The organism is Bacillus sp. BF2-3 (genome assembly GCF_008368795.1).
In the GTDB taxonomy this organism is placed as follows: Bacteria; Bacillota; Bacilli; order Bacillales; family Bacillaceae_G; genus Bacillus_A; species Bacillus_A cereus.
This window is the reverse complement of the sequence record NZ_QOSA01000006.1, coordinates 115344-342813: the sequence shown is the minus strand read 5'-3', so window position 1 is coordinate 342813 and position 227470 is coordinate 115344. Positions and strand designations below refer to the sequence as shown.

The following is a 227470-nucleotide window of genomic DNA, read 5'->3' as shown; positions in this document are numbered from 1 at the left end:
CTTTTAGGGGTCACTTCAATTTCGCAAAGCTTTTTTGTTTTACTTTTTAATTTTTACAAGTTGAGAAGCTTCTACGCCTTTGTAACCAGGGAATTCTTTACTTGGGTCTTTATCAAATTTTAATACACCTACAGATTTTTCATCACCTTTTACATTGCTGTAAGTTGCGTCATCGACAATCGCATACATATCTGTATATGCACGACCACTTCCGATAATTGTGTTGCCTTCATATTTTAATTTTGCCCCATCAAGTGCAGCATTTTCTACTTTTTCTTTTGCAAATAATACACCTTGTTCTGTTGTTACAGCTGGTAATTTATCAAGTGGTTTCGTGTTGTCTTTTTCATCAACTTTGCTAAGTAACTCTTTTTTCACTAGTTCTTCACCAGTTTTCTTATCCATTACAAGAACTTTTTTACCATCTAATGTTGTCATTTTCATTTTATAGAAGTCTTTTTCTTTCACTTCTTTTTTGTTTTTATCTGTAATTTGCTGAACTTGTTCTTCTGATCCGTACAGTACAAAGCCGTTCGCTTTCTCTCCTAATAAAGAACAACCTGATAATGCTCCAAGTGAAATTGCTGCTGCTAATCCGATTCCTACTAATTTTTTCATGATGATTTCTCCTTTTATATGTTTTATAGTAAATACAATTTTTGTATTAGTGCTTACATGTGAAGAAGCTTGTTTGTTGCTTCTGATATTAGTGTATAAGAAATATTGGAATGCAACTATCGAGTTAGCTTACAGTAACATTACACTTATGTAATTTAGTGAAATTGCACAAAAGTAAGTTAACTCCAAATAGATATAATTATAATATATTGTAAATGCAATATTGTGTATAAAATGTCATATTATAATGGATGTATTTTGGAAATAACATGTAAGGACATATTAGTTTTGTTATAATAAACACATAGGCTGTAAAATGAATATTCTTTACTGTAAAGGGAGATTTTTCAGTTTTCCAAGTAGTGAATTTGAAATATGAGGTATATCATAGGAGGAATTTAGATGTCTGTATTTAAACGATTAAGAGATTTAACAATGTCAAATGTGTATTCGTTAATTGAAAAAGCGGAAGATCCAGTTAAGATGACTGATCAATATTTACGCGATATGCAAGCCGATGTACAAGAGGCTGAGAAAAGTGTAGCAGCTCAAATCGCACTTGAGAAGAAATTCAAAATATTATTTGAAGAGCAAGAAGCACTTGTGAAAAAACGTGAAGAGCAGGCTCATACGGCTGTTCAAGCTAATAACTTAGATCTTGCGCGTCGTGCATTAGAAGAAAAACAAAATGCAGAGCAAAAAATGAATGAGTATAAAGCAAGCTACGAGCAAAATAAAGCTGCTGCTGATAACCTGCGCCTAAAGCTAGAAGAAATGCGTAAGCAATTAAATGAGCTGAAAAATAAACGTGAAACACTTGTAGCGCGTGTAAATGCGGCGAAAGCACAAAAGAATATTAATCAGGCGATGTCTGGATTTGATTCAAACTCAGCAAAAGCTGGTTTAAGCCGTATGGAAGAGAAAGCCCTTCAATTAGAGGCTGAAGCGGAAGCAAGCGGTGAAGTTTATAAGAAAGAAAAATCATTAGATGATGAATTCGCAAGCTTAAACAAAAATTCTGCTGTTGACGATGAATTAGCTCGTATTATGAAGCAGTATGAGAAATAATATAGAATAAAGACAAATGAACCGACATGTCTAAACAAATTCATGTCGGTTTTCTATTACTTTTTAGAGGAGGTTTTGCAATGACATGGATGAATGTAGTTGCCATGCTTGTATGGACTGGAGCGAGTGCAGTACTTTTATTTGCAATTATGTGGGTTGATTCAATTTTTACAAAATACAATGACTTAAAAGAAATAAAAAATGGAAATACAGCTGTAACAACTCGTTTTATTATGAAATTATTTGCACAAGGGTACATTTTATCCCAATCAATAACGAAAGCAAATGATTTATGGCAAGCACTTCTTGCATCAGCAGTTTCTTTCGTTATTTTATTAGTGGTAGAAATGTTTATCGAATTCGTATTAAAGAAAATGTCTGGTCTTGATTTAGAAGAGGGTACGAAAGAAGGTAGCGTTGCACATGCGATGTTAGCCGGATCATTACATATTGTTGGTGCACTAATTTTAGGTGCGTGTTTATAAAGAGAAAAGGAGGGGTAGATCATGAGTTTATTTAAACGAATTAAAAATATAATGAAAAGCCCAGAGCCACCGAAGCCGGAAAAGAGTCTTTTAACGTTAGCTCCTGGCGATATGATTGAAGTTTCATTAGTTATGTATGAATTAATTGGGAAAACGAGTATGCATTCTCGTAAAGAAATTGTTTTAACACTACAAGACGGGAAAGATATTCGTTATTTAAAAATTGAAGACCGAGAAAATACGTATTACAAATTATATACTCCAATTGATGGTCGCTTAGATTCAATTGATGAAATTCCGACGACAATTGAAATGGATGATACCGAGTACCATATGGAAGAACAATATAACGGACGTGTTGTTGTGATGGGAAAAACTCCATTCTCAGCTTCAGAAGAACAGTATATATGGGAATTCCAATCAGATAATCGAAAATTATTGCGTATTGAATGGCAAAATGGTCGCACGATGATGTATGAGGGAGAAGCAATCATTCCTGCTGATGTACAAATTATAAGAGCAACGTAAGGGGGCGTAATCATGTCAAACCGATTGTTTACCATGATTAAATCGTTTGTGATCCCTATACTTGCTATCGTTATATTACTTGTTGTTGCTGGTTATGCCTTATCAGGTTGTCAAGGCGGGCAGACAAAGTCGATTCAAGACCGTTATCCACTTGAATCTGTTGCCAAGGAAGGTAAACAAGAATCTTACGTGTATAGGGCCGCCAATCGGTCAGTTCCTGAAGTCGCAAAGGAACTCATTAATGAAAGAGAACCGCAGCAAGCATCTAAAGAAGACGAAAATCAAATGTTCCTCGTTTATTCTGATAAGATTTATAACCTGCAAAAGGATAAAGAGAAACCATCTGATACGTTAATTGAAATAAGTAATAAAGAATTTGTCCGTCAAAATTACCAACCGTCCTTCTTGCAAGGATATATTATGGGTAGCATATTAAACGATATATTCGGTTCACGAAAATCATCATACGGTGATTATCGAGGATATAACGATAGACAAAATCATAAACCAGTTATTCCAGAGAGACCACCTACAAAAGAAGAAAAGAAAACCCCACCTCCAATTACGAAGGAAGGGAAAGGGTCTATCATTAAGCGAGGCGATAATGTAGATTCGAAACCATCAGTAGGTGATAAGGGAAGTATTACTGAAAAAGGAAGTAATACGACGCCCCCACCTTCTACTGGAAGCAAGGGTAAAATTACAAAAACACCAGGCGGTTCAAGCGGATCAGATGTGAAGCCAAAATCATCTATTAAAACGCCGCCAAGGAATACATCTCCTCCGAAAACGAGGGTCGGTGGTTCAGGAAAAATTACGAAGAGAAGATAGTGTAGAGACCGAAAAGTGGAATTTGCTTTTTGGTCTTTTTTTATTATGGGAATTAATTCCTCTCATGTGGTACGATTTAGGCATAAGGGAGGAAGTAAAAATATATCAGCGATTATTGAAATATATCGACTTACCGACAAAAACTGACAACGATAGCAACTTAATAATAAAAAGAGGGTGTGCCAAAATTTTGGCACACCCTCTTTTTCATAACGATTAATGAATATCACGTTTCTTAAAGTTACCGCCTTTTACTTCTGCTACGTCATAAACTGTAATAAAGGCGTGTGGATCGATTTCATTAATAAGTTCTTTCATTTTACTTTCTTCTAAACGGTTAATTACACATGAAATTTCTTTAAACTTCTCTCTTGAATAACCACCGTATACTTCGTTATATGTTGCACTTCGGCCTAAACGATCGCGAATTGTTTCTACCATTAATTCAGGCTCTTTTGTAATAATTTTAAATGCTTTTGAACCACTTAAACCAACTTCAACGATATGAATCACTTTCGAAGCGATAAAGTAAGCAATTGCCGAAAGGATAGCTCCTTGCAGGCCGAATACCGTTGATACGAAAATAAATACGAACATGTTTAAGAATAAAATAAGGTCACTCGTTCCAAATGGTAACTTACGAGAAAGCAATACAGCAAGCATATCGATTCCATCTAATGCCCCACCGTTACGTAATGCTAGTCCCATACCAAAACCGATGATAATACCACCAACAACTGTAACTAATAATGTATCGCCTTCAATAATAGCTGGTATTCCGTGCATGACAACGGTACCTACTGCTAATGAAGCAATTCCGATAATAGAATAAATCGCAAAGCTTTTACCGATTTGCTTATACCCTAACCAAACGAAAGGAATGTTAATAACTGCGATTAGAGCTCCTAATGGCAATCCAAATAATCTTGAACTAACGATACTTAAACCAGTTACACCACCGTCTGATACGTTATTTGGAATTAATACTGCTTCTAATCCGTACGCTGTGATAAATGCCCCAATAATAATCATCAAAGCTTTTGAAGCAATTCTTAGCTTATTGGGCTTGTTTTTGATAATTTTCTCCATGTAATTTCCTCGTTTCAAACTAGTTTCTTATTTGTTACGTAATTCACACCTAAATTTTATTTTAACATTTAATTTGAAAAAATTCTCCTTTAATGGATGTATGCAGGGAATATTATCACCATATTATCTTTAAAATATTTTTGAAATCAGTATAAGAAATCCCATCCTTTCAAAGGATGGGATGCTATTAAGAAAATATAAAACTAAGTACTGATACGAATAAAGCGAAACCTAAAATAGTTCCACATATTTTCATATGGCGCTTGCGTCCCATTACGACAATCGCAACATATTCACGGATCATTGCGTTAGGCCAGTAATAAAATGCAGTTTTTGATCCGATTCCTTGGCTATTAAGACCGGCTTGTCTTGCATATATACCAGCACGGAAAAGGTGGAAATTATTCGTTGTAAAAATACTTTTATATTTACCTTCTGGTTTTAAAGAATCCATAATTTCTTTAGAGAACAGCATATTTTGATATGTGTTTACAGAGCGATTTTCCTGGACTGTATGTTCAAGAGGAATTCCTTTTTCAACAGCGTAACTTTGCATCGCTTCCGCTTCTGGAAGACCTTCATCTGGACCTTGTCCACCAGAAAAAATAATTGTTGGTGGTGTATTAACAGCGGCTTGTTTCCAATAGAAGTCAATCGCTTTATTAATGCGGCTTGCAAGTAAAGGTGGTACTTTATCATTAATTAAGCCGCTACCAAGAACGATGATGAAATCTTGATTACGTCTTGGTCTGTTGAATTGGTATAAAAAATATGCACTTAAGAAGTTAGATAAGTGTATAAAGAAATATATGCTTATAAGAGAAATAGCTGCAAAAATAGGCTCTAAATGCGATGAAACCAAACTTGCTGGATTTATAATAGGGAGTAACATAAAGAATAACATCCCTAAAGCAGCAAGGAGTGTTAAACAGTTAGTGAACCGTCGTCCTTCTCGCTTCATTAAAATTCTAGCATTAAGAAATAGCCCAAACATTAAAGCAACAATACCGAAAGGAAGCATAATGAGAAGTGCTAAAAAAGGTAAAAATATAATGTAGCGTAGGACATCACTATCTGAGTTCAATGATACAATCACACAAAAAAGAAGGAAAAAACAGATAAAGGCATTAAATAAAAAGCCGTTTATTATTTTTCGCGGATCTTTTAAATATGAGATAAGAAAAATAATAAATAATATAAGAGGAATAATTCCGAAATACATCATAAATATAGTACACCTCAACTTGTATAAGAATTTGACATACCTTTTATATTACATGATTTTATAAGTGAAAATGAAAGAAAAAGGATTTTGAATTTTCTCAATAAAATATATAGATACGTATGTTACAATATATTCAAAGCGATATATTAAAAGTAAAATGGTTGAAAAGGCACTCAGTAGAGTGCTTTTTCTTTTTGTATGCAATTGTGCATATTATATTTTTTTTCAAATGAAGAGGATTACAATATAAGTTGTAGACAGACTTTATAAAGCAGAATTTCATACAAACATTTCCCTCTACTTTTTGTATCTAACAATCGTATAACAATAAATAATTCTGTTTTATAGTGTCTGTTTTTGAAAGGTGTCTTTTTTGAAGGCACCTTTTTTTATTAGTATAGATAGTTTACACTGTTAGCATAGTGTAAACTATCTATACTAAACATTAGCAATCTTCCGTGTAAACTATCTATACTAAACATTAGCAATCTTCCGTATAAATATTATCAATTTACTATATATTCCAGTGGTGTTAACCTACATATGAAAGGCTTTCTTTTTCAAAATATTACCCCTAATAAAATTTTGAAGAAGTCAACTGTCTCCAAACTTGTCTTTATGCTTAAAGAAAAAGCACTCAAATTGAGTGCTTTTTCTTATTGAAACATGCTATTTTTCTAGGCGATTTTCATAAAATAAAAGTAAAGAAATGAAAGTGGGTGACAAAATGCCGGCAGTTGTGGAAGGTGTTATTATTGAAAACTGCAATGGAACAATTAATGTAGGTGACAAATATAACGTACAGCCGATTGAAAAGACGAAGGCTTATAATGGATCGGGATCATCAAATACAGGAATGAAAGTACAAACGTTTAGCGGGATTAGTACAGCTGATGTATGGGATAATGATGCGAATGATCAGGGGATACAGTTTACTTTATAGTACAGTATGTAAAATTGCATAAAATGATGAAGTTGCCCTATGATACAATCTAGCTGTGAGCTGTTAATGATTCTTCTGTAGTATAGTTGTTAGATTAGAAATATAACATCTTATCGAAAATCATACGTATAAAAAAGACACTTCAAATGAAGTGTCTTTTTTTACCTTAGTGATACCCTTTAGCAGAGTCTTTATGAATTTTATTTTTAAATATACTGTAGCTCCAAAGCTGATATCCAATAACGATTGGTACCATGACCATTGCAACGAAGAACATAATTTTTAAGTTTAATTGACTACCAGCTGCGTTGTATAACGTTGTACTGTATGCATCGTTAATACGAGATGGTAACATTCTTGGGAACATACCTGCAAAGCCAGTTGTCATAAACATTGCGATTGTTAGGCAAACGAATGTGAATGCAAGGCCAATTTTATGTTTGTACACCATAATTAGTGCGAGTACACTCATTAGCATTGCAAGTACTGGAAGAATGAATAGTACCGGATATTCCGTAAAGTTTTGGAATAAGTTTGTTCGATTAGCAGTCGCTACATAGAAAATAGCTAAAATGATAGCAGCTGCCATTGAAAACGGTCTTGCGATTTTATAAGCACGGTCGGATACTTCACCAGTCGTTTTAATCATGACCCAAAGGGCACCGGATACGACAAATATAGCAGTGAAGAAAAGACCACCTAATATACCGTAATGGTTTAGTAAGCTAAGTAAATTTCCTTCATAGCCATTTTTTCCGATTTGTAGTCCGTAATACAAGTTAGCAAATGTAACACCGAATAAAAAGGCGATTAAGAAACTGCCAATTGCAAATGCCCATTTACAAGTTTTTTGCCAAATTGGTGAATCATCTTTATGCATGAATTCCAGTCCAGCGGCACGAGCAAATAGTGCAAGTAATACTAAGAATAACGGTGTATATAAATAACTAAACATATTAGCATATGTGACTGGGAAGGCAGCAAATGTTGCGCCACCAGCTGTAATTAACCATACTTCATTACCGCCCCAGAACGGGCCAATTGCTTCTTGTAATTGATTTCGTTCTTGTCGATCTTTCGTAACGAAAGGAAAAATCATTCCGTTACCAAGTGCATACCCGTCAAGAATGAAGTAAACTGTCCAAATCACGCCCCATAAACCGAACCAGATGATTGCAAGCATATCATGAGACATGAGCCACACCTCCCTCAGTAGCAGGTTCTTCTAATGCGGCAGGTCCTTTTTTCGCGAACTTCAGCATTAAGTATACGTCTGCGATTAAAAGTAAAGTGTAGAATAAAATTAAACTAATTAATGAGAACCAAATTTGCGGGACAGATATAGGCGATACAGATTCTGCTGTACGCATTAGTTTATATACTGTCCATGGTTGGCGACCTACTTCAGCGACAATCCATCCTGCGTTAATCGCAATATAAGGAAGTAAGACAGACCATATTGTAATTTTTAAATAACGTTTTGAGTTTTCTAGTTTTCCTTTTCGGTTTAAATAGAAGCCATACCAAGTTAATGCCATAAAGAACATACCGAGTGCAACCATTAAGCGGAAGCTATAATACACGAGGTTAACATTTGGACGTTCATCTTTCGGAATATCTTTTAAACCAACAATTTCGCCATCAAATGAATTTGTGTAGAAGAAGCTTCCGAGTTTTGGAATCGTAAGGAATTCAAAGTTCTTCTCATTTTTTACATCAGGAATTTGAACAATTGAGAAGCCTTGTCCTTTTCCAGTTTCCCAAACTGCTTCCATCGCAGCTCCTTTTGCGGGTTGATATTTAGCTGCTGATACACCAGATTGATGTCCCATAAACGGTGTAATTGTTGCGGCGAATAAGCCTAACATTAAGCCGAACTTAAATGATTTTTTGAAGAATTCAACTTCATTTTTACGTAATAAGTGATAGGCACTAATTGCCATAACGAAGAAAGCACCAACAATATAACAACCAACTACAGTATGGAAGAACATATTCCAAGCGTATGGATTCGTAACGAGTGCCCAGAAATCATTTAATTCAGCGCGGCCGTTACGTACTACGTAGCCAACAGGGTTTTGCATAAAGCCGTTTGCTGTAATAATCCAAAGGGCAGAAATGTTTGTTCCAAGTGCAACCATCCACATGCAGAAGGCACGGAACTTTGGTGAAATTTTGTCTTTACCGAATAACCATATTCCCATGAAAGTAGATTCTAAGAAGAAGGCAACAAGTGCTTCGATTGCGAGAGGTGATCCGAAAATGTCTCCCATATATTTGGAGTACTCAGACCAGTTTGTTCCAAATTGGAATTCCATCGTAATCCCGGTTATAATCCCCATTACGAAGTTAATTGTAAATAATTTACCCCAGAAATTTGCCATTTTGCGGTATGTTGGATTCAATGTGCGGGCGTATTGAGTTTCCATACATGCTACTAAAATGACAAGTCCGATTGTCAAAGGTACAAATAAAAAGTGATAAAAAATAGTAATTGCAAATTGAAAACGACTCAGTAACAGAACGTCGGACATAATGAATATTCACTCCTTTTTTACATTATCTACAATCAGTTTATAGTGAAAATACGTTTAAAGTATGTGAAACTTGTTACAAAGCTGTGTGTATATTTTGAAAGAATTATGTCGATTATCTGAAAATATCTTATTTTTACTATAAAGCGATATCCTTTTTGAGTTTTTCATATTTTGGTACACTATTTATGTAGTGTAAATGAGAGAAAAGAGGGTTCCTTACTATGAAGTCATTAGAAGAGATTTTGCAGTACAATGAGAAATTTGTTGAAGAGAAAAAATATGAAGAGTTTGTAGCGGGGAAATTTCCAAACAAAAAGATGGTAATTATTTCTTGTATGGATACACGACTTGTTGAACTATTACCGAAAGCGATGAATATGCGTAACGGTGATGTGAAAATTATTAAGGTAGCAGGAGCTGTTATCTCACATCCATTCGGAAGTATTATGCGTAGTATTTTAGTTGCTGTATATGAACTTGGTGCTGATGAAGTTTGTGTAGTTGGTCACCACGATTGCGGTATGGCAAAAATTCAGGCAAGCAGTACAATTGAGAAGATGAAAGAGCGCGGTATAACAAATGAGAAATTAGATACACTCCGTTATTCTGGAATCGATTTAGAAAGATTCCTACAAGGGTTCTCTAGTGTAGAAGAAAGTGTAGAACATAGCGTATCGATACTTCGCAACCATCCGTTACTTCCAGAAGAAGTACCTGTTCACGGTCTTGTTATCGATCCTGAAACAGGAAAATTAGATTTAGTTGTGAATGGTTACGACAATTAAGAATTTACTTTGTCATCCTTTTTATCTGGGACAGGATCAAATCCTCCCGGGTGGAAAGGGTGACATTTTAATATACGCTTACAAGTAAGCCAAAAACCTTTGAGTGCACCATGTTTTTGAAACGCCTCTAATCCGTAATGAGAACAAGTCGGATAAAAACGGCATGTTGGTGGTGTCATCGGAGAAATGAATTTTTGATAAAAGCGTATAATCCCAATAAAAATCTGTTTCATAACGGTCTCCTTTTCAGCATATTCTTAAAGTATTATAGCACGACTGTACATAATACTTTACTAATGTGCATTTCCGTTATATCATATTGGATATAACGGAATTAAATTAAAAGCGGGAGAGATGTTGTATGCCATCAGTAGAAAGCTTTGAATTAGATCATACGATTGTAAAGGCACCTTATGTAAGACATTGCGGAGTTCACAATGTAGGTAGTGACGGTATTGTAAATAAATTTGATATTCGTTTCTGCCAACCGAATAAACAAGCAATGAAACCAGATGTTATTCATACGTTAGAGCATTTATTAGCATTTAATTTACGTAAATATATTGATCGTTATCCGCATTTTGATATTATCGATATTTCACCGATGGGCTGCCAAACAGGATATTATCTTGTAGTAAGCGGAACACCGACAGTACGAGAAATCATTGATTTATTAGAACTAACATTAAAAGATGCGGTTCAAATTACAGAAATTCCAGCTGCAAATGAAACACAATGTGGTCAAGCGAAGCTTCACGACTTAGAAGGAGCACAACGCTTAATGAACTTCTGGTTAAGCCAAGATAAAGATGAACTTGAGAAAGTGTTTGGATAAAAAGGAAAACTGCCTGTGAAAGGGCAGTTTTTTTATTGTACTAAGAGCGAACATACTCTTCTTTTTTATGAAAATATATTAGATACTCCAACATATAAAACAAAGGCAGAACCGAGAAAATAAACAAATGCTTTTGCTTTTTCCCGTTTCTTCATTTCATCAATTCCAAAAAGGATAAACATAATACTTAAAAGGATAAACACGTAAGGTAAAAGAATAGTGAAGTTTGCAAAGAAGCTAAATAGGGCGAGAGAAAGAGCGATAGTGGCGATTATAATTTGAATGTTTTTTAACATGGAATCCCCCTTAAGTAGAAAGAAATAGTTACTGAGAGAAAATAATTATAAATGCTAAATTGATCGAAATTTTATTCTACATGTAGCGAAAGAGTTTGATATTAAAAAGAAGAATATGAGACTAGAAACGAAAAAATACGGGATACTCATTAATTCCTAGAAGAATAAAGGAACAACTGAGAATAAATTGTACGTATGGGAGAAGTGAAAAATTATCGGTAAAATGGACATAAGTGCTTAGAGTGAGTAAGAGAAGCATGAAAAATGCTAAAAAAATCCGTAATATAGTTAGAGTTAGCATCGTATAGCCCCCTTTAGACCATTTACTAGAATATTTCTGTGAAACCAATAAATAAAGCAGCGGCTCCTGCTAGTAGAGCGAGCACACTACCTCCTGTTTGCTGTTTTAATATTTCCTCTAAACTTATGGTGAGGGCCATAACTCCTAAAGAGATAAACATATACGGCATTATTTCTCTATTACTAGTAAAAAATCCATAGATTGCTATAGATAAAGCAATAAGTGATAAAGTAATCCGTACTCCTTTTAGCATGCATGTACCTCCTTTTATTTGATATAACTAATGATGAGAACAATCCAAATGAAAGCACCGGCAATAATACAAATAAATCCAGTTGCTGATTCCTTTTTCTTTATTTGTTCAAATGCGATGAGAAACATTAAAGCCCCTAATAGAAATTGTGAAAGAGGTAAAAAATTATTTTGACCTGTATATAATCCAATTGCCGACATAACAATCACAGTGAGTGCTACTATGATGCGAAGTATACGAAGCATATTAGGAATTCTCCTTATTCTTTTTTGTATAAGGATTGTCTTCTAGTTTATCGACGGAATGTTTATAAGCATAGCCTTTATTAATTGTCATGATGGAGAGTACGAGGATGATTAGGACGATGATAATACCGATAATTAATATTTTGAACATAAAATCCCTCCTTTTCTTTATTTTACATAATTTTGTAATTGATGAAAACAATAGAAAATAAAAGGATGAAAGAAGGGTGTTACATGGAGACGAAAAAAACATATTATATATCAATAGGAAACGGTCAAATTTCACAAGTGAAGACGGCGGATACGTATAATTTTGAGATTTCCGCAAATGATGAGGAAATTACGGAATTAAGAGAGCACTTTGATCAAGCATATGTAGAAGATTTAGGGTCATTTGTACGCTCCCACGTTCCATTTGTTGAGTATCATCACGATTCAAATAATGACCGATATGATGAACAACTACAAAAAGCATATAAAATGATTTACGATTTAGGAAATCATGAGACGAAAGAATTAGTCGCACAAATGGGAATAATCAATGGATTGTAATTGGATAATATTATGCAGAAAAGCGAGAATATGCTACAATTTGTGGTAGGAAAAACTTGTAACCATCAATAGGGGAGTAATGGCATGTACAAATTTAAAGATTATTACCACAACACTGTACAATTATCGTTTGAACGTTATCCATTTTCTCCTGAGCCAAAGCATGTTTGGGTTGTATGCCGGTACGGGGATCAATGGTTATTAACGCATCATTTACGTCGCGGTCTTGAATTTCCAGGTGGTAAAGTAGAACTAGGGGAAACACCGGAAGAAGCGGCAGTTCGAGAGGTTCATGAAGAAACCGGCGGCATAGTTTCTGATTTAACTTACTTAGGACAATACAAAGTATCTGGAAAAGACAAAATAATCATTAAAAACATTTATTTTGCAACAATTAGTGCGGTAGAAGAACATACGCATTACGAAGAAACGAAAGGGTCTGTTTTATTAAAAGACATTCCTGACAACATTAAAACGAATAGAAAATTTAGCTTTATAATGCGCGATGACGTATTAGCGCGTACGATGAAACATATAGAAGAAATCGGCTGTTTTACGAAGTAAAGTAGCCGGTTTCTTTTTTTATATGTAAGAATAAATGTAAACATATCTTTACATTATTTTGGGGATATTATACAATTTTGTAAAGATATATTTACATTTTAGGAGGGGGAAGATGGATAAAAGAAAAGAAACGACTGTTACTGTTTCGATGGTTAAATTAAACTTTTCTTTATTTTTTATAATAATTGCTTTGTCGTTTGGAATTGGTTATTTGCATATATTTCTTTCAGGTGGGGTTCAAGTCGAAGTTACATTATTAACGATGTTTCTTTTTATTATCGCAATGATTGTTCTCGTTTGTATTCATGAAGCGATACATTTAATTGGCTTTCGCTATATCGGAGGTGTTCCGTGGAGTGAACTAAAATGGGGCGTTAATTGGAAATTAGGTGTTGCATATGCTCATTCTAAACAGGCGGTTACAGTAAAGCAAATGAAGAAAGTGTTAATGCTTCCGTTTTTACCAACTGGAATTTTGCCAATTGTATTGGGATTAGCTATGAATCTGGAGCCACTCTCATTTTTAGGAATTCTACTAACAGCAGGGTGTATCGGCGACATTGCCTTATATCAAAAAGTTTCAAAGTTTCCAGATGATGCGCTAGTAAAAGATCATCCGAGTAAACCGCAGTTTACAGTATATGAATAATAAGAGGAGGCGTTTTTGAACAACTGCCTCCTCTTATTATTTTTTGTCGGTAAATCAATATATTGTGAAAATTGTTGATATAATTTAATTACTATTATTGTATTTTTATCTCCACCTCCACCTCTAAAAACGAAAGTACCTCCAACAAATCATCTACGATACGTGAATGCTTAAAATCACCCCAAAACGAATCTTTTTTCCAAACACCAAGAATCCTTACTTGTTCAGAACCAAGCACATCGTTTTCTGGATGATCTCCAACATAAAGACATTCTTCTGCCTTCACATCTAGTCTTTGCAAAGCACGTTCGAAAATTTCAGGATGAGGTTTTTTAATTCCTTCAGCTTCTGAAACGAGAATGGTGTTTGTATACGTATGTATATGTAGTGCTCGAAGGTTGCTCATCTGAAATTCAGTAAAACCGTTTGTGATAATACCAATTTTAATGTTTCGCTGTTTTAACTGTTGAAGTAGTTCATGCGTGTTTTTGAAAGGAATACAATGATGTTGGAAGTTTGTAATATAGTCGTGTAGTAGTTGCTCTTGCGTTAAAGTAGTAATGTTGTATTCGGAAAGGAGAGTAGCATATACTTTATCCTTCCACGTATAGCCATTATTATCGAGTTCAAGAAATCGAGAACAATACTCTGATTTCTCTATACTCATCAAATGTGAGGAGAAGCGATTATATTGCTCATAAATAAATTGTTCTAAAGATTGGCGCCGATCTAATAGTGTTCCATCTAAGTCGAATAAGATTGCACGAATCATGAGAAGCCTCCTTGGAGTTTTTATAATTAATTATCGCATATTCGCAAAAAAATGATTATGATATTTTGTAGAATGGAATAATGGGGGATTGTATGAAGAAACTGTATGGCAAGTTAGTGTGTTGTATTATAGCAAGCAGTTTAGTTGCAGGATGCGATAGTGCTATCGAGGTTACGAAAGAAAAAGAAATTTGTAAAACAGAAGAAGAGTGTACGCAAATAGGAGATAAAACATTACAAAAAGTATATAAAAAGATAGAGGGACTTTCAGAACTTGAAAAAGTAGAAGATTATGACATAGAAGAGTATGAAAGTGTGAATATGAAAGAGGCGGAACAGAAAAAAGAAAAGGATGACAATTATTTCTTTTTAGCTTCTTATTATATCGATGGTGATGAAATTGTAGATCCTTATTTTGAGAAATTGGATCGTAAGAGATTGAATAAAGTTTTTGCAGATGACGAAGTAGCAAAAGATGATTTGTTAAGTCAGCGACAAGATAGAGAGTATCATGAAACCTTATGGGACATGTATCGCACTCTCGTCCCAGTGAAATATCGTGAGAATATAACAGGATTTGGTCTAATAACGGATGGTTATGATGGCGTTGTTGCCCATGTCATGCCAAGTATAGATGACCCGAGAGATTGGGTGCTTAGTTTAGACGTGCTTGATTCTGGGGTGAATATAGATGAAGTGATGAAAACATTAATTCATGAAACGGCTCACGTATTAACGATTGGACATAAACAAGTACCAGTGGATAGAAAGTATTTAGAGGCGTTTGATGAAGAGAAAGACATTTCATCATATCGAAATAAATGTAAAACGGTGTTCGTGAAAAATGGATGTGTGAGAAAAAGTTCGTATATTAACCAATTTTATAATGAATTTTGGAAACCAATTGAGCAAGAGTGGACAGAAAAGAAAGTAGAAGAAAGTGAAGAGGCACAAATTGAATTTTATAAAGAAAAGCATGATGATTTTGTATCGCTATATGGAACAACAAATGTAACGGAAGATATCGCAGATACATTTACAGCGTTCATTTTACAAGATTCAAAAAAAGTGAAAGAAGGAACAGAGTTAAAATATAAGAAAATTGCTTTCTTCTATCAGTTCCCTGAGCTTGTAAAAATGAGAGCGGAAGTGCTGTCAGGATTATATGATGTTTCGAAAACGATAGAACAACAAAGTGGAGACTAATGTGAGTTAGGCTTTCGATATAGTTTCGTTAAAGAAAAGCGTGAAGAATTTTTAATTCTTTGCGTTTTTTCTTATGTTGATAAAATTGAAAATTCTGTATTTTTATCAAAAAGAAGAAGGAACTGGAGGCACAAAAGAGAATTAGTATAAAAATGTCACAATTTAGACACAATTATAATGCGCGTGTTGTAGGGACTATAAGTTTACTCTCGAGGAGGTAATGAAACGTATGAAAACGATTCTTGCTGTTGCTGGTCTCATTTGGGTAATGTCTCACGGTTTTCCGATTTTTGAAGGGGAGCAAATTCGTAGTGCTTTGAATGAAAAGTTTAATGATTATCATGTGATAGATCGAAAAGATAATGTCGTTACAGTACGTGTGAAAGACTGTTTCCATACAGTTACGGTTGCGGATGGAAACATTACAAATGAAACGAAAATGTGTGATAAAAGGTAAAAGAAAGAAGCTGACTATAGCGCACTGTTTTGAGTCAGCTTCTTTTTCTTTTTCCAATTAGAATTTTTTCAAATGCCTCAACAAATACATACATAAGAGTTGCAAGAACACATGTGAGTAGTACGCTAAGTAAGACGAGTGTGAAGTTAAAGACTTGGAATCCGTAGCTAATTAAGTAGCCAAGTCCTTGTTTGGAAACGAGAAGTTCTCCGAAAATAACACCAACCCAGGATAAACCAACATTTACTTTTAACGTTGAGATAATTGCTGGAAAGGATGCAGGGAGAACGACTTGCTTATAACATTGCCATTTATTTGCGCCAAATGTGTCCATCACTTTTATATAGTTAGAATCGACTTCTTGAAATGCACTGTAAATAACGAGAATGGTAATGATGATGGAAATGATTACTCCCATTGCGATAGAAGATGAAATGTTTGGACCGAAAATAACGATGATGATTGGACCGAGTGCAACTTTTGGCATTGCATTTAGGACGACGAGGTAAGGATCAAGTACGCGGGCTAGAAGTGGCATCCACCAAAGAAACGTGGCAATAATAGCACCGAGTACCGTTCCGAGAATGAAGCCTACTCCTGTTTCCAGCAATGTCGTCCATATGTGGACCCAAAGTGAACCGTCGATCCATTTCGTTAAGAAGAGATCCCAAATACTCGAAGGAGAGCTAAAGAGTAAAGGATCAATCCATTCTTTTTTGCTAGCTATTTCCCATAGTGCAAAGAAAAGAATAAGTAGTAAAAGCTGTAATGAGCGAGCAATCCAAGCACGCCTGCGTTCTTTCTTTCGAAATTGTTCATGTAGTTGTTTTATATTATCCAAGTCGTTCCAGCTCCTTCCATATATCTTGAAAGAGGGCTGGGAAATCGTAGTGATGGCGTGCTTCTAACGGTGATAAAGAACGGATACTTTCCGGGACGATAAAGATTTTCGCGATTTTTCCAGGATTCGCTTGAAGTAAATAAATACGATCACTCATCGCAATCGCCTCTTCAATATCGTGAGTAACAAGTAGTGATGTTTTCTTATATTTATTTAGTAAGTTGAAAACGAGTTCTTCTAGTTTTAATTTCGTTTGATAATCGAGTGCGGAGAATGGTTCATCTAGTAATAAAATTTTCGGATCAGTTGCTAACGTTCGAACGAGAGCGGCACGTTGACGCATACCGCCGGATAGTTCACGAGGATATTGTTCTTCTACACCATGTAGACCGACTTGCTTTAAAAGGTTTAAAGTATGTTCTTTCATTTGTTCATCATAAATCCTTCGAATATGAAGTCCAAGCATAATATTTTCTTCAATCGTTTTCCACGGGAATAAGTAATCTTGCTGCAACATATATCCCATAGATGATGTTTTCGTTGTAATCGGTTCACCATCTAAAAAGACGATACCGTCAATTGGATCAAGTAGTCCAGCAATGATTGAGAGGAGCGTTGTTTTACCGCAACCACTTGGACCGAGTATAGAAATAAATTCGCCTTCTTCCACTTGTAAGCTCATATCTTCAAGAATAAGTTTGGCATTCTCTTTTGCAAAAAAACAGTGAGAAACGTTACGTATTTGCAAAAAACTCATACACTTCGCCTCTATTTCTTAATAACGCTTTCGGCAATTTTTGTATTGACGAGCGCTTCATGTGGGACTTCTTTTTGTAATTCACCAGCGTCTTTCATAATAGTTTGAAGCTGTTTCCATTCTTCTGCATCTAATAGTGGATTTGTCGCATAAGAATGTTGCTTTTTATACCGTTCAATTACTTTTACTGTAATGTCTTTTGAAGTGTCTTTAAATAGCGGGGAAACAGTATCAGCAATCTCTTCTGGACTATGTGTATCAACCCATTGCTGTGCTTTATAGAGCGCACGTGTGAACTTTTCAGCAGCAGCTTTATCTTTCTTTAAGAAACTTTCTTTTGCCATGAATGTTGTATAAGGAACAGTACCAGATTCATTTCCGAATGAAGCGACGATATAACCTTTACCTTCTTTTTCGAATATGCTTGCAGTCGGTTCAAAGAGCTGGACAAACTCTCCAGTACCAGATGCGAAGGCATTTGCAATATTAGCAAACTCGATATTTTGAATTAAGTTCGTATCTTTACGAGGATCAATGCCATTTTTCTTTAAAACGTATTCCCCAACCATTTGCGGCATGCCGCCTTTACGCTGTCCTAAAAATGTAACACCTTTTACGTCATTCCAATTAAAAGAGTCTAGTTTTTTACGTGAAACTAAAAATGTCCCATCTGTTTGTGTAAGCTGTGCAAAGTTAATGACAGGGTCTTTCGCTCCTTGTTGATGAACGTAAATAGACGTTTCAGAACCGACGAGAGCAATATCAATTCCGCCAGATAATAGGGCGGTCATCGTTTTATCGCCACCAGCTGTTGTTTGTAGGTCAATATTTAGTCCTTCATCTTTAAAAAATCCTTTTTCAACCCCAACATATAATGGGGCATAGAAGAGAGAATGGGTAACTTCGCCGACGCGAATGTTTTGAGTTTGTTCTTTCGTACCTTCTTTTTTACTACTACAAGCAGCAAAAGTAAAAACAGCTAGTAACATGATGCAAAAAATCGCGATTAATTTTTTCACTATATAACACCTCCTAGAAGTCACTCTACAAGCATGATATGTAGGTAATCGCCCATATGTGAGTGTAGATAGCAGGAATTTTTTTGGTGGTAAAGAAGTACAAATATAAGGGGTGATAAAATGGAGTACGAATACGATGATAGCGTACATTTACATCTTGATTATTTCGGGACAGAATGTGATATGGAATCGATTGCTTATAAGAGAAAGAATGAAGACGTATGGGATGTGTATTTTAATTTTGGAGTATACGGTATTCAGAAAGACGATGTAGAGTTAGGGAGATTTATGGACGAATATGCTGGTCATTACGTTTTTTCTGTACATGCTCGCGATCTTAGCTGGGAATTTGGAAGTGCCCAGTTTGAAGAGTGGGTTTTGAAAAATCGGATAGTAGAAAAAACGCTACAAAAATAGGAGGAATTTTGTGATTGGATTTCTCATCTTATTATTTATTTTTGTGGCCGGATTTTTTATCATGCAAATGCTTATTTACCAATTTGCAAAGAAAAACATCCATAAATATACAAAAATAAAATGGTTTCATATGTGGCTACATATGAATATGAAAAAAGGTCCGAGATTAGATTCTTTTGATTTTGTAATTATAGTACTCGTATGTATCGTATGGAAAATATGGCTGCTTCCCTTTATATAATACACATACTAATCATTTTCTCTTTTATCATAAAATAACGAAAAGAACCTGTCTTGTGGCAGGTTCTTTTCGTTATATTAATAGTTGTTAAAAACGTACAACGCTTGTTTATTAATTCTTTCGTATTTTCATGTGGAATCTTTAATAGCATTAAGGATTTCTAAAAAATAGTTATTATATCATAAAGTGGAGTGCTAAAATTAAGCTTTTCAAGAATGAGTAATTTGTATGCCACAATTTAACTATTGATTAAGGAAGTATTAAGGAAATATATTTATAGTAGAAGCAAGTTTGCAGACGAAATATAGGATATATGTTATTTTAATACAAATAGTTTTTTCGATGCGAGGTGAAATTAATACATAGAAAAGAGGGAATGAATTGAAGTATGGTTCTACACTTTTTCATCTTCCAAAAAGAAATATATTAATTTCTAGCATTATAAGTAGTATGGTGACTTTATTAGTAATAACTATGCTGTTTATGATTTTAAAGGTTTTCAATTTAGACATGATGAAAGATCATTTAAATCAAAAGCTTGTTTTAAGTGTTATGATGATTTTCATATGGGGCATAACGTTTTATATTACGCATTTCAATAAAAAAGAGATGTCTATACTTAGAGCATCCCTACGAGTGCATTTTATATTATTTTTGCTAGCCCATACAGTAGCGTTATTTTATATTGTCATGCAAGTTAATATGAGTTTCATAGAGGCAATGAATTGGATTTACTTTTATAATATGCAGTTTATATTAAGTTTTGTAGTAATTTATGCAATATATATTCTTGTATATAATTTAATAGGTAAGGTTTTTCTAAGTATGGTTTTAACGAGCTGTACGTTAGTCATTTTATGTATTGTGAATTATTTGAAGCTTATTTTCAGAGGTGATCCGTTATATCCTTCTGATTTTACACAAATTACGCATATGCAATCTGTTATACCGATGGTGATGGACTATTTTAGTTGGAGTTATATTTTTGTCATTATCTTAAGTATCGTAGCTTGTATTGTAGCAGGGATATATATGAGAAGGTATATTCAAAATGTAAAGATTCATCTAGGAATAAGTGCCTTATTAGTAGTGGGATCTATTTTTGTTCTATATGCGTACGGTAATTTTGCGAATACATTTATGAATAAAGTATTTCAAAAATCAGGTGTAGATTTTGTTTTGTGGAATCAAAATGAGAACTATGCTTCAAATGGTTTTGTACTTGGGTTTATTAGCAATTTAGATACAACAGTTATGGAAAAACCAAAAAATTATTCTAAAGAAAATATGCTTCAAATAGCAAACAATATAAAAAAACAATATAGTGGAAATATAGGGAGCCAAAAGAAAAAAGAGAAACCGAATATTATTTTTGTAATGAGTGAATCGTTTTGGGATCCGACGAAAGTAACTAACCTTTCTTTTAGTGAAGATCCTGTACCAAATTTACATCATTATATAGAAAACTTTCCTGGTGGACAAACTATTTCTCCTACATTTGGGGGAAATACGGCGAACGTTGAATTTGAGGCATTAACAAGTTATTCAATGAGTTTGTTAAAGCCAGGTTCTATACCATATCAGCAGGTTATTACAAATAAGAAAGAAATTCCATCAATCCCTACGGCGTTGAAAAAAGAAGGTTATTATACAAGTGCAATTCATTCATTTGGTCGCACATTCTTTAAACGTGATGATGTATATAAGGTGTTAGGGTTTGATAAGTTTAATGCAGAGGACACGATGGAAAATGTGGATATTGATGGAGATTATATTAGTGATTTAGCGATGAGTAAAGAGATAATTGCTGAGTTAGAGAAACAAAAACAACCTACATTTATTCATGCAGTTACGATGCAAAATCATTTTCCATTTACAGAGGGCCGATTTGGTGAAAACCTAATCGAAATTAGCAGTCTAGAAAATGAAGACTCAAAGGGAGAATTAGAGACGTATACAGAAGGATTAAGACGTTCAGATGAGGCTCTTCAATATTTAATAGAGCAACTAGATAATTTTGATAGACCTACATTATTAGTATTCTTTGGAGATCATCTTCCATCATTAGGAACAAATAAATCTTTTTATAAAGAAAATGGGTATATAACGAATGAAAAAACACCGAATGAACGTTTAGCCATGGCGCAAACACCGCTATTAATGTATGCAAACTTTGATATGCCAAATGATAATTTAGGTTTAGTAAGCCCAATTCATTTTTCTAATCTTATTTTTGATTATGCAGGATTAAATAAATCCTTATTTTATCAATTTTTATCGGAATTTTACAAGGAAATACCAGTGCTTAGAGATGAATTAAAAGTTGATAAAAATGGAGAAGTAATCAATGATTTAACAAAGAAACAAAAAGAAATGTTAGAGCAATATAAAATGCTCCAATATGATTTACTCGTCGGAAATCAATATAGTAAAGATATCCTCTTTAAATAAAAGAAACAAAAAGAACTTGTATAACGATACAAGTTCTTTTTTCATAGTATTTAACGGGGTAACCAGACAAGCTGGGTTTAGGGAGTATTACCTGTACATTTAGTATATATGAAAATGTAATCGTTTTATTTGTGTATTTGTGAGAAATATGTGAATTTTATGTTTTGTGAAAAATCGATTATATTAACTTTCGTTCTTGTATTGCAGTTGTTATGCATGTAAAAATTTTATCAGTTCTTTATTTAATTCATCCGCTTGATCGATTGGTGAACCATGACCACTATTTGTAAGAGCATGTAACTGAGAATTTTTAATTCGTTGTTGCGTAAGCTCAGCACTTTTGTAAGGAATTAGTTGGTCGTGAACGCCGTGGAAGATTTTTGTTGGGACGTTAATTTTATTTAAATCTTTCGTTACATCTTCATTTGCAGCTGCTTGTAAAATTTTTATAAGGGCATAAGAAGCGGACTGCATACCGAGATAAGAAAACCATTCAAGGGTTGCAGCCCCTAAGTTTCTATTAAAAAAGGATAAAGATACATCATTTAAAAATTTTGGTAAATTAGCATACATTTGATTAATGAGAGCATCTGCTTGTTCTTTCGGTACACCGTAAGGGGACTCTTGATTTTTAACGAAAGAGGGGGAGACAGCGTCAATTAATGCGAGCTTAGAAATGCGGCGCCCATTATAGCGAGACATATAGCGAATAGAAAGAGCACCACCAACTGAGAAACCGACTAATGTAGCGTTCTCTACTTGAAGTGCTTCCAGAACAATTGCGATATCATCGGCTAATCGATCATACGTGTAACCAGTCCATGGCTTATCAGATTGCCCATTCCCTCGTATATCCATGGCGATACAGCGAAAGCCATGCTCAGGTAAAACATTGAGTTGATATTGGTACATTTGATGATTTAAAGGCCATCCGTGAACGAAGAAAACAGTCTTACTACCTGGACCAGGGTTAACGTCTTGCACAAAAATATGCACATCTTTCTCGACAGTAACAAACATAAATGTCCCCCTATTTTATGAATATACTCGATCCCAAAAGCGTTGTTTTGTCATAGCTTTAATAAATTCATTTGCTAGTCGCGTAGAGTCTTGTTCTATTAAAACACCAGGCTTTCCTTCGATATTTAAAGATTGAATAATAGAAGAGCCGTTTTGGAAGGAGCCAATCGGCTTAAAGTGATTATATGATTCTACGACAAATGAACTTGCGTTGTTAAGAAAATGATCATCCATCTTTCCGCCGATAAGAAGTAATCCATCATAAAAGAGTGGTGAGCCTGTTAAGAAAGTATCATTTACTTCCCACTGTCCATTTGGCGTTCCCTGCACTATGTCTAATTGTTCTGAAACGATCACTGGCAGTTAAAGAGTTTTCATCGTTTGAAATTTTAATACCTGTATTTGTTGTCATCTCCTTTCCTTCATTTTCACGCATGAAAGATTGGAGTTGTTCGGTCTTTTTATTTTTTTTGCCATCCATAAAAAACACCTCCGATAATATACGTATTATTCTTTATGTTTTTTATGCTTGTATATAGCATGAAGATATTGCATAGTTGGCATGATTTTCCTCAAATGTTCGATTTATCTTTGTTTGTCTATGAAAATCATTTATTATAATAAATGGTATTCTTCGAGATATTATTTTGAAGGGGTGTTGAAGTGAAAGAAAGTTTTCTATCATATAAAGAAGAAGAAAGAAATGCAAAAATCCTTTTATGGGTGTTATATGTCATTGTTATTGTATATCAAATTTTCTATGCAATCGTATTAGAAGATAAATCAATAATGGATAAGGGATACAACATAATATGGCAAGTTATTTGCGGAGTAGCAATACTGTGCGTGAATATATATTTAATGAAAAAAGAGAAGGCAAACCTTGTTAAATATGCATGGATATTTGCATACATAGGGATAGAACTCGCTAATATATTTTCGTATGTTTTTTATAATAAGGCGGCGTTTGATGCGACAAATATAATAGAAATTATTCTCATTTTCTTTGTACCTATATTTTTAAATAAAAAATTCTATGTGTTTTTACTTTCCTCTATTGTAGGAAAATATTTAATTTATTTATTTGTATTAGAGGAAGTAAAAGCATTTATGTTCCTTATTATGTATACACTTATGTTAATAGCTGCATATATCATTTTAAACCGATTTTTACAATATCTTTCAGCTGTAAAGGAAAGTATTGCGATTGCTAGTGAATCACAGAAATTAGCAGTAATCGGAAAAATGGCAGCGACGGTTGGACATGAAATTAAAAATCCACTTGCTTCATTAAAAGGATTTACGCAATTACAACGAGAGAAGCATGAAGAGGATCCTATTTATAAACGTATGATTTTTGAAATAGAAAATATGAATAATATGATAAGTGAGTTAATGGAAGTTGCTACATGCAAACCTTCTATTTATAAGAAACATGATGTAGGAAAAATTGTATTACAAGTAATAACAAGTCTTCGTGAAAAAATAGATGAATTAAACATTCAGTTTATTTCTAATGTGGAAGAAAAAACAATAGAAGTTGAATGTGATGAACGAAAAATAAGAGGAGTCTTTTTATATACGATAAAAAATGCTTTAGAGGCAATGGGACAAGGTGGTATATTACATTTACAATTAGAAAATAAAGGGAAAGAATATGTAATGATCAGTGTGATCGATAATGGTCATGGTATTAAGCAAGAAAACTTACCCCGTGTTACAGAGGCCTTTTATACAACGAAACAAGATAAAATTGGTCTGGGACTGACGGTAGCGAATCGAATTGTCGCCGAGCACCTTGGTGAGTTGCATATTTCAAGTGAAAAAGATACTGGAACGAGAATAGACATCATTCTCCCAAGGAAGTGTGGAAATACTGAAATCCAAGTGGAAGAAAAGCTAGGAGTTACCATATGAATAAAGGCTATATATTTAAAAATGAAGAAATAAAGGCGCTGAAAGCATTTTTAAGTTTATTTTTTATTATATTTTTCGTATATGATCTTGCCTATGAATTTATCGTACCGTTAATCGGTGGAGAGCAAGAAGGTGTAGGAGAGTTTGAAGATGGTTTAGGTTTATGGCTTTACTTTTTGATGGTGGTATTGTTTTGCATTGGAATATACTTTATGAAATGGAAGAATGCTTTTGCGGTAAAGTATATTATTCTAATTGGCTATAATGTATTAGATTGTATCCATAACATTATGATTTATTATGGTAGCGATGCAGAATTTGACGGTGGAAATATAGTAGAAGGATTTTTTATTTTGTTTGCACCAATCTTTGTGAATAAAAGATATTTCTGGTTAGTTCCAGCGATACTTATCGGAAAGTATGCTCTTACAGGAATCATTATTCAATCTTCTCTCGTTTTAATCCCAATGGCATTATATAGCGTATTTACTATCATATGTTGGATTATATTTTTAAGGGTTCAGTCTTACGTTCGTACGCTTGAGATGATGGACAAAGAAATAAAACAGACAGAAAAACTAGCAGCTGTTGGAAAGATGGCAACGGTTATTGGTTATAAGATTAGAAGACCTTTAGCAAACTTAAAAAAACTTGTGAATAAACAAGCAGACAAGCATCCAGAGGATAAAATTTATAGTGATATTATGAAACAAGAAGTAGATCGGATTCATATAATTGCTACAGAACTTAGTGGATTTGAGAAATCTAAATCACTAGAATCAGAAACTCATAACATACAAGAAATTATTTCTTATGTTATTCGAGTTATGGAAAAGCCAGCTTTAAAACAAGGAGTTTACATACAAGGTATTTACAGTAAAGACTTACCATCAATTACATGTGATGAAAAACGATTAAAACAGGTCTTTTTTAATTTAATCAAAAATGCAATTGAAGCAATGTCAGTTGGCGGAACAATTACGATTAAAGTTACTGTAAAAGATGGAATCATCGTTCAAGTGAAAGATGAGGGATGCGGCATTCCGAAAGATAAAATTCCAAAGTTAAATGAAGCCTTTTATACAACGAAAGAAACAGGAACTGGTCTAGGTTTAGTAGTTACAGAAAAAATTATTAAAGACCACAACGGTAAAATAAGTTTTGAAAGTGAAGTTGGGGTTGGAACGACGGTTGAAGTTATGTTACCACTGCATTAACTACAAAAAACATCACTTATTTGGAAGTGATGTTTTTGTGTTCTTCTTAGGTAGACGTTCTAAAAAAGAGGACGATAACGAAAAATAATATATTGATAGTGTAAAAAGAAAATAATGGATGTTTTACTATGAAAAATATATAATGGCTTTGTCTGTTATTTGTTGTAGTTCATTTATATTTCTATTTGTTGACCCGAATTTCGGGTCTTTTTTTATGAAATGAATTGCTATATATCAGTAATTAGAAAAACAGAATATACAGCACTTGCAGTAATTCCAGGGGTAATATAAAGGGATATAGCATCTCCTCTTGCAACTGGGTTTCCAGTTGTAATACTAGTCCAAGTTACAGTAGCGGGACCTACTGCCGGAGTAGGATTAAATACTTGAATTTGTCCTGCTCCGCTATCCGTTGGTTTAATGGAAAATACCATAGTTCCGGTAATTTTGTCAGTAGTAGTTAAGGTAATAGTAGATAGGATGTAGCTAGAAGAAGGGGTTGTGAGGTTTGTTGGGACATTTCTGCAAATATTAATCGTATAAATAGCAGCAGGTAAATTATTTATATTTATAGACGCAGAAAAGCCGACAATACTACCGGCTCCAGCAGTGACATATGGAATAACATTGGAGTCAATTCCAGGAGAACCCGCTATACGTTGAAAACCAGCATTTGTTCCTTGAAAAACAATACTTTTTGCTGAAGCACTATCGGCAGATCCCGTAGGTCCAGTGTTCCCCGTAGGCCCAGTGATGCCGGTAGGCCCGGTACTACCGGTAGGTCCACTTTCTACTAATACGATATAATCTGGAGATATATTAGGAAACCCTTGAGGTGCATCTTTTTTTACAACATAGCCACTGCCCGTATAAGTGACAACTTGTCCTTTTTTATAGTTGGGAGCCGCTGCTAGACTAAAGGTGGTAGTACTTTGGAAACCAGCTCCGGAAGGTCCAGCATTACCCGTAGGTCCGGTGTTCCCCGTGGGTCCAGTGTTCCCCGTGGGTCCAGTGTTCCCCGTGGGTCCAGTGTTCCCCGTGGGTCCGGTGTTCCCCGTAGGTCCGGTGTTCCCCGTAGGTCCGGTGTTCCCCGTGGGTCCGGTGTTCCCCGTGGGTCCAGTGTTCCCCGTGGGTCCAGTATTTCCGTTAGAACCGCTGTTGCGTCTGCCATCGCAACTAAAAAAATTACGTGGGTACATATATGTTCTCCTTTCTATATTTTCAAAATCTAGTTTTTAAAATAGAACTAATATATATATTATGAATTCTATAATTTTGTGTGGCAGATCGTCTTTTGTGTCTAGATTTCAAAAGATAGCGGGAGGAGAATTAAGTAGTGTTAGAGCCACCATTTTTCCTGAGGAAGTAAAATAACATCCACATCAAAATTCTCTTTAAACCAATCATACATCAATGTCTCTTTCACTAAATATTCAGAGGCAGAGTGTGACACACCAATCAGAGACATATTCGTTTCTTTTACATAATCCATAATGAGCGAGTATTTATGTCTGCCGTAATCATTATCGATATGGCAATGGATTTCTCCTGTAATATATGCTTCAGCACCTTTTTCTTCTGCTTCCTTCATTAAAGATACGACATCGCCACATCCAGCGATAATTGCGATTTTTTTGATGGAATCATGTCGTTTACCTTCGAAGTCTGTGTAAGGAATCTGGAAGAGTTGTTTTAGATGTTTTTGGAGTGCTTCTGTTGATGTTTCATCTATTTCACAAATAAGGCCAACTGGTTCTTGTTCTGGACCTCCATATGCAAAGTCGTCCACTACAGTAGCGTTTAATGCTTTTGCAATTGAAATACTCGTTCCATGTGTTTGATGAAAATCCATTGGTACATGACATGTATATATAGAAAGTTGTTTTTCTTTTATTCCTTGCAAATATTTTTCAGGAATTGGTAAGAAACCGCGGCCTGATCTTCCAAGCGGATCACCGCACTCCATTACAAGGGGATGATGCATAAAGAGTAAATCACCGGGTGTGGATTGTGAAATGAATGTTTCAAGAACGTCATCTGTAGGGAATACAGCTAAAAATACTTTGTTTACATTTTCAGATCCGTGCATCATAAGGCCGTTAAATAAATCTACAAAATTTGCTTCGAAAAATTGTTGCCAAGGAAATTTGATAGGATCATATACGGCTGGGATAAATCGACTAAAGGCACTATCTTTTCCGTATTTTTCAATTTGGAATAAGTGATCGAGTGATTGCTCTATTTTTTTTAAGGCTGGCATGTTTTATAATCCTCCTTAAGATGATTCTTGCTTTATGAGTTGTTTGGATTCTTCGTAGCAAAATAAGAAGCGGATAGGAAACAAATAAAACCTAGAATCCAGCTAATAGAAGGAGAATAGGGAAGTACATGCTGTAATAGCATTCCGCTAGAAATGAAGAAACTACTAAATACACCTAATAACATGGGATATCGTTGTAGTTTGAACACAGATAGTAAACATCCTTTCTCCTGCATGAACTACTCATAAAAGCTCGATTGCTGAAACTTTATCACATACATTGTATATTAGTCTTAATTTTCTGTATATAACTTTTAAGAAAAATGATGATACAATATATGAATGATAAGAGAAGAGAGGATGAAGATTAACATATGTACGTTACTGTAACAGAAGCAGCATATAAAAAGATTATGGATACGATTCCAAGTGAAGCGAAATATATAAAGTTATTTTATGATAATGAAGGTTGCGGTTGTGTTATGAGCGGAATCGTCGATTTAGTAGCTGTAGCAGAGAAAGATGAGCGCGATGTGGATATTGAATCAAGCACAATGAATTTTATCGCTGATCGTACAAAGCTTGTATTTATGGACGATAAGTTAACGGTTGATTGGCATGAAGGTGGAGGAACTTTTCAGTTGAAGAGCCCAAGCCAGTTTTATAATCCAAATATGAAATTACACGTTCGAGTATAGTAAAGGTGAGTCCAAAATGTATTTTGGACTCACTTTTTTTATTTTATAAGTCGCTATTATTGTCGATAAGTCGATATATTGAAAAAATCGCTGATATAAATGGAGTTGCGCTGATATATTTGGGAAATCGCCGATATAAATGGAGTTGCGCCGATATAATTTCATTTACCAAAACGTTTCATATAATAAAAAGATTTTTTCACATAATGAAATGTACATGTGATTGAATTTTCTGTATAATCTTCTTTGCGGAGGGGATACGCATGAGAAGATGGGGAATTGAGTTATTAATTTTAAGTGTTGTTATTATTTGGGGGATTAACTATACAATTGCGAAGTATGGACTTTTAGAATTTACAGCAATTGAGTTTACTGCACTTCGTATGATGGCGGCGGCACCGCTTCTGTTACTCCTTACCTTTTGTATTGAAAAGTCGGTTTATATGGAGCGAACGGATATACCTAGATTAATTATCGTTAGCGTTGTAGGTATTGTACTGTATCAAACGTTATTTATGGAAACTGTCAAATATACATCCGCTACAAATGCCTCTTTACTCATTTCTATTTCACCTATTTTTACAACTGCATTTGCGATTTTCTTGAAACAAGAAAAGTTTTCTTCTCGAAAGTTAATCGGTTCTATGACTGCCTTTGTTGGTGCAGCCTTAGTTTTAGTAGCAGGACATTCACTTACTAGTTCTTTTTATGGCAATGGAATTGGACTTATTACATCAATATGCTGGGGGCTTTATCCTGTTTTAGCAGGACCATTAATTAAAAAATATTCAGCATTACGTGTTACTGCATGGTCTGCATTAGTGGGTGCGATTCCGCTATTATTGTTAAGTGGTCCACATGTGTTTGTCATGCCATTTCACATTACTCACGGAATGACACTATTTGCTTTACTATATTCTATTTTCTTTGTAACAGTATTTGGTCTAGTAATGTGGTATGTTGGTGTTCAAAAAATTGGGGCGTCACATACGATGGTATATATGTATATAACGCCGCTTGTAGCGGTTCTATTTGCAGCTGTCTGGGCAAATGAATATGTATCGTTTCAACAAATCATCGGTGGAATTATCATTTTTGTCGGTCTATGGTTTGTGAAATCGGAGAAAGTAAAAGTTCATTCTATTGCAGGGGAACCTATATCAAAATAGGAAAACAGATCACCTATGATCTGCTTTCCTATTTTTTTATTTTTGGTAAGAAGATGAGAAACAAGATAGCAGTAATAAGTGGAATTAAGTTTAAAAATGGAATACGGAAGAGTGTAATAAGAATAATACCTGGAAGAAGAACACCGAGGACAGCGTAAAAAATGCTATGATTTTTCGTGTACCAATACAATGAAAGTCCAATAAGTGCAGGGATAATGAGGTGAATGAGAGCCATTAAAAAATAAATCATTAGACGCCCCCTTTATTTGTGTGCTTATTACATCATATCCGTATGTTCATAGATTGATATCATTTTTTTCATAAATGGACGAAAAAAGTTTGAAAAACCGTCACAAAATATGAGAATATGATGTTTGAAATCTTGTATAATATTATTTTCTAAAAACATTTAAACAACATAAACATACTGTTTATGTTGTTTTTAATTTGAATGAAATGAATGTAAGGAATATGAATTTGAAAGAAATTTTTTGTTGGATAGATAAGAACTAATGAAGAGAGGTACAGCATGATTAGTATGTCACTAAGATCATTTAAAATCCAATCGTATTATATACTAGGTATTTTGTTACTAGGTTGGATGTTAACACCGTTTTCAGCACACTTTTTAGGCGCTGGAATTGGGCTTATTGTAAGTATGTATTGCGTTTGGCTTTTAGGCAGAAGAATTGAGAAGCTTGGAGATAGTATTGTAAAGAAGACGAAAGCACCGACACTCGGTATGTTTAACCGTTTTGCAGCTGCCATTTTGGGTGCTATTATTATGTACGAAATTGAGCACCACATGGTTATGTGGGCGTTTGCAGTAGGGATTATGGGTGGGTATTTCTTAATCGTTGTGAATTTAGGTTACTATAGCATGAAAGATGAGAAAGAACTAACAAAGAGCTAAAAAGATAAAAGACTTCTTTTTAGATGGAATAGATGATCCAGTCACGAATAGAAGCGGTCAGGGCCTTTTTTAGCCCCATACGATGTGAAACCCGAGAGATGTAGTGAGTAGGGATATAATGTATATATTCGAAGCTGTAATTTTATAATCTAGGTCACAGATGAAGAGATTAGCGTTTCACTTTATATAAGATATAGAAAGAAGCTTACGTTTTCACGTAAGCTTCTTTTTTATGTAAGTGTGTGTAACCGTTAAGCCGCATTGGGTTTTGTCGGTGAGTACGCGAAACTTTACGGTTACACGACACTTATTCATATGAGTAAAGGGTTATTCCAACAGAAAGTTTTAATTTAAGCGATTGGACCGCCTAAGTTAATAATGTCTTCAGATACGCTGTCGAACTTTTTGAAGTTAGCTTTGAATTCATTTGCAAGTTCGATTGCTTTTGCTTTGTAAGCAGCTTTATCAGCCCAAGTTTGTTCAGGCATTAACACTTCGTCAGGTACACCTGGTACGTGAAGTGGAACTTCAAGACCGAAGATATCATGTTTAGCTGTTTCAGTTTTTGCAAGTTCACCGTTTAATGCAGCTTGAATCATTGCACGAGTGTAACCTAAGTTCATACGTTTACCAACGCCGTATTCGCCACCAGTCCAGCCAGTGTTTACTAAGAATACTTTCGCATCGTGTTTCTCGATTTTTTCACCAAGCATTTCAGCATAGCGAGATGCATCAAGTGGTAAGAATGGTGAACCGAAGCAAGTTGAGAATGTAGCTTGCGGAGAAGTAACGCCGCGCTCTGTTCCTGCTAGTTTACTAGTGTAACCACTTAAGAAATGATACATAGCTTGCTCTTTTGATAACTTACTGATTGGAGGCAATACGCCAGATGCATCAGCAGTTAAGAAAATAATTGTATTTGGGTGTCCAGCAACACTTGGCAGTACGATATTGTCGATCGCATGCATAGGGTATGCAGCACGAGTATTTTCTGTTAAAGTAGTATCGTTGTAGTCGGCGATACGTGTTTGGTCATTAATGATAACGTTTTCTAAAACAGATCCAAATGTGATTGCATCGAAAATTTGTGGTTCTTTCTCGTGAGAAAGGTTTACACATTTCGCGTAGCAACCGCCTTCAATATTGAATACACCGTTATCAGACCAACCGTGCTCATCATCACCGATTAGTTTACGGTTTGGATCAGCAGATAATGTTGTTTTACCTGTTCCAGATAAACCGAAGAATAGTGCTACGTCGCCTTCTTCACCTACGTTTGCAGAGCAATGCATAGAAAGAATATCTTGTTCAGGTAATAAGAAGTTCATAATAGAGAAGATTGATTTTTTCATTTCTCCAGCGTATTCTGTACCACCAATTAGTACGATACGTTTTTCGAATGAAACCATAATGAATGCTTCAGAGTTTGTACCGTCAACAGCTGGATCAGCTTTGAAATTCGGTGCAGAAACAATTGTGAACTCTGATTCATGAGTTGTTAATTCTTCTTCAGTTGGACGAATGAATAATTGATGTACAAATAAATTGTGCCATGCATATTCGTTAATAACTTGAATTGGTAGGCGGTAATTGCGGTCAGCGCCTGCAAATCCTTTGAAGACGAATAACTCTTCTTTTTCTTTTAAGTATTCTAAAACTTTAGTATATAATTTATTAAAATGTTCTTCAGAAATCGGTTGGTTCACAGCTCCCCAAGCAATTTTGTCAGCAACCGATGCTTCTTTCACAATAAATTTATCTTTAGGAGAACGTCCTGTATATTTTCCAGTTGAAGCAGAAACGGCACCAGTAGAAGTTAATTTCCCTTCATTTCGCATTAATACTTTTTCCACTAATTGCGGAACACTTAGTTGAATCTGTGCATTGCTTCCGTTCAATAATTCGTGTAAACCAATTTGGACATTCACAGTACTCATATTTATATACCATCCTTTTCATTTAATGAAATATTTCTCGTAATCCCCAACAAGAGTATAACACAATTATATAAATAATGTATACTATTTATTTCTTTTTGTTTGTGTGAATGCATTATTTCCCTATTAATATTTCATTTCAGGCGTATTGAGAAAAACTTTCAGGAAAATGTGAATATTAATTGACAAATGAATATCATTTCTTTAGTATAGGTTGGGACGGATACTCTCTTATCCCGAGCTGGCGGAGGGACAGGCCCGATGAAGCCCAGCAACCTCACTTGTAGTGGTAAATACAGGTGAATAGGTGCTAAAACCTGTGCGAGGCTACAGGTCTCGAACGATAAGAGCGAAGGGCAAAAAGCAGTATGCAAGTAGCAAATTAAACCTTTCCTCTATGTAAAGTAGGAAAGGTTTTTCTGTATGCTTGTGTGGGAGAATAAATGTATGTCGCAGTTTGTGGCAAATTAAGGATGAGTTCCGTACAATATATACAATTACTGTAGGGAGGTTTACCACATGACAAAAAAACGTCATCTGTTCACATCTGAGTCTGTAACTGAAGGACATCCAGATAAAATTTGTGACCAAATTTCTGATTCAATTTTAGATGCGATCTTATCAAAAGACGCAAATGCACGTGTAGCTTGTGAAACAACTGTAACAACTGGTTTAGTATTGGTAGCGGGGGAAATTACGACTTCTACTTACGTAGATATTCCAAAAATCGTTCGTGAAACAATTCAAGGCATTGGTTACACACGCGCAAAATACGGATTCGATGCAGAAACTTGTGCAGTTTTAACATCTATCGATGAGCAATCTGCTGACATCGCTATGGGTGTTGACCAAGCGCTAGAAGCACGCGAAGGTCAAATGACTGACGCTGAGATTGAGGCAATTGGTGCAGGAGACCAAGGTTTAATGTTTGGTTTCGCATGTAATGAAACACAAGAGTTAATGCCACTTCCAATCTCGCTTGCTCACAAATTAGCTCGCCGTTTAACTGAAGTACGTAAAGATGATACATTATCATACTTACGTCCGGATGGAAAAACGCAAGTTACAGTTGAGTATGATGAAAATGGTAAACCAGTACGTGTTGATACTATCGTAATTTCTACACAACATCACCCAGATGTTACATGGGAAGAAATCGATCGCGACTTAAAAGAGCACGTAATTAAAGCTGTAGTACCAGCAGAATTAATGGATGGAGAAACGAAATTCTTCATTAATCCAACTGGCCGCTTCGTAATTGGTGGACCACAAGGTGATGCTGGTTTAACAGGACGTAAAATCATCGTTGATACTTACGGTGGATACGCTCGCCACGGTGGCGGTGCATTCTCTGGTAAAGATGCAACGAAAGTTGACCGTTCTGCAGCATATGCAGCTCGTTATGTTGCGAAAAACATCGTAGCAGCTGGTCTTGCTGAAAAAGCAGAAGTACAACTTGCATACGCAATCGGTGTAGCACAACCAGTATCAATTTCAGTTGATACATTCGGCACTGGTAAAGTATCTGAAGACGTACTAGTAGAGCTAGTTCGTAACAACTTCGATCTTCGCCCAGCTGGTATTATTAAAATGCTAGACTTACGTCGCCCAATTTACAAACAAACAGCAGCTTACGGCCACTTCGGACGTACTGATGTAGATCTATCATGGGAACGTACAGACAAAGCAGCAGCTTTAAAAGAGCAAGCTGGTCTATAATATATGAAAAAAAGCTTTGCGCGGTGAGCGCAAAGCTTTTTTTATTTATAATTACGTTGGAATAAAGCGAAGAGTTCAATGTCATGCCAATTGCCATTGCGGAATATAGCTTCTTTACAAGTTCCTTCATGTTGAAAACCGAGTGATTTATATAATTTAATTGCTCTATCGTTAAAAGAAAATACTCGTAAAGAAAGGCGATGTAAATTTAATTCTAAAAATGCATAATCCAATAATAAGGTGAAAGCTTCCTTCCCATAACCTTGCCCCCAGTAATCCTTGTTACCAATATCAATAATACATTCAGCGTTTCGGTTATACGAATCAATATGAATTAAAGAAGTAATACCAATTGAAAGATGCGTAGATTTTTCTTCAATGATATAGCTCTTAGAGTCCGAAGAATGAATAAATTGCTGGCAAAGTTTTTCTGTGTCTTGAAGGGAATATTTATCAAGAGTGAGCGTAGTTGAACTCATAACGTCTATATCATTATGCCATTTATAATATGTTAGAATATCATCTTCGGAAAACTTTCGTAACTGGATACGGTTTGATTCAAACAATGTAAGTCCTCCTTTTGTATTTCCTTTTCACATGATTTACAAAGGATTGATTTCTTCTGGAACATATGTAATCAACCTTTCATTTGACGTGCTTTACCTGCGCAAAAGGCACTACTTAGTAAAAATAGTGTCGCGAATATAATGCTTACTAATGTAGCGTATGGAATTGCGCCTTTTAAGGAAAAGCCGACAGTGATTGAAGCGATGAATAAGAGGATAAATGTTGTTGTTAATTTTTTATAAAGTTCCATACTATGTAGACCTCCAATTTATTTTTTAGTACAAGTTTTAAAATTGAATTCTATTATGTAGAAAATATAAAGAGTAGCTAAAGATATGTAGTCTAGGAGTATAAGAAAGGGCACTTTCCTTTTTGTGGGTTAGTATACTTATATTGTATCATGGCGCATGATTGGCTTCATACATAATTGTGTAAAGGTATGTATGATAAAATGAAGAAAAGTCTTTAAGAAAGGAAAGATAAAAAATGAGTGTAACTGAACATAAAAAACAAGCTCCAAAAGAAGTGCGTTGCAAGATCGTGACGATTTCCGATACACGTACGGAAGAAACAGATAAGAGCGGACAACTATTACATGAATTGTTAAAAGAAGCGGGACATAAAGTAACTTCTTATGAAATTGTAAAAGATGATAAAGAAAGTATTCAGCAAGCAGTGTTAGCTGGTTATCATAAGGAAGATGTAGATGTTGTATTAACAAATGGCGGTACTGGTATTACGAAACGCGATGTCACAATTGAAGCAGTATCAGCGTTATTAGATAAAGAAATTGTTGGATTTGGTGAGCTGTTCCGTATGATTAGTTATTTAGAAGATATCGGAAGCAGCGCAATGTTAAGTAGAGCGATTGGTGGTACAATTGGGCGCAAAGTAGTCTTCTCGATGCCAGGGTCTAGCGGAGCGGTTCGCCTTGCGATGAATAAATTAATTTTACCGGAATTAGGTCATATTACATTTGAGCTGCATCGCCAATGAGTAAGTATGCTGGAATTGTATTAGCAGGTGGTATGTCGAGTAGATTCGGTGAGCCGAAAGCGTTAGCAATTTGGAAGGGAACTACTTTTGTTGAGCATATTGTGAAAGTGATGGGAAATACTTTGCAAGACATTGTAGTAATTAGCCATACTGATATAAAAGAGCGAGTAGAGCAATTCGTACAAGTACCTGTTATAGAAGACATTCCGCACTATAAAGGGAATGGACCGCTGGCCGGCATTGTATCAGGAATGGAATACATAGAAGCAGATTGGTACGCTATTATGCCTTGCGATGCACCAAACGTGTCGCATGAATGGTTTACCATTTTACTAGAGCAAACGAACAATGAATATGATGCGGTTGTACCTATTATTAATGGAAGAAAACAACCGCTACTTGCGGCGTATCATAACCGCGTGAAAGAAAAGATTTATGCTTTACTTCAGGAAGAAAAAAGAAGTATGGGGCAGCTTTTATCACAATGTAATGTGAAGTATGTTTCTGGAGAAGATGTACAAGCGAATGCGGATTGGTTTATAAATGTAAATACGAAAGAAGAATATGTGCAGGCTCAAAAAGACCTTTCAAATGAATGAAAGGTTTTTTTGATATACAGAATTGGGGAACAATTGCTGTATAAAGGTATGTGAGTAAGTTGATTTTAAGGGGAATTCTTAAAATCATTATACAGTTAAAATACTGTATAACCATATATTAATTTTTATGGGTTTTTATTACAAGTCTGTTTAGTTATGTTTATTTTTGATATAATTAATATAGAAATAAAACAATGCTTAACCTTATGTATCATTTATTAAACTAAAATTTATGACCATGTAATAAACTCCCTTCGTTTTTTTGAAGGGAGTTTTTCTATTTAAGCAAGCAACTCTGATGCGTTATGCTGAAGGACTTCTTCATATTGGTTAAGCAAGCCACGAAAGATCTCATCCCAGCTCTTTGATTTCGCAAAAGAGGAAGCTGCTATTCCCATCTGCTCAAGTTTTTCTTCATTTTGTAATAAAAAATAAATGGATGATAGAAATGCATCTTCATTTTTAGGCGGACAAAGAACTCCCGTTTTTCCATCTGTAATAATATTTTTAACCCCGCCACTATTTGCACCAATAACAGGTGTACCGCATGCGAGTGATTCAAGTACGACATTTCCGAATGTTTCAGTAGCTGATGGAAATACCATTATGTTAGAACAAGCATATGCTTCAGCTAAATCTGCACTTTGTAAATAGCCAGTAAAAGTGATATTTGTTTTCGGAACAGCTTCACGTAAACTTGTTGCTAGAGGACCGTCTCCTGCTATAAGCCAATGAATGTCGCTTCGAGTATGTGCTGATTTAACGATAAGATTTTGCAACGTATCAATATCTTTCTCAGGAGCAATTCGTCCAACGTAGGAAAGGACGTACTTCGCTGTAATATTATATTTTTTTCGGAATAGGTCTGTATTGTAAGCTGGATGAAAGAGTGTGCAATCTACACCACGTCCCCATATAGAGAGGGTCTGAAAGCCTTTATGTTTTAATTGATGTAATGTTTCAAAGGAAGGTACAAAATTTTTTTGCATATGACTATGAAACCATTTTAAATAGTTCCAAAGCATATTGGAGAGGAATTCGATTTTGTAATAACGTAAATAGGCATCGAAATCAGTATGATAAGAACCGACAACTGGGATGTTTAACTTTTTTGCATAATACAATCCACAAAGTCCCATGTTGAAAGGTGTGGCAATGTGAATAATGTCAGGTTTAAAGGAAAGTAGTTCCCGTTTAATACGTGGAGTAGGAAAAGAAAAACGACATTCTGGATATAATATTGTTAACGGGATACTTCTCATCTTATTCACATTCGCTACAAAATTATCTTCAGCTGTATGCTGAGGGGCGAAAACAGAATAGGCGATCTGTTCTTTCTGAAAATATCGTGTTAATCGCTCTAACGTTTTCGCAACCCCGTTAACTTGTGGCGTAAAAGTATCGGTAAAAATGGCGACTCTCATCATATCACTCCTTTATGTGAAAAGTGGGATGAATTGATAAAAAGAGATGATGCCAGAGCAAGTGCCAAGGCACATACCGACGAATACATCTGACGGATAGTGAAGTCCTAAATAAATACGTGAAATACCTACGCATAATGCTAACGGTAATAGGAAAGCAAGTAAGCTTGGATTATAGCAAATAAATGGAATGAAGACAGAGAAAACGGCTGTTGTATGACCAGACGGGAAAGAGTGGTCTTTTAATGGATGGACTGGATATTTTGCATCCTGAATTGTTAAATAAGGACGTTTTCGTGGATAACATCTTTTTAATATTTGTACAGGAATATGGCTTATTGCTAAAGAAATAGCAGTTGCAATTGCTGCTTGATGTAAAGTACCTTTTGCAAAAATTAAAAAGAAAAGTGTGAGTGCGATGGAGAAAGTCGCGCCACCGATATGAGTAATATTGCTGAAAAAGATATTTAATGTTTTTTGATCAAAGTAGCGATTAATTCCTTTGAAAATGTAACATTCTATTTTATATAATCCACTGACCTTCATGAAAATTCTCCTCCCTCGTTTACATATATATGGAGATATTAGCTTTTATTTTAATAAGATTTTGTTGAGGGAGTAATAATGTTTTGTAAAGAAAAAGTTAGATTTTATATAAAAAAAGCTGCCAATCTTATGGCAGCGGAAATTTACTTCTGTAATGATTTATAATATTGACCTTTTTCAACGTATTGCGTGCGAATACGCTCCATATCTTTACGGTCTTCTGCTGTTAATTCACGAATGACTTTCGCGGGACGACCGAAAGCTAACGTGTTTGGTGGAATTTTCTTTCCTTGTGAAACGAGGCTTCCAGCGCCGATAAAAGCTCCTTCGCCAATTTCAGCACCATCTAATATAATGGATCCCATTCCAATTAAAGCATCTTTTTTAATATGACAACTATGTAAAATAACTTGATGCCCAACTGTAACATCATCTTCTAAGATAAGAGGATACTGAGGGCTTTGGTGGAGTGTACATTGGTCTTGTACATTTACTCGGTCTCCAATGATCGTTGGTGACACATCACCACGGATGACTGTATTAAACCAAATACTTGATTCCTCGCCAACGTAAACATCGCCTGTAATCGTAACATAGTCAGCGATAAAAGCACTACTCGCAATTTTCGGTTTTTTTTCTTTGTAAGGATATATCATGTAAAGTCTTCCTTTCCTAGAGACTAGTTTTAGTGTATCAAATTATGAGAAAGAGTGAAATGGAGGAGAGCCGTATGTGGAATTATGAAGCGGAGGAAGCAAAGGCTGTCATTGTTATTGTGCACGGCGCAATGGAATATCACGGACGTTACGAAGCCGTTGCGGAAATGTGGAATCATATCGGCTACCACGTCGTGATGGGGGATCTTCCGTCACATGGAACGACTTCAAGAAATAGAGGACATATTGATTCATTTGATGAATACATAGAGGAAGTTAAACTATGGGTGAAAGAAGCAAGAAAGTATAGGTTACCTATTTTTCTATTCGGTCATAGTATGGGTGGTCTTATTGTCATTCGTATGATGCAAGAAACGAAGAGAGAAGATGTAGAGGGTATTATTTTGAGTTCGCCTTGTTTAGGGGTAGTGACTGGACCCTCTGCTCCGCTTCAATTTGCTTCAAAAATATTAAATGTTGTGGCTCCAAAATTGCAATTTGCAACGAATCTTACGGTGGAAATGTCAACACGTAACCACGAAGTGAGAGATGCAATGGAGAATGATTCTTTGTTCTTGCGCAAAGTATCAGTACGTTGGTATAGTGAATTGATTAAGTCTATCGAAATCGCTCATAAAAAAATAGATGATTTTCCAGATGTTCCGCTCTTGCTAATGCAAGCTTGTGAGGATAAACTTGTAGATAAAACACGTGTCCGCACTTGGTTTGATAATGTTAAAATAAGTGATAAGGCTTTTAAAGAATGGCCGAATTGTTATCACGAGTTATTAAATGAGTATGAGCGTGATGAAATTTTGAGTTATATTCAGTCATTTACTGAAATGCATGTCAATAATATAGTAAAAACAAACAAATAAATCATTATTTGTACATTTAATAGAGGAGATGAAGGAAGAAGTGAACGTACCGAGTAATCCCATAACGCTCATGGCGAAAGTATACCGTGATGTGTTTCCGGTTGTACACCATGAGCTAGCGATGTGGAAAGAGCGTGCCTACCATATTCCGAATGATGAGCTTCATAGTCAGGCAATCGCAAGTATTGAGCATAAAACGTTTCATTGTGAGGGCGGTGGCATTTTAGCTCTGCTAGCAAATGAACACCGAGAAGAATGTATTCGTTTTATCGTAGCGTATCAAACGATCAGCGACTATTTAGATAATTTATGTGATCGCAGTACATCACTTGATCCAAATGATTTTGCCGCACTGCATGAATCGATGTTAATGGCATTATCACCTGAAGTAGAAGGTGGCGGTAATTATTATCGTTATCGTGATGATCAAGATGATGGTGGTTATTTAGATGAACTTGTTGAAACATGCCAAGATGTTTTAAAGAAAACGAAGCACTATGACAAAATTGCTCCTGTTCTTCATGAACTTGCTTGTTATTATTGTGATTTGCAAATTCATAAACACGTGAAATTAGAAGAAAGAGAGCCGCGCCTGAAAAATTGGTTTGAAGCACATAAAGAAAACTTACCTGAGATGAGTTGGTTTGAATTTTCAGCATGTGCCGGTTCTACACTTGGAATTTTCTGTCTTATAGCATATGCATTTCATGATGAATTACATGATGAAGATATTGCGAAAATTAGACAAGGGTACTTCCCTTACGTACAAGGACTTCATATCTTACTTGATTATTTCATTGATCAAGAAGAAGACCGCGCCGGCGGGGATTTGAATTTCTGTAGTTATTATGAAAACGAGCAAGCAATATTAGATCGTATGAAACACTTTGTAGAAGAAGCAGAGAAGAGCATTGGTGATTTGCCTCATGCGAAGTTTCATCGCCTTATAAGCCGAGGGTTACTTGGTATTTATTTATCAGATCAAAAAGTATCAGCACAAAAGAATATGCACAAAATGGCACGGCGCATTGTAAAGTACGGAGGCCTCACTTCACGATTCTTCTATTGGAACGGGAAGATGTACCGAAAGAAAACAGCGCAGTGATGAAGAAAACCACTCATGTAGAGTGGTTTTTTGTTATAATATGGTAAAGGTGGTGGTGGAAATGAAGCGATTGTTTCAAAAGCTATATGACAATATTGAAGTAACATTACTTGTGCTACTTTCCATTTCATTTGTAACTGGAATGTATATGATGATGAATAAAACCGGCGGTCCTACAACGATGGATTATGTAGCTCAAATTATCATTGCATTGATTATTATAGTAGATATTGTTTTTTTAATAAGTGGTAGAAAAAAAGAGAACAGTAAATAAAAAGCATTTGTACACGATGGTACAAATGCTTTTTCATTATGATCGTATTTTTAAAAATACATATATGAGAAGTTCAATTGCAAAAATAACTAAAACAGATAGTCCAAATAAAGGCATGACAGCGCCTAGTATCACCATCATGATAAAGAAAACGAATATACTTTTCTTATCTCTTTGTTTTGGAGGTGCTGCTAATTTTCCTTTCGGCTTTCTTGCTAACCACATTTTTATTCCGTAATAAATGAGAAGTAGTAGAGATAATGTCGTTAGTAAGCATAATATTTTATTTGGCCATCCGAATAAATGTCCTTCATGAAGCGGGATACCGTAAGTGAACCATTGTGCAAGTAATCCATAATCACGATAGTCCGTTTTTGAAATGAGCTCCCCGCTATATTGGTCAAAGTAAGCTGTTATCTCTTCATTTGGTGCAACATGCATACCTGTAATACCAGAACCGCTCGATTTCGAAACAGTGAATACACCTTTCGGATCAGCTGGTAGTGAAATAACATATGGCTTCTTTATTTCAATTCCTTTTTGTAATTCATCGACAGAAATTGCTTTCGGTTCATTTGAATTTGATTCAGGCGGAGCTTCTTTTCTTGTTGCCCACGGCAATTCTTTTACCTTTGATTCAGGCGGAGCCATGTACAATTTTGGATATCCGAGTGATTCATTTGACGATGCGATTTTATAAATTTGGTTCCCCATAAATCCTGACCATGGCAATCCAGATGCGACTAGCAGAAAGAGAGGAATTGTAAATATAATACCGATAATAGAATGACGTCTTTTTGCTTTTTCTCGCTTATTGGATGATGGTGTGTTTTTGAATTGTCGTATACTCATGTACAATCCGGTTACGATTAAAAAGATTGTCCAGCATGCCGCGAGTTCTACAGTATAGTTTACGACAGTGCCACCAACTAAAAGAGAACTATGTAATTCCCTCATTATATTGGCAAATGTTTCACTTGCGTTTTGATCCCCAACAATTTGATTATTACTATCTAAATACACATATTTTTGTTGCCCAGTATACTCATTTGCAATTGTAAGTCTCGTATTATAATCCCCATTAAACTCACTAATTTTCGCCACGCTATAATGTGGATATTTTTTCTCTGTTAAGGAAATAGAATCAGACATCGAAATAGATTCTGTTTGAGCACTCTTCCCAAAATATAAATCTTTATAGATGAAATCTTCAACTTCCTCCCGAAATAAATACCCAATTCCGCTCAGTGACAACGTAATAAGAAGCGGCGTAATAAAAAGCCCAGCATAAAAATGCCAACGCCAAAAAATGTAATGAAGCGAACGATTTACTTTCATACTTTCAGTTCCCCTAACCTTCCCTATATGAATAACTACTTATTTAATATAGCGAGATTAAGTGTGATTACTTTGAAAGAATTGTGAAGAAAGTTAAAAGTTTTTAGGATGATTTTCATAAAACATAAAACACATTTCAAAAGGGATGTTTTCTATGTTTATGAAGATTTCTTTGTATTTGATAGATACATCCTAACAACCGCATTAGCAAGACATTGAGAGGAATCAACAAAATCCTCACTCGCCACCACATTCAAATCGGTGCATGCGATAATTACCGTATCAACTTCCTCTCTCAATTGTAAAACGAGCGCATTCCACAATTCGCGAGCTTCTTCAACCTCCCCAGATTTAATATAAGTAATGATTTGATTAATCATTTCCTGCCATTTTTCATGATGAATGTACTCTATATTACGTTTTGCAATCCCATCTTGGTAAATCCCAGCTTGAACAGTTGCTTCTGTTGCGAGAAGAGCGACTCTTTTTGTATTTTCAGGAATTGCTTGTAACGTTTCATCGACTATATTTAAAATCGGGATAGAAAGCGAACGCTGTAATTCTTCAAAATAAAGATGCGCCGTATTGCACGGCATAGTGATAAAGCTTGCGCCAGTACTTTCAAGTTTTTGTGCTCCGTCAATAATCGCCTTTTTCATCGCTTCGTGATCAATAGGGCGATCCATGTAAAACGGTGTTGGGCACGAATAGATCATCATATGAGGAAAGTCCATATCATACTTTGCTCCGTATATTGTTTGGCACCTTGCTACAACTGTATCGACGAATGGCCCAGTTGATTTTGGTCCCATTCCTGCTAGTATTCCGATCATTGTTTCGTCTCCTTTAAGAATGTTTACATCCATTATATAGGAGAATAACAAAAAGACGTGCAGTGAGTACACGTCTTTTTTTGTTATGTTTTGTCGAACAATCGATATATCCGAGAAATCGTTGATATATTGTAAGTTATGATAGATATATCGAAAAAATCGTTGATATATCCCGAGTTACGATAGATATAATTGAAAAATCGTTGATATATTACCCCGCATTAACGGGCAGTAAAACTCCCACCTTAAAATTCGCCTGGAGCAAAGAGGTTAGGTGGGAGATAAACTGCCCATAAATGCCCGATTGGTTCAACTAATAATCAGTGGGGATGCCCCCACTGATTAAAGTTTCACTTTATCGCTTCTCAATCGCCACAATAAATGGCGGGTTATTTTGCTGGTTAATGAAGCCGTAGCGCAGTACGTGTGCTTGTTTTTGGTCTAATTCTTCGGCAAATTTGAGAACAGCGTCGCGTTCTACTTGTCCTTCTGGGTGTCCGTGGTAAATAACAAGGACGATGATACCTTCAGGTGCCATTACTTCTAATAATTGTTCGATCGCTGAGATTGTTGAGTTCGGTTTTGTAACGATATGCTTGTCTCCGCCTGGAAGGTAACCTAAGTTGAAAATTGCGCCTGTTACTTTTCCTTTTGCATCTTCTGGTAATACGGATAGAAGTGTATCGTGACTATCGTGAACTAAAACAGTACGTTCGAAAAGTTCTTTTTCTTTTAGACGAGTTGTTGAGCTTTCAATTGCCTCTTTTTGAATATCAAATCCAAATACTTTTCCGTTATCTCCAACGATTTCAGCTAGGAAGCAAGTGTCATGGCCGTTTCCTAAAGTTGCATCTACAGCGTAATCGCCTTCTTTTACTGCCGTTTGCAGAAGCGAGCGAGCAAACGGTAATACACGTTCTAATTTCATTTTTGTTTCTCCTCATTTGCATATTTTCCTTGCCAGCTTCCGCGGCGTACAAATTCTGCATCAATGGAATTTAATACTTCCCATTTATTTAAGCTCCACATTGGACCAATCATTAAATCAGGCGGACCGTCACCTGTGATACGGTGCACAATTACGTCTTCTGGAATAATTTCAAGTTGGTCAACAACGAGACTTACGTAATCCTCAAGAGAAAGGAACTCGAGTTGTCCTTTTTCATATTGCTTCACCATTGGCGTTCCTTTTAATAAGTGAAGTAAGTGGAGTTTAATTCCTTGTACATCAAGCTTCGCTACTTCACGAGCTGTTTCCATCATCATGTCGTAATCTTCAAGTGGAAGGCCGTTAATAATATGAGAACAAACTTTAATGCCGTGCTTACGTAATTTATTTACACCTTCAACGTAAGAAGGATAATCGTGAGCACGATTAATAAGATTTGCAGTACGTTCATGGACGGTTTGTAGTCCGAGTTCAACCCAAAGGTAAGTGCGTTTATTTAAGTCCGCTAAATATTCAACAACATCGTCCGGTAAACAATCTGGACGAGTCGCAATAGAAAGACCGACAACGTCTTTTTCTGCTAGAAGCGGTTCGAATTTTTCTTTTAACACTTCAAGTGGTGCATGTGTATTTGTGTACGCCTGGAAATAAGCGATACATTTTCCATCTTTCCACTTTGAGCGCATTTTTTCTTTCATTTCATGATATTGCGTTATAACATCATCGCGGCGATCGCCAGCGAAGTCACCAGATCCAGCAGCACTGCAAAATGTACAACCGCCATAAGCAACTGTACCGTCACGGTTCGGGCAATCAAAGCCAGCATCTAATGAAACTTTAAAGATTTTTTCACCAAATTCATTTCGTAAATGATAATTCCATGTATGATAACGTTTATTGTCGTTTGTATATGGAAAAGGGTTTTGAACCTTCATTACTTTCCCTCCTAAGCCGAGTCAAAATGAAACAAAATCCATTATAACATACTCATAAGGTTCAGATGGAAGGGACACACTAAAGGGGAATTGAAGCAAGGAGGGACAATTATGGCAGAGCGTCAATCACTTGAATCGTATATTACACAAGCGGAACAAGCGGTGGAATATGCGAAAGAACAATTAGACCAAGGTATGAGACAAGAGCATTATAATACGATGGAGTATTCGGATGCGCAGTTACAATTAGAACAAGCGTATAACGATTTACAAACGATGCAACAACATGCAAATGATGAGCAACGTGAGCAATTAAATAGAGCACGTATGGCAATTCGCCAATTGCAACATCAAATGATTATTACACCGCACTAATAAGGAGTGAATGTAATGGCGAAACGTTCAGATCAAAATAACCCAGAACAAAAAACGCAAAATGGACATAACGCTGAGTTTTCGAATGAACTTGATCCGATTGTTCAAGTAAAACAGCGTAATAGTAAAAAAGGACAACCTCAAAAATCGAAACAATCAGAGTAGACCAGGTCGCAATATGACCTGGTTTTATTTTGCTATATGACAATAATGTAAGATTCCTGTAAGGTTTGTCGATAGTTGTGAGCAGCTTTCTCCAGTAGAGTAAGAAAGGATTAAGTTTTATACAAGGAGTTGCTTTATGGGGAACAATATTATAAACAAGCGAATTGATGAGTTAGATTACATTCGTGGCTTTGCACTACTAGGGATTATTTTAGTAAATATTTTAGCACTACTTAATATTAAAACTCCAGATCCTAATACAGTAGATGCTAGCTATCAAAGGTTTCTATACTTATTTGTAGAAGGTCGTTTCTTCTCGATTTTCTCATTCTTATTTGGAGTGGGATTCTATATATTCATTACAAGAGCGATTGCGAAAGGGAAAAATGGATATGTTCTATTTTTCCGCCGCGTAGTTGCATTATTTATTTTTGGTTTGATTCATTACATGTTTCAGCCTGGAGAAGCGTTAACGTTATATGCAATTTGCGGATTAATCGTTTTACCGTTTTATAAAGCGAAAAAACAAGTGAACTTAGTAATTGGTCTTATTTTGACAATAGCCTTTAGTGTAATGGGTGTTAAAGAACTATTACCACTTGGTTTAATTTTATTAGGTCTTGCTGCAGGACAATATCGTGTATTTGAAAATCTTTCGCAAAATATAAAGAAAGTCGCTATTTTTACAGGCATTATGTTTGTTTTAAGTGTCATAGCTGTATGGTATCAATATGGACACGTGCCTGCTGGCCCATTTGTAAATATGATATTGATGAATGAAGACGGAACAATGGATGCTGCAAGCCAGTTTCTAAAAATTGGTATTACTGTTGGACCAATTATTTCAGCTTTCTATGTAGGAGCATTAATTTTATTACTTCAGTTAAAACCAGTTCAAACATTATTAGCACCATTGAAATACTATGGTCGTATGGCTTTAACAAATTATATCGGACAAACGGCAATGATTTTAATTGCCGGTAGTGTATTTAACTTTGCAGGTAACTTAACTTACATGCAGACTTTATATGTATGTATTGCAATTTATGCAATTCAAATTGTATTTAGCGTAATTTGGATGAAAATCTTTAAAATGGGTCCATTAGAATGGATTTGGCGTGTTATTACGTACTGGACGGTAACACCTTTAAAGAAATAGAGAGAGAAGTGGGCTGTTCCTTTTGTGGAGCAGCCTATTTTTATTTTCAGCTTTTGTAGTTGCGCCGATATATTTGAAAAATCGCCGATATAATTTCATTTACCAATTCGATATGTCACTAATATTCAAAGTAGTAAAAGCCAAACTTACACGCCCACCTTCTTTATATTACAAAAGTGTAAGGTAAATGTAATGTTAACAAATAGCAGTTCACCTCCAAAAGGCGCAAAATAGGTAATGGAAAAACAAGCGTAGGAGGATATATATGACGAAACCAGTTGTAGACGTGAAAAACGTTCAAAAAGTGTACGGTAAAAAAGGTGAGAACCAATCACACGCGTTAAAAGGTGTGTCATTCTCAATTCAAGAGGGTGAGTTTGTTGGAATTATGGGACCATCTGGTTCTGGTAAAACGACATTATTAAATGTAATTTCAACATTAGATAAAGCAACGGGCGGCGTTGTTGAAATTGCGGGTACGGATATTACAAAAATGAAGCAAGGTGAGCTTTCTGATTTCCGTTCACAAAAATTAGGATTCATCTTCCAAGATTTTAATTTGTTAGAAAACTTATCTATTTATGAAAACATTGCACTTCCACTTTCCTTGCAAGGTGTTCCATCACGTAACATTGGACCAAAAGTCGAGAAAGTAGCGGATATGTTAGGGATTACAGAAATACTTCAAAAGTACCCATCTGAAGTATCTGGTGGGCAAAAGCAACGTTCGGCAGCAGCGCGTGCTTTAGTGCATGAGCCGGCAATTATTTTAGGGGACGAGCCAACAGGAGCGCTTGATTCTAAAAATGCAACGAGTTTACTTGATGCGATGACAAACTTAAATAAAGATCAAGGCGTATCTATTATGATGGTTACACATGATCCGTACAGTGCAAGTTACTGTCAGCGTATTTTATTCATTCAAGATGGTGAGCTATATAAAGAAATTCACCGCGGCGGTACACGTGAAGAGTTTTATAAAGAAATTTTAGATGTGCTTGCGGACTTAGGCACACAAAAAGCGTAAGAAAGGAGGTTCTAGAGCATGTTATTCAAACTTTCCATGTCAGGGCTAAAGAGTAAGCTAAAAGATTATATCGTCTTACTTGTTGGTCTTGTCATGTCGATCTCAATTTTTTATATGTTTCAAACGTTAGCACTAAATGAATCATTTCTTGAATCTAATTCAGTGATTAAATCAATCGGATTTGTATTCCAAGCAGGTTCATTTTTATTAGCAATCATAACGTTCTTCTATATTTTATATGCGAACTCTTTCTTACTATCTCTTCGTCAAAAAGAGTTTGGTATGTATATGATGTTAGGAGCAAAAAAGCATAAAGTTACATTACTTATGTTTATTGAGACAATTGTATTAGGCGCCGCGTCTCTTGCAATTGGAATTGCAGTTGGTGTAGGACTTGCAGAAGGTATCGGTCAATTATTAATGAAACAATTAGAATTTGCTGGTGAAGGCTATAAAGCATTTTACCTCCCATCTATGACTGTTACTTGCATCTTCTTCTTTGCATTATTTGTACTATCAGCAATTATGAACAGTATTAAATTATCACGTATTTCTGTATTGCAACTTGTACATGCAGATGCACAAACAGAACGTGTTGCAGTAAAAGGGAAAATGACAGGTTTAGTTGCCTTCCTTGCGGTTATTTTATTAGGAATTGGCTATGCATCAATGATTTATATGGAAAAATTAAGAGAGATGGGAATCCTTATTGCATTAATTACAACAACAGCTGGTACTTACATGTTATTTGGATCACTTCTTCCAGTTATTATTAAAAAGTTAAAAAGTAATAAAAAGCGTAGTGAAAAAGGACTTAACGCTTTTACATTTGCACAATTAAATTTCCGTATTAATAACTTAACAAAGGTACTTGCAACAGTAGCGATGTTAGTTGCTCTTGGAGCTGGTGCAATTTCAGGTGGTATGGCGTTTAAAAATAACGTTATAAAAATGGTTGATGGTTTAGTAATCTATGATTCAGTAGTTCATAATCCGACAGCTGAAGAAAAGAAAATTTTAAACGGTATTACATTTAAAGAGAAAAGCGAATATCGTTACAAAGTAGATGATAAATACGTTTACTATGTAAAAGAAGATTTAGAGAAAAATCGTCCTTTAGTAAAAGATATGGAAAATATGAAGTCGATGAAGGATTTAGTAAATACGAAGAAGGCTGCACAGGAATTACCAGTAGGTGCAGTTTCTAGAGAAATGAATGAAAAAGATGCGAACGCTAAAGAACTTCCAGAAGAATGGGTAGATGCTTTTAGCACAATTCATCCATATTATATATACGAAGATCATGCAATTAAAATTGTAGATCAAAAAATGTACGATGGGATAAGTGGTAAAGAAGGTATAGCATTTATCGGAAAAGCAGATGATTTCTTAACATATACAAAAGAATGGAAAAAACTTGACGAGTTGCAATTAGATAAATATAAAAATGTAACAGCTGAAAGAATGAACAGTAAATATCAATCTTACGACATGTTCTATGGTGTTGCGAGCGGAACAGTGTTTATGGGCTTCTTCCTTGGAATTGCTTTCTTAGCAATGATGGCAAGTTGTTTAATGTTCAAAATTCTTTCTGGTGCATCAAAAGATATTACACGTTATCAAATGCTTCGTAAAATCGGGGTGCGCCGTGAATTATTAACAAAATCAATTTATAAAGAGTTATTCTTAGTATTCCTATTCCCAGCAATTGTAGGTATTGCTCACGTATTAGTTGGTATGAATATTTTCGGATTTATTTTACTTGATCCGTACTTCCGTATTTGGGTACCAATCGTAATTTTCGTAGTTATTTACACGATTTATTACCTTATTACAGTTCAATTGTATAAAGGAATTGTTCTTCCGAAAGAAGATTAATAATAAAAACCGAGCAAAAACGCTCGGTTTTTATTATTTTCAGAAAAAACGCTTTAATGTTACTGAAATGTATAATATGATGTAAGTAAGTAACGTAATATAAAAGTAGAAGTAGCTGTATAAGGAAAGGAGGAATCCAATCTGTAGAAAGAAGCTAAGCTTTTATCCCCACATTTTTTACCGCAACGTATTTATACAATCGTAAGTTTCCACATTGAAAGTTTTCAGAACCACCTGAGTATATTGTGAAAATAATGGATAACACATGGAAATCTCATAGCATGATAAGGTAAAATGGACAACATAATGAGAAAATTACCGTTCATAAGATGAGGAGAATACATGTATGGAAGTTGTAGAGGCATTAAAAGATATAAGCCAAATTGAGGCTATGAAAAAATATTTAAAAGAGCACTCCCAGCGAGATTATCTTTTATTTGTTATTGGAATTAACACAGGATTAAAAATTACAGAATTACTTAGCATGAAATTTGAAGATGTATTAAATGAAGATGGGACTGTTAAAGAGTTTTATACTCTTCCTGTGAAAGATGAAAAATTCAAACAAGATATTTATTTAAATACAAAAGTAAAAGAAGCGCTTTTAGATTACGTACAATCTATTGGCGTTAAAAGAGAAAATTACGTATTTCAATCTAATAAAACGCCAAATTCAATTACGCGCCAACAAGCGTATCGTGTAATTCATAATGCTGCAGAAGCAGTTGGAGTTGTTGGTAAGATCGGAACGAATTCAATGCGAAAAACATTCGGATTTCATGCGTACAAAAGAGGGATAGCGATTGCGCTGTTGCAAAAACATTTTCATCACGCGACTCCATCAGAGACGCTAAAGTATTTAGGTATTTCAAAGGATGAGACCTTTAAAACGGAGATTGATGTCGATTTATAAAAGCCGTAACTAAAAGAATTAGGAGGCGGAAAATATGAATATTAGAGAGAGTGAACTGCCGGGTATTGGATGTAAGTTTGAAGTGATTACAAAAGGTAATGAAAAGATGGTTATCGTTATTCATGATGATGGCCGAAGAGAAATGTACCATTTTGATGCTGATCATGAGGAGAGTATTTCAAGCGTCTCTCTTCGTGATTCCGAAGCGAGACAAATTGCAGCTATATTGGGCGGAATGGTATATAGACCACAAGCTTTAGATACGATTGAAATGGCCTTTGAAGGATTATCAATTGAGTGGTTTAAGGTGGAAAATAATGCACCAGTCGTACAAAAAACAATTGGTAGTTTACATGTCCGAAACACATATAACGTAACGATTATTGCCATTTTGAAAAAGAATATGAAGAAGTTCTTTAATCCAGGCCCAGATTCTATCATTGAAGCTGGCGATATGCTCGTACTATCAGGTGAAAGACATGAAGTAAAAAGAATTATTAATGAGTTGCTTTCAGTAGGAGGGGATTCATAATCGATGGATACTTTAATCTTTGAAGTTGGGACTGCGTTAGTATTAGTCGCTTTTGCAGCTATTCTCGCTGCAAAGTTAAAGTTCTCGATTATTCCGTTTCTCATTATACTCGGTATGCTAGTGGGGCCCCATGCCCCAGATTTAGGGATTATCGATTTAAGATTTATTGAAAGCGGAGAAGTTATTTCCTTCCTCGGCCGTGTTGGCGTTATATTCCTCTTATTCTATTTAGGCTTAGAATTCTCAATTAAAAAATTAATTAAATCAGGAAAGTCAATTGCTTTTGGGGGAACTGTTCATATATCGCTTAATTTTATATTAGGTTTACTTTACGGATATATAATGGGTTTCCCCTTATTAGAAACATTAATTATTGCTGGGATCATAACAATTTCATCGAGTGCAATTGTTGCGAAAGTAATTGTTGATTTAAGAAGATCTGGTAATAAAGAGACGGAGCTAATTTTAGGAATCATTATGTTTGATGATATCTTTTTAGCCGTATATTTATCGGTCGTTTCAGGATTAGTACTCGGAGGGGCAACGTCATTTGTAGGTGCTCTTACATCTATTTTAATCGCAGTAGGGTATATGCTACTATTCTTTGTAGTTGCTAGAAAAGCTACACGATTTTTAAATAAAATGTTAGATATTTCGTCCAATGAAATTTTTATTATCGTAATATTCGCTATTTTATTCTTTGTAGCAGGATTTTCAGAAACGATTCATGTCGCGGAGGCAATTGGAGCATTATTATTAGGGCTCGTCTTTTCTGAAACAGAGCATAGTGATCGAATTGAACAGCTCGTTGTTCCGTTTCGTGATTTCTTTGGAGCTATATTCTTTTTCAGCTTCGGTTTAAGTATAGACCCATTTTCACTTGGAGGAGCAGTGTGGTTGGCATTAGGAGCAGTTTTCATTACTCTTATCGGTAATTTTACTGCTGGAATGGTTGCGGGGCGTAAAGCTGGGTTATCGCATAAGGCTTCTACGAATATCGGTTTAACACTTGTATCACGCGGAGAATTTTCCATTATCGTCGCGAATATTGGAATTGCGGGCGGCTTAATGGCAACTATTAAACCATTCTCAGCTTTGTATGTTTTAATATTAGCATCGTTAGGACCTTTGTTAACGAAAGAATCTGGGAGAATATATTCCTTATTAGATAAAATATTTAAATGGAGCGCTAAAGAAAGTGCGAAGCGAGAAAAGGAAGTTGGATAGTATAAAGAGGCTGCATGAAGTTCATGCAGCCTCTTTATACATTGTTACTGTTGTCATTTTTTGTCGGTAAGTCGATATATTTTAATAATCGCTGATATAATCCAAGAAGCAATCAATATAATTTCATTTACCGTTGAACCATTATCTGAATTTCATCAACTATTAATCAGTTGCCTTCCTATTTAAAAACGACTACAATTTTACTGTTATATATATGATCGAAAAAAATAGAATAGGAGGGGAAACTATGCCAAGGAAAGTATGGCTATTAGTAGCTGGGATGATTATTAATGTCACGGGTGCTTCTTTTTTATGGCCTTTTAATACAATTTATTTGCATGATCACCTAGGAAAATCTTTATCTGTGGCCGGAATGGTATTAATGATCAATTCGCTTACTGGTGTAATCGGAAACTTGCTCGGCGGTGTTTTATTTGATAAATGGGGCGGTTATAAATCAACTTTAGTAGGGATTGTGATTACACTTGTATCGATTTTAGGTCTTGTGTTCTTCCACGGTTGGCCGTTATATGTTGTATGGCTAGCGTTAATCGGCTTCGGTTCTGGAATGGTCTTCCCATCGATGTATGCGATGGTTGGTACGGTTTGGCCAGAAGGCGGAAGACGGGCATTTAATGCGATGTACGTTGGACAAAATGTTGGTATTGCGATCGGAACAGCATGTGGTGGATTAGTTGCATCGTATCGTTTTGATTATATTTTCTTAGCGAATTTTATTTTATACTTTGTTTTCTTTTTAATTGCTTTTATTGGATTCCGCGGTATGGAAGACAAGAAGGAGCCAGGAGTGCAAAAAGAAGTCGAAACGAAAAAAGGGTGGTCACTTACACCTGGATTTAAAGCACTTCTTATCGTGTGTGTAGCATATGCTTTATGCTGGGTTACATACGTACAGTGGCAAGGAGCGATTGCAACACATATGCAAGAATTGAATATTAGCCTTCGTCACTATAGTTTACTATGGACGATAAACGGAGCGATGATTGTTTGTGCACAACCACTTGTTAGTATGCTAATTCTTTGGATGAAGCGTTCTTTAAAACAGCAAATTATGATTGGAATCTTCATTTTTGCGGCGTCATTCATTGTGTTAAGTCAAGCGCAGCAATTTACGATGTTCCTCGTTGCGATGGTAACATTAACAATTGGTGAGTTATTTGTATGGCCTGCGGTTCCAACGATTGCAAATATACTTGCACCAAAAGATAAATTAGGATTTTATCAAGGTGTCGTAAATAGTGCGGCGACTGTAGGGAAAATGTTCGGACCGGTCGTTGGCGGAGCAATTGTGGATTTATACAATATGGAAGTATTGTTTATAGCAATCATGGTAATGCTTGTAGTAGCGCTTATAGCAACGAGCATTTATGATAAACGAGTAAAAGTAGAAGAAACAGTTGAAGAAAAAATTGCAGTTTAGTTTGACGGAACATGTAACATGTTTTAGAATATATTTAAATAAAACAACCTTTAGAACAAGGGAGATAGCTCGGCTGTCTTAAGATGAATTCGTTAGTTATTAAGAGTAACGATTAACCGAGAAGTCCTCGCTTTAAGTAAGCTCTTAAGAGATACTAGGTGAAGGATAGTTCACTTAACTTATATGTGTAATAACAGTGAGAAGGAGTAGTAGTAATAGAAGCTGGTTTAGAGAGTTGACGGTCGGTGCAAGTCAATCCACGTTTCGTTATGAACTCGCCTTTGAGTTGCAGTTGTGAAACTAATAGTAGCAATTGCCGTTAATCCACGTTACGGATCTAAGCGAATGTATATTTGTACATTAATTTAGGGTGGTACCGCGGGAATCTATAACCTCTCGTCCCTTTCTAGGGATGAGAGGTTTTTTGTATTTTGGGCGGTGAAAATAAATAGAATTTCAAGGAGGGTATCTCATGAGCTTTAATCATCAAGAAATTGAGAAGAAGTGGCAAGGGTACTGGGAAGAGAATAAAACATTCCGTACGCCAGATGAGACAGAAAAACCAAAATTTTATGCACTAGATATGTTCCCATATCCATCAGGTGCAGGCTTACACGTAGGACATCCAGAAGGTTATACAGCGACAGATATTTTATCTCGTATGAAGCGTATGCAAGGATATAACGTTCTGCATCCAATGGGATGGGATGCATTTGGTCTTCCAGCAGAGCAATATGCACTTGATACTGGAAACAGCCCAGCTGAATTTACAGAGCATAATATTAATACGTTCCGTAACCAAATTAAATCATTAGGTTTCTCTTACGATTGGGACCGTGAAGTAAATACAACAGATCCAAACTACTATAAGTGGACGCAATGGATCTTCCTAAAACTATTTGAAAAAGGCTTAGCTTACGTTGATGAAGTACCTGTAAACTGGTGCCCAGCACTTGGTACAGTACTTGCAAACGAAGAAATCATTGACGGTAAGAGTGAGCGTGGTGGACATCCAGTTGAGCGTCGTCCGATGAGACAGTGGATGTTAAAAATTACAGCTTACGGAGATCGTCTATTAGAAGATCTAGATGAGCTTGATTGGCCTGAAAGCTTAAAAGATATGCAACGTAACTGGATCGGTCGTTCTGAAGGTGCAGAAGTACACTTCAACATCGATGGTACAGACGAGAAATTCACAGTTTTCACAACGCGCCCTGATACATTATTTGGTGCAACATACTGTGTACTAGCTCCAGAACATGCACTTGTTGCAGAAATTACAACAGCAGAACAAAAAGAAGCGGTAGAAGCTTACATTAACGCTGTAAAAATGAAGAGTGACCTAGAGCGTACAGAACTTGCGAAAGAGAAAACTGGTGTATTCACTGGTGCTTACGCAGTTAACCCAGTAAACGGTGAGAAATTACCAATCTGGATCGCTGACTATGTTCTTGCAACTTACGGAACAGGTGCTGTAATGGCAGTTCCAGCTCACGATGAGCGTGACTATGAATTCGCATCAGTATTTAATCTTCCAATGAAGGAAGTTGTAAAAGGCGGAGATATTACGAAAGAAGTGTACACAGGTGATGGTGCACACGTAAACTCAGCATTCCTTGATGGATTAAATAAAGAAGAAGCAATCGCAAAAATGATTGAATGGCTTGAAGCAACGAGCGCAGGAAATCAAAAAGTAACGTACCGTCTACGTGACTGGTTATTCAGCCGTCAACGTTACTGGGGTGAACCAATTCCAGTAATTCACTGGGAAGATGGTACAATGACAGCTGTGAAAGAAGAGGAATTACCATTAGTTCTTCCGAAAACAGAAAACATCCGTCCTTCAGGTACAGGTGAATCACCACTTGCTAACATTGACGAGTGGGTAAATGTTGTTGATCCTGAGACTGGTAAAAAAGGTCGTCGTGAAACGAACACAATGCCGCAATGGGCTGGTAGCTGCTGGTACTACCTACGTTACATCGATCCAAACAATAGCGAAGCACTTGTAGATCCTGAAAAAGTAAAACAATGGCTTCCAGTTGATATTTATATCGGTGGTGCAGAACATGCCGTACTTCACTTACTATATGCTCGTTTCTGGCATAAAGTATTATACGATATCGGTGTAGTTCCAACGAAAGAGCCATTCCAACAATTATTCAACCAAGGTATGATTCTAGGTGAAAACAACGAGAAAATGAGTAAATCAAAAGGTAACGTTGTAAATCCTGATGATATCGTAGCAAGCCACGGTGCAGATACACTTCGTCTATACGAAATGTTCATGGGACCATTAGATGCTTCAATTGCTTGGTCTGAAAATGGTCTTGACGGAGCTCGTCGTTTCCTAGACCGCGTATGGCGTCTATTCGTTCAAGATAACGGTGAATTAAGTGAGAAAATTACTGACGCACCAAATAAAGAGCTTGAAAAAGCTTACCATCAAACAGTGAAGAAAGTAACAGAAGACTATGCAGAGCTTCGCTTCAACACAGCGATTTCTCAAATGATGGTATTCATCAACGATGCATACAAAGCTGAAACACTTCCGAGAGAATATGTAGAAGGTTTCGTAAAAATGATTGCACCAGTTGCACCTCATATCGGGGAAGAGCTATGGAGCAAACTTGGATACAATGAAACAATCACATATGCAAGCTGGCCAACATTTGATGAGTCTAAACTTGTAGAAGATGAAGTTGAAATTGTTGTTCAAGTTATGGGTAAAGTTCGTGCAAAACTAACAATGAGTAAAGACGCATCAAAAGAAGAAATGGAACAACTTGCACTTGAAGCAATTCAAGACCAAATTGAAGGGAAAACAGTTCGTAAAGTAATTGTTGTTCCTGGAAAACTTGTTAATGTTGTTGCAAATTAATTTATTCTAAATAAAAGCTCAGAGTATGTATACTCTGAGCTTTTTTGTGTAGAAAATAATCTCTGGATCACCCTAGTCTAAGTTTTCAATTATTCCAATACGTACAAATAAAAGAGCGGAATTCCAATACAGACAAACACCTATTTTTCTATAGGAAATATGATAAAAAAGGTAGGCTAAATTGAGTAGAAGAGGTGAAAGGAATGAAAGGGATGGACAATAATGCACCACATGGCTTTTTCGGAGGTGGATCGGATAGTTATGAACAAATGATGTTAATGGGAGGCGGACAACAAGGATATGGCGGAATTCCGAGCTGGATGGGTGGAACACCTGGAGGATTTTCCACATCAGTAGCTGGAGCGCAAACTGGAATTCCAACATCAACAGGAGGATTTCCATCATCAGTAGCTGGAGTGCAAACAGGAATCCCAACATTTGTAGGCGGAGCAGCGGGAGGAGTACCAGTAGGCGTACCAACTACATTCCCATCTTTCGTTGGAGGAGTAGGTGGTTATCCACAAGGTTTTTACGGTCAACATGGCCACCACGACGGTCATCATGGACATCATCACCACCAAGGACACCATGGCCATCATGGCCACCATCACCACCAAGGACACCATGGCCATCATGGCCACCATCACCACCAAGGTCACCACGGTCATCATGGCCATCATGGACATCATCAACAACAAGTACATCACCACGGCCACCATCATATACATCCGCAGGCTGTTCTTTATCAAATTCATCAAGATCACCATGGTCACCATGGCCACCACGGCCACCAAGGACACCATGGTCATCATGGCCACCATCACCACCAAGGTCACCAAGGTCATCATGGACATCATCAACAACAAGTACATCACCACGGCCATCAAGGCCACCACGGTCACCAAGGTCAACATGGTCATCAAGGTTACCAAGGCCAACAACACCAACAACACCAACAACACCAACAACACCAACAACACCAACAACACCAACAACACCAACAACACCAACAATACCAACAGTATCAACAACAATCTTCTCCTTGGACAGGTGGAATTGGAGCAGGAGGAGCGGGGGCAGCAGCAGGAGCGGCTAGCATTAGTGGAGCTGCAGGACATGCGGGACACGTGGGTCATTAATGATTGCCAGAAAAAAAGACATAATAAAAAACTGCTAGGAAATCCTAGCAGTTTTTTTCAGCTTCTTGACGCTGACGTTCAATTTCAGCACGAAGTTGTGGTTCCGGTGCTTGCCAGCCTTCTGGCTTTAGAATCTTACCGTCGCCTTCACGGAATCGAGGCTTCCCATCAGGGAATAGTTTTGCCATGTTGGCGTTGTTTACAATTTCGAATCCTTTATCTGGACGTACGCCCATTTCTGCAAACGTTCCGAATGCAAAGTAAATAAGGTCAATCAGTGCATCGTATTGATCTTCAACAGTCGTTGCCTCTAGAAATTCTTCTAGTTCTTCCTGCATAAAACTTGCACGGATTTTTGCACGCTCTTCTGTTAATTTTGTTGGAGTATTTGTCACAGGATGTCCGAATACTTCATGCATTTTCGCAACAAGTTCGTATCCTTTATCTAAACCTTTTTCGTTTGTCATGTTGTTTCATCCTTTCTTACGTTATGCCGAAGTTTATTGTAACATAAGGTGATTATGAAATGAAAAGAACATCTTATCGAAATAAGATGTTCGCTCGTTATTCTTCTTTTTTTATTAAAAGGGATGAAATAAGATCGATGCCAAAAATACCGACCAGTAACATTGGTATAACGACAAGCAAGTAACGTGTGAAGGAAACATTTTTTAAGTATGTATGAGCAAATAAAAAGACGCCGAGAAATAAAATACCATTTAAAATAGGCTTTACTAATTTTTTAGACATAAGCTCCCCCATAAATATCTTCTCTCTCTATTTGATAATAAAAAAACTCCTCTCTCCGTTGTATCATGCTGGAGAGAGGAGTTCAATCATTTCTCATTCAATGACACCAGAATTTGTAATATTTACGGTGTATTTTATATGAACCGGAACATCTTTATACATTTGTCTCCATTCTTCTAATTTGAATGGGCGATAATGTTGCTTATACTTTGCACCTAGCCCGAGAGGGTCGACGCCTAAAGATTTAAGTTGCTTAATTAACTTAGCAGCTTGTTTATCTAATTGTTTTTGGACATCTTTTTCAATGTTTTTTGTGTTCTTGTTATTTTCTAAGTTAATTTGTTTTGATAGTTCTTGAATACGTGCATCAAGACGAACGTTAATGAAAAAAGAAGGCTTTCCATTTTTAATTTTTATATCGTAAGTTGGAACAGAACGAATATTATTAATCATTACGTACGCAGAATCTGTTTTAAATTCATGTGAATCTAATTTATGTTTCTCTAATAGTCCTTTAAATATGAACATATCTTTTTCCGCAATTTTACCGATATATTTATCTTTTTTAAAAAGGCCAATTCCGGTAATTTTTATTTTATCACCATGCTTCTTTAGAATGGGAATATAGTAGTCTTTTCCTTCTTGATAATAGCGAAATGCTCCTATATGTAGATTATCCGCTGGTAAAGGTCCGGTCTCCATGTTATGTTCTAGCAATTTTTTTATATAAATTGCAACGTTGTATGAAGTCGAATATTTGCCCTTTAAAAGTTCAGTACCATTCCCATCTAATAAAGCAGCATATAAAGCGTTCCCTATATTCACATCTCGAAGTAATGTATCGAATGAAGTAGACATTCCTGTTTTGGCAAGCCTTATTGTATATAGAGCGACACGCATTTGTCCGCTAGCAAATGGTTGAGAAGACTCTAAAGATGTGTCTGCTTTTACTTGTTTTACTGCATTTGCACTGCCTTCAAAAACTTGAACTTTATTTCCTTTTTTCTGAATGGGACAAACGAATGTCACTTTTACTTTATTATCTTTTGCGACATCAAAAACGCTTCCTTGAATAAGTTGTACATCATCGATAATATTTTTTTGTAAACATCCAATTAGACTGAAGAATGTTATACAAGAAATAAGTATTAATTTGCTTGTGCTTTTGATTTTTTCCATTTTCTTTTCACCCACACAATAATAAATAGGATTGGGATGTATACATAAATGAGCCAAAAACTAACTTTTGATACATTACTAATAAAGTTATTAATATCGTGTCTGTTGGTTAAAAGTTGCGAAACAATGAGAGTGATAAAGATAAAAGCAATTAAAATACCCCTTTGTTTTACACGGAATATTTCATGTGTTCCTCTCATTGACGCCCATAAAGGGAGGATGAAACTTGAAATAATAACGAGTGCATAGCCTGAAATTGCAATATATTCGAGTCTTTCTATAAATGGTAATTGAATGACTTGGGTCATAGAAAGTTGGGCCCATATCGTTTTTAACAATTGTTTTTCACTAAAAAATGCAAAGGCTAAAAGGGTGCTAAATAAATATAGAAGATTTGAAAATAGTGCTCCAAACTGAGCGTATTTATGAGATTGCATAGGCTTTTTCACAAATGGATACACCATGAGGTAAATTTCAAAACCGGTCATACTGTAGATTGACAGTTGAGCGGATTTTAAAATGTCTGAAAAAGAATGTGTGAATATAGGTAGTAAATTATCCCAATGTGAATATTTCAAAACGAATAAGCTTAGAAATAAGTATCCTAATGTACCACCAACAGAGATGACGCAAATACCGGTAATTACACGAAATCCAGAAGAGATAATGTAATAGCTAACTAAGCATAAAAAGAGTGTTAACATAAAGGTGGAAGCGGTAGGAAACATCCATACTTGAATAATTTCAACATATGTTCGGATGACCGAAATACTAACGATTAAAAAATAAGCCATAAAGATGATGCTAATGCCATTTCCTAGCCATTTTCCAAATGTTTGCCGATGTAAATCAACTAAATTCCCATTTGTTTCTTTTAATAAGACATACATCATCCATATAAGAATATGGATGAAAATTCCTGTGATTATAACTCCCATCCATCCGTCGTATCCAGCGGCCTTTGCGATGATTCGAGCGAATCCGAGAACTCCAGCACCAAACTGTGCACCGTGAATTAAGAAGAAAACAAAGATAGGAGATATTTGATATTTTTCTTGAACTTTACTCATCAATGCACCTCATTTCTCAATCATCAAAATCTGATCTATGTTTTGTTGAAATTCCTTTCGCTGCTTTTTTTACATGTTGTGGTCTTGCTTGCACATCTCTCGTATCAATCATTGTTAATGGAAAACGAATCCAAGAATCTTTAACTGATTGTTGCCTTGTCGGATAAAACAAAGCGTACGGCTTACGTAAGGAAGTAAGTCTAAAGAGATGAGTAAATAAAAAGATAAATCCAAGAGAAATCCCGAACAATCCGCCTATTTCTGCAAACATAAGAAAAGGAAAGCGTAGTAATCGAACAGCGTTCCCCATTTTATAAATAGGTGTAATAAAGGAAGCGAGTGCCGATAGTGCAACGATAATTAATAAAATGTTACTCGTTAACCCAGCTTGTACAGATGCTTGCCCGATTACGATACCGCCTACAATACCGAGTGTTTGCCCAACTTTCATCGGTAACCTTGCGCCGGCTTCTCTTAATAAATCAATTGCAAGTTCTAAAAAGAGCGCTTCAATTAAAGGTGGGAATGGTACTTGTGCCCTTGATAAAATCAAAGTTTCAAGTAAATCACTTGGAATAAGTTCATAATGATAATTTAAAACTGCAACGTATAACGGTGTAGCGCAAATTGAAAATAGAACGGCAATTAATCTTAAAATCCTTGAAAATGTAGCGTACATCCAGGAGACGTTATAGTCTTCTGGTGAAATGAAAAAATCGAAATAGGATACAGGTGTTAGTAAAACACTTGGAGAACCATCAACGAAAATAGCGATTTTTCCATCAATTAGTGCTTTTGTAACTCTATCAGTACGTTCTGTATTGATATAGAGAGGGAAAATCGATTTTTCACCCATTAATTCTTGTAAATAAGCACTATCATTAATTTGATCATATTCAAGAGCGCGTAATGACTCTTCTAGAAAATCTACATTATCTTTTTCAGCAAGGTTGTCTAAATACATCATGACAACTTTTGTTTTTGAAAACTCGCCAATAATCATTTCTTTTGTTTGTAAATCTAAAACAGGAAGACGTTTTCGAACTAAATTAATGTTTGTATCAATATCCTCTACGAAACCTTCTTGCGGACCAATAACAGTTGATTCGTTTAAAGGAGGGGTTGGTGCACGATAATTATCAATTGCAATGTTTGCAAGCATACATTTTTGATCTTGCTGATTCAATTGAATAATCGCATGCCCCTTTAAAACCATATCCTCAATTTTTTGTAAGTCGTTCGTAATTGTAATGCCGCTCATTGGAATATGTTCTTTCAGCTCTTCTAGTGAAGCATTAGGTCGTTCCAAAAGAGTAGGCATTAAATATTTTTGTAATTTCTCTCCATCAAGCGAAGGACGATAGTAAGAAATCCAATAAGGCATCGTTTCATCGTCGGATGTATGATAATTCACAAAATCACTAGATTTTTTCAGCTTCTCTATTAAATTTTGTAAAGAATGGATACGGTCTTTTTCTGGTTTCGTAAAATCATAAATACTATTACCTTTAGAGTTTTGTTGCTTACTTTGAGAAGGTTCATCTTGCTTAGCGTTTTGTTGTTTATCTTGAGACGAATCACCTTGTTTAGCACCTTGTTGTTTATCTTGAGAGGAATCCTCTTGTTTAGTACTTTGTTGCTTATCTTGAGAGGAATCATCCTGCTTAGAGTTTTGTTGCTTATCCTGAGAAGAGTCATCTTGTTTAGAGTTTTGTTGCTTATCCTGAGAGGAATCCTCTTGTTTAGCACTTTGTTGCTTATCTTGAGAGGAATCATCCTGTTTAGAGTTTTGTTGCTTATCCTGAGAAGGTTCATCTTGTTTAGCGCTTTGTTGCTTATCCTGAGAAGAATCTTTTTGTTTAGTACTTTGTTGCTTATCCTGAGAGGAATCCTCTTGTTTAGTACTTTGTTGCTTATCCTGAGAGGAATCCTCTTGTTTAGTACTTTGTTGCTTATCCTGAGAAGAATCTTTTTGTTTAGTACTTTGTTGCTTATCCTGAGAAGAATCTTTTTGTTCGTGATTTTTACCTTTATTATGTTTCATACTTCTAGTCTGTTCTTTGTTATCATCCTCTTCATTGTTAGAATGCTGCTCCTGATTATCTGTTTCGTTTGCTTCTGGTTTATTTGATTTTTTTTTCTTACGTAACCAATTCCAAATCATGTGTATACCCTCTTTAATCTTGTAATATAGTGCTATTTTGTGGCTAATTTTGTATATTATTCATTTATTTATGAAAAGAAGAAGGAGATTAGTTTGCATGGAAAAAAATCTTTAGTAAGCAGTTCATACTATAACGGGAAGAGGGAGAATCTGTGCAAATTGTAAAAAAGGAGAAGTTTGTTTTAAAAGGGTTTACGTTTGAAAATGGCAGGGAAATTCCTGTTCAAATGGGATACGAGACATATGGTACGTTAAATAGAGAAAGGTCAAATGTGATTTTGGTTTGTCATTATTTTAGTGCAACAAGTCATGCGGCAGGAAAATATACAGTGCATGATGAGGAGTCTGGTTGGTGGGATGGGCTCATTGGACCTGGAAAAGCAATTGATACAAATAAGTATTTTGTTATATGTACAGATAATCTTTGTAATGTGCAGGTGAGAAATCCATATGTGATTACAACAGGACCGAAATCGATTAATCCAGAAACTGGAGAAGAATATGCTATGGATTTTCCGGTTTTTACATTTCTTGATGTAGCTCGTATGCAATATGAGTTAATAAAAGGTATGGGAATTTCAAGGTTACACGCTGTAATTGGACCGTCGGCAGGGGGAATGATTGCACAACAATGGGCGGTTCACTATCCACATATGGTAGAGCGGATGATTGGCGTTATTACGAACCCACAAAATCCAATTATTACGTCAGTAAACGTAGCGCAAAATGCGATTGAAGCAATTCAACTGGATCCAAGTTGGAAAGGTGGAAAATATGGAGAAGAGCAGCCGATAAAGGGGCTTCATTTAGCAAATAGAATGATGTTTATGAACGCGTTTGATGAGCATTTTTATGAAATGGCATTTCCTCGTAATAGTATAGAGATAGAACCTTATGAAAAGTTTTCTACACTAACATCATTTGAAAAAGAGATAAATAAAGCGACATATAGAAGTATAGAGTTAGTAGATGCAAATTCATGGATGTATACTGCAAAGGCAGTTTTATTGCATGATATTGCACATGGTTTTTCTTCATTAGAAGAATCTCTTTCTAACATAGAAGCGAATGTACTTATGATTCCATGTAAACAAGATTTGCTTCAGCCGTCTCGTTACAACTATAAAATGGTAGATATTTTGCAAAAACAAGGGAAGTATGCGGAAGTGTATGAGATAGAAAGTATAAATGGGCATATGGCGGGAGCATTTGATATTCATTTATTTGAAAAGAAAGTTTATGAATTTTTAAATCGGAAAGTATCTAGTTTTGTTTAGAAGACAAATGATGGGGAAAAGGTGCAATGTTTGTAGTAGGCACCTTTTTTTACATGATTTGTAGACGGAAAATATATGTGGCAATTGCTATACCGAAGAATGCGATACTAAGCAATAGAAATAAGAATGACATTTCTTGGGGTGATTTTATTTTTTTAGTATTTTTCATACTAAGAGTAATAATTGCAGCGATTAAGAAAATGATGCCCATTATGAAAAGGGAAAGTGTCATTTTCATTGGCTCCTTTCATAAGACAAGTATATTGAGGATACAATGCAAGAGTTATGTTTGTAAAGAATAAGTTTTGCGAGAAAATTGAGAAATAGTTTTTCGATTCTTTGCGTTCTTTCTTTTGCGTGCTAAAATTGGTAGAGAATGTTTGTGAAAAAGAAACTAAAGGTTTTATTGTATATAAGGAGGAACTACATATGACAGAAGTTAAAACAATTACTACAGAAGAGGTACAAGAGCGTTTAGAAAATGGAGAAACGTTATTTTTAGTAGACGTAAGAGAAGATGAAGAAGTAGCGGCAGGAAAGATTCCAGAAGCTGTACATATTAAAATGGGCGATATCCCACATAAAGTAGATTTCTTTAATAAAGAGAATGAATATATCTTTATTTGTCGTTCAGGAATGCGCAGTGAAAATGTATGTCATTATTTAAATGAGCAAGGATTTAAAACAGTGAATATGGTTGGCGGTATGCTTCAATATGAAGGTGAAACGAAATAGTTAATAGTTAAAAACTTGAAACGAGTCTGTTTCAAGTTTTTTTCTTTTGCATACAGTATAAAAAGGAGGAGGGGTAAATGGGGATTAATTTGCGTAAAGTAAAAATTATGAATAATACAGGAGCTGTTAATGTCGGCGACTGTTATGATATCTCGCCTTTAGCTGTAGCAAAAGTATATGCAGGTGCTGGAGGGTCGAGTGCGGCTATTTTTTTAAATGGGAAAAGACAGCCAGAAGCAGTCATTAGAACATCAGTGTTTCTTCCGCCGTTAGCAACAAGTACACGTACATTAGGTTCATAGAGGAAAGGTAGAGTGTAATTATGCCTGCTCATATAAAAGAATTTGTTATTGTGAATAACACTGGGAATATATTTACCGGTGATAATTTGAGTGATACTTCATTTACTGCTTCGAAATCATATAGTGGTTCAATGGGGTGCACTTGGATTGATGTTGTTACAGTAATAGGGACGGAGACGAAGCTTTGTTTACAGCCAGGTGATTCGGTGACGACAACATATACAAGAGGCACTCCTGCTGGTACTGTAACAGGAACAAATATGGGGCAAAGTGTAAATACATCGGGTATAGCACAAGCTGTCCCTAATACAGATAATATGGATTCAATTGCAGGACTCCCTTAAGGAATTAAGGGAGTTTTTATTATTTAAAATAAAAATAGTCTTGGAAATTATTTTTGTAAATAGATTAAGAAGAGGCTTATTTATTATGAAAAAGACGGTTTGTAGGTGGTGAAAGTGTGAAGAATCGTGATAATAATCGGAAGCAAAATTCGTTAAGCTCTAATTTTAGAATTCCACCAGAACTTATTGGGCCTACTTTCCCCCCTGTTCCAACTGGATTTACAGGTATAGGGATTACTGGTCCAACCGGTCCACAAGGCCCAACAGGACCTCAAGGACCAAGAGGATTACAAGGTCCGATGGGGGAGAGGGGCCCGACAGGACCTCAAGGTGTGCAAGGGATACAAGGATCAGTTGGTCCAATAGGTGCAACTGGACCAGAAGGACAGCAGGGGCCACAAGGATTGAGAGGACCACAAGGAGAAACTGGAGCGACAGGACCGGGGGGTGTGCAAGGGCTACAAGGTCCGATTGGTCCAACGGGAGCGACTGGGGCACAAGGTATACAAGGGATACAGGGATTACAGGGGCCAATTGGAGCGACGGGACCTGAGGGATCTCAAGGAATTCAAGGCGTCCAAGGGTTACCGGGTGCAACTGGTCCACAAGGAATACAAGGAGCACAAGGGATACAAGGAACACCAGGACCGAGTGGAAATACAGGTGCAACCGGAGCGACTGGAGCAACTGGTCAGGGGATAACAGGCCCGACTGGAATAACAGGTCCAACTGGAATAACTGGACCATCTGGAGGACCTCCTGGTCCGACGGGGCCGACTGGTGCGACAGGTCCAGGTGGTGGACCGAGTGGAAGTACAGGTGCGACTGGAGCAACGGGGAATACTGGGGCTACAGGAAGTACAGGGGTAACAGGAGCAACGGGAAGTACAGGTCCGACTGGAAGTACGGGAGCACAGGGCTTGCAAGGAATCCAAGGGATTCAAGGACCAATTGGGCCAACAGGTCCAGAAGGTTCGCAGGGTATTCAAGGTATTCCTGGTCCGACGGGAGTAACTGGTGAACAAGGAATACAAGGAGTTCAAGGTATTCAAGGGGCAACGGGAGCAACAGGAGATCAAGGTCCACAAGGTATACAGGGGGTTATAGGGCCACAAGGGGTAACAGGGGCCACAGGAGATCAAGGTCCACAAGGTATACAAGGAGTACCAGGGCCATCAGGAGAAACAGGGCCACAGGGAGTTCAAGGGATACAAGGTCCGATGGGTGATATAGGACCAACAGGTCCAGAAGGCCCAGAGGGACTGCAGGGCCCGCAAGGAATACAAGGTGTGCCAGGGCCAGTTGGAGCGACGGGTCCAGAGGGTCCACAGGGGATACAAGGCATTCAAGGACCGGTAGGAGCAACAGGCCCACAAGGCCCACAAGGAATTCAGGGAATACAAGGTGTGCAAGGGATAACGGGAGCAACAGGAGTACAAGGAGCAACTGGAATTCAAGGGATACAAGGGGAAATAGGAGCAACGGGTCCAGAGGGGCCACAAGGAGTGCAAGGTGCTCAAGGGGCGATTGGTCCAACCGGTCCGATGGGGCCACAAGGAGTGCAAGGAGTACAAGGAATTCAAGGAGCGACGGGTGCACAAGGAGTGCAAGGTCCACAAGGAATTCAAGGAATCCAAGGTCCGACGGGGGCAACAGGAGATATGGGAGCAACTGGGGCGACAGGGGAAGGCACTACAGGCCCAACAGGAGTAACTGGTCCAACAGGGGTAACAGGCCCGTCTGGAGGACCAGCAGGACCGACCGGCCCAACGGGGCCATCAGGTCCGGCGGGAGTAACTGGTCCATCTGGTGGACCACCTGGCCCGACAGGAGCAACAGGTGCGACAGGAGTAACAGGAGATACTGGGGCGACAGGCTCAACTGGAGTGACAGGAGCGACAGGAGAAACGGGAGCAACCGGAGTGACGGGTTTACAGGGTCCGCAAGGAATCCAAGGTGTGCAGGGAGAGATAGGTCCAACAGGGCCACAAGGTGTTCAAGGTCCCCAAGGAATTCAAGGAGTAACGGGGGCCACAGGAGATCAAGGTCCGCAAGGGATTCAAGGCCCACAAGGCGACATAGGTCCAACTGGCCCACAAGGAATTCAAGGCCCACAAGGTTCTCAAGGAATCCAAGGAGCGACAGGGGGAACAGGAGCACAAGGCCCACAGGGAATCCAAGGTCCGCAAGGTGACATAGGTCCGACTGGGTCACAAGGTCCAACTGGAATCCAAGGGATACAAGGAGAGATAGGTCCAACCGGCCCAGAAGGCCCAGAGGGACTGCAGGGCCCGCAAGGAATACAAGGTGTTCAAGGGCCAGTTGGAGCAACGGGTCCAGAGGGTCCTCAGGGAATACAAGGCATTCAAGGAGTGCAAGGAGCAACCGGCCCACAAGGTCCACAAGGAATACAGGGAATACAAGGTGTGCAAGGGATAACGGGAGCAACTGGAGCACAAGGAGCAACTGGAATTCAAGGGATACAAGGGGAAATAGGAGCAACCGGTCCAGAGGGGCCCCAAGGAGTGCAAGGAATACAAGGGGCGATTGGTCCAACAGGTCCGATGGGCGCACAAGGAGTGCAGGGAATACAAGGGATTCAAGGAGCAACAGGTGCACAAGGAGTGCAAGGACCACAAGGAATTCAAGGAGTGCAAGGTCCGACGGGAGCAACAGGAGATACGGGGGCAACCGGAGCGACGGGAGAAGGAACTACCGGTCCAACAGGAGTAACCGGTCCAACAGGGGTGACTGGCCCGTCAGGAGGACCAGCAGGACCGACCGGCCCAACGGGGCCATCAGGTCCGGCAGGAGTGACAGGTCCATCAGGTGGACCACCTGGCCCGACAGGAGCAACAGGTGCGACAGGAGTAACAGGAGATACCGGGGCGACAGGCTCAACTGGAGTGACAGGAGCAACAGGAGCAACGGGAGCAACCGGAGTGACGGGTTTACAGGGCCCGCAAGGAATCCAAGGTGTTCAAGGAGAGATAGGTCCAACCGGTCCACAGGGTATTCAAGGTCCCCAAGGAATCCAAGGAGTAACGGGGGCAACCGGAGCACAAGGTCCCCAAGGAATTCAAGGCCCACAAGGCGACATAGGTCCAACCGGCTCCCAAGGAATTCAAGGTCCACAAGGTCCTCAAGGAATCCAAGGAGCGACAGGGGCAACCGGGGCACAAGGCCCACAGGGAATCCAAGGTCCGCAAGGAGAGATAGGTCCGACCGGCCCACAAGGCCCACAAGGAATTCAAGGCCCGCAAGGAATTCAAGGTCCAACGGGAGCTACAGGAGCAACTGGAGCGACAGGTCCACAAGGGATTCAAGGTCCCCAAGGAATTCAAGGCCCGCAAGGAATTCAAGGTCCAACGGGAGTTACAGGAGCAACCGGAGCGACAGGTCCACAAGGAATTCAAGGCCCACAAGGAATTCAAGGCCCGCAAGGAATTCAAGGTCCAACGGGAGCTACAGGAGCAACCGGAGCGACAGGTCCACAAGGGATTCAAGGTCCCCAAGGAATTCAAGGCCCGCAAGGAATCCAAGGTCCAACGGGGGCTACAGGAGCAACCGGTTCACAAGGTCCAACTGGAGATACAGGTCCAACCGGAGCTGGAGCCACTGGAGCGACCGGGGCGACTGGAGTTAGTACAACTGCAACGTATGCGTTTGCGAATAATACATCAGGAACCGCTATTTCCGTTTTATTAGGGGGTACGAACGTACCGTTACCGAACAATCAAAATATTGGCCCAGGAATAACCGTTAGTGGTGGAAATACTGTATTTACAGTTGCGAATGCAGGAAACTATTATATAGCCTATACAATTAATTTAACGGCAGGTTTACTTGTAAGTTCTCGTATAACTGTAAATGGCAGTCCGCTTGCGGGAACGATAAATGCCCCGACAGTGGCTACTGGTTCATTTAGTGCAACAATAATCGCTAACTTGCCTGCTGGAGCCGCTGTTAGCTTACAGTTATTTGGAGTAGTTGCAGTAGCTACATTATCTACAGCAACGCCAGGGGCTACCCTAACTATTATTAGATTAAGTTAATAAGCAGAAAACCTTGAAACTTTTATGTTTCAAGGTTTTTTTATCTTTGTATTTGTAAGTAAACCTCGTTAACCAGGGGAGTGGATCCCCTCTAATTATTTAAAGTTTCACATTATTCTCTTGAGCAAAAACATCGCAGTTCGAAAATATATTATAATAGAATGAAAAGAAAGAAATTTGGCAGAAAGGGAGGGTGGCGATGCAGGAGATGGTTAAAGATTTTTTTGGACGCCCACTTCAAGATTTACGTATATCTGTCATTGATCGTTGCAATTTTAGATGTACATATTGTATGCCAGCGGAAATATTTGGGTCAGATTATGCTTTTTTGAAAGATGAGTTTTTACTAACTTTTGATGAAATTGAGCGTTTGGCAAAATTATTTGTTAACATTGGTGTACGAAAAATTAGAATTACTGGCGGTGAGCCACTACTTCGTAAAGATTTAACAAAACTTATTGCACGTCTTGTGAAAATTGATGGGCTAATAGATATAGGGTTAACGACAAATGCCGTACATTTAACGAAACAAGCGAAGGCATTAAAAGAAGCTGGATTACATAGAGTGAATGTTAGTTTAGATGCAATAGATGACGACATATTTAAGAATATTAATGGTCGAAATATTAATACGAAACCGGTAATTAAGGGAATTATAGCAGCTAAAGAGGCGGGGCTGGAAGTAAAGGTAAATATGGTTGTGAAAAAAGGGATGAACGATCATCAAGTACTTCCGATGGCTGCGTATTTTAAAGAGCAAGGAATCACGCTTCGGTTTATTGAGTTTATGGATGTTGGTAGTACAAATGGGTGGAATTTTGATCAAGTCGTTACAAAACGAGAATTGATTGAGATGATTCATAAGATGGATCCACTTGAGCCAGCTGAAGCGCATTACTTTGGTGAAGTTGCGAAGCGATATCGGTACGTTGGAACAAATGTTGAAGTTGGTTTTATTACATCTGTTTCTGAGTCATTTTGTGTCTCTTGTACGAGGGCGAGAATTTCGGCAGATGGAAAGTTTTATACGTGCTTATTTGCGACAGAGGGTTTGGATGTAAGAGAACTTCTTAGAGGAAATCTTTCGGATGAGGAGTTATTAAGTGTTATACAAGATGTATGGATGAATAGAAAAGATAGGTATTCGGATGAACGAACAGAAGAAAGTGCAAAAAATCGTCCGAAAATCGAAATGTCTTATATAGGAGGATAAGAAAGGGGGCTATCGCATGCAGGAGCGATATTCAAGACAAATATTATTTTCTGGTGTTGGAGAAGAAGGACAGAGAAAAATAAGAGAGAAGCATGTGCTTATTATTGGTGCTGGTGCTCTCGGTGCGGCAAATGCAGAAGCGATTGTTAGAGCAGGTGTTGGAAAAGTAACGATTGCTGATCGTGATTATGTAGAATGGAGTAATTTACAAAGACAACAACTATATACAGAAGAAGATGCAAAGCAGTATAAACCGAAGGCGATAGCGGCTGCAGAACATTTAAAAGCGATTAATTCTGAGGTGGAAATAAATCCGGTTGTGACGGATGTAACGGTGCAAGAAATGGAAGAATTAGTGAATGATGTAGATTTAATATTAGATGCGACAGATAATTTTGAAACGCGTCTTCTTATTAATGATATTTCACAAAAGTATAATATTCCGTGGATATATGGTGGGTGTGTCGGAAGCTACGGAGTAACGTATACAATTTTACCAGGGAAAACACCGTGTTTTCGCTGTTTAATGGAGCATCCAGCGAGCGGTGCAACATGTGACACAGCTGGTATTATACAACCGGCAGTACAATTAGTAGTTGCGCATCAAATTACGGAAGCGCTGAAAATATTAGTAGAAGACTTTGGTGCGCTTCGTGAAACGATGTTATCGTTTGATCTTTGGAATAATCAACAGATGGCATTTAAAGTGAATAGGCAGAAAAAAGATACTTGTTTATCTTGCGGAAGGTTACGTACATATCCGAGTTTAACATTTGAAGGACAAACGAAAACAGAAGTGTTATGTGGGCGGAATACAGTACAAATTCGCCCGGGTGTGCGGAAGAATTTTAATTTAGAAGAAATTAAAAAACGCTTACAAAGAAGCGTAGAGATAAAGGCGACACCTTATTTATTATCATTTCCGGTAGAAGAATATCGTTTTGTTTTATTTACAGATGGCAGGGCGTTCATTCATGGGACGAATGATATGAATGTAGCGAAAAGTTTATATGCAAGATATATAGGTTGAACCTAAAGGAAACCCTTTAGGCTCAACGGAGAGAGGATTATGAATTTCTCGTATAATCTCCACTTTTTCCACCTGTTTTTTCAAGTAAGTACGTTTCACCGATAATCATACCTTTATCGACAGCTTTACACATATCATACACAGTAAGAGCGGTAGCGGAAGCAGCTGTTAAAGCTTCCATTTCAACACCGGTGCTACCTTCTGTTTTAACTTTTACTTCAATGAGTAAACGATATTGTTCTTCTGATTGTTTCCAATCGAAAGAAACGTCAACACCTTTTAATAATAAAGGGTGGCACATTGGGATAATATCAGAAGTACGTTTCGCGGCCATAATGCCTGCGATTTGCGCAACTGCTAATACGTCACCTTTCCCAATTTCATTGTGAGAGATTTTATCGTAAATTTCTTTCGTAACGACAATGCTAGAGCACGCAATTGCTGTTCGAACGGTTGCTTTTTTTTCGCTTATATCAACCATTTTTGCGCGTCCTTGGTCATTGAAATGTGTAAATGAAGACATGGAATTCCTCCTTGAAGTAATTTCTATTGAATATATAAAGTTTAATCGAGATAAAAAAAATTGCAAATATGAGGTGAGAAACGATGGTAGAAAAACGAATTCCAATTCAAGTTGCTGAGGCAGTAGAACGGGTAATGAAATATGCGAAGCATGGTGAAGTAGAAGAAATTTCTATTACGGAAAGTTACGGGAGAATTCTCGGGGAAGATGTTGTCTCAGATCATGACGTTCCTCATTTTGATCGTTCCCCTTACGATGGTTTCGCCATTCGAGCAGAAGATACGAAAGAAGCAACTCAAGAGAATCCAGTTGAATTTGAAGTAATAGGAGAAATCGGGGCGGGTTCCGTTTTTTTAGAGGAAGTAGGAGCTTTTGAAGCAATTCGCATTATGACAGGAGCAGCTATTCCAGAAGATTGCAATGCAGTCGTAATGCTAGAGCTGACAGAAGGGTTTGAGAAGAACGGGAAAACATATATGAAGTTAAAACGCCCTTTTAATAACGGTGACAATGTGTCGTTTAAAGGAGAAGATATAAAACAAAATCAAGTTCTCGTTAAGAAAGGTGTTGCAATTAATCCAGGTGTTGCGGCCTTACTAGCAACGTTTGGATATAGCACGGTGAAAGTTGTAAAACAGCCTGTTGTCGGTATTGTAACGACAGGAAGTGAATTATTAGAAGTACATGAGCCGTTAGAACCGGGGAAAATTAGAAATAGTAACTCGTATATGATCGCAGCTCAAATTATGAAAGCTGGCGGGAAAGTTCGTTATTATGGTCAACTCGCGGATGAGTTAGATGCATGTTTTACAGCTGTTCAATCAGCGATGGATGAGGTCGACATTTTAATTACAACAGGCGGTGTATCAGTAGGAGATTATGACTACTTACCAGCTATTTATGAAAGATTACAGGCAAATGTACTCTTTAATAAGATAGCCATGAGGCCCGGAAGTGTAACGACAGTAGCTGAAGTTGATGGAAAGTTACTCTTTGGTTTATCAGGAAATCCGTCTGCTTGTTATGTAGGCTTTGAATTATTTGTGCATCCAATTATAAAAACGTATTTGTATGCGAAGGAACCTCACGTATATAGAGCGGATGCTATTTTACAAAAAGATTTTCCGAAGCCAAATCCATTTACTCGTTTCGTAAGAGCGAACGTAACAATTGTGGATGGGGCGTTACAAGCGATGCCGGTTGGTTTAGATAAATCGAGTGCGGTATCTTCACTTGCAGATGCGAATGCTTTTATCGTGTTACCCGGAGGAACGAGAGGATTTGAGACCGGAATGAAAGTATCCGTATTATTGTTAGAGCACTCTGAGGGATGTGAGTGGCCATGGGCGAAGCCCCTTCAATCTTACAAATAGTAGGGTATCAAAATAGCGGAAAAACGACACTTGTAGAGAAAATTGTGCATGCATTAGCCGAAAGCGAAATGAAAGTTGCTACAATTAAACATCACGGGCACGGAGGTTTTCCAGAAGTAGCGCAAAAAGATAGCGAAAGACACCGTAAAGCTGGTGCTGTCGTAAGTAGTGTAGAAGGTGCTGGATTACTTTCACTTTCTTCACTAAGAAAGAAATGGTCCTTGCAAGAAATTATTTGCTTATATGAGTTTTTTAAAGTGGATACAATTTTAATAGAGGGCTATAAAAAAGAGAACTACCCGAAAGTAGTGTTACTTCGTTCTGCGGAAGATGCTGAGCTTTTACATAAAGTAGAAAATATAGTGGCGGTTATTACGTGGTATGATGTCCCAGTAAATATACGAGAAGAATATAAAGTATTTCATATAACAGAAGAAGAGTTGTACATAGACTGGTTTTTACAAACGGTTAGGAGTGCGAAATGACAAATACATATTATGAAGTAATTGATACAGAAATCTCGATTGAAGAGGTAACGAAGAAAGTAATTCGACGTGAATGCGGTGCTGTTACAACATTTATTGGAACGGTTAGAGAGTTTACGAAAGGGCGTCGTACATTATACTTAGAATATGTCGCTTATAAAACGATGGCAGAAAAGATGCTAGAGAAAATCGGATTAGAAGTGAAAGAGAAATGGCCAGGTACACACGTTGCGATTACACATCGCATCGGTACGTTGCAAATTTCTGATATAGCGGTTGTTGTTGCTGTTTCAACACCACACCGTAAAGCGGCTTATGAAGCGAACGAATATATTATGGAACGCATAAAACAAATTGTTCCGATTTGGAAAAAGGAGTTTTGGGAAGATGGTGACTCATGGATTGGTGATCAATTAGAAAAAACACCATATCCGGCGGGAGAGCCTGGGAAGGAGCTATAAGTATGATTCGAGTATTGTTATTTGCGCACTTGCAAGAAGAAGCAGGGACAAGTGAATTACAAATAGAGAAAGAAAATATTACGGTTGCACAGTTAAAAGATGTTGTTGCGAACGAATATAATGTACCAGTTTCAGAGCCAATTATGGTTGCGATTAATGAAGAATATGCAAATGAAGATGACAGGGTCCAATCTGGTGATGTTGTTGCACTAATCCCACCAGTGAGCGGTGGTTAATATTGGATTCATTAAAACGACTTTCCTATATAGGGAAAGTCGTTTTTTTATGGCAGTTTTGAGAACACTAATCTATAGAACAAGGAGGGAATTATGAAAAAAATATGTGTAGTTATGACAATGCTATGTGCGTCTTTTTTCTCTTCTCCAAGTGATTCTTTCGCGAAAGAATCAAGAGAACAGCTTTTAGAGAGTGCATTATCAAATAGGTACTATTCAGTTATTAGACAAGTGACAGAAGATCAATATGAATGTGCTTCAGTTATAAATATAAAGCGTCTCGGCAAGAAAGATGAATTTGTTCCTAGGTATGAAGTGAAGCTACAATTTCTTACATTTCAAGGAGCGCATAATCCCCCGAACGATAAAGTTACGCTTACTTTGGAAGACCATTTAGATCACGTAAAGATAAAGAAAGTGGAGCGAGAAAAGAATGTTTCTGACGCTATTGCAGAAAAAGTTTGTCAAAGGGAAAAAGAAAAAATAAAAGCTCACTCTAATGACTTAGAGTGATAACCTATGCATTTAGTAAAGAAAGGTAATGAGTGATGGATATATTTTTAGCGATTTTACCAGCTATATTTTGGGGAAGTATTGTGCTATTTAACGTAAAACTGGGCGGGGGACCGTATAGTCAAACGCTCGGAACAACGTTTGGAGCACTTATTTTCTCAATTGTTGTTTATATTTTTATGAAGCCAGTATTAACACCTACCGTTATCGGAGTTGGAGTTGTGTCAGGTTTATTTTGGGCGCTTGGTCAGGCAAATCAATTGAAAAGTATTGATTTAATGGGTGTTTCGAGGACGATGCCAATTTCAACAGGACTTCAATTAGTCGCGACGACTTTATTTGGCGTTATCGTATTTCATGAATGGTCCACGACAATATCGGTCGTCCTTGGGATTTTAGCGCTCGTTTGTATTATTATCGGTGTTATTTTAACATCGCTTCAAAGTGAAGAAGAAAAGAATGCAGAGCAAGCAGCAAACTTTAAAAGAGGTATCGTAATTTTATTAATTTCAACAGTCGGCTATTTAGTTTACGTAGTAGTGATTAGACTATTTAACGTAGATGGTTGGTCAGCTTTGTTGCCACAAGCAGTTGGTATGGTGTTAGGTGGGATTTTGCTTACCTTTAAACATCATCCATTTAATAAATATGCAATCCGAAATATTATTCCAGGATTAATTTGGGCAGCTGGAAATATGTTTTTATTCATTTCGCAGCCGCGTGTTGGAGTCGCAACAAGTTTCTCGCTATCGCAAATGGGAATTATTATTTCCACGCTTGGTGGGATCCTTATATTAGGGGAAAAGAAAACGAAACGTCAATTAACGGGTATCGTTGTCGGTATCGTTTTTATTATCGCAGCCGGAATTATGTTAGGTATAGCCAAAAGTTAAAGGAGGTATGGAAATGTATAGTGATTTAGCAGGGAAAGTTGTCGTTATTACAGGATCAGCAACTGGTCTTGGAAGAGCGATGGGAGTGAGGTTTGCTAAGGAAAAAGCGAAAGTGGTTATTAATTATCGCTCACGAGAATCAGAAGCGAATGATGTGTTAGAAGAAATTAAAAAGGTAGGCGGCGAAGCGATTGCTGTAAAAGGTGATGTAACCGTCGAATCAGATGTTGTGAATCTCATTCAATCTGCTGTGAAAGAGTTTGGTACGCTTGACGTTATGATTAATAATGCAGGGATAGAAAACGCGGTACCGTCGCATGAAATGCCGCTTGAAGATTGGAATAGGGTAATTAATACAAATTTAACAGGTGCTTTTTTAGGAAGTCGTGAAGCGATTAAATATTTTGTAGAACATGATATTAAAGGTTCTGTCATTAATATGTCTAGTGTTCATGAGAAAATTCCGTGGCCACTATTTGTGCACTATGCAGCGAGTAAGGGTGGTATTAAACTGATGACAGAAACGTTAGCGCTAGAATATGCGCCAAAAGGTATTCGAGTAAATAATATTGGACCAGGTGCAATTAATACGCCGATTAATGCAGAAAAGTTTGCTGATCCTAAAAAACGTGCTGACGTAGAAAGTATGATACCGATGGGCTATATTGGAAACCCTGAAGAAATTGCAGCAGTAGCAACTTGGCTCGCTTCTTCAGAGGCGAGTTATGTAACGGGCATTACGCTATTTGCAGATGGTGGAATGACGTTATATCCATCGTTTCAAGCTGGGCGTGGGTAATAAAAAAAAATAGCGGCCAGCTATTTTAAATTTAGTGATTAATTGTATCTTGAAGAAATTCTGTTGCTTGATGTTCAGAAACATTTTGTACGAGTGCAACTTCACTGATCATCATTTTTCGGGCGTTATCTAGCATTTGTTTTTCACTCGCATTTAAAGTTCGCTCTTTATTGCGGCGAAGTAAATCCCGAACAACTTCTGCGCTATCTTGTAAATTGCCGTTTTTCATTTTTTCCATATTCATTGTATATCTTTGTTTCCATGAGAGTGATGGGTCTGACTCCCCGTTTTGAAATTCAAGAAGTATATCATCTAACGTACCTCGATCAACGATATAACGAATACCTGATTTTTTTAATTGATCCATCGGAAGCATTACTTGCATATCTTTACTAATGATGCGTATCACACAATATTGACGTGAAGTACCTAATATTTCTTTCTCTTCAATTGCTTCGATGATTCCTGCACCGTGCATTGGATAAACGATTTTATCACCAATTTGAAACAAATCATCCACCTCCATATGTGGTAACCACTTTTAATGATAGCATACGTATGTAAAAATGTCAAATTTTATATAATAACATAATATTTATATTCGAGTCAATAAGATAAAGTGCTTTTTTATGTTTTTTTTGGACCTTATTTATCGTGATTTTTTTAGAAAAATAGTACAGGTGAAGAAAGAAGGCATATCCACTTATTTTTAAGCATAAAATGTAAAAGCGCTAATACAATATACCTAAATCCGTTCTTTGCAAAGGAGGGAGAGAAGGTGGGGCGCACAATAAAAATTGATATTACAAATAAAGTTGTAGCTAAATTTAGACAAAATTATTTGGAATTATATACGAGTAAATTTATGATAGGTAAGTTTTATGTCTATACTGAAGATAAAGAATATGTGTTAGAAGACGGATATATATATGAGAATGGAAAGTTTTATCGCATCATAGATACGCACCGTGGCAATAATCAAGCGGCCGAGGGCTGCGATCTAGGACGGTGTTAACATGATTCGTGTGAAAGTATTTGATGAAAGTCACGAAAAAGACTTAGAAGACGCTGTGAATGTGTTTTTGAAAAAGATTGATGATAGCAACTTTGTAGATATTAAGTATCAAGTTGGTGTTTCTATTAACGACGATGAAAACCAAATTTATTGTTTTTCAGCAATGATCGTTTATAAAGCATAAAAAAGAGCTGGCTCACCCAGCTCTTTTTTATGTTTTATGTTGGGACAACATGTGTCGGTAATACGTTCATAATAGATTGGGTTGTGCCTAATTTCTTTGTCGTTAAAAGAGGCTCCCCTGTTTCATGGTTTTGGGCATCTTTACACATACCAAGGTGATAACGATCACCTAAAAATGGATCAATATAAAAACCGTTTTTGAATACTTTATCATTTGGATGTTTTTCATGGTGAATATCAGAGCAGTTAATGCAATAGAACATAGCGTTCAACCCCTTTTTATTTTGTTTGAAAAAAGTGAGTCGGTAGTCATTTCGCTCCTAAGGAAATGTTGAGGAGAAGAGAAATAACTACCTACTCAAATGGTGGGCATATTCCTTCTGATTTGTCATATCTCGCGTATTGTCCCTTGAGGGAAGGAGGAGAGACGAAGTACGCATGATATAAGTAAGGCGCTTCTTTCAATATGAATGATGGAGTTTCATGTTGAGAGAAGTTTTTATTTTGTATTGCCTTTGTGAGTATATTATGAGGAAATGCTAAGAGGGTGTTTGTCCTGTTGAAAAAATGTTGAGAATTTCTCAACAGTAAAAGAATTAGCGTTGACATGAAACTAAAAGGTGTTATATTATCGAAGTATAACCAAAAGGTGTTATGTTGTAACGCCGAGTAAAGGAGAATGAAAATGGAACAACAAGATACATTAAATGATATTAAACAAACAATCGTTTTTAACGCGTCTATTCAAAAGGTATGGAGTGTAGTATCAACTGCAGAAGGGATTGCGTCATGGTTTATGCCAAATGATTTTGTATTAGAGGTAGGACATGAATTTCATGTGCAATCACCATTTGGGCCATCACCATGTAAAGTATTAGAAATTGATGAACCAAACCATTTATCTTTCTCATGGGATACAGATGGCTGGGTTGTTTCATTTGATTTGAAAGACTTAGGAGATAACAAAACAGAATTTACGTTAATTCACGGCGGCTGGAAACATCCTGATGAAATTCTTCCGAAAGCAAATGCGAAGAGCTCTATTATTCGCGATAGAATGAGCGGTGGTTGGGTAGCGATTGTAAATGAAAAACTGAAAAAGGTTGTCGAAGGCTAAGTGTCCTCGTCAGCAGCGAAATATGATGTATTTCAAGCAATTGCTGATCCAACCCGCCGAGAAGTAATACGGTTATTAAGTGACAAAGAGTTACCGATTTCCAAAATAACGGATCATTTTCCGATGAGTCGTACTGCGGTTGTAAAGCACCTTCATATTCTTTCAGAAGCGAATTTAGTAAGTGGAAGAAAAAGCGGAAGAGAGAAGATATATCGTTTGCATCCAGAACCATTAGAAGAATTACAACAATGGCTCTCGTATTATGAACGTTTTTGGGATAATAAATTATCCATGCTGAAACATATTGTGGAGAATGAAGAATAAAAAGGATGACCAAAATGGTCATCCTTTTATTGTTGCTCACTTGTTTGTGTAGCTGGCTTTAATAAGAGCCAAGCGATAATTAATGTAAATACTGCTAATACGAAAGTGCTCATATAAATGACGTGTACGCTTGATGCTAATGCAGATTGCGATTCGGTTACTACGTTTGCTGTAGTACCGCCGTGTCCGCCAGATACAAGATCAAGGTTTTTAATACCACGTGCGTGAATCATCGTATTGAAGATTGTACCGAATATTGCAGCACCTAACGTTTGACTAAATGTATTAATAAATGTGTTTAAACCAACAGCTGTTCCGCGTGTATGAGCTGGTACAGCTGCTTGAATTGTTACCATGTAAATCGGTGTCACAAGCCCCATTCCTAAGCCGAATAATCCGACTGCTACATAAATAAGGAACGATGGTGAATTTGTTGATAGTGTAAATAATAAGAACGTAGCGACTGATAAAATGCTAGCTCCAAGTAAAATGATTTGTTTCGTTTTTAATTTGCCTACTAAGTTACCAGAGAAAATAGCGCCAAATGTCCACATAACAGGAATTGGCATTAAAATAAGTCCAGCTTCTGTAGCGTTTTTCCCTAATACACCTTGGCTCCAAATTGGAAGGTACATTGTAATACTAATAATCATTGCGCCAGCAATAAGAGTTAATATATTTATCGTAGATAATGTACGGTTAGAGAAAAGTGCTAGCGGAATTAATGGTTCCGGAGATTTCTTCTCGATGAATAAGAAAATAATAAATGAAATAGCGGCAAAGATTAATAGGCCGATAATTGTCATGTCTCCCCAGTTTTGCTTACTGCTACCTGTTAATAATGCATATAGTAGAGCGATTGTACTTAATGAGAAGACTGTTGCACCAAGATAATCGATATGATGCTTAGCAGGTTTAATAGATTCTTTGTAGTAAATTGCAATCATTAAGCAAGCGATAATTCCGAATGGAACGTTTAGGAAGAAAATATAACGCCAAGAAAGGGAATCAACTAAAAATCCACCTACTAACGGTCCGATAACACCGGATACACCCCAAACGGCACTCATCCAACCTTGTGCTTTCGCGCGGTCTTTCGCTTCGCTATATAAGTCTCCAATAATCGTCATTGTGATTGGCATAACAGCACCAGCACCGATACCTTGAAGCGCGCGGAAGAAGATTAATTGTTCCATCGATGTAACGACTCCGCAAAGTGCAGAACCGACTAAAAAGATTGTAGCTCCGATCAGTAAAACTTTTTTACGGCCAAATAAATCAGCGAGCTTTCCGTATATTGGAGTCGAAACAGCTGTTGCAAGCATATAAATTGCATATACCCAACTAACAAGTTCGACGCCTGACAAATCACTCGTTATACGAGGGATTGCTGTACTAACAATCGTTCCTTCTACCGCAGAAAGAAACGTCATTAACATTAAAGACATCATGACTTTTTTTCTCATTTGTTTTCCCCTTACCCTTTTTTAAATATTCAACAATATAAAATATAAAGGTACTAAGGTATATAAAGCAACAAAAAAGCAATGGGAAGTTAAGTGGAGCCTATATTTGTTGTTTCTTGTCGGTAAGTCGATATAAGTTGCAGAATCGCTGATAAATTTGGAAAATAGCCGATATAAGTTGCGGAATCGCTGATATATTTGTGGAATCGCTCATATAATTTCATGTGCCTATAAAAAAAGAAACAGGAATCCCTGTTTCTTTTTTTAATACTGCATTTTCGCGTTTTCTCCAGCTGTCGTTCCGGCAATTCTACCAGTAACAAGGGCTGATGTAATATTATAGCCACCAGTATAACCATGAATATCAAGAACTTCTCCGCAGAAATATAAGCCGTTCGTAAATTTAGAAGACATTTCTTTCGGATTAATTTCTTTCACGGATACACCGCCGCCAGTAACGAATGCTTTTTCAATTGACTGCGTACCATTTACATTCACAGTAAACTCTTTAAAGTCTTTCACAAGTGCACGAATCTTTTCGTGAGAAACTTGTCCAGCTTGTTCGCTGCCGTCAATTTCATTTTTTTCTAATAAGAATAGGAAGTAACGTTCAGGGACATAACCTTTTAAAACGTTTTTAATTCCTTTTTTCGGATCTTCTTTCATTTGTTTCAGCATGCGCTGAAATAGTTGCTCACTATTTTCCTCTGGCAATGCATCAATACTCATTTGTATTGTATTCGTTTTAAACTTTTTCAGTGCTTTCACGACGAATTGGCTACAGCGAAGAGCAGCAGGTCCAGATAGGCCGAAATGAGTGAAGAGCATGTCCATTTTGTGAGAAATGATAGCTTTTCCTTTCGGGTTTAATACACTTAAGTTTATATCACGTAAAGCAAGACCTTGTAATGAGCGGTCACGTATAAACGGCTCGTTTGAAAGGATAGGTACTTCTGTTGGGAATAATTCTGTGATTGTATGACCCGCTTTTTCAGCCCAAGCATATCCGTCTCCAGTAGATCCAGTTTGAGGAACTGATTTTCCGCCAACAGCGATAACGACGTGATTTGTTTCTAACACTTCGCCTGTTTGCAGTATAACTGCTTTTGTTTGACCATTTTCATATTCAATCGTTTCAACAGGCGTATTTGTACGAATTTTTACACCTAAGTCTTTTAATCGTGTTAAAAGTGCGTCTACAACAGATTGTGCTTTGTTTGACACAGGGAACATGCGACCGTGGTCTTCTTCTTTCAATTTAACACCGAGATTTTCGAAGAATGTAATAATATCTTCATTATTAAAAATAGAAAAAGCGCTGTATAAGAAGCGACCGTTTCCTGGTATATGTTTAACAATTTCATCAAGTGGTAGACGGTTCGTTACGTTACAGCGTCCGCCACCAGAAATTGCAAGTTTACGCCCAAGTTTATTTCCTTTATCAAGAAGTAAGACATTTGCGCCTTCTTCTGCAGCACCAATTGCAGCCATTAGCCCAGAAGGACCGCCGCCGATGACAATAACATCATAATGCATAATATATCGACCTCATTTTCTACATTTCCTGCCTAAAAGAATAGCATGTTTTCCCTTAAAAGAAAAATAGAGTGAAGTACTGCTTAATGAGAGAATTGTGGTACAATACAAAAGTTAGAGTTCAGCACTATCCTGCCATTTGTAGGCGATAAGACTAAAACCTCAAGATTTAGGAGAAGTAAATAGGGAGTCTGTTAGCCTGTAAATGCTCGAATGGTTCAACTAATAAGGAGTAGGAGAGAAGTCTCCAACTAATTATAGTTTCACTTTATGTAGATGTAGGAGGATTTTTGTATGTCCGATTCGAAATTTCTGCGCGGAACGCTTATTGTTACGCTAGGGACATTTTTAGTAAAGTTCTTAGGCATGATTTACGTCTTTCCGTTTCATGCATTAGTAGGAACAGAAGGCGGAACGCTCTATACATATGGATACATTCCATATACGATCTTTTTAAGTATCGCAACGGCAGGTGTGCCACTTGCTGTTTCAAAATTTGTTTCCAAATATAATGCGCTTGGCGATTATAAAACGAGCCGGAGAATGTTCCGCTCGGGAATGGTTATGATGATAGTAACAGGAGTTCTTTCGTTCCTAGTACTGTACATGACGGCGCCATTGTTTGCAGAAGCGATGCTTGGTAAACAAAGTATACACAATAATGTAGGAGAAGTTACGACGATCATTCGTCTTGTAAGTTTCGCGCTTATTGTTGTACCAGCAGCGAGTTTAATTCGTGGTTATTTCCAAGGTCACCAGTCTATGGGACCAACTACCGTTTCACAAATTATTGAACAAATTATTCGTATCGTCTTTTTATTAGCAGGTAGTTTTATCGTTATTAAAGTACTTGGCGGTACAGTTGCAACAGCAGTTGGAGTAGCGACATTTGCTGCGTTCGTTTCAGCGGTTGGAGCACTCGGTGTGTTAATTTGGTACTGGCTAAAACGTAAAAAATATTTGGATCAATATTTAATTGAACAAACTGTACCAGAATCAACAGTAAGCACCGTTCAATTGTTTAAAGAGTTATTTGCATATGCGATTCCTTACGTTGTAATTGGGTTAACAATTCCTTTATATCAACAAATTGATACATTGACATTTAACTCAATTATGCAGGCGATTGGTCAAGGTGATATCGCAGAGCGAGCTCTCGGTATTTTCACAATGTGGACGCATAAGTTAATTATGATTCCTGTATCACTTGCAACAGCGTTTAGTTTAACGCTTGTACCAGCAATCACAAAATCATTTACTGAAAAACAATACCGCTATTTGAAATTACAAATTACACAAACATTCCAGGCAAATATGTTTTTAACATTGCCAGCAGTTGTCGGTATTTCTTCACTTGCATATCCAATTTATACTGCGTTTTACGATTCAGATCCACTAGGTGGACAAGTATTAATGTGGTATGCACCAGTTGCGTTGTTATTCGCTTTATTTACAGTAACAGCAGCAATCCTGCAAGGTATTAACCAGCAGAAGCATGCGATTATTGCGCTTATAATGGGCGTTATTTTGAAATTTGTATGTAACGTAATCTTTATTCGTTATTTCGGTACAGTAGGAGCAATTCTAGCGACAGCAGTTGGTTTCTTAGCTTCTGTTTGGTACACAAATCAACAAATTAAAAAATACGCACACTATTCATTCGGTGTTGTATATAAAAGAACATTCCAAATTGCAGTACTGACACTTATAATGGTCGTTGCTGTAAAACTATCACAATGGATTCTATCCTTCATGATTTCGCCTGATGGCCGTATTGGTGCTCTTATAACAGTTGCGATTTGTGCAGGTATTGGCGGTCTTGTTTACGGATTGTTAGCAATTCGCACAGGAGTACTTGAAAGAGTATTTGGTGGAGAAGCATTAGATAAAATTCAACGTAAACTTGGTAGTAGATTTAAAATAAAGTTGAAATCAAGAGGGGCGTAATTACGTCCCCTTTTCTATGATAAATAAAGAAGGTGAAAAACGTGAGATTAGATAAATTATTAGCAAATATGGGATATGGAAGTAGAAAAGAAGTAAAGAAATTATTGAAAGATGGCGTTGTGAAAATTGATGGAACGCCAGTAAAAGATGCGAAAGTTCATGTAAATGTAGAAGAGCAAGAAGTTATGATTCACGGTGAAGTTGTGGAATACAAAGAATTTGTTTACTTAATGATGCATAAACCACAAGGTGTTATTTCAGCGACGGAAGATGATAATCATGAAACAGTAATAGATTTATTAGAATTAGAAGATGCAATCTTTGATCCGTTCCCAGTTGGACGACTTGATATCGATACGGAAGGCTTCTTATTGATAACAAATGATGGGAAGTTATCACATCAATTATTATCTCCGAAAAAGCATGTGCCGAAAAAATATTATGCACACGTTGCAGGAGTAGTAACAGAAGAGGATGTAAAAGAATTTGCTAAAGGTGTTATTTTAGACGATGGCTATGAAACAAAGCCAGGTGCACTTACAATATTGAAAAGCGATGATATTTCTGAAATTGAGCTTGTGATTACGGAAGGGAAATTCCATCAAGTGAAGCGTATGTTTGAAGCGGTAGGAAAAAAAGTAGTCTACCTAAAGAGAACAGAGATGGGTCCGTTAGTATTAGATGAAGAACTAGAACTTGGACAATACCGAGAGCTAACAGATGAAGAAGTAGAAATGTTAAAAACATATCAAGTAGATACTGAAAAGTAGTACCTTTATAGGCGCAGAAAAGACCCCTTTCTAATTATTAGAAAGGGGTATGTATTTATTTACCATACAATTATTTTTCGTTATGAGGTCATTCTCACTTTCTTTCCTGTTGTTGTCCACTTACCGCGGCAAGGGCTATACACGAGTTCATTAAACTGCAACACATTTAGATCACGTTGTATCGTTCGCGGTGTGATCCCGAACTCATCTACAAGGTCTTTCGTCGTTACCGTTCCGTTTTCATTGATGTACATATAAATTGATTTAATGCGTGTTAGCATACGAGTAGTTGTAGGTTTCAAGAGAAAACCACTCCTCTACTAGTTTTTTTGACCCCATTCAGGAAAGAAGGTCGTTACTACCATTGTACTCTACATGATAAAATTCATGCTTTAATCTACTTAAATTTTACAGAAATTTAACAAATATTCATATAGAAAAATATTGGTAGTTGACATTGTATATATGGTCAGTCAACTAACACATAAAATTCTACGTAAAACGCCAAATTCCTGCAAATTTTTTTGAAAAAACAAAAGAAAAACTAATAAGAAATATCTGAAATATTACAATTGTTCGGTATTTAGTTTTCGTGTATGGCATAAGAGATTTCTGTTTGTTATGATGAAAGAAACAATATAGTGAAGGATGGATGCGTGATGTCAGCGATTAATTGGACAGAAGAAGTTGCAAAACGAAAAGATGATTTAATTCGTGATACACAACAATTTTTACAAATTAAAAGTGTATGGGAAGAAGAATCTGCGAAAGAGGGCGCACCATTCGGTGAAGGTGTAGAAAAAGCTCTATCTTTCATGTTACATAAAGGAGAAGCTGAAGGTTTTGCTTCTAAAAATTTAGAAGGATATGCAGGTCATCTTGAAATGGGACAAGGAGAAGAATTAGTAGGTATTCTTTGTCACGTTGACGTTGTACCAGAAGGAGATGGCTGGACGACTCCCGCATATAGTGCGGATATTCGCGATGGAAAGATTTTTGCACGTGGTGCAATTGACGATAAAGGCCCAACGATGGCAGCATATTATGCAATGAAAATTGTGAAAGAATTAGGCTTACCTCTTTCAAAACGTGTTCGTATGATTATAGGAACAGATGAGGAAAGCAATTGGAAATGTGTAGATCACTACTTTAAAAATGAAGAAATGCCAACAATTGGTTTTGCGCCGGATGCAGACTTTCCAATTATTAATGCAGAAAAAGGAATTTCTGATATACAAGTTGTGCAAAATGGTAGTGAAGAGAAAAAAGGTACATATGAACTTGTTTCATTTGATTCAGGGCGCCGTTTAAATATGGTTCCTGATTTTGCAGAAGCAGTTATTACAGGAGAAGATGTAAATGCACTTACAGTAGCATATGAAGAGTATTTACAAACTGCTAAAAAAATAGGGAAATCGACTATAGAAGGAAATACAGTGACGTTGCAAATAGAAGGAATTTCAGCGCACGGATCTACTCCTGAAAAAGGAGAAAATGCAGGTTTATTATTAGCAAACTTCTTAACTACAGTTTCACTTGATGGAAAAGCAACTGCATTTGCGACATTTGCAACAGAAACATTTACTGGTGATATTTTTGGTGAAAAAGCTACTATTGCTTACAAAGATGAAATTAGCGGTCCGTTAACAGTGAATGTCGGTCGCATTTCTTATACGAAAGAAAACGGTGGTAACTTAGGGCTAAACGTACGTTACCCAGTTACAACTAACTTTGAAGAAACAATTGTGAAGTTGAAAGAATATGTTGGTACGCATGGTTTTGAAGTGGCTGACTATTCTAATTCTCGCCCACATCACGTCGATAAAGATCACGTATTAATCCGTACGTTACAACGTGTGTATGAAGAACAAACAGGTGAAAAAGCAGAACTATTAGCAATCGGCGGCGGTACTTATGCTCGTTCATTAAAAGCTGGTGTGGCATTTGGCCCGCTATTCCCTGGAAAAGAAGAACTTGCGCATCAAAAAGATGAGTATATCGAAATTGAAGACTTATTGAAAGCAACAGCAATTTACGCGCAAGCAATTCATGAATTAGCGAAGTAATGGATATATAAATAATGTCCGCTCTCTATTTTGGAGAGCGGCTTCTTTTTACCTGAATGAGATAAGAAAGAAAAGCAACAATAGAAAAGAAGGAGAAGATGTACATGGAACTGCATTATTTTGTCGCAATTACGTTACCGAATCATATAAAAGAAATGCTGTCTAACTATAAAGAGGATATGCAAGAGGAATTACAATTTCGTTCATGGGTACATAAAGAAGACTATCATATTACCCTTTCATTTTTAGGGAGTGCAACGGGGGAACAATTAGAGGGAATAAAGAATGGATTAAAAACAATTGCAGAAACAAAAGAACTATCGTTCACATTACAAGGTTTTTCAACGTTTGGTAGGGAAGATCAGCCTCGTATTTTTTGGGCGAAGGTAAGTGAGAATCACGATTTGTTTCAGTTGCAAAAGCAAATACATGCCATTTGTGAAGAAAATGGATTTTCTCTAGAAACACGCCCATATCACCCGCATATTACCGTTGCTCGTAAATGGATAGGAGAAGAAAAGTTTCGTTTAGAAAGTATAAAAGAAGTGCCTGAAATATCATTTCAAGCAGATACAATTACTTTATACGAATCCCACGTGAAAGAAACCCCGAAGTATAAATCGATTGCTGAAATAAAATTACAAAAATAGAATGTTGAAAACGTTTTTTATGCAGGTGAATATACTATAGAGAAGAATGGAGTTACTGTATAGAGTCTTGTTGATAAGAAAAGCCTTATCATTTGCAGCTCATTTTATCTCGCCTAATTGGTGAAGGCTAATAATAAGTGAGGATGGAGAAATTTTCTCGCTCATTAAAGTTTCACTTTATTTTAACTTTGAGAATGATGGTGATTTTTTTATGTTGAAAGTAAAACGTCCATTTGATGCCTATTTAGATGAAATGAATAAAATTACAATTTTGCTCCCACATGCGTATGGAACAAGTCGGACATTTCGTTTGCAAGAAGGAAGTAATGTGAAAGATTTACCGATTGCTCATACGATTGCGCTTCCAGATGCAACGAAGTATGAGTGCTTTATAGAAGAGCCGCTAGATGTGGGGAAGTATTATACAGTACGAGATGAACGGAATGAAGAAACTGATTTACAAATAGGTGCTGTTATTCGAACAAAAAGTTTCGATGAAAAGTATTATTACGAAGGTACAGATTTAGGTGCTGTTTATCAAAAAGAAGAAACGACATTTAAAGTATGGGCCCCAACTGCAAGGCTTGCGAAAGTAAGAATTTATAAGAGCGATAAAGAATATACCGATCATGAAATGTACAGGGGAGAAAACGGAGTTTGGATTCAAACATTACAAGGTGATTTAGACGGAGCACGCTATACATTTCTTGTTTGTATTAATTTAATATGGAACGAAGCTGTGGATCCTTATGCAAAGTCGGTGACGGTAAATGGAAAACATGGTGTTGTTATCAATTTAGAAAAAACCAATGTAACAAGACGAGAGGGATTACCAACATTACAATCAATGACAGATGCCATATTGTATGAACTGCATATTCGTGATGCGACTATACATCCAAATAGTGGAGTAATTCAAAAGGGAACATATAAAGGATTGATGGAAGAGGGAACAACAGGACGGAATGGGACATTAACAGGGTTGTCTCATATAAAAGATTTAGGTGTTACACATGTTGAACTATTACCTTTATATTGTTTCGGTGGTGTAGATGAGGCGAATCCTTCGTCCGCCTATAATTGGGGATATAATCCATTATATTACAATGCACCAACAGGATATTATGCTACAAACCCCTCTGATCCGTATAACAGGATAGTTGAGTGCAAACAACTAATTGAAACATTTCATGAACAAGGTATTAGGGTGATTATAGATGTTGTCTATAATCATGTTTATGAAAGAGAGCTATCATCATTTGAAAAGCTTGTTCCAGGATACTATTTTCGTCATGGTGAAGATGGTATGCCTTCTAATGGGACGGGAGTCGGAAATGATATAGCGTCTGAACGGAAAATGATGAGGAAATTCATTGTAGAGTCTATTTTATATTGGCTTACTGAATACAATGTCGATGGATTCCGATTCGACTTAATGGGAATTTTAGATGTTGATACAATGAATATGATAGAAAAAGAAGTGCGAAACATAAAACGAGATGCTTTGTTATTAGGAGAAGGATGGGATTTACAAACACCGCTTCCTACCAAAGAAAAAGCAACGTTAAATAATGCGAAGAAAATGCCACATATCGCGCAGTTTAATGATCAATTTCGTGATGGGATAAAAGGGAGTACATTTCATATAAATAAGCGTGGTTTTGCATTTGGTGGGCATGTAGACTGTAATCATTTGCAGTATATTGCAGCAGGAAGTCTTTTAAGTATGAAAGAAACAGGGCTGTTTCTAGAGCCAGCGCAAAGCATTAACTATGTAGAATGTCATGATAATATGACGATGTGGGATAAACTAGTGCGCAGTAATGAAGAATCAGAAACGATTTTGAAAAAACGTCACCTGTTAGCGAGCGCAATGGTTATTCTTTCACAAGGCATCCCTTTCTTACACGCAGGGCAAGAGTTTTATCGTACGAAGAAAGGAAATGAAAATAGTTATAATGCAAATGATGAGATCAATCAATTAGATTGGGATCAAAAAGAGAAAGAGATAGAGACTGTTAACTATATAAAAGGTTTAATTGCGATTCGTAAAGAGCATGGGGCATTCCGATTACAAAGCGCAGACCTTATAAAAAAACATATGACTTTTTTACAAACATCTACAGAAGTACTTGCATATCACCTAGAGCATGTAGAAACGTTTGGGCCATGGAAAGAGATTATCGTCTTATTTAATAGCGGTTTAGAAGCTAAAACTGTGCAACTTCCGAAAGAAGCAACGTGGCATGTGTTAGTAAACGAAAACGAAGCGAAAATAGAGCCAATTTCTTCATTTAGAGGAAAGGAACTTAAGCTCGCTCCAATTAGCACGTATATATTGACGATAATGTGACAAATCGCTACTTGACGATGAGAATGTAATAAATGTAGAATTGACAAAGGTGACGATTTTGATAAGTTGTCATTCTATGACAGGTTTTGTAAAATAAAATAGAGGATTTTTGGCTTAGGCTAATTTTTCTTTTCATTTACAGTAAAATATATGAATCCACAACATGTGTAGAAATGTTGCGGTTTTTCTTTTCATAACTATAAAAGATAAGGATTTGTTAACGGGTAATGAATATGGAATGGTTGGAACAATTATTAGGAAAAGAGTGGAGTCTTGTACCGGCTGGTGGAGTAACGGGCGATGCATATATTGCGCAAAACGGACAACAGAAGTTATTTTTAAAGCGGAATACATCGCCCTTTTTAGCGGTATTGTCAGCAGAAGGAATTGTTCCAAAATTACTTTGGACAAGAAGGGTAACGAATGGTGATGTAATTTCTGCTCAAAAATGGCTTCCGGGACAGAAGCTAGAGCCAGAGGATATGAAACTAGAACGTGTTGCGAAACTTTTGAAGAAAATACACTCCTCTAAAGCGCTTGTACAGATGATTCAAAGACTTGGGAAGCAGCCGCTTCACGCACAAGAGTTATTACAACAACTGCAACTCGTTTTAAGAGGAGATATAAGGGATGATGAAACAATTCAGCAAGGCCTTCAATATTTAATGGATTCATTAAAAGCTATTGAATACAATGAATTCGTTGTATGCCATTGTGATGTAAATCATAACAACTGGCTATTGTCGGATGAAGATGAATTGTTTTTAATTGATTGGGATGGAGCTGTAATTGCTGACCCAGCTCTAGACCTCGGTATGTTATTATATTGGTACATTCCGCGCCAGGAATGGAGTGAGTGGCTCGGTTACTATGATATTGAAATGGATGAATCGCTGCTTAGGCGTATGAGATGGTATGTGATAGCACAAACGATTTTGTCTATTCAATGGCATACAACAAAAAAACAGCAAGCAGAAGCTGAATATTGGCATCAATATTTACAGCAACTACTTGCTTCAGAATGATACTTAAGAAAAATTGTCCATTCCAGCAATCCACTGAGTAAGTTGTTCTTGATTATTGGAAATATGGTTGTCCAAATTAGAGGAAGATTTACCCGATTGACTATAAGAATATACATCGTTTAGCATTGTTTTAGCGTCACTACTTATATTATCGTTTGCGAGTAACGATTGAATGAGGCGCTCTAATTGCTCGCATTCTGAAACTGTCCCGCAGCAATCACTTTGGTGGTTGACTAAAATATCTTTCAGCACTTCTAATTGATGTTGTTGATTAATTGGCATGAACGGATCATCCTTTCGATTGTTTTTCTCTTCAAATGTAAGAGAAAAAGCTGTTTCGTCATGGAATGTTTAATGCTGTATGTAGTTTTTATCAAAATGGTACATCTTATACTTGAAAGAAACGGACCGAGTGCTCGTACGTACTTGGTTTTTTGTTTGGTAGATTGATTAGAAAAGAAAGAAGGAATTATTCCTTTAAAATAGCTATGTAAAGAGAGGGAAACATCTATGCGTTTAAGACATAAACCGTATGCAATGGATCGAATTAATGAATATTCACATATCGTAATCGGAAACCCAGAGGAGCGCGCTGGTAGCTGGAAAGAAGTATTTGGAAACGAACAACCAATTCACATTGAAGTAGGTACAGGTCGTGGCCGCTTCATGTATGATATGGCGAAAGCGAATCCACATATTAATTATATTGGAATTGAAAAATTCACAAGTGTTGTTGTAGATGCACTTGATAAATTAATTGAAGAAGAATTACCAAACTTAAAGTTAATTAATAAAGATGCTGAAGATTTAACAGTTTTCTTTGCGAAAGGTGAAATTGCTCGCGTTTATTTAAACTTCTCAGATCCATGGCCAAAGAAACGTCATACGAAGCGTCGTTTAACGTATAAAACATTTTTACGTAATTACGAAGAAGTGTTAGTAGAAGGCGGAGAAATTCATTTCAAAACAGATAACCAAGGTTTATTTGAATATTCTCTTATGAGTATGGCTGAGTATGGTATGTTACTAACGTACTTAAGCTTAGATCTTCATAACAGCGACTTTGAAGGTAACATCATGACTGAATATGAAGAGAAATTCTCTAGTAAAGGTCATCGTATTTACCGAGTTGAAGCAAAATATCGTACAGAGCCTATGCAGTAATGCGTAGGTTTTTTTACACCTAAAATAATCAGAAATTTATGTTAAGATTAATTAAAAAGGGGGATGTGTAATGGAACAGTTACAAATTGGAGATATAAAAGTAACGTGGTTAAAAGGCGGGAATACACATTTAGATGGAGGAGCAATGTTTGGAGTCGTGCCGAAAGTACTTTGGTCACGTAAATATAAACATAATGACACAAATCATATTTATTTACGAACAGATCCGTTACTTTTGCAAACGAAAGACGGAAATATGCTCATTGATTCCGGGATAGGAAACGGTAAGTTGAATGAGAAGATGAAACGCAATCAAGGTGTAACAGAAGAATCATCGGTTTATGAATCATTAGAAAAATTAGGATTAAAGCCTGAAGATATCGACTACGTCTTGATGACACATCTTCATTTTGATCATGCATCTGGTCTAACAAAATGGGAAGATGATCACCTTGTACCGGCATTTCCACATGCGAAAGTTTACGTAAGTGAAACAGAATGGAATGAAATGAGAAGTCCAAATATTAGATCACGTAATACATATTGGAAGGAAAATTGGGAGCCAATTGTAGATCAAGTTGTTACGTTCCAGCAAGAAATAGAAATTACAGATGAAATCAAGATGGCACATACGGGTGGGCATAGTGATGGACATGCAGTCATCATTTTGGAGAGTCAAGGGGAAACGATGCTACATTTAGCAGATCTCTTGCCGACGCACGCGCATCAAAATGTATTATGGGTAATGGCATACGATGATTATCCGATGACCTCGATTGAAAATAAACAAAAGTGGATGAAGTATGGTGCTGACAAAGAGGCATGGTTTACGTTTTACCATGACGCATATTATCGAGCTGTGAAGTGGAATGAGGAAGGTCATATCGTAGAAAAAATAGAACGGAAAACGAGTATAGAAGCATAAAAATAGGAGGTTGTTCCATCATATTTATTGGAGCAGCTTCTTTTTTATTGTCGGGTTTTGTCGGTAAGTCGATATATTTAAAAAATCGCTGATATAATTTTAATCAATACCCGCAATTTCAAAAAAATAAGAGGTTCACCTAATGGGAACCCTCCGTTTTATGCTGCTATAACCTCTAAAACAGTACCTGTTTTAGCATCAACTAAAAATTCAAATCGTTCTTGTATATCATTTAACATCGTTGTAAGACCGCCGCGATAAACTTCATATGCGACATCATATTTTTCAAATGTCTCTGGAACCATATGTACCCAAGAGCCAGTAATTTCACCTTTATGACTTAATGCTTGTTTCACCATTTTCAATGCTTTTTCTGAAGAAATATGGGATTGTTCTTGTACTTTGTTTGCAACGAGATAACCAGCTGCGAACCCAACGCCAAGACCTGCTACTAAACCTTTCCAGCTCATATATTCACCTCAATTCTATAAAATAAAAATAGTGTACCGATAATAATTATAAAGCAAATACAGCTAAAAAAGAAGAAACTAGAAACATTTCGAAAATTTCGTTACAATAAAAGAGGTATTCTACTAAGGTTTGAAAGAAGGGGACTTCGTGAATAAAGAGACATTACAATTATTTCGTACGTTAACAGAATTACAAGGTGCATCAGGTTTTGAACATGATGTACGCCGTTTTATGAAACAAGAATTAAGCAAATATGCGGATGAAATTGTACAAGACGGTTTAGGTAGCGTATTTGGTCTGAAAAAAGGGGACGAAACTGGCCCACGTGTTCTTGTAGCAGGTCATATGGATGAAGTAGGTTTCATGGTTACGCAAATTACGAAAAACGGAATGCTTCGTTTTCAAACGTTAGGCGGCTGGTGGAGCCAAGTTTTATTAGCACAGCGTGTACAAGTTATGACGAAGAATGGTCCTGTTATTGGGGTTGTTGGTTCTATTCCTCCTCATTTATTAAGTGACGCGCAACGTGCAAAACCGATGGATATAAAAAATATGTTAATTGATATAGGTGCAGATAGTTATGAAGATGCGATTGAAATTGGTGTAAAACCAGGACAACAAATCGTGCCGATCTGCCCGTTTACACCGATGGCAAATGAGAAGAAAATTATGGCGAAAGCTTGGGACAACCGTTACGGATGTGGTCTTGCAATCGAATTGTTAAAAGAATTAAAAGACGAAACATTACCAAATACATTATATTCTGGTGCTACTGTACAAGAAGAAGTAGGTCTTCGCGGAGCGCAAACCGCTGCAAATATGATTCAACCAGACATTTTCTATGCGCTTGATGCAAGTCCAGCAAACGATGCATCTGGTGACAAAACACAGTTCGGTCAATTAGGAAAAGGTGCTCTTCTTCGTATTTACGATCGCACGATGGTAACACATAGAGGAATACGCGAATTCATTTTAGATACAGCAGAAACAAACAACATTCCGTACCAATACTTTATTTCACAAGGTGGTACAGATGCGGGCCGTGTACATACAAGTAACTCTGGTATCCCATCAGCAGTAATTGGTGTTTGTGCGCGCTACGTTCATACACATGCTTCAATTTTACATGTTGATGATTATGCAGCGGCGAAAGAATTAATTACGAAGCTTGTAAGAACAACAGATAAAACGACGTTAGAGACAATTAAGAATAACGCGTAGAGAGGAAGAAGGGCTGAAGAGCCTTTCTTTTTTTAGCTTGAATAGATGACCCATCCATGAGTGGGAGCGGTCAGTGCCTAATTGGTGCTCGAATGGTGTATTAAGACCCTGGATAGGAAAAGAGAGGAAGGCTGTTTTTGTTTTTGAAGACGGTAATGTTGTTAGAAAAAACCTTCTTTTTTAGATTGAATAGATGACCCAGCGATGAGTGGGAGCGGTCAGTGCTTAATTGGTGTTCGAATGATGTATGAAGACTCCAAGTAGGAAGTGAGAGGAAGGCTGTTTTTGTTTTTGAAGACGGTAATGTTGTTAGAAAAAACCTTCTTTTTTAGGCTGAATAGATGACTTGGTGATATGTGGTAGTGGTTGATGCTTAATTCGTATCTGATAGGGATATTAGAATAGAATGATGAATTTTTATAGAGGTGAACGAAATGAAAGTAGTAGTAGGATCAAAGAATAAAACGAAGGTTGGCGCTGTGGAGAAGGTTTGGAAAGATGCTGAAATTACATCTCTTTCTGTTCCGTCAGGAGTATCAGCTCAGCCTTTCTCAGATGAAGAGACGATGCAAGGAGCGATTAATAGAGCGAAGCGAGCGCTAGAGGAAGGAGAAGCTCCAATTGGTATTGGGCTAGAAGGCGGCGTAATGAAAACGGAGCACGGTTTATTTATGTGTAACTGGGGCGCGCTAGCAACAATGGATGGGAAAGTATTTGTGGCCGGAGGAGCGCGTATTACGTTACCAGACGATTTTTTAGCACCTCTTGAAGATGGTAAGGAATTAAGCGAAGTGATGGAAGAGTTTGTGCAGCGAAAAGATATTCGTAGTCACGAAGGTGCTATCGGTATTTTTACAGATGATTATGTCGACCGCACGGAATTATTTGTACACGTTGTTAAGTTGTTAGTTGGGCAATATAAGTATGACAAAAAGCAAGCATAAACCTTGCACCGTACGCGATGTATGGTAGTATAAAAGAAAGATTATAACATGAAAAATGCACCCGTTAGAGGAGGAAATATAGATGAAGTCATTAGAAAGCATGGAGCAATTCCAACAGTTAAAAAATGAAGAGAATGTAGTCTTTATGTTCTCAGCAGAATGGTGCCCAGACTGCCGCTTTGTAGATCCATTTATGCCAGAAGTAGAAGAGAAATATAGTGATTTCTCATTTTACTATGTAGATCGTGATGAGTTTATTGATCTATGTGTAAAATTAGACGTATTTGGCATTCCGAGCTTTGTAGCGTACAATAAAGGTGAAGAAACTGGTCGCTATGTAAACAAAGATCGTAAAACACAAGAACAAATCGAAGAGTTCATTGAAGGTTTAAAATAAGGCAATTTGCCAATTGAATTGTAAAACAACCTCTACCTTCGCGGGGGAGGTTATTTTTTTGGAAGGGAGGAAAAAAGAGATGAAGATGACAAGTAAAAAGATGAAAGATGAGTTAATAAAGAAATTATCTCGCCCAGAATGGGACTTTCAGTATGATAGTGAGAAAGAAGTTTTACGTATTGAACAAAAAGACTCCAAAAAAGGTATTAACGTATCGCTTCCAGGAGTTGTGGCAAAATGGGAAGTGAACAAGGAAAAGGCAATTGAAGAAGTTGCTTATTACGTACAAGAAGCGCTAATTGCGATGCATAAAGAAGAAAATAGCGGAGCGAAAATTTTACCTGTTATTCGCTCTACTTCTTTCCCGAAACAAGCAGAAGAAGGAAATCCGTTTATTATGACGGATCATACGGCGGAAACACGTATTTACTACGCGCTAGATTCGAATAAAACGTATCGACTAATTGATGAGCGTCTATTACAAAAATTAGAACTTACAGAACAGCAAGTGCGTGAAATGGCATTATTCAACGCACGCTCATTAGGTTATGAATTTAAACAAGACACAGTAGCGGGTAATACATTCTACTTTTTAAACACAAATGATGGGTATGACGCGACTCGTATTTTAAACGAATCGTTACTACAATCGATGCGTGAAAAGATTTCTGGTGACATGGTTGTTGCTGTTCCTCACCAAGATGTATTAATTATTGCTGATATCGTCAACGAAATCGGTTATGATATTATTGCACAAATGACAATGAAATTTTTTGCCGAAGGGCATGTTCCGATTACATCACTTTCATTCGTATATGAAGATGGAGAATTTGAACCAATCTTTATTTTAGCGAAAAATCGGAAGAAGACAGATGGAAAAGAGAAAGGATGAACGAAGTGAACGTTTTTTACAACCTTGAAGGAATTGGTGACACTTTAATTGTTGCCTTACAAGATATTACTTTAGAGAACCGTACTTTTGATCGCAAAGGAGATGTTGCACGCGTATATGATCGTGAAAGCAATGTAACAGCAGGATTCAACATCTTTAATGCATCTTCTTACTTAGAAGTAAAAGAAACAGGCAACCTTACATTAACGAAAGAGCTTGTAGAGAAAATCAACGAAATTTTAGCGAAGAATGGCTTTGAAGAAACAGTAGAAGCAGATCTTTCTCCGAAATTTGTTGTAGGCTATGTAGCTGAAAAAGAAAAGCATCCAAATGCTGACAAGCTAAACATCTGTAAAGTAGAAATCGGTACAGAAACATTACAAATCGTATGTGGTGCACCAAACGTTGATGCAGGACAAAAAGTTGTCGTTGCAAAAATTGGTGCTGTAATGCCAAGTGGTATGTTAATTAAACCAGCAGAACTTCGCGGTGTTCCTTCTTCTGGAATGATCTGCTCTGCACGTGAATTAGAGCTTCCAGATGCTCCACAAGAAAAAGGTATTCTTGTATTAGAAGATAGCTTTGAAGTTGGACAAGAGTTTAAATTTTAATTGATATAAGAAAAGAGAGGTTGTCCTTTTGGGCAGCCTCTCTTTTTGTTTTGTCATTTTTTGTTGGTAAGTCGATATTCCGTGTCGAATCGTTGATATATGTAGAGTTACGATAGATATATTTGAAAAATCGTTGATATATGTAGAGTTGTGACAGATATATTCAAAAAATCATTCATATTATAAGGATGTCACCTTTTTTCTTAAAATCTATATTGTATTTTATAAACAAACTAGTTAAAATTTAGAAAAATAGAAGGGGATAGACGTATGAAACAACAAATAAAAATCGCAGAACTTCTAAAACGAATTGAAACTTCAAAACAGCAAGATATTGAGCTAGGTACTTATGAAATATATGTGTTTAGTGAAAGTGAATTAGAAAAAGGACAAATCGGTTACCGATACGATAAACATAAAAATTCATTAATAAGTGAAGAAAACGGAAAGTGGCAAGAAGGATGGATTACAATTGGATATGAAACGGATATGGGCGATCCAGTTTTCGTAAATATAGATGATGACGCTTATCCGGTTTATACTGCAGAACGTGGTACAGAAAAATGGCAGCCAGTTTATATTGGAAATATGGATGAGATTATAGGGCAATTATAAGAAAAACTTTGAATCCGGTGCAAAGTGATGGGAGAGAAGTATGAAGTATATAAAAATAATGAGCATGATTGCATTCATTGGAATATATATGGCCGGTTGTTCACAAGAGCAGCCGAAAAAAGAAACTACATCTTCTATACAAGAGAAAAACAAAGATACCAAAGAAGACGCACCGGTAGAAAAGCAGCAAGAACAAGAAAAGAATGAAGAGTCACAAGCAATTCAAACGAATGAGCAAGTAGAACATAAGCAAGAGGAAGTATCATCTGAGGAAAAGAAAGAAGAAACTACGCCAGTACAGCCAACTGAGCAACCAGTGCAAAATAATGAACAAAAAGTAGAGGGTAATGAAAAACAAGAGAAGTTTCTCGTCGTTATTGATCCAGGACATCAACAAAAAGCGAATTTAAATTTAGAGCCAATTGGACCAGGGGCAACAACGCAAAAATATAAAGTGACAGACGGTACAACAGGTGTTGTGACGAAAAAGAGAGAGGCTGTACTTGTATTAGAAATGGCTTTTTTATTAAAAGAAAAGCTTGAAGCAAAAGGGATACAAGTATTAATGACGAGAACATCACAAGACGTTGATATAAGTAATAAAGAACGGGCGACATTCGCAAATAATCATAAGGCGAATTTATTTTTACGTCTTCATGCAGATGGTTCTGAAAATCCAAACGAAAGTGGGTTTGCTGTATTGACGCCGGCAGAAGGAAGTCCGTATACGAAAGAGATTTATGCGGAAAGTCTTCAAATCTCTCAAATGATTGTAAATAAAATGAGGGAGAACCAGCAAGTAAAAGTAAATGGAATTAAATTTCGGGATGATCTTTCTGGATTTAATTGGGCAAAGGTTCCTGGTGTGTTATTAGAACTTGGGTTTATGTCAAACTATGAAGAAGACAAAAAATTATCTGACCCGCAGTATGTAAATTCTTTATTGCAAAGTGTAACGGATAGTGTAGATGCATATCGGAAGAGTAAAGCTTAAACGCAGTCTTACATGAAAGGCTGCGTTTTTCCATATGAAAACACTCGTAAATTAGAATATTGTGGATAAATATGACATGCTTAATTTTACCTGCACTTTTTGCCGAATGCTGATACAATAAAGGATGTTACTATTTAGTAGAAAGAGTGGTAAGCATGTTAGATTGGATGAAAAAGCTGTTTAACAAAGAGGAAGAACAAACAGCGATGAATAAAGAAGTACCAAAGCAAATTGAAAGTCAGCCGAAAATTCCTCGTGTAAACCACTACACTGAAGCAAGAGAAGCACAAATGGCAAGTAGGAATGCAGGTAAATGCCGTTTTCCTTTAGTACCGGATAATGGGTTCGATGAAGAGGATGAAAGCGAAGTAAATCGCTTTGAAGAACAACCTGTTCAAGGAGTAGCATATGAAGAACCGACTGCCCAAAGAGGAATAAAGGTGGAAAGAAGCAGACGACCGTATGTGGAAAAGGTTGTTTCTACATATGAAGAACCGGAAGTGCAATATGAACCGGTGCGGGAGTCTGTCGTTAAAAAGGCATCTGCACCTTCGCAAGAGAGTAACCGTAGACCATTTCGTCCAACAGAAATGATTTCGCCAATTTATGGATATAATCGTCCTTCAGTAGAGAAAAAGGTTGAAAAGCAGGAGGAAGTAAAAGAAAGAGAAGATCTTGAAATATCTGTAGAGGGTAAATCAGTCGTTGATGCATGGTTAGAGAAAAAAGGATATAAATTATCTGATTTCTCAGAAGGACAAGCACCAACTTCTTCTAGTCATAGAGCTGCTAACCAGCAAGGAGAGCAACAATATGAAGAGAATAAAAAGGAAGAAAAGTCAGTAGTTGATCAATGGCTAGAGAAAAACGGTTATGAAATTGAACGCCAAGTGCCTTTAGTAGAAGAAAAAGAAGTGATTAAAGAAATGAGTACACCGCAGGAAGTTTCAGCGGATGAATTACTTCATAAAACAGTAGCTGAGCAGATGGAAAGTGCTAAGCTAGAAAAAGATGTAGTGGTGTTAAACGAAAACAATCTACAAGAAGAATTAGTAGCTTCTAAAGTAGAGCACGAGGATACAATATTATCAGAAGAAATTAAACGTAATACAGAAATAAAACAACCTACTATTGAAGTAGAAAAGCAAGCTCCAGAAGAATCAGTGATTGTCAAAGCAGAAGAAAAACTTGAAGAAACAATCATTGTGGAAATACCAGAAGAAGTGTCAAAAGTAGAAGTAATTGCAGAAACGGAAGAGCTTGAAGAAGTAGTTATGGAAACAGAGGCACCTGAAGAAGTGGAAGAAGAAGTGGAAGAAGAAGTGGAAGTAATTGCAGAAACGAAAGAGCCAGAAGAAGTAGTTATGGAAACAGAAGAAGTGGAAGTAATTGCGGAAGCAGAAGAAGTAGAAGTGATTGTAGAAACAGAAGAGTCAGAAGAAGTGGAAGTAATTGCGGAAGCGAAAGAGTCAGAAGAAGTGGAAGTAATTGCGGAAGCAGAAGAAGTGGAAGTAATTGCGGAAGCAGAAGAAACAGAAGTGATTGCAGAAACAAAAGCGCCTGTAGTAGAGACATTTGTAGCACTTGAGGAAATTCAGCAAGAAGATGAAGCAATTGAACAAAAGAGTGAATTCATACATGTTGCTGAGGCTGATGAACAAACGAAGAAAGATGTTCAAAGCTTTGCGAATGTTTTAATTGCAGAAACAGAGGAAAATAGACGAGTTGTAGAAGAAGCACAGGTCGCAGAAGAGCAACGAGTTGTAGAAGAAGCGCCAGTCGTAGAAGAGCAACGAGTTGTAGAAGAAACACCAATCGCAGAAGAGCAACCAGTTGTACAAAAAGAAGAACCAAAACGTGAGAAAAAGCGCCATGTACCATTTAATGTTGTTATGTTGAAACAAGATAGAACACGATTAATGGAAAGACATGCAGCTAGAGCAAATGCAATGCAGCCTTCTGCTAATGTACGAGTAGAGAATAAGCCAGTACAACAAGAGGTAGCAGAACCACAAGTGGAAGAACGCCCAGTGCAGCAAGTAGTAGCAGAACCACAAGTGGAAGAGCAACCAGTGCAGCAAGTAGTGGTAGAGCAAGTACAAAAGCCAATTTCAAGTACGGAAGTACAAGAGAAAGCATATGTTGTAAATCAAAGAGAGAACGATATGCGAAATGTATTGCATACACCACCGACATATACTGTTCCACCATTAGCGCTGTTGTCGATTCCACAGCAATCAGCGTTAGATAATACAGAATGGTTAGAGGAGCAGAAAGAATTATTAGATACAACGTTTAATAATTTTCACGTTGGCGCACATGTTATTAATGTATCGCAAGGGCCAGCGGTAACTCGTTTTGAAGTACAGCCAGACCCAGGTGTGAAAGTAAATAAAATTACAAACTTAAGTGATGATATTAAGTTAAGTTTAGCTGCGAAAGATATTCGTATTGAAGCGCCGATTCCAGGGAAGAGTGCAATTGGAATTGAAGTTCCAAATAAAGAAAGCAAGCCAGTATTTCTTCGCGAAATTTTAAGAAGTCCTGTATTCACAAAGAGTGAATCACCGCTTACTGTTGCGCTTGGACTTGATATTTCAGGGGACCCAATTGTAACGGATATTCGAAAAATGCCGCACGGACTTATTGCGGGTGCAACGGGTTCAGGTAAAAGTGTGTGTATTAACGCCATTTTAACGAGTATTTTATATAAAGCGAAACCACATGAAGTGAAGTTAATGTTAATTGATCCGAAGATGGTTGAGCTTGCACCATACAATTCTGTTCCGCATCTTGTAGCACCTGTTATTACGGATGTAAAAGCAGCGACAGCTGCATTAAAATGGGCAGTTGAGGAAATGGAACGCCGTTATGAATTGTTTGCACACGCAGGTGCTCGTGATTTAACTCGCTACAATACGATTGTAAGTGAGCGAGAAATTCCAGGAGAGACATTACCTTATATCGTTATTGTCATTGACGAGTTAGCCGATTTAATGATGGTAGCACCTGGTGATGTTGAGGAAGCGATTTGTCGTATTGCGCAAAAAGCACGTGCTTGTGGTATTCATTTATTAGTAGCGACGCAGCGTCCATCTGTAGATGTTATTACAGGTTTAATTAAGTCAAACATTCCAACGCGTATTGCGTTTACTGTATCATCTCAAGTTGATTCGCGTACGATTATTGATATTGGGGGCGCGGAGAAATTACTTGGCCGTGGTGATATGTTATTCTTAGGGAACGGTACATCTAAACCAGTTCGTGTACAAGGTGTATACGTATCGGATGATGAGATTGAAAAAACAGTTGATCATGTGAAAAAGCAAATGAAGCCGAATTACTTATTTAAGCAAGAGGATTTATTAGCGAAAACAGAACAAGCTGAGTCGGAAGACGAATTGTTCCTTGATGCATGTCAATTTGTTGTAGAACAAGGGGGAGCGTCCACATCTTCTGTACAGCGAAAATTCCGCATCGGTTATAATCGCGCGGCACGTCTCATTGAAGAGATGGAATCGCAAGGAATTATTTCTGAAGGTAGAGGAACGAAACCGAGAGATGTCCTTATTTCTGAGGATGAATTTGCCGCTATGCAGGAAACAAATGTATAGTAAACGGTTTTGCTGTATACTAAGAGAAAATGTTGGATAGTAAAGTAGGGAGTAAAGCGACATGAAAGAAATTGAATTAAAATTAAAAGGTGAAATAAATAGACTAACAAATAAAACATTTAAATTTGACGAACGTGTTGGAGAAGGTTGGTTCTCTGCCGTTTACTTTTTAAAGACTAGAGAAATCATCGAAGAATTTCGCCCGAAAAGTGTTGTAACGATGCAATTTTTCCAAAAGGAAAATGCAGTTCTTTGCGGAACGGATGAAGTAATTGCATTGCTACAAACATTCGCTAAAAATCCTGAGGAACTTGAAATTAACTCTTTAAAAGATGGCGATAAAATTAGTCCATTTGAAACAGTGTTAACAATTCATGGTCCTTATGAAAATTTCGGATTTTTAGAAGGTGTCATTGATGGGATTTTAGCTCGTCGTACATCGGTTGCGACAAACGTATATAACGTTGTCCAAGCTGCGCGTAGCGTAGATAAAGAAAAACCAGTTATTTTCATGGGAGATCGTGATGATCATTATACACAACAAGCTGGTGACGGTTATGCAGCATACATCGGAGGTATGAGCGCACAAGCGACGCATGCGATGAATGAATGGTGGGGCAAAAGTGGTATGGGGACGATGCCTCACGCATTAATTCAAATGTTTAATGGTGATGTTGTGGAAGCGGCAAAAGCATATCATAAGAAATTCCCAGAAGATGAATTAGTTGTATTAATTGATTACAACAATGATGTCATTACAGATGCACTTCGCGTAGCGCGTGAATTTGGATCAACATTAAAAGGTGTACGTGTAGATACGTCCCGCACGATGATTGATCAATACTTTATTCGCCACCCAGAAGTACTTGGAACATTCGATCCACGTGGTGTAAACCCATCGCTTGTATTCGCACTTCGTAAAGCACTTGATGAAGAAGGATTCCAGCATGTAGACATCGTTGTAACTGGTGGATTTGATGAGAAGCGTATTCGTGAATTTGAAGCTCAAAACGTACCTGTTGACATATACGGGGTAGGAAGTAGCTTATTAAAAATGAATATTGGCTTTACTGGTGATAATGTAGAACTAAATGGGAAACCAGAAGCAAAAGCTGGTCGTAAATATCGTCCAAACCCACGTTTAGAGCGTGTTCAATTAGAAAAAAGAGAAGAGATGTAAAAGAGAGAAAAACTGATAGGTGATTGACCCTATCAGTTTTTCTGTTATCATAGTATAGCGGCTTCTTTTTTGCTATAATGGACTTATTATGGACATATAAAGAAGTACGTACGAGTTTATCCTGATAAGTGAAGGGAAAGAATAACTTCACTACATCAAAAATGTATGATGATTACCAAAATAAGAAAAGATTCATATACTGTCTTATAGATAGGCCGTTGTATTAGTTCGAAATGTTGGAGGTTCTTTAAGATGACAGTTTACCATTTTGTAGGAATTAAAGGAACAGGAATGAGTTCATTAGCGCAAATTCTTCATGATATGAAGCATACTGTTCAAGGGTCTGATTATGAAAAGCGTTTCTTTACACAAACAGCGTTGGAAAAGCGTAGTATCTCGATCCTTCCTTTTGATAAGAATAATGTAGAAGAAGGACAAGTGATTATTGCAGGAAATGCATTTCCTGATACGCATGAAGAAATCGTAGCAGCAAAAGAATTAAACATCCCAGTCCATCGTTACCATCATTTCTTAGGTGACCTGATGAGCCAATACACAAGTGTTGCTGTAACTGGTGCACACGGAAAAACATCAACAACAGGTTTGTTAGCCCATGTAATGCAAGGTGCACACCCAACATCTTACCTTATTGGAGATGGAACAGGGCATGGGGTAGAAAATAGTAAGTATTTTGTATTTGAAGCTTGTGAGTATCGTCGTCATTTCTTGTCTTATAATCCAGACTATGCAATTATGACGAATATTGATTTTGATCATCCAGATTATTTTGCAGACATCAATGATGTATTCAGTGCATTCCAAGAGATGGCATTGCAAGTGAAAAAAGGCATTATTGCATGTGGAGATGATGAAGAACTTCAAAAAATTCAAGCGAAAGTACCTGTTATTTTCTATGGATTTGGAGAAGATAATGATTTCCAAGCACGCAACATTCAAAAGAGAACAGATGGTACGATATTTGATGTATTCGTTCGTAACACGTACTATGATACGTTCAAAATTACAGGATACGGCAATCACAGCGTATTAAATGCGTTAGCAGTAATCGCGCTTTGCCATTATGAAAATGTTGATGTAGAAGCAGTAAAACATCAATTAACAACTTTTGAAGGCGTAAAACGTCGCTTTAATGAAAAGCCGATGGGAGAGCAAGTAATCATCGATGACTACGCACACCATCCGACAGAGATTAATGCAACGATTGAAGCTGCTCGTCAAAAACATCCAGAGCGTGAAATTGTCGCTGTATTCCAGCCACATACATTCTCACGTACAGAAAAGTTCTTAGATGAGTTCGCAGAAAGCCTAAGCAAAGCTGACCAAGTATACTTATGTGATATTTTCGGATCAGCACGTGAAAACAAAGGTGAATTAACAATCGAAGATCTGCAAAAGCGTATTGACGGTGCAGAATTAATTACAGATACAACAACGGATGTATTAAAGAAACATAAAAACGGCGTTCTAATTTTCATGGGCGCAGGTGACATCCAAAAATTCGAAGCGGCTTACGTAAAAGAAGTTCAAGTTGCAGAGAAATAATAGAAAAGACGCATAGCTTGGCTGTGCGTCTTTTTTATGTTGTCGTGGTTGTGCATTAATGTTGAAACGTCGATATATATGGAGTTGTGTTCGATATGTTTCAAAAATCGTTGATATATTGGTACGCGTTTTGAAATATAAATGTTAGAATAATAAGAAAACTAAAAAGGGGACTAAAAAATATGTTCACACTCCGAGTAGATGACGAAATCGAACTACAATTACTAGAAAAACATCATAAAGAGGAACTATATCAATTAATAAATCAAAACCGTAACCATTTAAGAAGATGGCTTCCTTGGGTAGATGGGACGAAATCTGCTGATGCTTATGATGAGATTTGTCCGATGTGGTTAAAGAAGTTTGCAGAGGGAGACGGTTTTGAAAGTGGCATACGTTATAAAGGGAAGCTTGTTGGGATGGTAGGCATTCATCCAGTGAGCTGGGGGAAGAAAGTGGCGAGCCTTGGATATTATCTGGCAGAAGATGCTGGCGGGAAAGGCATTATGACGCGTAGCGTAAAGGCTGTACTTCACTATGCATTTGAGAATTTAAAATTAAATAAAATGGAAATTAGATGCGGTGTTGAAAATGTGAAAAGCCGCGCGATCCCAGAACGTTTAGGATTTAAGTTAGACGGTGTTTTAAGAGATGAAGAATGGCTATACGATCACTTCCACGATATCGCTGTATATAGTTTATTAGCTTCAGAGTGGAAGGAGATTCGATGAACGAGAAGATTCATATTGTTCCGTATGAAAGTAAATTTCAAGACGAAGTAGTAAATCTTATCGTTCATATTCAGCAAAAAGAGTACAATGTCCCCATTACGAAAGAAGAGCAGCCAGACCTGCTTGAAATAGAAACATTTTATCAAAGGAATCATGGAAACTTTTGGGTAGCAAATTATGATGGTAAAGTAGTTGGAACAGTAGCTTTATTAGATATTGGGAATCATCAAGTAGCGTTAAGAAAAATGTTCGTAAAAAAAGAATTTCGCGGAAAAGAGTGGGGTGCATCACATAAGTTGCTCCAAACAGCAATTTCATGGGCTGAGAATAAAAAGCTGAAAGATATTTACTTAGGAACGACAGTGAAATTTTTAGCGGCGCATCGCTTTTATGAAAAGAATGGTTTTCAAAGTGTGAGTATAGACGAGTTGCCGAAAAACTTTCCGGTGCTACAGGTAGATAAGAAATTTTATAGGTACATTGTGTAAAAGGTCATTTAGAAATGGCCTTTTTCTATGAACTAAAATGGAAATAGTGGTATAATTTGGATTAGGGGGTGTAGGTATGAACTTTCCAATTCAAAGAAGTAAGTCAGTAGTCATTTTCGTTTGCCTTACGTTAGTTTTTATGTTTATATATCCAATTGTCATGCTTTTCACTAATAAAGCGCATTGGATGTCAGCGTTGATTGGGATGGGTTTATGCTTCATTGTAAATGTACCACTCGTTTGGGAAGTATTTATTAAAAAACATAAAGTAGAAAATGGCGTATTAAAGTACGGTATTTTAAATGATGATATTGTATTAAAAGATGTGAGAATTATACGTCAGGTCGGAAAGTCTCTTGAAATTACGACGAATGCATATAAAGTACATATGGTTGCGATGCCGCAAGATATGAATGAATTTTTGGCGCTTATCGAAAAAGAAAATCCACATGTGAAAATAGAAATGGTGGGTAAGAAATGAAATATGTAAAAGCTTTGTTTTGCTTAGAAATATTACTGGTGCTTGCTATTTGCACTAGAGTATATATGAAATGGGATTTGCCCTTATATATACCAATATTAATAAGTACTATTGCAGTGGCACTTTTATATTATTTTCATTTTCAGCAAACAAAAAGTGAGAAAAGTAGCACTATGTAGTTAGGGGGATTAGAAATGAAAAAAGCCCTTATGTTATTTTTACTTCTGTTAACTGCATCCTTTCTTTTAATAGGGTGTAGTGCGAAGAAGGAAAAGGCTGATATGAACTTAGAAAAGGCACAAAAAGTTGAAATTGAATCACTTACTGATTCAAGTGAGAAAAAAGTAATTACCGATAAGAAAAAAATTGAAAAGCTGTTTGAAGTCATGAAAATGGATAAGTGGAAAATGCAATCGGCTCCTTTAGATACTCCGCAAGGGAAAACATTTACAATGTATCAAGAGGATACACCGAAATTATTGGATTCGAGTAAAGATAAAAAAGAGTTACATGAAATTGGTACGATGACAGTATATAAAGATGTCCCTTATGTCGAAGTTGAAATGAAAAATAAGAAAATGAGTTTTAAAGTGCCAGAAGATGTGGCGAAAGAGTTATTAAAGTATTAATAAAAAAAACGCTCGGAAAAATCCCGAGCGTTTTTTTTATTATTTTAAGTTCTCTGGGTTTAAAGCTTCTAATTCAGGTACAACGAAGCGCCCGTCTTTACGGATTAGTACGTCGTCAAAGTAAATTTCGCCGCCGCCGTATTCAGGGCGTTGGATACATACTAAGTCCCAATGGATGTTCGAGTTGTTACCGTTCCATGCATCGTCGTAAGCTTGTCCAGGAGTGAAGTGGAAGCTGCCATCGATTTTTTCATCGAATAGGATGTCTCCCATTGGATGTAAGATGTATGGGTTTACGCCGATTGCGAACTCACCAACGTAGCGTGCGCCTTCGTCTGTATCGAAGATTTTGTTAATGCGTTCTGAATCGTTTGCAGTTGCTTCAACGATTTGGCCGTTCTCGAACTTAAGTTGTACATTTTCAAATGTATAACCGTTGTAAGGAGATGGTGTGTTGTAAGAAACTGTACCGTTAACAGAATCACGAACTGGTGCAGAGTATACTTCACCGTCTGGAATGTTTAAATGACCGGAGCATTTAATTGCTGGAATGTCTTTAATAGAGAATGTTAAGTCAGTTCCAGGACCAGTTAAACGAACTTTATCTGTTTTATTCATTAATGTAACAAGGCTGTCCATCGCCTTATCCATTTTACCGTAGTCTAAGTTACATACTTCAAAGTAGAAGTCTTCGAAAGCTTCTGTACTCATTTTAGCAAGCTGTGCCATAGAAGCATTTGGGTAGCGAAGAACAACCCAGCGTGTTTTTGGAACGCGAATGTCTCTATGAACTTTTTTACCAACTGTTTGGCCATGAACTTTCATACGCTCACTTGGAACGTCAGCTTGTTCATTAATATTATCGCCAGAGCGAAGGCCGATATAAGCGTCCATGTCTTTCATTACGCTTGCTTCATATGCAGCGATTTGTTCGAAATGTTCTTCAGTAGCACCCATTAATAAAGAGCGATCTACTTGATGATCTTTTAAAGAGACGAATGGGAAACCACCAGCTGCATATGCTTCTTTTACAAGTGCAGTTACAAGTTCTTTTTGTAAGCCAAAGTTTTCAATTAATACTTTTTCACCTTTTTGTAAGCGGATAGAGTAGTTAATTAAATTGTATGCTAACTTTTCAATACGTGGATCTTTCATATGTAAAGCCTCCCTACTAATTATGTATCCTCTCCTATTGTAACCTACTTAGTGGAATTTGTTGAATGATTTATGTTACAGTTAACGAATAAGTATGAAAATTCTAATGATGAGATAGGGATTAGAATGAAACGGAAAATGATTGTATAATAGGGGAAAGTATGAAAAAGATAAAGGAAGTGATGAAATGCAAGTTCTTTTATATGTAAGTGCGGCTATTATCGCGGTTGCTTTCGCAGTATTAGTAGTGTATGTATGTAGAACGTTGTTATCGGTTCAGAAGACGTTAGAAAACGTTGCAAGCACGTTAGAAGGTTTAGAAAAACAAATGCAAGGAATTAGCGTAGAGACAGAGCAATTATTACATAAAACGAATGCGTTAGCTGATGATATTCAACAGAAGTCACAGTCATTAAATAAAGTGGTAGCGGGTGTAGATGGGATTGGAACGACAATCCAATCTTTAAATACGAAGCTTCGTAATGTATCAGACTCTGTAACGGACGAAATTGAAAATAACGCTGATAAAGTAGCGCAAGTTGTACAGTGGAGCAGTGCGGCGATTGAAGTATACAATCATTACCGTGCGTCGAGACAAGAGAAGAAGGTTGAAAAAGAAGAGCGTAAATTAGAAAGAATTGAGAAAAAAGCTGAAAAGAAAGAGAAACGCTCTAGATTTCGTATGAGAGGTGAATCGTGATGAATATGACAAAACTTGAAACAATTGAAGAGCTTGAAGTCTTAGTAGAAAAGAACGAGCCGTATGTTCTTTTTAAACACAGTACGACATGCCCAATTAGTCACGGTGCATACACAGAATTTCAAGCGTATTGCAGCGAAGAAAGAGAAGTACCAGCGTATTACTTATACGTACAAGATGCGAGAGATGTGTCAAATCGTGTTGCAGAACAATACAGTATTAGACATGAATCACCGCAAGTGTTATACATAAAAGATGGGATGGTAGTATGGAATACATCTCATTGGAATATTAAAAAAGATGCTTTAGAAGAGAATATAAAGTAAAAAGAAGCAAGCTAAAGGTGCTTGCTTCTTTTTTTTGTTTTTGTTGAAATATATTTAGTGGTACACTATTAATAGTTCAAACTAAATAACTAGATTGTTGAAAGTAGGTTTTAAGTAATGAAGAAAATGGCATTATCCTTCGCAGTCGTAAGTTTATTACTGGGAGCTTGTAGTAACAATAGTAATACGATTAGTAAGAAGGATGAAGTTATACAAAAAGATACAAAAGAAAAAAGTATGATTCCGAGAACTGCTGTTTCTAAAGATTATTATAGAACTGTTATTCCTTTAAAAGAACAAAAGGTTATTAATACAGCTAATATAAAAACAAATTCTAAATTAGATTTAGCAGAGTATGAAAATGGTTTAATAAATATTGCAACGCAGCAATTTGATACAGAGAGTCACGTACTGCAATTAAACCAGTATATTCCAGAGAAACTAATTGATGAACTAGTTGCGAAAGTAGAAGCGCCAGTTTTGACAAATATTATAGAACAAGATTATTTCGGAAAACAGAATTCAAATGAATTAAGTTTATCTGGTGTGATGATTGGCTTAGCTATGTCTTCAAGTGTATCGAATGAAGAGGCTATGTCTAAAGGGACTGAAGTTGCTAAACAACTTATTGAAGCTATTAACAAAAATGATAAATATAACAAATCTCCAATTACGTTTGCTATCTTTAAGCAAGAAAGTACAAGTTCTTTAAAAAATGGTACGTATATTGCTAGTGCTACTGTTCAAAAGAATGATACGAACCTTGGAAATTGGAGTACGATCGATGAAAAGTCGTATTCATATCCTTCTGATGAATTTACACAAGCACATGGAGAAGATAATACAAAAATAAATAACTTTGCTAAGGAAATAAAAGGTTTTTCTAATGGAGATTTTATTCCAGTCAACGCTAAAGTTTCTTATAAGAAAGATCAAATGGATACATTAAATATGAATATTGTTATTAAATATAACGGTAAAACAGAATTAATGGCTCTTACCCAATTGGCTGCTCAAGGCATGTTAGACAAATTGCCTAAAGATGCGAAAGTACAATTACAGATCAAGTCCGAGAGTAAAATTGAGGCCGTTATTATAAAAGAGAAAAACAGTGATAAACCGTTTGTTTCCTTCTTGTAAAAAAAGACAGTATGTAAACTGTCTTTTTTTTATTTTAAATGAAAATATATAATGTTTTTTGATAGTAATTCCTTGCTGTATATCGTGTGACAATCGTATATGTATCAGCTATAATAAATTATCTTAAAAAAGTAACATATAGGAATTTGAAAGAGGTGGCTTTCTTATGGCATCACAACAATTAGGTCGTTTACGTTCTGAAATTGATCAACTTAATTTACAAATATTAGAGTTACTAAACGAAAGAGGTCGTCTCGTACAAGAAGTTGGTAATTTAAAAGAAGTACAAGGTGTGAAACGTTTTGATCCTGTACGTGAAAGAAATATGCTGGATTTAATTGCAGAGAATAATAATGGTCCATTTGAAACTTCGACTTTACAACATATTTTCAAACAAATTTTTCAAGCTGGTTTAGAATTACAAGAAGACGATCATCGTAAAGCATTACTTGTTTCTCGTAAGAAAAAAACAGAAGATACGATTGTTGAAATTAATGGTGAAAAAATTGGTGACGGAAATCAGCATTTTATTATGGGACCGTGTGCAGTGGAAAGTTATGAACAAGTACGTCAAGTTGCTGAAGCAATGAAAGGGCAAGGTCTGAAATTAATGCGTGGTGGTGCGTTTAAACCACGTACTTCACCGTATGATTTTCAAGGTCTTGGATTAGAGGGATTACAAATTTTGCGCCAGGTAGCAGATGAATATGATTTGGCTGTTATTAGTGAAATTTTAAATCCGAATGATATTGAGATGTCATTAGATTACGTTGATGTTATTCAAATTGGCGCTCGCAATATGCAAAACTTTGATTTGCTAAGGGCAGCTGGTGCTGTGAATAAACCAGTATTATTAAAACGTGGTCTATCAGCAACGATTGAAGAATTCATTAATGCGGCAGAATATATTATGGCAAAGGGAAATGGGAACATTATTTTATGTGAACGAGGTATTCGCACGTATGAAAGAGCGACGCGTAATACGCTTGATATTTCCGCTGTGCCGATTTTAAAGAAAGAAACACATTTACCTGTCGTTGTCGATGTAACGCATTCTACAGGGCGACGTGACCTTCTCTTACCAACTGCAAAAGCAGCGATGGCAATTGGTGCAGACGCAATTATGGCTGAAGTACATCCCGATCCAGCTGTAGCTTTATCTGATGCAGCGCAACAAATGAATATACCGCAGTTCAATGATTTTATGAATGAATTAAAATCATTTGGAAGTAAATTATAAAAACTTTTAATGAGCTGTTCCAAAAAGGCATTTTGGAACAGCTTTCTCCTATTGTATAGCGACTGTCATTGTCGATTTTTGTTGGTAAGTTGATATATTTAAAAAATCGCTGATATAATTAGAGTTGCGGTCGATATATTTGGAAAATCGCTGATATATTTCGAGTTACAGTCGATATATTCGAAAAATCGCCGATATAAATTTCATTTACTATCGTACTGCTTAAAATAAGATTTCTACTAAGGAAACATCTATTTTTTTACAAAAAATGCCCTTTTTTCATAAAAAATACGAAAATACGAGAAAAGAAGCGAATTTTTTCGAAACTTTTGCGGGAAAATATTGTATGAGCCTGCGTTTTTATCGTATCATTAGTAAAAGGAAGAACTCGGGACGATTGGTGGCATCTGCAAATAGAGTTGATGTCTTTTTTTCATTCAAGTAACCGATACATAAAAATAGATAACAAAAATAGAAGGAGTGTGCGATGAGATGAACGTAACAATATATGATGTAGCGCGTGAAGCGAACGTTTCAATGGCTACCGTATCACGCGTTGTGAACGGTAACCCAAATGTAAAGCCTACAACAAGAAAGAAAGTATTAGAAGCAATTGATCGTTTAGGATACCGCCCAAATGCGGTAGCACGTGGACTAGCAAGTAAGAAGACAACTACAGTAGGTGTTATTATTCCTGATATCTCAAATACGTTTTATGCAGAACTAGCTCGTGGAATTGAAGATATCGCAACAATGTACAAATATAACATCATTTTAAGTAACTCTGACCAAAACAAAGAGAAAGAGTTCCATTTATTAAATACGATGCTTGGAAAACAAGTGGACGGAATTGTTTTCATGGGTGAAGATATTACAGACATTCACATTGAAGAATTTAAAAAATCTCCAGTACCAATTGTATTAGCAGCATCATTTGATGAGCAAAATGAAACGCCATCAGTAAATATTGATTATACACAAGCAGCTTATGATGCAATGAAGCACTTTATCGAGCAAGGACATAAACGTATCGGTTTCGTCTCTGGTCCTTTCATTGATAAAGCGGGAAGCGCGAAGAAGTTACAAGGTTATAAAAAAGCTTTAGAAGAAGCAGGTATTTCATATGATGAAAATCTTGTAATCGATGGAGATTACACATATGACTCAGGTATCGAAGCATTCGAAAAGCTTTGGAGCAATGATGAAAAGCCAACAGCAATCTTCGTATCTTCTGATGAAATGGCACTAGGTGTAATCCATGCAGCACAAGACGCTGGATTAAACGTACCAACTGACGTAGAAGTACTTGGTTTCGATAATACACGCCTTGCATTAATGGTTCGTCCGCAGCTTTCAACAGTTGTTCAACCGATGTATGATATCGGTGCAGTAGCAATGCGTCTATTAACAAAGTATATGAACAAAGAAAAAGTGGAAGATCACACTGTTATCTTACCTCACCGTATCCAATTTAGAGATTCAACGAAGTAAGTATAAAAAAGCTCACAGCGATTGCTGTGAGCTTTTATTCGTATTCAGGATAGTATTTTTGTACGACTGCATTTACCATTTCGTCTTTTTGCAAGTTAATTGATATTTTTAGTACAGTTATATTACTTTGTAAATTTACAACTTCGATGTAAAAAAACTGTTTGTCTAAGTCAATCGTAACATAATCGAATCGTTCGGATAGCTCTAATTTATATGTAGTAGTATATTCCAAATGAAAGCCTCCTTATTGTATAAGTGTATGTTATAATGCCTTCGCTATAGATGGGGCTATTCCTTGTTATATGTCACATAAGTGCAAATTTAACTATTATAGGGCAATGTCATGTATAATAGAAAGAAAAGGCTTGTGAGGGGGGAAAAGAGATGATCGTTCTTTGGATAATTACGCTTTGTATGACTGCTATTTTTGCATATATGACGTTAAAACAAAATGGTTTAAAGCGATTTGTTCCAGGAAGTATTCTTGCAGGAATTGCCCTTATCACGTATGTAATTTCTATTTTTATTGAAAGTGTATCAGTAGATATGAGCACAAGTTTAATGTTTATTGGTATTACACTATTTGCAGGTAGCATTATGGTACTTATGGTTGCTGGTATTATTTTATTTATTCATATGAATTCGGAAACGTTATAGCATATAGAAAAGGCATGTCCTGAGGGGACATGCCTTTTTATCCGTTCAATTATGCTCTATCTTTAGAAGAGTTTTGCTGTTTTAGTAAGTCGCGAATTTCGCCAAGAAGTTCTTCTTCTTTTGTTGGTTCTGGAATTTCTTCCTCTTTTTCTTCTTCTTTTTTAGATGTTAGTTTGTTGAAAACTTTAACAAACATAAAGATAGAAGCTGCGATAATTAAGAAGTCAAAAATTGTTTGGATGAAGTTACCATACATAACAGCAGATTTACCGTATCCAAAGTGTAAACTTGTAAAGTCAACGCCACCTAATACCATACCAAGTAATGGTGTGATGATATCTTTTACTAAAGAACTAACGATTTTACCGAATGCAGCACCGATTACAACCCCGACAGCTAAATCAACGACATTCCCTTTGAAAGCGAATTTTTTAAACTCGTTCCACATGTGTTAATCCCATCCTTTCCACGATTCATTATGAAATTTATAATTCCTATCAACATATTCTATAGAAATTTACGAGAGAAATAAAGAGGGAATGGGAATGAAAGTAAATTCTGAAAAATGTATCCGTTTTAATTTTTGTTTACATCATCTAGTAAAGATTGTAGCATTTGCTGCGTTTTTAATCCTTCTAATCCATCTACAACAGGCTTTGTATCGCCTTGTACACACTTAATAAAATGATGAACAGCATCTTCAAAACCACGTTGTTTTAACGTCGTATCCCATGATGGGGAACCACTTTGTGAAACTGAGTTTTCCTGTTCAATTTCAAATGTATTCATATTTTTTACGCGAATGATTTTCCCTGGCGTTACAAGTTCAATTTGTTCTAAATTTGTACCGGCATGGCGATGCATTGCAGTAGAAAGTAACAGTCCACTTGGAGTTGTATATGTATGATGTCCGTAAAGAAGTTCATTCTTTTCATTGATTTGCATCATATTGTGAACGGCGTTAAGGTCATCATTAGCTAACCAGCGAGCGGTATCTACAATGTGTAAATAATCATCTAACATAGTGAAGTCGTACGTATATGGCCCGACTTTATTTGTACGATGCTTTTCAATTCGAATCCATGAAATATCATTAGCCTGTTCTTTGGCAGCGACATACATAGGAACGAATCTGCGATTAAATCCGACCATTAATTTTCGGTTATACTTCTCGCTTAACTCGACTAGTTGCTCAGCTTGTTCCACTGTAGCTGCGAGCGGTTTATCAACATAAACGTCGATCCCTTTTTTTAGAAGTTCAGAAACGATTTCATAATGCGATGCAGTTGAACTATGAACGAAGATTGCATCGCATTCCGAAGCTAACATTTCAATAGAATGAAAGTCTTGAATTCGGTATTGCTGGCAAACTTGTTTTCTTTTCTCTGCGTTAGGTGTAAACGCCCCTACAAAATTCCAATCAGTTTCTTTTGTAAGTGTTGGAAGATAGGCCTTTTGCGCAATACTTCCAAGTCCAATCATCCCAATTTTAGGTTTGTTCATGTTTATTCCCACCCTATTAATATTAATGTAACGGCTTAAATGTAGCATAGGGTGGGGGAGGAAGGCAAAAATTAGCTTTTTACTTACGGCCTTCTAACAAAATCTTCTCTATCTCCTCAAAGTGATGAGCGCGAGCATGCTCTAGCGGGGTAACACCATCATTGTCTGGAATGTTTACATCTCCGCCGTGCTCAATAAGAAGGCGAATGACTTGTTGCTGTGTTTCGTTTCCGTTACTTAGTACGATGGCTTCCATTAAAGCTGTCCATCCCAGGTTATTTACATGATTTACATCAATATTTGTTCGAGTGAGGAGTTCTTTTATGACGTCAATATAGCCATGTTCTGAAGCTGGGATAAGAGCTGTTCCGCCGTAACGATTTGTAATCGTAGGATCTGCACCAGCATCAATTGTTAGTTTTAAAATGTCTAAGTAACCTTCCGCACCGGCGTATAGAAAGGGATTATTTTTCATGTCATCTTGAATATTTACGTCAGCACCGGCTTTGATAAGCGCCTTTGCGGTTTTTACATCATTTTTGTATGTAGCAATCATAAGCGGAGTGCGTCCTTGACTATCCGTCGCATTTATATTTGCGCCTTGTTTTAGTAAAGATATAACAGTATTCGTTTCATTTTTTTCAGTAGCTGCTAGTAGTGCAGTCTCCATGTTTGCCATCTCCTTTTTTACTTCTTGTTCTTGCGAGCATCCTTGTAAAAAAATTACGCAACATATCATACTGAATGTTTTTTTGAACATGGAATTTCAACCTCCTAATTTCAACTGTAAAATAGGAACATTAAATTTTTATAAACTGACGCTAAAATTACTATAAAATCGCTTGAGTAATTGAACATATATTTTTATGCTTATAAATAATAAGGTTTGATAAAGTGAGGATTTAAGATATGTCTATTAAAACAAGGTTTTTATTTTCTTATATTGCTGTTATCCTCGTTTCCATTACGCTTATATTAGTCGCGGGATTTTTAATCGTTTTTTCGATAACAGGTGACTTGGAAGCAGTGAAAAATTTCTATAAAAGTTCTTACATTCAAAAGCCGCTTACACCAGAAGAAGAGAATGCCTATCTTGAGTTGAAGTCAGCAGCTAAACAGCATCAATCTCAATTGTTAGATGAGTCGTTTGTCTCAGCAATAGAAAAAGAGGGTGTGAAAATAGTAGTAAGAAAAGGAGAAACACTTTCATATGCTTCAAACGTATTTGAAAGTGTATCTTTAAAAGAAGCCCTTCCGAAATTTGAATCAGCAAATATTAATAGTCGTGGTACAACGGAACTAGGCGATACATTTTATCGATATGTAAAGTTTGATTTTTATTTTCCTCAGGAAGAAGAGGGAAGTATATTTGTATTAAAAAAGCAAAGTTCATTTGTAGATCTTACACAAAAATTATTTCCAATCTTATTCGTAGCGCTCTTACTACTAGCCATTTTACTCATTGGATTATTAAGTTACCTCGTTTCAAGAAGTGTAATAAAACCAATTTTTGTATTGAAAGGCGCAACGGAGAAAATTAAAGAAGGAAATTTAGATTTTCAAATACCAGTTACATCACACGATGAAATAGGGCAATTAAATCAAGGATTTGAGGAAATGAGGAAGAGATTAAAAGAATCGATAGAGATGCAAACGCAGTATGAAGAAAATCGAAAAGAGCTTATTTCAAACATCTCTCATGATTTAAAAACACCGATTACATCAATTATCGGATATGTAGAAGGAATAAAGGACGGAGTAGCAAATACGCCAGAAAAAATGGATAAGTATTTAACAACTATCCATACGAAAGCAAGACATATGGATACACTTATTGATGAATTATTTTTATTCTCAAAGCTCGATTTGAATCGAGTTCCCTTTCAGTTTGAAACGGTTGAATTGAATACGTTTATGCAAGAGTTAATCGAAGAGATGCAAATGGATTTAAGTAAAGAAGGTATAGAAGTTAACTTGCAATTACATACATCACCACTATATGTAACGGCTGATTGCGAAAAGATAAATAGAGTTATATCAAATTTAATTCATAATAGTGTGAAATACATGGATAAAGAAGAGAAGAAAATTACTGTAACAGTATCGAGTAATAATAATAAAGTTATTGTGAAAGTGATGGACAATGGATCAGGTATAGAATCTGATACGCTACCTTATATCTTTGAACGTTTTTATCGTGCAGAACAATCGCGGAATTCTAGCACAGGTGGAAGTGGACTTGGTTTAGCAATAGCGAAGCAAATTGTTGAAGAACATGGCGGGGAAATTTGGGCGGAAAGCGAGCTTGGTAAAGGCACAAGCATTTTCTTCTCATTGGAAAAAGTAGAGGAATGTGGTGAGTAAATTGAAAAGAATTTTATTAATAGAAGATGAAGTAAGTATTGCAGAATTACAGCGAGATTATTTAGAAATTAATGATTTCCAAGTTGATGTAGAGCATTCAGGAGAAACAGGTTTACAAATAGCCCTGCAAGAAGACTATGATTTAATTATTTTAGATATTATGCTTCCGAAAATGAACGGATTCGAAATTTGTAAACAAATACGTGCTGTAAAAGATATTCCGATTCTACTTGTTTCAGCAAAAAAAGAAGATATAGATAAAATTCGCGGACTCGGATTAGGAGCGGATGATTATATAACGAAGCCGTTTAGCCCGAGTGAATTAGTCGCAAGAGTAAAAGCACATATTTCTCGTTATGAAAGATTATTAGGAAATGTAAGTAAGCAACGCGATACGTTATATATTCACGGAATTTCTATCGATCAACGAGCGAGGAAAGTTTTTATAAACAATGAAGAAGTGGCATTTACAACGAAGGAATTTGATTTATTAACATTCTTTGTCACAAACCCAAATCAAGTATTAAATAAAGAACAGCTATTTGAACGCATTTGGGGATTAGACTCTGCTGGTGATTTAGCAACTGTTGTCGTTCATATTAGAAAGCTACGTGAAAAAATTGAAAGAGATCCAGCTCACCCGCAATATATTGAAACGGTATGGGGAGCTGGTTATCGTTTTAACGTGTAATATACCTGCCGAGTAATTGGCAGGTTTTTTGTATGTTATTCGAATGAAAAGGAAGAAATAGGTAATTTGTGTTAAAATGTAAAGAGAAACAAAACAGAGGAGAGCATAGGGAGCGAGCTATATGTTGGGGGATATATTAAAAGATAATAAATCAAATAAGACTTTAAAGATTGGAACTAATATCGTACTTATCTTATTGATTATTGGTGCAATACAAATGTTTTATGATGAAGATTCTACGAATGATCATTTCGGTTGGTTCTTTTTTGCGATCTTTTGGGTAATTAAAAGCATTTCTAGCTCTAAGGTAAGTTTAAAAGATAGAGATAAAAAGTCGGTATTACTTGATGTGGGTTTAGTTGTTATTTCTTTTGTTTTTTTAGTTGTTTTTAGTGTGAAATATTTCATTTGAAAAAAGCTCATAGTCGTATAGAGGCTATGAGCTTTTTGTCAGTGTTTAGTTTTTATTGATAATAATGGTAATAACGATTTATAAAATGTTTGAGTAGTAGAAGTAAACTGAGCAGCTTCTTCTAAAAAAGGATAATGGTTGCTGTTTTCGAATGGAATGAAGATAGAATTACGTATCCCATCATGTATCTCGATAGAATATTGAATTGGGCACTGTACATCATATCTTCCGCATATAATAAGTGTCTTTGTTTGGATGGAAGGTAAATTCTCTCTTAAATCAAATGAAGGATATTCATTGGCGAAAGCATTCATCCGGCTAATGGACATTGTTTTATTGATTGGTTTACAAAAATAAGAGTTGTAGTTTTCTGGTTTATACAATGATAATTTTGTTCTCTTAGTAGATAGTTCTTTCCGTTCTTCATTTGTAAGGTGAGGGCTTTTTAAGTTTTCGATGAGTTTTTGCATATAATGAAACTGTGGATGTGCTGGGTGATAAATGCAGAATGGTGTTTCGGTATAGTTACTTGCTGCAGCTCCTGCTACGACTAATGATTGTAAGGAATGTGGATATGTAATTGCATATAAAAGTCCAAGCATACCACCTGTTGAATGGCCAGCGAAATGCCATGTTGGAAGTTGTAATGCTTCTCGTATGGCTTCCAAGTCGTGGATTGTTTCAATCATGCTTAATTCTTTTTCTGAATTGGCTTTTAACGAGTTACCAGCGTCTCGTAAATTAATGAGAAATACACGATGCGTAGCAGTAAAAACATCCGCAAAGTAATCACCAGTTTCATTAAATTGTGAATAGTGATGTGTAATACAAAGCGATTCGCCATCTCCTTTTGTAAAGAGTTCAAATGTACCACGTTTCGTGTGGATCATTTGTCGTTTCCACATAATATCACTACCTTTTCTCATAAAAGTTGGGCCAGGCTGTTATGAAATGAAAATATATCGGCGCATTTCGAAATATATCAGCGATTATTAAAATATATCGACTTACCGACAGAAACCGACAATAAATAAAAGGAGGCTATTCAAAAACGAGCCTCCTTTTCGTTTAGTACAAAGATTTTGTCATATTATTCCGAATAATTTCAAGGGATTTCGCTACAGTTAATGCGTTTTTTTCTTCAATTTCTGGTTTACGGGGGATAGGTTTATACATGTTGTCTGGATCTTCCCATGTGAGGGGAAGTTCTGTTTCTGCTTGTCCTTTCCAAGCTTCAATCCATTCTGGAGGGAGATAACCTGAGATGTTTTGGATGTTGTTCATTTCGAGCCAAATGAGTGCCCAAGCTCTTGGAACGACGCGCCAGTGATCATAGCCACCGCCACCGACAGCGATCCAGCGACCGTCGCAATATTCATTTGCAATTTCACGAGCGAGCTTCGGTATTTCACGGTAAATATTCATTGTCGCACAAAGATGTGTAAGTGGGTCATAATAATGTGCGTCAGCACCATTTTGCGTTAAAATAATATCCGGTTTAAAGTACGCTGCAACTTCTTTTACAACAGTTCGATATGATTTTAAGAACGATTCATCTTCTGTAAAAGCATCGAGTGGAACGTTAAAAGAATAACTATAGCCATTACCTTGTCCGCGTTCATTTACAGCGCCAGTTCCAGGAAATAAATAGCGACCAGTTTCATGTAATGAAATTGTGCATACGTTAGGGTCATCATAAAACGACCACTGTACGCCATCACCGTGATGAGCATCTGTATCAATATATAAGACGCGTAAACCGTATTTCTTTTGAATATATTTCATTGCGATAGAACTGTCGTTATAAATACAAAAGCCAGATGCTTTGCCGCGAAAGCCGTGATGTAAGCCGCCGCCCAAATTAAGTGCGTGCTTTACTTTCCCAGAAAGAACAGCATCGACAGCTGTTAATGTACCACCAACGAGCAATGCGCTTGCTTCGTGCATATTTGGGAACATCGGTGTATCTTCTGTTCCGAGTCCATAGGACATTGCAATTGATTTTTCTAACTTTCCTTCTCCAGCACGTTTTACCGCATTTATGTACTCCTCTGTATGAACGTAGGCGATTTCTTCATCTGTAGCCGTCCGTGGTGAGATGATTTGAGAGGGAGAGATGAAACCGCCCTTTTGTAATAAATCATACGTAAGTGTGACGCGCAGTTGGTTAAAAGGATGATCAGGGCTAAATGAATAGCCCCGGAAGTCATCCGAATAAATAAACGCGCTACTCATGCCTGCATCCCCATGATGTTTGGCCATAATACGCGGTAGCCTTCTGCTTCAAGTGCATCAATCACTTTTAGAGGATTCATCGTTTGAATGCGGAAAACGAGTACTTTATCATTCTCATCTTTTGCTGGATAGACGAGAACGCTCACGATATTTATTTGTAAATCACTAAAAATAGCAACGACTTTTCCAAGAATACCAGGTTCGTTTTTTACTTGAATTTCAATTTGCGAACTTGGTTGATGTGCTCCTGTTAATTTTACTAACGTGTGTAATACTGTAGATTCAGAAATGATTCCAACTAACTTCCCGGCCTTTGTAACAGGAAGACAGCCAATTTTATTTTCAAAAAATAAAGTAGCAATTTCCTCAACAAAATCGAGAGGATGGCAAGTCATAACAGGATGTTTCATAATAAGTTCGAGCGGTTGCTGTAGCATATCGAGTGAAACTTGTTCATCTAGAATAGACGGACTTGCATCTCTTACATCCCGATCAGAAATAATGCCTACGACGTGATTATTTTGATCGACAATTGGAATGTGCCGAATGCCTTTCGTGCGTATCGTTCGGATTGCTGTTTCGATTGTATCGTTTGGATGTAATGTAACTACATTTTGATTCATAATTTCTTCTACAATCATTCCAGTTGCCCCCTTTATTAATACATAAAACGATTGTGAAAACGTAGACGATCAAAAGCTTGAATAGAATCCGTATCAACGCGTTTACCGATGCGGACCATTAAACAGTTGGCAGGATGTGAACAAATTTCAGGATCGTCTGTAGCCATCCATTGTAACCCGCCAGCATTCATCATCTTCTCCATTACTTTTCGGTATTCCCACACATTCAATCCTGTTTGTTTCAAATCCCAGTGCCAATAATATTCAGTCGTCAATATAATGTAATCTTCCATATAATCGTCCATCATAGAAACCTCTAGTAAGTTCTTTCCGACAGAACTCCCGCGGAAGGCTGGGACTACTTCAATTGCCCCAAGCTCAATTAAGTTTTCCATTTTTCCTTCTGACCATCGTTCAAGTGGATCAGGATACAAGTATGTAACATATCCAACAATTGTTTGGTCATGTCTAGCAATAATGAGACGAGCTTCTGGTAATTTAGAAATTTCGACAATTGCTTTATATTGTTGCTCGGCAGGACGAAACGCAATTAAGTCTGGATGAAACTCATACATTTCTAAGTTATGTGTAGAGACAGGACCTTCAATAATTAAAGTGCCTTTCGCTGTTTTTAAGTTTCTAGCATTATATATTTTTTTATGAATCAATGTATTGCTCACCACCTTGAGGGTTTGTGAATCTATTAATATCGTACTTTATAATATATGCGATGTGAATCGAAATTTGTCATTAAAAATTTGTCTAAAAATCAACAAATATACTGAAAATTTTAAATAATGTCATTATAATAGATAATAGAATACATAGGAGGGGGATGTAAAGTATGAAAGTAGAAACGCTTCCTGTCATTAAAGGAGAAAATAATTTGCCGAATTATGATGAGGCATACGCGAATTTTAACTGGGAAGAGGTTAATAAAAACTTTACTTGGAATGAAACAGGCCGAGTAAATATGGCGTATGAGGCAATTGATAAGCATGCGAAATCCGATCGAAAGAATAAAGTAGCTCTTTATTATCAAGATGGATCGCGAAAAGAGAAATATACATTTAAGGAAATGAAGGATTTTTCTAATAAAGCAGGAAACGTCCTTAAGAATTATGGCGATGTAGAAAAAGGCGATCGCGTTTTTATTTTTATGCCACGTTCTCCAGAGTTATATTTCGCACTTTTAGGTGCAGTGAAATTAGGAGCAATTGTTGGACCGCTATTTGAAGCATTTATGGAAGGCGCAGTTCGCGATCGCTTAGAAGATAGCGAAGCAAAGGTGTTAATTACAACGCCTGAATTATTAGAGCGAGTACCATTAAATGATTTACCGGCTTTAAAAACAGTTTTCCTTGTTGGAGATAATGTAGAAGAAGGCGGTAAAACGGTAGCGTTCAATCCGTTATTTGAACAAGCTTCAAAAGAATTACATATTGAATGGTTAGGCCGTGAAGACGGTTTGATTCTACATTACACGTCTGGTTCTACTGGTAAGCCAAAAGGTGTGCTTCATGCGCAAAACGCAATGGTTCAGCACTATCAAACGGCGAAGTGGGTATTAGATTTAAAAGAAGACGATGTATATTGGTGTACTGCTGACCCGGGCTGGGTAACTGGAACAGCTTACGGTATTTTCGCACCGTGGTTAGTTGGAGCGTCAAATGTTATTTTAGGTGGACGCTTTAGTCCAGAAGCTTGGTATGAAGCACTGCAAGATTACGGTGTGACGGTTTGGTACAGCGCACCAACAGCATTCCGTATGTTAATGGGAGCTGGACAAGACGCAATTAAAAAATATGACTTATCACAAGTTCGTCACGTATTAAGCGTTGGTGAGCCGTTAAATCCAGAAGTAATTCGCTGGGGTATGAATGCATTTGGACTTCGTATTCATGATACGTGGTGGATGACAGAAACAGGTGGACAAGTAATTTGTAACTACCCTTGTATGGAAATCCGTCCAGGTTCAATGGGTAAACCAATTCCAGGTGTGAAAGCAGCGATTGTTGATAATGAAGGAAATGAAGTGCCTCCTTACACAATGGGTAACTTAGCAATTGCGAAAGGTTGGCCATCTATGATGCGCGGGATCTGGAATAACCAGCAAAAATATGAATCTTATTTCATGCCGGGAGATTGGTACGTATCAGGTGACTCTGCCTATATGGATGAAGATGGATACTTCTGGTTCCAAGGACGTATCGACGATGTAATTATGACGTCAGGTGAGCGCGTTGGTCCGTTTGAAGTAGAAAGTAAATTAATCGAGCATGCTGCTGTTGCAGAAGCTGGTGTAATTGGTATTCCTGATCCGGTGCGCGGCGAAATTATTAAAGCATTTATCGCACTTCGAGCAGGATACGAACCATCTGATGAATTAAAAGAAGAAATTCGTCAATTTGTAAAGAAAGGCCTAGCAGCTCATGCAGCGCCACGACAAATTGAATTTAGAGATAAATTACCGAAAACGAGAAGTGGTAAAATTATGCGCCGCGTATTAAAAGCGTGGGAGCTGAATTTACCAACAGGTGACTTATCAACGATGGAAGATTAAGAGGGAAAGGTCTGAACGAAAAATGTTCAGGCCTTTCTTTTTTATGATATCATGAACTTGTATATATAAGTTAAAGGGGATAGTATGATGAAAACAGAAAAGGAAAAGATGATACTAGGAGAAATGTACATACCGGCTGATCCAGTTTTAGTACAAGAAAGAGAGCAAGCACGTATATTAACGAGAAAATTAAATGATACGCCAGAAGAGCAATTAAAAGAGCGTAGCGAAATCGTAAAAGAATTATTCGGAACGACAGGAGATAATATTCATCTTGAATCTTCTTTTAGATGTGATTACGGCTATAACATTCATGTCGGTGAAAATTTTTACGCGAACTTTGACTGTACGATTTTAGACGTATGCCCGGTAACAATCGGAGTGAACTGTATGTTAGCTCCAGGTGTTCACATTTATACAGCAACGCACCCACTTGATCCGGTAGAGCGTATAAGCGGATCAGAATACGGAAAACCAGTTACAATTGGCGATAACGTATGGATTGGCGGAAGAGCAATTATTAATCCAGGTGTAACAATTGGAGACAATGCGGTAATCGCATCTGGTGCTGTCGTAACGAAAGATGTGCCTAATAATGTAGTAGTTGGCGGGAATCCTGCAAAGATTATAAAAAAACTAAAATAATATTTGAACGAAGTGCCTTCCTCGTCTGTATACAGTTATAAAAGAATAGATGAGGGAGGCTTTTATATGTCTAATAAATTACTTCTTGCGACGTTGTAAAGGATTGACAAGAAGGGAAACCTGACCTCTATTTGACATGCCTATATAAATGATGGTATAAAGAAAAGTATATGAATAATTGAGCGTGGAAAGGGAGAAGTAGTGATCATTTCCCTGTTTTAGAGAGCTGATGGTCGGTGAAAATCAGCACATAGATGATCGCGAATTACGCCCCTAGAGCATCTTTTTTCGATTGAATTGTATTCAAAAGGGAAAAGACGGTGCTAAGCCGTTATGTAAATAAGGTGGTAGGCTTTTTTTTGCTTGCAACTAGGGTGGTAACGCGATAATCAAAATCGTCCCTTATTTGAAGGGGCGATTTTTTTATGTTTTCAACCTTCACGCCAGTAATGAACTTAAAGGAGAGTATGTAGGATATGGGTATTTTACAAGATCTTGAATTTCGCGGTCTAATTAATCAGCAAACAGACGCTGAGGGCCTTGAGCAATTATTAGAAAAAGAAAGCGTTAAATTATACTGTGGTTTCGACCCGACAGCGGATAGCTTACACATCGGTCATATGTTACCAGTATTAATGTTACGTCGTTTCCAATTAGCTGGTCACCAACCAATCGCACTTGTTGGCGGTGGTACTGGTATGATCGGTGACCCAAGTGGTAAAAAAGCAGAGCGTACATTAAATACGAAAGATACAGTTGCTTACTACACAGAAAGCATTAAAAACCAACTTTCAAACTTCTTAGAGTTCGAAAACGTGGACAACCCAGCAACAATGGCTAACAACTATGACTGGCTTGGTAACTTAGATGTCATTTCATTCTTACGCGATATCGGTAAAAACTTCGGTTTAAACTATATGTTAGCAAAAGATACAGTAGCATCTCGTTTAGAAACTGGTATTTCATTTACTGAGTTTAGTTATATGATTTTACAATCATACGACTTCCTAAACTTATACCAACACCATAAGTGCCGCCTACAAATCGGTGGTAGTGACCAATGGGGTAACATTACAGCTGGTCTTGAATTAATCCGTAAATCAGAAGAAGATGCGAAAGCATTCGGTTTAACAATTCCACTTGTTACTAAATCTGACGGTACGAAGTTTGGTAAAACAGAAGGCGGCGCAATTTGGTTAGACCCAGAGAAAACAACTCCTTACGAGTTCTACCAATTCTGGATTAACACAGATGACCGTGATGTTGTTAAATACTTAAAATACTTTACATTCTTATCTCATGAAGAAATTCTTGAGCTTGAGAAACAAGTAGCTGAAGCACCAGAAAAACGTGCAGCACAAAAAGCGTTAGGTTCTGAAATGACAAAACTTGTTCATGGTGAAGAAGCATTAGAGCAAGCGATTAAAATTTCAGCTGCATTATTCAGCGGTTCTGTAGCAGAACTAACTGCAAGCGAAATCGAGCAAGGATTCAAAGACGTACCATCTGTAGAACGTACTGCAGAAGATACAGTATTAATCGACTTACTTGTAGAAAGCAAAATCTCTCCATCAAAACGTCAAGCACGTGAAGATGTAACGAACGGCGCAATCTATGTGAACGGTGAGCGTACACAAGCATTAGACTACGTTGTAACAGAAAACGACCGCATCGAAGGTAAATTCACAATCATTCGCCGCGGTAAAAAGAAATATTTCTTAATTCGTTACTAATCCGAAACGAATATAAACAAATAGTACCCCGAATTGTAGGCTGAAAAGTTTATGATTCGGGGTTTTTATGTATGGATTTAAAACGCCACATCTTTTCTTTTGAATAGAATATAAAGAATTAATATGAGCATATAAAGTAAACTCACTAGCATAAAGATAAATGCTGTTGGATAAAATTTTGCTGCATATATAAAGAAGTCGATTTGATAAATATCTTCGTAATTTGAAACGGTACCTTTAAAGTAATTCGTAAATTTAGCGCTATATTTCCATTCATCAGGATCATCTATTAAATTACTTCCCTGATACCAATTAATAAGTGCGGAAGTAATAAATAGCATAAATGAACTTCCGAGTTGAACCATTTGATTTATTGTCAAAAAGAATCCACCTCCCATTTTATGGTTATTATAGCGTGCATTCATATGCTTGTAACCATTTTGTTGTAATCTCCTTTTCGAGTTCATACGGAAATCACATGTAAGCGGTATGATAAATGTATAACAACTAGAAAGGAGTGGTAAAACAAAATGTCACTAGAAGCGCTCATTATTTTTTCTTTGCTAAATGCGGGTCAGCTTGCAGAGAATTCGAAGGTGGATGTACATAAAGAGCAGAAAGATGCTTATGTATATGTTCAGAAAGAGGAAAATAAATAATTTTATTTTATATATAAACGAAAAAAGCCAATCCACAGGATTGGCTTTTTGTCATTAACGAGAGTAGAACTCTACGATTAATGCTTCGTTGATTTCAGCTGGTAACTCAGCACGCTCAGCGTGACGAGTGTAAGTAGCTTCTAATTTGTCAGCATCGAAAGTTAAGTATTCTGGTACGAAGTTGTTAACTTCGATCGCTTCTTTAACAACAACAAGGCTGTTAGATTTTTCGCGAACGCTGATAGTTTGACCAGGTTTTACACGGTAAGATGGGATATCTACGCGAGCGCCATCAACCATGATGTGACCGTGGTTTACTAATTGGCGAGCTGCACGACGAGTGCGAGCTAAGCCCATACGGTAAACTAAGTTGTCAAGACGAGCTTCAAGAAGGATCATGAAGTTTTCGCCGTGCTTACCAGGCATTTTACCTGCTTGGTCAAATGTGCGACGGAATTGACGCTCAGTCATGCCGTACATGTGACGAAGTTTTTGTTTCTCTTGTAATTGTAAACCGTATTCTGAAAGTTTCTTACGTTGGTTAGGACCGTGAGGACCTGGTGCGTAAGGGCGTTTTTCTAATTCTTTTCCTGTGCCGCTTAGAGAGATTCCAAGACGACGAGACAGTTTCCAAGCTGGACCTGTATAACGAGCCATAGTTGACTCCTCCTTTAAAAATGTTTTTATTTACGTAAAATAAAAACAGACGTAATCGATATTTACGGGCATTTTGTTTTCATGTACCTTCGCTCCAGCAGCAGGGAGTTACGAGATACACCTCCGTAGAGGAACAAAATACAAACGATAAACTCACATTACAAGGCTGCCTTTTTATTTTACACAAACGCTATTATATCTTTTACCCAGAGTTTCGTCAAGCGAGTACGTTTTTGTTTTATGCATAAAAATTTTGGAAATTAATATAAGAAGGAATTTAAAACAATATAGAAGAAGAGATAGAAACACAAATAAAACGCTTACATAAAATGAAGGAAAACGTTCATCAAATTTTTATGGATGAATATGCGGCAATAAAAACATAAGGGGGATGTTTTTATGAAAAAGAAGCATATGGAGACAGCGTTAATTCATCACGGTTATACACCTGAGGAACATAAAGGAAGTTTAACACCACCTTTATTTCAAACTTCTACATTTACATTTGAGACTGCGCAGCAAGGAGAGGCGAGTTTTGCGGGAGTGGATCCATCTTATATTTACTCACGGCTTGGAAATCCAACTGTGAAATTATTTGAAGAACGTATGGCGGTGTTAGAAGGAGGAGAAGAGGCACTTGCCTTCGGATCTGGTATGGCAGCTATTTCAGCGACTTTAATCGGTTTTTTAAAGGCTGGAGATCATATTATTTGTTCAAATGGATTATACGGATGCACGTACGGTTTTTTAGAAGTGTTAGAAGAAAAATTTATGATTACGCATTCGTTTTGTGATATGGAGACAGAGGTAGATATTGAAAATAAAATTCGCCCAAATACAAAGCTTATTTTCGTTGAAACACCAATTAATCCGACAATGAAATTAATTGATTTAAAACAAGTGATTCGGGTTGCGAAGCGAAAAGGTTTACTTGTTATTGTTGATAATACATTTTGTTCACCTTATTTACAAAGACCGCTTGAGCTTGGCTGTGATGCTGTTGTGCATAGTGCGACAAAATATATTGGTGGTCATGGCGACGTTGTGGCGGGTGTAACGATTTGTAAAACGAAAGCATTAGCTGAAAAGATTCGCCCGATGCGAAAGGATATCGGCGGTATTATGGCACCGTTTGATGCATGGTTATTATTACGCGGGTTAAAGACGTTAGCAGTAAGAATGGATCGTCATTGTGATAATGCAGAAAAAATTGTATCGTTCTTAAGAAAACATGATGCGGTAGAAGATGTTTGGTATCCAGAAGGAGAGTTAGCATCTCGTCAAATGAAACGCGGGGGCGGTGTTATTTCTTTTTCAGTAAAAGGCGGAAAAGAAGAGACGCAAGCGTTTATTAATGATCTTCACTTTATTACAATTGCGGTGAGTTTAGGAGATACAGAAACGTTAATTCAGCATCCAGCAACGATGACGCACGCTGCGATTCCAGCTGAACTAAGAAAAGAAATGGGCATTTTCGATAATTTAATACGCTTATCAGTCGGTTTAGAATCGTGGGAGGATATCGTTTCTGATTTAGAACAGGCATTAAAGAAAGTATCTACTGTAAATCAATGAAAAAAGAGTGAGCTATCGGTTTTGTACAGGGCGTACTAAATCGATAACTCGCTCTTTTCTTTTTACATATGTTTTAGGAGTGTTTCCACAAACTTTTCTAAATAGCGCTGATCTACTTCATCAAAACGATTCTTTTCAGGACTATCAATGTCAAGTACACCAATGACAGCTCCTTCTTTCACAATTGGTACAACGATTTCTGAATTAGAAGCACTATCGCAAGCGATGTGACCTGGGAATTGGTGAACGTCCGCTACAAGCTGCGTTGTTTTCGTTTCAGCTGCTACGCCGCAAACGCCTCGTCCAAATGGAATGCGTACGCAAGCAGGCATTCCTTGGAACGGTCCAAGGACAAGCTGATTTCCTTCTGTTACGTAAAAGCCAACCCAATTAACGCGATCTAAAAATTGGTTTAATAATGCGGAAGCATTTGATAAGTTTGCGACTACGTTTGATTCGCCAGTTAATAACGCATCCAGTTGTTTAATTACTGTCTCATATTGCTGCACGCGAGACCCTGCATAACTTTCTTTAGTAAACATGGAAACAGCTCCTTTTTTATCGAGATGTGTAAAATATTAGCAAAATACGATGTATTTCACATGACTTTGTCGATAGAAAATTAAAGGAATTTGTCTTAAAAGTCAAGAAATTTAAACTATAGCTGTTCAGTGAGGGGAAGTGAGCGCATGAAGCAGACGAAACAAAAAGTAATTGATGCGGCAATATCGTTGTTTAATACGAAAGGGTATGATGGAACATCGGTGCGAGACATTGCAAAGCGAGCGGATGTGAATGTAGCGAATATTTCATATTATTTTGCTGGGAAGCAAGGTTTATTAGAACAGCTTATTACTGATTTTTTAGAAGGATATATTCATGTGATTGAAATGTCGTTTGAACAGAGAGAGTATTTGTCGGCTAAAGATGTGATGGTGCAAATGGTGCGCGGGATTTTACGATATCAATTTGAAAATAGAGAACTAACACGTTTCTTCTACCGAGAGCTTTCGCTTGATACGACATTAATTCGTGAAGTGATGACCGTTTATTTTTCTAAAGAAAGATATTATATAGAACAAATGATTAGACAAGGACAAATGAAACAAGAATTTCAGAAAGTATCATTTACAATGTTTATGACGCAATTAAAAGGTATGATAAGTATGCCGTTTTTATATCCACAATATATATCAGAAGTACTCCATTCTTTCCCGTCTGAGACATTTTTCATAGAGATGTACACGAAAGAGATTGAGCAATGGATGGAACAAGCATTATGTAAAGCGAATATGTACCATGAATGGCCAAGAGCTGTTCATATGTGAAGAATCCCCACCTAACGAACTGAGGTGGGGATTTTTATGTTTACTTTTCTTTGCCATAAATTGTTACATAATAGCGCTATAATTGTTAATGCAGCTCCAGCGATTTCAATTTTATCGACTGTATAACCTCGAAAGATAGAACCAATGAGTGCAAGGATAGGAACTAAATTCATAAATAATATGCCGTTAATAGATGAAATATAGCGATTTCCCATATTCCAGCAAAATACAGCGATAACGCCTGCGATAATCGACATATAAAAGAGCTCAAAACGAACGCTCACAACTGTACGCAGTGACGGCATAGTAACTATATTTGTGTACGTTAAGAAAGTAACAATAACGATGAGTGAAATGGAGCCAAATAAACAAGTTAATGTCGTGTACCTAAGTGGTGACCAAGATTGAAAACGAGCACCCCCGTTTGTATAAATGACCCAGCAAGTAACGCCGCATAGCATCAATATGTTTGTTGATAAGTGGCTTGCAGCTCCAAATAATAAGTGAATATTTCCTTTTGAAATGACAAGCATAACACCAAGTAATGCAACAAACATACAAAGGAATGTATAGTTTTGTGGGCGGCGATTTTTCGTTATCCATTGCAGTGATAAGGCAATCAGTGGCATAAGGGATTGAATCATAGCTGCATGGATTGCTCCGGAAGGTCCGGCAAGTTGCTGTCCGTAGAAAACGAGAAAACCATACCCCGCGAAACCGACTGTCCCGTAAAAGAATAGAGAAAGTGTTCTTTTTTCTAAGCGGAGTGAAGTCTTTCCTTCAGTAATTAATAGCAAAATAAGAAAAATAATAGCTGCTGATCCATAGCGAAGCGTTGTGAAGAAGAATGGATCGATAAATTGCAGAGCACTTGCCATTACAGGAAACATAAATCCCCAGGCAGTGACGGCGAGTAAGCATAGAAAGGATCCGAGTAGCATTTGTTTTTTGTTCAAGAGTATCTTTCCCCTTTACATTTCGTTATAGTAAGTTGATGAAATAAGTATAAAGAGTAATTGTTTATAGGAGGAAATATCGATTTCTTATAACGGTTATAACTTTTTGTTAGAGGTGTGTACGATGGATTTGGAGGCAGTACGATCGTTTATTGAAGTGAAGCATACGCGAAGTTTATCAAAGGCAAGTAAGATTTTACATATATCACAACCAGCGCTTAGTAAACAAATTCAAAAGTTAGAAGCGGATTTAGAGGTTACTTTACTTAAACGTTCTGCGCAAGGAGTAGAGTTAACGGAGGCAGGAGAGTTATTTATAAAAAGAATGTTACCGATTTTGGAGCAAATAAATGAAGTGAAAACAGAAATGAGGGGGTATCAAGAGAACCGGAAGTTTTCAATTGGTATACTACCGAGTTTAGCGGAGCATTACATATCAGAATGTAAAGATATATTAGGTGATGAGTTCGAAGTGGAATGGCAAATCGGGCATACGGAAGTATTAAGAGATTTATTTAAAGCGCGGGAGATTGACGCGATGTTCATCGATTCAGTAGTAGAAGGTGCTACGTATATAAAAGAAGTGCAACAAGAGAAAATTGTTTGTGCCGTTTCAAATAATCATCCGTACAAAGAGAAGATAGTCATTCAAATAGAAGAGCTGCACAATGAAAAATTAATTGTATATCCAGAAATATGTGATGTAAGGAAAATGATTATGAACATGTTTCATGAAATAGGTGTAAAACCAACTATAGCTGTGGAAACATCTTACGCAGAACCGATGCTTGCAATGGTAAAAGCTGGCCTTGGTATCACGTTACTTCCAGAAAGGGCAGTAGAGCAGTCTGTAAGGCAAGGAAATGTACATGTAATTTCTGTTGAACCACCACTCATGCGGAAAATTTATTTCGTATCCCATACGAAAGATTGTTTGTTATTACAATCATTTGAGGATAGGGAGTGAGGTAGGCGGAATATTGAGAAAGATTACAATCACATTGAAAGAAACATGAAATTTTAAAAAAAACTAGGTCAAAAACAAACCATTACATGGTATGATTAGTACATTGTTAGTTGTTAAATATAGGGGAATTCCCTTTTTATACATAATGCCTTCCATTTCATAAACGGAACGGACAAAAAAAGAGATATAACTAGGAGGCTTTTTTGCATGGATTCTATCCTGACGATCGTTATCATTGTAGTAAGCTCTATTCTAGTGCTGCTCATGATAGAGCTTGTGATAAGAAATCGTTCATATAAAGATATTGAAGCACTGGAGCAGTGGAAACAAGAGATAAAAGATAAACCTGTGGCAGATGAACTAAAACGGGTAAAAGATTTAAACATGACGGGTCAAACAGAAGAACTGTTTGGTAAATGGCGTGAAGAATGGGATGAAATTGTATCAACAACCCTTCCGAAAGCTGACAAAGATTTAGCGCAAGCGCGAAAATTCGCCTCGCAATTCTCCTTCCGAAAAGCAAAGCATGCGATGAACGAATCCATAAGTGGTTTAGATGACGCTGATAATCGTATTACGGACATTTTAAATGAATTACAGCAATTGTTAGAAAGCCATGAGAAAAATAGCTCGGAAATTGAAGGGTTACGTGATACATATCGTAGTATGAAAAAGAGTGTTCTTGCTCATAGACATATGTATGGAGCAGCAGAGCAGAAAATCGAAGAGATGCTAGACGCTGAATCTGAGAAATTTAAAACCTTTGAAGAAGCAACAAACAATGGCGACTATTTAAAAGCGAGAGAAATTGTTATTAGTTTGGAAGAAGGTTTAGCAGATTTAGAAATCATTATTCACCAAATTCCAGATTTATTGGTAGAGTGTCAAGCGACGTTACCAGTTCAGCTGGAAGATTTATTACACGGACATAATGATATGGTAAGACAAGGTTATGTATTAGATTATTTGGAAGTCCCTAAAGAAGTTCGCGATATGACGAAACAACTACAAACATGTTTAATGGATATACAGGAGCTTCATATAACAGAAGCGGCTGAAAAAGTAGAAAACTTAAAAACACGTTTAGATGGCTTCTACGATCAATTGGAACAAGAAGTACATGCGAGACATTATGTGGAGCAAAAAACACTTTCTGTTTACGATGACTTAGAAGAAATGCGTATCGAAACGATTGAAACGAAAACAGAAACACAACTTGTGAAACAAAGCTATCAGTTACAAGATAAAGACATTGAGTCTCAAAAAGTAATTGAAAAGCAAATGCACATTTTAACGAAACGTTTTGAAATGCTACAATTACGCGTTGCAGAACAAGATATTGCCTTCTCTATTATTCGTGAGGAACTAGAAGAGGTTTATGAGCAATGTGAAACGTTAAAAGTACTTCATGCAGAATATAAAGAAATGCTGCAAGCGATGCGCAAAGAAGAATTTGAAGCACGTGAGAAGTTACAAGAAATGCGAAATACTATTTTCGAAACGAAACGCTTTATGCAAAAGTCGAATTTGCCAGGTCTTCCAGAGAGTATTATGGAAGATTTAAAAAGAGGGCAAATGGCAATGCAAGCTGTATATGAACAATTAGAAGTGAAGCCGTTAAATATGAACGCTGTAAATAGCAGTTTAGAAGAAGCATACACAACTGTGAACGGTGTGGCTGAAATGACAGAAGAGTTAATTGGACAAGCATATTTAGTGGAAAAATTAATTCAGTACGGTAACCGTTACCGTAGTCATGATGAAAACCTAGCAGAAAGTTTAAATTATGCTGAGAAATTATTCCGTGAATACCAATACGATGCAGCTTTAGAACAAGCGGCTTCAGTATTAGAGCAACTTGAACCTGGCGTTGTTCAAAAAATAGCTGAATATGTAGACAATGAACAAACCCTTTCATAAAAGGGTTTGTTTTTTTGTGTAATTTTGCAGACGATGTTGCTATAATGAATAGCGGAATACAGCAAGATTATTCGTTTCAAAATAAAGTGAAACTGTAATCAGTAGGAGGATTCATCCCCATTGATTACTAGCCTTCACCAATCGGGCATTTACGGACAGCCCGACTCCTACCTAACTTCTTTGCTCTAACTGGATTTTGAGGTGAGAGTCTTATTGCCCGTTCATGCGGGATAAAGTGAAACTGTAATAGGAGGGCATCCTCGACAATTATTAGCCTTCACCAATCGAGATAAAATGGAACCTTTGCGTAGTCTTAGCGTAATGACACGTATTTATGATATGATTATACGATGTGATAGCGCTGAAAGGGGAAGAACGATGATCTATTTTGATAATAGTGCGACGACGAAGCCATATCCAGAAGCTCTTCAATCGTACGTGACGGTTGCTGGGAAATATTTTGGTAATCCTTCTTCTATTCATTCGCTTGGAGGAGAGGCAGAGCGTCTATTAACACAATCAAGAACGATTGCAGCGCAGCTTCTTCGTGTTAAACCTTCTGAAATTATTTTTACATCAGGTGGAACGGAAGGGAATAACCTTGCGATTAAAGGGATAGCGATGAGGAATCGTTCGCGTGGCAAACATATCATTACAACAAATATTGAACACGCGTCTGTGTTTGAGGCATATAAGCAATTAGAAGAACTCGGGTTTGATGTAACATATTTACCGGTTAACGAGCATGGTGTTGTGTCGGTAGAAGATGTGAAACGAGCACTTCGTGAAGATACGATTCTTGTGTCAATTATTCATGTGAACAACGAAACTGGAGCAATTCAGCCCGTTGCTGAAATTGGAACGTTATTATCGAATCATCCGAAAATAAGATTCCATGTAGATCATGTACAAGGGATAGGGAAAGTACCGCTTGATTTATATGCGTCTCATATTGATCTTTGCTCAATATCTGGACATAAATTCCACAGTGTAAAAGGAACGGGTCTTCTTTATGTACGCGATGGCGTAAGATTAGATCCGATTTTATCAGGTGGTCAACAAGAGCTTAAGTATCGCTCTGGTACAGAAAATTTACCTGGCATTGTAGCGATGGTGAAAGCACTTCGTATGACAATGGAACAAGTGAAAGAAAAGGTAGCTCATTTGCAAAGTTTACAAGCAGAGCTTGTTCGTTTCTTTAAAGAGATGGAAGATGTAACGATTAACACGTCGCTTGCATATGCAGCGCCGCACATTTTAAATGTATCATTTGTTGGTTTAAAACCAGAAGTAGTCGTTCATGCTTTAGAAGAACACGGTGTATATGTGTCAACGAAATCTGCTTGTTCTTCAAAAGCAAATGAAGTGAGCAGAGTGTTAGTGTCAATGGGAGTGCCGCATGCAGCAGCTGCAAGCGCTATTCGTATTAGTTTGGCACCAGAAAACACAATGGAAGAAGTAAAACAATTTGAAGGTATTGTAAAAGAGACGATGCCAAAATTATATGAAGTGATGAGGTAAAGAAATTATGTTGAAATATGAATATATTTTAGTGCGTTACGGAGAAATGACGACAAAAGGTAAGAACCGTTCTAAGTTTGTAAGCACATTAAAAGATAACGTGAAGTTCAAACTGAAAAAATTCCCAAATATTAAAATCGATGCAACACACGATCGTATGTACATCCAGTTAAATGGTGAAGATCATGAAGCAGTCTCTGAAAGATTGAAGGATGTATTTGGTATTCATAAGTTTAACTTAGCGATGAAAGTACCATCAGAATTAGAAGACATTAAAGAAGGTGCATTAGCAGCTTTCTTACAAGTAAAAGGTGATGTGAAAACATTTAAAATTACTGTACACCGTTCTTATAAGCATTTCCCAATGAGAACGATGGAATTATTACCTGAGATTGGCGGACACATTCTAGAAAATACAGAAGATATTACAGTAGATGTTCATAATCCAGATGTAAATGTACGCGTAGAGATCCGCAGTGGCTATAGCTATATCATGTGCGATGAGCGTATGGGAGCTGGCGGTTTACCAGTTGGCGTTGGCGGAAAAGTAATGGTACTTCTTTCTGGTGGTATTGATAGCCCAGTAGCAGCTTACTTAACGATGAAACGCGGCGTATCTGTGGAAGCAGTTCACTTCCATAGTCCACCTTTCACAAGTGAGCGTGCAAAACAAAAAGTAATCGATTTAGCACAAGAGTTAACGAAGTATTGTAAACGAGTAACGCTTCACCTTGTTCCGTTTACAGAAGTGCAAAAAACGATTAATAAAGAAATCCCATCTAGCTATTCAATGACGGTTATGCGCCGTATGATGATGCGTATTACAGAACGCATTGCTGAGGAGCGTAACGCACTTGCAATTACGACTGGTGAAAGTCTTGGACAAGTAGCAAGCCAAACGTTAGATAGTATGCATACGATTAACGAAGTAACAAACTACCCAGTTATTCGTCCGCTTATTACGATGGATAAATTAGAGATTATTAAAATCGCTGAAGAAATCGGCACGTATGATATTTCAATTCGTCCATATGAAGATTGCTGTACTGTATTCACACCAGCAAGCCCAGCGACGAAGCCGAAACGTGAAAAAGCAAATCGTTTTGAAGCGAAATACGATTTCACACCATTAATCGATGAAGCTGTAGCGAACAAAGAAACAATGGTATTACAAACGGTAGAAGTAGTGGCGGAAGAAGAAAAATTTGAAGAACTTTTCTAAAACCATAAATTACCATATCTAAAACGTGTATGAAGTCATGTTATTTATCACACTCTATACTCACAAGGAGGTGATATAACATGTCACGTAGCACAAATAAATTAGCGGTTCCTGGTGCTGAATCAGCATTAGACCAAATGAAATACGAAATCGCTCAAGAGTTTGGTGTTCAACTTGGAGCTGATGCAACAGCTCGCGCTAACGGTTCTGTTGGTGGTGAAATCACTAAACGTCTAGTTTCACTAGCTGAGCAACAATTAGGCGGTTTCCAAAAATAATCCCATATGATGGCTTAGAAAGAGCGGGTTCTCCCGCTCTTTCTTTTTTTGTGTTGTGTCGCTATTTGTCGGTAAGTCGATGTAATTTCGTTTACTAATTCGACAGAACTGAAAAATTTGTCAAAAGAAGAGGGTTCAAAATTGACAGAAAATTCTTTATTATATAAAGGAGGCATAAAGAAAAGGGAGGATATTTTATGAAGCGAGAAGAATTGTTGGCGCCACCGTCTTATAATTTAGTTTCTGAAATAGAGAAATATACAGGTGATAAAGGGAAGTTAGCTTTAATTTGGCAAGATGATAAAGGGAATCGAAGGGAAGTTACATACGCTGAATTAATGCAAGGTGCGAATAAAATTGGAAACGCTTTTATAAAAAGTGGTTTGCAAAAAGGGGACAAGCTTCTCATTATGATGCCGCGTTTAATTGAAGCGTACATGACGTATATTGCTGCTATTAAAGCAGGATTTGTCGTAATTCCAAGCTCGGAAATGTTACGTAAAAAAGATATAGAATATCGAATTGGACATGGAGAAGTAAAAGCGATAGTAAGCTATGAGCCGTATATTAGGCAGTTTGATGATATAGAAGCGATGGAATCTCTTCGAAAATTTGTCCTGAGCGAGCAGTCAGTAGATGGATGGATTAATTTAAAAACAGCGTTAGAAACAGAGAGTGACATGTTAGAAATGGCAAAGACAGATAAAGAAGATATGGTCTTTTTATCTTACACGTCAGGAACGACAGGAAATCCAAAAGGTGTCGTTCATACACATGCGTGGGCATACGCTCATTTACGTACGAGCGCTCCAAATTGGCTCGGAATTGAAGAGAATGATATTGTATGGGCAACAGCTAGTCCAGGCTGGCAAAAGTGGATTTGGAGCCCGTTTTTAGCAACTTTAGGATCAGGGGCAACAGGGTTTGTATATCACGGTAAGTTTGAACCGAAAACGTACCTAAACTTATTAGACGATAATAAGGTGAATGTACTTTGTTGTACACCGACTGAGTATAGATTAATGGCAAAGGTAGAAGATTTAAGCCAGTACAATTTAGAGGCACTACATAGCGCTGTATCGGCAGGTGAGCCGTTAAATAGAGAAGTCATTGAAACGTTCAAAAAGCACTTTCATATTACAGTGAGAGACGGCTATGGGCAAACGGAAAATACATTACTTGTTGGTGTAATGAAAGGGATGGATATTAGACCAGGATCAATGGGGAAACCAACGCCAGGTAACCACGTCGATATCGTAAATGAGGAAGGTACTCCAGTTAAAGTAGGCGAAGTTGGTGATATTGCAGTTCACATTGAAACGCCGGCCCTCTTTAAACAATATTACAAAGACGATGAGCGTACAGCGATGCAATTTCGCGGTGATTATTATATTACAGGGGATAAAGCGAAGAAAGATGGAGAAGGCTACTTCTGGTTTGAAGGGCGCGGTGATGATATCATTATTAGTTCTGGTTATACAATCGGGCCGTTTGAAGTAGAGGATGCTCTTGTAAAACATCCGTACGTAAGAGAATGTGCAGTTGTCGCAAGTCCTGATGAAATTCGTGGAAGTGTCGTGAAGGCATTTATCGTATTAAGAGAGAATATAGAAAAGAACGAAGAAACATTAATTCCAACACTCCAACAACACGTCAAAGAACTCACTGCACCATATAAATACCCTCGCAAAATTGAATTTGTAGATGAACTACCAAAAACGATTTCTGGGAAAATTCGCCGTATTGAACTTAGAAAACAAGAGATGGAGATTCCGTCAAAATAATTTTGAAAACAGTGAAGTAAATAGTTGAATGAAATGCAAAACAATGATAATATAAAAAACGAACACAAGTTCGATTTTATAAACTTAAAAAAGAGGTGTCCGTATGATTTTAGGTATTAATCCGTACTTAGTTTTAGATGGTAGTGGGCAAGAAGCTGTACAGTTTTATAAAGAGGCTTTAGATGCAAAAGTAGAAGTTATGCAAACTTTTGGTGACATGCCTGAAAATCCAGAATACCCGATTCCAGCTGAAGCGAAAGAGCGCGTTTTACACGCTACTTTAAAAGTTGGTAATACGGATCTTATGATCTCTGATACATTCCCAGGTCAAGGGCATGCAATCGGATCTCAAGTAACAATCGCAATTCAAATTAGTAATGCAGAAAAAGCAAAAGAAGTATTCGATAAGTTACAAGAAGGTGGAGAAGTTATCATGCCACTTCAAGAAACATTCTGGAGCCCAGCATACGGACAAGTAAAAGATAAATTTAATATTGAATGGCAAGTTACAACATCTACTACTGAACAAAAGTAATTTTTAGAAAAGCACCATGTTTTGAAATGGTGCTTTTTTTTATACAATAAAAAATAAAGGAGATGGGATATATGGGAGAAATTTGGTATGGCGGCACCATTTACACAGTGAGAGAAGAAAATGAAAAAGTGGACGCTGTTTACATTGAAAACGGTACGATCGTTGATGTTGGAAGTAAAGAAGAGTTAGAAAACCAATATGCCGCGGTTACATTGCACGATTTAAAAGGCAAAACGATGATTCCAGGTCTCGTTGATAGCCACATGCACCTTATTGGGCATGGGGAGAGATTGCTTCGTTTAGATTTATCAAATTGCACATCTTATGGCGAAGTGCTTACTCTTGTTCAGAAGCGAGTGGAAGAAGCTCCAAAGGGCTCTTGGATTATTGGAGAAGGATGGAATGAAAATAACTTTACAGATACAAAAGATGTTCACGCGCGTGATTTAGATGAAATTTCGAAAGAACATCCCATTTTACTAAAGAGAGTTTGTCGTCACGTTACATGGGTGAATGCATACATACTGCAAGAAGCGAATATAACAGCAGCGACAGAAGATCCAAAAGGCGGGAAAATTGGTAGGGATTCATCAAATAAGTTAACAGGGCTTTTATATGAACAAGGGCAAGAATTAATTAAACATGTTCAGCCAGAAATTGATGAAGCTTATTTACAAAGAGCTCTGCAAACAGCGATTAAAGATTGCTGGAAATACGGACTTGTTGGCGGGCATACGGAAGATTTAAATTATTATGGTGGTTTTAGAAAAACATATAATGCGTTTTCTCACGTTATAAAAGAAATGCCATTTAAAGCCCATTTGCTCGTTCACCATGAAGTAGCACATGAACGAAAAGAATATGAAAATGAACATTGTATTGAATTTGGAGCAATGAAAATTTTCTCTGACGGTTCTTTTGGCGGAAGAACAGCATTATTAAGTGAACCGTATGAAGATGCGAAGGAAACAAATGGAGTTGCGATTTTCTCACGTGAAGAACTTGCGGAATTAGTAAAGAAAGCACGAGATCTACATATGCCAGTTGCGATTCATACTATCGGTGACTTATCGCTTGAATATGTCATTGATGCACTCGAATTATATCCACCAGCAGAAGGGGTGCGTGACCGCATTATTCATTGTCAGCTTGCTCGTGAAGAGTTGATAGAAAGAATGAAAAACTTGCAAGCCATTATCGATATACAGCCAGTCTTTCTTTCATCAGATTTTCCGTCAGTCATTGAAAAACTAGGCGAGCACCGTCTTCGTTATGCGTACGCTTGGAAGACGTTACTGGAGGCAGGATTACACTGCAACGGTGGCTCAGATGCTCCTATTGAACAAGTGAATCCGTTTCTAGGCATATATAGCGCTGTTACACGTAGAAGTTTTATTGACGGTATATGCTATATGCCTGAGGAAAGATTAACGGTATATGAGGCTGTTTCTTTATTTACAACAGGAAGTGCCTATGCAATCGGAAAAGAAGCGAAGCGAGGGCAAATTGCAAAAGGATATGAAGCAGATTTTACAATATTAGACCGCAATATTTTTGAAATTGAGGCAGAAGAAATAAAAGAAGTACAAGCAGAAATGACCGTAATAGATGGCCAAGTTGTCTATAGAAAAGATGCGTAAAAATATATGAGCGGTTTTCGGAATATATCGAATTACCGACAAAAACTGACAAGAATAACGGCCGGATAGTAAGAGAGTATTGTTCGCGTCAATCGGGGGAAATAAATAACCGCAGAATTATGGAATTTCATAATTCTGCGGTTATTTTAATCTTATAAAAACGTTCTCTGTACTTTTTCCCAGAAAGAATTGTTTTTTAATTTAACTGTTTTAATTTGTTTATCGCTTAAGCGTACAACAGCTTTTTCCACTTGTTTAATGCTAAGCGCTTCGTTATCCATGCCGATAACAGGATAATCGTTACCGTCTGGTCTTAGTTTTAAAGTTAATGTACGTTCGTGATTTAAAATGAAAGGTGAACCGAGCGTACGGTAAGTGTTGTTGTTTAAAGATGCTAGTTCGCTTACTTGGAAACATGGGATAAGCGGGTCAACAACTGCACCATGCAATGATTTATTGTAAGCAGTACTTCCTGTTGGGGTAGAAACTACTAAACCGTCCCCTCTAAATGTTTCGAAATATAAATCATCAACATGAACATCTACAACGAATGTTTTAATAATGCTAGAACGTAATGAGAACTCATTTAAACAATGGAAAGATGTACTGCCATCTACATCTACCTGAATTGTTGGATATTTTCGCACTTCAATTTCATTTTTTGTAATTTCTTGAAGGGCTGTATCAACGTGATCAATATGGAAATCGCAGTAGAACGAAATTTCATCTTTCGTAGAAATCCCTGCGTATAAGCAATCTTCTCTAAAACCAGTTTTACGAACGGCTTGTAAGAAGGTTGCATCATCTCCAACACTGACGATAGCGTTTGCATTTTTTGGATGATCTAATATGGTAAATCCATTCTCTTCTAAAATACGATAGATTGGTTTCATTTTTTCAACGAGCGTTGCTTTGTCATCACCATAAAAGAAAAATAAATTGCGACGATCTGCCATTATGTATCCCTCCACTGCAGTTAAATTTTCTGTTTTTCGTGCTACATATCATTAGAGTTCGTTCCCTGATGATATGTTCAAATAATATATTTCGATATAAATTGTCAAAACACCTTTTTATTTTTAGAAAAATTTTTATATTCAATCTTATAAAACTCTGTTTAATGATGAATAAACTTGTCGATAATGGGTACGGAGTGAAAGGATGATACGTATGAAGTGGCTCGTAATTGGAATAATAATTCTTCTTCTTTTTATTTTGTTTATACTATTGTCGAAAATAAAGCTTAAGGTGACATTTTTATATTCAGAAATGGAAAAGCAATGTTTGCTTCAAGTGAAAATATGGATGATTCGATATACATTTGATGTGTTGGAAAGAATTGAAAAACAGCAGAAAAAGACAGGACAGAAAATCGAAAAAGCTGAAGAGGACGGCGGACTCGATAATAAAATTATGGCGCAACTGGATAGCATTGGGGAACTGATAAAAAAGCTTCAAGAAGTTCATACTATTGTTAAAGATTTTCTCAAACGAGTGAAAATCAATGGTTGGAAATGGCATACACAAATTGGAGCAGGCGACGCAGCTAGTACTGGAATTGTCACTGGATATGCATGGGGGACAAAAGGTATGGCTGCTGGAGTTGTCGGACAATATATGCATATTGTCGATGTACCAGAATTTGAAATTACCCCAGTTTTTCAAGGGAAAGGATTTGCATCAAGATGCGAGTTAACAGCATCTTTTCGTATATTCCGCGCTATAAAAACTGGCGTCAAATTACTCGTATTTATGAGAAGACAAAGATCTGGTATGACAGAAAAATCTGTTCAAGCATAGGGGGGATATAGAATGGACCATCCAATTCAAGGTTTAATGACAACAGCAATGCAGCATTTAAAACAAATGACTGATGTAAATACAATTGTTGGTGACCCAATTAAAGCGGCAGATGGAAGCGTAATTCTTACAGTTTCGAAAGTAAGTTTCGGATTTGCTGCTGGTGGAAGTGAATTTGGTAAAGTAGAACATTCAGGCCGTCATCCATTTGGCGGGGGAAGTGGTGGAGGAGTTTCTATTAATCCTGTTGCCTTTCTTGTTATAAATGGAGATGGTGTGAAAGTATTGCACTTAGATAAACAAACACACGTCATCGATAAAATAATTGAATTAGCGCCACAAGCTGTTGATAAAGTGAAAGAAATGATGGATAAACGAAAAGAAGATGATCCTGAATTTCAAATTTAACGAATAAAGAAGCTAATCAATAGGTTAGCTTCTTTAATTTTTTTGTAAATAAAGCGATTTTATTTGCATTATCGATAGGGACAAACTATCATTTACATTGTACATATTTTGTTTAAATAAGGGAGGATTTTCAAGTGGCAAACGTAACTTTTAAAGGTAATCCAATGACTTTAGTTGGAACAGAAGTTAAAGTTGGCGATCAAGCGCCAAACTTCCAAGTATTAGCAAACGACTTATCTCCAGTAAGTTTAGAAACATACAAAGGTGAAGTGAAATTAATTAGTGTTGTACCTTCAATCGACACGGGTGTGTGTGATGCACAAACTCGTCGTTTTAACCAAGATGCAGCAGGTATTGAAAACGCGAAAGTATTAACAATTAGCGCTGATTTACCATTCGCTCAAAAACGCTGGTGTGCAGCAAACGGTTTAGAAAATGTTGTAACACTTTCTGACCACCGCGACCTTTCATTCGGTGAAGCTTACGGCTTAGTAATGAAAGAGCTTCGTTTACTTGCTCGTGCAGTATTCGTAGTAGATAGCAATGACAAAGTAGTTTACGCAGAATACGTAAGCGAAGGTACAAGCCATCCAAACTATGAAGCAGCATTAGAAGCAGCTAAATCTGCGAAGTAATGTGAAGAGAATGACCTCTTATAAAGAGGTCGTTTTTTCTCATATATTGCTCTGTAAAAGCATCGATATATGAGAAAAAACGTTATATCATATATAACTAAAGGGGAGCTCTTTACAGGAGGTCGCTTTTTCTTTTTGGAAAAAATCACTTTGTGGTATGATATAAGTTATGTGTAAAAGAGAGAAGGAGGAGTGTACGTGAGTCAGACAGTAGAAACATTATTTTCTATTTTTGATTCTTCTGCGGTAGTTTTACGTAAAGAATTAGATGTAACATATTTAGAGGCGCTTGTAGAAACAGGTGATAACTTGTTTGAGGGAGCGATTTTACAAGAGGAATTATCCGAATCAGCAATTGAAAGGCTGAATCGTGAATATAGTACGTTTAATGAAGAAACATATAAAGGTGAAGAAATTCGTAAAGCATTTCAGTTAGCCATCTTAAAAGGAATGAAAGAAGGCGTACAAGCGAATCATGAAATGACGCCTGATGCAGTTGGAATGTTCATGAGTTACTTATTCCATAAATTTATGCAAGGTCAAAACGAGATCACAGTTTTAGATCCTGCAATTGGAACAGGTAATTTAATGACTACAGTGTTTAATAGCGCCAAAGAAGGACTAACAATGAGTGGATTTGGTGTAGAAGTGGATGAAGTGCTAATTAAACTTGCTTTAGTAAATGCAAATTTACAAAAGCATGCAATCGAATTCTTCCATCAAGATGGACTAGCACCACTTTATATCGATCCAGTTGATGCAGTCGTTTCAGACTTACCGGTTGGTTATTATCCAAACGAAATCGGTGCAAGTGAATATAAATTAAAAGCAGATGAAGGAATGTCGTATGCCCATCACTTATTTATTGAACAAAGTGTGAAACATACGAAAGAGGGCGGTTACTTATTCTTCTTAGTACCAAACTTCATTTTTGAAAGTGACCAGGCACCAAAATTACATGCATTTATTAAAGAAACATGCTTTATTCAAGGGTTATTACAGCTTCCTGTTTCCATGTTTAAAAACGAGAAAAATGCAAAAAGTATATTTGTTCTCCAAAAGAAAGGCGCTAATGTAACAATGCCAAAACAGGCGTTATTAGTGGAGTTGCCTAAATTCTCTAACATGAAGGCGATGGAAGACATTATGGATCAATTAAATACTTGGTTTGCAACACATAAATAAAGCTGGGTATATGTAACAGCATTAGTGATTCATGTAGTACAGTTTTATATAATATGTCATATTTTTAAATATATACAAGATTTAACTGAATTTTTTTGAAATCTGTAATATATATTTTTTCTTGGTGTTACAATTTTTTCACTTGAAATATATGTCGTACGATGTTTAAATTAAAATCGTGAGTATAAAATTTGCTAATGATGAAACGTTTTCATATTTGGTGAATTTGATCAGATAAAATCGAGCGGTTTGTGGAAACATCCACACAACTACCAAGAGAAAAAGGGGCGAAAGACTAGATGTCAAAAATCATCGCGATTAACGCAGGAAGCTCTTCCTTAAAATTCCAATTATTTGAAATGCCAAGTGAAACAGTATTAACAAAAGGTTTAGTAGAACGTATCGGTTTAGAAGATAGTATCTTCACTATTACTGTAGATGGCGAAAAACAAAAAGAAATTACAAACATTCCAGATCACGCAGTAGCAGTTAATATGCTTCTTAAAAAGTTAACTGAAAACGGAATCGTTAAATCTCTAGATGAGATTGGCGGTATCGGTCACCGTGTTGTTCACGGCGGCGAAAAATTTGCTGACTCTGTTTTAATTACTGATGAAGTATTAGCTGATATCGAAGAATTAAGCGATTTAGCACCACTTCATAACCCAGCAAACGTTGTTGGTATTAAAGCATTCCAAGAAGTATTACCAAACGTACCAGCAGTAGCAGTATTCGATACAGCATTCCACCAAACAATGCCGGAATCTGCATTCCTATACAGCTTACCATATGAGTACTATGAAAAATTCGGCATCCGTAAATACGGTTTCCACGGAACTTCTCATAAATATGTAACTGAGCGTGCGGCTGAATTATTAGGTCGTCCAATTGAAAGCTTAAGCTTACTTTCTTGTCACTTAGGTAACGGTGCAAGTATCGCAGCAGTAGAAGGCGGTAAATCTATCGATACTTCTATGGGCTTCACTCCACTTGCTGGTGTAACAATGGGTACACGTTCTGGTAACCTTGACCCTGCGTTAATTCCATACATCATGGAAAAAACAGGCCAAACAGTAGAAGAAGTAGTTAACGTATTAAACAAGAAGAGTGGTATGTTAGGTCTTACTGGTTACTCTAGTGACCTACGTGACATCATTGCGAAAGAAGAAGAAGGCGACCACCGTGCGAAAGTAGCACTTGATGTATTCGTAAGCCGTATCCACAAATACATCGGTTCTTACACTGCTCGTATGAAAGGTGTAGACGCAATCATCTTCACAGCTGGTGTAGGTGAAAACAGTGCGATTATTCGTGAGCGCGTATTAGAAGGCCTTGAGTACATGGGCGTATACTTCGATGCAAAACGTAATAACGTATTCGGTGAAGAAGCATTCATCAGCTTCCCACACTCTCCAGTAAAAATTATCGTAATTCCAACTGACGAAGAAGTTATGATTGCTCGTGACGTACTACGTCTTGGAGATATTGGTTAATATATGAAAAGAAAGACGAGATCCTATAGGATTTCGTCTTTTTTCTTTTGGATGTATTTTAAAACTCCATCTGGATATAATATTTTTTCTTTCTGAATGAATGCCGTAATAGGAATCCATTTCGCATACGCTACTGTTTCTTCATCTTGTATATTTAATATTTTCATTTCATATAGTGACGTGTCTAATAAACGCAAAGAATATAGTTGAATGATTTCATGACCAATGTCTCCATCGAGATGAAAGACATTTTCTAAACACCCTAAATAATTGGTGATTTCTATCTCCGTATGAAGCTCTTCTTTAAACTCCCGAATAACAGTATGTGCTGATTTTTCACCAAGTTCAATTGAACCGCCAAGAGGACGATAATATATTTCGCCTTCTGTATAATATTCTTGTACGAGAAGGCGATCTTGATGTACAGCAAGACCGAAAGCTTTTGCACGTGGATACATATAGAATCACTCCTTATTTGTTTTGTATAAGGACGATTATAATGTATGGTGTGATAAAAGTATCGTGTATTTAAGTGTGCGGTCTAACTGTAATTCCATCAAATAAGTCTTTCCAAAATGCTTCATTGTATTGGTATACATCCATAATAGGACATTTCATAACGCAAATACGTTGTAATCCCCAATCTTCTTGGGTGATAGTTGGTATATCGGCAGGAATTAGTAACAGGACAGAGAATGTATGTGTAACGATTTGAGATAAAATTTGTTCTAGGGAACATGCTTCTTCATATGTTCCTCCAGTTCGAATAAATAATATGGATTCTGCCGTTTCAATTGTAGCTAGAAAACGATTAATACGATGTTCATAGTTTAACTTAATTTCTGTATAAGAAGGCCAAGAAGTTGGTGTGTTTACATCTGTTTTAAAGTCATGACAGGAGTCAATTTCATAAAGGTTGTCCCTTAATCTTAATTTTGCATCATCATCCCAAAATGAGATGAAGGATAAATTTTCGAAATTTAAAAAGCGGTCAAATCGATTTTGTAATAATACATTCACTTTTTCTAATGAGGGACTTAGCATAAAATCAATAACGCCAAAAAATGGTGATAATTCTAATTGATATAATGCCCAAGCGGGCCAGCAGTTTTGTCCTAAGCTGAATACCGCATTATATTCTTTTTTTATATCGGATAGATTCATGTGATTTATCTCATCCTTTTTGTTAATATTTTATGCCATTCAAAAATGGTATGTGAATAAAGATAGACAAGCATATTTGCAAAGAATAAGCAGAAATATGTTACAATAGAAAAAAATCGAACGAGGTGGTTGTTACGATGCGATCGAAGCGAGAACAAGCCATTTTAGACAATATAAAAGAATGGGAAGCGCAATTAGTTGAGCAAGAAGCGACCGATTTTCAAAAAGTGTTTGATAAATGGTTACATACTACAGTTGCGAAATTACCTGAGAAAAAGCGAAAAGAATTCTTCACGAAAGCAGATGGATGGCTCTTTCATTTGCATGCATTTATTCAAAGTTCACAAGCACAGTTAGATGCACGTAATCGGATTTTAGGAACATCAAGATTATTTGATGAATCGATTGAACAGCTTGAAGATTTGAAAGCATTATCTATTGATCAATTAACATACATAGCAGAGCAGCAAACAGCACGTCATCGTCTATATTCATTTGTACAAGGCGGGGCAACAGGTGCTGGAGGTTTATTATTATTAACGGCGGATTTTCCGGTTATGATCGCGTTAAATGTGAAGGCAGTCCAACTTATTGCAACATCATTTGGACATGATGTGAACAAGCCGTATGAAATGATGCTTGCGTTAAAGGTGTTTCATGCGTCATTACTACCAGGAAGACTTCAGCAATATGCATGGTACAATTTATTGCAAGAGCTGGAGCAAGAAGATTCGTTCTTTTACGAAGGAGACGAAGCAGTGCTACAAACAGCTTCTACTGAGGTTGTGTTAAAACAAATTTTGAAGACATTTTCGATTTATGCTCTTCGTCGTAAATTATTCCAAGGTATACCGGTAATTGGAATGGCAATTGGATCTACAGTGAATTATCGTTTAACAAGAAACGTTACTGAATTTGCAAATAGATTTTATCAAGTGCGCCATATAGTCGAGAAAGAAAAAAGAGCATAAAAAAGCGAGAGGCCGAAGCCTTTCGCTTTTTTAATTTGTTGCATGTTTTTGGGACATTGGAACAGATACTGGCTGCTTTTCTGCTGTTTTTTCTGTTTTTGGATAATAAATTAAATCCAATGTTTTTGCCTGTACGGCAATCGAAAGAATAGTAAAAGCAATTTCTGTCCAATTTAAATAATATAATGAAAGCGCAAGAACAATCGCGTCAAAGACGAAGAAAATTTGCCCAATTGTAAAACGAGTTCGTTTACTTAATACAATTGTTAAAATATCGTCTCCACCGGTTGCACCGCCAAATCGTAATATAAAACCGAGTCCAATACCAGCTAACGCACCGCCAACTACTGCAGCTATAAATAAGTTATTTGATAAATCTACCGTAAATGGAGAATAATTTTCCATAAAGGAATAAAATACTCCGAATGAAATTGAACCTAGGAATGAATAACCAACCATTTTTCTACCTAAAAATGAAGCGCACAGTAAAATAATTGGGATATCCATTAATACAGTTGAAATAGATGGTGAAATATCATAAAAGTTTTGAATGAATAGTGCAATTCCTACAAATCCACCTTCTGTTAAGTGGTTTTGGAAGTGAATGTGATATAGCGCTGCTGCTAAAATAAATGAACCGATTAAAACCATAAAAATTTCTTTAATAATTTGCCGACTTTGGATGTTCCTCATCGTTATTCCTTCTTTCCGTAGTTAGTAGTCCTTTTTGTGTTGTAAACTAACTACGAGCTCACATGTAGCTTTCAGTTAGTTTACGAAAAAACTAACTACGCTATATGTCGCTGAAGAAATAACGAATAATCCTCTCGTCCATCAATTCTCCCTACCTTCGTTTTAGTTTAAGTCTTAAAACGACTAAACAAAACGTGGAGTAGGATTCGTCATTTAGCAATCCTGCTCTTCTTTGTTTTGTTTAGTTAGTAACAATTAAGTCCTAAACAAAACGCTATGTGTAAGAAGAGTCTTTTTTTTGCCAAATTATCCTTCGGGCAATCATAATTTCCCCACTCTCGTATTTTTTTCGCTAGACTAAAGTATCTGAGCTGAAAAATACGCTACGTGTATGATTCGTCAATACGATGCCACATGCTCCTTCGAGCGATCATGATATCAAAATCCCTTCCTTCAAGATTTATACTATTATATCATACTTTTAAAAAATGTATGCGGATGGAAACCGACAATAAACGGAGGGAATCTACAAAAAATGTTATGTTTAAATATTTTTGTAGAAAAGCCTAAGTTATTTCGGAGGATTGGACAGTTTATAACGGTTTGTCCAATAAGTAAGAAAAAAGGGTTTTATTCCGTTGTGTTCTTTTCATCACTTTTATCTTTAAAAAACGCATCCCAACTAATTACACTTAAAAAAGTTAAAGTGATAATAACGAAAGCACGCATAATTTTTAAACCTCCTTTTGTACATAGTATATGAATCATTCGATTCAGAATGTGTAATTTTTTTACAAGTCTTAACTATTATGAGAGTATATTAATATAGATAGATGAAGGGGAGAGTGAAGGTATGCTAAAAGACATGTTCAAAAGAAAAGAATTAATATGCATTTCATGTCAGAAAAAAATTCAATATGAAGAAGAGCTTGTTGCTTTTGTAAAGTTGCCGAAAGAAAGAAGTATATTAGTTGGTCCATTCGATGTATGTTTGGCGAAAACAGCACAAGAAATATATTGTAAATCATGTTATGACAAAAAAAGCATGACCCAAAGTTATTGAGGGGCATGCTTTTTTCATTGGTGTGCTTTCCCCTCAGATACATTTTGAGTGAGTCGATACCAAAGCCAAAGGTCATTAATGATGGAAGCAAGATCGGCAATTTCTGAATTTAGTTTACAAGAAACTTCGAAGTCTTCTTCGTTATTTAAATAATGTTGTTTTGTATTAATATAGTGCTCAAGTTCTTTTATACGATCAGGAATTTTCCCGCGAACTTGTTCCCATTTTAGTAAAATAGCATGTTGCATTTTTTCGGGGATTTCTTCCCAGTCTTCTTGTAAATGTGGAATTTCAATTCCTAGATGTTCATCGTATAAGAAATACTTTTCCATAAGTTCACCCCCGTTTTCCTGCTTATATTGTACATAAAAACAGAAAGAAGTTCGACGAAATTGTTTGAAAAAATTTGAAAATGACTCTTGATACATTTTGTGAAAGGTGGTAAAGTGTGAATTATTATAAAAGAAAATGAATATTTATTCTTTAGGGGGATGCAAAATGGAGAAGAAAAAAGTTGTATTAGCATATTCCGGAGGTCTTGATACTTCCGTTGCAATTAAATGGTTACAAGAGAAGAATTATGATATTATCGCGCTTTGTTTAGACTTAGGGGAAGGTAAAGACTTAGCATTTGTAAAAGAAAAGGCACTTTCAGTAGGTGCAATTAAATCATATATGATTGATGTTCAAGAAGAATTTGCAAACGAATATGCATTGATGGCGATGCAAGCACACACATTATACGAAGGGAAATACCCTCTTGTCTCTGCATTATCTCGTCCGCTTATTGCGAAGAAATTAGTAGAAATCGCAGAACAAGAAGGCGCAACTGCAGTTGCACACGGATGTACAGGGAAAGGAAATGATCAAGTTCGTTTTGAAGTTTCTATTCAAGCATTAAATCCTTACTTAGAAGTGATTGCACCTGTACGTGAATGGAAGTGGTCACGTGAAGAAGAAATTGCCTATGCAAAAGAAAACGATGTACCAATTCCGATTAATTTAGATAGCCCGTTTTCAATCGATCAAAACTTATGGGGACGCAGCAACGAATGTGGAATTTTAGAAGATCCATGGGCAGCGCCGCCAGAAGATGCATATGAGATGACATTGGCATTAGAAGATACACCGAATAAACCAGAGTTTGTAGAAATCGGATTTGAAGCAGGCGTACCGACTACTTTAAATGGCACTGCATATTCACTTGCAGAATTAATTAAAACGTTAAATGCGCTTGCTGGAAAACACGGCGTTGGACGTATTGATCACGTAGAAAATCGTCTTGTCGGTATTAAATCTCGTGAAGTATACGAATGCCCAGCAGCAATGACGTTAATCACTGCGCATAAAGAGTTGGAAGATTTAACACACGTAAAAGAAGTAGCACATTTTAAACCAGTGATTGAACAGAAAATAACAGAACTTATTTATAATGGTTTATGGTTCTCGCCTTTAAAACAAGCGCTTCATGCATTTTTACAAGAAACGCAAAAGAATGTAACAGGTACAGTGCGTGTGAAATTATTTAAAGGTCATGCGATTGTAGAAGGACGTAAATCTGAATACTCTTTATACGATGAAAAATTAGCAACATATACTGCTCAAGATGAATTTAATCATGATGCAGCAGTTGGATTCATTTCATTATTCGGTTTACCGACGAAAGTATACAGCCAAGTGAATCAAAAGAAGGTGGAAGCGTGAGCAAACTTTGGGGCGGACGTTTTACAGAAGAAGCGGAAGCATGGGTTGAAGAGTTCGGAGCATCCATCTCCTTCGATCAACAATTAGTAAATCAAGATATAAATGGGAGTATGGCACACGTAACGATGCTAGCAAAGCAAGGCATCGTTACGCAAGAAGAAGCAGAGAAAATAAAGATAGGTCTTCAATATTTATTGAAAGAAGCAAAAGAGAATAAGCTACAATTTTCAGTAGAAGCAGAAGATATTCATTTAAACATCGAAAAAATGTTAATTGAACAAATTGGCGAAGTAGGAGGAAAACTTCACACTGGCCGAAGTCGTAATGATCAAGTAGCGACAGATATGCATTTGTATTTAAAAGAAAAGGTAGAACATATTATAAAAGCTACAAAGCAATTGCAAACTGTTCTTGTTCATCAAGCAGAAAATAATATTGAAACCATTATGCCTGGCTATACGCATTTGCAACGTGCTCAGCCGATTTCATTTGCTCATCATATTCTCGCTTACTTTTGGATGTTAGAGCGTGATGTGAATCGTTATGAAGATTCGTTAAAACGTATTAACATTTCGCCATTAGGAGCAGGAGCGTTAGCTGGAACGACATTCCCCATTGACCGAGAGTATAGTGCGGAGCTTCTTGGATTTAATGGAATCTATGAAAATAGTTTAGATGCAGTAAGCGATCGTGATTTCATACTGGAGTTCCTAAGTAACTCCTCTATGCTTATGATGCACTTATCACGCTTTTGCGAAGAACTTATTTTATGGAGTAGCCAAGAGTTTCAATTTATTGAAATGAGCGATCAATATGCAACGGGAAGCAGCATTATGCCGCAAAAGAAAAACCCGGATATGGCGGAACTAATCCGTGGTAAAACAGGCAGAGTATACGGTAATTTATTCAGTTTACTCACAGTAATGAAAGGATTACCGCTCGCTTACAATAAAGACTTACAAGAAGATAAAGAAGGAATGTTTGATACAGTTAAAACAGTAGAAGGATGCCTTCATATTATGGCGGGCATGCTTGAAACGATGACTGTAAACAAAGAAAAAATGGGGCAAGCTGTGACGCAAGATTTCTCCAACGCAACAGAAATTGCTGACTATTTAGCGAACAAAGGACTACCATTCCGTCAAGCTCATGAAATTGTTGGAAAGTTAGTGCTACATTGCACACAAAAAGGAATTTATTTATTAGATGTCTCGCTTGAAACATATAAAGAAATGAGCTCCTTATTTGAAGAAGATTTGTATGAAGTGCTGTCACCATATGCAGCTGTAAAGCGTCGTAACAGTGCTGGCGGGACTGGGTTTGAACAAATCAAAAACGCTTTGGAGAAGGCGAAGGGGTTAACGAAAGAAGTTATTAAGAGTTGAGTTGGGAAGTACGCCAGTCTAGTAAAGTCTGGCGTACTTTATTTTTTACTAGCATTTAAGTTAAAATGTAGTAAAAAATAACAATTTAGGGGAAGTCTATGAAAAAAATAGTGTTGATCATTGTACTGTTAATTAGCTTAATTGCAAATGCTAAAGTGTTTCTTTTGGACAAATATATGTATGTTGGTGAAAAAGAAAAGCGAGAAGAAGCGGTTATCGCAACGATGTGGCATTTACAAGATAAAGGATATAAAGAAAGTGATATTTTATATATAAAACCGGCCTTTTATAGCAAAATGGATTCGTATGGTATGAATGTACAGTTTAAAGATGAACCAAATGAATCATATACATATAGAGTTTTAAAAGATGCGAAAACAAATAAACTAACTGTACACCAAGATAGCAATGAGTCTGGTGGTATGGGCGGGAAACATCAAGAGCTTAAATAAAGAAAGAAAACGACTGATGGCATTCGCCTGCAGTCGTTTTCTTTTAATCATACTTATGTCGATCTTCCGTAATTCGAATATACTCAATATCCATCAAATCACGAAGTAATGCACCATTACTTAGTTCAACGCCGTGCTTCTCTTTAAAATGAGTGCGAATCGTATCTAGCATTTCAATTTCTTTGCCGTTCACATCTAAAATAATGCGTTCAGAATCATCCATATAGCATCCTCCTTTTTTACACATATATATTTTGTCCGTCTATTTCTAAAAAATGTATGTTAACGTAATGTTAGGAAATAAGAAAGGGATGGAAAATGAGACGTATTTATTTTATAGGGCTAATTTTGTACACATTCATTGTATTACATGTTGCATTCCCAAATATCTTTTCATTTGAGGATTTAGAAACAGTACACGTTGCGATATTTATTTTTGCTCTATTTGTAGTAGATTGCTTTATTTCTATATGGCTTTCGAAAAGAAAAGATATACAAGGCAAAAAAGAAATGGAACGGAAAAAGAGAAAACGTTCCTTTTGGATGATGACATACTGTTTGTCTTTAGTGCTTACTGCTGCTTTTTTTAGTGAACATATTCCATTAGAAAGAGTAAATATTGGATTTGGAGCATTCGTATTCGCATACTATTTTTTTATGCACTTTCTTCCTTATATGAAAGAAAAGCGAGGAGAAGAGGAAAATCCGCTTATAGAAGAAGCGAAAGAACAAGAGCATAAGAGAATAGAAGGGGATATAAAGAAACTTGGAGAACAAAAGTGGTATTTAAAATCAAAAATCATATACGTTCTTTGCTTTATTACGCCGCCAATTGGTTATTTGTATGTTTTCTTATTTCGTAAAAAAATGACAGAAGGTGCAAGGCGAACGTACTTAACGGTTGCGACGATTATGATGGCATTATGGTCTTTGAAGTTTCTTCCGCCTTATGTGTTGGCAATTACCGTTGTTGTCGTAGCATGTCTTTTGTTTATAGTGAAGTTTATAAAATGAAAAACACCAAGCCTATGTGGACTTGGTGTTTTATCTATAAATTAAAGCTCACCTTGCTCTTCATCACCACGAACAACAAGGACATCGCATTTCGCATAGCGAATAATATGTTCAGAGACGCTACCAATTAGGAAACGCTCAACAGCATTTAAACCAGTCGCACCACACATAATTAAATCTACTTTATGGTTTGGAGCGATTTCTTTTGAAATTTTTGATTTAGGATTACCGAATTCTAATACAGTTTCAATTTTTTCAAGACCAGCTTCAAGCGCAGTTTTTTTGTAGTCTTCTAATAGGTCTTCTGCAAATAGATTTGCACGTTCCGCAATTGCACGGCTATAAGCTTCTACTGCTGAGTATGCTTTTACATCAACGATATGAGCAATTGTTAATGTTGCATTGTTGCGCTTTGCGACTTGAATTGCTTTTTTAAAGGCTTTTTCTGCTTCTTTAGAACCATCCACCGCGATTAAAATATTTGTATATGTATTATTCATAGTAAATTCCTCCCAATCTGTTTTATAACTGTTTACAACTTAATTATAAAACAAATTTTGGTAACGTGCTTGCCAGAAACGTTACAGAATTTTGAAAACTCTGTTTCAATTCATTTTAGTTGTAATTGGAGCGAGAACTTGTTACATATGAAGTATAGCAATTTAAAAGGGGGCAGTTTTGTGAGACATGCGCTCATTACAGCCGGTACGAAAGGTTTAGGAAAGCAAGTAACAGAAAAGTTATTGGCTAAAGGCTATTCAGTAACAGTAACGTACCATAGCGATATCACGGCTATGGAAACGATGAAAGAAACATATAAAGATGTGGAAGAGCGTCTACAATTCGTGCAAGCGGATGTCACGAAAAAGGAAGATTTACATAAAATAGTAGAAGAAGCGATGAGCCGTTTTGGCAAAATTGACTTTTTAATTAATAATGCTGGTCCATATGTATTTGAACGAAAAAAGTTAGTTGATTATGAAGAAGATGAATGGAATGAAATGATTCAGGGAAATTTAACAGCGGTATTTCATTTATTAAAACTTGTCGTTCCGGTCATGAGAAAACAGAACTTTGGCCGTATTATTAATTACGGATTTCAAGGGGCGGATAGTGCACCGGGATGGATTTATCGTTCAGCTTTTGCCGCAGCGAAAGTAGGACTTGTTTCATTAACGAAAACAGTTGCTTATGAAGAAGCGGAGTATGGTATCACTGCGAACATGGTATGTCCTGGTGATATTATTGGCGATATGAAAGAGGCAACTATTCAAGAAGCACGTCAGCTGAAAGAGCATAACACACCGATTGGTAGATCTGGAACAGGTGAAGATATTGCAAGAACCATTTCGTTTTTATGTGAGGACGATTCCGATATGATTACCGGTACAATTATTGAAGTGACTGGTGCAGTGGATGTTATTCATAGACATCGATAGAATAAAATAAGATGAAGTTTCGAATAATTGGACAGTTTATCCATTGTGCTGAGAGGTGCGGATAATACTGTCCTTTAATATAAAATTAAATCTATCGGAAAACTCGTGTTATTTTTTTGTCAAATATTGAGATATTATGTTAAAATATAAGAGCGTAGAAAGCGCTTTAAAAAATGATTCAGGGGTCATTTCATAACTCAAGGGGGAACTAATCATGCGTATCGGTATTCCAACAGAAATTAAAAACAATGAAAACCGTGTGGCAATGACGCCAGCGGGAGCAGTACATTTAGTACAAAATGGTCACGAAGTTTTTGTTCAAAAAGGAGCAGGTTTAGGATCTGGCTTTACAGATGAAGAATACGTACAAGCTGGTGCGAAACTTGTAGAAACTGCTGAAGAAGCATGGAATCAAGATATGGTTATGAAGGTAAAAGAGCCAGTAGCAAGTGAATACGGCTATTTCCGTGAAGGCTTAATCTTATTCACATACTTACACTTAGCTCCAGAACCAGAATTAACGAAAGCATTAATCGATAACAAAGTTGCATCAATCGCATACGAAACAGTACAATTAGACAATCGTTCTTTACCATTACTTGCACCTATGAGTGAAGTGGCTGGTCGTATGTCTGCACAAATCGGTGCACAATTCCTTGAGAAAAACAAAGGCGGTAAAGGTATTTTACTTGCAGGCGTTCCAGGGGTAAAACGCGGTAAAGTAACAATCATTGGCGGTGGTCAAGCTGGTACAAACGCAGCTAAGATTGCAGTAGGTTTAGGTGCAGATGTAACAATCATTGACTTAAGTGCAGAACGTCTTCGTCAATTAGATGATATTTTCGGTAACCAAGTAAAAACATTAATGTCTAATCCATACAACATTGCAGAAGCTGTTAAAGAATCTGACCTTGTTATTGGAGCAGTATTAATTCCGGGTGCAAAAGCGCCAAAACTTGTAACTGAAGAAATGATTCAATCAATGGAACCAGGTTCTGTCGTTGTAGATATCGCGATTGACCAAGGTGGTATTTTCGAAACAACTGATCGTATTACAACTCATGACAACCCAACTTACGAAAAACATGGCGTTGTTCATTATGCAGTTGCTAATATGCCAGGTGCAGTTCCACGTACGTCAACTCTTGCGTTAACAAACGTAACAGTACCATATGCAGTACAAATTGCTAACAAGGGCTACAAAGAAGCTTGCTTAGGCAACACTGCATTATTAAAAGGTATTAACACATTAGATGGTTATGTAACATTCGAAGCAGTTGCGGAAGCTCACGGCTTACAATACGCTGATGCAAAAGAGCTTCTTGAAAAAGCTCCTGCTTTATCATAATAGAAATACATTTGAGACCTTCCTTTTCGTGAGGAGGGTCTTTTTTATATGGAGAAATAACATGTGAATAATTGTTATTTATTGGTGTAAATCGATTTTTATTATGATAATTTAGAATTATATAATAAAAAGAGGGGATTCGATGGGGAGCAAAAAGAGGAAGAAAAAACAGGCAAAGAGACAAAGGTATATAAAGAACAAAAAGGAACAGAACATACCTTTTTCACAAAAAGTAGTCATTACGATAGAGAAAACATTTCGGTATATTTGTATGGCTCTGTATGTAATTTTGTGTATGTATTCATTTGGAGTGTTTTACAGTTTTGGGATAACTCCCAATATTATTGAGAGCATTCTAGAATTTATACTTGTTGTAATAGAATTAGCCTTATTCGTTATACTCTTTGCTACAGTATGGCCTAGTCATGAAAGTAAAAAAGATAGAAAAAGAAGCAAAAAATCTTCATACGCTTCAAGCTCATCAAGTGGATTCGGTGACTACAGTAGCAATGACTGTAGTAGCTCAAGTGATGGTGGAGGAGATTGCGGAGGTGGTGGAGATTAAGTTAGTTTTTTAGAAGAACGACTAATGAAAGGATGGGACGAAAGATGGAGACTGTGAACTTAATAGAATTAACAAAGGATATTAAAGATCAACATAAAAACTTCGTCGTTTCAAATATAAACAGTCATTGCTTACGAATCGCTGTATTTACTGGTGAATATGATTGGCACTATCATTCTAATTCGGATGAATTATTTATTGTGTTAGAGGGAGAATTACTTATTGATTTTGAAGATGGAGAAACAGCGGTTTTAAAGCCAAATGATTCAATCTTAATTCCAGCATGTAAGATTCATAGAACGAGAGCATTAAAGAGAACTGTAAATCTTTGTTTTGAACATATAGAGGCGGATACGATTAAAGTGGAGCAATTATGAAAAAATTATCCGTAGCCGAGTATAGAAAAATCCTTCCGATTTTAGAAAGTCATACAAAAACGACGACGTTTGCTTATGCGGTATGTGATCAAGTGATAGATGGTGAGGTTTTTGCAAACGAGAAATTAACAGCAGGATTAATTATTACAGCTAACGGTATCTATTATTTATTTGGTGATACTGATGATCAAAATTATAACGAAGAGTTATTTTCATATTTAAAAACAGCTATTGAAAAAACAGAGAAGAGATTTACACTCTTTACTTCAAGTGAAGATTGGGAAATGATGTTAGAAGAGCGTTTTAGTAATACACTTCGGAACATCCCGCGAATGAAATTTCAAAGAGTAACCTTTGAGGAGAGAAAACGAGATTTTAACAAAAATACATATGAAGTGAAGCGTATTGATAGAAGAGATATAGAGCGAAGCAGTGAATTTAAAGAGGAGTACTACAAAGAATATTGGGGATCAAAAGAAACGTTTTTGAATAGTGGTTTTGGATTTTGTATAGAACAAGATGGGATAATTGTAGCTGAATGTGTCTCGATATTTAGCGGGAATGGTTATGCTGAAATAGATATTGCAACACATGAAGCGCATCAAGGGAAAGGATTAGCTCAAGCTGTTGCAACACGGTTCATTGAACATTGCATGCAAAATGATATTATACCGAGCTGGGATTGTTATGTAGACAATATTCCTTCGCGAAAATTAGCTAGTAAATTAAGTTTTTATCATCCAATAGAATACAGTTTGTTTGTACGTAAGAAAACGGGGGAAGAAAAATGAATGTAGAATTAACGAGATTTAAAGTTAAGCCTGGTAAGAGTCATCGAGTAAATGAATGGATGCAGCTTCTGAATGACAATATGAAAGAAGTACTTTTGACATTAAACGACGAAAAGATGTACGTTGAGACAATTTTCCGGGAAATAAGAGATGGAGAAGAGTACTTATATTGGTATTCTGTGCAAGGAGAAGGTGGGGCTCTTGTCGAAAATTCTCATTATGAAATTGATAAAAAGCACTTGGAATTTTGGTATGAGTGTATTGATGAAGAAGCACCCTCTGTTGATATGAAAACAGAAGTCGTTATGATTCAAGATGTTGTGAAGGACGCGATGAAATAATAGATTGGTATTTTATAACCGTAAAATGGTCATCTTTTTGGTTGGAATATATATTATTGGAGATGCTGTAGGATGAGAATTAGTAATAAATATATCACTCTCGATGAAATAGAAGTAATAAGAGAACCTTTAAATAAATTGCATGAATATCATAATAATACATCAAGGCATTTTTCTGGTGACTATCCAAGAATGACATTTGAGGAACGTATTGAAATTTATAAACAAAATTCAAAGTATGGAGAGTATAGAATTGAATTATTAGTTGAGGCGGAAACAGATAATATATTAGGATGTTGTATAGCGTATAGCAAAAGTGTAAACGGAAAGATTGAAGTTTTATTCGTTGATGAAAGATACCGAAGAAACGGATTTGGTTTGAAATTAATGAATAGTGCAGTGGAATGGTTTAAAGCGAAGAAGATAGATGAAATTGAATTAACAGTAGTGTACGGAAATGAAGCTGTATCGTTTTATGAAAAGCTGGGGTTTTATCCTCGTTCAATTATTATGGAAACTAAGTCATAACGATAGTATGGAGAGAGATGAGTGAGAGTTTTTGTTTCAAAAAAGTGATTTATATGTTAATAAAATATATGTGAAGGGCGCATCAAAATAGATGTGCTTTTTATTATGATAAAAATGTAGAACAGCTGTATTTGGATATCTTTAAGTAAAAATAAAAGGGATATTAAGAATCTTTTAGGACAAACTATAAAGAAATAAAAAACACCAAACCAAAAGACCTACCAATATACGGTGTAGTCGTAACAGGCAAAACAGAGGATTTACAAAGTTTACAAGGAGCACCATATATTAAGGCTGCTGTAAGAGGTGTAACAGTTGAGAAATATTGATTACAAGCAATTAATGTGAATAATCAGAAAATTTATGTTATAATATGGGAAAAGGAGGTTTATATGAGGCAAATACATGGAGCAATTTATATTTACATAACAATGTTTTTCGTGGCGGTATCCTATGGATTGGGGCACGTGTATTCGCATCCTATACTAACTTTTTTAAGCGGAGCATGTATGGCGTTTGCGCTTCTTGTCCACCTTTTCTCAGTTTGGATCGTGAAATTTCAATTAAATATTAGTGAAATAGAAGAAGGCACTTTTTGAGTGGCCTTCTTTTTTTAATAATATTTTGGAAGTTCTTGTAGCAATTTTTCAATTTCGCATTCTGTTTCTTCGCATATAGAAAGCTTGCGCAGTCTGAAAAATAAGCTGCGTAAGAAAGATTTTATATTTCCGTATAGAAACTCGTATGATTCAATATGTAATGTTTGTTTTTGAACGGGTAATTGAGCTACTAAATCACGAAGGGCTAATATGAGTGCTTCTTCCTTTAAGCCATTTTGTAGCATTGCGACAATCGGATAAACGATACGTTCATCTTCTTCATATTTGTAATAGATGGAATGAACACAAACTTTGTTTAATAAAGTTTGTAATATTTCTTCGTAATATAAAGTTTCCAGTTTAGGACTATTCACAAGCGCCTCAAATGTATCAGAAGCATGAGCGATACTATGTGCCCAGCCGTGTTTTTGCACATATCCCCGGAAATCATGTTCGTTGTTCATATATAGAATTAGTTGATCTTTTACATTTGAAATATCAGTCTGTGATAAGAAATTATGATTTGTATCAGCATCAATAATGAGGGCGATTAATAATGTTGTAAATGCTCGGGTAAATACCGCATCTTCATCATCTGAATGAATCTTATACAATAAATATTTTTCACCGATGCTTTCTAATAATAGTTTCTGTAATTGTGTGTGTGAAAGATATTCCTTCTTGATGAGATGAAAAAAAGTAGAGTAGATGAGTTTGTCCCTTAAATAGCTATCAGTATCGCCAATTTGCTCAAGCATATTGGAACTTAAAGAATCAATGTTAAGTGTGTTATCCAGTATGTAATTATTATTACGAATTTCTTCTAACTGTTGTTGTAACATATAAACCCCATATTTTAGAAAATTCTGTATTTTAATAGTATAATAGAAGGAAGAAATAGACAATAAATAAGTGCATTTGAATGGAGGGGCATGATGAAGAGAGCGTTATTCTTTTTCATTAGTATTTTCTTTTTAGGAAGCTGCTCGATTTGGTATTTTACTTTTTCTAGCGAGAGCAAAAGTTGGACTGGACAATATAAAGGGCATATTAAGGATGACAGTGAAGATGGAATGTTTACGTTTCAATATAAGGGCGGGGATGGAAAGACAGAATTTAAAAACTTAGAGATTGCTATTAATGGAGCCTTTAGTACAATGACACAAACGTCAGAAGTTCATAGAGGAGCAAAGGTTGAAATGAAGTCTTCTTGTGTAAGTTGCGCGCCTGTCTCTAAAGATGAACCTATAGAAGTTGTGATTAAATGGGATGATAAGTATGAGGAGAAGATGGTGTTAAATTTGAAATAGCCTAGAGTAAGGAGTTAAAAATGAATAGGCATATGAAAATTGTTATGTTTTTAAGTGTATTTCTAGTCGTATTATCAGCGTGTGATACAAAACAAGTAGAGCAAGTAACGGTAAAAGAAGTACCTAAAGAAGGGTATATCATATTAAGAAATGACACGATGTTTTTTGCCGATGATAAAACGGTTGAAACAAAAGTAGAGTTGCAACATTATATAGAACAACAAATGAATAAAGAGCATCCAGCACATATAGTCTTGAGCTTTAAGGACAAAGACGCATATAAACAGTTAAAAACAGGGGATAAAATAAAAGTATGGTTTTCTCAAATACTTGAAAGTTATCCAGCAAAAATGATTGTAGAGAAATTTGAAATAGTAGGGAAATAGAAAAAGGCAGCACTCCCGCTGCCTTTTTCTATTATTTTACAAATTGTAACTCTTTCGGGAATTTCGTTAAAATTTCTGATCCGTCTTTTGTGATGTAAATATCATCTTCAATACGAACGCCACCTACGTTTGGTACGTAAATACCAGGTTCGATTGTGAAGACCATACCTTCTTTTAATGGAGACTCGTTACCAGCTTTTACATCTGGATATTCGTGTACGCTAATTCCAAGTCCGTGACCAAGTCGGTGTGGGAAGAAGTCTCCGTAACCTGCATCTGCGATAACAGAACGAGCAGCGTTGTCGATTGCGCCAAGTGTAACACCTGGTTTACATGCTTCAACTGCTTGTAGTTGTCCAGCAAGTACAGTGTTGTAAATACGAGTTTGTTCTTCAGAAATCTCGCCGAATGCCACTGTACGTGTAATATCAGAGCAATAACCGTCAATGATTACGCCTAAATCAAATAGTACGAAATCACCGCGTTTCATTTTGTTTGCGCCAGGAATACCGTGTGGAAGAGCTGAGTTCGCACCTGCTAATACCATCGTATCAAATGACATTTTATGTATGCCTTTTGTTTTTAATTCGTGTTCAATAATTGCTAATACTTCTAGTTCACTACGATCTTCTTTAATTGCATTTACACCAACTTCAACAGCATAGTCCGCCATTTTAGCTGCTTCGCGTAAAATAGAAAGTTCTTTTTCATCTTTAATTAAACGAAGTTCGCGAACTTTCTCCTCAGCTGATTTGAAAGCTGCATTTGGGAATAATTTCGTTAATTCTTCGTAGCGCTCTACGTTTAAATGTTCTTTTTCAATTGCAACTGCATTTGCATTGATGCCGCGGTCTTTAATTGCTTTTGCAATCATATCCCATGGTCTGTCAGTATCAGTAAATCCGATAATTTCATGTGCCCAGCCAGCGTTACGTGCTTGACCTTCTTCCATTTTAGGGCAAATTAAAATAGGTTCTTTTTCTTGGAATACAAACATACCAAGTAATCTTTCGTGTGGTTCACAGTGGAAGTTTGTCATGTAGAAGACGTTTGGTGTAGAAGTTAAGAACGCAGCTTCTACGTTTTTTTCTTTTAGCCATTGCATTAAATTTTCTAATCTAGCATTCATCGATTGGCACCCCCGAGATATTTAATTACAAATATAACTTTAACTCGGAAGAAAGCGTTATGACAAGTAAATAGATGTTAGAAAAGACAGGGAATTGAAAAATCATGTAGAATACAAAGTGAGAATGTGAACAGGGGAGGAATGTAATAATGAAAGTATCTTATCATGGACATTCAGTTGTGAAAATTGAGGCGAATGGAAAAGTTATTTTAATTGACCCGTTTTTAACAGGTAATCCGAAAACAGATTTAAAAACTGAAGATGTAAAAGTGGATGCAATTCTTTTATCGCATGGACACGGTGATCATGTTGGAGATACAGTAGAACTTGCGAAGAAAAATAATGCAGTTGTTGTAGCGCCATTTGAACTAGCAACATTTTTAAGTTGGCAAGGTGTAAATACACACCCGATGCATATTGGTGGTTCACATGAATTTGACTTCGGAAAAGTGAAGTTTACACAAGCATTCCACGGCTCTAGTTATATTGATGAAGAAAATAAGACGATTACATATACAGGTATGCCAGCAGGTATTTTATTTACAGCAGAAGAGAAAACTGTATACCACGCAGGAGATACTGCACTATTCTCTGATATGAAGTTAATTGGGGAATTAAATAAAGTTGATCTAGCATTTTTACCAATTGGTGATAATTTCACAATGGGGCCAGAAGATGCTGTACTAGCGGCAAAATGGATTAATGCGAAAACTGTTGTACCGATGCATTACAATACGTTCCCAGTTATTGAACAAGATCCATATCAATTTGTAGAAAAGCTACAAAATTGTACAGGGAAAGTATTAGAAGCTGGAGAAAGTATTACACTATAGAAAAGAAACCCTTCATTTGAAAAGAAAAGTGAAGGGTTTTTTACGTGTGTAGGACAGCTTTTAATGTTTGTATTTGTTTTGGTGATTCTTCTCTTTTGGTACGTGGTTGTTCAGGTGTTTCATTCAATTCCATTGCAACTTTTTTCCCATCTACGAAAGCTAAAAATACAGCACCTACAACCTCTAAAAGTTTTTTCATCATGTGTTCGCTCCTTTGTTTTATTTCTTGTCTTAATTGTATAGGCAATTAAGTGGGCGAACTATCGAATGAGATGACAATAGCATTACATTGTTGTAATAGAATGACTGGTGGAATGTAAGCGTCATTTTGTTATAAAAAAAATAGTACAGGTATGCAAAGAGAGAGTGTAACAGTTTTGAAAATATAGTATACTAAAAGTACAACACATGAAGAATTTAGGGAAAAGAAAGTATGGTGAAACCATTTGGCTACCAAGCATAACCAAATTTTAGAACATATTAATAGCCTGCCAGTAGGCCATAAAATTTCTGTAAGACAAATTGCGAAAGATTTGAGTGTAAGTGAAGGGACCGCTTACCGTGCAATTAAAGATGCAGAAAATAAAGGATATGTTAGTACAATTGAACGTGTCGGAACAATTCGAATTGAACAAAAGAAGAAAGAGAATATCGAAAAACTGACATATGCAGAAGTCGTTAACATTGTCGACGGTCAAGTACTTGGAGGCAGAGAAGGACTACATAAAACATTAAATAAATTCGTAATCGGAGCTATGAAATTAGAAGCGATGATGCGCTATACAGAAGCTGGGAATTTACTCATTATTGGTAACCGTACCAATGCACATGAATTAGCGCTAGAAACTGGAGCCGCTGTATTAATTACGGGCGGATTTGATACGGAAGATCATGTGAAGAAATTAGCAGACGAATTAAAGCTGCCGATCATTTCAAGTAGCTACGATACATTTACGGTCGCAACGTTAATTAATCGTGCAATTTATGACCAACTTATTAAGAAAGAAATTGTACTCGTTGAAGATATTTTAACGCCAATTGAAGAAACGTTATATTTAAAGCCGAGTGATACAGTACAGCAATGGCATGCATATAACGAAGAGACAATGCACGGAAGATATCCAATTGTCGATGAAAGTAACAAAGTACTAGGAATCGTAACTTCAAAAGATATGATCGGAGTAGCGAAAGAAACACCAATTGATAAAGTAATGACAAAACACCCAATTACAGTGAACGGTAAAATGTCTGTCGCAGCTGCGGCACGTATGATGGTGTGGGAAGGAATTGAATTACTTCCTGTCGTTGAGGAAGGAAACAAACTGCAAGGTATTATTAGCCGTCAAGATGTACTTCAGGCACTGCAAATGATTCAACGTCAGCCACAAGTTGGAGAAACCATTGATGATATTGTAACGAATCAATTTATGACACCAAAAGAAGCGAAGAATGAGCATCTATATCAATTTTCGGTGACGCCGCAAATGACGAACTCAATCGGGACGTTATCGTACGGTGTATTTGCAACAATTGTGACAGAAGCGACAAATCGCGTCATTCGTGCGCAAAAGAAAAGTGATTTAATTGTTGAAAACTTAACGATTTATTTCGTAAAGCCGGTTCAAATTGATAATGTTGTATCTGTTCATCCGAAAGTATTAGAAATTGGACGTAAATTTGGTAAGGTCGATGTAGAGGTGCATCATGAAGGTAATGTTGTTGGAAAAGCATTACTTATGGTTCAGTTAATCGATAAATAAAAAGATGGAACAAATCGTTTTGATTTGTTCCATCTTTTTTTGTTGTTTTAAATTTGAAAGGCATGATTTTAGATGGGAGTTTTAGTGAAATATGTATGGGATGGAGTGGAAAAGTAATGTGAGAAAAGACGGAATAATAATTCAATTCAGTTGTATATTGTGTTATGATTATATTGTAAGAAAATGGAATCGCGAGAGGTGGTATGCATTATGTCGTCAGCCGTACTCTTTTTTGGTAGTATCGCACTATTTTACTTTCTTGTAATGATACCGATTCAATATTTATATTTACAAGGTTTACATGAAAAAAAGGAAAAGACAGGATTATCTCAGCGAGAGCTATATGAAAAAATGTCTTTTGGAGAAGAACAATTACATTTTCACGTACAAGGGAACCCATTTAATATACCATCTGCGTTTGTTGCGTATATGATTTTGAAAGTTAAGGGACGTAAAAAAGCATCACAATATTGATGCTTTTTTACGTTGCTTCATAGACTTCAGCTTCTTTAACTGCTAATGGCAAGAAATGTTTGTATTGGCGAAACCCGTTAAATACACTTGCACTACCAAATAGAACGAATAAAACACCAACGATAATACGAGCGGTTGAAAGTTCTAAAAAGAATTGGTTTATCCCGAAAAATAAAACGAATGAACCGAGTGCCATTGCGGATTTTCCTGAGAGCCAACCTTTCTCCATTGGGCGGTTTGTACGAAAGTATTTTGTTTTGTAAAAGAGGTACAACATAAATGAGACGATAATACAGAAGACTAATACTGGCATAATGAACACTCCCATCGCTTTGTGAAAAATAATAGAAAAGAAAAAGAAATATCTAAACTTTCTAACTTTTATTATAAAGCAATTGTTCGCATGTATGAAATACTTTCCGTTATAATGGAGGATAAAGTGAAGAAGTTGATTAAAAAGGAGATTATACATATGCATGAGCAAATTTTAGGAGCAATTAAAGAGTTTGATACAATTATTATTCATCGCCACGTGCGTCCGGATCCAGATGCGTTAGGTTCACAGGGTGGTCTTGGTACAATTCTACAAGAATCGTTTCCAGAGAAAAATATTTATACGGTTGGGTATAATGAGCCGTCACTAGCATACTTACGAGTAATGGATGATATTGAAGATAGTGTATACGAAAATGCGCTTGTTATTGTTTGTGATACTGCGAATCAAGAACGTGTTGACGATCAACGCTATACAAAAGGGAAGATGTTAATTAAAATTGATCATCATCCAAATGAAGATCCGTATGGAGATATTACGTGGGTAGATACGACAGCGAGTTCTACAAGTGAAATGATTTATGAGTTTTATAACTATGGAAAAGATAAAGGATTAAAAATAACAAAAGAAGCAGCCCGCCTTATTTTAGCAGGAATTGTTGGAGATACAGGTCGTTTCTTATTCCCGAATACGACAGCAAAAACACTTCGTTACGTAAGTGAGCTTGTTGACATGGGTGTGAAATTCACAGATTTATACAATGAGATGTATAAGACAAAAGAAAAAATTGCTCGTTTAAACGGTTATATTTTACAAAACTTTACGATGGTAGAAGAAGGAGCAGCTTACATTAAATTAACGAAAGAAGTATTAGAAGAGTTTGATGTACTTCCTTCTGAAGCATCTGGTGTTGTTGGAGCGCTTGGCAATATTGATGGATTAAAGGCGTGGGTTCTATTTTTAGAGGAAGACGACGTAATTCGTGTTCGTCTTCGTTCAAAAGGACCAGTTATAAACAAATTAGCAATGCAATATAACGGCGGGGGGCATCCGATGGCTTCTGGTGCGAAGGCATCTTCTTGGGAAGAAGCGGATCGTCTTTTTGCTGATTTACGTGAGATTTGTAAATAAGAGACTATATGTTAGAACGAAAAGAAGGAGCGGCGCTAAAGCCCTCCTTCTTTATTTTTCTTTCTCTATAGTAATGCTAATTTCAAGCACTGTATCAAAAGATATTGTATCGACTTTAAAACGGTATAGCCGATCGTAATGTTTGTACGTTTTATTTTCGATTACCTTTTTAAGTAGGTCTTTATTTTTTGCGATACTTTGAATGTTTTTCGTTAAAAGATGTTGGAGGTCATTATGGATAGATGTAGTCATATTTTCGAGTGTGAGATTGTCTAAATCGTATTTTTCTCGATTGATAAGTTTTATTTTAATCTCTTGAATGGTTAAGAGCCGTTTATTTTCAGTGTTCAATTTTTCTTGATCTTCGAGAAGGACGTGGAGCTTTGCTTCTTGTTTTTCTATAATTTCTCTTTGTTCTGCTATTTTACTAGCTTGTTCTTCTTGAAAAACACCGTATATGTACAAAAAAATAAACCAGCTCAACACGCCTCCAACAGCAGCCCCAGCTAATACTAAGTACCATCTTTTTGCTGTATTGGCACTTGGTACTCTCATACATGTTCCTGCGTTAGCCATTTAATAATAATGAGACCTGTTTGCATACCACCAGTTGCGAAAAAAATAAGGAGAATTTGCTTTACGATATCTTTCATATCTCCGCCAAAGAAACTTCTTTCAAAGCTATAAAAGGTATCGAATGTTCCGCCGATTGCTGCAACGAGTGCCCAAATTCTTAAATTTTGGGCGAATTGATTAATGTAAGTTAGAGCTGGTTTTCCGATAAGAAACGCACCAAATCCACCAATTAATGAACCGCCAAGTATAACCCCAAAGGCAATAAAATAACTAATAATAAGCAGAGAGAAAAAAGTATGTTCTCTTACATCCATCGTCATTCCCCTTTCTTCTTCATATATATGGACAAAGTATAAGAAGTATGTTTTGATTTCCGCTTTCCTCATCACCTATAATAAAAGTAGTCAAATAGGTAAAGAGAGGGTACAACAGTGAAGTTTGTGCATTTACAATGTCAAACCGTTTTTAGTTTATTAAAAAGTGCTTGTAAAATTGATGAGCTTGTAGTCAGGGCGAAAGAACTCGGTTTTTCATCGCTGGCTATTACGGATGAAAATGTTATGTATGGCGTTATTCCGTTTTATAAAGCATGTAAGAAACATGGTATACAGCCCGTTATTGGATTAACCGCTTCTATTTTTAGTGAAGAAGAAGAAAGGTCTTATCCGCTTGTATTACTTGCTGAGAATGAAATAGGCTACCAAAATTTATTAAAGATTTCTAGCAGTATTATGACAAAGTCCAAAGAAGGTATTCCTAAGAAGTGGCTTGCGCATTATGCGAAAGGATTAATTGCAATTTCACCAGGTAAAGATGGCGAAATTGAGCAATTATTACTAGAAGACAATGAGAGTCAGGCTGAAGAAGTAGCTCGCACGTATCAAAATATGTTTGGCCATTTTTATATGAGTTTGCAGCATCATGCGATTCAAGATGAGTTGCTTTTACAAGAGAAACTACCTGAATTTATTAGTAGGGTTAATATTCCAGTCGTTGCAACAAACGATGTGCGCTATATCAATCAAAGTGACGCGCTTGTTCACGAATGTTTACTATCTGTTGAAAGTGGAACGAAAATGACTGATCCAGATAGGCCGAGGCTGAAAACAGATCAGTATTATTTAAAGTCATCGGATGAAATGGAAGCACTATTTTCCCATGCGCCGGAAGCAATCCAAAATACAATAAAAATTGCAGAGCGTTGCCAAGTAGAAATACCGTTCCATGTAAATCAACTTCCGAAGTTTCCTGTTCCGTCTAATGAAACGAGTGATATATACTTGCGTCGTGTTTGTGAAGAAGGTTTGCGGAAACGATATGGTGAACCGAAAGAAGTGCATATAAAGCGTTTGGATCATGAATTAAATGTTATTTCTCGTATGGGATTTAGTGATTATTTCCTCATCGTATGGGATTTTATGAAGTATGCACATGAAAATCATATTCTAACAGGACCAGGTCGTGGATCGGCAGCTGGTTCACTCGTTTCATACGTATTAGAAATTACAGATATTGATCCAATTGAATACGATCTATTATTTGAAAGGTTTTTAAATCCTGAACGTGTGACGCTTCCCGATATTGATATTGATTTTCCAGACGTAAGACGTGATGAGATGATTCGCTATGTGAAAGATAAATACGGTCAGCTCCGTGTTGCGCAAATTGTAACGTTTGGTACGCTTGCAGCAAAAGCGGCAATTAGAGACATTGCCCGCGTAATGGGGCTTCCGCCGCGAGATATTGATATATTTTCAAAACTTATTCCATCAAAGCTTGGTATAACGTTAAAAGATGCATATGAAGAATCACAATCACTTCGTGAGTTTATACAAGGGAATCTTCTGCATGAGCGTGTATTTGAAATCGCAAAACGTGTAGAAGGTTTACCACGTCATACGTCTATTCATGCGGCTGGTGTTATTATGAGTCAAGAACCGCTAACAGGAAGTGTAGCAATTCAAGAAGGACATAACGATGTTTATGTTACGCAATATCCAGCCGATGCGCTAGAAGAACTTGGTTTACTTAAGATGGACTTTTTAGGATTACGTAATTTAACGTTACTTGAAAATATTATAAAATTTATCGCGAACAAAACAGGGAAAGAAATCGATATAAGAAACTTACCTCTTCAAGATGAAAAGACGTTCCAATTATTAGGGAGAGGGGATACAACAGGTGTATTCCAGCTTGAGTCGGGTGGTATGCGAAATGTACTTCGCGGGTTAAAACCGAATGAGTTTGAAGATATCGTAGCTGTTAACTCGTTATATAGACCAGGACCGATGGAACAGATACCGACTTTTATTGAATCGAAACATGGAAAAAGAAAAATTGAATATTTACATCCGGATTTAAAGCCAATTTTAGAAAGAACATACGGCGTCATTGTATACCAAGAACAAATTATGCAAATTGCATCGAAGTTAGCTGGTTTTTCGCTCGGAGAAGCAGATTTACTGCGCCGTGCGGTGAGTAAAAAAAATCGTGATATTTTAGATCAGGAACGTAAGCATTTCGTCCAAGGATGTTTGCGAAATGGTTATGATGAGACATCCGCAGAGAAAATTTATGATTTAATTGTAAGATTTGCGAATTACGGTTTTAACCGAAGTCACGCTGTAGCTTACAGTATGATCGGATATCAGCTTGCCTATTTGAAAGCGAATTATACGCTGGAATTTATGACGGCATTATTATCAAGCGCAATTGGAAATGAAGATAAGATTGTACAGTATATACGAGAAACGAAGCGGAAAGGTTTTCACGTTTTGCCACCGTCTCTTCAGAGGAGTGGCTACAACTTCCAAATAGAAGGGAATGCGATACGTTACAGTTTACTTTCGATCCGAAATATTGGAATGGCTACAGTGACGGCATTATTAGAAGAACGAGAGGAAAAAATGTTCGAAGATTTATTTGAATTTTGTCTTCGTATGCCGTCAAAGTTCGTAACGGAGCGTAATTTAGAAGCTTTCGTCTGGTCGGGATGTTTTGACGATTTTGGTGTTTCGAGAACGAATTTATGGAAAAGTATTAAAGGGGCGTTAGAGTACGCGAATCTCGCACGTGATTTAGGAGATGCTGTTCCAAAATCAAAATATGTACAAGGAGAAGAGTTATCTTTTATTGAACAACTAAATAAAGAGAAGGAAGCGCTTGGCTTTTATTTATCAAGTTATCCGACAGCGCAATATGTGAAGTTAGCAAAAGAATTAGAAATTCCATCTCTCGCTCAGGCGATGCGACACAAGAAAAAAGTACAAAGAGCTATTGTGTATATAACAAGTGTGAGAGTGATTCGTACGAAAAAGTTTCAAAAGATGGCATTTATTACATTCTGTGATCAAAATGATGAAATGGAAGCGGTCCTCTTCCCGGAAACGTATATACATTTCTCGGATAAGTTGCAAGAAGGAGCAATTGTTTTAGTTGACGGTACGATTGAGCTAAGAAATCATAAGCTGCAATGGATTGTAAATGGACTATATCCGCTAGAGGAAATGGATGTTTATGAAGAAAAGAAAGACGCATCTGTTTACGTGAAATTGCCGTCTCAGTATGAGAAAAAGCTTTTAAATCAGGTTACGAAAATATTGTTCGACTATTCAGGTTTTGCGAAAGTACTAATTTATTATGAAAAGGAACATAAAATGGTACAATTATCTCAGAGTTTATCGATTCATCCAAGTGAAGAATGTTTAGGAGCACTTCGTGAAATTGTCGGGGAAGAAAATGTAGTTGTGAAAATATAATGGACAATTTCCCTACACTTCGATTATTATAGTAGTAGTGTTCGTGGTCAGACCACTTGGAGAAATTGATATCAGCAAGAATAATTTGAGGAGAGTGGATAGTTTGTCAACACTTCGTGAAGAAGCACTTCACATGCATAAAGTGCATCAAGGAAAATTAGAAACTGTATCAAAAGTAAAAGTAGAAAATGCAAAAGATTTAAGTCTTGCATATTCTCCAGGGGTTGCAGAACCTTGTAAAGAAATTTATGACGATAAAAGTAAGGTATATGAATATACGATGAAGGGAAATATGGTAGCAGTTGTGACAGATGGAACAGCTGTACTTGGTCTTGGTAACATTGGACCTGAAGCATCTCTTCCAGTAATGGAAGGTAAAGCTGTATTATTCAAGAGCTTTGCTGGTGTAGATGCATTCCCAATTGCCTTAAATACAAACGATGTAGATAAAATTGTTGAAACTGTAAAATTAATGGAGCCAACTTTTGGCGGCGTTAACTTAGAAGATATCGCAGCACCAAACTGCTTCATTATTGAAGAGCGTTTGAAAAAAGAAACAAATATTCCTATCTTCCATGATGATCAACACGGAACAGCTATTGTAACAGTAGCAGGTCTTGTAAACGCACTGAAATTAGTTGGAAAGAAAATGTCTGACATTAAAGTTGTCGCAAATGGCGCAGGTGCAGCAGGTATTGCAATTATTAAACTTTTATATCGCTATGGTGTACGCGACATTATTATGTGTGACCGTAAAGGCGCAATCTATGATGGTCGTCCTACAGGTATGAATCCGGTGAAGGATGAAGTTGCAAAATATACAAATAAGAATCGTATAGAAGGTTCTTTAGCTGATGTTGTACAAGGTGCGGACGTATTCATTGGTGTATCTGCAGAAGGTGCATTAACAGAAGAGATGGTTCGTACAATGAATGACGATGCGATTATTTTTGCAATGGCGAATCCAGTTCCAGAAATTATGCCAGAATTGGCAAAAGCAGCGGGCGCAGCTGTTGTTGGAACAGGTCGTTCTGACTTCCCGAACCAAGTAAATAATGTACTGGCGTTCCCTGGTATTTTCCGCGGTGCACTTGACGTACATGCGACACAAATTAACGAAGAAATGAAGATGGCAGCTGTACAGGCTATTGCTGAGCTTGTAGCAGAAGATGAGTTAAATGCAGACTATATCATTCCGGCACCATTTGACGCGCGTGTAGCGCCTCAAGTAGCGGCTTACGTTGCAAAAGCAGCAATGGAGACAGGAGTAGCTCGCCGTCAAGTAGATCCAAATGAGATCGCTGAAAAAACAAAACAATTAGCGCTGATTGGTAAAGAATAAGCGAGGAATTTCCATTGACATCATCAAATACAAAAGTATATCTCGAAATTGTAAAAAAAATCCGTTCCATTATGGAAGAGGATGGTTTGGTGGCGGGGGATCGTTTGCCGTCTGAGCGTGAGTTAAGTTCACGCTTAAACGTAGGACGTTCCTCTGTAAGAGAAGCATTGCGTGCTTTAGAACTGGTAGGATTGATTGAAACGAGACGTGGTGAAGGGACGTTTATTCGAAACTTTTATGATAACGGTCTTGTACAATTAATTGCCCCGTTCTTATTGCAAGATGAGAAAACAATTCGTGATTTATTACAAACGAAACGATTACTTGAGAAAGATATGATTCGAATTGTATGTAATTTACCGAAAGAAACGTTTTCTAAAGTACTAAGTAGATTACACCAAGTACTTGAAGGAAATGAAAGCTCAGTCCCAACGCTTCATCAAACGTTCTTTAAAACACTTATTGAACAAGTCGATAATTATTTACTATATCGCATTTGGATGATCGTAAATGATTACGTAGCAACTCTTTCTTGTAAAGTTTCAAGAGATTCTATCGATATGTATAGAAAGCTTTATGCTACTTTGGAAGAAAAACAAGAAAATGATGCACTAAAAATTTACGATGAATTAGTAGAGAATATACAGTTTCACTCGTAATGTATAAAATTTGTCGAAATGACCATGACACGTTATGACAAACATTCTACCGCTTAGCGGTTAAAGTTAAACGTAAAGAGTGAGGTTATTAGACAGATTGAGAAGATAAGGCTAACATCAAACTTTGGTGTTAGCCCCATTTTCTTCTTACGCTAACCTTAGCTCTCAACGAAGGGGGTCAAATTGTGCTAAGAGATTTATTCGTGAAAAAGAAAAAGTACGCTGCAATACCTTCAGAACAAGTACGAAAAGATGTACCAGATGGCGTTATGACAAAATGTCCGGAATGTAAAAAAATCATGTATACGAAAGAACTTCTAAAAAATTTAAAAGTATGTGTGAATTGTGGATATCATCATCCTATGAATGCATGGGAACGTCTTGATAGTATATTGGACGAAGGGTCATTCCGTGAGTATGACAAAGAAATGGTTTCATTAAATCCACTCGAGTTTCCAGGTTATGAAGAGAAACTAGAGAGCGATCGTAAGAAGACTGAATTGAACGAAGCGGTTGTAACTGGTGAAGGAACAATTGATGACATGCTTGTTGTTGTTGCAGTAATGGATTCTCGTTTTCGAATGGGGAGCATGGGCTCTGTAGTAGGAGAAAAAATCGCCCGTGCGGTTGAAAAGGCGTACGACTTACAAGTTCCATTTATTATCTTTACTGCTTCGGGTGGTGCCCGTATGCAAGAAGGTATATTAAGTTTAATGCAAATGGCAAAAACAAGCGTAGCTTTGAAAAAGCATAGTAATGCAGGAGGATTATTTATTTCTGTTATGACTCACCCAACGACGGGCGGGGTTTCAGCGAGTTTCGCTTCACTTGGTGATTATAATCTTGCAGAACCAGGTGCACTTATCGGATTTGCTGGTAGACGTGTAATTGAACAAACGGTGCGTGAGAAACTACCAGAAGATTTCCAAACGGCAGAATTCTTACTAGATCATGGTCAATTAGATGCGGTGGTGCATCGTGATGATATGAGAGAATCACTTCGCAAGATTTTAGAAGTTCATCAAGGAGGGGAAATGGCTGTATGGCAGAGCTAGAATTTGAAAAACCAGTTGTTGAGCTAAGAAATAAGATTCGTGAACTGAAAGACTATACGAAAAACAGCCAGATGGACTTCAGTGAGGAGATTCGTATTTTGGAAGAAAAGCTAGAAAATTTAGAGGAAGATATATACGGCAATCTGAAAGTATGGGACCGTGTTCAAATTGCTCGTCATGCTGAACGACCGACAACGCTCGATTATATTGAGCACTTATTTACTGATTTTTTCGAATGTCATGGAGATCGTCTATTTGGCGATGATGCAGCGATTGTCGGCGGCATTGCGAAATATAAAGGGATGCCTGTAACTGTAATTGGGCATCAGCGCGGAAAAGATACGAAAGAAAATATTCGCCGTAACTTTGGAATGCCTCATCCAGAAGGATATCGAAAAGCATTACGTTTAATGAAGCAGGCGGAAAAGTTCAATCGTCCTATTATTTGTTTTATTGATACGAAAGGAGCTTATCCTGGTAAAGCTGCTGAAGAACGTGGTCAAAGTGAAGCTATCGCCCGCAATTTATTTGAAATGGCAGGTTTAACGGTACCTGTTATTTGTATCGTTATCGGCGAAGGTGGTAGTGGTGGTGCGCTAGGCCTTGGAGTTGGAGATTACATTCATATGCTAGAAAATTCCACTTATTCTGTTATTACACCAGAGGGTGCAGCGGCAATTCTTTGGAAAGATTCAGGAAAAGCAAAGGAAGCTGCAGAGGCAATGAAAATTACAGCAGCAGATTTGAAAGAATTAGGTGTAATTGACGAAATTATTCCAGAAGCAAGAGGCGGAGCTCACCGTAATATTTTGAAACAGTCAGAAAATATAGACTTAATGATTCGAAAAACTTTTGAACAATTAAACGGAATTTCGAAAGATGAATTAATCGAAAAACGTTATGAAAAATATATGAAAATTGGGCAAGTTTCGTTTTCAAACGCTTCCATTTGGATAAAATAAGAAAAGCGTGCGTTCCACTTCGCGAATGCACGTTTTTATTATGAAAAGACACATCTTCTCCATTGTATTTTTATATTTTTTCGTGTTATTTTATTATAAGGCAAATAATCTTTATGAGGTGAGTACAAATGAAACGTATTGGTGTATTAACAAGTGGTGGAGATTCACCTGGTATGAATGCTGCCATTCGTGCAGTTGTTCGTAAAGCGATTTTCCATGATATTGAAGTATATGGTATTTACCATGGATACGCTGGATTAATTTCTGGTCACATTGAAAAATTAGAACTTGGTTCTGTTGGCGATATTATCCACCGCGGTGGTACAAAATTATATACAGCAAGATGTCCTGAGTTTAAAGATCCAGAAGTACGACTAAAAGGTATCGAGCAATTAAAGAAACACGGTATCGAAGGACTTGTTGTTATTGGTGGAGATGGTTCTTACCAAGGCGCTAAAAAATTAACTGAACAAGGATTCCCATGTGTTGGTGTACCAGGTACAATCGACAATGATATCCCTGGAACAGACTTCACAATTGGTTTCGATACAGCTTTAAACACTGTTATTGATGCAATTGATAAAATTCGTGACACAGCTACATCTCATGAACGTACATATGTTATCGAAGTAATGGGACGTCACGCTGGTGATATCGCATTATGGGCTGGTTTAGCTGATGGTGCGGAAACAATCTTAATTCCAGAAGAAGAGTATGACATGGATGATGTTATCGCTCGTCTGAAGCGTGGTAGTGAACGTGGTAAAAAACACAGTATTATCGTTGTAGCTGAAGGTGTTGGAAGTGCAATTGACATCGGTAAGCACATTGAAGAAGCGACAAACTTTGATACTCGTGTAACTGTATTAGGTCACGTACAACGTGGTGGATCACCAAGTGCACAAGACCGTGTATTAGCAAGTCGTCTTGGCGCAAGAGCAGTTGAATTGTTAATTGCTGGTAAAGGCGGACGTTGTGTAGGTATTCAAGATAACAAACTTGTTGATCATGACATTATCGAAGCGTTAGCTCAAAAGCATACAATCGATAAAGATATGTATCAATTATCTAAAGAATTATCCATCTAATCGGCGTAATGTCAGATATTTGGGAACGGTTTCATAATTTTCGGAGGTGCAATATGCGTAAAACTAAAATTGTATGTACTATAGGTCCTGCTAGTGAAAGTATTGAAAAATTAGAGCAATTAATAGAAGCAGGTATGAACGTTGCTCGTTTAAACTTCTCTCATGGTAGCCATGAAGAGCACGGAGCTCGTATTAAAAACATTCGTGAAGCTTCAAAGAAAACTGGTAAAACAGTTGGTATCTTACTTGATACAAAAGGTCCAGAAATCCGTACTCACGACTTCGTAGACGGACAAGCTGAGCTTGTAACAGGTGCAGAAGTAGTTCTTTCTACTGAGCAAGTATTAGGTACTGCAGAGAAGTTCTCTGTATCTTATGCTGGTCTTTATGACGATGTAGACCCAGGTTCTCGTATTCTAATCGATGACGGTCTTATCGAACTAGAAGTAATCGAAAAAGCTGATGGAAACATCCGTACAAAAGTTCTTAACAGCGGAACTGTAAAAAATAAAAAAGGTGTTAACGTACCAAACGTAAGCATTAAGCTTCCTGGTATCACTGAAAAAGACGTAAAAGATATCATCTTCGGTATCGAGCAAAAAGTTGATTTCATTGCAGCTTCATTCGTACGTAAAGCGTCTGACGTATTAGAAATCCGTGAATTATTAGAAGAGCATAACGCTCAATATATCCAAATCGTACCAAAAATCGAAAACCAAGAAGGTATCGACAACATCGATTCAATCTTAGAAGTTTCTGACGGTTTAATGGTAGCTCGTGGTGACATGGGTGTAGAAATTCCACCAGAAGAAGTACCGTTAGTACAAAAACGTCTAATTAAAAAATGTAACGTGTTAGGTAAACCAGTTATTACTGCAACACAAATGTTAGATTCTATGCAACGTAACCCACGTCCAACTCGTGCGGAAGCAAGTGACGTAGCTAATGCAATCTTCGATGGTACAGATGCAATCATGCTTTCAGGTGAAACAGCTGCTGGACAATACCCAGTAGAAGCAGTAACAATGATGGCTAACATTGCGGTACGTGTTGAAAAATCATTACAATATGAAGATATGTTCAAAAAACGTATTAAAGAGTTCACTCCAACAATTACAGATGCAATTAGTCAATCTGTTGCACATACAGCACTTGCTCTTGATGTAGCTGCAATCGTAGCTCCAACAGAAAGTGGATATACTGCGAAAATGATCTCTAAATACCGTCCAAAATCTCCAATCGTAGCTGTAACATCTGACGAGCAAGTAGGACGTCGTCTTGCGCTTGTTTGGGGTGTACAAGCATTTATGGCTGAGAAGCGCGCAGCTTCAACTGACGAAATGTTAGATACAGCAATTCAAACAGGTATGGATGCAGGCCTAATCGGACTTGGAGATACTGTAGTGATTACTGCTGGTGTTCCAGTTGCTGAAACTGGTACAACAAACTTAATGAAAATCCACGTTGTTGGTGAAGAAATTGCTAAAGGACAAGGAATCGGTCGTAAAGCTGCAAAAGGTAAAGTAGTTGTAGCAAAAACAGCTGCTGAAGCTGTAGCGAACGTAAACGAAGGTGATATCCTTGTTACAACAAGCACTGATAAAGATATGATTCCTGCAATCGAAAAAGCTGCAGCTTTAGTTGTAGAAGAAGGTGGCTTAACAAGCCATGCAGCTGTTGTAGGTGTATCAATCGGTATTCCTGTTATCGTTGGTGTAAACGGCGTAACAGCAACTTTAAAAAATGGCCAAGAAGTAACAGTTGATGCAGCACGCGGAATTGTTTATAATGGACATGCGGAAGTGCTATAAGTAATACGGAGAGAAGGATCGGAGTCCTTCTCTTTTTTTTTACACAAAAACGAGATAAAATTAGCTTAAAGCGCCTAGAATTGCTTTTAAAAGCTGTTTGTTATGGGTTTTAATATGAAAGGGTATCTATATTTCATATGATGTATATAGGCATTGTGAGGGCGTTAAAAGTGAGATGTGAGAGAGGTGTAGAACTATGAAGTGGTTACTATTCTTGTTTATTTTAATACCGGCGATTGAGATTACGGTCTTAATTGGATCAAGTCATGTAATAGGTTTATGGTCTACGTTCGCTATGATTGTATTTACAGGTGTTGTAGGTGTGTATTTGGCGAAAAGACAAGGGTTTAAAGTGCTTGGAGAGATTCAATCTAAGTTGAATAGAGGGGAAATGCCAGGTGAGGCGGTACTAGATGGTATTTTTGTATTTGTAGGAGGTATTCTCTTAGTGCTTCCTGGGTATGTGACAGATATGCTAGGGTTTATCTGCGTGATCCCTATTACGAGAGCTTTATTGAAGCCGCTTGTTATGAAGTGGATGGAATGGAAATTTAGAAAGAATTCTACTATTATTATTCAGAAATAGCACTTAGATTGTAGAAATCTAAGTGCTATTTTTTTGTCTTGTAAAAGGAGAGGAACTTGCTGATTGAAGCTTTGTTTTACCGCGCTATTTGTGGGGTGGAATTTCTATCTCAAAGCTGGGCTGCTCGTAAGTGTCTGATGTGGGGCGAATGATGAGTGGGGATGAACAAAACGTTCGCTTATTATATTTGCTATATAATTTTCGTTTGAACTCTTGTGTGTACTTCGATTAAACTTGTGATTTTTTAGTGCTATTAATTTAGATGAATAAGATGGAGGGAAACACTGCTAAATTAAAGTTTTGTTTTCTTATATAGAGGAACGATTGGTGTAAAAAATTCATATAAAAAGGCGGAGATTGTTAGTTGAAGTCTTATTTTATGCTATTTTGTATATTTATTCATTTACATAAAAAGTAATAAATGTAAATGATAATTATAAAATAAATAGAATAAATATGTAAAAACACCACGGAATATGCGTTTTTCATGCAAAAAAACAAGAGAATTATCTTTTTTGAGTGCAATTCTCTTGTTTTATGTAATAAGTATGAAAAATAAGTACAAGGAATAATCAGTGGGAATTTCCCACTGATTACATGTAAGTTTTTTGTTGTGTATGAATTAGAAACTATTATTTTGAAGGTGAACCTTTAATATATTTCCACAAGTCATGGAAGACATTAGCTTTGTGTAATGTATTAAGTAGTACTAAGGTGACTGGGCCGATGATTAATCCTAAAAAGCCAAAAAGTTTAAAGCCGACAAATAGAGCGACGAGTGTTGCTAATGGATCGAGACCGATGTTAGATGAAAGTACTTTCGGCTCCATAATTTGTCTTTGGACAATCACGACGATGTATAAAATGAGAAGACCAATGGCGAATGCGGTATCGCCAGTGAAAAATACGTATATAACCCATGGAACAAAGACTGCGCCTGTTCCTAAATATGGTAGTAAATCTACAACCCCTGTAATAATCGCGATAGTAATGGCGTATGGTACGCGTAATATTAAAAGCCCGATTAGTACAATGACAGTTGTCATAGATACGAGTGTAAGTTGTGCTTTCACAAAACCAAACAAAGCTTTTCTTAAGTCGACAAAAATAGTTTTTCCATAGCCATGTACACGATTCGGTAGCAATTTTCTTGCTTTCTGAGCAAGACGGTGCCAATCGTAACTAATGAAGAAAGTGGCTAATAAAATGAATACAAGGACAGTTAAAGTTGTTGGCAGTGCACTAATGAAATTCGTTAACCCGCTTATAATGGCGGTTAAAAGTTCTTTCATTTGTGTTGTCGCTTCTGTTCCTAAGTTTTGAATGTTTTGTGTAATTGTATAGCGCTGTGGTTCTCCAAGATGATTAAATTTAGAGATTAAATCATCGTAGAGAGGCATAATATGATTAAGTGCAAATTGCTGAGCGAATGTAACGATATCTGGAAACTTTACTGTAACAAGTTGTAGTAAGTATGTTGTGGCAGATATTGCTTCAGTCACAAGATATGTAACAAGTCCAACGATAGCTCCAAATACGAGAATTAAGCTAACGAGTACTGCTAGTGCGCGAGGAAATTGTAGTTTTTGATTAAGGAAATTGACGACAGGATTAATCAAATAAGCAAATGCAAAAGCGATAATAAAAGGATAGATAAGCCCTGACATGTATAGTAATACATAGAACCCAGCTACCGTTGCTACAATGACAAATATGAGTCGCAATATCATATATAGTAAGTTTCGGTTCAAAGATGTATACCTCCCATTCCAATTTGGATTATCCTAATTCGTTCAACTTATAACGAGTGTGCCCCACTGATTAAAGTTTCACTTTATGTTATAGTGGAATGATGGATTTTTCCTGCTTTTTCAGTATGTGAGTGACTGTGAAAGCTTGGTGTTGATGCTTCTACTATATGGTAAAAACTTCATTTTCTCTTCTTTTTATTTTACCTGTTTCTAATTAGAAAAGAAAGAAGAGACGTCTGTTTTTTAAAATGTATACACGCTTAAATTTTTATGGTGAAAGTCTCAATTTATCATTTTAAAATACATAAAAAATGAAGTGATTCATGTTGAATAGGCATCGATATATCATGTATAACGATAGGTTTAAAGGTATTTTTGTTTGGAAATGAGTTCATTATTTTCAGAAAGGAAGTGCAAACATGATTAGTCAGTCAACGTTATTTTTATTCATACTACTTATTATAGGACTTATTGCGAAAAACCAATCGCTTACTGTGGCTATTGGTGTGTTATTTTTATTGAAGTTTACGTTTTTAGGAGATAAGGTCTTTCCTTACTTACAAACGAAAGGAATTAACCTAGGTGTAACGGTCATTACAATAGCGGTGCTCGTACCGATTGCGACGGGGGAAATAGGTTTTAAACAACTTGGAGAAGCGGCAAAATCTTATTATGCGTGGATTGCTTTAGCTTCAGGTGTAGCGGTCGCTTTGTTAGCGAAAGGCGGCGTACAATTGTTGACAACGGATCCCCACATTACAACTGCGCTTGTTTTTGGGACAATTATAGCGGTTGCGCTATTTAATGGGGTTGCTGTTGGTCCGTTAATTGGGGCTGGAATTGCCTATGCGGTTATGAGTATTATACAAATGTTTAAATAAGGAATTTTATAGTAATATAAAATTTTTGAATTCTTTCTGTTCACAAAAGTCAGATAATTGTTTATAATAGGATTAGAAACTTTGAAAAGTTACATAACAGCAGAGACTTTACACCAGATAAAATAAAAACAACATAAAACAATTTTATAATGATATTGTTTTATGTTGTTTTTATCATAAAACTCTTCGGAATTAATTTTCCTCACTAACTTGTTGTTTTGAGCGTGAGGATTCGGGGAGACATTCACGCTCATGCTTTCCATGTAAACGATGGACAATAAGAGGGGAACATCGCAACAAATTTGCATGATCGTGCATTTTGCTTGCCTAAAGAGTGAACGGGCGTTCATAATTCAAAAGGGGAGCAAATAGATATAAGGAGCAAGGTTGGGAGAATTTTCAGGAAAAGGAGAGAATGTCATGACTGTTATTCGAGGTTTAGAAGGGGTAGTAGCAACAACATCATCTGTGAGCTCTATTATTGATGATACATTAACTTATGTTGGGTATAATATTGATGATTTAGCTGAGAATGCTACGTTTGAAGAAGTAGTGTACTTATTATGGCACCGCAAGCTTCCTAATGAAAAAGAACTAGCAGAATTTAATGAAATTGTATCAGAATACTATAAAGTTCCAGGTGAGATTTTAACATATTTGAAACAAGTAGATTTAAAAATTGCACATCCGATGTCTGTTTTACGAACTGCAATTTCCATGCTATCATTATACGATGAGAGCGCTGAAATTATGGACGAAAAGTCCAATTATTTGAAAGCGGTTAAATTACAGGCGCAAGTAGGAACTTTAGTTGCTGCTTACGCGAGAATCCGTAAAGGTTTAGATATTGTTGAGCCAAGAAAGGATTTATCATTAGCTGCAAACTTCTTGTACATGTTAAATGATCGCGAGCCAAATGAAGTTGAAATTGAAGCTTTTGATAAGGCGCTTGTACTTCATGCAGATCATGAGTTAAACGCTTCTACATTTACTGCACGTGTTTGCGTAGCTACACTTTCAGATGTATATTCTGGTATTACAGCAGCAATCGGTGCATTAAAAGGTCCTCTTCACGGTGGGGCAAATGAAAATGTAATGAAGATGTTAACTGAGATTGGTGAAGAAGAAAATGTAGAGTCATATATTCATAATGCTCTTCAAAATAAAGTGAAAATCATGGGCTTTGGCCACCGTGTGTATGAGCAGGGTGATCCACGTGCAAAACACTTACGTGAAATGTCTAAGAGATTATGCGTGCTTTTAGGAGAAGAGAAATGGTATAATATGTCTATCAAAATTGAAGACATTGTAACAAAAGAAAAAGGTCTTCCACCAAATGTTGATTTCTATTCAGCTTCTGTATACCATTGTTTAGGAATTGACCATGACTTATTTACACCTATTTTTGCAATTAGCCGTATGTCAGGCTGGTTAGCTCATATTCTAGAACAATATGAAAACAACCGTTTAATTCGTCCGCGTGCTGATTATAATGGACCAACGCATCAAGTGTATGTTCCAATTGCACAACGATAAGCGAATAACACTATTTTGATAGTGAAAATACGCTTTCAAAAGTCTGATTTTTTCGGAAAGATGTAATGATTAGAATATTTTAATTTGACTAACGGTTTGAACTGAGGGGTTATTCCCTCAGTTTCATACATATGAAATTTCAAACATGGGGGTTATCACATTGACGACAGGTGAAAAAATTACTGTAACTAATGGTGTTATGAATGTACCAAACAATCCGATTATTCCATTTATCGAGGGAGATGGAATTGGTCCTGATATTTGGGCAGCTGCATCTCGCGTACTAGAAGCAGCAGTTGAAAAAGCTTATGATGGTGAGAAGAAAATCGTTTGGAAAGAAGTGCTTGCAGGGGAAAAAGCATTCAACCAAACAGGCGAGTGGTTACCAGAAGAAACTTTAAACTTAATTCGTGAATATTTAATCGCGATTAAAGGTCCACTTACAACTCCAGTTGGCGGTGGTATTCGTTCTCTAAACGTAGCACTTCGTCAAGAATTAGATTTATATGTATGTCTACGTCCAGTTCGTTATTTTGAAGGTGTTCCTTCACCTGTAAAACGTCCGGAAGATACTGATATGGTTATTTTCCGTGAAAATACAGAAGACATTTATGCTGGAATTGAATATGCGCAAGGATCTCCAGAAGCAGAAAAAGTTCTTGCTTTCTTAAAAGAAGCAATGGGTGTTAATAAAATCCGCTTCCCAGAAACATCTGGTATTGGTATTAAGCCAATTTCAGAAGAAGGGACAAAGCGTCTTGTTCGTGCTGCAATTCAATATGCAATTAACGAAAAACGCTCTTCTGTTACATTAGTTCATAAAGGAAACATTATGAAATTTACAGAAGGTGCTTTCAAAAACTGGGGTTACGAAGTAGCGGAACAAGAATTCGGCGACAAAGTATTTACTTGGGCTGAATACGATCGTATCGTTGAAAAAGATGGTAAAGATGCAGCGAATAAAGCGATGGCAGACGCTGAAGTGGCTGGAAAAATCATCGTAAAAGATTCTATTGCAGACATCTTCTTACAACAAATTTTAACTCGTCCACGTGAGTTCGATGTTGTTGCAACAATGAACTTAAATGGTGACTATATCTCTGATGCACTTGCTGCACAAGTAGGTGGAATTGGTATTGCACCTGGTGCAAACATTAACTATGTGACTGGACATGCTATCTTTGAAGCTACACACGGTACAGCTCCAAAATATGCAGGTTTAGATAAAGTAAACCCATCTTCTGTTCTTCTTTCAGGTGTATTATTATTAGAACACTTAGGATGGAACGAAGCTGCGAAATTAGTAACTGCTTCTGTTGAGAAAACAATTGCTTCAAAAGTAGTAACTTATGATTTCGCACGCTTAATGGAAGGTGCAACAGAAGTGAAATGTTCTGAGTTCGCTAATGAACTTATTAAAAACATGGATGTAGCGATAATCAAAAACGCATAATTAAAGCGGGGGGTAAATTATGACAATCAAACGCAAGAAGGTTTCAGTCATCGGTGCAGGGTTTACAGGGGCAACAACGGCATTCTTATTAGCACAAAAAGAACTTGCAGATGTTGTATTAGTGGACATTCCACAACTGGAAAATCCAACAAAAGGGAAAGCGTTAGATATGTTAGAAGCGAGCCCAGTACAAGGTTTTGATGCTAACATTATTGGAACATCTGATTACGCAGATACTGCTGATTCTGACGTTGTCGTTATTACAGCAGGTATTGCACGTAAGCCTGGTATGAGCCGTGATGACTTAGTAGCAACAAACTCTAAAATTATGAAAAGTATTACGCGCGACATTGCAAAACATTCACCAAATGCAATTATTGTTGTGTTAACAAATCCAGTTGATGCAATGACATATTCTGTATTTAAAGAAGCAGGATTCCCGAAAGAGCGTGTAATCGGCCAATCGGGTGTATTAGATACAGCTCGTTTCCGTACATTCATCGCACAAGAATTAAATCTTTCTGTAAAAGACATTACAGGATTTGTTCTTGGCGGACACGGTGACGACATGGTACCTCTTGTGCGTTATTCTTATGCAGGCGGTATTCCGTTAGAAACGTTAATTCCGAAAGAGCGTTTAGAAGCAATCGTAGAACGTACACGTAAAGGTGGCGGTGAGATTGTAGGCTTATTAGGAAACGGTAGTGCATATTACGCACCAGCAGCTTCTTTAGTTGAAATGACAGAAGCAATCTTAAAAGATCAACGCCGTATATTACCAGCTATTGCGTACCTTGAAGGTGAGTATGGTTATAGTGACCTTTACTTAGGGGTACCAGTAATTCTAGGTGGTAACGGAATTGAAAAAATTATTGAATTAGAACTTCTTGCAGATGAAAAAGAAGCGTTAGATCGCTCTGTAGAATCTGTACGTAATGTAATGAAAGTTCTTGTTTAATAATTGAATAGTAGTGAAAAAGATTCGGGATTCCGAATCTTTTTCTACTATTTACCGAATTGTTTTTTTGAAATAATATGAAAACGCTATCATTTGTAATATCCTATAATGAAACTGTAGATTTATACTATACATTGCCCTCATCATAGTAAATTTCGGATAAGGTATCGCTTTTAGTAGGATAATAAGGTGAAAAAATCGGAGGGGGTTGTAACATGTTAAAGAAAAAAGTTCAAATTGGTCGTAAAATGGATGAAATTACAGTAGGAGAGAAATTATCTATCACTGAAAAAATTGAGGATAAAGATTTGTTATTGTACTTAGGGTTAACGAATGATGCCAATCCATTATATATTCAGCATGATTACGCATCCCAAACTCCGTATGAAAAGCCGATTGTACCAAGCATTATGCTGACGGGAATGATTACAACGGCGGTTACGAAATATTTACCGGGTCCAGGAAGTCATATTACGAGAAAGGACCTTACATTCGTGAAACATGTTCACCATTATGAAACGTTACAAATCCACTTTGAAGTTGTGGCTGTTTCTGAGGAGGAACATACAATTGATATGCTTGTATCTGCTCATGATGAAAAAGGAGAAACTGTTGTGAAAGGTTCATTAACAGTAACGCCACCTTTTAAATCAGTTTCTATTATGGAAAAAGCATTAGATAATTTTTAAAAAGATGAAAATATGAATAGCGCTAGCATACCTTTAATAAGGATGCTAGCGCTATTTTTAGTTGAAGAACCCTTCTTTGAACCCTTCAGCAAATTCTGAGCACCCCGTTTTAATCGTATCCCAGCTCGGAGCGTTAAAAGCAAGGATACATGTGACTGCTAAAGATAGAATGGATAGTATTAGTCGCATAATAGACCTCCGTATATTATTAATTTATATATTAAGATTAATGATATAATTATCGGTAATTGAAGTCAATTAAAGGAGTGGTTTTTTAGGTAAGGTGGAAAAGAGAAGACGTGATCTTTGAAACGGTAAGAGAAGCTGAAGTGTGGGCCAGATGGGGTAGCAAATGAAATGTATGGAAGAGTATTTGATGGATATGAAACACCAGATTATAAAATAGCGTATGCTCTTTCGTTTTTCCTAGCACAAAATTAAGATTTTATAGTTCATACGGAAGTGAGCTTTAAAGAAGAGAGAGCAATCTATAAAGTTTGGCAAAATCCTGTGTAGTTGCAGGTGAATTGTAATTACTTCTATTTTCTCAATTCTACACAAACGCTCTCCATGAATAGACAATTATATTGAGAGGGACCTTGTTTTCTAGTATGATGAGAATAACGGGGAAAATACTAGGATGAAGAAGGTTTCAAGTCTATAACTTGGAGGAAAAGAATGAACAATCGTATTTTAGTAGTTGATGATGAGGAATTTATCTTAACTTTAATCGAATTTAATTTACAACAAGCTGGGTTTGAAGTTATAACAGCGATGGATGGAGAAATGGCGCTTCAAAAAGCGACAACAGAACGCCCAGATTTAATTATATTAGATTTAATGCTTCCGAAAATGGATGGTATGGAAGTGTGTAAAGAATTACGATTGCAGCGCGTTATGACGCCGATTTTAATGTTAACGGCAAAAGATGATGAGTTTGATAAGGTGCTAGGCCTTGAACTTGGGGCGGATGATTATATGACAAAGCCATTTAGTCCAAGAGAAGTTGTTGCTCGTGTGAAGGCGATTTTGCGTCGTACGAAATTACAACAAGAAGAACAAGTTGCAGAAGCGCCAGATGAAGATAGCATCACAATTGCAGAACTTAAAATTTTACCGGAATTTTATGAGGCTTATTTCCAAGGAAGAAAGCTTGAATTAACACCAAAAGAATTTGAACTACTTGTGTATCTTGCGAAAAATAAAAGTCGCGTGTTGACACGTGATCAATTACTAAGTGCTGTATGGAATTACGATTTTGCTGGTGATACACGAATTGTTGATGTTCATATTAGCCATTTGCGCGATAAAATTGAACAAAATACGAAAAAACCGACGTACATTAAAACGATACGTGGTTTAGGATATAAATTAGAGGAGCCAAAAGGGAATGAATAAATTTCGTTCCAGGCTTCTTTTTACATTTGTTTCTCTTATTGTATTTATTTTAGTTGGACTAGGTTTATTACTAGAAACTGTGTTTGAAAACTACTATATAGATCATGCTAAAGAGAGAATGGTAAAAGAGACAGAGTATGTTGCGACGTTAGCAGAAGAGCAAGGTTTTGATAATGTCTTAAAAAACCCATACATATTTGAAAAGTTAGAAGAAAAAATACCAGCTTCTATCGTATTTTTGGATGAAAAAAAGAAAGTTCAATATAGAAAAGGACAAGAATTGGCATTTAGTCCAGAGACGATTAAAGAACTTTCTTCGGAAGTGGCAAAACAACGAAGTAAAGTGATTACGAAAGAAACGGATCGAAAGAATGAATTTTATCATGCGGTGTTCGTTCAAGATGTAGAAGGAAAACAAGGATACATTTTGGTGAAAAGTATAATTGATCCTTTAAGAGACGTACATCAAAAAACGTGGGGATTATTAATTATCGGATTTGTCATTGCTTGTCTCGTAGTTGTATTTTTAGGTATGAAAATTACAGGGCAATATATTAGGCCAATTGAATCGGTTACGAAAGTTGCAATTGAATTGGCAAAGGGCAATTATAAAGCACGTGCATACGAAAGTCATTCGGATGAAACTGGAATGCTGAGTAAAGCGATTAATATTTTAGCTCGAAATTTACAAGAGATGACACTTGAACAAGAAATGCAGCAAGATCGTCTGCATACGTTAATTGAAAATATGGGAAGCGGAATGATTTTAATTGATAGCCGAGGATATATAAACCTTGTAAACCGCTCTTATAAGGAAACTTTCCACGTAACAGATGAAGAATATTTAGATCGCTTATATTATGAATCGTTTCATCATACAGAAATTATTGAGCTTGTAGAAGAAATCTTTATGACAGAAGTGAAAGTGCGTAAACAAATGTTATTGCCACTTGGAATTGAACGGAAGCATTTCGAAGTATATGGAGCGCCGATTATCGGGACAAACCATGAATGGAAAGGGATTGTTCTCGTATTCCATGACATAACAGAGTTAAAGAAATTAGAACAAATGAGAAAAGACTTTTTAGCGAATGTTTCTCATGAATTAAAGACACCGATTACTTCTATTAAAGGTTTTTCAGAAACACTCTTAGACGGAGCGATGGATAATAAAAAATTCTGCGAACATTTCTTGCACATTATTTTAAAAGAAAGTGAGCGCATGCAAGGATTAATTGAAGATTTATTAGATTTGTCGAAGATCGAACAACAAGGATTTAAATTAAATATGGGAACCGTTGATATGAAGGGGCTGCTTGAAGATATTCATATGGTACTTGATAATAAAGCAGGAGAAAAAGAAATCTCTTTACAAGTTAATGTATTAAAACGTGCCTCTGTTATTGGAGATCCAAGTCGTTTGAAACAAATCTTTATTAATTTAATTAATAACGCAATCGTATATACACCGGCTGGAGGCGTTGTTTCAGTAGAGTTAGCGGAAGATAAATATAATGCTTATATAAAAGTATCGGATACTGGAATTGGTATTAGTAAAGAGGAAATTCCGCGTATTTTTGAACGTTTCTACCGGGTGGATAAAGCAAGAAGTAGAAATACTGGTGGTACCGGCCTTGGATTGTCGATCGTAAAGCATTTAGTTGAGGCGCATCAAGGTACGATTACAGTAGATAGTGAAGTTGGAGAAGGGACAACGTTTACAGTTGTTTTACCGAAATCAGCAACTGAAAAATAGGATGAAGGATGTTTACAATATATTAACAATGGCTTAATTAAATATTAATAAAGCTCTGTTAATATAATACATGAAAACCCCTTCATCCAAGGAGTAATTTTGGACGAGAATAGTTAAGCTGTTCTCGTCACTTCCCTTTATGCCAATATAAGTCTGTTTTATATATGAAAGAAAATAGCCGTTATTTTTCTTCTCTCTATTAGTCATGTTAATATAGAGAGAGGAAAGGAACGGTTTTTTTCTGTGAAAAAAATCATTTCAAATTTGTATGGGGAGGTTTCAATTTTGGAAAAAAAGGTCGTATTAGTAGATGGTAATAATATCGCGTATCGTGCTTTCTTTGCACTACCGCTTTTAAATAACGACAAAGGTATACATACGAACGCAATTTACGGTTTTACAATGATGTTAATGAGAATATTAGAGGAAGAAAAGCCAACTCATATGTTAGTGGCGTTTGATGCAGGCAAAACAACGTTCCGTCATAAAACGTATAGTGAGTATAAAGGAGGACGTCAAAAGACTCCACCTGAATTATCAGAGCAGTTCCCGTTTATTCGTGAGATGCTGGATGCGTTCAATGTACCGCGTTATGAATTAGAAAATTATGAAGCGGATGACATCATGGGAACGTTAGCGAAAGAAGCGAGTGAGCAAGGGGCGAGTGTAAAAGTTATTTCAGGAGATAAAGATTTACTTCAACTTGTTTCTGATAACACGCTTGTATGTATTCCGCGAAAAGGGATTACAGAAGTGGATGAATATACGAAAGAAGCTTTATTTGAAAAATACAGCTTATCACCAAAGCAAATTATCGATATGAAAGGTTTAATGGGAGACCAGTCAGATAATATACCGGGTGTACCAGGAGTTGGTGAAAAAACGGCAATTAAATTGTTAACACAGTTTGGAACGGTTGAAGCGGTGTATGAAAATATAGATCAAGTAAGTGGGAAGAAATTAAAAGAAAAACTGGAAGAAAATAAAGAACAAGCTCTTATGAGTAAGGATCTTGCAACTATTATTACAGATGCGCCGATTACAGTTCATGTGGATGATATGTCGTATAAAGGATATGAAGCAAGTGATGTCATTCCAATGTTCGAGAGTTTAGGATTTACATCTCTTTTAAATAAATTAGGCGTTACGCCAGAAGAAACAGCTCCAGCTGAATTAGATGATATTACATTTGATATTGTGGAAGAAGTTACAGAAGAAATGCTTCAGCAAGATAGTGCGCTTATCGTTGAAGTACAAGAAGATAACTATCATAAAGCAGACATTCAAGGTTTCGGTATTCAAAATGAAAATGGATGTTACTTTATTCAGACAGACATTGCTCTTAAGTCAGATGCTTTTAAAGAGTGGCTTGCAGATGGAGAGATGAGAAAGCATACATTTGATGCGAAGCGTGCAATCGTTGCACTGAAATGGAATGGGATAGATATGCAAGGGATTGACTTTGATCTATTAATCGCTGCTTATTTACTTGACCCGGCTGATACAGATAAAGATTTCCGTACTGTAGCGAAAATGAAAGAAACGCATGCTGTGAAATCAGATGAAGAAGTTTACGGAAAAGGTGCGAAACGTGCTGTTCCAGAGTTAAAGGTAGTCGCGGAGCATGTGGCTCGTAAAGTGCATGTATTATATGATGTAAAGCAAACATTCGTTGAAGAGTTAAAGAAGAATGAGCAATATGAACTGTTTACAGAGTTAGAATTGCCGCTTGCACGTGTATTAGCTGATATGGAAGTAAAGGGTGTAAAAGTTGATACAGAGCGTCTTCGTAATATGGGAGAAGAACTTGCGGGTAGATTAAAGGAAATGGAACAGGAAATCTATAAGCTTGCGGGAACAGAGTTTAATATTAATTCACCGAAGCAGCTTGGTGTTATTCTGTTTGAGAACTTAAACTTACCGGTTATTAAAAAGACGAAAACAGGTTATTCTACGTCAGCTGATGTACTAGATAAGCTTATGAATCACCATGAAATTATTCCAAATATTTTACATTATCGTCAATTAGGGAAACTAAATTCAACTTACATTGAAGGTTTACTGAAAGTTGTACATGAAGATTCATCTAAAATTCATACTCGCTTTAATCAAGTGTTAACGCAAACAGGTCGATTAAGTTCAACGGATCCGAACTTGCAAAATATCCCGATTCGATTAGAAGAAGGAAGAAAGATTCGTCAGGCATTTGTTCCATCAGAAGAAGGATGGATTATGTATGCGGCTGATTATTCACAAATCGAACTGCGTGTATTAGCTCATATTGCAAATGATAAAGGGCTAGTTGAAGCGTTCCAACATGACATGGATATTCATACGAAAACAGCTATGGATGTATTTGGCGTTGAAAAAGATGAAGTAACTTCAAATATGAGACGACAAGCGAAAGCTGTTAACTTCGGAATTGTGTATGGTATTAGTGATTATGGTCTTTCACAAAACTTAGGAATTACAAGAAAAGCAGCAGCGGAATTTATTGAAAAGTATTTAGAAAGTTTCCCTGGTGTACAAGAATACATGGAGGACATCGTAAAAGATGCGAAACAAAAAGGATATGTAGCTACATTATTAAATCGTCGCCGTTATATTCCAGAAATTACGAGTCGTAATTTTAACTTGCGTAGCTTCGCTGAGCGTACAGCGATGAATACACCAATTCAAGGTACTGCAGCAGATATTATTAAAAAAGCGATGATTATTATGGCAGATCGTTTAGAAGAAGAAGGATTACAAGCGAGTCTTCTTCTGCAAGTACACGATGAATTAATATTTGAAGCACCAAAAGAAGAAATCGAAAAATTAGAGCAGCTTGTACCTGAAGTAATGGAACATGCGATTGAACTTGCAGTTCCGCTGAAAGTTGATTATTCTTACGGTCCAACTTGGTACGACGCAAAATAAGGAAGTGATGAAATGCCTGAATTACCAGAGGTTGAAAACGTTAGACGGACACTTGAAAATCTTGTAACAGGAAAAACGATTGAAGATGTTATTGTTACTTATCCAAAAATAGTGAAACGACCGGATGATGCAGAAATCTTTAAAGAAATGCTAAAAGGCGAGAAGATTGAAAATATAAAGCGAAGAGGAAAGTTTTTGCTTTTATATGTAACGAATTATGTCATTGTTTCACATTTGCGTATGGAAGGTAAGTTTTTATTACATCAAGAGGATGAGCCGATTGATAAACATACGCACGTCCGTTTCTTATTTACAGATGGAACGGAATTACATTATAAAGATGTGAGAAAGTTTGGTACGATGCATCTCTTTAAGAAAGGTGAAGAAATGAACCAAATGCCTCTTGCTGACTTAGGTCCGGAGCCATTTGATGCTGAAATGACACCGCAGTATTTACAAGAAAGATTACAAAAGACAAATCGTAAAATAAAAGTTGTGCTACTGGACCAGCGTCTTTTAGTAGGGCTTGGAAATATATATGTAGATGAAGTTTTATTCCGTTCTCAAATTCATCCAGAACGAGAAGCTTCGTCTTTAACAGTAGAAGAAATTGAGCGAATTTATGAGGCTACCGTTACAACGTTAGGCGAAGCAGTAAAGCGTGGCGGAAGTACAATTCGGACGTATATCAACTCACAGGGGCAAATTGGTTCGTTCCAAGAACTCCTAAATGTATATGGGAAAAAGGGAGAGCCGTGCGTAACTTGTGGCACGATATTAGAAAAAACAGTTGTTGGCGGGCGAGGAACGCATTACTGCCCAATTTGTCAGCCTAGAATATAGAAAAGAGATAACATCGGATAGGCATTTGTCATATACATACAGCAGAGCTATGTATAAGGGAGGAGCTTACCGATGTACCTTTATTTATCTCTTATTTTATTAGCTTTTACATTAAGCTTAGATAGCTGTAGTGTAGGGCTAACATATGGTTTAAGAAGCGTAAGAATTCCACTAAGATCAATTATAATTATCGGAATGTGTTCAGCGGCTGTTATGCTTGTTTCAATGGGAATTGGACATATGATCGCGAAAGTATTTTCACCTGTTATCGCAACGCGTATCGGTGGGCTTGTTCTTATTGGAATAGGGATTTGGGTATTATATCAATTTTTTCGAAGTGAGAAAAAAGAAGAACCGAAGCAAGAGGAGAAGGTCTGGAAATTAGAGATTGCCTCGCTAGGCCTAGTGATTCAAATTTTACGGAAACCGACTGTTGCAGATTTTGATAAATCAGGCACCATTTCTGCAGGAGAAGCATTACTTCTTGGTATAGCTCTTTCTGTAGATTCATTTGGTGCCGGAATTGGTGCATCTTTATTAGGGTATGCACCCGCTATGATGGCGATATTAGTTGCAGTTATGAGTTCTTTGTTTTTATTTATTGGAATGAAACTTGGAACGGTTTTATCAAATATGAAGTGGTTACAAAAATTTACATTCCTGCCTGGAGTATTACTCATCATTATTGGAATTTGGAAAATGTAAGTATGGGCGTGGAACATTAGTTTCGCGCCTTTTATTATGAGGAGGATTATTATGACAGTAGTAATTGGATTAACGGGAGGCATTGCAAGCGGAAAAAGTACGGTATCAGAAATGTTTCGTGAACTGAGCATACCAGTTATTGATGCAGATATTATCGCAAGAGAAGTTGTAGAGCGAGGAAAACCAGCATATAACAAAATAGTAGAAGTATTTGGAACGGAAGTGTTACAAGAAGATGGAGAATTAGATCGTCCAAAACTAGGAAGTGTCGTTTTCTATAATGAAGAAAAACGATTGCAGTTAAATAAAATTGTTCATCCTGCAGTGCGTGAGGAAATGAATAGGCAAAAGGAAATGTACATAAAAGAAGGTATGCAAGCGGTTGTGTTAGATATTCCTCTCTTATTTGAAAGCAAATTAACAAGTCTCGTTGACCGCATTTTAGTTGTAGCGGTTAAGCCGCATACGCAATTAGAACGTTTAATGAAACGAAATAACTTTTCAGAAGAGGAAGCAACAGCTCGTATTCAATCTCAAATGCCGTTAGAAGAAAAAATGAAAAATGCAGATGAAGTGATAAATAATGATGGCACAATTATGGGAACGAAAACACAATTGCAGGTAATTTTAAAAAAGTGGAACATTATTGACTAAAAAATTGTGAAATTAATGAAAATGCTTAGTGACATATCCCCTTTTTGTGTTATACTATTATTGGGATTGGAGATAAATAGTATAACGCATTCAAGGGGGATAACATATTATGACTCGTGTGGCAATTAATGGATTTGGACGTATTGGGAGAATGGTATTTCGTCAAGCAATAAAAGAAAGCGCATTCGAAATTGTAGCAATCAATGCAAGCTATCCATCTGAAACGTTAGCACACTTAATTAAATATGATACAGTTCATGGCAAGTTTGACGGAACAGTAGAAGCATTTGAAGATCACTTATTAGTTGATGGAAAAATGATTCGCCTTTTAAACAACCGCGATCCAAAGGAATTGCCTTGGACAGATTTAGGTGTTGAAGTTGTAATTGAAGCAACTGGTAAATTTAATTCGAAAGAAAAAGCAATTCTTCACGTTGAAGCTGGAGCGAAAAAAGTTATTTTAACAGCGCCTGGTAAAAATGAAGATGTAACAATTGTAGTTGGTGTGAACGAAGACCAATTAGATATTACAAAACATACTGTTATTTCAAATGCATCTTGTACAACAAATTGTTTAGCGCCTGTTGTGAAGGTGTTAGATGAGCAGTTTGGAATTGAAAACGGTTTAATGACGACAGTTCACGCTTATACAAATGACCAAAAAAATATTGATAACCCACATAAAGATTTAAGAAGAGCACGTGCTTGCGGACAATCAATCATTCCGACAACGACAGGTGCTGCGAAAGCGCTAGCAAAAGTTCTTCCACATTTAAACGGAAAACTTCATGGTATGGCACTTCGTGTACCAACACCAAACGTGTCTCTTGTTGATTTAGTAGTAGATGTAAAACGCGATGTGACAGTTGAAGCTATTAACGATGCATTCAAAACTGTTGCAAACGGTGCGTTAAAAGGTATTGTAGAATTCAGCGAAGAGCCTTTAGTATCTATCGACTTTAATACAAATACACACTCAGCTATTATCGATGGTTTATCTACAATGGTAATGGGTGATCGTAAAGTGAAAGTACTTGCTTGGTATGATAACGAGTGGGGCTACTCTCGTCGTGTTGTAGATCTTGTAACATTAGTTGTTCAAGAGTTAGCGAAACAAGAAAATGTGCAACACATTTAAGTGAATAAGGGAGGAGAGGGCAAGGCAATATTTGCCCTCTTTTTTTAATTTTTTCTGAAAAGGAAAAAAATTATATAAGTATATTTTAAAAAGTGGACATACCACGAAACGTTGTGATTACTGCATTTGTGAATCGTTTATTTTTTTTAGGGAAAAGTAAAGAGGAAAATATGACAGAAAATCGAAAAAACTGTTGTTGCAAAATGAAAATAAACAAAGTATACTAACACTCGTAAACTTAAGAGCTGAGGTACGTAGTCACTACTTAAAGGGTTAGGACCTCTCTGGACTAACTTTCCCCCGTGGTAGTGGAGCAAGCCAAATTGCAAATTAGTTTTCAATTCGAACAGTTAGAATAAATTTACAAGGGGGAACTGTAGAATGGATACTATGGATACGATGGGTCGTCACGTGATCGCTGAACTTTGGGATTGCGATTTCGACAAGCTTAATGACATGCCGTATATTGAACAATTATTTGTGGATGCAGCACTAAGAGCTGGTGCTGAAGTGCGTGAGGTTGCTTTCCATAAATTTGCACCACAAGGTGTAAGTGGAGTAGTAATTATCTCAGAATCACATTTAACAATTCATAGCTTTCCGGAGCACGGTTACGCAAGTATTGATGTTTATACTTGTGGGGATCGTATTGATCCAAATGTTGCTGCAGAATATATTGCAGAAGGTTTAAACGCGAAAACGCGTGAGAGCATCGAGCTTCCTCGAGGCACTGGTAGCTTCGAAATTAAGCAGAGAGAAACAAAAGCTCTTTAAAAAAGAACATAATTGATTTAAAATGTAAAGAGGTGTATAATGCACCTCTTTTTTAGTTTATAAAAAAGGGAAAATATAACGTACTTGTTAGTTGAATAAATTGGACTCTTGCAAATGAGGTAGTGCCCTATATACCATCTTATTTTTAAGGATGAGATGATAAAGTTATGCGCTGGAACTTAAAGTGGTAAGAGAGTTAGAATGAGTTATATAATATTGTATATATATTTTAGGTGAAGTGAGTAGAGAAAAATAAAGAGTATAGTGTAAAGGAGTGAATGAATTGCGTTGTCCATCCTGTTCTCATAATGGTACAAGAGTGTTAGATTCGCGTCCGGTAGACGAGGGGCGCTCTATTCGAAGAAGGAGAGAGTGTGAAAGCTGCTTAAGTCGCTTTACGACCTTTGAAAGGGTAGAAGAGTCACCTCTTATCGTTGTAAAAAAAGAAGGCACACGAGAAGAGTTTAATAAAGAAAAGATTTTACGCGGTTTAATTAAAGCGTGTGAAAAAAGACCAGTATCTTTAAGACAATTAGAAGAAGTAACACAAAGCGTGGAACGTGAACTGCGTAATTTAGGTATATCAGAAGTGAAAAGTGATATGATTGGTGAAATTGTTATGGAAGAACTTCGCGATATTGATGATGTTGCTTACGTACGTTTTGCTTCTGTATATCGTCAATTTAAAGATTTAAATGTATTTATTGAAGAATTAAAAGATATACTGCAAAAAGAAAGAGAGTAGAAGTTGTATTTTATTCTCTTTACATACCGTAAGTAATAGGATAAGAGAGCTAGAAGCGCAAGCTAATAGCTCTTTTTCACTAAGAATTTATATAATGAAGATAGAACGAATGAAGTAGAGGATAGATTGGATGAGAGAAAGGAAAAGCAAGAATGGAAAAACAGTCATGGATGGAGCTATTGCCGATTGATCGTTATAAAGTAAGTGCGAAAGGACTACTGCACAATTACGACCGAAAAGTGTTAACGATGTTGTATCAGCCGTTAATAGGTAGTAGAGCTTTTAGCTTATACATGACACTATGGGGAGAGCTTGAGCAAGATCGTGTATTTGGAAAAGAGAGTACGCATCATTCCCTTATGGTGACTATGCAAATGCAACTTCCTGAAGTATATGAGGAACGAGTAAAGTTAGAGGCAATTGGGCTTTTGAAGGTATATATTAAGAAAGAAAAAGATATTCGAATGTTCATATATGAGTTGCAACCACCTTTATCTCCGAAGCAGTTTTTTGATGATATTGTTTTAAGTATCTTTTTATACAATCGATTGAGCAGGACAAAATATAATCAAGTAAAGCAATATTTCTTAGAAGAAGAATTTGATTTTGCTTCTTATGAAAATGTTACGCGTTCTTTCAATGATGTGTTTGGTTCGTTTAATCCAGGACAGCTTGAGCATGCGCAAGAAGACCTTCGTATTCCCAAAACGACAACTATGCCAAGTAACGAGAAGGGAGACGCTCCGAAAGTTTGGAATGATTTCTTTGATTTCTCTTTATTTGTAGATGGATTGTCCGCTCTTGTTCCTAAAAAGGCGATTACAGATCAAGTGAGAGACTGCGTTATAACACTTGCTTACGTGTATGGTGTAGATGTGTTATCGATGCAAAATATCGTTCTTGGTGCAGTAACAGAGATGCAAACAATTGATATGGAAAGGCTTAGAAAAGGAGCGCGCGATTGGTATCAATTTGAAAATGGTCAAGCATTACCGGTATTAAGTGAAAGAGTACAGCCTCATGCTGCACGTACGATGAAAGAGAAAGAGCCTTCATCGCAAGAGGAGATGCTAATAAAGCAGCTAGAGGAAATCTCACCAAAACAACTATTGAAAGAGATTTCTGGTGGTGCAGAGGCAACGAAAGCGGACTTGCAGATCGTTGAAGATGTCATGATTAATCAAAAATTGACACCAGGAGTTGTGAATGTACTTATTTATTACGTTATGCTACGCTCAGATATGAAACTTGCGAAAACGTATGTCGAAAAGATTGCTGGGCATTGGGCACGTAAAAAGGTCGGTACAGTAGCGGACGCGATGGCGTTAGCGAAAGAAGAGAACCGTCAATATCAAGAGTGGGCTGAGACGAAGAAAAAAGGCCGTACGGCGAAGAAAACGGTGCGGAAAGAAATGGTGCCAGATTGGCTTAAGGAAGAAGAGCCGAAAGAACAAGAGAAAGAAACAGTGAAGAAAGATGTAAGTGTAGAAAAAGATGCAAGTACGCTAGAAGATGAACGAAAACGACTAGAAGAAGTGTTAAAAAAATATAAGCGTGATTAATAGAAGAGAATGAACGCTCTTTGAGGTGAGAAAATGGAGCATATTCAAAATTCATTTGCAAAATTAATGGAAAATGAAAACTTTAAAAATAGATATGAAGTATTAAAGGCAGAAGTAATGGCGCATCCGCGTGTGAAAGAATTTATAGATGAACATAAGGGTGAAGTAACGACTTCTATGATTGAGCGCAGTCTTGTGAAGTTATATGAATATATTGGACAAAGTGTAGGTTGCGTGGATTGTCCGGATTTAGGCTCATGTAAAAATATGCTACAAGGGTACGAGCCAAAGCTTGTTATTCAAGGGAAGATGATTGATATTCAATACGATCGCTGCGTTAGAAAAGTAGCGCATGACGAGAGAAAGAAATATGAAAAACTCGTTCAAAGTGTATATATGCCAACGGATATTTTGCAGGCAACTATGGAAAACTTAGACCCTTCTGATTTAAATGCACGTATCGATGCAATTGGTGCAGCGAATGAATTTTTAAGTACATATGAACCAGGTAAAAAAGCACAAGGTTTATATTTGTACGGTAAATTTGGTGTAGGAAAAACGTATTTGTTAGGAGCAATAGCGAACGAGCTTGCTCGAAAGAAAATAAGTTCGATGCTCGTATACTTCCCGGAATTTTTACGTGAAATTAAAAGTTCAATTCAAGATAATTCGATTGGTGAAAAGATTGATGCGGTTAAACGCGTACAAGTTTTAATGTTAGACGATATTGGGGCAGAAGCGATGTCAAGCTTTGTGCGTGACGATGTGCTTGGTGCAATCTTGCAATTCCGTATGTTAGAAAACTTACCGACGTTCTTTACGTCTAATTTTGATTTTAAACAACTGGAACACCATTTAACGTATACGCAGCGTGGTGAGGCTGAAGAAATGAAAGCAGCACGTATTATGGAAAGAATTAAATATTTAGCGAAACCAATTCCAATTGGTGGGAAAAACCGTCGTCATAAGTAAAAGAGTAAGCTTCTCAGCTTGCTCTTTTTTTGTATTATAGTGATATTTTCTTTTCGAATATGAGATCGAAATATTCAGGTTGTCCAGAACTGCCAAACGTAGGGGCAACAATCTGTACGAACCTCCAGCCATCTCTAGCATGTTCTTGAATAATTTCTTGGTAGTCTTCAGCTGGTTTTGAGCGAGTGAACCCCCAATGTAATTCGACTTTTACGAATTTATATTCAAACATTCAGATACCCCCTTTTATTGATAAGTAAAGTATACAATAAAAATTCATAGTAGCTTGTATCATTTTTTTCTCCCTCCCTTAATATATATAAAATTAGCAAGCCATATTGAGTGGATTTTCTAACGATAGGAAATGTGATTCTACTAAGAGTGAAATTCACGCGGGACGGACTCTTATAGGATTTGTAACGTATAGATACAGTCCTTTAGAGCGGGGATAAAAGGGGGGACAAAAGTGATTGAAATTTGCTTCGAAGAAAAAAATGATGCTATGCACGTATATAGACAATTGCTGAAAAGAGCGGAAGTGTTATATAAGGAAACGAGTGTGTATTTACAGGAACAAAAAGTGGTGATTCACATACCAGTACGTGAATCGAATTATATTGAAAAAATCTTATTGCCAGTGATGGTGTATTTCATTGTGAATGTGAAACAAAATGAGTGGATTTATACGATTTTAAAAGAAAAGTTTTTTTATGAAGAACAAGAAGAGTGTCATCAAATATTGCACATGGCACATGAGATTTTAAAGGGAAGAAGAAAAGGTGTAGCTCAGGATTTAACGCGTAACGCATTTGAGTCATATATTAAGTCTTCTTTAAATAATTGGCTTTGTGATCCGCTCTCATTCTCGTTTTCATCATATATCCGTTTTCGTCTTCGTACATATAGGGAAATGGTGGCTAAACTTGCGGAAGTGGCAATTGATGAATATAAGATGGAGCAAGAATACCAAATGTTCATTGAGACGCTTCGGCAACAAGTAAGTAGCCGTAAATCACGTTTGTCTTGCGTGCATCTTATTTTTGATGAAAGCTTTATCTTTTATGATGATAAAGGTAGACGTTTAAAACAGGAGAAGTTGGTCCAATATATAGATGAGGAATTATTAAAGCAAAATGATGTATATATTGATACGAAAGTAATTGCGCCGCTTCTTTCTATTTCGCCTAAAAAGATTTATTTATATACGAAAGAACAAGACCATAATATGATTATTACTTTGCGAAATGTGTTCCAAGAACGGGTCCAATTACATGGATTACATGATTTTGAGCGCAATGTGAAAAATTTAAAAAATAAAGGTAACGCCCTTGATTTTCTAAGTTTTTGAGCATATAATTACCTACATAAATGAAATATATTGAAATGTCATGATGAGGACATGAGTAGTTTTCTACGATTTTCAGAGAGGGAAGCCTTAGGGTGTGAGCTTCCTAGTACGGGATTATTACTTACCACCTCTAAACTTTAGCAGTGAACGGTTTTTCTAGTAATTGCTAACGGACAACACCGTTATGTTGAACTTGAGCAATTAACAATTATGTTAATTGGAACAAGGGTGGAACCACGAATTCAACACTCGTCCCTTTTTACGGGATGAGTGTTTTTTATTTTGAGAAAAAGAGGAGTGACCAGTGATGGCAGATGTAGTTAAAATTACTTTCCCTGATGGAGCTGTGAAGGAGTTTCCAAAAGGCGTAACAACTGAAGAAATCGCAGCTTCTATTAGCCCAGGCTTAAAGAAAAAAGCTGTAGCTGGAAAATTAAACGATGAGATGATCGATCTTGTTACACCAATCGAAGAAGATGGTGCAGTTTCTATCATTACATTAGATTCTGAAGATGGCCTATATATTTTACGCCATTCAACAGCCCACCTTTTAGCACAAGCGTTAAAACGTTTATATAAAGATGTTAAGGTTGAGCTCGGCATTGGTCCAGTAATTGAAAATGGCTTCTACTACGATATTGATATGGAAGAAGCAATTACAGTTGAAGACTTCAAGAAAATCGAAAAAGAAATGCAAAAAATCGTGAACGAGAACTTAGAAATCGTTCGTCATGAAGTACCACGTGCAGAAGCAATTCGTCGCTTTGAAGAAATCGGCGATGAGTTAAAATTAGATTTAATTAACGATCTTCCAGAAGATGCAGTTATTTCAATCTATGAGCAAGGCGAATTCTTCGACCTTTGTCGTGGTGTTCACCTTCCATCTACAGGGAAAATTAAAGTGTTTAAATTATTAAGCGTTGCAGGTGCTTACTGGCGCGGCGATAGCAATAATAAAATGCTACAACGTATTTACGGTACTGCATTCGTTAAAAAAGCGGAATTAGATGAGCACTTACGTATGCTTGAAGAAGCGAAAGAGCGCGATCACCGTAAATTAGGTAAAGAATTAAAACTATTTACTAATAGCCAAAAAGTAGGACAAGGTTTACCACTTTGGTTACCAAAGGGTGCAACAATTCGTCGTATTATCGAGCGTTATATCGTTGATAAAGAAGCAAGCTTAGGCTATGATCACGTATATACTCCAGTACTAGGAAGCAGAGAGCTTTATGAAACTTCTGGTCACTGGAACCACTACCGTGATGGCATGTTCCCATCAATGGAAATGGATAACGAAGAATTAGTTCTTCGTCCAATGAACTGTCCTCATCATATGATGGTTTATAAAAATGATATTCACAGCTACCGTGAATTACCAATCCGTATTGCGGAACTTGGAACAATGCACCGTTATGAAATGTCAGGTGCGTTATCTGGATTACAACGTGTACGCGGAATGACTTTAAACGATGCGCATATTTTCGTTCGTCCAGATCAAATTAAAGAAGAGTTAAAACGTGTTGTAAACTTAACTCTAGAAGTGTACAAAGATTTCGGTTTAGAGAACTACTCATTCCGTCTATCTTACCGCGACCCAGCAGATACTAAAAAGTATTATGCGGATGATGAGATGTGGGAAAAAGCACAAGGTATGTTAAAAGAAGCTATGGATGAAATGGGTCTTGATTACTATGAAGCTGAAGGTGAAGCGGCATTCTACGGTCCAAAACTTGACGTTCAAGTTCGTACTGCTCTTGGAAAAGACGAAACACTTTCAACTGTACAATTAGACTTCTTGCTTCCAGAACGCTTTGAATTATCATACGTTGGTGAAGACGGTAAACAACATCGTCCAGTTGTAATTCACCGTGGTGTTGTATCAACTATGGAACGTTTTGTAGCCTTCTTAATTGAAGAATACAAAGGTGCATTCCCAACGTGGTTAGCTCCAGTTCAAGTACAAGTAATTCCAGTTTCTCCGCAAGTACATTTAGACTATGCGAAGAAAGTACAAGACGAATTGCGTCGTGCTGGTATCCGTGTTGAATTAGACACTCGTGAAGAGAAGATCGGTTACAAAATCCGTGAAGCACAAATGCAAAAAATTCCGTACATGCTTGTAGTAGGTGACAATGAAGTAACTGAAAACGGCGTAAACGTACGTAAATATGGTGAACAAAAATCAGAAACAATCGCATTAGATGCTTTTGTTGACATGATTAAAGTAGAAGGAAAACGATAAGAAAAAGCCGCGGTATACCGCGGCTTTTTTATGTAATATACTTGAGGAAAATTAGAAAAAATAACCATGTAACACTTATCATAAAAAAGTATTGCAAGTATGTTAGTTGTTTGTTACAATATTTCTTGTTGTTAGTAAAACACATCGCGTCTTCTTGACAGACGTCATGTCCTATGATAAACTCATCAAGGATAATAGAATATTGTTTTGTGGAACAAGTAGAAGCACCCGCTTCTCACCTGATGGACGCATTCGCAGTTAACAGGTAAATGTATTTCTTACTTAAGATTTTACAAGTGTGGGTGTCGTATGCCCGCACTTTTTTTGTTCGGGTTCTATGACTACAAAATATGTTCTGAGAAAACCTTGGAGGTGGCTTACTATTAGCAAGGATATGATGATTAACGAGCAAATTCGTGCACGTGAAGTACGTTTAGTTGGCGCAAATGGCGATCAACTTGGAATCAAGTCTCGTAATGACGCTTTAGACTTAGCTGCAAATCTTAATCTTGATTTAGTATTAGTTGCTCCAAATGCGAAACCGCCAGTATGCCGCATTATGGACTACGGTAAATTCCGCTTTGAGCAACAGAAGAAAGAAAAAGAGCAGCGCAAAAATCAAAAAGTAATTAGCATGAAAGAAGTTCGTTTAAGTCCAACAATTGATGAACACGACTTTAACACAAAACTTCGTAATGCTATCAAGTTTTTAGAGAAAGGCGACAAGGTTAAAGCATCAATTCGCTTTAAAGGACGTGCCATTACTCATAAAGAAATCGGTCAACGTGTTTTAGATCGCTTCTCAGAAGCTTGTGCTGAAGTTAGCACAGTTGAATCTAAGCCTAAAATGGAAGGACGCAGTATGTTCTTAGTTTTAGCACCGAAAAACGATAAGTAATAGATAGAGGAGGAAATACCTATGCCTAAACAAAAAACTCATCGCGGCGCTGCAAAGCGTTTCAAAAAGACTGGATCAGGTAAACTGAAACGTTCTCACGCTTACACAAGCCATTTATTCGCTAACAAATCTACAAAAGCTAAACGTAAACTACGTAAAGCTGGTGTAGTAAGCGCTGGTGACTTCAAACGCATTCGTCAAATGCTTGACAACTTAAAATAAGTTCGGCTGATATATAGAACAATTAGGAGGTAATATTATGCCAAGAGTAAAAGGTGGTACAGTTACTCGTCAACGTCGTAAAAAAGTAATTAAATTAGCAAAAGGTTACTACGGTTCAAAAAATACATTATTCAAGGTTGCTAACCAACAGGTTATGAAATCTCTAATGTATGCATTCCGTGACCGCCGTCAAAAGAAACGTGACTTCCGTAAATTATGGATTACACGTATCAACGCAGCAGCTCGTATGAATGGTCTTTCTTACAGCCGCTTAATGCACGGTCTTAAAAATGCTGGCATCGAAGTTAACCGCAAGATGCTTGCTGACTTAGCTGTTCATGACGAAAAAGCTTTCGCTGAATTAGCAACAGTTGCAAAAAACAACATTAACTAATTAATTAGTTGAAACCTTAGAAGAATTTTCTTCTAAGGTTTTTTTATTTGTATTCAAATAGAAGTTAGAAGTGAAAGAAATTCTAAAGATTAACGGCTATGTTGTTATCAATATGACAAAAACAATATAAAAGTTATAGCAGTATAGAAGAATATACATATGAAGTCAGGAGAATACTCCTGGCTTTTTTCAATTCTGCTCGTTTGGAAAGAAGAGTATCTTTCCTAGCTGAAACGACACTGCTATAATGGAAAGATGATATGGAACTTTCATCAGATGAACAATTTAAGAGCGATGACTGAAACGTATTTGTAAATTAAGGACAAGCTATTTTATAAAGAGTTAGATAGCTGACTTATTCATAAGAACTGAAACATAATAATGAACTTTGAGATGAAACAACATTGTTGCGTAAAATGCGATGTTGGAGGAGGACAATAGAATGGACTTACTACAACTATTTAAATTACAAAAAGAATTAGATGACCGTATTGCAAAAGAACATGACTTACAACCGAAAAAATTGTTAAAAGAAAAAATGTTAGCTCTTCTTGTAGAAATTGGAGAACTTGCAAATGAAACACGTTGTTTTAAATATTGGAGCAACAAACCAGCATCAGAACGTGAAGTAATATTAGAAGAATACGTAGATGGTTTGCATTTTATTTTATCAATCGGAATTGATTTAGGTATTGATAAAAACTTCCTATTCTATAAATGTGCACAGACGAATAAAACACAAGTGGAAATTTTCTTAGACACATATGCGAAAGTAATTCGTTTTACAGATCAACCATCTATTACAAACTATATTGAATTATTTACGAGCTATCTTCGACTTGGACAAGCACTTGAATTTGAACAAGAAGAGATTGAAAAAGCATATTTAGATAAAAATGAAGTAAATCATCAGCGTCAAACACAAGGATACTAATTTAATTTTTGAATATTTCAATTTAATTATTGTATAATGAATTGACTGAAGAAAAAGGAGGGTGTTGGCAATGACAAAATTAGACGCGACATTGACAATGCTAAAAGAATTAACAGATGCACGTGGTATTGCTGGTAATGAGCGTGAACCACGTGAAGTAATGAAGAAGTATATTGAGCCGTTTGCGGACGAACTTTCTACTGATAATTTAGGGAGTTTAGTTGCGAAAAAAGTAGGGGAAGAAAACGGCCCGAAAATTATGGTTGCAGGTCATTTAGATGAAGTTGGATTTATGATTACACAAATCGATGACAAAGGTTTCCTTCGCTTCCAAACGGTTGGTGGCTGGTGGTCACAAGTTATGCTTGCGCAACGCGTGACGATTGTAACGCGTAAAGGAGATGTAACAGGTGTAATTGGTTCAAAACCACCGCACATTTTACCTCCAGAAGCTCGTAAAAAGCCAGTTGAAATTAAAGACATGTTCATCGATATCGGTGCTTCTAGCCAAGAAGAAGCGATGGAGTGGGGCGTACGACCAGGAGATCAAGTTGTACCTTACTTTGAATTCCAAGTGATGAAGAATGAAAAAATGTTACTTGCAAAAGCATGGGATAACCGAATCGGTTGTGCAATTGCAATTGACGTATTAAAACAATTAAAAGATGAAAAGCATCCAAATGTTGTATATGGCGTTGGAACTGTACAAGAAGAAGTTGGTCTTCGTGGCGCAAAAACATCTGCGAATTATATTAAACCAGATATCGCGTTCGCAGTAGATGTTGGTATCGCTGGAGATACACCGGGTGTAACGTCAAAAGAAGCACAAAGTAAAATGGGTGATGGACCACAAATCATTTTATATGATGCTTCTGTTATTGGACATACAGGTTTACGTGATTTCGTAGTAGATGTTGCTGATGAATTACAAATCCCGTATCAATATGATTCAGTAGCAGGCGGAGGAACGGATGCGGGTGCGATTCACATTGCTGTAAATGGTATTCCTTCTATGGCAATTACAATTGCAACGCGCTATATCCATTCTCATGCGGCAATGTTACATCGTGATGATTATGAAAATGCAGTGAAGTTAATTGTAGAAGTTATTAAACGTCTTGATAAAGAGGCTGTACATAACATTACATTTAATTAATAGAAAAAGCGAAGGAGCTTCTCCTTCGCTTTTTTATGTTTTAAAAAGGCCTTTCTAATCCTGCAGCAGTATGAGCCCCTAAAATAATTAAACGAGTTAATTGCATCGCCATAAAATGCGGGGTATATATCATCCCTCTTTTTAGCCATGACATAATCATTCCTAGGTGGGCACCAGTAACATAACTAATGAGAATATCGCGTGGAACCATTAGTTTTTCATCGTTAGGTTGTGAAATAGAGAGGCTTAATGTTAAATGCGTTTGAATTGCTTTCATCATCTTATACGTATAGTTTCCAGCAGCTTTATCACCAAGCATGACGTTATAGAAGTTAGTGTTTTCTGCAATATGTTCGAACAAGGCCAAAAAACTTGGATGTGGCGAATCAAATGTTAGTTGGAAATCTTCTTTATTTCTATTTCTCGGTTTAATTACTTCAGTTAGCTTTTCTAACATTTCTTCAATGCTTTTGTCTAGTAAGTCATATTTATCGTGGTAATGGCTATAAAATGTAGCGCGGTTTACAGGAGCGCGTTCTGCGATATGTTGCACAGTTACATTTTCAAAGCCTTTTTCGCCTACTAAAGCGACAAAAGCATCCTGTATGAGTTGTCTCGTCCGTTTTACACGTGGATCATTTGTATTTTTAATAGACATTTTTATTTCCCCTCGTTTAATTTTCTATACTTAAACAACATATTGGTATTATATTGTTGTTTAAACGACATTTCATACGTGAATTGTCGGTTGTAGATTCAAAATAATTATTTATAATTATAAACGATAGTCCTTCAGAAATCAGCACCGCTCGCAGGTAGATAAATTTCGATTTACGCTGCAGATGGTGTGATTTTTTTGTTAAAAGGTTAATATAATTAACAATTAAACAATCTAAACAATAAGGACATAAATAGTTTAGAAAAAAATTATATGCGATATAAGGAGAGGAATGCAATGAATCAGTTTCGAAGAATGGTAATTATCAACATTATCACATTAATTGTACTAGTTGGCGGCGGTATTGGCGGTTATTACTATTACAATCAAACGGAAAATTACTTAAAAACAGACAATGCAAAGATTGATGGAAAGGTAATTCCGGTTGCTTCACCAGTAGCAGGTAAACTAACTGACTGGAAAGCTGAAGTAGGAAAAAATTATAATGAGAACGATAAATTAGGTACTGTTACTGTAGCGGCAGCTAATGGAGAACAAACAGTAGATGTAACAATTCCACAAAATGCAACAGTTGTACAATCAAACGCGACAACAAATGCTTTCGTTGGAGCGGGTAGCCCGATTGCTTATGCATTTGATATGAACAATTTATGGGTAACAGCAAACATTGAAGAAACAGATGTTGATGATGTTCAAAAAGGTCAAGATGTAGATGTGTATGTAGATGCATACCCAGATACAACGTTAACAGGAAAAGTAGAACAAGTTGGCTTAACAACAGCGAATACATTCTCTATGTTGCCATCAAGCAACGCAACAGCGAACTATACGAAAGTAACACAAGTAGTACCAGTTAAAATTTCTTTAGATCATAGCAAATCAGTAAATATTGTTCCTGGCATGAATGTGACAGTTCGTATTCATAAGTAAGGGGGAGATGAGATGTCCTCAATTGTAATTGCAGGATATGCACTATTTTGTATAATCGTCTTCTTCCTTGTAAATCGTCTTTTACGAAAGAAAAAAACGAAAATGGGAGAAGAACAAGTCCCAGCCGTAAGTAAAATAGAAGTAAGTAAAGTTGAAACAGAAGAGAAAGAAATTGAACGAAAGCAAGAATCGGAAATTTCTAATGTAGTTGAGTTAGAAACAGGAAAGCAAGAAGAAGTAAAACAAGAAAAAGAAGTGCCGAAAAAACAAATGTCTATGCCTGTAGAGAATGTGAACGTAAAAGCAGTTGTAGCTGTATTAATTCTAGGCATGTTCGTTTCTATTTTAAACCAAACAATCATTAATGTTGCATTACCTCCGTTAATGAATGAATTTAATGTATCAACTTCAACAGCACAATGGTTAATTACAGGCTTCATGCTTGTAAATGGTATTTTAGTACCGATTAGTGCCTTTTTAGTTTCACGATTTACGTATCGTAAATTATTCGTAGCAGCAATGTTATTCTTCACGGTAGGATCTATCATTTGTGCTACTTCAGGAAATTTTACAATGATGATGACAGGTCGCGTAATTCAAGCAGTTGGTGCGGGTATTTTAATGCCGGTTGGTATGAATATCTTCATGACGTTATTCCCGCCTCATAAACGCGGAGCGGCGATGGGATTACTAGGTGTAGCGATGATTTTAGCACCAGCTATCGGACCAACTGTAACAGGTTGGGTGATTGAAAACTATAGCTGGAACTTAATGTTCTATGCGATGTTTATTATTGGTTTAATTATTACGTTCCTATCTTTAAAATTCTTTACACTAGCTCAGCCGGTGTCTAAAACGAAATTAGATATATTCGGTGTGGTTAGTTCAAGTATTGGACTAGGAAGCTTATTGTACGGATTTAGTGAAGCTGGAAATAATAGTTGGACTAGTGCAGAAGTCATTATTTCACTTGTTATCGGTGTAATTGGTTTAGCGTTATTTATTTGGAGAGAGTTAACAACGGACAATAAAATGCTTGATTTACAAGTATTTAAATATCCAGTATTTACTTTTACTTTAGTAATTAATGCAATCGTTACGATGGCATTATTCGGAGGTATGTTATTGCTTCCAGTATATCTGCAAAACATTCGTGGCTTTACGCCAATTGAATCTGGTTTACTACTTCTTCCAGGATCATTAATTATGGGGATCATGGGACCAGTAGCGGGTAAATTATTCGATAAATATGGTATTCGTCCATTAGCGATAATTGGATTGGCAATTACGACGTATGCGACATATGAATTTACAAAATTATCGATGGATACACCGTATAGCGTTATTATGACGGATTATATTATACGTTCAATTGGTATGTCATTCATTATGATGCCAATTATGACAGCTGGTATGAACGCGCTGCCGATGAAATTAATTTCTCACGGTACAGCAACGCAAAATACGTCAAGACAAGTAGCTGGTTCAATTGGAACAGCGATTTTAATTACACTTATGACGCAACAAACAACTGCTCACGTAGCAGATTACGGCAACATGTTAACAACATCAAACCCAATTTTAGTTGATAAAGTACACGGCATGGGTCAAAGCTTAGCGGCCTTAGCTGGATCAGCTCAAGCAGGAGACGCGATGAGCACACAACTATTATATGGACAAATTTCAAAACTATCTGCAATTAACGGTATTAACGATGCCTTCTTAATCGCAACGATACTTGCAGGTATCGCTTGGGTGTTATCGTTCTTCTTACAATCAGGCAATAAACCAAATAGAAAAGCAGGGAATTAATTTCCCTGCTTTTTTGTCTTTTTAAAGAGTGAGATATAAAAAATGATAACCAGTTACGGAGCACAGCCCTGCTAGAAACAAAATTATCCCCATAGAACAAATACTCGATATTTGCCTGCCGCTTATAATAGCTAATAGTCCAGCTAAAGAGAAGAAGCACCAATATAAAGTTCCCGAAATTGGAACCATCCCCTCTAAATCTATTCCAGAACCTATACAAACGATAGGAACAACGATAAGTAATATGCTAATTAAACCAGCTATAATAGTGAGTGATTTATGATATTTAATACCATAAATAATTAAAAAAATACCAACGATAAATGCGCATAACATTAAAGTAAGAGCTAAAATCATCCAAGTTAATATTCCAAACACTTCTGTATTACCTCCGATTTGTAGGTTGCTAAAAAATATTATATATAGAATGAATCACCTACAGACATGAGCTCCCAGAAGATAACACCTAATATTCCAATGGTAAAAATAATGAATCCCATATTACGTATACTTTTAATTTTGGCTTGTACTCCACTTACCCCTGCTAATAATCCAGTTAAAGAAAATAGGGTCCAGTAAAGAGCAGTTGGAATCGGGAAAATTGTATCGATATGAATCCCTACACTTAAAAGAACAAAAGGTAGTGTGACAAAGGATAGGCTAAGTAGCCCCATTAAACCAACGAGTAATTTCCGATATTTAATCCCCGTTACTATTAAAAAAATACCACCAGCAATCCCGCATAGTAAGAGAAGTGGCGTGAAAAGCATCCAAATAATACTGAACATATGTAAACTCCTTTATGTGAATTAAGTTATATTTTACTACATGAGGTTTATTTTGGATATTATTAATGAGTATATATAAATTGAAGGAAATGGGTAATAACGATACGGATTATCAAAAACGCTAACCGCAGAAGAGTTTGAAGTTATGATAAAAGAGTAAAGAGAGGTATCGCGATGATACCTCTTTTTAACTCAAGAATGCCAACATGTTATTCATAATATGAAATAACATAGCTGGAATAATGGACTTTGTTTTTTTACATAAAATGGCCATTAATAATCCCATAAAGAAAGTAATTACCATTACCCCAAGTGAGTATGTATGAGCGATACCGAAGAAGAAACTTGTTACGATGGCTGCAATCCAAAATGGAAAGCGTTCTGAGAAGAAGCGAAGTATAAAACCACGGAAAATAAGTTCTTCAAAAATGGGTGTGAGTATTGCAAAGCTGAGAAGTAATAATATTTGATATTGCTTAAAGACGTCTAAGCTTAGTGCGGAAGATTGCTGCTTTGTTGCGTCTTGGAACACATAATTTAACAAGATGTAATTGAGTATGATGTTGATAACGAAGAAAAGAAGTAAGTATACGTATGTGCGCCATTCTTTCAGTGTTTTAAAGTTAAAAGATTTTAGTAGTAATTTTTTTGCGGGTTCGAATTTAAAAATGAAGAATAACAATACAGCTAGTTGTAATACGGTACTTGCAGTATTTGCAATAGATTCATACAGGGCAACTTGTTTTTTATCTGTAAGACCTGCTGTATAAATTGTTAATGGCATTACGAGGAACATAGTAATAAGTCCAGTTCCAAAAAAGGCGAATAAAACAGAGCTAATAAATTGTCCCCATGACATCGAGTGTTTTTGTTCATTAGAAAGCTGTGTAGCGGGTTGCATTTGTAAAATCACCTCTTTTATATTTGTATATTTAATTATAAAGTAAGATGTTTTTGAATGTAACATTTAAATATTACATATAAAGTGAAACTTTAATCATTGGGGAGGTTCATCCCCCACTGATTATCAGCCCTCACCAATCGGGCTTTTACGGGCAGTTGATTCTCCACCTAACTTCCTCGTCTTTGCTGAATTTCGAGGTGGGGGTCTTACTGCTCTTTAATGCGGGATAAAGGTTTATTTTCCATAAAATAATAAAAGAGGTATCACCCTGTAGTGATGCCTCTTTCTCATTGATAACTATGTTCTGTCTTGTTATTCAATTTTGCTTGCTCTATTTGCAATTCACGCTCTACCAATCGATCTAATTGCTGAATTGCTTTAAGTGCTTTTTCATAAGAAATTGTTCGATAATGATGCGCTCCGCCCGGTTCTTCATCTGCTTCGTCTGCCCATTTAATAATATTTTGAAGAGATGTTCTTTCAATTTCTTGTTCCACTAAGAAAGAATCTGTATGAAGAAGAATTGCAATAGAAATTTCTTTTGCTAGTTTTGGATGTTCTCCTAATCTAATAAGTAATTTATGTGCTCTTTCAGCGCCTTTAATTGCATGGATATCATTCTTTTTATATAAGTCATAATCCCATTCGCCGCCTGTGTACCACGTATGATGTCCGATATCATGAAGGAAGCCAGCTTTTGTGGCAGCATCGACTGAGGCGTGATGCTTTTTGGCTAGGTGAAACGCATGGTAAGCGACAGCGATCGCGTGGACCATTCCAGAACGGTTTACGTATTTTTGTGTAATGTGGTGTTTAAAAATTTGTTCAAGCGTAATACGGTGCATAAAACATTCACTCCTTTTATCTTATGGTGTATATGAAGAAAAATCGATCGGTTTAAATGTATTTTGAACATTGTACTCCATCATAGTTCGTTAGTAAAGTAGAAATGTTTAGGAGAAGAAAAAATTTTTCTGCAAAAAAATCACCTTAGCTTATGCAAAGGTGATTTTCAAATTGCTTATTTTTTTAATCCTTGCTCTAGTGTTTCTAACATTTCGTGCTTTTCATTTTCATCAGCGTTTTTCCAAATGACTTCAAATAAAACGCCAAGACCTGGAAGCATTTTTTCTTCACCGCTTTGAATTGCATCGACGATTGTTTCTTGTAATTGATCTTGTGAATTTCCAGATACATTCGCTAATACGGCACCGCGTAAATTAAAACTCATTGCTTTCACCTCTTCTTCAGAATTGAAACTGACGTTAGTTTTTGTTCTTTTTTATGTAAATATGTATGAAAAATAGGCTATAATGATAAGACAAGAAGAGAGGGAAATACATATTATGAAAAACATTGATTCAGTACAAAATCCGCGTGTAAAGCAGTGGAAAAAGCTGCAAACGAAAAAAGAACGCGATAAAAAAGGTTTATTTTTTGTAGAAGGATTCCACTTAGTCGAGGAAGCTTTGAAGACAGGAATTGTAACAGAACTTATCGTTTCAGATCAGACAGACCTTCCGAAAGATTGGACAGTTAATGATGTGGAAATGTACATCGTACCTGAGGCGATTGTAAAAATACTTCGTGAAACAGAAACGACGCAAGGTGTATTTGCTGTTTGTGAGAAGCATGAGAAAGAAGTAGCTCTTACTGATGGGAAATTCCTTTTATTAGATGGCCTGCAAGACCCAGGTAATTTAGGAACAATTATTCGTACAGCTGATGCAGCTGGTATTCACGCCGTTGTGCTTGGAGAAGGTTGTGTTGATGTTTACAATAGTAAAGTACTCCGCTCTACACAAGGCTCTATTTTCCACTTACCAATTGTAAAAGGGAACTTAGAAGAATGGGTAGACAAGTTAAAAGAAAATAACGTTCCTGTATATGGAACAGCTCTTGAAAATGGAGTTCCGTATGGTGAAGTAACGCCGGCTGGCAGTTTTGCATTAATTGTAGGAAATGAAGGAAATGGCGTACGCCGAGAAATTCTTGCAAAAACGGATCAAAACTTGTATATTCCGATTTACGGCGGGGCAGAATCATTAAATGTTGCGGTTGCAGCAGGGATTTTAACGTATTATTTGCAAAGCCCGGTTGCGAACAAATAAAAAACTTCTTATAATAAGTTGAAGTACATTATATTAAAAGTTAAATAACGAAAAACGTTGATAGAGAAGAGTAGCTTACAAAATCGCCATATAGGGAGAGAATGTCGTAGACTGAAAGCATTCTTATGGTAGACGAAAGTGAATTCACCTCTGGAGTTGACGCCAGGACCATGTATATGTAAAGGCGTTCCGGTCAGAATTGATCGTTATAACTAATGAGTGGGCAGACATGTTCTGTCAATTTAGGGTGGTACCGCGAATTTACCTCGTCCCTTTTTGGGAGCGAGGTTTTTTTATTTTTAAAATTAGGAGGGTTCCAAAATGGAAGCACGTTTAAAAGAGCTAAAGCAAAAAGCGTTAGAGCTTATTGAAGAAGCGAAAGAGCTGAAAGGCTTAAACGACGTACGCGTAGCGTATTTAGGAAAAAAAGGTCCAATTACAGAAGTATTACGCGGCATGGGAAAATTATCAGCAGAAGAGCGTCCACGTATGGGAGCATTAGTAAATGAAGTACGTGAAGCGATTCAAACGCGTCTAGACGACAAAATTAGTAACTTAGAAAAAGCAGTAATTGAAGCGAAATTAGCTACTGAAACAATTGATGTTACATTGCCAGGTCGTCCTGTTGAAACAGGTTGTCACCATCCGTTAACGGCTGTTGTTGAGCAAATTGAAGATGTATTCATCGGTATGGGTTATGAAGTAGCTGAAGGAACAGAAGTAGAAAAAGACTACTACAACTTCGAAGCACTAAACTTACCGAAAGATCACCCAGCGCGTGATATGCAAGATACATTCTACATCACAGAAGAAACGTTACTACGTACACATACATCTTCTGTGCAAGCACGTACGATGGAAAATAATAAAGAAAAAGGCCCAATTAAAATTATTTGTCCTGGTAAAGTGTATCGCCGTGATGACGACGATGCGACGCATTCACATCAGTTCATGCAAATTGAAGGTCTTGTAATTGATAAAAACATTCGTATGAGTGACTTAAAAGGTACACTGCAAGTATTCGTGAAAAAGATGTTCGGTGAAGATCGTGAAATCCGTCTTCGTCCAAGTTTCTTCCCATTCACAGAGCCATCTGTAGAGATGGATATTTCTTGTATGATGTGTCATGGCAAAGGCTGCGGCACTTGTAAAGGAACTGGCTGGATTGAAATTCTAGGCGCAGGTATGGTTCACCCGAACGTACTTGAAATGGCTGGTTATGATTCAAAAGAATATCAAGGTTTCGCATTCGGTATGGGCGCAGAGCGTATCGCAATGTTGAAATACGGAGTAGATGACATTCGTCATTTCTATACAAATGATGTACGTTTCTTACAACAATTCAAACGAGCGTAAGGGAAGGGGAGGATAAGTATGTTCGTATCATATCGTTGGTTACAAGAGTATGTAGATATTAAAGATGTAACAGCACAAGAACTAGCAGACAAAATCACGAAAAGTGGTATTGAAGTAGAAGGCGTTGAAGTATTAAATAAAGGTGTAAAAGGTGTTGTAGTTGGTCACGTATTAGAATGTGAAAAACACCCAGAAGCTGATAAATTAAGCAAATGCTTAATCGATATCGGTGAAGAAGAGCCAGTTCAAATTATTTGTGGAGCTGCTAACATTGCAAAAGGTTTAAAAGTACCAGTTGCAAAAGTTGGAGCTGTACTTCCTGGTAACTTCAAAATCAAAAAAGCAAAACTACGCGGTGAAGCTTCTCACGGTATGGTTTGTGCTCTTCAAGAGCTTGGTATTGATGGAAAGTTAGTTTCAAAAGAATACGCAGATGGTATCTTCATCTTCCCAAGTGACGCTGAAGTTGGTGCAGATGCACTTGAAATTTTAAACTTACACGATGAAGTACTTGAGCTTGGCTTAACACCAAACCGTGCAGATTGCTTAAACATGTTAGGTGTTGCTTACGAAGTAGCTGCTATTTATGGCCGCGAAGTAAAGCTTCCAGCTATCGACTTACAAGAAACAGCAGAAAAAACTTCTGATTATATTTCTGTAAGTGTAGAAGCGAAAGAAGAAAACCCATTATACATTGCAAAAATGGTTAAAAACGTAAAGATTGGTCCATCACCAATGTGGATGCAAACTCGTCTTATGGCAGCTGGCATTCGTCCAATTAGCAACGTAGTTGATATTACAAACTACATTTTAATGGAATACGGTCAACCGTTACATGCATTCGATTACGATAAATTAGGTTCAAAAGAAATCGTTGTTCGTCTTGCAAAAGAAGGCGAAAAAATTGAAACGTTAGATGATCAAGAGCGTACATTACAAAGCCACCACCTTGTAATTACAAACGGCACGAAAGCTTTAGCTGTTGCTGGTGTAATGGGCGGGGCGGATTCTGAAGTTACAAATGAGACAGTAAACGTTCTAATTGAGTCTGCATATTTTGCAGGTCAAACAGTACGTCGTACATCAAAAGACTTAGGTCTTCGTAGTGAATCAAGTGCACGTTTCGAAAAAGGAATCGACCCAACACGTACATTTGAAGCAATTCAACACGCAGCTGCTTTAATGGCGAAATATGCTGGCGGTGAAGCACTTGAAGGTGTAGTAGAAGCTGACAACTTACAAGTACAAGAGCGTACAGTATCTGTTACTGCTGAAAAAGTAAACCGTGTATTAGGTACAAATATTTCTGCGAGTGAAATGGGTACAATGTTCACAAACTTGAAATTCCCATTCACAGAAGTAGAAGGAACATTCCACGTGAATGTACCAGCACGTCGTCCTGATATTACAATTTCAGAAGACTTAGTAGAAGAAGTGGGCCGTCTATACGGTTATGACCACATTCCAGTTACATTACCTTCTGGAACGATGACTCGTGGTAAATTAACATCAGCACAAACGAAACGTCGTAAAGTACGCCGCTTCTTAGAGGGTGCTGGTTTATATGAAGCAATCACGTATTCATTAACAAGCGCTGACAAAGCGAAACAATATATGGTTGAGCCAAACGAAAAGGCGCCTGTAGGTCTTGCGCTTCCAATGAGTGAAGAACGTAGCCAACTTCGTTTAAGCTTAGTACCGCAATTACTAGAAGCAGTTTCATACAATGTCGCTCGTAAAAACGACAGCGTTGCTTTATACGAAGTAGGTTCTATCTTCTTACCGACAGAAGAAGGAGAACTTCCGAAAGAAGAACAACATCTTGCAGGTGTTATGACAGGTCTTGCTCTTCACCATGCATGGCAAGGTGAGAAGAAAGTAGTAGACTTCTTCGTTGTGAAAGGTGTACTAGAAGGACTATTCGACGTACTTGGCGTTGCAAACCAAATCACATATGCACCAGCAAAACGCGAAGGTATGCACCCAGGCCGTACAGCTGACATCGTATTAGATGGCGAAGTAATTGGTTTCATCGGTCAATTGCACCCAGAAGCAGAAAAACAATTAGATGTGAAAAATACATTCGTATTTGAATTATCTCTTGTAAAAGTATTCGGTGCAGACGCTGAAGAAACTTACTACGCAGCAATTCCACGTTTCCCATCTATGACACGTGACATGGCTGTTGTAGTAACAAAAGAAACAAAAGCTGGTGAAATGAAGCAAGTCATTGCTGAAGCTGGCGGAGAACTTCTGAAAGACGTAACACTATTCGACTTATACGAAGGTGAAAAAATGGAAGAAGGCAAGAAATCACTTGCATTCTCTATGACTTACTTCGATGCAGAACGTACATTAACAGACGAAGAAGTAACAGAAGCACATAACCGTGTACTAACAACGGTAGAAGAGAAATTCGGTGCGGAGTTACGTAAGTAATTAGAAAATTGCCGGATATATTCCGGCAATTTTTTTATTGGGTTAGTTGTCGGACACTGTCGGTAAGTCGATATATTACAAAAATCGCTCATATATTTTCCGACACCTTGCATCTTTCTCTCGAATGTAGTACATTAATTTTAGTTTAACAAAATGAAAGACGATGATAAGGAAAAGTAGTATATACTATAATCCAAAGCGAGTCAGGGACGGTGAGAGCCTGATGAGGCGGTATATGTGAAGAACACCTTGGAGTTGCTAACCGAAATTGAATCTTGTATTCAAGAGTAGACTTAGACGGGAATCCGGCCTGTTACAAACCGGGAAGTATGTATTACATACGAGTTAAAGTTGGTCTTTATGACAAATTGGGTGGTACCGCGAAGTTTAACCTTTCGTCCCTTTATGGATGAAAGGTTTTTTTGTATTTAAATATATGAGCAAAGGAGAATTTCACTATGGAAAACACATTAGTAAAAAGTCTGTATAGAGATACAGAAAAGTATGCAGATCAAACAGTACAAGTATCAGGGTGGATTCGTAACTTACGTGATTCAAAAGCATTTGGTTTCATCGAATTAAACGACGGTAGCTTCTTCAAAAGCGTTCAAATCGTTTTCGATACAGAATTAGAGAACTTCAAAGAAATTGCAAAACTTCCACTTAGCTCTTCAGTTAAAGTAGAAGGTAAAGTAATTGCAACGCCTGGAGCGAAGCAACCATTTGAAATTAAAGCAGAAAAAATTGATATCGAGGGCTTATCAGATTCTGATTACCCACTTCAAAAGAAGCGTCATACATTTGAATACTTACGTACAATCGCTCACTTACGTCCAAGAACAAATGCATTCTCTGCAACGTTCCGCGTACGTTCTATCGCAGCATTTGCGATTCACCAATTCTTCCAAGAGCGTGGATTCGTACATGTTCATACACCTATCATCACTGGTAGTGATACAGAAGGTGCTGGCGAAATGTTCCGCGTAACAACGCAAGATTTAAATAACCTACCAAAAGGTGAAGACGGAAAAGTTGATGAGTCAAAAGACTTCTTCGGTAAAGAAACAAACTTAACAGTAAGTGGACAGCTGAACGCTGAAGCTTATGCATTAGCATTCCGTGATGTATACACATTCGGACCTACATTCCGTGCGGAAAACTCAAACACAACTCGCCACGCTGCTGAGTTCTGGATGGTTGAGCCTGAGATTGCATTCGCTGAACTAGGGGACGTAATGAACCTTACAGAAGATATGCTGAAATATGCAATGAAATACGTATTAGAGCATGCACCAGAAGAAATGGAATTCTTCAACAGCTTCGTTGATAAAACAGTTCTTGAGCGCATGAACAACGTAATTAACTCTGACTTCGGTCGCATCACTTATACAGAAGCAATTAAAGTGCTTCAAGAATCAGGTGCTGATTTCAAATACCCAGTAGAATGGGGAATTGACTTACAAACAGAGCACGAAAGATACTTATCAGAAGAAATCTTCAAACGCCCTGTATTCGTAACTGACTATCCGAAAGACATTAAAGCATTCTACATGCGTTTAAATGAAGACGGTAAAACAGTAGCTGCTACTGACCTTCTAGTTCCTGGCATCGGCGAATTAATCGGCGGAAGCCAACGTGAAGAAAGAATGGACGTTTTAGTAGACAGAATTAAAGAATTAGGTATGAACGAAGAGGATTACTGGTGGTACTTAGAACTTAGAAAATACGGCGGTACAAAACACGCTGGATTCGGTCTAGGTTTCGAGCGCTTCCTAATGTACATCACTGGCATGGCTAACATCCGTGACGTAATTCCATTCCCAAGAACTCCAGGTTCTTCTGAGTTCTAAAATGTGAAAAAAGCGAGAGGATTTCCTCTCGCTTTTTCTTTTGCATAGTTTATTACCCTGTAGCAAAAAGTAACGCGAAGGGGTGAATATAAATGAGTAAAAAAGTGAAAAAAGATCATTCAAGATCGGGCCTAGGTTCTCCAGAAGTAGAAGGACAAGGAACGACGACACATGAAACAGGTTCACATAAAGTACCTTCATCAAATAAGAAGCAGAAACGAAGCTAACATAAAAAAGGAGAGTCTTGGCGACTCTCCTTTTTTCATGTATTACATCTTCTTATCGTTAATTTCTTTTGTAATCTTATTTATGTCTTTGCCTAATCGATCTAAATAGAAAAACCACAGTAAACTCATGAACACGTAATAGATGGCCATCACGCCAAGATTATCAGATATATTTTCGAATGTGGATTTAGTAGTGAAAAAAGCTCCTCAAATGGTAGAAATAGTGAAGTAAGAAAGTGGGCCTACGAGGTGTACGAAAACATATAATATCTTTTTAACTTTTACAGCGTTCATATGAAAAACCTCCTTTTTCTAATCATACATTCAAGTTCCTCACAGAAGTGTTGTAGTTTTGCTGGATTATGTATTAACGAGCGAGCATCGTGTTTCCCGATAAATCTTCGAATCCGAAAGTTTAATAAGAAAGAGCGACCATAACGCTCTATTAGATCGTTGAACGCTCGTTGTTCACTTAGTAGCTGAATATTTTCCCTAATTTCAAACTGCCTTTCGTGTGGATCGCCTAGTAAAATATTTAGAATCATTTGTAGAAGTAGCAATGGGGATCCCCTCCTATGTTAGAATAATCTGTATATTATAATTGTAACAAAACTATAAGGACAATAGTAGGGTGAAACAAAAAACAGGAGTTTGTAGGCTCCTGTTTTTGTCGATACTATCTTAATAAGCGAAGCGCCTTCTCCGTATTAGCGAAATGCAGTTTCACAAACTCAGGTAATCGTTCTTTACCAAGCTTTTGAATTAATTTAGCAGCGGCGATATCAACTTGTTTACCGGCACCTTTTGGCAGCGGCATACCAGCTTTTTTACTTAGTTCATCAAATTGTTTTACGAATGAGTAACGAGCTAAAATGGAGGCAGCGGCTACAGCTAAATGGACGCTTTCGCCTTTCGTTGCGAAATAAACATTTTCACGCTGTACCTGTTTTTGTTTTGCTAAATATTTGTAGTATGTATCAGGTTGTGTGAATTGGTCGATTAAGACGCCTTCAGGTTTTGTAGGTGCCATTTTAGCTAATAAGTTTGTAATAGCTTTATTGTGTAGCAAGGCTTTTAACTTACCTTGGTTGTTTCCTTTATCAAATAGCTCGTTATATTTTTCGTTATGAAGGACAAGAGAGCTATAAGGAACAACGTGTAGAAGTTGTTTCGCAATGGCAGTAATTTGATCGTCATTTAAGTTTTTAGAGTCTTTTACACCAAGTTCTTTTAGTAGTGGAATTTGCTTTGCATCCACATATACAGCAACGACTGTCATCGGTCCAAAGAAATCTCCCGTACCAACTTCATCAGACCCTACAATAGACATTGTACCGATGGAAGCAGGAGGCGCATAACGATGGGAATCGACAGATTTTTTTACAGCTGTTTTCGGTGTTTGAGAGACAGTTTGCCAACGAGAAGCTTCTGCTTCAGCGCGGCCTCCTTGGAACATTACTTTTCCAGATTTATACGCTGTAATCGTGCAAGATGGTACCTTTGCCATGAAGATCCCGCCTTGCGGAGTTTTTGGGCTAAGCGAATGTTTATATTGTTGTTTCATGTCTTCAATTACTGTAGAATTTGTTTGAATTACGATAGAATTTGACATAATGGTCGCCCCTTTTTTTATATTGTTATTTTTATCATATCGGATTGTTCTTTCTGTTTCCATATTATGAAGGTTCATGGTATGATAAACTTTAGGATTCTGTACGTGATTGGAGGCCGGTGAGTTGTCACAACAAAAGGGAAAGAAAAGTCGAATTAATGTAGAAATCTATGGTCAGCAATATTCAGTTGTTGGCGATGAAAGTACAAGTCATATCCGCATGGTAGCAGCGATTGTGGATGATAAAATGCGCGAACTCAATGCCAAGAATCCTTCGCTTGACACGAGTAGACTAGCGGTATTGACGGCGGTAAACGTCATACACGATTACATAAAATTAAAAGAAGAACATGAGAAATTGAAAGAAAGTATGACAAAAAAAGGAATGGAATAACATGATTGATATTATTATCATTTTACTGCTTGTTATGGGATTTTTCCTCGGCTTACGCAGAGGGTTTATTCTGCAACTTGTAAAGTTAACAAGCTTTATTATCGCATACCTTGTTGCATACTGGTACTGTAAAGATTTAGCGCCAGCACTTGCGAAATTTATTCCGTATCCATTTGATAAAAACGTATCTGTTCCAGAATGGATTGATGCAAATAATATTGAGACAGTATTTTATCAAGCGCTTGCGTTTATCATATTGTTTATTATCACTAAAATTGCACTTTCATTACTTGGTAATTTGTTAAATATGTTTGCAGAAATACCGGTTTTAAAGCAAGTAAATGCGTTTGCGGGGGCAATCCTCGGATTTTTAGAAGTATATATTATTTTGTTTGTCTTAATTATCATTGGAAATATTCTTCCGATTGAACAAGTACAAACACCATTACAAAAATCATCAATTAGCAAAATAATTGTAGACGATACACCGATTCTATCTGAAAAGGTGAAGGAACTATGGCAGACAGGTAGCAGAGTATAACTTCTCTTTTTTCGGAAAGAGAAGTTTTTTTCTATGAAAGAAAGGCGGGGCAATGATGAAAGTAAATAAAAAACAAGTGATCAAATTATTAGAGACAATCGGGCTTTTTATGGAACTAAAGGGTGCGAATCCATTTAAAATATCTGCATTTCGTAAAGCGGCAGCAGCATTAGAAAGTGACGATCGTAGTCTTTCTGAAATTGAAGATTTCACAAAGATTCCAGGAATCGGAAAAGGAACAGCAGCCGTTATACAAGAATATATAGAATCGGGAACATCTGAAGTATTACAAGAACTTGAAAAAGAAGTACCAAGTAGCTTATTGCCGTTATTAAAACTACCAGGTCTTGGTGGTAAAAAGGTGGCTAAGTTATATAAAGAGCTAGGCGTTATTGATATGGAGACGTTAAAAGCTGCTTGTGAGGAAAATAAAGTACAAGCTTTAGCTGGTTTCGGTAAGAAGACAGAAGAGAAAATATTAGAAGCAATCGATCAAGTAGGCTCTCGTCCAGAGCGTTTACCAATTGCGATGGTATTGCCTATTGCCGGGGAAATAGAGGAGAAATTGTCGAATATTGCTGAAGTAATTCGTTTCTCTCGCGCTGGTAGTTTGCGCCGTGTTCGTGAAACAGTGAAAGATTTAGATTTTATCATTGCAACGACAGAACCAGCAGCGGTACGTGAGCATTTACTACAATTTGATAATATGATTGAAGTAATAGCAAGTGGAGATACGAAAGTTTCTGTCCGTCTGCAATATGAATATGATATTTCAATTGATTTCCGTTTAGTAAAACCAGAAGAGTTTATTACAACTCTTCACCATTTCACAGGATCAAAAGATCATAACGTAAAAATGCGT

Annotated in this window: 248 protein-coding genes, 4 pseudogenes, 1 riboswitch and 6 other annotated features (1 of these 259 running past the window's edge); of the genes and pseudogenes, 169 read left to right on the top strand and 83 right to left on the bottom strand. The window is 36.7% G+C overall.

Annotation, left to right across the window (positions count from 1 at the left end; translation table 11 throughout):
* Window positions 1–39: 39 nt before the first annotated feature.
* Window positions 40–618, bottom strand: coding sequence for a lipoprotein BA_5634 family protein (locus DN401_RS07460; RefSeq protein WP_000737501.1), 579 nt, complete (start codon window positions 616–618; stop codon window positions 40–42).
* Window positions 619–1020: 402 nt separating this feature from the next.
* On the opposite strand from DN401_RS07460, the gene DN401_RS07455 reads away from it, so the two are divergent.
* The 4 genes from DN401_RS07455 (at window position 1021) to DN401_RS07440 (ending at window position 3530) form a co-directional block, all read left to right on the top strand.
* The gene (locus DN401_RS07455) at window positions 1021–1686 is read left to right on the top strand and encodes a PspA/IM30 family protein (RefSeq protein ID WP_000110290.1); all 666 of its coding nucleotides are present in this window, start codon (window positions 1021–1023) and stop codon (window positions 1684–1686) included.
* 80 nt (window positions 1687–1766) lie between these two features.
* Window positions 1767–2171: a DUF350 domain-containing protein gene (locus DN401_RS07450; protein WP_000220087.1), complete on the top strand. Its 405-nt coding sequence runs from the start codon at window positions 1767–1769 to the stop codon at window positions 2169–2171.
* A 21-nt stretch (window positions 2172–2192) separates the two neighbouring features.
* Window positions 2193–2699 (top strand): DUF4178 domain-containing protein, encoded by a 507-nt coding sequence (locus DN401_RS07445; protein WP_000051745.1) that lies wholly within the window; start codon window positions 2193–2195, stop codon window positions 2697–2699.
* A 12-nt stretch (window positions 2700–2711) separates the two neighbouring features.
* The gene (locus DN401_RS07440; RefSeq protein WP_000071199.1) at window positions 2712–3530 is read left to right on the top strand and encodes a DUF4247 domain-containing protein; all 819 of its coding nucleotides are present in this window, start codon (window positions 2712–2714) and stop codon (window positions 3528–3530) included.
* 216 nt (window positions 3531–3746) lie between these two features.
* Here the strand turns inward: DN401_RS07440 and DN401_RS07435 are convergent, their stop codons facing one another.
* Together DN401_RS07435 and DN401_RS07430 are read right to left on the bottom strand one after the other, a co-directional pair.
* Window positions 3747–4619: a YitT family protein gene (locus tag DN401_RS07435; RefSeq protein ID WP_000411246.1), complete on the bottom strand. Its 873-nt coding sequence runs from the start codon at window positions 4617–4619 to the stop codon at window positions 3747–3749.
* Window positions 4620–4806: 187 nt separating this feature from the next.
* Window positions 4807–5844, bottom strand: a complete 1038-nt coding sequence (locus tag DN401_RS07430) for a YdcF family protein (protein WP_000990094.1) — start codon at window positions 5842–5844, stop codon at window positions 4807–4809.
* Between the two features lie 709 nt (window positions 5845–6553).
* On the opposite strand from DN401_RS07430, the gene DN401_RS07425 reads away from it, so the two are divergent.
* A complete protein-coding gene (locus DN401_RS07425) occupies window positions 6554–6787 on the top strand; it encodes a spore germination protein (protein WP_002001299.1) in 234 nt (77 codons plus the stop codon).
* A 166-nt stretch (window positions 6788–6953) separates the two neighbouring features.
* Here DN401_RS07425 and cydB read toward each other — a convergent pair whose 3' ends face one another.
* Both cydB and cydA read right to left on the bottom strand, forming a co-directional pair.
* Window positions 6954–7982, bottom strand: a complete 1029-nt coding sequence (gene cydB, locus DN401_RS07420; RefSeq protein WP_000017662.1) for a cytochrome d ubiquinol oxidase subunit II — start codon at window positions 7980–7982, stop codon at window positions 6954–6956.
* The gene (gene cydA / locus DN401_RS07415) at window positions 7972–9321 is read right to left on the bottom strand and encodes a cytochrome ubiquinol oxidase subunit I (RefSeq protein ID WP_001286188.1); all 1350 of its coding nucleotides are present in this window, start codon (window positions 9319–9321) and stop codon (window positions 7972–7974) included. Before cydA ends, cydB begins: the two co-directional genes overlap by 11 nt.
* Before the next feature lie 224 nt (window positions 9322–9545).
* On the opposite strand from cydA, the gene DN401_RS07410 reads away from it, so the two are divergent.
* Window positions 9546–10109 carry a beta-class carbonic anhydrase gene (locus DN401_RS07410; protein ID WP_048656633.1) on the top strand — a complete coding sequence of 188 codons (564 nt, stop codon included), beginning with the start codon at window positions 9546–9548 and terminating at the stop codon, window positions 10107–10109.
* Here the strand turns inward: DN401_RS07410 and yidD are convergent.
* Entirely contained in the window at window positions 10106–10342 is a 237-nt protein-coding gene (gene yidD, locus DN401_RS07405) for a membrane protein insertion efficiency factor YidD (protein ID WP_000809334.1), read from the bottom strand. The two genes, DN401_RS07410 and yidD, sit on opposite strands and share 4 nt — an antisense overlap.
* 128 nt (window positions 10343–10470) lie before the next feature.
* Between yidD and luxS the strand changes: the two genes are divergently transcribed.
* Complete coding sequence (gene luxS, locus DN401_RS07400) at window positions 10471–10944, top strand: S-ribosylhomocysteine lyase LuxS (RefSeq protein ID WP_001141371.1); 474 nt, start codon at window positions 10471–10473, stop codon at window positions 10942–10944.
* Between the two features lie 65 nt (window positions 10945–11009).
* Here luxS and DN401_RS07395 read toward each other — a convergent pair whose 3' ends face one another.
* From DN401_RS07395 to ytzI, 4 genes are all read right to left on the bottom strand, one after another.
* Window positions 11010–11240 (bottom strand): YczI family protein, encoded by a 231-nt coding sequence (locus DN401_RS07395; RefSeq protein ID WP_000916668.1) that lies wholly within the window; start codon window positions 11238–11240, stop codon window positions 11010–11012.
* 326 nt (window positions 11241–11566) lie between these two features.
* The gene (locus DN401_RS07390; RefSeq protein WP_071740507.1) at window positions 11567–11794 is read right to left on the bottom strand and encodes a DUF3953 domain-containing protein; all 228 of its coding nucleotides are present in this window, start codon (window positions 11792–11794) and stop codon (window positions 11567–11569) included.
* Between the two features lie 14 nt (window positions 11795–11808).
* Entirely contained in the window at window positions 11809–12039 is a 231-nt protein-coding gene (locus DN401_RS07385; protein WP_071740508.1) for a DUF3953 domain-containing protein, read from the bottom strand.
* Between the two features lies 1 nt (window position 12040).
* A complete protein-coding gene (ytzI, locus tag DN401_RS07380) occupies window positions 12041–12190 on the bottom strand; it encodes a YtzI protein (protein WP_000472791.1) in 150 nt (49 codons plus the stop codon).
* 83 nt (window positions 12191–12273) lie between these two features.
* On the opposite strand from ytzI, the gene DN401_RS07375 reads away from it, so the two are divergent.
* From DN401_RS07375 to DN401_RS07365, 3 genes are all read left to right on the top strand, one after another.
* Window positions 12274–12591: a hypothetical protein gene (locus tag DN401_RS07375; RefSeq protein ID WP_000448409.1), complete on the top strand. Its 318-nt coding sequence runs from the start codon at window positions 12274–12276 to the stop codon at window positions 12589–12591.
* Between the two features lie 84 nt (window positions 12592–12675).
* The gene (gene mutTA / locus DN401_RS07370) at window positions 12676–13155 is read left to right on the top strand and encodes an antimutator 8-oxo-(dGTP/GTP)ase (RefSeq protein ID WP_000276385.1); all 480 of its coding nucleotides are present in this window, start codon (window positions 12676–12678) and stop codon (window positions 13153–13155) included.
* A 112-nt stretch (window positions 13156–13267) separates the two neighbouring features.
* Window positions 13268–13804, top strand: coding sequence for a DUF3267 domain-containing protein (locus DN401_RS07365; protein WP_000361287.1), 537 nt, complete (start codon window positions 13268–13270; stop codon window positions 13802–13804).
* A 94-nt stretch (window positions 13805–13898) separates the two neighbouring features.
* Here DN401_RS07365 and DN401_RS07360 read toward each other — a convergent pair whose 3' ends face one another.
* Complete coding sequence (locus DN401_RS07360) at window positions 13899–14576, bottom strand: HAD family hydrolase (RefSeq protein ID WP_149287646.1); 678 nt, start codon at window positions 14574–14576, stop codon at window positions 13899–13901.
* Between the two features lie 92 nt (window positions 14577–14668).
* Here DN401_RS07360 and DN401_RS07355 point away from each other — a divergent pair, with 92 nt between their 5' ends.
* On the top strand, window positions 14669–15781 hold the full coding sequence (locus tag DN401_RS07355) for a hypothetical protein (protein WP_071740510.1): 1113 nt from the start codon (window positions 14669–14671) through the stop codon (window positions 15779–15781).
* Between the two features lie 229 nt (window positions 15782–16010).
* Window positions 16011–16238 (top strand): hypothetical protein, encoded by a 228-nt coding sequence (locus DN401_RS07350; protein ID WP_000849112.1) that lies wholly within the window; start codon window positions 16011–16013, stop codon window positions 16236–16238.
* 34 nt (window positions 16239–16272) lie between these two features.
* On the opposite strand, the gene DN401_RS07345 is transcribed toward DN401_RS07350, so the two are convergent.
* Genes DN401_RS07345 through DN401_RS07335 form a run of 3 tightly spaced genes read right to left on the bottom strand, consistent with a single transcriptional unit; the run spans window position 16273 to window position 18855 of the window.
* On the bottom strand, window positions 16273–17079 hold the full coding sequence (locus DN401_RS07345) for an ABC transporter permease (protein ID WP_000368771.1): 807 nt from the start codon (window positions 17077–17079) through the stop codon (window positions 16273–16275).
* Window positions 17072–17836: an ABC transporter ATP-binding protein gene (locus DN401_RS07340; protein WP_071740511.1), complete on the bottom strand. Its 765-nt coding sequence runs from the start codon at window positions 17834–17836 to the stop codon at window positions 17072–17074. Before DN401_RS07340 ends, DN401_RS07345 begins: the two co-directional genes overlap by 8 nt.
* A gap of 11 nt (window positions 17837–17847) precedes the next feature.
* The gene (locus DN401_RS07335; protein ID WP_000733146.1) at window positions 17848–18855 is read right to left on the bottom strand and encodes an ABC transporter substrate-binding protein; all 1008 of its coding nucleotides are present in this window, start codon (window positions 18853–18855) and stop codon (window positions 17848–17850) included.
* A gap of 120 nt (window positions 18856–18975) precedes the next feature.
* On the opposite strand from DN401_RS07335, the gene DN401_RS07330 reads away from it, so the two are divergent.
* From DN401_RS07330 to DN401_RS07320, 3 genes are all read left to right on the top strand, one after another.
* Window positions 18976–19272: a DUF3986 family protein gene (locus DN401_RS07330; RefSeq protein ID WP_000455579.1), complete on the top strand. Its 297-nt coding sequence runs from the start codon at window positions 18976–18978 to the stop codon at window positions 19270–19272.
* A 10-nt stretch (window positions 19273–19282) separates the two neighbouring features.
* Window positions 19283–19513: a hypothetical protein gene (locus tag DN401_RS07325; protein ID WP_149287645.1), complete on the top strand. Its 231-nt coding sequence runs from the start codon at window positions 19283–19285 to the stop codon at window positions 19511–19513.
* Window positions 19514–19894: 381 nt separating this feature from the next.
* Window positions 19895–21964: an LTA synthase family protein gene (locus DN401_RS07320; RefSeq protein WP_149287644.1), complete on the top strand. Its 2070-nt coding sequence runs from the start codon at window positions 19895–19897 to the stop codon at window positions 21962–21964.
* Window positions 21965–22174: 210 nt separating this feature from the next.
* Here the strand turns inward: DN401_RS07320 and DN401_RS07315 are convergent, their stop codons facing one another.
* The 3 genes and pseudogenes from DN401_RS07315 to DN401_RS07305 form a co-directional block, all read right to left on the bottom strand.
* Window positions 22175–22984 (bottom strand): alpha/beta fold hydrolase, encoded by an 810-nt coding sequence (locus tag DN401_RS07315; protein ID WP_000498278.1) that lies wholly within the window; start codon window positions 22982–22984, stop codon window positions 22175–22177.
* A 15-nt stretch (window positions 22985–22999) separates the two neighbouring features.
* A pseudogene (locus DN401_RS07310) lies at window positions 23000–23344 on the bottom strand (catalase); the annotation flags it as partial.
* Entirely contained in the window at window positions 23277–23465 is a 189-nt protein-coding gene (locus DN401_RS07305) for a hypothetical protein (RefSeq protein ID WP_000348759.1), read from the bottom strand. The pseudogene DN401_RS07310 and the gene DN401_RS07305, both read right to left, overlap by 68 nt.
* Before the next feature lie 182 nt (window positions 23466–23647).
* Here DN401_RS07305 and DN401_RS07300 point away from each other — a divergent pair, with 182 nt between their 5' ends.
* Both DN401_RS07300 and DN401_RS07295 read left to right on the top strand, forming a co-directional pair.
* Window positions 23648–24901 carry an ATP-binding protein gene (locus tag DN401_RS07300; protein WP_000664890.1) on the top strand — a complete coding sequence of 418 codons (1254 nt, stop codon included), beginning with the start codon at window positions 23648–23650 and terminating at the stop codon, window positions 24899–24901.
* Complete coding sequence (locus DN401_RS07295) at window positions 24898–26118, top strand: ATP-binding protein (RefSeq protein WP_001032628.1); 1221 nt, start codon at window positions 24898–24900, stop codon at window positions 26116–26118. Before DN401_RS07300 ends, DN401_RS07295 begins: the two co-directional genes overlap by 4 nt.
* A 227-nt stretch (window positions 26119–26345) precedes the next feature.
* On the opposite strand, the gene DN401_RS07290 is transcribed toward DN401_RS07295, so the two are convergent.
* The 3 genes from DN401_RS07290 to DN401_RS29750 all read right to left on the bottom strand — a co-directional run bounded on the left by DN401_RS07290 (window position 26346) and on the right by DN401_RS29750 (window position 28587).
* On the bottom strand, window positions 26346–27317 hold the full coding sequence (locus tag DN401_RS07290; protein ID WP_149287643.1) for a collagen-like domain-containing protein: 972 nt from the start codon (window positions 27315–27317) through the stop codon (window positions 26346–26348).
* A 140-nt stretch (window positions 27318–27457) separates the two neighbouring features.
* Window positions 27458–28378: a Nif3-like dinuclear metal center hexameric protein gene (locus tag DN401_RS07285; protein ID WP_001111125.1), complete on the bottom strand. Its 921-nt coding sequence runs from the start codon at window positions 28376–28378 to the stop codon at window positions 27458–27460.
* Between the two features lie 32 nt (window positions 28379–28410).
* Window positions 28411–28587 carry a hypothetical protein gene (locus DN401_RS29750; RefSeq protein ID WP_168732375.1) on the bottom strand — a complete coding sequence of 59 codons (177 nt, stop codon included), beginning with the start codon at window positions 28585–28587 and terminating at the stop codon, window positions 28411–28413.
* Window positions 28588–28752: 165 nt separating this feature from the next.
* Here DN401_RS29750 and DN401_RS07280 point away from each other — a divergent pair, with 165 nt between their 5' ends.
* Both DN401_RS07280 and DN401_RS07270 read left to right on the top strand, forming a co-directional pair.
* Window positions 28753–29076, top strand: a complete 324-nt coding sequence (locus DN401_RS07280; protein WP_098955556.1) for an iron-sulfur cluster biosynthesis family protein — start codon at window positions 28753–28755, stop codon at window positions 29074–29076.
* A 263-nt stretch (window positions 29077–29339) separates the two neighbouring features.
* Window positions 29340–30245 carry a DMT family transporter gene (locus DN401_RS07270; protein WP_001255411.1) on the top strand — a complete coding sequence of 302 codons (906 nt, stop codon included), beginning with the start codon at window positions 29340–29342 and terminating at the stop codon, window positions 30243–30245.
* A 28-nt stretch (window positions 30246–30273) separates the two neighbouring features.
* Here DN401_RS07270 and DN401_RS07265 read toward each other — a convergent pair whose 3' ends face one another.
* A complete protein-coding gene (locus DN401_RS07265; protein ID WP_000639042.1) occupies window positions 30274–30495 on the bottom strand; it encodes a hypothetical protein in 222 nt (73 codons plus the stop codon).
* A gap of 279 nt (window positions 30496–30774) precedes the next feature.
* Here DN401_RS07265 and DN401_RS07260 point away from each other — a divergent pair, with 279 nt between their 5' ends.
* The gene (locus tag DN401_RS07260) at window positions 30775–31158 is read left to right on the top strand and encodes an ATP synthase subunit I (protein WP_000624926.1); all 384 of its coding nucleotides are present in this window, start codon (window positions 30775–30777) and stop codon (window positions 31156–31158) included.
* Window positions 31159–31508: 350 nt separating this feature from the next.
* Here the strand turns inward: DN401_RS07260 and pckA are convergent, their stop codons facing one another.
* Window positions 31509–33095 (bottom strand): phosphoenolpyruvate carboxykinase (ATP), encoded by a 1587-nt coding sequence (gene pckA, locus DN401_RS07255; protein WP_000108802.1) that lies wholly within the window; start codon window positions 33093–33095, stop codon window positions 31509–31511.
* Window positions 33096–33323: 228 nt separating this feature from the next.
* Window positions 33324–33445: riboswitch (SAM riboswitch) on the top strand.
* Between the two features lie 169 nt (window positions 33446–33614).
* Between pckA and metK the strand changes: the two genes are divergently transcribed.
* On the top strand, window positions 33615–34814 hold the full coding sequence (gene metK / locus DN401_RS07250; RefSeq protein WP_000163123.1) for a methionine adenosyltransferase: 1200 nt from the start codon (window positions 33615–33617) through the stop codon (window positions 34812–34814).
* Between the two features lie 41 nt (window positions 34815–34855).
* Here metK and DN401_RS07245 read toward each other — a convergent pair whose 3' ends face one another.
* Together DN401_RS07245 and DN401_RS07240 are read right to left on the bottom strand one after the other, a co-directional pair.
* On the bottom strand, window positions 34856–35380 hold the full coding sequence (locus tag DN401_RS07245; protein ID WP_000464126.1) for a GNAT family N-acetyltransferase: 525 nt from the start codon (window positions 35378–35380) through the stop codon (window positions 34856–34858).
* A gap of 71 nt (window positions 35381–35451) precedes the next feature.
* Window positions 35452–35631: a hypothetical protein gene (locus DN401_RS07240; RefSeq protein WP_000424797.1), complete on the bottom strand. Its 180-nt coding sequence runs from the start codon at window positions 35629–35631 to the stop codon at window positions 35452–35454.
* Window positions 35632–35867: 236 nt separating this feature from the next.
* Between DN401_RS07240 and DN401_RS07235 the strand changes: the two genes are divergently transcribed.
* Together DN401_RS07235 and DN401_RS07230 are read left to right on the top strand one after the other, a co-directional pair.
* Window positions 35868–36377, top strand: coding sequence for a MogA/MoaB family molybdenum cofactor biosynthesis protein (locus tag DN401_RS07235; protein WP_000117124.1), 510 nt, complete (start codon window positions 35868–35870; stop codon window positions 36375–36377).
* A complete protein-coding gene (locus tag DN401_RS07230) occupies window positions 36374–36976 on the top strand; it encodes a molybdenum cofactor guanylyltransferase (protein ID WP_000049596.1) in 603 nt (200 codons plus the stop codon). The genes DN401_RS07235 and DN401_RS07230 overlap by 4 nt, the downstream gene beginning before the upstream one ends.
* Window positions 36977–37257: 281 nt before the next feature.
* Here DN401_RS07230 and DN401_RS07225 read toward each other — a convergent pair whose 3' ends face one another.
* The 3 genes from DN401_RS07225 to DN401_RS07215 form a co-directional block, all read right to left on the bottom strand.
* On the bottom strand, window positions 37258–38400 hold the full coding sequence (locus tag DN401_RS07225; RefSeq protein WP_001261641.1) for a glycosyltransferase family 4 protein: 1143 nt from the start codon (window positions 38398–38400) through the stop codon (window positions 37258–37260).
* A gap of 12 nt (window positions 38401–38412) precedes the next feature.
* Window positions 38413–38946, bottom strand: a complete 534-nt coding sequence (locus DN401_RS07220) for a phosphatase PAP2 family protein (protein WP_000868579.1) — start codon at window positions 38944–38946, stop codon at window positions 38413–38415.
* Window positions 38947–39089: 143 nt separating this feature from the next.
* Window positions 39090–39602: a gamma carbonic anhydrase gene (locus DN401_RS07215; protein ID WP_000640188.1), complete on the bottom strand. Its 513-nt coding sequence runs from the start codon at window positions 39600–39602 to the stop codon at window positions 39090–39092.
* Window positions 39603–39676: 74 nt separating this feature from the next.
* On the opposite strand from DN401_RS07215, the gene DN401_RS07210 reads away from it, so the two are divergent.
* The 3 genes from DN401_RS07210 to DN401_RS07200 are packed head-to-tail and all read left to right on the top strand — an operon-like array spanning window position 39677 to window position 41859.
* Window positions 39677–40480 (top strand): alpha/beta hydrolase, encoded by an 804-nt coding sequence (locus DN401_RS07210; RefSeq protein ID WP_000267421.1) that lies wholly within the window; start codon window positions 39677–39679, stop codon window positions 40478–40480.
* 40 nt (window positions 40481–40520) lie between these two features.
* Window positions 40521–41585 (top strand): tetraprenyl-beta-curcumene synthase family protein, encoded by a 1065-nt coding sequence (locus DN401_RS07205; RefSeq protein WP_121868480.1) that lies wholly within the window; start codon window positions 40521–40523, stop codon window positions 41583–41585.
* A 40-nt stretch (window positions 41586–41625) separates the two neighbouring features.
* Window positions 41626–41859 carry a hypothetical protein gene (locus DN401_RS07200; protein WP_118961730.1) on the top strand — a complete coding sequence of 78 codons (234 nt, stop codon included), beginning with the start codon at window positions 41626–41628 and terminating at the stop codon, window positions 41857–41859.
* Between the two features lie 36 nt (window positions 41860–41895).
* On the opposite strand, the gene DN401_RS07195 is transcribed toward DN401_RS07200, so the two are convergent.
* The 4 genes from DN401_RS07195 to mnmL form a co-directional block, all read right to left on the bottom strand.
* Window positions 41896–43197 carry a PepSY-associated TM helix domain-containing protein gene (locus DN401_RS07195; RefSeq protein WP_048538442.1) on the bottom strand — a complete coding sequence of 434 codons (1302 nt, stop codon included), beginning with the start codon at window positions 43195–43197 and terminating at the stop codon, window positions 41896–41898.
* 158 nt (window positions 43198–43355) lie between these two features.
* Window positions 43356–44030 (bottom strand): aspartate/glutamate racemase family protein, encoded by a 675-nt coding sequence (locus DN401_RS07185; protein WP_146718247.1) that lies wholly within the window; start codon window positions 44028–44030, stop codon window positions 43356–43358.
* Window positions 44031–44385: 355 nt separating this feature from the next.
* Window positions 44386–44958 carry a tRNA 5-(aminomethyl)-2-thiouridylate-methyltransferase MnmM gene (gene mnmM / locus DN401_RS07180; protein WP_000764472.1) on the bottom strand — a complete coding sequence of 191 codons (573 nt, stop codon included), beginning with the start codon at window positions 44956–44958 and terminating at the stop codon, window positions 44386–44388.
* A complete protein-coding gene (mnmL, locus tag DN401_RS07175) occupies window positions 44955–45914 on the bottom strand; it encodes a tRNA modification radical SAM protein MnmL/YtqA (RefSeq protein ID WP_000868032.1) in 960 nt (319 codons plus the stop codon). Before mnmL ends, mnmM begins: the two co-directional genes overlap by 4 nt.
* A 111-nt stretch (window positions 45915–46025) precedes the next feature.
* Between mnmL and DN401_RS07170 the strand changes: the two genes are divergently transcribed.
* The 11 genes from DN401_RS07170 to DN401_RS07115 all read left to right on the top strand — a co-directional run bounded on the left by DN401_RS07170 (window position 46026) and on the right by DN401_RS07115 (window position 58651).
* Entirely contained in the window at window positions 46026–46289 is a 264-nt protein-coding gene (locus DN401_RS07170; protein ID WP_000840869.1) for a YtzC family protein, read from the top strand.
* Window positions 46290–46304: 15 nt separating this feature from the next.
* The gene (locus DN401_RS07165; protein ID WP_001129340.1) at window positions 46305–46454 is read left to right on the top strand and encodes a hypothetical protein; all 150 of its coding nucleotides are present in this window, start codon (window positions 46305–46307) and stop codon (window positions 46452–46454) included.
* A 136-nt stretch (window positions 46455–46590) separates the two neighbouring features.
* The gene (locus DN401_RS07160; protein ID WP_000527695.1) at window positions 46591–47613 is read left to right on the top strand and encodes a DUF418 domain-containing protein; all 1023 of its coding nucleotides are present in this window, start codon (window positions 46591–46593) and stop codon (window positions 47611–47613) included.
* A gap of 265 nt (window positions 47614–47878) precedes the next feature.
* The gene (locus DN401_RS07155; protein WP_000165844.1) at window positions 47879–48640 is read left to right on the top strand and encodes an ABC transporter ATP-binding protein; all 762 of its coding nucleotides are present in this window, start codon (window positions 47879–47881) and stop codon (window positions 48638–48640) included.
* A gap of 18 nt (window positions 48641–48658) precedes the next feature.
* Window positions 48659–50518, top strand: coding sequence for an FtsX-like permease family protein (locus DN401_RS07150; RefSeq protein WP_149287642.1), 1860 nt, complete (start codon window positions 48659–48661; stop codon window positions 50516–50518).
* A gap of 346 nt (window positions 50519–50864) precedes the next feature.
* Window positions 50865–51431: a tyrosine-type recombinase/integrase gene (locus DN401_RS07140; protein ID WP_000454210.1), complete on the top strand. Its 567-nt coding sequence runs from the start codon at window positions 50865–50867 to the stop codon at window positions 51429–51431.
* A gap of 34 nt (window positions 51432–51465) precedes the next feature.
* Entirely contained in the window at window positions 51466–51963 is a 498-nt protein-coding gene (locus tag DN401_RS07135; RefSeq protein WP_001026053.1) for a cation:proton antiporter regulatory subunit, read from the top strand.
* A 3-nt stretch (window positions 51964–51966) separates the two neighbouring features.
* The gene (locus DN401_RS07130) at window positions 51967–53190 is read left to right on the top strand and encodes a cation:proton antiporter (RefSeq protein ID WP_000380163.1); all 1224 of its coding nucleotides are present in this window, start codon (window positions 51967–51969) and stop codon (window positions 53188–53190) included.
* A 247-nt stretch (window positions 53191–53437) separates the two neighbouring features.
* Window positions 53438–54631: an MDR family MFS transporter gene (locus tag DN401_RS07125; protein WP_149287641.1), complete on the top strand. Its 1194-nt coding sequence runs from the start codon at window positions 53438–53440 to the stop codon at window positions 54629–54631.
* Between the two features lie 187 nt (window positions 54632–54818).
* Window positions 54819–55038: a binding site (T-box leader), on the top strand.
* 65 nt (window positions 55039–55103) lie between these two features.
* Window positions 55104–57512 (top strand): leucine--tRNA ligase, encoded by a 2409-nt coding sequence (gene leuS / locus DN401_RS07120; protein ID WP_000009461.1) that lies wholly within the window; start codon window positions 55104–55106, stop codon window positions 57510–57512.
* Window positions 57513–57715: 203 nt separating this feature from the next.
* Window positions 57716–58651 (top strand): hypothetical protein, encoded by a 936-nt coding sequence (locus tag DN401_RS07115; protein WP_149287640.1) that lies wholly within the window; start codon window positions 57716–57718, stop codon window positions 58649–58651.
* Window positions 58652–58695: 44 nt separating this feature from the next.
* On the opposite strand, the gene DN401_RS07110 is transcribed toward DN401_RS07115, so the two are convergent.
* The 5 genes from DN401_RS07110 to DN401_RS07090 all read right to left on the bottom strand — a co-directional run bounded on the left by DN401_RS07110 (window position 58696) and on the right by DN401_RS07090 (window position 63814).
* A complete protein-coding gene (locus DN401_RS07110; protein WP_000180554.1) occupies window positions 58696–59118 on the bottom strand; it encodes a pyrophosphohydrolase domain-containing protein in 423 nt (140 codons plus the stop codon).
* 97 nt (window positions 59119–59215) lie between these two features.
* On the bottom strand, window positions 59216–59401 hold the full coding sequence (locus DN401_RS07105; protein WP_000038781.1) for a hypothetical protein: 186 nt from the start codon (window positions 59399–59401) through the stop codon (window positions 59216–59218).
* A gap of 93 nt (window positions 59402–59494) precedes the next feature.
* Window positions 59495–60580 (bottom strand): spore germination protein GerHC, encoded by a 1086-nt coding sequence (gene gerHC / locus DN401_RS07100; RefSeq protein WP_000411389.1) that lies wholly within the window; start codon window positions 60578–60580, stop codon window positions 59495–59497.
* A complete protein-coding gene (locus tag DN401_RS07095; RefSeq protein WP_000049053.1) occupies window positions 60550–61650 on the bottom strand; it encodes a spore germination protein in 1101 nt (366 codons plus the stop codon). The genes gerHC and DN401_RS07095 overlap by 31 nt, the downstream gene beginning before the upstream one ends.
* 16 nt (window positions 61651–61666) lie before the next feature.
* Window positions 61667–63814, bottom strand: a complete 2148-nt coding sequence (locus tag DN401_RS07090) for a spore germination protein (RefSeq protein WP_075676845.1) — start codon at window positions 63812–63814, stop codon at window positions 61667–61669.
* Window positions 63815–63966: 152 nt separating this feature from the next.
* Here DN401_RS07090 and DN401_RS07085 point away from each other — a divergent pair, with 152 nt between their 5' ends.
* Window positions 63967–65091: a homoserine O-acetyltransferase family protein gene (locus tag DN401_RS07085; RefSeq protein ID WP_001167639.1), complete on the top strand. Its 1125-nt coding sequence runs from the start codon at window positions 63967–63969 to the stop codon at window positions 65089–65091.
* A 49-nt stretch (window positions 65092–65140) separates the two neighbouring features.
* Here DN401_RS07085 and DN401_RS07080 read toward each other — a convergent pair whose 3' ends face one another.
* The gene (locus DN401_RS07080) at window positions 65141–65323 is read right to left on the bottom strand and encodes a hypothetical protein (RefSeq protein ID WP_000175905.1); all 183 of its coding nucleotides are present in this window, start codon (window positions 65321–65323) and stop codon (window positions 65141–65143) included.
* A 197-nt stretch (window positions 65324–65520) separates the two neighbouring features.
* On the opposite strand from DN401_RS07080, the gene DN401_RS07075 reads away from it, so the two are divergent.
* From DN401_RS07075 to DN401_RS07045, 6 genes are all read left to right on the top strand, one after another.
* On the top strand, window positions 65521–65826 hold the full coding sequence (locus tag DN401_RS07075) for a rhodanese-like domain-containing protein (RefSeq protein ID WP_000141207.1): 306 nt from the start codon (window positions 65521–65523) through the stop codon (window positions 65824–65826).
* 77 nt (window positions 65827–65903) lie between these two features.
* Window positions 65904–66128, top strand: coding sequence for a spore germination protein (locus DN401_RS07070; protein WP_000512468.1), 225 nt, complete (start codon window positions 65904–65906; stop codon window positions 66126–66128).
* A 20-nt stretch (window positions 66129–66148) separates the two neighbouring features.
* On the top strand, window positions 66149–66472 hold the full coding sequence (locus DN401_RS07065) for a hypothetical protein (protein WP_001110855.1): 324 nt from the start codon (window positions 66149–66151) through the stop codon (window positions 66470–66472).
* 116 nt (window positions 66473–66588) lie between these two features.
* Window positions 66589–70527 (top strand): BclA-related collagen-like exosporium protein, encoded by a 3939-nt coding sequence (locus DN401_RS07060; protein WP_000796091.1) that lies wholly within the window; start codon window positions 66589–66591, stop codon window positions 70525–70527.
* A 199-nt stretch (window positions 70528–70726) separates the two neighbouring features.
* Entirely contained in the window at window positions 70727–71740 is a 1014-nt protein-coding gene (moaA, locus tag DN401_RS07050) for a GTP 3',8-cyclase MoaA (protein WP_001157119.1), read from the top strand.
* 16 nt (window positions 71741–71756) lie between these two features.
* Window positions 71757–72770, top strand: coding sequence for a molybdopterin-synthase adenylyltransferase MoeB (locus DN401_RS07045; protein ID WP_001158098.1), 1014 nt, complete (start codon window positions 71757–71759; stop codon window positions 72768–72770).
* 37 nt (window positions 72771–72807) lie between these two features.
* On the opposite strand, the gene moaC is transcribed toward DN401_RS07045, so the two are convergent.
* On the bottom strand, window positions 72808–73293 hold the full coding sequence (gene moaC / locus DN401_RS07040) for a cyclic pyranopterin monophosphate synthase MoaC (protein WP_000094159.1): 486 nt from the start codon (window positions 73291–73293) through the stop codon (window positions 72808–72810).
* 83 nt (window positions 73294–73376) lie between these two features.
* Here moaC and moeA point away from each other — a divergent pair, with 83 nt between their 5' ends.
* The 7 genes from moeA to DN401_RS07005 all read left to right on the top strand — a co-directional run bounded on the left by moeA (window position 73377) and on the right by DN401_RS07005 (window position 78053).
* Entirely contained in the window at window positions 73377–74666 is a 1290-nt protein-coding gene (moeA, locus tag DN401_RS07035) for a molybdopterin molybdotransferase MoeA (protein ID WP_000229690.1), read from the top strand.
* Entirely contained in the window at window positions 74636–75151 is a 516-nt protein-coding gene (gene mobB / locus DN401_RS07030) for a molybdopterin-guanine dinucleotide biosynthesis protein B (protein ID WP_000503323.1), read from the top strand. Before moeA ends, mobB begins: the two co-directional genes overlap by 31 nt.
* Entirely contained in the window at window positions 75148–75612 is a 465-nt protein-coding gene (gene moaE, locus DN401_RS07025; RefSeq protein WP_000185942.1) for a molybdopterin synthase catalytic subunit MoaE, read from the top strand. The genes mobB and moaE overlap by 4 nt, the downstream gene beginning before the upstream one ends.
* Before the next feature lie 2 nt (window positions 75613–75614).
* Window positions 75615–75848, top strand: a complete 234-nt coding sequence (moaD, locus tag DN401_RS07020) for a molybdopterin converting factor subunit 1 (RefSeq protein ID WP_000621778.1) — start codon at window positions 75615–75617, stop codon at window positions 75846–75848.
* A 93-nt stretch (window positions 75849–75941) separates the two neighbouring features.
* Window positions 75942–76361 carry a DUF3888 domain-containing protein gene (locus DN401_RS07015; RefSeq protein WP_000717685.1) on the top strand — a complete coding sequence of 140 codons (420 nt, stop codon included), beginning with the start codon at window positions 75942–75944 and terminating at the stop codon, window positions 76359–76361.
* Between the two features lie 35 nt (window positions 76362–76396).
* On the top strand, window positions 76397–77254 hold the full coding sequence (gene glcU / locus DN401_RS07010) for a glucose uptake protein GlcU (RefSeq protein ID WP_000350861.1): 858 nt from the start codon (window positions 76397–76399) through the stop codon (window positions 77252–77254).
* Window positions 77255–77267: 13 nt separating this feature from the next.
* The gene (locus DN401_RS07005; RefSeq protein ID WP_000286674.1) at window positions 77268–78053 is read left to right on the top strand and encodes a glucose 1-dehydrogenase; all 786 of its coding nucleotides are present in this window, start codon (window positions 77268–77270) and stop codon (window positions 78051–78053) included.
* Between the two features lie 31 nt (window positions 78054–78084).
* On the opposite strand, the gene DN401_RS07000 is transcribed toward DN401_RS07005, so the two are convergent.
* Entirely contained in the window at window positions 78085–78579 is a 495-nt protein-coding gene (locus DN401_RS07000) for a CarD family transcriptional regulator (protein WP_000451443.1), read from the bottom strand.
* A 252-nt stretch (window positions 78580–78831) separates the two neighbouring features.
* Between DN401_RS07000 and DN401_RS06995 the strand changes: the two genes are divergently transcribed.
* Together DN401_RS06995 and DN401_RS06990 are read left to right on the top strand one after the other, a co-directional pair.
* Window positions 78832–79068 (top strand): DUF2553 family protein, encoded by a 237-nt coding sequence (locus DN401_RS06995; protein WP_000533806.1) that lies wholly within the window; start codon window positions 78832–78834, stop codon window positions 79066–79068.
* A gap of 1 nt (window position 79069) precedes the next feature.
* A complete protein-coding gene (locus DN401_RS06990) occupies window positions 79070–79252 on the top strand; it encodes a sporulation protein Cse60 (protein ID WP_000621751.1) in 183 nt (60 codons plus the stop codon).
* 34 nt (window positions 79253–79286) lie between these two features.
* On the opposite strand, the gene DN401_RS06985 is transcribed toward DN401_RS06990, so the two are convergent.
* Window positions 79287–79514 carry a DUF3973 domain-containing protein gene (locus tag DN401_RS06985; RefSeq protein WP_000498989.1) on the bottom strand — a complete coding sequence of 76 codons (228 nt, stop codon included), beginning with the start codon at window positions 79512–79514 and terminating at the stop codon, window positions 79287–79289.
* A 422-nt stretch (window positions 79515–79936) separates the two neighbouring features.
* Here DN401_RS06985 and DN401_RS06980 point away from each other — a divergent pair, with 422 nt between their 5' ends.
* Both DN401_RS06980 and DN401_RS06975 read left to right on the top strand, forming a co-directional pair.
* Window positions 79937–80368, top strand: coding sequence for an SRPBCC family protein (locus tag DN401_RS06980; RefSeq protein ID WP_000437627.1), 432 nt, complete (start codon window positions 79937–79939; stop codon window positions 80366–80368).
* The gene (locus DN401_RS06975; RefSeq protein ID WP_000098837.1) at window positions 80369–80692 is read left to right on the top strand and encodes an ArsR/SmtB family transcription factor; all 324 of its coding nucleotides are present in this window, start codon (window positions 80369–80371) and stop codon (window positions 80690–80692) included.
* Between the two features lie 26 nt (window positions 80693–80718).
* On the opposite strand, the gene DN401_RS06970 is transcribed toward DN401_RS06975, so the two are convergent.
* Both DN401_RS06970 and DN401_RS06965 read right to left on the bottom strand, forming a co-directional pair.
* Window positions 80719–82158 (bottom strand): MDR family MFS transporter, encoded by a 1440-nt coding sequence (locus tag DN401_RS06970; protein ID WP_001228021.1) that lies wholly within the window; start codon window positions 82156–82158, stop codon window positions 80719–80721.
* Between the two features lie 264 nt (window positions 82159–82422).
* Window positions 82423–83694 (bottom strand): BaiN/RdsA family NAD(P)/FAD-dependent oxidoreductase, encoded by a 1272-nt coding sequence (locus DN401_RS06965; protein WP_000558859.1) that lies wholly within the window; start codon window positions 83692–83694, stop codon window positions 82423–82425.
* 294 nt (window positions 83695–83988) lie between these two features.
* Here DN401_RS06965 and DN401_RS06960 point away from each other — a divergent pair, with 294 nt between their 5' ends.
* Both DN401_RS06960 and DN401_RS06955 read left to right on the top strand, forming a co-directional pair.
* Entirely contained in the window at window positions 83989–85641 is a 1653-nt protein-coding gene (locus tag DN401_RS06960; protein WP_001284028.1) for a putative polysaccharide biosynthesis protein, read from the top strand.
* 41 nt (window positions 85642–85682) lie between these two features.
* Complete coding sequence (locus DN401_RS06955; protein WP_001234947.1) at window positions 85683–86411, top strand: pseudouridine synthase; 729 nt, start codon at window positions 85683–85685, stop codon at window positions 86409–86411.
* A gap of 80 nt (window positions 86412–86491) precedes the next feature.
* Here DN401_RS06955 and DN401_RS06950 read toward each other — a convergent pair whose 3' ends face one another.
* Entirely contained in the window at window positions 86492–86713 is a 222-nt protein-coding gene (locus DN401_RS06950) for a DeoR family transcriptional regulator (protein WP_000805512.1), read from the bottom strand.
* Window positions 86714–87070: 357 nt separating this feature from the next.
* Here DN401_RS06950 and pepV point away from each other — a divergent pair, with 357 nt between their 5' ends.
* The 4 genes from pepV (at window position 87071) to DN401_RS06930 (ending at window position 92505) form a co-directional block, all read left to right on the top strand.
* Window positions 87071–88477 carry a dipeptidase PepV gene (gene pepV, locus DN401_RS06945; protein WP_001274236.1) on the top strand — a complete coding sequence of 469 codons (1407 nt, stop codon included), beginning with the start codon at window positions 87071–87073 and terminating at the stop codon, window positions 88475–88477.
* Between the two features lie 104 nt (window positions 88478–88581).
* Entirely contained in the window at window positions 88582–89127 is a 546-nt protein-coding gene (thpR, locus tag DN401_RS06940) for an RNA 2',3'-cyclic phosphodiesterase (RefSeq protein ID WP_000418986.1), read from the top strand.
* 211 nt (window positions 89128–89338) lie between these two features.
* Window positions 89339–91480: a type I pullulanase gene (gene pulA, locus DN401_RS06935; protein WP_149287639.1), complete on the top strand. Its 2142-nt coding sequence runs from the start codon at window positions 89339–89341 to the stop codon at window positions 91478–91480.
* 227 nt (window positions 91481–91707) lie between these two features.
* A complete protein-coding gene (locus DN401_RS06930) occupies window positions 91708–92505 on the top strand; it encodes a phosphotransferase family protein (protein ID WP_001986674.1) in 798 nt (265 codons plus the stop codon).
* Between the two features lie 3 nt (window positions 92506–92508).
* Here DN401_RS06930 and DN401_RS06925 read toward each other — a convergent pair whose 3' ends face one another.
* Window positions 92509–92787, bottom strand: coding sequence for a YtzH-like family protein (locus tag DN401_RS06925; RefSeq protein ID WP_001122235.1), 279 nt, complete (start codon window positions 92785–92787; stop codon window positions 92509–92511).
* A gap of 228 nt (window positions 92788–93015) precedes the next feature.
* Between DN401_RS06925 and trmB the strand changes: the two genes are divergently transcribed.
* Together trmB and DN401_RS06915 are read left to right on the top strand one after the other, a co-directional pair.
* Entirely contained in the window at window positions 93016–93669 is a 654-nt protein-coding gene (gene trmB, locus DN401_RS06920; RefSeq protein WP_149287638.1) for a tRNA (guanosine(46)-N7)-methyltransferase TrmB, read from the top strand.
* A 70-nt stretch (window positions 93670–93739) separates the two neighbouring features.
* Window positions 93740–94594 carry a YtnP family quorum-quenching lactonase gene (locus DN401_RS06915; RefSeq protein ID WP_000436847.1) on the top strand — a complete coding sequence of 285 codons (855 nt, stop codon included), beginning with the start codon at window positions 93740–93742 and terminating at the stop codon, window positions 94592–94594.
* Between the two features lie 158 nt (window positions 94595–94752).
* Here DN401_RS06915 and DN401_RS06910 read toward each other — a convergent pair whose 3' ends face one another.
* A complete protein-coding gene (locus DN401_RS06910; protein ID WP_000118543.1) occupies window positions 94753–95064 on the bottom strand; it encodes a PepSY domain-containing protein in 312 nt (103 codons plus the stop codon).
* A gap of 148 nt (window positions 95065–95212) precedes the next feature.
* Between DN401_RS06910 and DN401_RS06905 the strand changes: the two genes are divergently transcribed.
* The 15 genes from DN401_RS06905 to DN401_RS06835 all read left to right on the top strand — a co-directional run bounded on the left by DN401_RS06905 (window position 95213) and on the right by DN401_RS06835 (window position 109425).
* Window positions 95213–96286, top strand: coding sequence for a M42 family metallopeptidase (locus DN401_RS06905; protein WP_001031514.1), 1074 nt, complete (start codon window positions 95213–95215; stop codon window positions 96284–96286).
* A gap of 434 nt (window positions 96287–96720) precedes the next feature.
* Window positions 96721–97230 (top strand): DUF84 family protein, encoded by a 510-nt coding sequence (locus tag DN401_RS06900; RefSeq protein WP_000869940.1) that lies wholly within the window; start codon window positions 96721–96723, stop codon window positions 97228–97230.
* An 82-nt stretch (window positions 97231–97312) separates the two neighbouring features.
* Window positions 97313–97627 (top strand): thioredoxin family protein, encoded by a 315-nt coding sequence (locus tag DN401_RS06895; protein WP_000838193.1) that lies wholly within the window; start codon window positions 97313–97315, stop codon window positions 97625–97627.
* 79 nt (window positions 97628–97706) lie between these two features.
* Window positions 97707–98519 carry a DUF1444 domain-containing protein gene (locus tag DN401_RS06890; RefSeq protein WP_000784588.1) on the top strand — a complete coding sequence of 271 codons (813 nt, stop codon included), beginning with the start codon at window positions 97707–97709 and terminating at the stop codon, window positions 98517–98519.
* The gene (gene ytpR, locus DN401_RS06885) at window positions 98516–99130 is read left to right on the top strand and encodes a YtpR family tRNA-binding protein (protein ID WP_001006770.1); all 615 of its coding nucleotides are present in this window, start codon (window positions 98516–98518) and stop codon (window positions 99128–99130) included. The genes DN401_RS06890 and ytpR overlap by 4 nt, the downstream gene beginning before the upstream one ends.
* Window positions 99131–99400: 270 nt before the next feature.
* The gene (locus DN401_RS06880; protein ID WP_000813166.1) at window positions 99401–99745 is read left to right on the top strand and encodes a hypothetical protein; all 345 of its coding nucleotides are present in this window, start codon (window positions 99401–99403) and stop codon (window positions 99743–99745) included.
* 40 nt (window positions 99746–99785) lie between these two features.
* Entirely contained in the window at window positions 99786–100739 is a 954-nt protein-coding gene (locus tag DN401_RS06875; protein WP_000874046.1) for an N-acetylmuramoyl-L-alanine amidase, read from the top strand.
* Window positions 100740–100894: 155 nt separating this feature from the next.
* The gene (locus DN401_RS06870) at window positions 100895–104353 is read left to right on the top strand and encodes a DNA translocase FtsK (RefSeq protein ID WP_149287637.1); all 3459 of its coding nucleotides are present in this window, start codon (window positions 100895–100897) and stop codon (window positions 104351–104353) included.
* 61 nt (window positions 104354–104414) lie between these two features.
* Window positions 104415–105533 (top strand): nicotinate phosphoribosyltransferase, encoded by a 1119-nt coding sequence (locus DN401_RS06865; protein ID WP_000658370.1) that lies wholly within the window; start codon window positions 104415–104417, stop codon window positions 105531–105533.
* 252 nt (window positions 105534–105785) lie between these two features.
* Complete coding sequence (gene murC, locus DN401_RS06860) at window positions 105786–107096, top strand: UDP-N-acetylmuramate--L-alanine ligase (RefSeq protein WP_000219468.1); 1311 nt, start codon at window positions 105786–105788, stop codon at window positions 107094–107096.
* Between the two features lie 182 nt (window positions 107097–107278).
* Window positions 107279–107827, top strand: a complete 549-nt coding sequence (locus DN401_RS06855) for a GNAT family N-acetyltransferase (protein ID WP_000494663.1) — start codon at window positions 107279–107281, stop codon at window positions 107825–107827.
* A complete protein-coding gene (locus DN401_RS06850; protein ID WP_001003091.1) occupies window positions 107824–108315 on the top strand; it encodes a GNAT family N-acetyltransferase in 492 nt (163 codons plus the stop codon). Before DN401_RS06855 ends, DN401_RS06850 begins: the two co-directional genes overlap by 4 nt.
* Window positions 108316–108391: 76 nt before the next feature.
* Window positions 108392–108796: a PH domain-containing protein gene (locus DN401_RS06845; RefSeq protein WP_001010641.1), complete on the top strand. Its 405-nt coding sequence runs from the start codon at window positions 108392–108394 to the stop codon at window positions 108794–108796.
* The gene (locus tag DN401_RS30120) at window positions 108793–108975 is read left to right on the top strand and encodes a hypothetical protein (protein WP_000878324.1); all 183 of its coding nucleotides are present in this window, start codon (window positions 108793–108795) and stop codon (window positions 108973–108975) included. Before DN401_RS06845 ends, DN401_RS30120 begins: the two co-directional genes overlap by 4 nt.
* Window positions 108976–108990: 15 nt before the next feature.
* Window positions 108991–109425 carry a hypothetical protein gene (locus DN401_RS06835; RefSeq protein ID WP_000709855.1) on the top strand — a complete coding sequence of 145 codons (435 nt, stop codon included), beginning with the start codon at window positions 108991–108993 and terminating at the stop codon, window positions 109423–109425.
* Window positions 109426–109464: 39 nt separating this feature from the next.
* Here the strand turns inward: DN401_RS06835 and DN401_RS06830 are convergent, their stop codons facing one another.
* A complete protein-coding gene (locus DN401_RS06830) occupies window positions 109465–110580 on the bottom strand; it encodes an aminopeptidase (protein ID WP_000654729.1) in 1116 nt (371 codons plus the stop codon).
* Between the two features lie 187 nt (window positions 110581–110767).
* Here DN401_RS06830 and DN401_RS06825 point away from each other — a divergent pair, with 187 nt between their 5' ends.
* The 5 genes from DN401_RS06825 (at window position 110768) to ccpA (ending at window position 115477) form a co-directional block, all read left to right on the top strand.
* Window positions 110768–111280, top strand: coding sequence for a DUF948 domain-containing protein (locus tag DN401_RS06825; RefSeq protein ID WP_001197720.1), 513 nt, complete (start codon window positions 110768–110770; stop codon window positions 111278–111280).
* Window positions 111280–111606 carry a bacillithiol system redox-active protein YtxJ gene (gene ytxJ, locus DN401_RS06820; protein WP_001057469.1) on the top strand — a complete coding sequence of 109 codons (327 nt, stop codon included), beginning with the start codon at window positions 111280–111282 and terminating at the stop codon, window positions 111604–111606. Before DN401_RS06825 ends, ytxJ begins: the two co-directional genes overlap by 1 nt.
* 117 nt (window positions 111607–111723) lie before the next feature.
* Window positions 111724–112746 carry a CamS family sex pheromone protein gene (locus DN401_RS06815; RefSeq protein ID WP_000738025.1) on the top strand — a complete coding sequence of 341 codons (1023 nt, stop codon included), beginning with the start codon at window positions 111724–111726 and terminating at the stop codon, window positions 112744–112746.
* A gap of 166 nt (window positions 112747–112912) precedes the next feature.
* Complete coding sequence (locus DN401_RS06810) at window positions 112913–113986, top strand: bifunctional 3-deoxy-7-phosphoheptulonate synthase/chorismate mutase (RefSeq protein ID WP_000168209.1); 1074 nt, start codon at window positions 112913–112915, stop codon at window positions 113984–113986.
* A gap of 492 nt (window positions 113987–114478) precedes the next feature.
* The gene (ccpA, locus tag DN401_RS06805) at window positions 114479–115477 is read left to right on the top strand and encodes a catabolite control protein A (RefSeq protein ID WP_001103297.1); all 999 of its coding nucleotides are present in this window, start codon (window positions 114479–114481) and stop codon (window positions 115475–115477) included.
* A gap of 34 nt (window positions 115478–115511) precedes the next feature.
* Here the strand turns inward: ccpA and DN401_RS06800 are convergent, their stop codons facing one another.
* A complete protein-coding gene (locus DN401_RS06800) occupies window positions 115512–115709 on the bottom strand; it encodes a hypothetical protein (RefSeq protein WP_002195827.1) in 198 nt (65 codons plus the stop codon).
* A gap of 152 nt (window positions 115710–115861) precedes the next feature.
* Here DN401_RS06800 and DN401_RS06795 point away from each other — a divergent pair, with 152 nt between their 5' ends.
* Window positions 115862–116134, top strand: a complete 273-nt coding sequence (locus tag DN401_RS06795; protein ID WP_000636589.1) for a DUF3917 domain-containing protein — start codon at window positions 115862–115864, stop codon at window positions 116132–116134.
* A 49-nt stretch (window positions 116135–116183) separates the two neighbouring features.
* Here DN401_RS06795 and mscL read toward each other — a convergent pair whose 3' ends face one another.
* The 3 genes from mscL to DN401_RS06780 form a co-directional block, all read right to left on the bottom strand.
* Window positions 116184–116582 carry a large conductance mechanosensitive channel protein MscL gene (gene mscL, locus DN401_RS06790; RefSeq protein ID WP_000267011.1) on the bottom strand — a complete coding sequence of 133 codons (399 nt, stop codon included), beginning with the start codon at window positions 116580–116582 and terminating at the stop codon, window positions 116184–116186.
* A gap of 128 nt (window positions 116583–116710) precedes the next feature.
* Complete coding sequence (locus tag DN401_RS06785) at window positions 116711–117637, bottom strand: Gfo/Idh/MocA family protein (protein WP_001039694.1); 927 nt, start codon at window positions 117635–117637, stop codon at window positions 116711–116713.
* 79 nt (window positions 117638–117716) lie between these two features.
* Complete coding sequence (locus tag DN401_RS06780) at window positions 117717–118397, bottom strand: ankyrin repeat domain-containing protein (protein ID WP_000474106.1); 681 nt, start codon at window positions 118395–118397, stop codon at window positions 117717–117719.
* A gap of 149 nt (window positions 118398–118546) precedes the next feature.
* On the opposite strand from DN401_RS06780, the gene DN401_RS06775 reads away from it, so the two are divergent.
* From DN401_RS06775 to DN401_RS06765, 3 genes are all read left to right on the top strand, one after another.
* Window positions 118547–120001, top strand: coding sequence for a sensor histidine kinase (locus tag DN401_RS06775; protein WP_000023865.1), 1455 nt, complete (start codon window positions 118547–118549; stop codon window positions 119999–120001).
* 1 nt (window position 120002) lies between these two features.
* A complete protein-coding gene (locus tag DN401_RS06770; RefSeq protein ID WP_002195828.1) occupies window positions 120003–120692 on the top strand; it encodes a response regulator transcription factor in 690 nt (229 codons plus the stop codon).
* Window positions 120693–120813: 121 nt separating this feature from the next.
* Entirely contained in the window at window positions 120814–121104 is a 291-nt protein-coding gene (locus DN401_RS06765) for a hypothetical protein (protein WP_000900162.1), read from the top strand.
* 38 nt (window positions 121105–121142) lie between these two features.
* Here DN401_RS06765 and DN401_RS06760 read toward each other — a convergent pair whose 3' ends face one another.
* From DN401_RS06760 to acuA, 4 genes are all read right to left on the bottom strand, one after another.
* Window positions 121143–122030, bottom strand: a complete 888-nt coding sequence (locus DN401_RS06760) for an alpha/beta fold hydrolase (protein ID WP_002041890.1) — start codon at window positions 122028–122030, stop codon at window positions 121143–121145.
* Window positions 122031–122172: 142 nt separating this feature from the next.
* A complete protein-coding gene (acuC, locus tag DN401_RS06755) occupies window positions 122173–123339 on the bottom strand; it encodes an acetoin utilization protein AcuC (protein WP_000092830.1) in 1167 nt (388 codons plus the stop codon).
* On the bottom strand, window positions 123336–123980 hold the full coding sequence (locus DN401_RS06750; RefSeq protein WP_000634583.1) for an acetoin utilization AcuB family protein: 645 nt from the start codon (window positions 123978–123980) through the stop codon (window positions 123336–123338). Before DN401_RS06750 ends, acuC begins: the two co-directional genes overlap by 4 nt.
* 17 nt (window positions 123981–123997) lie before the next feature.
* Complete coding sequence (acuA, locus tag DN401_RS06745; protein WP_000581388.1) at window positions 123998–124630, bottom strand: acetoin utilization protein acetyltransferase AcuA; 633 nt, start codon at window positions 124628–124630, stop codon at window positions 123998–124000.
* Window positions 124631–124806: 176 nt separating this feature from the next.
* On the opposite strand from acuA, the gene acsA reads away from it, so the two are divergent.
* The 3 genes from acsA (at window position 124807) to tyrS (ending at window position 128903) form a co-directional block, all read left to right on the top strand.
* Window positions 124807–126525 carry an acetate--CoA ligase gene (acsA, locus tag DN401_RS06740; RefSeq protein WP_000862049.1) on the top strand — a complete coding sequence of 573 codons (1719 nt, stop codon included), beginning with the start codon at window positions 124807–124809 and terminating at the stop codon, window positions 126523–126525.
* Window positions 126526–126609: 84 nt separating this feature from the next.
* Entirely contained in the window at window positions 126610–127170 is a 561-nt protein-coding gene (locus DN401_RS06735; RefSeq protein ID WP_002026426.1) for a maltose acetyltransferase domain-containing protein, read from the top strand.
* A gap of 176 nt (window positions 127171–127346) precedes the next feature.
* Window positions 127347–127576: a binding site (T-box leader), on the top strand.
* Between the two features lie 70 nt (window positions 127577–127646).
* Window positions 127647–128903: a tyrosine--tRNA ligase gene (gene tyrS / locus DN401_RS06730; RefSeq protein WP_000512076.1), complete on the top strand. Its 1257-nt coding sequence runs from the start codon at window positions 127647–127649 to the stop codon at window positions 128901–128903.
* A gap of 77 nt (window positions 128904–128980) precedes the next feature.
* On the opposite strand, the gene DN401_RS06725 is transcribed toward tyrS, so the two are convergent.
* Complete coding sequence (locus tag DN401_RS06725) at window positions 128981–129328, bottom strand: YjdJ family protein (RefSeq protein WP_000994181.1); 348 nt, start codon at window positions 129326–129328, stop codon at window positions 128981–128983.
* Between the two features lie 105 nt (window positions 129329–129433).
* Here DN401_RS06725 and DN401_RS06720 point away from each other — a divergent pair, with 105 nt between their 5' ends.
* Window positions 129434–129562, top strand: a complete 129-nt coding sequence (locus tag DN401_RS06720) for a hypothetical protein (RefSeq protein ID WP_000050944.1) — start codon at window positions 129434–129436, stop codon at window positions 129560–129562.
* Between the two features lie 54 nt (window positions 129563–129616).
* Here DN401_RS06720 and rpsD read toward each other — a convergent pair whose 3' ends face one another.
* The gene (rpsD, locus tag DN401_RS06715) at window positions 129617–130219 is read right to left on the bottom strand and encodes a 30S ribosomal protein S4 (RefSeq protein WP_000135315.1); all 603 of its coding nucleotides are present in this window, start codon (window positions 130217–130219) and stop codon (window positions 129617–129619) included.
* A gap of 399 nt (window positions 130220–130618) precedes the next feature.
* Here rpsD and megL point away from each other — a divergent pair, with 399 nt between their 5' ends.
* Window positions 130619–131794 carry a methionine gamma-lyase gene (megL, locus tag DN401_RS06710; protein ID WP_149287636.1) on the top strand — a complete coding sequence of 392 codons (1176 nt, stop codon included), beginning with the start codon at window positions 130619–130621 and terminating at the stop codon, window positions 131792–131794.
* Window positions 131795–131856: 62 nt separating this feature from the next.
* On the opposite strand, the gene DN401_RS06705 is transcribed toward megL, so the two are convergent.
* Complete coding sequence (locus DN401_RS06705; protein WP_000494340.1) at window positions 131857–132336, bottom strand: GAF domain-containing protein; 480 nt, start codon at window positions 132334–132336, stop codon at window positions 131857–131859.
* 147 nt (window positions 132337–132483) lie between these two features.
* Here DN401_RS06705 and refZ point away from each other — a divergent pair, with 147 nt between their 5' ends.
* The gene (gene refZ / locus DN401_RS06700; protein ID WP_000814923.1) at window positions 132484–133122 is read left to right on the top strand and encodes a forespore capture DNA-binding protein RefZ; all 639 of its coding nucleotides are present in this window, start codon (window positions 132484–132486) and stop codon (window positions 133120–133122) included.
* Between the two features lie 11 nt (window positions 133123–133133).
* Here refZ and DN401_RS06695 read toward each other — a convergent pair whose 3' ends face one another.
* Window positions 133134–134078 (bottom strand): DMT family transporter, encoded by a 945-nt coding sequence (locus DN401_RS06695; RefSeq protein WP_149287635.1) that lies wholly within the window; start codon window positions 134076–134078, stop codon window positions 133134–133136.
* Between the two features lie 124 nt (window positions 134079–134202).
* On the opposite strand from DN401_RS06695, the gene DN401_RS06690 reads away from it, so the two are divergent.
* From DN401_RS06690 to DN401_RS06655, 8 genes are all read left to right on the top strand, one after another.
* On the top strand, window positions 134203–135045 hold the full coding sequence (locus tag DN401_RS06690; protein WP_000362529.1) for a LysR family transcriptional regulator: 843 nt from the start codon (window positions 134203–134205) through the stop codon (window positions 135043–135045).
* A gap of 207 nt (window positions 135046–135252) precedes the next feature.
* Window positions 135253–136965, top strand: a complete 1713-nt coding sequence (gene ezrA, locus DN401_RS06685; RefSeq protein ID WP_000377303.1) for a septation ring formation regulator EzrA — start codon at window positions 135253–135255, stop codon at window positions 136963–136965.
* Window positions 136966–137343: 378 nt separating this feature from the next.
* Complete coding sequence (locus DN401_RS06680; RefSeq protein ID WP_000638992.1) at window positions 137344–138486, top strand: cysteine desulfurase family protein; 1143 nt, start codon at window positions 137344–137346, stop codon at window positions 138484–138486.
* 7 nt (window positions 138487–138493) lie between these two features.
* Window positions 138494–139708, top strand: coding sequence for a tRNA uracil 4-sulfurtransferase ThiI (gene thiI / locus DN401_RS06675; protein WP_000922337.1), 1215 nt, complete (start codon window positions 138494–138496; stop codon window positions 139706–139708).
* Window positions 139709–139788: 80 nt separating this feature from the next.
* Window positions 139789–139986, top strand: coding sequence for an alpha/beta-type small acid-soluble spore protein (locus DN401_RS06670; RefSeq protein ID WP_000091639.1), 198 nt, complete (start codon window positions 139789–139791; stop codon window positions 139984–139986).
* A gap of 197 nt (window positions 139987–140183) precedes the next feature.
* Window positions 140184–141770: an acyl-CoA synthetase MbcS gene (mbcS, locus tag DN401_RS06665; protein ID WP_149287634.1), complete on the top strand. Its 1587-nt coding sequence runs from the start codon at window positions 140184–140186 to the stop codon at window positions 141768–141770.
* A gap of 103 nt (window positions 141771–141873) precedes the next feature.
* Window positions 141874–142305 carry a VOC family protein gene (locus DN401_RS06660; protein WP_000600350.1) on the top strand — a complete coding sequence of 144 codons (432 nt, stop codon included), beginning with the start codon at window positions 141874–141876 and terminating at the stop codon, window positions 142303–142305.
* 71 nt (window positions 142306–142376) lie between these two features.
* Window positions 142377–143945, top strand: a complete 1569-nt coding sequence (locus tag DN401_RS06655) for an amidohydrolase (RefSeq protein ID WP_000504018.1) — start codon at window positions 142377–142379, stop codon at window positions 143943–143945.
* Window positions 143946–144097: 152 nt separating this feature from the next.
* Here DN401_RS06655 and DN401_RS06650 read toward each other — a convergent pair whose 3' ends face one another.
* Window positions 144098–144901 (bottom strand): NAD kinase, encoded by an 804-nt coding sequence (locus tag DN401_RS06650; RefSeq protein ID WP_000785177.1) that lies wholly within the window; start codon window positions 144899–144901, stop codon window positions 144098–144100.
* A 205-nt stretch (window positions 144902–145106) separates the two neighbouring features.
* Between DN401_RS06650 and DN401_RS06645 the strand changes: the two genes are divergently transcribed.
* From DN401_RS06645 to ackA, 5 genes are all read left to right on the top strand, one after another.
* A complete protein-coding gene (locus tag DN401_RS06645) occupies window positions 145107–145745 on the top strand; it encodes a DUF2953 domain-containing protein (protein WP_002164419.1) in 639 nt (212 codons plus the stop codon).
* A 12-nt stretch (window positions 145746–145757) separates the two neighbouring features.
* On the top strand, window positions 145758–146153 hold the full coding sequence (ytfJ, locus tag DN401_RS06640; RefSeq protein ID WP_000350003.1) for a GerW family sporulation protein: 396 nt from the start codon (window positions 145758–145760) through the stop codon (window positions 146151–146153).
* Between the two features lie 134 nt (window positions 146154–146287).
* Window positions 146288–146788, top strand: coding sequence for a thiol peroxidase (tpx, locus tag DN401_RS06635; RefSeq protein WP_000024525.1), 501 nt, complete (start codon window positions 146288–146290; stop codon window positions 146786–146788).
* 198 nt (window positions 146789–146986) lie between these two features.
* Window positions 146987–147973, top strand: a complete 987-nt coding sequence (locus DN401_RS06630) for a class I SAM-dependent methyltransferase (RefSeq protein ID WP_000084367.1) — start codon at window positions 146987–146989, stop codon at window positions 147971–147973.
* 299 nt (window positions 147974–148272) lie between these two features.
* A complete protein-coding gene (ackA, locus tag DN401_RS06625) occupies window positions 148273–149466 on the top strand; it encodes an acetate kinase (protein WP_000034575.1) in 1194 nt (397 codons plus the stop codon).
* Window positions 149467–149489: 23 nt separating this feature from the next.
* Here the strand turns inward: ackA and DN401_RS06620 are convergent, their stop codons facing one another.
* Both DN401_RS06620 and DN401_RS06615 read right to left on the bottom strand, forming a co-directional pair.
* Window positions 149490–149924: an NUDIX hydrolase gene (locus DN401_RS06620; protein ID WP_000283500.1), complete on the bottom strand. Its 435-nt coding sequence runs from the start codon at window positions 149922–149924 to the stop codon at window positions 149490–149492.
* Between the two features lie 70 nt (window positions 149925–149994).
* Window positions 149995–150630: a DUF1796 family putative cysteine peptidase gene (locus tag DN401_RS06615; RefSeq protein ID WP_001053729.1), complete on the bottom strand. Its 636-nt coding sequence runs from the start codon at window positions 150628–150630 to the stop codon at window positions 149995–149997.
* A 137-nt stretch (window positions 150631–150767) separates the two neighbouring features.
* Here DN401_RS06615 and DN401_RS06610 point away from each other — a divergent pair, with 137 nt between their 5' ends.
* Window positions 150768–151601 (top strand): EcsC family protein, encoded by an 834-nt coding sequence (locus DN401_RS06610; RefSeq protein ID WP_001256853.1) that lies wholly within the window; start codon window positions 150768–150770, stop codon window positions 151599–151601.
* Between the two features lie 30 nt (window positions 151602–151631).
* Here DN401_RS06610 and DN401_RS06605 read toward each other — a convergent pair whose 3' ends face one another.
* Window positions 151632–152294, bottom strand: coding sequence for a YitT family protein (locus DN401_RS06605; RefSeq protein WP_149287633.1), 663 nt, complete (start codon window positions 152292–152294; stop codon window positions 151632–151634).
* Window positions 152295–153147: 853 nt separating this feature from the next.
* Here DN401_RS06605 and DN401_RS06600 point away from each other — a divergent pair.
* Window positions 153148–153357: a hypothetical protein gene (locus DN401_RS06600; RefSeq protein WP_000910274.1), complete on the top strand. Its 210-nt coding sequence runs from the start codon at window positions 153148–153150 to the stop codon at window positions 153355–153357.
* A 14-nt stretch (window positions 153358–153371) separates the two neighbouring features.
* On the opposite strand, the gene DN401_RS06595 is transcribed toward DN401_RS06600, so the two are convergent.
* Complete coding sequence (locus DN401_RS06595) at window positions 153372–153689, bottom strand: hypothetical protein (protein WP_000417218.1); 318 nt, start codon at window positions 153687–153689, stop codon at window positions 153372–153374.
* Window positions 153690–153855: 166 nt separating this feature from the next.
* Between DN401_RS06595 and DN401_RS06590 the strand changes: the two genes are divergently transcribed.
* The 3 genes from DN401_RS06590 (at window position 153856) to DN401_RS06580 (ending at window position 156898) form a co-directional block, all read left to right on the top strand.
* The gene (locus DN401_RS06590) at window positions 153856–155061 is read left to right on the top strand and encodes an argininosuccinate synthase (protein WP_000412315.1); all 1206 of its coding nucleotides are present in this window, start codon (window positions 153856–153858) and stop codon (window positions 155059–155061) included.
* Window positions 155058–156446 (top strand): argininosuccinate lyase, encoded by a 1389-nt coding sequence (gene argH / locus DN401_RS06585; RefSeq protein WP_149287632.1) that lies wholly within the window; start codon window positions 155058–155060, stop codon window positions 156444–156446. Before DN401_RS06590 ends, argH begins: the two co-directional genes overlap by 4 nt.
* A 98-nt stretch (window positions 156447–156544) precedes the next feature.
* Complete coding sequence (locus DN401_RS06580) at window positions 156545–156898, top strand: DUF3139 domain-containing protein (protein ID WP_000725032.1); 354 nt, start codon at window positions 156545–156547, stop codon at window positions 156896–156898.
* Between the two features lie 43 nt (window positions 156899–156941).
* On the opposite strand, the gene DN401_RS06575 is transcribed toward DN401_RS06580, so the two are convergent.
* On the bottom strand, window positions 156942–157121 hold the full coding sequence (locus tag DN401_RS06575) for a hypothetical protein (RefSeq protein WP_000342760.1): 180 nt from the start codon (window positions 157119–157121) through the stop codon (window positions 156942–156944).
* Window positions 157122–157216: 95 nt separating this feature from the next.
* On the opposite strand from DN401_RS06575, the gene DN401_RS06570 reads away from it, so the two are divergent.
* Entirely contained in the window at window positions 157217–157912 is a 696-nt protein-coding gene (locus DN401_RS06570; protein ID WP_149287631.1) for a hypothetical protein, read from the top strand.
* Between the two features lie 41 nt (window positions 157913–157953).
* Here the strand turns inward: DN401_RS06570 and DN401_RS06565 are convergent, their stop codons facing one another.
* Complete coding sequence (locus tag DN401_RS06565; RefSeq protein ID WP_001066673.1) at window positions 157954–158412, bottom strand: universal stress protein; 459 nt, start codon at window positions 158410–158412, stop codon at window positions 157954–157956.
* A 147-nt stretch (window positions 158413–158559) separates the two neighbouring features.
* Between DN401_RS06565 and DN401_RS06560 the strand changes: the two genes are divergently transcribed.
* From DN401_RS06560 to DN401_RS06520, 9 genes and pseudogenes are all read left to right on the top strand, one after another.
* Window positions 158560–159351 carry an SDR family oxidoreductase gene (locus tag DN401_RS06560; protein WP_002024902.1) on the top strand — a complete coding sequence of 264 codons (792 nt, stop codon included), beginning with the start codon at window positions 158560–158562 and terminating at the stop codon, window positions 159349–159351.
* A 214-nt stretch (window positions 159352–159565) separates the two neighbouring features.
* Complete coding sequence (gene ald, locus DN401_RS06555; protein ID WP_001219403.1) at window positions 159566–160699, top strand: alanine dehydrogenase; 1134 nt, start codon at window positions 159566–159568, stop codon at window positions 160697–160699.
* Window positions 160700–160841: 142 nt separating this feature from the next.
* Window positions 160842–161264 (top strand): hypothetical protein, encoded by a 423-nt coding sequence (locus DN401_RS06550; RefSeq protein ID WP_000534945.1) that lies wholly within the window; start codon window positions 160842–160844, stop codon window positions 161262–161264.
* Between the two features lie 44 nt (window positions 161265–161308).
* A complete protein-coding gene (locus DN401_RS06545; RefSeq protein ID WP_000450925.1) occupies window positions 161309–161641 on the top strand; it encodes a cupin domain-containing protein in 333 nt (110 codons plus the stop codon).
* A complete protein-coding gene (locus DN401_RS06540; RefSeq protein WP_000736743.1) occupies window positions 161638–162432 on the top strand; it encodes a GNAT family N-acetyltransferase in 795 nt (264 codons plus the stop codon). The genes DN401_RS06545 and DN401_RS06540 overlap by 4 nt, the downstream gene beginning before the upstream one ends.
* On the top strand, window positions 162429–162773 hold the full coding sequence (locus tag DN401_RS06535) for a DUF6176 family protein (protein ID WP_001100217.1): 345 nt from the start codon (window positions 162429–162431) through the stop codon (window positions 162771–162773). The genes DN401_RS06540 and DN401_RS06535 overlap by 4 nt, the downstream gene beginning before the upstream one ends.
* A gap of 72 nt (window positions 162774–162845) precedes the next feature.
* On the top strand, window positions 162846–163301 hold the full coding sequence (locus DN401_RS06530) for a GNAT family N-acetyltransferase (RefSeq protein ID WP_001222930.1): 456 nt from the start codon (window positions 162846–162848) through the stop codon (window positions 163299–163301).
* Between the two features lie 167 nt (window positions 163302–163468).
* Window positions 163469–163630: pseudogene (locus DN401_RS06525) on the top strand (anti sigma factor C-terminal domain-containing protein); the annotation flags it as partial.
* A gap of 63 nt (window positions 163631–163693) precedes the next feature.
* A complete protein-coding gene (locus DN401_RS06520; protein WP_001248908.1) occupies window positions 163694–163900 on the top strand; it encodes a hypothetical protein in 207 nt (68 codons plus the stop codon).
* 14 nt (window positions 163901–163914) lie between these two features.
* Here DN401_RS06520 and DN401_RS06515 read toward each other — a convergent pair whose 3' ends face one another.
* Window positions 163915–164742, bottom strand: a complete 828-nt coding sequence (locus DN401_RS06515) for a DUF2785 domain-containing protein (protein ID WP_000941475.1) — start codon at window positions 164740–164742, stop codon at window positions 163915–163917.
* A 93-nt stretch (window positions 164743–164835) separates the two neighbouring features.
* Between DN401_RS06515 and DN401_RS06510 the strand changes: the two genes are divergently transcribed.
* A complete protein-coding gene (locus tag DN401_RS06510) occupies window positions 164836–165210 on the top strand; it encodes a hypothetical protein (protein WP_000816718.1) in 375 nt (124 codons plus the stop codon).
* 20 nt (window positions 165211–165230) lie between these two features.
* Window positions 165231–165596, top strand: coding sequence for a DUF3221 domain-containing protein (locus tag DN401_RS06505; RefSeq protein WP_001079377.1), 366 nt, complete (start codon window positions 165231–165233; stop codon window positions 165594–165596).
* Between the two features lie 31 nt (window positions 165597–165627).
* Here DN401_RS06505 and pepQ read toward each other — a convergent pair whose 3' ends face one another.
* A complete protein-coding gene (pepQ, locus tag DN401_RS06500) occupies window positions 165628–166725 on the bottom strand; it encodes a Xaa-Pro dipeptidase (RefSeq protein WP_000994026.1) in 1098 nt (365 codons plus the stop codon).
* A gap of 149 nt (window positions 166726–166874) precedes the next feature.
* On the opposite strand from pepQ, the gene DN401_RS06495 reads away from it, so the two are divergent.
* Window positions 166875–167558 (top strand): metal-dependent hydrolase, encoded by a 684-nt coding sequence (locus tag DN401_RS06495; RefSeq protein ID WP_000868927.1) that lies wholly within the window; start codon window positions 166875–166877, stop codon window positions 167556–167558.
* 40 nt (window positions 167559–167598) lie between these two features.
* Here DN401_RS06495 and DN401_RS29745 read toward each other — a convergent pair whose 3' ends face one another.
* On the bottom strand, window positions 167599–167760 hold the full coding sequence (locus DN401_RS29745) for a hypothetical protein (protein ID WP_179953571.1): 162 nt from the start codon (window positions 167758–167760) through the stop codon (window positions 167599–167601).
* A 244-nt stretch (window positions 167761–168004) separates the two neighbouring features.
* Here DN401_RS29745 and DN401_RS06490 point away from each other — a divergent pair, with 244 nt between their 5' ends.
* Together DN401_RS06490 and DN401_RS06485 are read left to right on the top strand one after the other, a co-directional pair.
* Window positions 168005–169318, top strand: coding sequence for a CBS domain-containing protein (locus DN401_RS06490; RefSeq protein ID WP_000201572.1), 1314 nt, complete (start codon window positions 168005–168007; stop codon window positions 169316–169318).
* Between the two features lie 210 nt (window positions 169319–169528).
* A complete protein-coding gene (locus DN401_RS06485) occupies window positions 169529–169792 on the top strand; it encodes a DUF3949 domain-containing protein (RefSeq protein WP_000093045.1) in 264 nt (87 codons plus the stop codon).
* 7 nt (window positions 169793–169799) lie between these two features.
* Here the strand turns inward: DN401_RS06485 and DN401_RS06480 are convergent, their stop codons facing one another.
* Window positions 169800–170105, bottom strand: coding sequence for a YtpI family protein (locus DN401_RS06480; protein WP_001144776.1), 306 nt, complete (start codon window positions 170103–170105; stop codon window positions 169800–169802).
* 159 nt (window positions 170106–170264) lie between these two features.
* Between DN401_RS06480 and DN401_RS06475 the strand changes: the two genes are divergently transcribed.
* On the top strand, window positions 170265–171197 hold the full coding sequence (locus DN401_RS06475) for a DHH family phosphoesterase (RefSeq protein ID WP_000545136.1): 933 nt from the start codon (window positions 170265–170267) through the stop codon (window positions 171195–171197).
* A 51-nt stretch (window positions 171198–171248) separates the two neighbouring features.
* Here DN401_RS06475 and ytrI read toward each other — a convergent pair whose 3' ends face one another.
* Together ytrI and DN401_RS06465 are read right to left on the bottom strand one after the other, a co-directional pair.
* Complete coding sequence (gene ytrI / locus DN401_RS06470) at window positions 171249–171752, bottom strand: sporulation membrane protein YtrI (RefSeq protein WP_001265736.1); 504 nt, start codon at window positions 171750–171752, stop codon at window positions 171249–171251.
* Window positions 171749–172162 carry a YtrH family sporulation protein gene (locus tag DN401_RS06465; RefSeq protein WP_002005839.1) on the bottom strand — a complete coding sequence of 138 codons (414 nt, stop codon included), beginning with the start codon at window positions 172160–172162 and terminating at the stop codon, window positions 171749–171751. Before DN401_RS06465 ends, ytrI begins: the two co-directional genes overlap by 4 nt.
* 42 nt (window positions 172163–172204) lie before the next feature.
* Here DN401_RS06465 and dnaE point away from each other — a divergent pair, with 42 nt between their 5' ends.
* The 8 genes from dnaE to DN401_RS06425 all read left to right on the top strand — a co-directional run bounded on the left by dnaE (window position 172205) and on the right by DN401_RS06425 (window position 183034).
* Window positions 172205–175531, top strand: a complete 3327-nt coding sequence (gene dnaE / locus DN401_RS06460; RefSeq protein WP_000673726.1) for a DNA polymerase III subunit alpha — start codon at window positions 172205–172207, stop codon at window positions 175529–175531.
* Between the two features lie 133 nt (window positions 175532–175664).
* Window positions 175665–176873: an NADP-dependent malic enzyme gene (gene ystJ / locus DN401_RS06455; protein WP_161508111.1), complete on the top strand. Its 1209-nt coding sequence runs from the start codon at window positions 175665–175667 to the stop codon at window positions 176871–176873.
* Between the two features lie 14 nt (window positions 176874–176887).
* On the top strand, window positions 176888–177532 hold the full coding sequence (locus DN401_RS06450) for a FadR/GntR family transcriptional regulator (RefSeq protein WP_000204448.1): 645 nt from the start codon (window positions 176888–176890) through the stop codon (window positions 177530–177532).
* A 185-nt stretch (window positions 177533–177717) separates the two neighbouring features.
* Entirely contained in the window at window positions 177718–178587 is an 870-nt protein-coding gene (accD, locus tag DN401_RS06445; RefSeq protein ID WP_000942856.1) for an acetyl-CoA carboxylase, carboxyltransferase subunit beta, read from the top strand.
* On the top strand, window positions 178575–179549 hold the full coding sequence (gene accA / locus DN401_RS06440; RefSeq protein ID WP_000818810.1) for an acetyl-CoA carboxylase carboxyl transferase subunit alpha: 975 nt from the start codon (window positions 178575–178577) through the stop codon (window positions 179547–179549). Before accD ends, accA begins: the two co-directional genes overlap by 13 nt.
* Before the next feature lie 128 nt (window positions 179550–179677).
* Entirely contained in the window at window positions 179678–180637 is a 960-nt protein-coding gene (gene pfkA / locus DN401_RS06435) for a 6-phosphofructokinase (RefSeq protein ID WP_000821157.1), read from the top strand.
* A 53-nt stretch (window positions 180638–180690) separates the two neighbouring features.
* Window positions 180691–182448 carry a pyruvate kinase gene (pyk, locus tag DN401_RS06430; protein WP_001232673.1) on the top strand — a complete coding sequence of 586 codons (1758 nt, stop codon included), beginning with the start codon at window positions 180691–180693 and terminating at the stop codon, window positions 182446–182448.
* A gap of 196 nt (window positions 182449–182644) precedes the next feature.
* Window positions 182645–183034 (top strand): FxsA family protein, encoded by a 390-nt coding sequence (locus DN401_RS06425; protein WP_000871628.1) that lies wholly within the window; start codon window positions 182645–182647, stop codon window positions 183032–183034.
* A 632-nt stretch (window positions 183035–183666) separates the two neighbouring features.
* Here the strand turns inward: DN401_RS06425 and ytvI are convergent.
* Window positions 183667–184785: a sporulation integral membrane protein YtvI gene (gene ytvI, locus DN401_RS06420; protein ID WP_001081388.1), complete on the bottom strand. Its 1119-nt coding sequence runs from the start codon at window positions 184783–184785 to the stop codon at window positions 183667–183669.
* A 419-nt stretch (window positions 184786–185204) separates the two neighbouring features.
* On the opposite strand from ytvI, the gene DN401_RS06415 reads away from it, so the two are divergent.
* From DN401_RS06415 to DN401_RS06390, 5 genes are all read left to right on the top strand, one after another.
* Window positions 185205–185666, top strand: coding sequence for a DUF441 domain-containing protein (locus DN401_RS06415; RefSeq protein WP_000625507.1), 462 nt, complete (start codon window positions 185205–185207; stop codon window positions 185664–185666).
* A 387-nt stretch (window positions 185667–186053) separates the two neighbouring features.
* Window positions 186054–187202, top strand: coding sequence for a citrate synthase (citZ, locus tag DN401_RS06405; protein ID WP_000503652.1), 1149 nt, complete (start codon window positions 186054–186056; stop codon window positions 187200–187202).
* A 160-nt stretch (window positions 187203–187362) separates the two neighbouring features.
* A complete protein-coding gene (icd, locus tag DN401_RS06400) occupies window positions 187363–188655 on the top strand; it encodes an NADP-dependent isocitrate dehydrogenase (protein WP_000206898.1) in 1293 nt (430 codons plus the stop codon).
* A 19-nt stretch (window positions 188656–188674) separates the two neighbouring features.
* Window positions 188675–189613: a malate dehydrogenase gene (mdh, locus tag DN401_RS06395; RefSeq protein ID WP_000153230.1), complete on the top strand. Its 939-nt coding sequence runs from the start codon at window positions 188675–188677 to the stop codon at window positions 189611–189613.
* 215 nt (window positions 189614–189828) lie between these two features.
* A complete protein-coding gene (locus tag DN401_RS06390; RefSeq protein WP_000914180.1) occupies window positions 189829–190302 on the top strand; it encodes a MaoC family dehydratase in 474 nt (157 codons plus the stop codon).
* A 57-nt stretch (window positions 190303–190359) separates the two neighbouring features.
* Here DN401_RS06390 and DN401_RS30115 read toward each other — a convergent pair whose 3' ends face one another.
* On the bottom strand, window positions 190360–190491 hold the full coding sequence (locus tag DN401_RS30115; protein WP_001237022.1) for a hypothetical protein: 132 nt from the start codon (window positions 190489–190491) through the stop codon (window positions 190360–190362).
* Between the two features lie 110 nt (window positions 190492–190601).
* Between DN401_RS30115 and DN401_RS30110 the strand changes: the two are divergent.
* From DN401_RS30110 to dnaI, 12 genes and pseudogenes are all read left to right on the top strand, one after another.
* Window positions 190602–190818: pseudogene (locus DN401_RS30110) on the top strand (hypothetical protein).
* 162 nt (window positions 190819–190980) lie between these two features.
* Entirely contained in the window at window positions 190981–191700 is a 720-nt protein-coding gene (gene phoP, locus DN401_RS06385) for a two-component system response regulator PhoP (protein WP_001065220.1), read from the top strand.
* On the top strand, window positions 191693–193456 hold the full coding sequence (gene phoR, locus DN401_RS06380) for a sensory box histidine kinase PhoR (protein ID WP_001032102.1): 1764 nt from the start codon (window positions 191693–191695) through the stop codon (window positions 193454–193456). Before phoP ends, phoR begins: the two co-directional genes overlap by 8 nt.
* Window positions 193457–193741: 285 nt before the next feature.
* On the top strand, window positions 193742–196375 hold the full coding sequence (gene polA, locus DN401_RS06375; RefSeq protein ID WP_149287630.1) for a DNA polymerase I: 2634 nt from the start codon (window positions 193742–193744) through the stop codon (window positions 196373–196375).
* Between the two features lie 12 nt (window positions 196376–196387).
* Window positions 196388–197218 (top strand): DNA-formamidopyrimidine glycosylase, encoded by an 831-nt coding sequence (gene mutM / locus DN401_RS06370; RefSeq protein ID WP_001114478.1) that lies wholly within the window; start codon window positions 196388–196390, stop codon window positions 197216–197218.
* Between the two features lie 72 nt (window positions 197219–197290).
* A complete protein-coding gene (ytaF, locus tag DN401_RS06365) occupies window positions 197291–197923 on the top strand; it encodes a sporulation membrane protein YtaF (protein WP_000281744.1) in 633 nt (210 codons plus the stop codon).
* 51 nt (window positions 197924–197974) lie between these two features.
* A complete protein-coding gene (gene coaE, locus DN401_RS06360; protein WP_000219283.1) occupies window positions 197975–198577 on the top strand; it encodes a dephospho-CoA kinase in 603 nt (200 codons plus the stop codon).
* A gap of 109 nt (window positions 198578–198686) precedes the next feature.
* The gene (locus DN401_RS06355) at window positions 198687–199715 is read left to right on the top strand and encodes a glyceraldehyde-3-phosphate dehydrogenase (RefSeq protein ID WP_000198975.1); all 1029 of its coding nucleotides are present in this window, start codon (window positions 198687–198689) and stop codon (window positions 199713–199715) included.
* A 390-nt stretch (window positions 199716–200105) separates the two neighbouring features.
* Window positions 200106–200489 (top strand): adenosylmethionine decarboxylase, encoded by a 384-nt coding sequence (speD, locus tag DN401_RS06350; protein WP_002003660.1) that lies wholly within the window; start codon window positions 200106–200108, stop codon window positions 200487–200489.
* Window positions 200490–200772: 283 nt separating this feature from the next.
* The gene (gene nrdR / locus DN401_RS06345; protein WP_001203687.1) at window positions 200773–201234 is read left to right on the top strand and encodes a transcriptional regulator NrdR; all 462 of its coding nucleotides are present in this window, start codon (window positions 200773–200775) and stop codon (window positions 201232–201234) included.
* 152 nt (window positions 201235–201386) lie between these two features.
* Complete coding sequence (locus tag DN401_RS06340; RefSeq protein WP_000415056.1) at window positions 201387–202796, top strand: replication initiation and membrane attachment family protein; 1410 nt, start codon at window positions 201387–201389, stop codon at window positions 202794–202796.
* A 33-nt stretch (window positions 202797–202829) separates the two neighbouring features.
* On the top strand, window positions 202830–203768 hold the full coding sequence (gene dnaI, locus DN401_RS06335) for a primosomal protein DnaI (RefSeq protein ID WP_000400104.1): 939 nt from the start codon (window positions 202830–202832) through the stop codon (window positions 203766–203768).
* A gap of 34 nt (window positions 203769–203802) precedes the next feature.
* On the opposite strand, the gene DN401_RS06330 is transcribed toward dnaI, so the two are convergent.
* The gene (locus DN401_RS06330; protein ID WP_000464456.1) at window positions 203803–204000 is read right to left on the bottom strand and encodes a DUF4177 domain-containing protein; all 198 of its coding nucleotides are present in this window, start codon (window positions 203998–204000) and stop codon (window positions 203803–203805) included.
* Window positions 204001–204234: 234 nt separating this feature from the next.
* Here DN401_RS06330 and ytxC point away from each other — a divergent pair, with 234 nt between their 5' ends.
* The 7 genes from ytxC to DN401_RS06295 all read left to right on the top strand — a co-directional run bounded on the left by ytxC (window position 204235) and on the right by DN401_RS06295 (window position 210965).
* Window positions 204235–205116, top strand: coding sequence for a putative sporulation protein YtxC (gene ytxC, locus DN401_RS06325; protein ID WP_000569629.1), 882 nt, complete (start codon window positions 204235–204237; stop codon window positions 205114–205116).
* 31 nt (window positions 205117–205147) lie between these two features.
* Window positions 205148–205376 (top strand) — a binding site (T-box leader).
* Between the two features lie 47 nt (window positions 205377–205423).
* Window positions 205424–207361, top strand: coding sequence for a threonine--tRNA ligase (gene thrS, locus DN401_RS06320; RefSeq protein WP_000786083.1), 1938 nt, complete (start codon window positions 205424–205426; stop codon window positions 207359–207361).
* A 210-nt stretch (window positions 207362–207571) separates the two neighbouring features.
* Window positions 207572–207692: a sequence feature (ribosomal protein L20 leader region), on the top strand.
* A gap of 63 nt (window positions 207693–207755) precedes the next feature.
* Entirely contained in the window at window positions 207756–208259 is a 504-nt protein-coding gene (infC, locus tag DN401_RS06315; protein ID WP_000973215.1) for a translation initiation factor IF-3, read from the top strand.
* A gap of 21 nt (window positions 208260–208280) precedes the next feature.
* Complete coding sequence (gene rpmI, locus DN401_RS06310) at window positions 208281–208481, top strand: 50S ribosomal protein L35 (protein WP_001125945.1); 201 nt, start codon at window positions 208281–208283, stop codon at window positions 208479–208481.
* A 37-nt stretch (window positions 208482–208518) separates the two neighbouring features.
* The gene (gene rplT, locus DN401_RS06305; protein ID WP_001138362.1) at window positions 208519–208875 is read left to right on the top strand and encodes a 50S ribosomal protein L20; all 357 of its coding nucleotides are present in this window, start codon (window positions 208519–208521) and stop codon (window positions 208873–208875) included.
* Between the two features lie 442 nt (window positions 208876–209317).
* Entirely contained in the window at window positions 209318–209809 is a 492-nt protein-coding gene (locus DN401_RS06300; protein ID WP_000365050.1) for a dUTP diphosphatase, read from the top strand.
* 70 nt (window positions 209810–209879) lie between these two features.
* Window positions 209880–210965 (top strand): M42 family metallopeptidase, encoded by a 1086-nt coding sequence (locus DN401_RS06295; protein ID WP_000163555.1) that lies wholly within the window; start codon window positions 209880–209882, stop codon window positions 210963–210965.
* A 40-nt stretch (window positions 210966–211005) separates the two neighbouring features.
* On the opposite strand, the gene DN401_RS06290 is transcribed toward DN401_RS06295, so the two are convergent.
* Window positions 211006–211623 (bottom strand): TetR/AcrR family transcriptional regulator, encoded by a 618-nt coding sequence (locus DN401_RS06290; protein WP_000023672.1) that lies wholly within the window; start codon window positions 211621–211623, stop codon window positions 211006–211008.
* Window positions 211624–211920: 297 nt separating this feature from the next.
* On the opposite strand from DN401_RS06290, the gene DN401_RS06285 reads away from it, so the two are divergent.
* Both DN401_RS06285 and DN401_RS06280 read left to right on the top strand, forming a co-directional pair.
* A complete protein-coding gene (locus DN401_RS06285; protein ID WP_001071419.1) occupies window positions 211921–212574 on the top strand; it encodes an HlyD family secretion protein in 654 nt (217 codons plus the stop codon).
* A 12-nt stretch (window positions 212575–212586) separates the two neighbouring features.
* Entirely contained in the window at window positions 212587–214386 is a 1800-nt protein-coding gene (locus tag DN401_RS06280) for a DHA2 family efflux MFS transporter permease subunit (RefSeq protein ID WP_000095295.1), read from the top strand.
* Between the two features lie 21 nt (window positions 214387–214407).
* Here DN401_RS06280 and DN401_RS06275 read toward each other — a convergent pair whose 3' ends face one another.
* The 5 genes from DN401_RS06275 to sspI form a co-directional block, all read right to left on the bottom strand.
* Window positions 214408–214764: a hypothetical protein gene (locus DN401_RS06275; protein ID WP_000467057.1), complete on the bottom strand. Its 357-nt coding sequence runs from the start codon at window positions 214762–214764 to the stop codon at window positions 214408–214410.
* Between the two features lie 38 nt (window positions 214765–214802).
* Window positions 214803–215174 (bottom strand): hypothetical protein, encoded by a 372-nt coding sequence (locus tag DN401_RS06270; RefSeq protein WP_000491395.1) that lies wholly within the window; start codon window positions 215172–215174, stop codon window positions 214803–214805.
* A gap of 187 nt (window positions 215175–215361) precedes the next feature.
* Complete coding sequence (locus tag DN401_RS06265) at window positions 215362–216075, bottom strand: CPBP family intramembrane glutamic endopeptidase (RefSeq protein WP_149287629.1); 714 nt, start codon at window positions 216073–216075, stop codon at window positions 215362–215364.
* 290 nt (window positions 216076–216365) lie between these two features.
* Window positions 216366–216923 carry an HD domain-containing protein gene (locus tag DN401_RS06260; RefSeq protein WP_000554786.1) on the bottom strand — a complete coding sequence of 186 codons (558 nt, stop codon included), beginning with the start codon at window positions 216921–216923 and terminating at the stop codon, window positions 216366–216368.
* 176 nt (window positions 216924–217099) lie between these two features.
* Entirely contained in the window at window positions 217100–217309 is a 210-nt protein-coding gene (gene sspI, locus DN401_RS06255; RefSeq protein WP_000009509.1) for a small acid-soluble spore protein SspI, read from the bottom strand.
* Between the two features lie 82 nt (window positions 217310–217391).
* Between sspI and DN401_RS06250 the strand changes: the two genes are divergently transcribed.
* The 5 genes from DN401_RS06250 to DN401_RS06230 all read left to right on the top strand — a co-directional run bounded on the left by DN401_RS06250 (window position 217392) and on the right by DN401_RS06230 (window position 224061).
* Window positions 217392–218189 carry a TrmH family RNA methyltransferase gene (locus DN401_RS06250; protein ID WP_002204703.1) on the top strand — a complete coding sequence of 266 codons (798 nt, stop codon included), beginning with the start codon at window positions 217392–217394 and terminating at the stop codon, window positions 218187–218189.
* Between the two features lie 48 nt (window positions 218190–218237).
* Window positions 218238–218466: a binding site (T-box leader), on the top strand.
* Window positions 218467–218510: 44 nt separating this feature from the next.
* Window positions 218511–219545: a phenylalanine--tRNA ligase subunit alpha gene (pheS, locus tag DN401_RS06245; protein WP_000388219.1), complete on the top strand. Its 1035-nt coding sequence runs from the start codon at window positions 218511–218513 to the stop codon at window positions 219543–219545.
* An 18-nt stretch (window positions 219546–219563) separates the two neighbouring features.
* A complete protein-coding gene (gene pheT, locus DN401_RS06240; protein WP_000498186.1) occupies window positions 219564–221984 on the top strand; it encodes a phenylalanine--tRNA ligase subunit beta in 2421 nt (806 codons plus the stop codon).
* Window positions 221985–222138: 154 nt separating this feature from the next.
* Window positions 222139–222390 (top strand) — a binding site (T-box leader).
* Between the two features lie 52 nt (window positions 222391–222442).
* Window positions 222443–223834 (top strand): asparagine--tRNA ligase, encoded by a 1392-nt coding sequence (gene asnS / locus DN401_RS06235; protein WP_000432177.1) that lies wholly within the window; start codon window positions 222443–222445, stop codon window positions 223832–223834.
* Window positions 223835–223926: 92 nt separating this feature from the next.
* Window positions 223927–224061 carry a YuzL family protein gene (locus tag DN401_RS06230; protein ID WP_000039588.1) on the top strand — a complete coding sequence of 45 codons (135 nt, stop codon included), beginning with the start codon at window positions 223927–223929 and terminating at the stop codon, window positions 224059–224061.
* Window positions 224062–224103: 42 nt separating this feature from the next.
* On the opposite strand, the pseudogene DN401_RS06225 reads toward DN401_RS06230, so the two are convergent.
* The 3 genes and pseudogenes from DN401_RS06225 to rnhC all read right to left on the bottom strand — a co-directional run bounded on the left by DN401_RS06225 (window position 224104) and on the right by rnhC (window position 225673).
* Window positions 224104–224355 (bottom strand): annotated as a pseudogene (locus DN401_RS06225) (hypothetical protein).
* The gene (locus DN401_RS06220; RefSeq protein WP_000925539.1) at window positions 224352–224621 is read right to left on the bottom strand and encodes a hypothetical protein; all 270 of its coding nucleotides are present in this window, start codon (window positions 224619–224621) and stop codon (window positions 224352–224354) included. Before DN401_RS06220 ends, DN401_RS06225 begins: the two are co-directional and overlap by 4 nt.
* A 116-nt stretch (window positions 224622–224737) precedes the next feature.
* Complete coding sequence (gene rnhC, locus DN401_RS06215) at window positions 224738–225673, bottom strand: ribonuclease HIII (RefSeq protein WP_000071591.1); 936 nt, start codon at window positions 225671–225673, stop codon at window positions 224738–224740.
* Between the two features lie 124 nt (window positions 225674–225797).
* Between rnhC and zapA the strand changes: the two genes are divergently transcribed.
* The 3 genes in view from zapA to polX are tightly spaced (at most 55 nt apart) and all read left to right on the top strand, a layout consistent with a single transcriptional unit that may run on beyond the window.
* Window positions 225798–226067, top strand: coding sequence for a cell division protein ZapA (gene zapA / locus DN401_RS06210; protein ID WP_000082701.1), 270 nt, complete (start codon window positions 225798–225800; stop codon window positions 226065–226067).
* Between the two features lies 1 nt (window position 226068).
* Window positions 226069–226608: a CvpA family protein gene (locus DN401_RS06205; RefSeq protein ID WP_000565409.1), complete on the top strand. Its 540-nt coding sequence runs from the start codon at window positions 226069–226071 to the stop codon at window positions 226606–226608.
* A 55-nt stretch (window positions 226609–226663) separates the two neighbouring features.
* Window positions 226664–227470 carry the 5' portion of a DNA polymerase/3'-5' exonuclease PolX gene (gene polX, locus DN401_RS06200; RefSeq protein ID WP_000867515.1) on the top strand. The gene runs 912 nt beyond the window's last position, so only the first 807 of its 1719 coding nucleotides appear in the window; its start codon is at window positions 226664–226666; its stop codon lies beyond the right edge, outside the window.

Coding starts and splice junctions, on each gene's coding strand:
- DN401_RS07460 (WP_000737501.1), bottom strand. CDS start 618: ATGAAAAAATTAGTAGGAATCGGATTAGCAGCAGCAATTTCACTTGGA.
- DN401_RS07455 (WP_000110290.1), top strand. CDS start 1,021: ATGTCTGTATTTAAACGATTAAGAGATTTAACAATGTCAAATGTGTAT.
- DN401_RS07450 (WP_000220087.1), top strand. CDS start 1,767: ATGACATGGATGAATGTAGTTGCCATGCTTGTATGGACTGGAGCGAGT.
- DN401_RS07445 (WP_000051745.1), top strand. CDS start 2,193: ATGAGTTTATTTAAACGAATTAAAAATATAATGAAAAGCCCAGAGCCA.
- DN401_RS07440 (WP_000071199.1), top strand. CDS start 2,712: ATGTCAAACCGATTGTTTACCATGATTAAATCGTTTGTGATCCCTATA.
- DN401_RS07435 (WP_000411246.1), bottom strand. CDS start 4,619: ATGGAGAAAATTATCAAAAACAAGCCCAATAAGCTAAGAATTGCTTCA.
- DN401_RS07430 (WP_000990094.1), bottom strand. CDS start 5,844: ATGATGTATTTCGGAATTATTCCTCTTATATTATTTATTATTTTTCTT.
- DN401_RS07425 (WP_002001299.1), top strand. CDS start 6,554: ATGAAAGTGGGTGACAAAATGCCGGCAGTTGTGGAAGGTGTTATTATT.
- cydB (WP_000017662.1), bottom strand. CDS start 7,982: ATGTCTCATGATATGCTTGCAATCATCTGGTTCGGTTTATGGGGCGTG.
- cydA (WP_001286188.1), bottom strand. CDS start 9,321: ATGTCCGACGTTCTGTTACTGAGTCGTTTTCAATTTGCAATTACTATT.
- DN401_RS07410 (WP_048656633.1), top strand. CDS start 9,546: ATGAAGTCATTAGAAGAGATTTTGCAGTACAATGAGAAATTTGTTGAA.
- yidD (WP_000809334.1), bottom strand. CDS start 10,342: ATGAAACAGATTTTTATTGGGATTATACGCTTTTATCAAAAATTCATT.
- luxS (WP_001141371.1), top strand. CDS start 10,471: ATGCCATCAGTAGAAAGCTTTGAATTAGATCATACGATTGTAAAGGCA.
- DN401_RS07395 (WP_000916668.1), bottom strand. CDS start 11,240: ATGTTAAAAAACATTCAAATTATAATCGCCACTATCGCTCTTTCTCTC.
- DN401_RS07390 (WP_071740507.1), bottom strand. CDS start 11,794: ATGCTAAAAGGAGTACGGATTACTTTATCACTTATTGCTTTATCTATA.
- DN401_RS07385 (WP_071740508.1), bottom strand. CDS start 12,039: ATGCTTCGTATACTTCGCATCATAGTAGCACTCACTGTGATTGTTATG.
- ytzI (WP_000472791.1), bottom strand. CDS start 12,190: ATGTTCAAAATATTAATTATCGGTATTATCATCGTCCTAATCATCCTC.
- DN401_RS07375 (WP_000448409.1), top strand. CDS start 12,274: ATGGAGACGAAAAAAACATATTATATATCAATAGGAAACGGTCAAATT.
- mutTA (WP_000276385.1), top strand. CDS start 12,676: ATGTACAAATTTAAAGATTATTACCACAACACTGTACAATTATCGTTT.
- DN401_RS07365 (WP_000361287.1), top strand. CDS start 13,268: ATGGATAAAAGAAAAGAAACGACTGTTACTGTTTCGATGGTTAAATTA.
- DN401_RS07360 (WP_149287646.1), bottom strand. CDS start 14,576: ATGATTCGTGCAATCTTATTCGACTTAGATGGAACACTATTAGATCGG.
- DN401_RS07355 (WP_071740510.1), top strand. CDS start 14,669: ATGAAGAAACTGTATGGCAAGTTAGTGTGTTGTATTATAGCAAGCAGT.
- DN401_RS07350 (WP_000849112.1), top strand. CDS start 16,011: ATGAAAACGATTCTTGCTGTTGCTGGTCTCATTTGGGTAATGTCTCAC.
- DN401_RS07340 (WP_071740511.1), bottom strand. CDS start 17,836: ATGAGTTTTTTGCAAATACGTAACGTTTCTCACTGTTTTTTTGCAAAA.
- DN401_RS07330 (WP_000455579.1), top strand. CDS start 18,976: ATGGAGTACGAATACGATGATAGCGTACATTTACATCTTGATTATTTC.
- DN401_RS07315 (WP_000498278.1), bottom strand. CDS start 22,984: ATGTTTGTTACTGTCGAGAAAGATGTGCATATTTTTGTGCAAGACGTT.
- DN401_RS07305 (WP_000348759.1), bottom strand. CDS start 23,465: ATGGATGGCAAAAAAAATAAAAAGACCGAACAACTCCAATCTTTCATG.
- DN401_RS07295 (WP_001032628.1), top strand. CDS start 24,898: ATGAATAAAGGCTATATATTTAAAAATGAAGAAATAAAGGCGCTGAAA.
- DN401_RS07290 (WP_149287643.1), bottom strand. CDS start 27,317: ATGTACCCACGTAATTTTTTTAGTTGCGATGGCAGACGCAACAGCGGT.
- DN401_RS07285 (WP_001111125.1), bottom strand. CDS start 28,378: ATGCCAGCCTTAAAAAAAATAGAGCAATCACTCGATCACTTATTCCAA.
- DN401_RS07280 (WP_098955556.1), top strand. CDS start 28,753: ATGTACGTTACTGTAACAGAAGCAGCATATAAAAAGATTATGGATACG.
- DN401_RS07270 (WP_001255411.1), top strand. CDS start 29,340: ATGAGAAGATGGGGAATTGAGTTATTAATTTTAAGTGTTGTTATTATT.
- DN401_RS07265 (WP_000639042.1), bottom strand. CDS start 30,495: ATGATTTATTTTTTAATGGCTCTCATTCACCTCATTATCCCTGCACTT.
- DN401_RS07260 (WP_000624926.1), top strand. CDS start 30,775: ATGATTAGTATGTCACTAAGATCATTTAAAATCCAATCGTATTATATA.
- pckA (WP_000108802.1), bottom strand. CDS start 33,095: ATGAGTACTGTGAATGTCCAAATTGGTTTACACGAATTATTGAACGGA.
- metK (WP_000163123.1), top strand. CDS start 33,615: ATGACAAAAAAACGTCATCTGTTCACATCTGAGTCTGTAACTGAAGGA.
- DN401_RS07240 (WP_000424797.1), bottom strand. CDS start 35,631: ATGGAACTTTATAAAAAATTAACAACAACATTTATCCTCTTATTCATC.
- DN401_RS07235 (WP_000117124.1), top strand. CDS start 35,868: ATGAGTGTAACTGAACATAAAAAACAAGCTCCAAAAGAAGTGCGTTGC.
- DN401_RS07230 (WP_000049596.1), top strand. CDS start 36,374: ATGAGTAAGTATGCTGGAATTGTATTAGCAGGTGGTATGTCGAGTAGA.
- DN401_RS07225 (WP_001261641.1), bottom strand. CDS start 38,400: ATGAGAGTCGCCATTTTTACCGATACTTTTACGCCACAAGTTAACGGG.
- DN401_RS07220 (WP_000868579.1), bottom strand. CDS start 38,946: ATGAAGGTCAGTGGATTATATAAAATAGAATGTTACATTTTCAAAGGA.
- DN401_RS07215 (WP_000640188.1), bottom strand. CDS start 39,602: ATGATATATCCTTACAAAGAAAAAAAACCGAAAATTGCGAGTAGTGCT.
- DN401_RS07210 (WP_000267421.1), top strand. CDS start 39,677: ATGTGGAATTATGAAGCGGAGGAAGCAAAGGCTGTCATTGTTATTGTG.
- DN401_RS07200 (WP_118961730.1), top strand. CDS start 41,626: ATGGTAAAGGTGGTGGTGGAAATGAAGCGATTGTTTCAAAAGCTATAT.
- DN401_RS07195 (WP_048538442.1), bottom strand. CDS start 43,197: ATGAAAGTAAATCGTTCGCTTCATTACATTTTTTGGCGTTGGCATTTT.
- DN401_RS07185 (WP_146718247.1), bottom strand. CDS start 44,030: ATGATCGGAATACTAGCAGGAATGGGACCAAAATCAACTGGGCCATTC.
- mnmM (WP_000764472.1), bottom strand. CDS start 44,958: ATGAAATTAGAACGTGTATTACCGTTTGCTCGCTCGCTTCTGCAAACG.
- mnmL (WP_000868032.1), bottom strand. CDS start 45,914: ATGAAGGTTCAAAACCCTTTTCCATATACAAACGACAATAAACGTTAT.
- DN401_RS07170 (WP_000840869.1), top strand. CDS start 46,026: ATGGCAGAGCGTCAATCACTTGAATCGTATATTACACAAGCGGAACAA.
- DN401_RS07165 (WP_001129340.1), top strand. CDS start 46,305: ATGGCGAAACGTTCAGATCAAAATAACCCAGAACAAAAAACGCAAAAT.
- DN401_RS07160 (WP_000527695.1), top strand. CDS start 46,591: ATGGGGAACAATATTATAAACAAGCGAATTGATGAGTTAGATTACATT.
- DN401_RS07155 (WP_000165844.1), top strand. CDS start 47,879: ATGACGAAACCAGTTGTAGACGTGAAAAACGTTCAAAAAGTGTACGGT.
- DN401_RS07150 (WP_149287642.1), top strand. CDS start 48,659: ATGTTATTCAAACTTTCCATGTCAGGGCTAAAGAGTAAGCTAAAAGAT.
- DN401_RS07140 (WP_000454210.1), top strand. CDS start 50,865: ATGGAAGTTGTAGAGGCATTAAAAGATATAAGCCAAATTGAGGCTATG.
- DN401_RS07135 (WP_001026053.1), top strand. CDS start 51,466: ATGAATATTAGAGAGAGTGAACTGCCGGGTATTGGATGTAAGTTTGAA.
- DN401_RS07130 (WP_000380163.1), top strand. CDS start 51,967: ATGGATACTTTAATCTTTGAAGTTGGGACTGCGTTAGTATTAGTCGCT.
- DN401_RS07125 (WP_149287641.1), top strand. CDS start 53,438: ATGCCAAGGAAAGTATGGCTATTAGTAGCTGGGATGATTATTAATGTC.
- leuS (WP_000009461.1), top strand. CDS start 55,104: ATGAGCTTTAATCATCAAGAAATTGAGAAGAAGTGGCAAGGGTACTGG.
- DN401_RS07115 (WP_149287640.1), top strand. CDS start 57,716: ATGAAAGGGATGGACAATAATGCACCACATGGCTTTTTCGGAGGTGGA.
- DN401_RS07110 (WP_000180554.1), bottom strand. CDS start 59,118: ATGACAAACGAAAAAGGTTTAGATAAAGGATACGAACTTGTTGCGAAA.
- DN401_RS07105 (WP_000038781.1), bottom strand. CDS start 59,401: ATGTCTAAAAAATTAGTAAAGCCTATTTTAAATGGTATTTTATTTCTC.
- gerHC (WP_000411389.1), bottom strand. CDS start 60,580: ATGGAAAAAATCAAAAGCACAAGCAAATTAATACTTATTTCTTGTATA.
- DN401_RS07095 (WP_000049053.1), bottom strand. CDS start 61,650: ATGAGTAAAGTTCAAGAAAAATATCAAATATCTCCTATCTTTGTTTTC.
- DN401_RS07090 (WP_075676845.1), bottom strand. CDS start 63,814: ATGATTTGGAATTGGTTACGTAAGAAAAAAAAATCAAATAAACCAGAA.
- DN401_RS07080 (WP_000175905.1), bottom strand. CDS start 65,323: ATGACACTTTCCCTTTTCATAATGGGCATCATTTTCTTAATCGCTGCA.
- DN401_RS07075 (WP_000141207.1), top strand. CDS start 65,521: ATGACAGAAGTTAAAACAATTACTACAGAAGAGGTACAAGAGCGTTTA.
- DN401_RS07070 (WP_000512468.1), top strand. CDS start 65,904: ATGGGGATTAATTTGCGTAAAGTAAAAATTATGAATAATACAGGAGCT.
- DN401_RS07065 (WP_001110855.1), top strand. CDS start 66,149: ATGCCTGCTCATATAAAAGAATTTGTTATTGTGAATAACACTGGGAAT.
- moaA (WP_001157119.1), top strand. CDS start 70,727: ATGCAGGAGATGGTTAAAGATTTTTTTGGACGCCCACTTCAAGATTTA.
- DN401_RS07045 (WP_001158098.1), top strand. CDS start 71,757: ATGCAGGAGCGATATTCAAGACAAATATTATTTTCTGGTGTTGGAGAA.
- moaC (WP_000094159.1), bottom strand. CDS start 73,293: ATGTCTTCATTTACACATTTCAATGACCAAGGACGCGCAAAAATGGTT.
- moeA (WP_000229690.1), top strand. CDS start 73,377: ATGGTAGAAAAACGAATTCCAATTCAAGTTGCTGAGGCAGTAGAACGG.
- mobB (WP_000503323.1), top strand. CDS start 74,636: ATGGGCGAAGCCCCTTCAATCTTACAAATAGTAGGGTATCAAAATAGC.
- moaE (WP_000185942.1), top strand. CDS start 75,148: ATGACAAATACATATTATGAAGTAATTGATACAGAAATCTCGATTGAA.
- moaD (WP_000621778.1), top strand. CDS start 75,615: ATGATTCGAGTATTGTTATTTGCGCACTTGCAAGAAGAAGCAGGGACA.
- DN401_RS07015 (WP_000717685.1), top strand. CDS start 75,942: ATGAAAAAAATATGTGTAGTTATGACAATGCTATGTGCGTCTTTTTTC.
- glcU (WP_000350861.1), top strand. CDS start 76,397: ATGGATATATTTTTAGCGATTTTACCAGCTATATTTTGGGGAAGTATT.
- DN401_RS07005 (WP_000286674.1), top strand. CDS start 77,268: ATGTATAGTGATTTAGCAGGGAAAGTTGTCGTTATTACAGGATCAGCA.
- DN401_RS07000 (WP_000451443.1), bottom strand. CDS start 78,579: ATGGAGGTGGATGATTTGTTTCAAATTGGTGATAAAATCGTTTATCCA.
- DN401_RS06990 (WP_000621751.1), top strand. CDS start 79,070: ATGATTCGTGTGAAAGTATTTGATGAAAGTCACGAAAAAGACTTAGAA.
- DN401_RS06985 (WP_000498989.1), bottom strand. CDS start 79,514: ATGTTCTATTGCATTAACTGCTCTGATATTCACCATGAAAAACATCCA.
- DN401_RS06980 (WP_000437627.1), top strand. CDS start 79,937: ATGGAACAACAAGATACATTAAATGATATTAAACAAACAATCGTTTTT.
- DN401_RS06970 (WP_001228021.1), bottom strand. CDS start 82,158: ATGAGAAAAAAAGTCATGATGTCTTTAATGTTAATGACGTTTCTTTCT.
- DN401_RS06965 (WP_000558859.1), bottom strand. CDS start 83,694: ATGCATTATGATGTTATTGTCATCGGCGGCGGTCCTTCTGGGCTAATG.
- DN401_RS06960 (WP_001284028.1), top strand. CDS start 83,989: ATGTCCGATTCGAAATTTCTGCGCGGAACGCTTATTGTTACGCTAGGG.
- pepV (WP_001274236.1), top strand. CDS start 87,071: ATGTCAGCGATTAATTGGACAGAAGAAGTTGCAAAACGAAAAGATGAT.
- thpR (WP_000418986.1), top strand. CDS start 88,582: ATGGAACTGCATTATTTTGTCGCAATTACGTTACCGAATCATATAAAA.
- pulA (WP_149287639.1), top strand. CDS start 89,339: ATGTTGAAAGTAAAACGTCCATTTGATGCCTATTTAGATGAAATGAAT.
- DN401_RS06930 (WP_001986674.1), top strand. CDS start 91,708: ATGAATATGGAATGGTTGGAACAATTATTAGGAAAAGAGTGGAGTCTT.
- DN401_RS06925 (WP_001122235.1), bottom strand. CDS start 92,787: ATGCCAATTAATCAACAACATCAATTAGAAGTGCTGAAAGATATTTTA.
- trmB (WP_149287638.1), top strand. CDS start 93,016: ATGCGTTTAAGACATAAACCGTATGCAATGGATCGAATTAATGAATAT.
- DN401_RS06915 (WP_000436847.1), top strand. CDS start 93,740: ATGGAACAGTTACAAATTGGAGATATAAAAGTAACGTGGTTAAAAGGC.
- DN401_RS06910 (WP_000118543.1), bottom strand. CDS start 95,064: ATGAGCTGGAAAGGTTTAGTAGCAGGTCTTGGCGTTGGGTTCGCAGCT.
- DN401_RS06900 (WP_000869940.1), top strand. CDS start 96,721: ATGAAAGTAGTAGTAGGATCAAAGAATAAAACGAAGGTTGGCGCTGTG.
- DN401_RS06895 (WP_000838193.1), top strand. CDS start 97,313: ATGAAGTCATTAGAAAGCATGGAGCAATTCCAACAGTTAAAAAATGAA.
- DN401_RS06890 (WP_000784588.1), top strand. CDS start 97,707: ATGAAGATGACAAGTAAAAAGATGAAAGATGAGTTAATAAAGAAATTA.
- ytpR (WP_001006770.1), top strand. CDS start 98,516: ATGAACGAAGTGAACGTTTTTTACAACCTTGAAGGAATTGGTGACACT.
- DN401_RS06880 (WP_000813166.1), top strand. CDS start 99,401: ATGAAACAACAAATAAAAATCGCAGAACTTCTAAAACGAATTGAAACT.
- DN401_RS06875 (WP_000874046.1), top strand. CDS start 99,786: ATGAAGTATATAAAAATAATGAGCATGATTGCATTCATTGGAATATAT.
- DN401_RS06870 (WP_149287637.1), top strand. CDS start 100,895: ATGTTAGATTGGATGAAAAAGCTGTTTAACAAAGAGGAAGAACAAACA.
- DN401_RS06865 (WP_000658370.1), top strand. CDS start 104,415: ATGAAAGAAATTGAATTAAAATTAAAAGGTGAAATAAATAGACTAACA.
- murC (WP_000219468.1), top strand. CDS start 105,786: ATGACAGTTTACCATTTTGTAGGAATTAAAGGAACAGGAATGAGTTCA.
- DN401_RS06855 (WP_000494663.1), top strand. CDS start 107,279: ATGTTCACACTCCGAGTAGATGACGAAATCGAACTACAATTACTAGAA.
- DN401_RS06850 (WP_001003091.1), top strand. CDS start 107,824: ATGAACGAGAAGATTCATATTGTTCCGTATGAAAGTAAATTTCAAGAC.
- DN401_RS06845 (WP_001010641.1), top strand. CDS start 108,392: ATGAACTTTCCAATTCAAAGAAGTAAGTCAGTAGTCATTTTCGTTTGC.
- DN401_RS30120 (WP_000878324.1), top strand. CDS start 108,793: ATGAAATATGTAAAAGCTTTGTTTTGCTTAGAAATATTACTGGTGCTT.
- DN401_RS06835 (WP_000709855.1), top strand. CDS start 108,991: ATGAAAAAAGCCCTTATGTTATTTTTACTTCTGTTAACTGCATCCTTT.
- DN401_RS06830 (WP_000654729.1), bottom strand. CDS start 110,580: ATGAAAGATCCACGTATTGAAAAGTTAGCATACAATTTAATTAACTAC.
- DN401_RS06825 (WP_001197720.1), top strand. CDS start 110,768: ATGCAAGTTCTTTTATATGTAAGTGCGGCTATTATCGCGGTTGCTTTC.
- ytxJ (WP_001057469.1), top strand. CDS start 111,280: ATGAATATGACAAAACTTGAAACAATTGAAGAGCTTGAAGTCTTAGTA.
- DN401_RS06815 (WP_000738025.1), top strand. CDS start 111,724: ATGAAGAAAATGGCATTATCCTTCGCAGTCGTAAGTTTATTACTGGGA.
- DN401_RS06810 (WP_000168209.1), top strand. CDS start 112,913: ATGGCATCACAACAATTAGGTCGTTTACGTTCTGAAATTGATCAACTT.
- ccpA (WP_001103297.1), top strand. CDS start 114,479: ATGAACGTAACAATATATGATGTAGCGCGTGAAGCGAACGTTTCAATG.
- DN401_RS06795 (WP_000636589.1), top strand. CDS start 115,862: ATGATCGTTCTTTGGATAATTACGCTTTGTATGACTGCTATTTTTGCA.
- mscL (WP_000267011.1), bottom strand. CDS start 116,582: ATGTGGAACGAGTTTAAAAAATTCGCTTTCAAAGGGAATGTCGTTGAT.
- DN401_RS06785 (WP_001039694.1), bottom strand. CDS start 117,637: ATGAACAAACCTAAAATTGGGATGATTGGACTTGGAAGTATTGCGCAA.
- DN401_RS06780 (WP_000474106.1), bottom strand. CDS start 118,397: ATGTTCAAAAAAACATTCAGTATGATATGTTGCGTAATTTTTTTACAA.
- DN401_RS06775 (WP_000023865.1), top strand. CDS start 118,547: ATGTCTATTAAAACAAGGTTTTTATTTTCTTATATTGCTGTTATCCTC.
- DN401_RS06765 (WP_000900162.1), top strand. CDS start 120,814: ATGTTGGGGGATATATTAAAAGATAATAAATCAAATAAGACTTTAAAG.
- DN401_RS06760 (WP_002041890.1), bottom strand. CDS start 122,030: ATGAGAAAAGGTAGTGATATTATGTGGAAACGACAAATGATCCACACG.
- acuC (WP_000092830.1), bottom strand. CDS start 123,339: ATGAGTAGCGCGTTTATTTATTCGGATGACTTCCGGGGCTATTCATTT.
- DN401_RS06750 (WP_000634583.1), bottom strand. CDS start 123,980: ATGATTGTAGAAGAAATTATGAATCAAAATGTAGTTACATTACATCCA.
- acsA (WP_000862049.1), top strand. CDS start 124,807: ATGAAAGTAGAAACGCTTCCTGTCATTAAAGGAGAAAATAATTTGCCG.
- DN401_RS06735 (WP_002026426.1), top strand. CDS start 126,610: ATGATGAAAACAGAAAAGGAAAAGATGATACTAGGAGAAATGTACATA.
- tyrS (WP_000512076.1), top strand. CDS start 127,647: ATGGGTATTTTACAAGATCTTGAATTTCGCGGTCTAATTAATCAGCAA.
- DN401_RS06725 (WP_000994181.1), bottom strand. CDS start 129,328: ATGAATGCACGCTATAATAACCATAAAATGGGAGGTGGATTCTTTTTG.
- DN401_RS06720 (WP_000050944.1), top strand. CDS start 129,434: ATGTCACTAGAAGCGCTCATTATTTTTTCTTTGCTAAATGCGGGTCAG.
- rpsD (WP_000135315.1), bottom strand. CDS start 130,219: ATGGCTCGTTATACAGGTCCAGCTTGGAAACTGTCTCGTCGTCTTGGA.
- megL (WP_149287636.1), top strand. CDS start 130,619: ATGAAAAAGAAGCATATGGAGACAGCGTTAATTCATCACGGTTATACA.
- DN401_RS06705 (WP_000494340.1), bottom strand. CDS start 132,336: ATGTTTACTAAAGAAAGTTATGCAGGGTCTCGCGTGCAGCAATATGAG.
- refZ (WP_000814923.1), top strand. CDS start 132,484: ATGAAGCAGACGAAACAAAAAGTAATTGATGCGGCAATATCGTTGTTT.
- DN401_RS06690 (WP_000362529.1), top strand. CDS start 134,203: ATGGATTTGGAGGCAGTACGATCGTTTATTGAAGTGAAGCATACGCGA.
- ezrA (WP_000377303.1), top strand. CDS start 135,253: ATGGATTCTATCCTGACGATCGTTATCATTGTAGTAAGCTCTATTCTA.
- DN401_RS06680 (WP_000638992.1), top strand. CDS start 137,344: ATGATCTATTTTGATAATAGTGCGACGACGAAGCCATATCCAGAAGCT.
- thiI (WP_000922337.1), top strand. CDS start 138,494: ATGTTGAAATATGAATATATTTTAGTGCGTTACGGAGAAATGACGACA.
- DN401_RS06670 (WP_000091639.1), top strand. CDS start 139,789: ATGTCACGTAGCACAAATAAATTAGCGGTTCCTGGTGCTGAATCAGCA.
- mbcS (WP_149287634.1), top strand. CDS start 140,184: ATGAAGCGAGAAGAATTGTTGGCGCCACCGTCTTATAATTTAGTTTCT.
- DN401_RS06660 (WP_000600350.1), top strand. CDS start 141,874: ATGATTTTAGGTATTAATCCGTACTTAGTTTTAGATGGTAGTGGGCAA.
- DN401_RS06655 (WP_000504018.1), top strand. CDS start 142,377: ATGGGAGAAATTTGGTATGGCGGCACCATTTACACAGTGAGAGAAGAA.
- DN401_RS06650 (WP_000785177.1), bottom strand. CDS start 144,901: ATGGCAGATCGTCGCAATTTATTTTTCTTTTATGGTGATGACAAAGCA.
- DN401_RS06645 (WP_002164419.1), top strand. CDS start 145,107: ATGATACGTATGAAGTGGCTCGTAATTGGAATAATAATTCTTCTTCTT.
- ytfJ (WP_000350003.1), top strand. CDS start 145,758: ATGGACCATCCAATTCAAGGTTTAATGACAACAGCAATGCAGCATTTA.
- ackA (WP_000034575.1), top strand. CDS start 148,273: ATGTCAAAAATCATCGCGATTAACGCAGGAAGCTCTTCCTTAAAATTC.
- DN401_RS06620 (WP_000283500.1), bottom strand. CDS start 149,924: ATGTATCCACGTGCAAAAGCTTTCGGTCTTGCTGTACATCAAGATCGC.
- DN401_RS06615 (WP_001053729.1), bottom strand. CDS start 150,630: ATGAATCTATCCGATATAAAAAAAGAATATAATGCGGTATTCAGCTTA.
- DN401_RS06610 (WP_001256853.1), top strand. CDS start 150,768: ATGCGATCGAAGCGAGAACAAGCCATTTTAGACAATATAAAAGAATGG.
- DN401_RS06605 (WP_149287633.1), bottom strand. CDS start 152,294: ATGAGGAACATCCAAAGTCGGCAAATTATTAAAGAAATTTTTATGGTT.
- DN401_RS06600 (WP_000910274.1), top strand. CDS start 153,148: ATGCTAAAAGACATGTTCAAAAGAAAAGAATTAATATGCATTTCATGT.
- DN401_RS06595 (WP_000417218.1), bottom strand. CDS start 153,689: ATGGAAAAGTATTTCTTATACGATGAACATCTAGGAATTGAAATTCCA.
- DN401_RS06590 (WP_000412315.1), top strand. CDS start 153,856: ATGGAGAAGAAAAAAGTTGTATTAGCATATTCCGGAGGTCTTGATACT.
- DN401_RS06580 (WP_000725032.1), top strand. CDS start 156,545: ATGAAAAAAATAGTGTTGATCATTGTACTGTTAATTAGCTTAATTGCA.
- DN401_RS06575 (WP_000342760.1), bottom strand. CDS start 157,121: ATGGATGATTCTGAACGCATTATTTTAGATGTGAACGGCAAAGAAATT.
- DN401_RS06570 (WP_149287631.1), top strand. CDS start 157,217: ATGAGACGTATTTATTTTATAGGGCTAATTTTGTACACATTCATTGTA.
- DN401_RS06565 (WP_001066673.1), bottom strand. CDS start 158,412: ATGAATAATACATATACAAATATTTTAATCGCGGTGGATGGTTCTAAA.
- DN401_RS06560 (WP_002024902.1), top strand. CDS start 158,560: ATGAAGTATAGCAATTTAAAAGGGGGCAGTTTTGTGAGACATGCGCTC.
- ald (WP_001219403.1), top strand. CDS start 159,566: ATGCGTATCGGTATTCCAACAGAAATTAAAAACAATGAAAACCGTGTG.
- DN401_RS06550 (WP_000534945.1), top strand. CDS start 160,842: ATGGGGAGCAAAAAGAGGAAGAAAAAACAGGCAAAGAGACAAAGGTAT.
- DN401_RS06545 (WP_000450925.1), top strand. CDS start 161,309: ATGGAGACTGTGAACTTAATAGAATTAACAAAGGATATTAAAGATCAA.
- DN401_RS06540 (WP_000736743.1), top strand. CDS start 161,638: ATGAAAAAATTATCCGTAGCCGAGTATAGAAAAATCCTTCCGATTTTA.
- DN401_RS06535 (WP_001100217.1), top strand. CDS start 162,429: ATGAATGTAGAATTAACGAGATTTAAAGTTAAGCCTGGTAAGAGTCAT.
- DN401_RS06530 (WP_001222930.1), top strand. CDS start 162,846: ATGAGAATTAGTAATAAATATATCACTCTCGATGAAATAGAAGTAATA.
- DN401_RS06520 (WP_001248908.1), top strand. CDS start 163,694: ATGAGGCAAATACATGGAGCAATTTATATTTACATAACAATGTTTTTC.
- DN401_RS06515 (WP_000941475.1), bottom strand. CDS start 164,742: ATGTTACAACAACAGTTAGAAGAAATTCGTAATAATAATTACATACTG.
- DN401_RS06510 (WP_000816718.1), top strand. CDS start 164,836: ATGAAGAGAGCGTTATTCTTTTTCATTAGTATTTTCTTTTTAGGAAGC.
- DN401_RS06505 (WP_001079377.1), top strand. CDS start 165,231: ATGAATAGGCATATGAAAATTGTTATGTTTTTAAGTGTATTTCTAGTC.
- pepQ (WP_000994026.1), bottom strand. CDS start 166,725: ATGAATGCTAGATTAGAAAATTTAATGCAATGGCTAAAAGAAAAAAAC.
- DN401_RS06495 (WP_000868927.1), top strand. CDS start 166,875: ATGAAAGTATCTTATCATGGACATTCAGTTGTGAAAATTGAGGCGAAT.
- DN401_RS29745 (WP_179953571.1), bottom strand. CDS start 167,760: ATGATGAAAAAACTTTTAGAGGTTGTAGGTGCTGTATTTTTAGCTTTC.
- DN401_RS06485 (WP_000093045.1), top strand. CDS start 169,529: ATGTCGTCAGCCGTACTCTTTTTTGGTAGTATCGCACTATTTTACTTT.
- DN401_RS06480 (WP_001144776.1), bottom strand. CDS start 170,105: ATGCCAGTATTAGTCTTCTGTATTATCGTCTCATTTATGTTGTACCTC.
- DN401_RS06475 (WP_000545136.1), top strand. CDS start 170,265: ATGCATGAGCAAATTTTAGGAGCAATTAAAGAGTTTGATACAATTATT.
- ytrI (WP_001265736.1), bottom strand. CDS start 171,752: ATGAGAGTACCAAGTGCCAATACAGCAAAAAGATGGTACTTAGTATTA.
- ystJ (WP_161508111.1), top strand. CDS start 175,665: ATGCATAAAGTGCATCAAGGAAAATTAGAAACTGTATCAAAAGTAAAA.
- accA (WP_000818810.1), top strand. CDS start 178,575: ATGGCAGAGCTAGAATTTGAAAAACCAGTTGTTGAGCTAAGAAATAAG.
- pfkA (WP_000821157.1), top strand. CDS start 179,678: ATGAAACGTATTGGTGTATTAACAAGTGGTGGAGATTCACCTGGTATG.
- pyk (WP_001232673.1), top strand. CDS start 180,691: ATGCGTAAAACTAAAATTGTATGTACTATAGGTCCTGCTAGTGAAAGT.
- DN401_RS06425 (WP_000871628.1), top strand. CDS start 182,645: ATGAAGTGGTTACTATTCTTGTTTATTTTAATACCGGCGATTGAGATT.
- DN401_RS06415 (WP_000625507.1), top strand. CDS start 185,205: ATGATTAGTCAGTCAACGTTATTTTTATTCATACTACTTATTATAGGA.
- mdh (WP_000153230.1), top strand. CDS start 188,675: ATGACAATCAAACGCAAGAAGGTTTCAGTCATCGGTGCAGGGTTTACA.
- DN401_RS06390 (WP_000914180.1), top strand. CDS start 189,829: ATGTTAAAGAAAAAAGTTCAAATTGGTCGTAAAATGGATGAAATTACA.
- DN401_RS30115 (WP_001237022.1), bottom strand. CDS start 190,491: ATGCGACTAATACTATCCATTCTATCTTTAGCAGTCACATGTATCCTT.
- phoP (WP_001065220.1), top strand. CDS start 190,981: ATGAACAATCGTATTTTAGTAGTTGATGATGAGGAATTTATCTTAACT.
- phoR (WP_001032102.1), top strand. CDS start 191,693: ATGAATAAATTTCGTTCCAGGCTTCTTTTTACATTTGTTTCTCTTATT.
- mutM (WP_001114478.1), top strand. CDS start 196,388: ATGCCTGAATTACCAGAGGTTGAAAACGTTAGACGGACACTTGAAAAT.
- ytaF (WP_000281744.1), top strand. CDS start 197,291: ATGTACCTTTATTTATCTCTTATTTTATTAGCTTTTACATTAAGCTTA.
- coaE (WP_000219283.1), top strand. CDS start 197,975: ATGACAGTAGTAATTGGATTAACGGGAGGCATTGCAAGCGGAAAAAGT.
- DN401_RS06355 (WP_000198975.1), top strand. CDS start 198,687: ATGACTCGTGTGGCAATTAATGGATTTGGACGTATTGGGAGAATGGTA.
- speD (WP_002003660.1), top strand. CDS start 200,106: ATGGATACGATGGGTCGTCACGTGATCGCTGAACTTTGGGATTGCGAT.
- DN401_RS06340 (WP_000415056.1), top strand. CDS start 201,387: ATGGAAAAACAGTCATGGATGGAGCTATTGCCGATTGATCGTTATAAA.
- dnaI (WP_000400104.1), top strand. CDS start 202,830: ATGGAGCATATTCAAAATTCATTTGCAAAATTAATGGAAAATGAAAAC.
- DN401_RS06330 (WP_000464456.1), bottom strand. CDS start 204,000: ATGTTTGAATATAAATTCGTAAAAGTCGAATTACATTGGGGGTTCACT.
- thrS (WP_000786083.1), top strand. CDS start 205,424: ATGGCAGATGTAGTTAAAATTACTTTCCCTGATGGAGCTGTGAAGGAG.
- infC (WP_000973215.1), top strand. CDS start 207,756: ATGATGATTAACGAGCAAATTCGTGCACGTGAAGTACGTTTAGTTGGC.
- rpmI (WP_001125945.1), top strand. CDS start 208,281: ATGCCTAAACAAAAAACTCATCGCGGCGCTGCAAAGCGTTTCAAAAAG.
- rplT (WP_001138362.1), top strand. CDS start 208,519: ATGCCAAGAGTAAAAGGTGGTACAGTTACTCGTCAACGTCGTAAAAAA.
- DN401_RS06300 (WP_000365050.1), top strand. CDS start 209,318: ATGGACTTACTACAACTATTTAAATTACAAAAAGAATTAGATGACCGT.
- DN401_RS06295 (WP_000163555.1), top strand. CDS start 209,880: ATGACAAAATTAGACGCGACATTGACAATGCTAAAAGAATTAACAGAT.
- DN401_RS06290 (WP_000023672.1), bottom strand. CDS start 211,623: ATGTCTATTAAAAATACAAATGATCCACGTGTAAAACGGACGAGACAA.
- DN401_RS06285 (WP_001071419.1), top strand. CDS start 211,921: ATGAATCAGTTTCGAAGAATGGTAATTATCAACATTATCACATTAATT.
- DN401_RS06280 (WP_000095295.1), top strand. CDS start 212,587: ATGTCCTCAATTGTAATTGCAGGATATGCACTATTTTGTATAATCGTC.
- DN401_RS06270 (WP_000491395.1), bottom strand. CDS start 215,174: ATGTTCAGTATTATTTGGATGCTTTTCACGCCACTTCTCTTACTATGC.
- DN401_RS06265 (WP_149287629.1), bottom strand. CDS start 216,075: ATGCAACCCGCTACACAGCTTTCTAATGAACAAAAACACTCGATGTCA.
- DN401_RS06260 (WP_000554786.1), bottom strand. CDS start 216,923: ATGCACCGTATTACGCTTGAACAAATTTTTAAACACCACATTACACAA.
- sspI (WP_000009509.1), bottom strand. CDS start 217,309: ATGAGTTTTAATTTACGCGGTGCCGTATTAGCGAATGTATCTGGAAAT.
- DN401_RS06250 (WP_002204703.1), top strand. CDS start 217,392: ATGATAAGACAAGAAGAGAGGGAAATACATATTATGAAAAACATTGAT.
- pheS (WP_000388219.1), top strand. CDS start 218,511: ATGGAAGCACGTTTAAAAGAGCTAAAGCAAAAAGCGTTAGAGCTTATT.
- pheT (WP_000498186.1), top strand. CDS start 219,564: ATGTTCGTATCATATCGTTGGTTACAAGAGTATGTAGATATTAAAGAT.
- asnS (WP_000432177.1), top strand. CDS start 222,443: ATGGAAAACACATTAGTAAAAAGTCTGTATAGAGATACAGAAAAGTAT.
- DN401_RS06230 (WP_000039588.1), top strand. CDS start 223,927: ATGAGTAAAAAAGTGAAAAAAGATCATTCAAGATCGGGCCTAGGTTCT.
- rnhC (WP_000071591.1), bottom strand. CDS start 225,673: ATGTCAAATTCTATCGTAATTCAAACAAATTCTACAGTAATTGAAGAC.
- DN401_RS06205 (WP_000565409.1), top strand. CDS start 226,069: ATGATTGATATTATTATCATTTTACTGCTTGTTATGGGATTTTTCCTC.